Annotated in this window: 173 protein-coding genes and 1 tRNA gene (1 of these 174 running past the window's edge); 97 read left to right on the top strand and 77 right to left on the bottom strand. The window is 65.1% G+C overall.

Translation table 11 applies throughout. The annotated features are described in order from the left end of the window. Positions 1 to 180 (top strand): ATP-binding protein (locus T331_RS19395; protein ID WP_026439205.1); only part of this gene is annotated, 180 nt, incomplete at its 5' end. Between the two features lie 116 nt (positions 181 to 296). Here T331_RS19395 and T331_RS0104635 read toward each other — a convergent pair. The 5 genes from T331_RS0104635 to T331_RS20600 all read right to left on the bottom strand — a co-directional run bounded on the left by T331_RS0104635 (position 297) and on the right by T331_RS20600 (position 3,136). Beyond that, the gene (locus T331_RS0104635; protein ID WP_026439204.1) at positions 297 to 785 is read right to left on the bottom strand and encodes a hypothetical protein; all 489 of its coding nucleotides are present in this window, start codon (positions 783 to 785) and stop codon (positions 297 to 299) included. Between the two features lie 24 nt (positions 786 to 809). Then, a complete protein-coding gene (locus tag T331_RS0104630; RefSeq protein ID WP_026439203.1) occupies positions 810 to 1,070 on the bottom strand; it encodes a DUF4142 domain-containing protein in 261 nt (86 codons plus the stop codon). A gap of 453 nt (positions 1,071 to 1,523) precedes the next feature. Further along, a complete protein-coding gene (locus T331_RS0104620) occupies positions 1,524 to 2,414 on the bottom strand; it encodes an SDR family oxidoreductase (protein ID WP_026439201.1) in 891 nt (296 codons plus the stop codon). Between the two features lie 65 nt (positions 2,415 to 2,479). Beyond that, entirely contained in the window at positions 2,480 to 2,983 is a 504-nt protein-coding gene (locus T331_RS0104615) for a YciE/YciF ferroxidase family protein (protein ID WP_026439200.1), read from the bottom strand. 63 nt (positions 2,984 to 3,046) lie between these two features. Further along, complete coding sequence (locus tag T331_RS20600) at positions 3,047 to 3,136, bottom strand: KGG domain-containing protein (RefSeq protein WP_081822123.1); 90 nt, start codon at positions 3,134 to 3,136, stop codon at positions 3,047 to 3,049. A gap of 377 nt (positions 3,137 to 3,513) precedes the next feature. On the opposite strand from T331_RS20600, the gene T331_RS0104610 reads away from it, so the two are divergent. Beyond that, positions 3,514 to 3,726: a hypothetical protein gene (locus tag T331_RS0104610; RefSeq protein WP_026439199.1), complete on the top strand. Its 213-nt coding sequence runs from the start codon at positions 3,514 to 3,516 to the stop codon at positions 3,724 to 3,726. A gap of 202 nt (positions 3,727 to 3,928) precedes the next feature. On the opposite strand, the gene T331_RS0104605 is transcribed toward T331_RS0104610, so the two are convergent. After that, positions 3,929 to 4,873, bottom strand: coding sequence for a GlxA family transcriptional regulator (locus T331_RS0104605; protein ID WP_026439198.1), 945 nt, complete (start codon positions 4,871 to 4,873; stop codon positions 3,929 to 3,931). Positions 4,874 to 4,954: 81 nt separating this feature from the next. On the opposite strand from T331_RS0104605, the gene T331_RS0104600 reads away from it, so the two are divergent. The 4 genes from T331_RS0104600 to T331_RS0104585 all read left to right on the top strand — a co-directional run bounded on the left by T331_RS0104600 (position 4,955) and on the right by T331_RS0104585 (position 7,997). After that, positions 4,955 to 5,653 (top strand): DJ-1/PfpI family protein, encoded by a 699-nt coding sequence (locus tag T331_RS0104600; protein WP_026439197.1) that lies wholly within the window; start codon positions 4,955 to 4,957, stop codon positions 5,651 to 5,653. A 79-nt stretch (positions 5,654 to 5,732) separates the two neighbouring features. Next, the gene (locus T331_RS0104595; RefSeq protein ID WP_026439196.1) at positions 5,733 to 6,179 is read left to right on the top strand and encodes a MarR family winged helix-turn-helix transcriptional regulator; all 447 of its coding nucleotides are present in this window, start codon (positions 5,733 to 5,735) and stop codon (positions 6,177 to 6,179) included. 66 nt (positions 6,180 to 6,245) lie between these two features. Next, positions 6,246 to 6,575 (top strand): hypothetical protein, encoded by a 330-nt coding sequence (locus tag T331_RS0104590; RefSeq protein ID WP_026439195.1) that lies wholly within the window; start codon positions 6,246 to 6,248, stop codon positions 6,573 to 6,575. A gap of 3 nt (positions 6,576 to 6,578) precedes the next feature. Continuing rightward, positions 6,579 to 7,997 (top strand): DHA2 family efflux MFS transporter permease subunit, encoded by a 1,419-nt coding sequence (locus tag T331_RS0104585; protein WP_026439194.1) that lies wholly within the window; start codon positions 6,579 to 6,581, stop codon positions 7,995 to 7,997. A gap of 46 nt (positions 7,998 to 8,043) precedes the next feature. Here T331_RS0104585 and T331_RS0104580 read toward each other — a convergent pair whose 3' ends face one another. Both T331_RS0104580 and T331_RS0104575 read right to left on the bottom strand, forming a co-directional pair. Continuing rightward, positions 8,044 to 8,787: an SDR family oxidoreductase gene (locus tag T331_RS0104580; protein ID WP_026439193.1), complete on the bottom strand. Its 744-nt coding sequence runs from the start codon at positions 8,785 to 8,787 to the stop codon at positions 8,044 to 8,046. Positions 8,788 to 8,814: 27 nt separating this feature from the next. Then, complete coding sequence (locus T331_RS0104575) at positions 8,815 to 9,498, bottom strand: DJ-1/PfpI family protein (RefSeq protein ID WP_026439192.1); 684 nt, start codon at positions 9,496 to 9,498, stop codon at positions 8,815 to 8,817. Between the two features lie 79 nt (positions 9,499 to 9,577). On the opposite strand from T331_RS0104575, the gene T331_RS0104570 reads away from it, so the two are divergent. Further along, positions 9,578 to 10,522: a GlxA family transcriptional regulator gene (locus T331_RS0104570; RefSeq protein ID WP_026439191.1), complete on the top strand. Its 945-nt coding sequence runs from the start codon at positions 9,578 to 9,580 to the stop codon at positions 10,520 to 10,522. 25 nt (positions 10,523 to 10,547) lie between these two features. On the opposite strand, the gene T331_RS0104565 is transcribed toward T331_RS0104570, so the two are convergent. Beyond that, entirely contained in the window at positions 10,548 to 11,186 is a 639-nt protein-coding gene (locus tag T331_RS0104565) for a DUF2867 domain-containing protein (protein ID WP_244876883.1), read from the bottom strand. Positions 11,187 to 11,444: 258 nt separating this feature from the next. On the opposite strand from T331_RS0104565, the gene queE reads away from it, so the two are divergent. The 3 genes from queE to queC are packed head-to-tail and all read left to right on the top strand — an operon-like array spanning position 11,445 to position 13,155. Beyond that, positions 11,445 to 12,080, top strand: a complete 636-nt coding sequence (gene queE, locus T331_RS0104560; protein WP_026439189.1) for a 7-carboxy-7-deazaguanine synthase — start codon at positions 11,445 to 11,447, stop codon at positions 12,078 to 12,080. After that, positions 12,080 to 12,451: a 6-pyruvoyl trahydropterin synthase family protein gene (locus tag T331_RS0104555; protein ID WP_008495178.1), complete on the top strand. Its 372-nt coding sequence runs from the start codon at positions 12,080 to 12,082 to the stop codon at positions 12,449 to 12,451. The genes queE and T331_RS0104555 overlap by 1 nt, the downstream gene beginning before the upstream one ends. Next, a complete protein-coding gene (gene queC / locus T331_RS0104550) occupies positions 12,451 to 13,155 on the top strand; it encodes a 7-cyano-7-deazaguanine synthase QueC (protein ID WP_026439188.1) in 705 nt (234 codons plus the stop codon). Before T331_RS0104555 ends, queC begins: the two co-directional genes overlap by 1 nt. A gap of 8 nt (positions 13,156 to 13,163) precedes the next feature. Here queC and T331_RS19030 read toward each other — a convergent pair whose 3' ends face one another. Both T331_RS19030 and T331_RS19780 read right to left on the bottom strand, forming a co-directional pair. Further along, positions 13,164 to 13,754: a hypothetical protein gene (locus T331_RS19030; RefSeq protein ID WP_211248673.1), complete on the bottom strand. Its 591-nt coding sequence runs from the start codon at positions 13,752 to 13,754 to the stop codon at positions 13,164 to 13,166. Between the two features lie 468 nt (positions 13,755 to 14,222). Beyond that, positions 14,223 to 15,245 carry a hypothetical protein gene (locus tag T331_RS19780; RefSeq protein ID WP_155992610.1) on the bottom strand — a complete coding sequence of 341 codons (1,023 nt, stop codon included), beginning with the start codon at positions 15,243 to 15,245 and terminating at the stop codon, positions 14,223 to 14,225. A 204-nt stretch (positions 15,246 to 15,449) separates the two neighbouring features. Here T331_RS19780 and rimP point away from each other — a divergent pair, with 204 nt between their 5' ends. From rimP to pgmG, 8 genes are all read left to right on the top strand, one after another. Continuing rightward, positions 15,450 to 15,974, top strand: a complete 525-nt coding sequence (gene rimP / locus T331_RS0104535; RefSeq protein ID WP_026439185.1) for a ribosome maturation factor RimP — start codon at positions 15,450 to 15,452, stop codon at positions 15,972 to 15,974. 8 nt (positions 15,975 to 15,982) lie between these two features. Further along, on the top strand, positions 15,983 to 17,500 hold the full coding sequence (nusA, locus tag T331_RS0104530) for a transcription termination factor NusA (RefSeq protein ID WP_008495175.1): 1,518 nt from the start codon (positions 15,983 to 15,985) through the stop codon (positions 17,498 to 17,500). After that, positions 17,484 to 18,119: an RNA-binding protein gene (locus tag T331_RS0104525; protein ID WP_026439184.1), complete on the top strand. Its 636-nt coding sequence runs from the start codon at positions 17,484 to 17,486 to the stop codon at positions 18,117 to 18,119. The genes nusA and T331_RS0104525 overlap by 17 nt, the downstream gene beginning before the upstream one ends. A 62-nt stretch (positions 18,120 to 18,181) precedes the next feature. Then, on the top strand, positions 18,182 to 20,887 hold the full coding sequence (infB, locus tag T331_RS0104520; RefSeq protein WP_026439183.1) for a translation initiation factor IF-2: 2,706 nt from the start codon (positions 18,182 to 18,184) through the stop codon (positions 20,885 to 20,887). 18 nt (positions 20,888 to 20,905) lie between these two features. Further along, the gene (gene rbfA / locus T331_RS0104515; RefSeq protein WP_026439182.1) at positions 20,906 to 21,316 is read left to right on the top strand and encodes a 30S ribosome-binding factor RbfA; all 411 of its coding nucleotides are present in this window, start codon (positions 20,906 to 20,908) and stop codon (positions 21,314 to 21,316) included. Between the two features lie 151 nt (positions 21,317 to 21,467). After that, positions 21,468 to 22,442, top strand: a complete 975-nt coding sequence (locus tag T331_RS0104510) for an L-threonylcarbamoyladenylate synthase (protein ID WP_035179076.1) — start codon at positions 21,468 to 21,470, stop codon at positions 22,440 to 22,442. 273 nt (positions 22,443 to 22,715) lie between these two features. Beyond that, complete coding sequence (galU, locus tag T331_RS0104505; protein ID WP_026439180.1) at positions 22,716 to 23,591, top strand: UTP--glucose-1-phosphate uridylyltransferase GalU; 876 nt, start codon at positions 22,716 to 22,718, stop codon at positions 23,589 to 23,591. Positions 23,592 to 23,605: 14 nt separating this feature from the next. Beyond that, a complete protein-coding gene (pgmG, locus tag T331_RS0104500) occupies positions 23,606 to 25,009 on the top strand; it encodes a phosphoglucomutase/phosphomannomutase PgmG (RefSeq protein WP_026439179.1) in 1,404 nt (467 codons plus the stop codon). Positions 25,010 to 25,110: 101 nt separating this feature from the next. Here the strand turns inward: pgmG and T331_RS0104495 are convergent, their stop codons facing one another. Together T331_RS0104495 and def are read right to left on the bottom strand one after the other, a co-directional pair. Further along, positions 25,111 to 25,710, bottom strand: coding sequence for a COQ9 family protein (locus T331_RS0104495; RefSeq protein ID WP_026439178.1), 600 nt, complete (start codon positions 25,708 to 25,710; stop codon positions 25,111 to 25,113). Then, complete coding sequence (gene def, locus T331_RS0104490) at positions 25,710 to 26,237, bottom strand: peptide deformylase (protein ID WP_026439177.1); 528 nt, start codon at positions 26,235 to 26,237, stop codon at positions 25,710 to 25,712. The genes T331_RS0104495 and def overlap by 1 nt, the downstream gene beginning before the upstream one ends. Before the next feature lie 145 nt (positions 26,238 to 26,382). On the opposite strand from def, the gene rpsU reads away from it, so the two are divergent. Beyond that, positions 26,383 to 26,586 carry a 30S ribosomal protein S21 gene (rpsU, locus tag T331_RS0104485; protein ID WP_007421557.1) on the top strand — a complete coding sequence of 68 codons (204 nt, stop codon included), beginning with the start codon at positions 26,383 to 26,385 and terminating at the stop codon, positions 26,584 to 26,586. Positions 26,587 to 26,723: 137 nt separating this feature from the next. On the opposite strand, the gene T331_RS0104480 is transcribed toward rpsU, so the two are convergent. Beyond that, positions 26,724 to 26,972, bottom strand: coding sequence for a sulfurtransferase TusA family protein (locus T331_RS0104480; RefSeq protein ID WP_051622117.1), 249 nt, complete (start codon positions 26,970 to 26,972; stop codon positions 26,724 to 26,726). A 55-nt stretch (positions 26,973 to 27,027) separates the two neighbouring features. Between T331_RS0104480 and T331_RS0104475 the strand changes: the two genes are divergently transcribed. From T331_RS0104475 to T331_RS0104415, 13 genes are all read left to right on the top strand, one after another. Next, a complete protein-coding gene (locus T331_RS0104475; protein ID WP_026439175.1) occupies positions 27,028 to 27,438 on the top strand; it encodes a Fur family transcriptional regulator in 411 nt (136 codons plus the stop codon). Then, complete coding sequence (locus tag T331_RS0104470) at positions 27,435 to 28,271, top strand: GNAT family N-acetyltransferase (protein ID WP_051622116.1); 837 nt, start codon at positions 27,435 to 27,437, stop codon at positions 28,269 to 28,271. The genes T331_RS0104475 and T331_RS0104470 overlap by 4 nt, the downstream gene beginning before the upstream one ends. Positions 28,272 to 28,311: 40 nt before the next feature. Continuing rightward, positions 28,312 to 28,818 carry an SspB family protein gene (locus tag T331_RS0104465; protein ID WP_008495161.1) on the top strand — a complete coding sequence of 169 codons (507 nt, stop codon included), beginning with the start codon at positions 28,312 to 28,314 and terminating at the stop codon, positions 28,816 to 28,818. Between the two features lie 5 nt (positions 28,819 to 28,823). Beyond that, positions 28,824 to 30,470: a fumarate hydratase gene (locus T331_RS0104460; protein WP_026439173.1), complete on the top strand. Its 1,647-nt coding sequence runs from the start codon at positions 28,824 to 28,826 to the stop codon at positions 30,468 to 30,470. Between the two features lie 5 nt (positions 30,471 to 30,475). Next, complete coding sequence (locus T331_RS0104455) at positions 30,476 to 30,871, top strand: VOC family protein (protein ID WP_008495158.1); 396 nt, start codon at positions 30,476 to 30,478, stop codon at positions 30,869 to 30,871. Then, complete coding sequence (gene queA / locus T331_RS0104450; protein WP_026439172.1) at positions 30,871 to 31,896, top strand: tRNA preQ1(34) S-adenosylmethionine ribosyltransferase-isomerase QueA; 1,026 nt, start codon at positions 30,871 to 30,873, stop codon at positions 31,894 to 31,896. Before T331_RS0104455 ends, queA begins: the two co-directional genes overlap by 1 nt. Before the next feature lie 37 nt (positions 31,897 to 31,933). Continuing rightward, complete coding sequence (tgt, locus tag T331_RS0104445; RefSeq protein WP_026439171.1) at positions 31,934 to 33,061, top strand: tRNA guanosine(34) transglycosylase Tgt; 1,128 nt, start codon at positions 31,934 to 31,936, stop codon at positions 33,059 to 33,061. Next, entirely contained in the window at positions 33,058 to 33,522 is a 465-nt protein-coding gene (queF, locus tag T331_RS0104440; protein ID WP_026439170.1) for a preQ(1) synthase, read from the top strand. Before tgt ends, queF begins: the two co-directional genes overlap by 4 nt. 106 nt (positions 33,523 to 33,628) lie before the next feature. Beyond that, positions 33,629 to 34,690 (top strand): tRNA epoxyqueuosine(34) reductase QueG, encoded by a 1,062-nt coding sequence (queG, locus tag T331_RS0104435; protein WP_026439169.1) that lies wholly within the window; start codon positions 33,629 to 33,631, stop codon positions 34,688 to 34,690. 97 nt (positions 34,691 to 34,787) lie between these two features. Beyond that, the gene (locus tag T331_RS19775; RefSeq protein WP_155992609.1) at positions 34,788 to 35,300 is read left to right on the top strand and encodes a hypothetical protein; all 513 of its coding nucleotides are present in this window, start codon (positions 34,788 to 34,790) and stop codon (positions 35,298 to 35,300) included. 191 nt (positions 35,301 to 35,491) lie between these two features. Continuing rightward, a complete protein-coding gene (gene accD / locus T331_RS0104425; RefSeq protein ID WP_026439168.1) occupies positions 35,492 to 36,352 on the top strand; it encodes an acetyl-CoA carboxylase, carboxyltransferase subunit beta in 861 nt (286 codons plus the stop codon). Further along, positions 36,349 to 37,641, top strand: a complete 1,293-nt coding sequence (locus T331_RS0104420) for a bifunctional folylpolyglutamate synthase/dihydrofolate synthase (protein WP_081822122.1) — start codon at positions 36,349 to 36,351, stop codon at positions 37,639 to 37,641. Before accD ends, T331_RS0104420 begins: the two co-directional genes overlap by 4 nt. Positions 37,642 to 37,703: 62 nt before the next feature. Beyond that, positions 37,704 to 38,639, top strand: coding sequence for a metallophosphoesterase (locus tag T331_RS0104415; RefSeq protein ID WP_026439166.1), 936 nt, complete (start codon positions 37,704 to 37,706; stop codon positions 38,637 to 38,639). A gap of 95 nt (positions 38,640 to 38,734) precedes the next feature. Here T331_RS0104415 and T331_RS17305 read toward each other — a convergent pair whose 3' ends face one another. The 7 genes from T331_RS17305 to T331_RS0104380 form a co-directional block, all read right to left on the bottom strand. After that, entirely contained in the window at positions 38,735 to 40,102 is a 1,368-nt protein-coding gene (locus T331_RS17305) for a hydrogenase large subunit (protein ID WP_051622114.1), read from the bottom strand. After that, positions 40,099 to 41,550: a proton-conducting transporter transmembrane domain-containing protein gene (locus tag T331_RS17300; RefSeq protein ID WP_008495144.1), complete on the bottom strand. Its 1,452-nt coding sequence runs from the start codon at positions 41,548 to 41,550 to the stop codon at positions 40,099 to 40,101. The genes T331_RS17305 and T331_RS17300 overlap by 4 nt, the downstream gene beginning before the upstream one ends. Next, positions 41,547 to 42,206 carry a hydrogenase-4 component E gene (locus tag T331_RS0104400; RefSeq protein ID WP_008495143.1) on the bottom strand — a complete coding sequence of 220 codons (660 nt, stop codon included), beginning with the start codon at positions 42,204 to 42,206 and terminating at the stop codon, positions 41,547 to 41,549. Before T331_RS0104400 ends, T331_RS17300 begins: the two co-directional genes overlap by 4 nt. Next, positions 42,203 to 43,165, bottom strand: a complete 963-nt coding sequence (locus T331_RS0104395; protein WP_035179069.1) for a respiratory chain complex I subunit 1 family protein — start codon at positions 43,163 to 43,165, stop codon at positions 42,203 to 42,205. Before T331_RS0104395 ends, T331_RS0104400 begins: the two co-directional genes overlap by 4 nt. After that, positions 43,165 to 44,829, bottom strand: coding sequence for a proton-conducting transporter transmembrane domain-containing protein (locus T331_RS0104390; RefSeq protein WP_155992608.1), 1,665 nt, complete (start codon positions 44,827 to 44,829; stop codon positions 43,165 to 43,167). Before T331_RS0104390 ends, T331_RS0104395 begins: the two co-directional genes overlap by 1 nt. Positions 44,830 to 44,933: 104 nt before the next feature. Then, complete coding sequence (locus T331_RS0104385; protein WP_026439163.1) at positions 44,934 to 45,914, bottom strand: malate dehydrogenase; 981 nt, start codon at positions 45,912 to 45,914, stop codon at positions 44,934 to 44,936. Between the two features lie 70 nt (positions 45,915 to 45,984). Continuing rightward, positions 45,985 to 46,857 carry a diacylglycerol/lipid kinase family protein gene (locus T331_RS0104380; RefSeq protein ID WP_026439162.1) on the bottom strand — a complete coding sequence of 291 codons (873 nt, stop codon included), beginning with the start codon at positions 46,855 to 46,857 and terminating at the stop codon, positions 45,985 to 45,987. 169 nt (positions 46,858 to 47,026) lie between these two features. Between T331_RS0104380 and T331_RS0104375 the strand changes: the two genes are divergently transcribed. After that, positions 47,027 to 47,932 (top strand): UDP-2,3-diacylglucosamine diphosphatase, encoded by a 906-nt coding sequence (locus T331_RS0104375; protein WP_008495138.1) that lies wholly within the window; start codon positions 47,027 to 47,029, stop codon positions 47,930 to 47,932. After that, positions 47,910 to 48,974 carry a glycosyltransferase family 4 protein gene (locus T331_RS0104370; protein ID WP_026439161.1) on the top strand — a complete coding sequence of 355 codons (1,065 nt, stop codon included), beginning with the start codon at positions 47,910 to 47,912 and terminating at the stop codon, positions 48,972 to 48,974. The genes T331_RS0104375 and T331_RS0104370 overlap by 23 nt, the downstream gene beginning before the upstream one ends. Before the next feature lie 82 nt (positions 48,975 to 49,056). Here the strand turns inward: T331_RS0104370 and odhB are convergent, their stop codons facing one another. The 5 genes from odhB to zapE all read right to left on the bottom strand — a co-directional run bounded on the left by odhB (position 49,057) and on the right by zapE (position 56,851). Then, positions 49,057 to 50,274 (bottom strand): 2-oxoglutarate dehydrogenase complex dihydrolipoyllysine-residue succinyltransferase, encoded by a 1,218-nt coding sequence (gene odhB / locus T331_RS0104365; protein ID WP_008495136.1) that lies wholly within the window; start codon positions 50,272 to 50,274, stop codon positions 49,057 to 49,059. A gap of 124 nt (positions 50,275 to 50,398) precedes the next feature. Then, positions 50,399 to 53,260, bottom strand: coding sequence for a 2-oxoglutarate dehydrogenase E1 component (locus T331_RS0104360; RefSeq protein WP_026439160.1), 2,862 nt, complete (start codon positions 53,258 to 53,260; stop codon positions 50,399 to 50,401). Positions 53,261 to 53,492: 232 nt separating this feature from the next. After that, positions 53,493 to 54,368: a succinate--CoA ligase subunit alpha gene (sucD, locus tag T331_RS0104355; RefSeq protein WP_008495134.1), complete on the bottom strand. Its 876-nt coding sequence runs from the start codon at positions 54,366 to 54,368 to the stop codon at positions 53,493 to 53,495. Continuing rightward, positions 54,368 to 55,564, bottom strand: coding sequence for an ADP-forming succinate--CoA ligase subunit beta (sucC, locus tag T331_RS0104350; protein ID WP_026439159.1), 1,197 nt, complete (start codon positions 55,562 to 55,564; stop codon positions 54,368 to 54,370). Before sucC ends, sucD begins: the two co-directional genes overlap by 1 nt. Before the next feature lie 171 nt (positions 55,565 to 55,735). Continuing rightward, positions 55,736 to 56,851 (bottom strand): cell division protein ZapE, encoded by a 1,116-nt coding sequence (zapE, locus tag T331_RS0104345; RefSeq protein ID WP_026439158.1) that lies wholly within the window; start codon positions 56,849 to 56,851, stop codon positions 55,736 to 55,738. A 165-nt stretch (positions 56,852 to 57,016) separates the two neighbouring features. Here zapE and T331_RS0104340 point away from each other — a divergent pair, with 165 nt between their 5' ends. Further along, complete coding sequence (locus T331_RS0104340; RefSeq protein ID WP_035179066.1) at positions 57,017 to 57,664, top strand: 2OG-Fe(II) oxygenase; 648 nt, start codon at positions 57,017 to 57,019, stop codon at positions 57,662 to 57,664. On the opposite strand, the gene T331_RS19770 is transcribed toward T331_RS0104340, so the two are convergent. The 3 genes from T331_RS19770 to T331_RS0104325 all read right to left on the bottom strand — a co-directional run bounded on the left by T331_RS19770 (position 57,661) and on the right by T331_RS0104325 (position 59,959). Further along, positions 57,661 to 58,308 (bottom strand): ATP-binding cassette domain-containing protein, encoded by a 648-nt coding sequence (locus T331_RS19770; RefSeq protein WP_051622112.1) that lies wholly within the window; start codon positions 58,306 to 58,308, stop codon positions 57,661 to 57,663. The genes T331_RS0104340 and T331_RS19770 overlap by 4 nt on opposite strands. Further along, a complete protein-coding gene (locus tag T331_RS17290) occupies positions 58,305 to 58,901 on the bottom strand; it encodes a molybdate ABC transporter permease subunit (RefSeq protein WP_081822121.1) in 597 nt (198 codons plus the stop codon). Before T331_RS17290 ends, T331_RS19770 begins: the two co-directional genes overlap by 4 nt. 149 nt (positions 58,902 to 59,050) lie before the next feature. Next, positions 59,051 to 59,959, bottom strand: a complete 909-nt coding sequence (locus tag T331_RS0104325) for an extracellular solute-binding protein (RefSeq protein ID WP_026439156.1) — start codon at positions 59,957 to 59,959, stop codon at positions 59,051 to 59,053. Positions 59,960 to 60,066: 107 nt separating this feature from the next. Between T331_RS0104325 and pgsA the strand changes: the two genes are divergently transcribed. Genes pgsA through T331_RS0104280 form a run of 9 tightly spaced genes read left to right on the top strand, consistent with a single transcriptional unit; the run spans position 60,067 to position 65,944 of the window. Continuing rightward, positions 60,067 to 60,645 (top strand): CDP-diacylglycerol--glycerol-3-phosphate 3-phosphatidyltransferase, encoded by a 579-nt coding sequence (pgsA, locus tag T331_RS0104320; protein WP_026439155.1) that lies wholly within the window; start codon positions 60,067 to 60,069, stop codon positions 60,643 to 60,645. A 6-nt stretch (positions 60,646 to 60,651) separates the two neighbouring features. Continuing rightward, complete coding sequence (gene mobB / locus T331_RS0104315) at positions 60,652 to 61,149, top strand: molybdopterin-guanine dinucleotide biosynthesis protein B (RefSeq protein WP_026439154.1); 498 nt, start codon at positions 60,652 to 60,654, stop codon at positions 61,147 to 61,149. Between the two features lie 13 nt (positions 61,150 to 61,162). After that, positions 61,163 to 61,573 carry a hypothetical protein gene (locus tag T331_RS19025; protein ID WP_008495122.1) on the top strand — a complete coding sequence of 137 codons (411 nt, stop codon included), beginning with the start codon at positions 61,163 to 61,165 and terminating at the stop codon, positions 61,571 to 61,573. Next, complete coding sequence (moaD, locus tag T331_RS0104305; protein ID WP_081822120.1) at positions 61,563 to 61,829, top strand: molybdopterin converting factor subunit 1; 267 nt, start codon at positions 61,563 to 61,565, stop codon at positions 61,827 to 61,829. Before T331_RS19025 ends, moaD begins: the two co-directional genes overlap by 11 nt. 4 nt (positions 61,830 to 61,833) lie before the next feature. Continuing rightward, on the top strand, positions 61,834 to 62,319 hold the full coding sequence (locus tag T331_RS0104300; RefSeq protein ID WP_026439151.1) for a molybdenum cofactor biosynthesis protein MoaE: 486 nt from the start codon (positions 61,834 to 61,836) through the stop codon (positions 62,317 to 62,319). Positions 62,320 to 62,329: 10 nt separating this feature from the next. Further along, positions 62,330 to 62,845, top strand: coding sequence for an adenine phosphoribosyltransferase (locus T331_RS0104295; RefSeq protein WP_008495119.1), 516 nt, complete (start codon positions 62,330 to 62,332; stop codon positions 62,843 to 62,845). A 57-nt stretch (positions 62,846 to 62,902) separates the two neighbouring features. Then, positions 62,903 to 63,952 (top strand): hypothetical protein, encoded by a 1,050-nt coding sequence (locus tag T331_RS0104290; RefSeq protein WP_026439150.1) that lies wholly within the window; start codon positions 62,903 to 62,905, stop codon positions 63,950 to 63,952. Positions 63,953 to 63,956: 4 nt separating this feature from the next. After that, the gene (radA, locus tag T331_RS0104285) at positions 63,957 to 65,375 is read left to right on the top strand and encodes a DNA repair protein RadA (protein WP_026439149.1); all 1,419 of its coding nucleotides are present in this window, start codon (positions 63,957 to 63,959) and stop codon (positions 65,373 to 65,375) included. After that, entirely contained in the window at positions 65,372 to 65,944 is a 573-nt protein-coding gene (locus T331_RS0104280) for a CvpA family protein (protein ID WP_008495116.1), read from the top strand. Before radA ends, T331_RS0104280 begins: the two co-directional genes overlap by 4 nt. 123 nt (positions 65,945 to 66,067) lie before the next feature. Here T331_RS0104280 and T331_RS0104275 read toward each other — a convergent pair whose 3' ends face one another. The 3 genes from T331_RS0104275 to T331_RS0104265 form a co-directional block, all read right to left on the bottom strand. Continuing rightward, the gene (locus tag T331_RS0104275) at positions 66,068 to 66,541 is read right to left on the bottom strand and encodes a DUF3429 domain-containing protein (protein ID WP_026439148.1); all 474 of its coding nucleotides are present in this window, start codon (positions 66,539 to 66,541) and stop codon (positions 66,068 to 66,070) included. A 74-nt stretch (positions 66,542 to 66,615) separates the two neighbouring features. Next, positions 66,616 to 67,242 carry a ribonuclease HII gene (locus T331_RS0104270; protein WP_026439147.1) on the bottom strand — a complete coding sequence of 209 codons (627 nt, stop codon included), beginning with the start codon at positions 67,240 to 67,242 and terminating at the stop codon, positions 66,616 to 66,618. Beyond that, on the bottom strand, positions 67,235 to 67,684 hold the full coding sequence (locus tag T331_RS0104265) for a nucleoside deaminase (RefSeq protein ID WP_026439146.1): 450 nt from the start codon (positions 67,682 to 67,684) through the stop codon (positions 67,235 to 67,237). Before T331_RS0104265 ends, T331_RS0104270 begins: the two co-directional genes overlap by 8 nt. A gap of 45 nt (positions 67,685 to 67,729) precedes the next feature. Between T331_RS0104265 and T331_RS0104260 the strand changes: the two genes are divergently transcribed. Genes T331_RS0104260 through rsmD form a run of 3 tightly spaced genes read left to right on the top strand, consistent with a single transcriptional unit; the run spans position 67,730 to position 69,739 of the window. After that, positions 67,730 to 68,437, top strand: a complete 708-nt coding sequence (locus tag T331_RS0104260) for a gamma-glutamyl-gamma-aminobutyrate hydrolase family protein (RefSeq protein ID WP_008495111.1) — start codon at positions 67,730 to 67,732, stop codon at positions 68,435 to 68,437. Then, a complete protein-coding gene (locus tag T331_RS0104255) occupies positions 68,434 to 69,189 on the top strand; it encodes a pseudouridine synthase (RefSeq protein WP_008495110.1) in 756 nt (251 codons plus the stop codon). Before T331_RS0104260 ends, T331_RS0104255 begins: the two co-directional genes overlap by 4 nt. A 10-nt stretch (positions 69,190 to 69,199) precedes the next feature. Continuing rightward, a complete protein-coding gene (gene rsmD / locus T331_RS0104250; RefSeq protein ID WP_026439145.1) occupies positions 69,200 to 69,739 on the top strand; it encodes a 16S rRNA (guanine(966)-N(2))-methyltransferase RsmD in 540 nt (179 codons plus the stop codon). Positions 69,740 to 69,787: 48 nt separating this feature from the next. Here rsmD and T331_RS0104245 read toward each other — a convergent pair whose 3' ends face one another. From T331_RS0104245 to T331_RS17280, 3 genes are read right to left on the bottom strand one after another with little or no spacing between them, the layout of a single operon-like run. After that, positions 69,788 to 71,134, bottom strand: a complete 1,347-nt coding sequence (locus tag T331_RS0104245) for a glutamine synthetase family protein (RefSeq protein WP_026439144.1) — start codon at positions 71,132 to 71,134, stop codon at positions 69,788 to 69,790. A 56-nt stretch (positions 71,135 to 71,190) separates the two neighbouring features. Further along, positions 71,191 to 71,760 (bottom strand): hypothetical protein, encoded by a 570-nt coding sequence (locus T331_RS0104240; protein ID WP_155992606.1) that lies wholly within the window; start codon positions 71,758 to 71,760, stop codon positions 71,191 to 71,193. Further along, positions 71,757 to 72,524: a type 1 glutamine amidotransferase gene (locus tag T331_RS17280; protein WP_081822119.1), complete on the bottom strand. Its 768-nt coding sequence runs from the start codon at positions 72,522 to 72,524 to the stop codon at positions 71,757 to 71,759. Before T331_RS17280 ends, T331_RS0104240 begins: the two co-directional genes overlap by 4 nt. A 99-nt stretch (positions 72,525 to 72,623) precedes the next feature. On the opposite strand from T331_RS17280, the gene mutL reads away from it, so the two are divergent. Both mutL and T331_RS0104225 read left to right on the top strand, forming a co-directional pair. Beyond that, positions 72,624 to 74,393, top strand: coding sequence for a DNA mismatch repair endonuclease MutL (gene mutL / locus T331_RS0104230; protein ID WP_026439142.1), 1,770 nt, complete (start codon positions 72,624 to 72,626; stop codon positions 74,391 to 74,393). 58 nt (positions 74,394 to 74,451) lie between these two features. Continuing rightward, positions 74,452 to 74,859, top strand: coding sequence for a ketosteroid isomerase-related protein (locus tag T331_RS0104225; protein WP_026439141.1), 408 nt, complete (start codon positions 74,452 to 74,454; stop codon positions 74,857 to 74,859). 72 nt (positions 74,860 to 74,931) lie between these two features. Here T331_RS0104225 and T331_RS0104220 read toward each other — a convergent pair whose 3' ends face one another. Together T331_RS0104220 and T331_RS0104215 are read right to left on the bottom strand one after the other, a co-directional pair. Next, positions 74,932 to 76,104 (bottom strand): porin family protein, encoded by a 1,173-nt coding sequence (locus tag T331_RS0104220; RefSeq protein WP_035179061.1) that lies wholly within the window; start codon positions 76,102 to 76,104, stop codon positions 74,932 to 74,934. 516 nt (positions 76,105 to 76,620) lie between these two features. Further along, on the bottom strand, positions 76,621 to 78,423 hold the full coding sequence (locus T331_RS0104215) for a PHA/PHB synthase family protein (RefSeq protein WP_051622108.1): 1,803 nt from the start codon (positions 78,421 to 78,423) through the stop codon (positions 76,621 to 76,623). Between the two features lie 263 nt (positions 78,424 to 78,686). On the opposite strand from T331_RS0104215, the gene T331_RS17275 reads away from it, so the two are divergent. The 4 genes from T331_RS17275 to glpX are packed head-to-tail and all read left to right on the top strand — an operon-like array spanning position 78,687 to position 82,707. After that, positions 78,687 to 79,178: an OmpA family protein gene (locus tag T331_RS17275; protein ID WP_051622106.1), complete on the top strand. Its 492-nt coding sequence runs from the start codon at positions 78,687 to 78,689 to the stop codon at positions 79,176 to 79,178. Between the two features lie 35 nt (positions 79,179 to 79,213). After that, positions 79,214 to 80,425, top strand: a complete 1,212-nt coding sequence (locus tag T331_RS0104205) for an LL-diaminopimelate aminotransferase (RefSeq protein WP_008495099.1) — start codon at positions 79,214 to 79,216, stop codon at positions 80,423 to 80,425. Next, positions 80,422 to 81,711 carry a homoserine dehydrogenase gene (locus tag T331_RS0104200; RefSeq protein ID WP_026439138.1) on the top strand — a complete coding sequence of 430 codons (1,290 nt, stop codon included), beginning with the start codon at positions 80,422 to 80,424 and terminating at the stop codon, positions 81,709 to 81,711. The genes T331_RS0104205 and T331_RS0104200 overlap by 4 nt, the downstream gene beginning before the upstream one ends. A 12-nt stretch (positions 81,712 to 81,723) precedes the next feature. Next, positions 81,724 to 82,707 (top strand): class II fructose-bisphosphatase, encoded by a 984-nt coding sequence (gene glpX, locus T331_RS0104195; RefSeq protein ID WP_026439137.1) that lies wholly within the window; start codon positions 81,724 to 81,726, stop codon positions 82,705 to 82,707. 46 nt (positions 82,708 to 82,753) lie between these two features. Here the strand turns inward: glpX and T331_RS0104190 are convergent, their stop codons facing one another. After that, positions 82,754 to 83,773 carry an aldo/keto reductase gene (locus T331_RS0104190; protein ID WP_026439136.1) on the bottom strand — a complete coding sequence of 340 codons (1,020 nt, stop codon included), beginning with the start codon at positions 83,771 to 83,773 and terminating at the stop codon, positions 82,754 to 82,756. Between the two features lie 225 nt (positions 83,774 to 83,998). On the opposite strand from T331_RS0104190, the gene T331_RS0104185 reads away from it, so the two are divergent. Continuing rightward, positions 83,999 to 84,427, top strand: a complete 429-nt coding sequence (locus T331_RS0104185) for a hypothetical protein (RefSeq protein ID WP_211248671.1) — start codon at positions 83,999 to 84,001, stop codon at positions 84,425 to 84,427. A 139-nt stretch (positions 84,428 to 84,566) separates the two neighbouring features. On the opposite strand, the gene phnN is transcribed toward T331_RS0104185, so the two are convergent. From phnN to T331_RS0104155, 6 genes are all read right to left on the bottom strand, one after another. Beyond that, complete coding sequence (gene phnN / locus T331_RS0104180) at positions 84,567 to 85,082, bottom strand: phosphonate metabolism protein/1,5-bisphosphokinase (PRPP-forming) PhnN (protein ID WP_026439134.1); 516 nt, start codon at positions 85,080 to 85,082, stop codon at positions 84,567 to 84,569. Beyond that, complete coding sequence (locus tag T331_RS0104175) at positions 85,079 to 85,621, bottom strand: DUF1045 domain-containing protein (RefSeq protein ID WP_244876882.1); 543 nt, start codon at positions 85,619 to 85,621, stop codon at positions 85,079 to 85,081. Before T331_RS0104175 ends, phnN begins: the two co-directional genes overlap by 4 nt. 115 nt (positions 85,622 to 85,736) lie before the next feature. Next, positions 85,737 to 86,855, bottom strand: coding sequence for an alpha-D-ribose 1-methylphosphonate 5-triphosphate diphosphatase (locus T331_RS0104170; RefSeq protein ID WP_026439132.1), 1,119 nt, complete (start codon positions 86,853 to 86,855; stop codon positions 85,737 to 85,739). Next, positions 86,852 to 87,127, bottom strand: a complete 276-nt coding sequence (locus T331_RS0104165; protein ID WP_155992604.1) for a hypothetical protein — start codon at positions 87,125 to 87,127, stop codon at positions 86,852 to 86,854. The genes T331_RS0104170 and T331_RS0104165 overlap by 4 nt, the downstream gene beginning before the upstream one ends. Then, entirely contained in the window at positions 87,124 to 88,062 is a 939-nt protein-coding gene (gene argF / locus T331_RS0104160; RefSeq protein WP_026439130.1) for an ornithine carbamoyltransferase, read from the bottom strand. Before argF ends, T331_RS0104165 begins: the two co-directional genes overlap by 4 nt. A 73-nt stretch (positions 88,063 to 88,135) precedes the next feature. Next, positions 88,136 to 89,320 carry an aspartate aminotransferase family protein gene (locus T331_RS0104155; protein WP_026439129.1) on the bottom strand — a complete coding sequence of 395 codons (1,185 nt, stop codon included), beginning with the start codon at positions 89,318 to 89,320 and terminating at the stop codon, positions 88,136 to 88,138. Between the two features lie 43 nt (positions 89,321 to 89,363). Here T331_RS0104155 and T331_RS0104150 point away from each other — a divergent pair, with 43 nt between their 5' ends. From T331_RS0104150 to dnaQ, 4 genes are read left to right on the top strand one after another with little or no spacing between them, the layout of a single operon-like run. Beyond that, positions 89,364 to 90,599 (top strand): glycosyltransferase family 87 protein, encoded by a 1,236-nt coding sequence (locus T331_RS0104150; protein ID WP_026439128.1) that lies wholly within the window; start codon positions 89,364 to 89,366, stop codon positions 90,597 to 90,599. Beyond that, on the top strand, positions 90,503 to 91,327 hold the full coding sequence (locus tag T331_RS0104145) for a shikimate dehydrogenase (RefSeq protein WP_026439127.1): 825 nt from the start codon (positions 90,503 to 90,505) through the stop codon (positions 91,325 to 91,327). The genes T331_RS0104150 and T331_RS0104145 overlap by 97 nt, the downstream gene beginning before the upstream one ends. After that, entirely contained in the window at positions 91,324 to 91,908 is a 585-nt protein-coding gene (gene coaE, locus T331_RS0104140) for a dephospho-CoA kinase (protein ID WP_026439126.1), read from the top strand. Before T331_RS0104145 ends, coaE begins: the two co-directional genes overlap by 4 nt. Continuing rightward, entirely contained in the window at positions 91,905 to 92,591 is a 687-nt protein-coding gene (gene dnaQ, locus T331_RS0104135) for a DNA polymerase III subunit epsilon (RefSeq protein ID WP_026439125.1), read from the top strand. Before coaE ends, dnaQ begins: the two co-directional genes overlap by 4 nt. 157 nt (positions 92,592 to 92,748) lie before the next feature. On the opposite strand, the gene T331_RS17270 is transcribed toward dnaQ, so the two are convergent. The 3 genes from T331_RS17270 to thiS are packed head-to-tail and all read right to left on the bottom strand — an operon-like array spanning position 92,749 to position 94,422. Then, positions 92,749 to 93,384 carry a VC0807 family protein gene (locus T331_RS17270; protein ID WP_280512642.1) on the bottom strand — a complete coding sequence of 212 codons (636 nt, stop codon included), beginning with the start codon at positions 93,382 to 93,384 and terminating at the stop codon, positions 92,749 to 92,751. Positions 93,385 to 93,389: 5 nt separating this feature from the next. Further along, complete coding sequence (locus T331_RS0104125) at positions 93,390 to 94,196, bottom strand: thiazole synthase (RefSeq protein ID WP_026439124.1); 807 nt, start codon at positions 94,194 to 94,196, stop codon at positions 93,390 to 93,392. 4 nt (positions 94,197 to 94,200) lie between these two features. Further along, on the bottom strand, positions 94,201 to 94,422 hold the full coding sequence (thiS, locus tag T331_RS17265; RefSeq protein WP_008495082.1) for a sulfur carrier protein ThiS: 222 nt from the start codon (positions 94,420 to 94,422) through the stop codon (positions 94,201 to 94,203). 190 nt (positions 94,423 to 94,612) lie between these two features. On the opposite strand from thiS, the gene aroQ reads away from it, so the two are divergent. The 4 genes from aroQ (at position 94,613) to T331_RS19020 (ending at position 99,310) form a co-directional block, all read left to right on the top strand. Further along, positions 94,613 to 95,065, top strand: coding sequence for a type II 3-dehydroquinate dehydratase (aroQ, locus tag T331_RS0104115; protein WP_008495081.1), 453 nt, complete (start codon positions 94,613 to 94,615; stop codon positions 95,063 to 95,065). Further along, a complete protein-coding gene (gene accB, locus T331_RS0104110; protein ID WP_026439123.1) occupies positions 95,062 to 95,529 on the top strand; it encodes an acetyl-CoA carboxylase biotin carboxyl carrier protein in 468 nt (155 codons plus the stop codon). Before aroQ ends, accB begins: the two co-directional genes overlap by 4 nt. An 11-nt stretch (positions 95,530 to 95,540) precedes the next feature. Beyond that, positions 95,541 to 96,884 (top strand): acetyl-CoA carboxylase biotin carboxylase subunit, encoded by a 1,344-nt coding sequence (gene accC / locus T331_RS0104105; RefSeq protein ID WP_026439122.1) that lies wholly within the window; start codon positions 95,541 to 95,543, stop codon positions 96,882 to 96,884. A 128-nt stretch (positions 96,885 to 97,012) separates the two neighbouring features. Then, positions 97,013 to 99,310: an aminotransferase class III-fold pyridoxal phosphate-dependent enzyme gene (locus T331_RS19020; RefSeq protein ID WP_155992603.1), complete on the top strand. Its 2,298-nt coding sequence runs from the start codon at positions 97,013 to 97,015 to the stop codon at positions 99,308 to 99,310. Positions 99,311 to 99,472: 162 nt separating this feature from the next. Here T331_RS19020 and T331_RS0104095 read toward each other — a convergent pair whose 3' ends face one another. Continuing rightward, entirely contained in the window at positions 99,473 to 100,072 is a 600-nt protein-coding gene (locus T331_RS0104095) for a hypothetical protein (RefSeq protein WP_026439121.1), read from the bottom strand. Between the two features lie 45 nt (positions 100,073 to 100,117). On the opposite strand from T331_RS0104095, the gene T331_RS0104090 reads away from it, so the two are divergent. The 3 genes from T331_RS0104090 to rho all read left to right on the top strand — a co-directional run bounded on the left by T331_RS0104090 (position 100,118) and on the right by rho (position 102,959). Next, on the top strand, positions 100,118 to 101,077 hold the full coding sequence (locus tag T331_RS0104090; RefSeq protein WP_008495075.1) for a homoserine kinase: 960 nt from the start codon (positions 100,118 to 100,120) through the stop codon (positions 101,075 to 101,077). Further along, the gene (gene rnhA, locus T331_RS0104085) at positions 101,067 to 101,525 is read left to right on the top strand and encodes a ribonuclease HI (RefSeq protein WP_008495074.1); all 459 of its coding nucleotides are present in this window, start codon (positions 101,067 to 101,069) and stop codon (positions 101,523 to 101,525) included. The genes T331_RS0104090 and rnhA overlap by 11 nt, the downstream gene beginning before the upstream one ends. Before the next feature lie 159 nt (positions 101,526 to 101,684). Beyond that, positions 101,685 to 102,959, top strand: a complete 1,275-nt coding sequence (rho, locus tag T331_RS0104080) for a transcription termination factor Rho (protein WP_008495072.1) — start codon at positions 101,685 to 101,687, stop codon at positions 102,957 to 102,959. Between the two features lie 108 nt (positions 102,960 to 103,067). Here the strand turns inward: rho and T331_RS0104075 are convergent, their stop codons facing one another. Beyond that, entirely contained in the window at positions 103,068 to 103,907 is an 840-nt protein-coding gene (locus tag T331_RS0104075; RefSeq protein WP_026439120.1) for a prephenate dehydratase, read from the bottom strand. Next, entirely contained in the window at positions 103,904 to 104,632 is a 729-nt protein-coding gene (locus tag T331_RS0104070) for a 3-deoxy-manno-octulosonate cytidylyltransferase (RefSeq protein ID WP_008495070.1), read from the bottom strand. The genes T331_RS0104075 and T331_RS0104070 overlap by 4 nt, the downstream gene beginning before the upstream one ends. A 139-nt stretch (positions 104,633 to 104,771) precedes the next feature. Between T331_RS0104070 and T331_RS17255 the strand changes: the two genes are divergently transcribed. Both T331_RS17255 and T331_RS0104060 read left to right on the top strand, forming a co-directional pair. Next, entirely contained in the window at positions 104,772 to 105,737 is a 966-nt protein-coding gene (locus T331_RS17255) for a c-type cytochrome (protein WP_051622102.1), read from the top strand. A 3-nt stretch (positions 105,738 to 105,740) separates the two neighbouring features. Next, a complete protein-coding gene (locus tag T331_RS0104060) occupies positions 105,741 to 106,523 on the top strand; it encodes an inositol monophosphatase family protein (protein WP_008495068.1) in 783 nt (260 codons plus the stop codon). Positions 106,524 to 106,600: 77 nt separating this feature from the next. Here T331_RS0104060 and T331_RS0104055 read toward each other — a convergent pair whose 3' ends face one another. Both T331_RS0104055 and T331_RS19015 read right to left on the bottom strand, forming a co-directional pair. Next, a complete protein-coding gene (locus T331_RS0104055; RefSeq protein WP_026439118.1) occupies positions 106,601 to 108,754 on the bottom strand; it encodes a malate synthase G in 2,154 nt (717 codons plus the stop codon). Positions 108,755 to 108,859: 105 nt separating this feature from the next. After that, positions 108,860 to 111,223, bottom strand: a complete 2,364-nt coding sequence (locus T331_RS19015) for a glycosyltransferase 61 family protein (RefSeq protein ID WP_162173875.1) — start codon at positions 111,221 to 111,223, stop codon at positions 108,860 to 108,862. Between the two features lie 393 nt (positions 111,224 to 111,616). Here T331_RS19015 and T331_RS0104045 point away from each other — a divergent pair, with 393 nt between their 5' ends. The 8 genes from T331_RS0104045 (at position 111,617) to T331_RS0104010 (ending at position 119,914) form a co-directional block, all read left to right on the top strand. Then, positions 111,617 to 114,115 (top strand): Rne/Rng family ribonuclease, encoded by a 2,499-nt coding sequence (locus tag T331_RS0104045; RefSeq protein ID WP_026439117.1) that lies wholly within the window; start codon positions 111,617 to 111,619, stop codon positions 114,113 to 114,115. 154 nt (positions 114,116 to 114,269) lie between these two features. Next, positions 114,270 to 115,046 carry a Bax inhibitor-1/YccA family protein gene (locus T331_RS0104040; RefSeq protein WP_008495063.1) on the top strand — a complete coding sequence of 259 codons (777 nt, stop codon included), beginning with the start codon at positions 114,270 to 114,272 and terminating at the stop codon, positions 115,044 to 115,046. A 3-nt stretch (positions 115,047 to 115,049) separates the two neighbouring features. Beyond that, on the top strand, positions 115,050 to 115,565 hold the full coding sequence (locus T331_RS0104035) for a glycine cleavage system protein R (RefSeq protein ID WP_026439116.1): 516 nt from the start codon (positions 115,050 to 115,052) through the stop codon (positions 115,563 to 115,565). A 3-nt stretch (positions 115,566 to 115,568) separates the two neighbouring features. Next, entirely contained in the window at positions 115,569 to 116,015 is a 447-nt protein-coding gene (locus T331_RS0104030; RefSeq protein WP_035179052.1) for a bleomycin resistance protein, read from the top strand. A gap of 158 nt (positions 116,016 to 116,173) precedes the next feature. Next, positions 116,174 to 117,529, top strand: coding sequence for a tRNA (N6-isopentenyl adenosine(37)-C2)-methylthiotransferase MiaB (miaB, locus tag T331_RS0104025; protein WP_026439114.1), 1,356 nt, complete (start codon positions 116,174 to 116,176; stop codon positions 117,527 to 117,529). Next, entirely contained in the window at positions 117,526 to 118,548 is a 1,023-nt protein-coding gene (locus T331_RS0104020) for a PhoH family protein (RefSeq protein WP_008495057.1), read from the top strand. Before miaB ends, T331_RS0104020 begins: the two co-directional genes overlap by 4 nt. Before the next feature lie 50 nt (positions 118,549 to 118,598). Further along, a complete protein-coding gene (gene ybeY, locus T331_RS0104015; RefSeq protein ID WP_026439113.1) occupies positions 118,599 to 119,039 on the top strand; it encodes an rRNA maturation RNase YbeY in 441 nt (146 codons plus the stop codon). Further along, positions 119,036 to 119,914 carry a hemolysin family protein gene (locus T331_RS0104010; RefSeq protein ID WP_008495055.1) on the top strand — a complete coding sequence of 293 codons (879 nt, stop codon included), beginning with the start codon at positions 119,036 to 119,038 and terminating at the stop codon, positions 119,912 to 119,914. The genes ybeY and T331_RS0104010 overlap by 4 nt, the downstream gene beginning before the upstream one ends. Before the next feature lie 181 nt (positions 119,915 to 120,095). Here T331_RS0104010 and T331_RS0104005 read toward each other — a convergent pair whose 3' ends face one another. Together T331_RS0104005 and T331_RS0104000 are read right to left on the bottom strand one after the other, a co-directional pair. Then, the gene (locus T331_RS0104005; protein WP_026439112.1) at positions 120,096 to 121,733 is read right to left on the bottom strand and encodes an NF038122 family metalloprotease; all 1,638 of its coding nucleotides are present in this window, start codon (positions 121,731 to 121,733) and stop codon (positions 120,096 to 120,098) included. A gap of 82 nt (positions 121,734 to 121,815) precedes the next feature. Continuing rightward, positions 121,816 to 122,658: an NUDIX hydrolase gene (locus tag T331_RS0104000; protein WP_026439111.1), complete on the bottom strand. Its 843-nt coding sequence runs from the start codon at positions 122,656 to 122,658 to the stop codon at positions 121,816 to 121,818. Positions 122,659 to 122,668: 10 nt separating this feature from the next. On the opposite strand from T331_RS0104000, the gene T331_RS0103995 reads away from it, so the two are divergent. The 4 genes from T331_RS0103995 to arfB all read left to right on the top strand — a co-directional run bounded on the left by T331_RS0103995 (position 122,669) and on the right by arfB (position 125,761). After that, the gene (locus tag T331_RS0103995) at positions 122,669 to 124,540 is read left to right on the top strand and encodes an ABCB family ABC transporter ATP-binding protein/permease (protein WP_026439110.1); all 1,872 of its coding nucleotides are present in this window, start codon (positions 122,669 to 122,671) and stop codon (positions 124,538 to 124,540) included. Positions 124,541 to 124,607: 67 nt separating this feature from the next. Then, on the top strand, positions 124,608 to 124,868 hold the full coding sequence (locus tag T331_RS0103990) for a hypothetical protein (RefSeq protein ID WP_035179192.1): 261 nt from the start codon (positions 124,608 to 124,610) through the stop codon (positions 124,866 to 124,868). 140 nt (positions 124,869 to 125,008) lie between these two features. Continuing rightward, positions 125,009 to 125,308, top strand: a complete 300-nt coding sequence (rpmB, locus tag T331_RS0103985; RefSeq protein ID WP_008495049.1) for a 50S ribosomal protein L28 — start codon at positions 125,009 to 125,011, stop codon at positions 125,306 to 125,308. 33 nt (positions 125,309 to 125,341) lie between these two features. Then, complete coding sequence (arfB, locus tag T331_RS0103980; protein WP_026439109.1) at positions 125,342 to 125,761, top strand: alternative ribosome rescue aminoacyl-tRNA hydrolase ArfB; 420 nt, start codon at positions 125,342 to 125,344, stop codon at positions 125,759 to 125,761. A gap of 87 nt (positions 125,762 to 125,848) precedes the next feature. Here the strand turns inward: arfB and T331_RS0103975 are convergent, their stop codons facing one another. The 4 genes from T331_RS0103975 to T331_RS0103960 all read right to left on the bottom strand — a co-directional run bounded on the left by T331_RS0103975 (position 125,849) and on the right by T331_RS0103960 (position 128,331). Beyond that, positions 125,849 to 126,973, bottom strand: coding sequence for a 5-(carboxyamino)imidazole ribonucleotide synthase (locus T331_RS0103975; RefSeq protein ID WP_026439108.1), 1,125 nt, complete (start codon positions 126,971 to 126,973; stop codon positions 125,849 to 125,851). Continuing rightward, positions 126,973 to 127,455 carry a 5-(carboxyamino)imidazole ribonucleotide mutase gene (gene purE / locus T331_RS0103970; RefSeq protein ID WP_026439107.1) on the bottom strand — a complete coding sequence of 161 codons (483 nt, stop codon included), beginning with the start codon at positions 127,453 to 127,455 and terminating at the stop codon, positions 126,973 to 126,975. The genes T331_RS0103975 and purE overlap by 1 nt, the downstream gene beginning before the upstream one ends. After that, complete coding sequence (locus tag T331_RS0103965; protein ID WP_008495045.1) at positions 127,452 to 127,655, bottom strand: YdcH family protein; 204 nt, start codon at positions 127,653 to 127,655, stop codon at positions 127,452 to 127,454. Before T331_RS0103965 ends, purE begins: the two co-directional genes overlap by 4 nt. A gap of 94 nt (positions 127,656 to 127,749) precedes the next feature. Beyond that, positions 127,750 to 128,331 (bottom strand): TetR/AcrR family transcriptional regulator, encoded by a 582-nt coding sequence (locus T331_RS0103960; protein WP_026439106.1) that lies wholly within the window; start codon positions 128,329 to 128,331, stop codon positions 127,750 to 127,752. A gap of 262 nt (positions 128,332 to 128,593) precedes the next feature. On the opposite strand from T331_RS0103960, the gene T331_RS0103955 reads away from it, so the two are divergent. The 4 genes from T331_RS0103955 (at position 128,594) to T331_RS19385 (ending at position 130,148) form a co-directional block, all read left to right on the top strand. Beyond that, entirely contained in the window at positions 128,594 to 128,815 is a 222-nt protein-coding gene (locus T331_RS0103955; RefSeq protein ID WP_026439105.1) for a hypothetical protein, read from the top strand. Between the two features lie 69 nt (positions 128,816 to 128,884). Further along, positions 128,885 to 129,103 carry a hypothetical protein gene (locus T331_RS0103950; RefSeq protein WP_008495042.1) on the top strand — a complete coding sequence of 73 codons (219 nt, stop codon included), beginning with the start codon at positions 128,885 to 128,887 and terminating at the stop codon, positions 129,101 to 129,103. Positions 129,104 to 129,185: 82 nt separating this feature from the next. Then, positions 129,186 to 129,437, top strand: coding sequence for a hypothetical protein (locus tag T331_RS0103945; RefSeq protein ID WP_155992602.1), 252 nt, complete (start codon positions 129,186 to 129,188; stop codon positions 129,435 to 129,437). A gap of 210 nt (positions 129,438 to 129,647) precedes the next feature. Continuing rightward, a complete protein-coding gene (locus tag T331_RS19385) occupies positions 129,648 to 130,148 on the top strand; it encodes a DUF2147 domain-containing protein (RefSeq protein ID WP_008495040.1) in 501 nt (166 codons plus the stop codon). Between the two features lie 216 nt (positions 130,149 to 130,364). Here T331_RS19385 and T331_RS0103935 read toward each other — a convergent pair whose 3' ends face one another. Further along, positions 130,365 to 131,303: an alpha/beta hydrolase gene (locus tag T331_RS0103935; RefSeq protein WP_155992601.1), complete on the bottom strand. Its 939-nt coding sequence runs from the start codon at positions 131,301 to 131,303 to the stop codon at positions 130,365 to 130,367. A gap of 151 nt (positions 131,304 to 131,454) precedes the next feature. Here T331_RS0103935 and T331_RS0103930 point away from each other — a divergent pair, with 151 nt between their 5' ends. The 3 genes from T331_RS0103930 (at position 131,455) to T331_RS0103920 (ending at position 136,004) form a co-directional block, all read left to right on the top strand. Beyond that, entirely contained in the window at positions 131,455 to 132,684 is a 1,230-nt protein-coding gene (locus T331_RS0103930) for a glycosyltransferase (RefSeq protein WP_026439102.1), read from the top strand. Continuing rightward, positions 132,681 to 134,108 carry an oligosaccharide flippase family protein gene (locus tag T331_RS0103925; protein WP_026439101.1) on the top strand — a complete coding sequence of 476 codons (1,428 nt, stop codon included), beginning with the start codon at positions 132,681 to 132,683 and terminating at the stop codon, positions 134,106 to 134,108. Before T331_RS0103930 ends, T331_RS0103925 begins: the two co-directional genes overlap by 4 nt. A 192-nt stretch (positions 134,109 to 134,300) precedes the next feature. Beyond that, entirely contained in the window at positions 134,301 to 136,004 is a 1,704-nt protein-coding gene (locus tag T331_RS0103920; RefSeq protein WP_155992600.1) for a hypothetical protein, read from the top strand. A gap of 131 nt (positions 136,005 to 136,135) precedes the next feature. On the opposite strand, the gene T331_RS0103915 is transcribed toward T331_RS0103920, so the two are convergent. From T331_RS0103915 to T331_RS0103900, 4 genes are read right to left on the bottom strand one after another with little or no spacing between them, the layout of a single operon-like run. Continuing rightward, complete coding sequence (locus tag T331_RS0103915; protein ID WP_026439099.1) at positions 136,136 to 136,873, bottom strand: PIG-L family deacetylase; 738 nt, start codon at positions 136,871 to 136,873, stop codon at positions 136,136 to 136,138. Further along, the gene (locus T331_RS0103910) at positions 136,873 to 138,000 is read right to left on the bottom strand and encodes a glycosyltransferase (protein WP_026439098.1); all 1,128 of its coding nucleotides are present in this window, start codon (positions 137,998 to 138,000) and stop codon (positions 136,873 to 136,875) included. The genes T331_RS0103915 and T331_RS0103910 overlap by 1 nt, the downstream gene beginning before the upstream one ends. Positions 138,001 to 138,020: 20 nt before the next feature. After that, the gene (spt, locus tag T331_RS0103905) at positions 138,021 to 139,238 is read right to left on the bottom strand and encodes a serine palmitoyltransferase (protein WP_026439097.1); all 1,218 of its coding nucleotides are present in this window, start codon (positions 139,236 to 139,238) and stop codon (positions 138,021 to 138,023) included. 6 nt (positions 139,239 to 139,244) lie between these two features. Next, the gene (locus tag T331_RS0103900; protein ID WP_008495030.1) at positions 139,245 to 139,496 is read right to left on the bottom strand and encodes an acyl carrier protein; all 252 of its coding nucleotides are present in this window, start codon (positions 139,494 to 139,496) and stop codon (positions 139,245 to 139,247) included. A 191-nt stretch (positions 139,497 to 139,687) separates the two neighbouring features. On the opposite strand from T331_RS0103900, the gene lptF reads away from it, so the two are divergent. From lptF to T331_RS0103885, 3 genes are all read left to right on the top strand, one after another. After that, positions 139,688 to 140,836 carry an LPS export ABC transporter permease LptF gene (lptF, locus tag T331_RS17240; RefSeq protein WP_051622098.1) on the top strand — a complete coding sequence of 383 codons (1,149 nt, stop codon included), beginning with the start codon at positions 139,688 to 139,690 and terminating at the stop codon, positions 140,834 to 140,836. Further along, positions 140,826 to 141,911 (top strand): LPS export ABC transporter permease LptG, encoded by a 1,086-nt coding sequence (gene lptG, locus T331_RS17235; protein WP_051622096.1) that lies wholly within the window; start codon positions 140,826 to 140,828, stop codon positions 141,909 to 141,911. The genes lptF and lptG overlap by 11 nt, the downstream gene beginning before the upstream one ends. A 90-nt stretch (positions 141,912 to 142,001) precedes the next feature. Continuing rightward, positions 142,002 to 142,238, top strand: a complete 237-nt coding sequence (locus T331_RS0103885) for a DUF1272 domain-containing protein (RefSeq protein WP_026439096.1) — start codon at positions 142,002 to 142,004, stop codon at positions 142,236 to 142,238. On the opposite strand, the gene T331_RS0103880 is transcribed toward T331_RS0103885, so the two are convergent. From T331_RS0103880 to T331_RS0103865, 4 genes are all read right to left on the bottom strand, one after another. Beyond that, complete coding sequence (locus T331_RS0103880) at positions 142,224 to 143,126, bottom strand: CDP-alcohol phosphatidyltransferase family protein (RefSeq protein WP_026439095.1); 903 nt, start codon at positions 143,124 to 143,126, stop codon at positions 142,224 to 142,226. The genes T331_RS0103885 and T331_RS0103880 overlap by 15 nt on opposite strands. A 15-nt stretch (positions 143,127 to 143,141) precedes the next feature. Next, complete coding sequence (locus T331_RS0103875; RefSeq protein ID WP_026439094.1) at positions 143,142 to 143,858, bottom strand: phosphocholine cytidylyltransferase family protein; 717 nt, start codon at positions 143,856 to 143,858, stop codon at positions 143,142 to 143,144. Continuing rightward, the gene (locus tag T331_RS0103870; protein WP_026439093.1) at positions 143,855 to 144,991 is read right to left on the bottom strand and encodes an inositol-3-phosphate synthase; all 1,137 of its coding nucleotides are present in this window, start codon (positions 144,989 to 144,991) and stop codon (positions 143,855 to 143,857) included. The genes T331_RS0103875 and T331_RS0103870 overlap by 4 nt, the downstream gene beginning before the upstream one ends. A 336-nt stretch (positions 144,992 to 145,327) precedes the next feature. Then, positions 145,328 to 146,299, bottom strand: coding sequence for a glycosyltransferase (locus tag T331_RS0103865; RefSeq protein WP_051622139.1), 972 nt, complete (start codon positions 146,297 to 146,299; stop codon positions 145,328 to 145,330). Positions 146,300 to 146,459: 160 nt separating this feature from the next. Here T331_RS0103865 and T331_RS0103860 point away from each other — a divergent pair, with 160 nt between their 5' ends. From T331_RS0103860 to T331_RS0103850, 3 genes are read left to right on the top strand one after another with little or no spacing between them, the layout of a single operon-like run. Beyond that, positions 146,460 to 148,199 (top strand): fatty acyl-AMP ligase, encoded by a 1,740-nt coding sequence (locus tag T331_RS0103860; RefSeq protein ID WP_008495021.1) that lies wholly within the window; start codon positions 146,460 to 146,462, stop codon positions 148,197 to 148,199. 7 nt (positions 148,200 to 148,206) lie between these two features. After that, entirely contained in the window at positions 148,207 to 149,238 is a 1,032-nt protein-coding gene (locus T331_RS0103855) for a DUF1176 domain-containing protein (RefSeq protein ID WP_026439091.1), read from the top strand. After that, on the top strand, positions 149,228 to 150,181 hold the full coding sequence (locus T331_RS0103850) for an NAD-dependent epimerase/dehydratase family protein (protein ID WP_026439090.1): 954 nt from the start codon (positions 149,228 to 149,230) through the stop codon (positions 150,179 to 150,181). Before T331_RS0103855 ends, T331_RS0103850 begins: the two co-directional genes overlap by 11 nt. A gap of 148 nt (positions 150,182 to 150,329) precedes the next feature. On the opposite strand, the gene T331_RS0103845 is transcribed toward T331_RS0103850, so the two are convergent. The 8 genes from T331_RS0103845 to T331_RS17225 form a co-directional block, all read right to left on the bottom strand. Further along, complete coding sequence (locus tag T331_RS0103845; RefSeq protein WP_081822114.1) at positions 150,330 to 151,223, bottom strand: EamA family transporter; 894 nt, start codon at positions 151,221 to 151,223, stop codon at positions 150,330 to 150,332. 10 nt (positions 151,224 to 151,233) lie between these two features. Next, on the bottom strand, positions 151,234 to 152,364 hold the full coding sequence (locus tag T331_RS0103840; protein ID WP_026439088.1) for a hypothetical protein: 1,131 nt from the start codon (positions 152,362 to 152,364) through the stop codon (positions 151,234 to 151,236). Continuing rightward, the gene (locus T331_RS0103835) at positions 152,364 to 153,140 is read right to left on the bottom strand and encodes a sterol desaturase family protein (protein WP_026439087.1); all 777 of its coding nucleotides are present in this window, start codon (positions 153,138 to 153,140) and stop codon (positions 152,364 to 152,366) included. Before T331_RS0103835 ends, T331_RS0103840 begins: the two co-directional genes overlap by 1 nt. Before the next feature lie 119 nt (positions 153,141 to 153,259). Continuing rightward, complete coding sequence (locus T331_RS17230; protein WP_035179044.1) at positions 153,260 to 154,639, bottom strand: DUF2029 domain-containing protein; 1,380 nt, start codon at positions 154,637 to 154,639, stop codon at positions 153,260 to 153,262. 128 nt (positions 154,640 to 154,767) lie between these two features. Further along, complete coding sequence (locus T331_RS0103825; protein ID WP_008495013.1) at positions 154,768 to 156,363, bottom strand: isocitrate lyase; 1,596 nt, start codon at positions 156,361 to 156,363, stop codon at positions 154,768 to 154,770. Positions 156,364 to 156,522: 159 nt separating this feature from the next. Beyond that, a complete protein-coding gene (mobA, locus tag T331_RS0103820; RefSeq protein ID WP_035179042.1) occupies positions 156,523 to 157,086 on the bottom strand; it encodes a molybdenum cofactor guanylyltransferase MobA in 564 nt (187 codons plus the stop codon). A gap of 87 nt (positions 157,087 to 157,173) precedes the next feature. Continuing rightward, a tRNA-His gene (locus tag T331_RS0103815) sits at positions 157,174 to 157,249 on the bottom strand. A 27-nt stretch (positions 157,250 to 157,276) separates the two neighbouring features. Continuing rightward, entirely contained in the window at positions 157,277 to 158,458 is a 1,182-nt protein-coding gene (locus T331_RS17225) for an aminotransferase (protein ID WP_035179177.1), read from the bottom strand. A 302-nt stretch (positions 158,459 to 158,760) separates the two neighbouring features. Between T331_RS17225 and T331_RS0103805 the strand changes: the two genes are divergently transcribed. Continuing rightward, positions 158,761 to 159,099 carry a P-II family nitrogen regulator gene (locus T331_RS0103805; RefSeq protein WP_008495010.1) on the top strand — a complete coding sequence of 113 codons (339 nt, stop codon included), beginning with the start codon at positions 158,761 to 158,763 and terminating at the stop codon, positions 159,097 to 159,099. Between the two features lie 120 nt (positions 159,100 to 159,219). Continuing rightward, the gene (gene glnA, locus T331_RS0103800; protein ID WP_008495009.1) at positions 159,220 to 160,650 is read left to right on the top strand and encodes a type I glutamate--ammonia ligase; all 1,431 of its coding nucleotides are present in this window, start codon (positions 159,220 to 159,222) and stop codon (positions 160,648 to 160,650) included. A 163-nt stretch (positions 160,651 to 160,813) separates the two neighbouring features. On the opposite strand, the gene rdgB is transcribed toward glnA, so the two are convergent. After that, entirely contained in the window at positions 160,814 to 161,386 is a 573-nt protein-coding gene (rdgB, locus tag T331_RS0103795) for an RdgB/HAM1 family non-canonical purine NTP pyrophosphatase (RefSeq protein ID WP_026439085.1), read from the bottom strand. Continuing rightward, complete coding sequence (locus T331_RS0103790) at positions 161,383 to 162,036, bottom strand: YqgE/AlgH family protein (RefSeq protein ID WP_081822112.1); 654 nt, start codon at positions 162,034 to 162,036, stop codon at positions 161,383 to 161,385. Before T331_RS0103790 ends, rdgB begins: the two co-directional genes overlap by 4 nt. A gap of 47 nt (positions 162,037 to 162,083) precedes the next feature. On the opposite strand from T331_RS0103790, the gene T331_RS0103785 reads away from it, so the two are divergent. The 3 genes in view from T331_RS0103785 to T331_RS0103775 are tightly spaced (at most 4 nt apart) and all read left to right on the top strand, a layout consistent with a single transcriptional unit that may run on beyond the window. Further along, positions 162,084 to 162,563, top strand: coding sequence for a peroxiredoxin (locus T331_RS0103785; protein WP_008495004.1), 480 nt, complete (start codon positions 162,084 to 162,086; stop codon positions 162,561 to 162,563). A 4-nt stretch (positions 162,564 to 162,567) separates the two neighbouring features. After that, positions 162,568 to 163,650, top strand: coding sequence for a glycosyltransferase (locus tag T331_RS0103780; RefSeq protein WP_026439083.1), 1,083 nt, complete (start codon positions 162,568 to 162,570; stop codon positions 163,648 to 163,650). A 1-nt stretch (position 163,651) separates the two neighbouring features. Then, positions 163,652 to 163,787, top strand: the start of a protein-coding gene (locus T331_RS0103775; RefSeq protein WP_026439082.1) for a glycosyltransferase family 39 protein. The gene runs 1,241 nt beyond the window's last position; only the first 136 of its 1,377 coding nucleotides appear in the window; its start codon is at positions 163,652 to 163,654; its stop codon lies beyond the right edge, outside the window.

Raw genomic sequence — 163,787 nt, 5'->3', positions numbered from 1 at the left:
CATGAAATGCGCTCCGTCATCATCACCAGCCAGGTACCGGTCGAGCGCTGGTACGAAATCATCGGCGATCCAACCATCGCCGACGCCATCCTCGACCGCCTCGTCCACAATGCCTATCGCATCGAACTCACCGGCGAGAGCCTGCGCAAAAAGCGCGATCAGGCTACCGCTACCGCCTGAACTTGACCCCAAACAAGGACCCGATAATCATTCAACCAGACCCAAACGAAGACGTTCAGGTGGCCGACATCAAATCGGAACGCTGGCCGGCTTCAATTCGGAATCAGTGGCCGGATTCAAGTTGGAATGCATGGCCGGCTTCGTCGGAATCCGCAAAATACAACGGAATCCGGATCGTAGCCCTTCAGAAGCTGGCCGATCTCCGCGAAAGCGGTTTCCCAGGAGACCTCTTCATAATGATTTTGCCCCGCCCGGATCCGCATCGGATGGGTAAGGCGGCCGGCCTGCTCCAGCTGAAAATCGCTCCACTCCATCAGCGCGGTCACGGAATGTTTGCGAAAAAATTCTAGCTCCACGCGGTTACGAGTGATCTCCCATGCGGTCGCCTTGGCGCCGTTCTCGCAGAACTCAAACAGATGAGGCTTTGCAGGCTTCGCCCAGGCGCAGCTCACGCAGGCAAAGCCATCAGTCTTGTTCTGGCGGCTGAGAACAGGCTGCGCTTTTAGGGGAACATGTTCGCGCAGCAGAATATTGCCGAGGGAATGAACCGAACCCCAGCCGCCGGACGCATTCTTATAGGGTTTGATACGCGCGCCGCGTCTCATGGAATACCTCCGTTGAATGTCTGTTCAGTTTCGTTTTTCCTGCAAAAGTTCGAGATTGGACCGTAGCGCTGGTAGCTCGGAGTCAGCGAAACGTCTAAGCGTATGGTTATGCCCTGCCGCAGCCTCTTTATAGAAAAGCGCGATCTCCTTCTGCTCCACGTCCCGCGCCGTCGCGATGTAGGCGCGGTCGAACTGCTGCCCGGTCTTGTCTCGCAAGGCGTCCGTCGCTGGATGCTGGCCACTCAGCGGCACCGCGGTCGCGCTTCCCACTTTCGTGTGCGCCAAGCCTCTTAAAATGGTGTGATTTTTTTATGCTCGGGTGCGATCTTGTCCGCCAGGGAACGGGATTTTTCACCTCCTGCTTTTTCCGCCATATCAGCCAAATGGATTTGATCGGGGCTGAGATTGTAAGCCGCCGTGATGAAATCCTAATCCTTCTGAAAAAAGGGAGGATTATCTTCGGATTCGCCCCAGGCGGGCAATGTGAGCGCCGCCAGCAAAGCCACCGTTAGCAGCATCGGCAATCTGGTCATGTTTTATCCTTACCCTGCTGCTAATGATCCGTGCGGGGCGGCTTGTTTTTCATGGCATTGCGGTCCCCCGTCTCGGTGTGCTGTGCTTCGGAGGTCCTGGCAGGGGGACTGACGGGCTTGGTCGGATGTGTGCCACAAGGATCGATATCGCCTACCGGCTCGTTGGCCGTTATCCCGTCCTGGACCATGAAGTAGCTCCCTTCGATTAAGGCAAGTGTCCGCCGCCGGTGACACCATAAATTTCTCCGGTGACGAAGCTTGATTCCTGCGAGGCCAGCAACACGTAAACCGGCGCAAGTTCCGCCGGCTGGCCCGGACGCTTCATCGGTACTTCGGCGCCAAACGCCTGGACCTTTTCCTGCGGTTGGCCACCGCTTGGCTGCAGCGGCGTCCAGACGGGGCCCAGAGCCACGGCATTTACCCGAATCCCTTTCTCAGCCACCTGTTTGGCCAGGCCGTGGGTAAACGCTGCAATCGCCGCTTTTGTCGAGGCATAGTCCAACAGCCCCGGCGACGGCTTGTAGGCCTGGATCGAGGTTGTATTGATGATTGTGCTTCCAGGCGGCATGGCGGGGAGAGCCGCCTTGCAGAGCCAGAACATCGCATAGACATTGGTTCTGAAGGTCTTATCGAATTGCTCCGTGGTAAAATCCGAAATCTGCTCGACATAGACTTGCATGCCGGCAACATTGACCAGAATATCCAGCCCGCCCAGCGCCTGAGTGGCGTCTTCCACGAGTTGTAGGCAAAATGCCTCATCCGATAAATCGCCCGGTAAAAGCGTGATATTCCGCCCTTCCTCGATGAGGATGCGATTTACTTCCGCCGCATCCTCATCCTCGGCAGAGAGGTAGTTGATCGCGATGTCGGCGCCTTCGCGTGCAAAAGCGATTGCGATTGCCCGCCCAATGCCGCTATCGCCGCCGGTAATCAGCGCCCTTCGACCTTTCAGCCTCCCGAAACCCTCATAGCTGCGCTCGCCGTGATCCGGCTTTGGCACCATATCAGCCGCGAGACCAGGCGGGGATTGGGGCTGCCTCTCAAACTCAGGCTTCGGATATTGGGTTGTCGGGTCTTTCATGTTGTACTGATTCACGGCGCTTGGTTTCTCTTTTCAGAGCCTGTTAAAGGAGGTTTAGCCTCGTGCCGAACCCGCACTTGTCAGGCCGCCTTTTTGTTGACCTCTCGCTCGGCGACTTCGGTCAGCTTGTGATCGGCGTGTTTCTCTTCCTGCAACGTGACCTCCAGCAGGCCGACAGCTTCATCGCGGTTCAGGCGTTTCGCCATGGCGATCAATGTGCCATAGCGGCTGATCTCGTAATGCTCGACAGCCTGCGCCGCCGAGGCGATCGCCGCGTCCAGCACGTCGAGGTCGCCAACATCGCTCATCCCCTGCTTGGCTTCGGCGATAATGCCTTCGATGGCTTCGCAGGTCACACCCTTCGCCTCGGTATTGAGATGCTGGAACACTGTCTCAAGCCGTTTGATCTGTTCCTGCGTTTCGGTGAAATGTGTCGACAGCGCGGTTTTCAACGCCTCATTATTGGATTTTTCGATCATCGTCGGCAATACCTTGATGATTTGGTGCTCCGCATAATAGATATCGCGCAGCGTATGCAGATACAGGTCATCAAGCGTTTTGATCGGGGTGGTGAAAAGGCCCATTGTCGTTCTCCTGGTGGCGATGAGGGATCGGGAGCGCGCGACACGCTCCCGATCGGTCCTGGGTCAGTGCGAGCTGCCCTTGCGGCCGGCTTCGGACGAACGCTCGCGGTCATTGGCGAAATTTCCAGGATTTGAATTATGTTTTTTAGCCATAGCGTTTCTCCGTTCTGTTATCGTCAGAGGCAGCACGCCGCCTGACAAGCGGGAGGTTGGAAGTTATCGAAGAGATTGCAACAGAGGCTGGAATTAACATACGGCTTTTAACCATTCCCAGGAAAACCTCCTTTATAAACCTAAGAAAAGTCTGGTTAGGTTAGTTCAACTGTCATGAAATCAATGTTTGTGAGACGGGTTTCAAGGCGGTGCTGGCCGATGTGATGTTCATGTGATTCTAGACATTCAATTTTTGCTCGTTAGGAGATGAGTTTTTTCCTATGCTCGGGCTTCGGCATCGCGAAGGAGCTTCGATCATGATAAAATTTATATGTGCGGTGTCTCTGGCTCTGTTAGCGGCCAACTGCGGTCCGGTTATGGCGCAACCGCTGACCTCCCCCAATCAGGACGCGACCAGCACCACCCCGAAGGCGCCGCATCCTGAAACGACAAAAAAGCCCCATGAAATGCGGCAAACTGGAAAGCCTCAGGATGCGGCGCCGCCCTCCGGCGGGGTGGATTCCGGCTCTTCAAATGGCATGACCGGAAATAATGGCGGCGATGGCACTGCCAGCAGCGGTCAGAAATAGCCTGCCTCCACCTTCGGTCGTGCCTCCATTTGTGATGCAGGAGGTCGGTAACCTGAAGGTCACATGCTCAAATCGAACTCCCGAAGCCGGACATCAGTGCTTTAAATTGGAGACCCAGCGGGCTTTCTGTGTCCAGAAGCCGTCATCCCAAAACTACCTCCGGAATCCTACTGGAACCACCCGAGAGAAAACCAAGTCGTGCTCAGCCGTATGCGCAAACGCGGCGCATCGCCTGCGGGGGCTGGCCGAAATGGCGGGTGAATGCCCGGCGCATTCGTTCGGGGTCGTGAAATCCCGTTGATGCCGCGATTTGTTCGATCGGCTCGCGGGAGGATTCGACGCGCTCTCGGGCGACTTCGAGCCTTAACCGTTCCACGGCCCTGGCCGGGCTGACCCCGATCTCGCGCGTGAAGGCGCGGGCAAAGTTGCGCGGGCTCATCGCCATGTATGCCGCGAGCCGCTCCACGGTCAGGCGCTCGGTAAGATGGGCGCGCATGTAATCCAACAAGGGCGCGAAGGGTGTGGCATTGCTGCCCAGCTCGGCCAGCGCGGAAAATTGCGATTGCCCGCCTGGCCGGCGGTAATAGACGACCATCTGTTGCGCGACATGTTTTGCGACCGCTTCCCCCAGATCCTCCGCGACCAGCGCCAAGGCCAGATCGATTCCCGCGCTGATGCCGGCGGACGTCCAGATCGTGCCGTCTCGGACATGGATGCGATCGGCTTCGACCCGTATGGCCGGAAAGAGGCGCTGCAATTCTTCCGCCCGATGCCAGTGGGTCGTTGCCCGTTTGCCGTCGAGCAGCCCCGCCGCGGCCAGCAGAAAAGCACCTGAACAGACGCTGCAGAGACGCCGCGTATCCCGGGCGCGGCTGCGAAGATAGGCGGTGTTCTCATGATGGTGCATCGCCCGTCGGCTGCCATTGCCGCCGACCACGATCAGCGTGTCCATGGCCGGCGCGTCATCGGCCCGGAGGCTGTCGAGGGTGAGGCCGGACGAACTGCGGACCGCGCCGCCATGCATCGAGATGAGATGGAGGCGGTAGGAGCCGGGCGCGAGCCGCTCGGCAATCTCGAACACGGTGGTCGGGCCGGCGGCGTCGAGGATCTGGAAATCCTCGAAGAGGAAGAGGGCAACATTCTTCATTGCTGGCAGAAAATGAGGGATCATTGTCATTTGGTCAATCGGCCAGTTCGGGCATGGTTTCGTCAGCATCAGGAGCCTGTCATGAACAACCCGCCATTACGCATCGTCTTCGCCATCTATCCCGGCATGACCCAGCTTGATTTCACCGGGCCGCATCAGTTTTTCGTGCGCTGGCCCGATAGCGAGGTGATCATCGCCAGCCCCGCCGGGGGCGACGTGCCGAGCGAGGGATTGATCTTTGCTGGAACCAGGCGGCTGGCGGAGATAGAGGCCTGCGATCTGATTTGTGTGCCGGGCGGCCGCAGCACGACGGCCACGGCGCTGGATTCGGCCTTCATTGCCGAGATCCGGCGGCTGGGACTGGCCGCGCGCTATGTCACCTCGGTTTGTACCGGCTCGTTGATCCTCGGCGCTGCCGGTCTGCTGGTTGGCCGGCGGGCGGCCTGCCACTGGGCCTGGCGGCATCTTCTGCCACTGTTTGGCGCGACTGCCGATGACGGACGCGTCGTGCGTGATGGAAACATCATAACCGGTGGCGGGGTGACGGCGGGCATCGATTTCGCGCTGGCGGTGCTGGCCGAGATCGGGGGCGTGGAGCAGGCACAGATCATTCAGCTTGGGCTTGAATATGCCCCCGCGCCGCCGTTCGACGCGGGACGCCCTGAAACCGCCCCGGCGGCGATCCTGGCGGCGTATCGGGCGCTGATGGCGGATATTCTGCCGCGCCGCGAGGCGGAAGCGCGTGAAGCCGCCAACCGCCTTGGTATCGGGCGGGCATGACATAATCGTCGCTTGCATCGCATGTCGTATTTAGTAGTTAAACTTGCAAGTTTAGCTGTTTTTATATAAGGGTGAGGGCATGGATCGATCTTCCGGCATGCCCGCGCCTCTCGAAACCGCCGTTACGGAGCTTTCGCTGGCGGTCGGCCAGCTTTTGCGGCGCCTGCGTGCCGACACCAACCCGGACGGGCTGACATGGTCACAGACCATGGTACTGGCACGGCTCGATAAAGCCGGCCCGATGACGACAGCCGATCTCGCGCGGGCAGAGGGGGTCAAACCGCAATCCATGGGTGCCACTCTCGCGGAACTGGAGAGTGAGGGGCTGGTCTCGCGCCAACCGCATCCAACCGATGGCCGGCAGATCCTTTTCGCTTTGACGGAGACCGGCATTCAGGCGCGGCATCGGCGCAGTGCCGCGAAACAGAAATGGCTGCTCGAAGCCATGGCCAGACTTACGCCCGAGGAACGGGAGACGCTCATGTCCGCCGTGACGCTGATCAAGCGTCTGGGTGAGGCGGAATAGGTCGCAGCACGGGCCCAGCCGCAGCTTGGCGCCCAGCATTTATCGTCTGACAAGGAGCCTGCATTCATGAATTGGCTGCACGACATATCTTACCTGTTCGGTGGCATATTTCTCGCCAATGCTGTTCCGCATTTTGTCAGCGGCACGATGGGGCAGGCCTTTCAAAGCCCGTTCGCCAAGCCGCCGGGACAGGGGCTTTCCTCCTCCACCGTTAATGTCCTTTGGGGATTTGCGAACCTTGTCTTGGCCTATCTGCTGCTTATTCGCGTCGGCAATTTCAATCTGCATGCCGCCGATCAGGTCATCGCCGCCGGCGCGGGCGTGCTGCTGATCGGCCTGTTTTCCGCCCGCATATTCGGGCGTTTCCACGGTGGCCATTCGCCCAAGCAATCATAACGCATGCCCCAAGGCCCGGCCCCGGAAGATGTCGCGAAGGATACGCAGCTCGATCCCGCGGTATGGAGAATTGCCGCCGTCGCCTTGTTTGGCGGCCTGCTGGCGCAACTCGATGCCACCATCGTCAATGTCTCCCTGTCGAGCCTGGCTGCAGATCTACACGCAAGTTTTTCAATCATTCAGTGGGTCACCAGCGGTTATCTTCTGGCGTTGGCCCTGGCTCTGCCGTTGAACGGATGGCTGGTCGGCCGCATCGGCGCGAAATCGCTTTACCTTTGGTGTTTCGCGGGTTTCACCTTGTCCTCGGCGCTGTGCGGGCTGGCCTGGTCGGCGGATGGCTTGATCGCGTTCCGCGTTTTTCAGGGCATCAGCGGCGGGCTCCTCGCCCCCATGGCGCAGATGATGATCGCCAAGGCAGCCGGCAGGCACATGGCGCGTGTGGCTGGGTACATGGCGCTGCCGGTTCTGCTGGCGCCGGTCTTTGGCCCGATCATTGCCGGCGCCATCCTGCAATATGCGTCATGGCGCTGGCTTTTCCTGGTCAATTTGCCAGTCGGCGCGCTCGCCTTCCTGTTGGCCATTCGGTTCCTGCCGCGAGACCGGGAAGAGCTCACCCGCAAGAAGCTGGACTGGCTTGGCCTTGCATTGCTCTCGCCGGGACTGGCGCTGTGCCTCTACGGCGCGGACAAGATCGGTCGGATGACGGGCCGTGCAACCCTTACTGCCGGTATCATCATGATTGCCGGCTTTCTTTGGACCGCGCGGCGCAAAGGCGATGCGGCGTTGGTTGATCTGCGGCTGTTCAAGATCCGGGTGTTTTCGGCCGCAATCGTGACGCAGTCCCTCTCGAACGGCGTGCAGTTCGCGGGGCAGATGCTCATCCCCGCCTTTTTGATTCAGGCATGCGGCCGCGCGCCGGCCGAGATGGGCTGGATGCTGGCGCCGCTCGGGCTGGGCATGATGGTGACCTATCCGCAGATGGGTGCGCTGACCGACAGGTTTGGCATCCGCGCCCTATCGGCGGGCGGTGCGCTGCTGGGGTGCATCGCCACGCTGGCGTTTCTCTATCTGGCGCTCCATGGGCTCAACCTGTTCATCCTCATCCCCGCGCTGTTCCTGCGGGGCTTGGGCATGAGCGCCGTCGGCTTGCCATCCATGACCGCTGCATATGCCGCTATCCCCAAGCAAGATCTACCCATGGCGACCACCTCGCTGAACATCGCTCAACGCCTCGGCGGGCCGATCATGACAACGCTTTGCGCGACGTTCCTCGCCTGGCGGCTGGGGGCACATGGTTCCGGCCCGGCGGTGGCGACCGCTTACGCCTGGGCCTTTCTGCTGCTTTGCATATTTCAGGTCGCTGTTTTCCTCGCCGCACGCCATTTGCCGCGCCATTTGGACGATGTCAGGCGTGCTGAATGATGGAGGAGACGCTTGCGGGCATTTCGCCTGCTACCATGGCTCAGCCTCAAATCTGCGAGACACCGCCATCCACGACCAGCTCCGCGCCGACGACATAGCTGGACTCGTCACTGGCCAGATAGAGCGCCGCGGCGGCAATGTCCTCCGCTGTCCCCATACGGCCGATGGGCACCGTCGCAGCAGCTTTGTCGCGGAATTCCTGAAGCTCGTCCGGGCTGCGATGCCGGCTGATCAGGGGGGTGTCGATGAAGCCAGGAGAGATCGTGTTGACCCTGATCTTGCGATCCAGAAATTCGCGAGACCAGGTTCGTGCGAGCGACCGCACGGCTGCCTTGGCGGCCGAGAGCAGGGAAAGGCCGGGCCGGCCGACATGGATGATGAAGGAGGTGCTCAGGATGACCGAGGCGCCATCACGCAAAATCGACGCCACGGCCTGCATGGAGAAGAAGACGCCCTTGACGTCGATATCCATGATCTCATCATAGCGCGCCTCGTCGGTCTCGGCGAGCGGGGTGCCATAGGCGATGCCGGCATTGGCGAAGAAGACATCGAGTTCTCCAAAGGCTTTCGCAACCTCCTTGCTGGCCGCCTGCATATCCGCGACCGAGCGGGCGTCGGCCCGGAGGATCAGCGCCTCTTCGCCAAGCTCGGCACGCACCGCCGCGAAGCGGCTGGTATCGCGCCCGGTAACGGCCACGCGCGCGCCCTCGCGGAGGAAGAGCTTGGCGGTGGCCAGGCCAATGCCACTGGTGCCGCCGGTGATCAGGACGGTTTTATTCTTCAGTCTCATTTCCGTGGTCCTTTCTAAGCCAATCTCTCAACCGGCAGGCCGTAGCTGCGCGGCGACGATCGCGATGCGCCGTTCGGCATCGGCAAGCGCGGTGGAGAGACGGGCATTGACGGCCTCCAGGACCGGCCGCGGCGCCATCTCCGGTAACCCCGCCGCGAAGGGTGGTTCTGGCGCGTATTCCAGCAGAAGCTGGGCGCCCTGTGCGGCTTCCTCTCCCCGCAGCTCGGCAATCAGGGAGAGGGCAAAATCCATGCCGGCGGTCACCCCGCCGCCGCTGATGCGGTTGCCGTCACGCACCACCCGGCCAGCATCCGGGATCGCCCCAAAGGCGGACAGAAGCGTTCGAAAGGCCCAGTGGCAGGCCGCGCGGCGGCCATCCAGCAGCCCCGCCGCGGCGAGGATCAACGAGCCGGTGCAAACCGAGGTAACATAGCCAGCGCTTGCACCAAGCCGCCGGATTTCGGCGAGAAACCGGGGATTCTCCAACGCCGCAATACAGCCAAGGCCACCGGGGACGAGGAGAACGTCGCAGGAGTCTATCCTCTCCAGATCTTGCAGCGCGCCAAAAGTGAGGCCGTCCGCGACAATCTCTTTCTGGCTGAGCGCGGCGAGCTGGATATCCATCTCCGGCAGGACGCGGAGGATCTGATAGGGGCCCGTAAAATCGAGCGGTGTCACCCCTTCATAGAGGGGGATGACGACATTTGTCATGGCGGATCTCCTTTCGCCAACGACAGTGACGGAAAAAGACATTGGCATAAATGACGTATATCCCTTAATTTAAGACGTCATGCATCATATCGGTTTCTTTCTCTATCCAGGCCATCAGATCCTGGATTTCGCCGGGCCGTTCGGCGCGTTCGAAGCGGTCACCAGGATTGCCGGCCGGCCGCTTTACGCTCTGGAGGTCCTGTCGCGGGCCGGCGGCAAGGTGCGCGGCAGTGGTGGGGCCATGGTTGGAAGCCGCGCCCCGAAAGGCGTCGCGCTGGACACGCTGATCGTCGTGGGCGGCGACATCGCGCCGATGCGGGCGCCCGGTGAAGTTGCCGCCGTGCGCGCGCTGGCCGCAAAGGCCGCGCGTGTCGCCAGCGTCTGCACGGGGGCGTTCCTGCTGGCGGAGGCGGGGCTGCTGGCGGGGCGCCGGGCGACGACCCATTGGCGGGTCGCGCATCTGCTGCAGCGGGAATATCCGGCCGTCAGGGTCGAGGCCGATCACATCTTCATAGCCGATCGCGGTGTCTGGACATCGGCGGGGATCACCGCGGGCATCGATCTCGCCTTGGCTCTGATCGAGGCTGACCATGGTGTCGAGATGGCGCGCGAGGTCGCCCGCGAGCTCGTCGTTTATCATCGACGCTCCGGCGGACAATCGCAATTCTCGCCATTATCGCAGATGGAACCGGCAACCGACCGCATCCGCCTGGCGCTTACCTTCGCACGCGATCATCTGCCCGAGCCGCTGGGCGTAGAGCGCCTGGCCGAGGCCGTGCATCTCAGCCCGCGGCAATTCAGCCGCGCGTTCCGCCGAGAGACCGGTGAAACGCCCGCCCGGGCCGTTGAGCGGTTGCGCGTGGAGGCCGCGCGCCTGCGGTTGCGGGAGGGTGCCGAACCGGTGGAGCAGATTGCGCGCGCCGTGGGATTTACCGATCCCGAGCGCATGCGCCGCGCATTCGTCAAGCTCCATGGCATCCCACCACAGGCCATCCGTCGAGCCGCGCGACAAAATGCGGACTGAGCCGGCGCTCGCCCGCCTGGCCGCATTACCGCCAGCCGCGCGCCGCGGCGGCAGAGAGGTTGGAGCGGATGACCTGCCGATGAAACGGGGCGATCGCCAACAAATAGGCCCTGCCGACAAGATTGTGGCAACGCACCACTGTCGTCGCGACAAGCTCCGCCCCCTCGCCATCATGCCGCGGCCGGATTAACAGCGAGGCCCGGAAATCGAGATGCCGATCATCCTCACCCAGCACAACCTCGTCGCGCGATCTTGACCTGACCCGGAAGAAATCGATGTACCCCGCCCCGCCTGCCACGGCCTGCTCCCGCAATTGACGCGAGGATTTGATGCCAAACGGACGGACGACCTGGTCGCGGATCGACAGCAGAGCCCGGAACCACGGGGCCGGGTGGCCGAGCGTGCTGCGGGCGAGAGCCTCGATGCCCCGCGCCGCATCCTCTCTGCTCAACTCCACGGCGAAGGCATCCGCAAGATCAGCACCTGGCACCCAGTCTGCGATCGTGCTCTCCTGCGGGCACGCGACCTGCCTGACGATTATTCTCATGGGCTCTTTCCTTGCCATTGTTGTATCGACCGCCCAGCGACGGCCCGGCGCGCGACGCATTGCATCGATCCCCGCCCGCAATTCCAGCGTCGCCTCAACAAGCGCAAAGCCTTCCATGAAACCTGAGTCGGGGTAACCCCAAGATTCGGAACTCAGGCGCCGCCGCAAGAGAAAATTACGACTTTATTGCTAGGGCGAGATGGGTAACCCCCCTCGCTCGACCAGGTTTTGCCCAGCAGCTTCACGTGTCTATCTCGACGCTGCCGCGTCAATCTAAACAGCTATTGCGCTGAGGGCTTTGCCGCAGCGGGGCAGGGTTTCGCGTAAGCGGCATTGCCATGCGGGCCGCCCGGCTATAATCCCCACGCCGCAGCCATGGCCTATAGCGTTAAAGAAATCTTCTACACCTTGCAGGGCGAGGGCCGGAATGCCGGCCGCGCGGCGGTGTTCTGCCGTTTTGCCGGCTGCAATCTCTGGTCAGGCCGCGAGGAAGACCGCGCCACGGCGATCTGCCGCTTCTGCGACACCGACTTCATCGGCACCAACGGCACCGGTGGGGGCCGCTTCGCCGATGCCGCCGGTCTGAGCGCCGCCATCGCCGCCGCCTGGCCGCAGGACCAGCCGGAGGACAGGCTGGTCGTGCTCACCGGCGGCGAGCCGCTGCTACAGCTCGATATACCTCTGGTCGATGCCCTGCATGCGGCGGGGTTCGAGATCGCGGTGGAAACCAACGGCACCATCGCCCCGCCTGCCGGGGTGGACTGGCTCTGCGTCAGCCCCAAGGCCGGCGCGGCGCTGGCGGTTGCGGGCGGCGACGAGCTGAAGCTGGTTTTCCCACAGCCGGACGCCCTCCCGGCGCGCTTCGAGGGGCTGGCTTTCCGGCATTTCCTGCTGCAGCCGATGGATGGCCCCGACCAGGCCGCCAACACCGCGGCGGCGGTAGCCTATTGCATGGCGCATCCGCGCTGGCGCCTGTCGCTGCAGACGCATAAATTTTTGGGAATCCGCTGATGTACGAGCTCAGCAAGCAATTCATCTTCGATGCCGCGCACACGCTGGAGCGCAAGATCGAGACCGACCCGAGCCGGCGCATCCACGGCCATACCTATCTTGCGGAGGTGACGTTGCGCGGCAAGGCGGACCCGGCGAGCGGCATGGTGATGGATGTCGGGCTGCTGGCCCGGCTGCTGGAGGAGGTGCGCGACGGGCTGGACCATCGCTTCCTCGATGAGGTGCCGGATCTCGGCCCCGCCACCATGGAAAATCTCTGCGCCTGGATCTGGACGCGCCTCGCCGCCGCCTGCCCGGCCTTGTATCGTGTGACCATCTCGCGCGCCTCCAACCAGGATCGCTGCGCCTATTACGGCCCGGAGGCGGCATGATGGACCAGAACGCCGCGCTGGTGCTGTTCTCCGGCGGTCAGGATTCCGCCACCTGCCTGGCCTGGGCGCTGGCCCGCTATGGCCGCGTGGAGACGCTGGGGTTCGATTACGGCCAGCGCCACCGGGTTGAGCTTGAGGTCCGTGCGCCGTTGCGCGAGGCGATGGCCAGGCTCGTCCCCGGTTGGGCGGCGCGGCTGGGCGAGGATCATCTGGTGGATTTCTCCGTGCTGGGCCAGATCAGCGACACCGCGCTGACCCAGGACTCGGCGATCACCATGCAGGAGAACGGCCTGCCCAGCACCTTCGTGCCCGGCCGCAACCTGATGTTCCTCACCTTCGCCGCCGCCATCGCCTATCGGCGCGGGATCAAGCATATCGTCACCGGCGTCTGCGAGACGGATTATTCCGGCTACCCGGATTGCCGGGACGATACGGTGAAGGCGCTGCAGGCGGCGATCAATCTCGGCATGGAAAGCCGCTTCGTGCTGCATACCCCGCTGATGTGGCTGGACAAGGCGCAAACCTGGGCGCTGACCCAAGAGCTGGGCGGGGACGGGCTGGTTGAGACCATCCGCACCGGCTCGCATAGCTGCTACAACGGCGACCGCTCAACGCTGCATCGCTGGGGCTATGGCTGCGGCAAATGCCCGGCCTGCGACCTGCGCGCCCAGGGCTGGGAAAAATTCTGGGCCGAGGCGGTCTGAGACTCAGTTCAGCCCTTCGCCGGGCGGGTGCGGCGGGGCTTGTGAGCCGGTGGCTCATCCGGCTGCGCCCGCGCCGCATCCAGCCGCAGCAGCTGCAGCGCCCGGAACCGGTCCGCCAGCGCGCCCATGAAACCGTAAACAACCAAAGCCCGCACCGGGACGATGATGGCAAATACCAGCGCCACCAGGCAGAGCGGCAGCATCAGCGCAAACCAGCCCCAGCGATGCAGCCGGGCCGCGACATAAGGCGGGGCCACGTAACATAGCCAACGGCGCGGCGGCGCGCCCATCGCCAAGGTTCTGGCCCGCTGTTCAGCCGGCATGCGGCCCGACTCATCCAGCCCTGCCGCGCGCAACGCCTCCTGCGGCGCCCCCAGCGACGGGCCGATCTGCGCCGGGGTCGCCGCCGGATCAAACCAGGGCTCGCGCCGCAACGCCCGCGCCAGCAGCCAGAAGCAAATACCGAGCGGGAAGAAAAACCCCAGAAGCGCCCAAAGGCACATCTGATTGTCCGGCGGTTTCACCTGGAAATAAAGCACAAAGTCCCAGGCCAGCGCGCAGATATAAGCCGCCATGGCCGCATAAGACATGACGCGCATGACCCGTATCGCCCAGATTTTGCCATATCTGGCCGGGCCAAGCACCGCGCCTACAGCAAGCAGAATCCAGACGACAGCAGCCCCAAGTAGGCCATTTAGCCAAGCCACGCTGAAATGAGATGAGAATATGATCGCTGGGACCATCATCATGTACATGGCAGGCGCGAAAATCGCTAAAAAGCCAAATCCGACCAATCCAGGCAGGGCCGAAGGCGGAGCCCCAGCCGAACGTTTGATGGGAGCGTCCTGCATGTTTGCCTCCTAACGCGGCCGGATACGGTTGATGGCCAAGTGAATGGACAAATAAAATTGCATATCTGTCCAGGGATCTGCGCCCCGCGGCCTGAAGATCGTCCGTTGACCGGTATGCTGTGCCACTATCTCATTCGCGTCCGGCATCACCGGATAGGCCGGCGGCTGTGGACTGAATTTGGCGCCAGGATCATGCCAACCGGCATCGACCTCGCCTCAAGCCCAGCGCATCCCGTGTACGGCCTGACGCGCATGGGTGACTACATCAAGCCCCGCGCCGATGACCGTACCTGGCGCATTGATGATTTCAATCGCCTCTCCAATCTTCGATTTACGGAGCTTTGCCAGGGTGTCATCAAGTTTCGACTTTAACTCAGCTTCGGTGCGCTTCGCGGCGCTGATCGCCCGCTGATAGCGCTGTTCGGTAGCCTGCAATGCAGGCTTGGCGCCGTCAGCGCCGCGCCTTTGAATATAGTTAGAAAGCCGTTGCTCCGCCTTATCCGCAAGTTGCGCTCCTTTCTCTAGACTCTCAACCGCTTCCTTGCCTTCACGTATGCCCACTCCAACTTCTCTTATCGCTTTTGGCAGGTTAAATGCCAAATCCGGCAGGCATAGCAACGGCGCAATCCATTCAATACCTTGATAAATAATCGATTTTTCCATGCCTTTTGCCATTCGGGCACCAAATTCAGAATGGTCTTCTGCCGCCATCATCTCAAAGGTAAAATGTGCACTATCGGCAGCCAGCAGGACAATAGCTGCTCCTGTCGCGATCATACCTAAGGTTCCAACTGCCGCTACGCCTAAAAAGCCAATGGCAATCACACCACCGATTGCAGCCACAGCATCGAACCCAACGACAACGCCATCCGTCTTCAAAGGATGTCGCTCTATCCACTCGTCCGCCGCCTTTACCTCTTCTTTTGTCTTACCCCAGGCTTCCGAGAGCACAGACGCAGCCGCATCTTCAAAACGCAGCAATGCGCCCTTCGAGGCAGGTCTGGTGGCTGGCGGCCTTGCAGAGCCATGCGCATGCGCGATCAGGACCGGAACATCCCCATCTTTATCCGCCACACCCGGGCGCAATATTTTGGCTCCCCCGAGAGAAACCCAGATGATCGCGGCATGAGGTTGTTGAATATGCTGCGCATACGCCGCCAAAGCCAACAGCGCCGGACCTTCACCACTGAAGGGCAGCCAAGTACTCACCCGTCCTGTCTCGCGTTGTCCGGCTCCCATTGCATCCCTTCCCTCGGCTCCCGTGCCCCGCTCCAGCCTACCCGGGTTGCCGCCAGGCGAACAGCCGCCTGCAAAACGACCCCACACCCGACCAACCAGCGAATCCCCCTTGCCCTTTCTCCCCCCCGGGCGTACATAAGCGCCAACAAAACCCGCTGTTTCACAGGGTGGCCCTAACCGGCCGCCTTTTTTATTGGATTTTACGTGTCAGATAACCGCCCGACCCATACCGGCCTGGAAGGCCGCATTGCCGACATGATCGTCGAGCCGCTGGAAGCCCAGGGCTATGAGCTGGTGCGCGTGCAGGTGATGGGCACCGAGACTCCCACCGTGCAGATCATGGCCGACCGCGCCGATGGCACCGGCTTCACGGTGGAGGATTGCGAGAAAATCTCCCGTCTGCTCTCCGCCGTGCTGGACGTGGAAGACCCGATCGATAGCGCCTGGACGCTGGAGGTCTCCTCCGCCGGCATCGACCGCCCGCTGACCCGCGCCAAGGATTTCAACGCCTATGCCGGGTTCGATGCACGCATCGAGCTGAATTTCCCGGATGCGGCGAACCGCAAGCGCTATACCGGCAAGCTGGTCGGCGCCGATGCCACCACCGCGAAACTCACCCTGGAAAATGGCGAGACCGTCGAGATCGCCCGTGATAATATCCGCAAGGCCAAGCTCGTCCTCACCGACGCGCTGATCGCCTTCACCACCCACCCCAAAGTGACAAACTAGAGGATCGCATGGACACCTCCGTCAACCGCCCGGAATTGCTGCTCGTCGCGGACGCCGTGGCCCGGGAAAAGCAGATCGAACGCGAGGACGTTCTGGAAGCGATGGAGCAGGCCATCCAGAAGGCCGGCCGCGCCAAATACGGGCATGAGAAGGATATCCGCGCCGTCATCGACCGCAAGACCGGCGATGTCCGCCTCTCCCGCTGGACCGAGATCGTCGAGACGGTGGAAAACGAGGAAACCCAGATCCCCGTCGCCATCGCCAAGAAATTCGCCCCCGAGAAAGAGATCGGCGACTTCCTGATCGACCCGCTGCCGCCGATCGATTTCGGCCGCATCGCCGCGCAGACCGCCAAGCAGGTGATCGTGCAGCGCGTGCGCGAATATGAGCGCTCCAAGCAGTTCAACGAATTCAAGGACCGTGTCGGCGAGATCATCAACGGTGTCGTCAAGCGCACCGAGTACGGCAATCTGATGGTCGATCTCGGCCGCGCCGAGGCGCTGCTGCGCCGCGATGAGTGCATCCCGCGCGAGAACCTGAAGAATGGCGACCGCGTGCGCGCTTATATCTATGATGTGCGCGAGGAGCCGCGCGGCCCGCAGATCTTCCTCTCGCGCACCCATCCCGGCTTCCTGGCGAAGCTGTTCGCGCAGGAAGTGCCGGAAATCTATGACGGCATCATCGAGATCAAGGCGGTCTCCCGCGATCCGGGCTCGCGCGCCAAGATGGCCGTGATCTCCCGCGACGCCTCGATCGACCCGGTCGGCGCCTGTGTGGGTATGCGCGGTTCGCGCGTGCAGGCGGTGGTGGCCGAGCTGCAGGGCGAGAAGATCGACATCATTCCCTGGTCGCCCAACGTCGCCACCTTCGTGGTGAACGCGCTGGCCCCGGCCGAGGTCTCCAAGGTGGTGATGGATGAGGAAGCCGGCCGCGTTGAAGTGGTGGTGCCGGACAGCCAGCTCTCGCTGGCCATCGGCCGCCGCGGCCAGAATGTGCGCCTGGCCTCGCAGCTCACCCGCTGGGATATCGACATCCTCACGGAAGCCGAGGAATCCGAGCGCCGCCAGGAAGAGTTCCGCCGCAAGACCGGCCTGTTCGTGGCCGGGCTGGATGTGGATGACATGATCGCCGGCCTGCTGGTGCAGGAAGGTTTCGAGACGATCGAGGATCTGGTCACCACCCCGCTGGAAGAGGTCGCCACCATCGAGGGCTTCGATGAAAACGTCGCCGGCGAGCTGGTGCGCCGCGCCACCACCCATCTCGAGCGCCAGGCCGCCGAGCTGGAGGAAAAGCGCGTCGAGCTGGGCGTGACCGACGATGTCGCCGCCATCGAGATCTTCTCCGCCAAGGATTTGATCGCGCTGGGCGAGAAAGGCGTGAAGACGCTGGATGATCTGGCCGATCTCGCCGGCGACGAGCTGGTGGAGATCCTCGGCGAGGATGTCATGAGCGAAGAGCAGGCCAATGAGATCATCATGGCCGCCCGCGCCCATTGGTTCGAAGGGGAGGATGGCGACGCAGCCTGACCCCCAAACCGCGCCGGAAGAGATCTTGGCCGATGAGCCGGAGCGCGGGCCGCTCCGGCGTTGTCTGGTCACCCGCACCCAGGGGCCGCGTGAGGCGCTGCTGCGTTTCGTGGCGGCGCCTGACGCAACCCTGGTGTTCGACCCCGGCGCAACCCTGCCCGGACGCGGACTCTGGTTGAGCGCGGACGCGGATGTGCTAGATTTAGCGGTCCGGCGTGGTGTATTCTCACGCGCCGCACGCTGCGCGGTGAAAGCCCCGCCGGATTTGCGCGCCCAGGTGGAAGCCGCGCTGACCCGGCGCATCACCGATCTGCTGGGCCTGGCCCGGCGCAGCGGTGCCGCGATCTCCGGCTTTGAGAAGGCCCGGGAATGGCTGCAGACAGGCCGGGCCGGGATCATCGTCCAGGCCGCCGATGGCAGCGCCGAGGAGCGCGCCCGTTTCGCGGGCGGACGGCCCATTCCCCAGCTGGCGGTTCTTTCCGCCGCCGCGCTGGGCCGGATCTTTGGCCGGGAGCATACGGTGCACGTTGTGGTGGCACCGGGGCGCCTCGCCCACATGATCGAAATCGAGGCGCAGCGCCTGCAAGGTGTTGCGAAGGAAAGCGTAAGCGGGCAGTAGAGCCCAACCAACAAGGCCGGGGTCAAATCCGGCCGCGATGTGAAGATTGGACCGGATTAGGCATGAGTGACGGCAACGACCAGAATGAAACCAAGGGCAGGCTCTCGCTGCGCCCCGCCGCGCGCGCGGATGCCGGGCATACGGTCGATGCCGGATCGGTGCGGCAGAGCTTTTCCCATGGCCGCACAAAGGTTGTGCAGGTAGAAGTTCGCAAGAAGCGCGGCGGCGCCCCGGCGCCCGCCGGTGCGGCGCCCGCCAGCACGGCACCGGCCGCGCCGCTTTCGCTGCGCCCGCAGAATAATGACCGCCCGGCCCCGTCCGGCAACGCGCCCTCGCGCCCCCGTCAGGGTGGTGGTGGCGGCACGTCTGGCCAGCGCGCGCTGACCGCGGCCGAGCTTGCCAACCGCCAGCGCGTTCTGGCCGCCGCCGCCAAGGCCGAGGCCGAGCGGCGCGAGCAGGAGAAGATCTCCATCCTCTCCGCCGCCGAGGAAGCCCGCCGCAAGGCCGAGGAAGACGCGAAGCGCGAGGCCGAGGAAGCCGCCGCCCGCGAGAAGGAAGCCGCCGAGGCCGCGATCCGCGCCAAGGAAGAGGCTGAGGCCGCCAAGGCTGCCCCGGCAACGCCGGCCACGGCCCCCGCCCCGGCCCCGGCCCAGCCGGCCGCGCGCCAGCCCGCCGCCACCCCAGCCCGCGCCGGCGCGCCGGCGCCGGCGCGTCCCGGCACCCCGGCCGCGCCGCGCACCACGCTGCAGCTCAAGCCCGGCGGCCGCGACGAGGAAGAGGACGCCCCGCGCGGCCCACGCCGCCCGATCGTCACCGCGCCCAAGCGCGGCACCCCGGTCGCCCCGGCGAAGAAAATCGGCGACGGCAACCGCCGCGCCGGCCGTATCGATGTGCAGGCCGCAATCGCGGGCGAGGACGAGAAGACCCGTTCGCTCGCCTCGGTGCGTCGCCAGCGCGAGCGTGAGCGCCGCCAGGCGGAGCTGGAGAAGCTGCGCTCCGATGGCGTGAAAGTGGTGCGCGAGGTCGTGCTGCCCGAGACCATCACCGTGCAGGAGCTGGCCAACCGTATGGCCGCTCCCGGCCGCGACGTGGTCCGCGCCTTGATGAAGATGGGCGTGATGGTCACCATCACGCAGGTGATCGACGCCGATACCGCCGAGCTGGTGGTGCAGGAATTCGGCCACAAGGTCCGCCGCGTCTCTGACTCCGATGTCGAGCTCGGCTTGGCCGGCGAAGCCGACAGCGATGACGAGCTGCAGGCCCGCCCGCCGGTCGTCACCATCATGGGCCATGTCGATCACGGCAAGACCAGCCTCTTGGACGCGCTGCGCCATACCGATGTCGCGGCCCGCGAGGCTGGTGGCATCACCCAGCATATCGGCGCCTATCAGGTGACCCTGCCCTCCGGTCAGGCGATCACCTTCCTCGATACGCCGGGCCATGAAGCCTTCACCGCCATGCGCGCCCGTGGTGCCGCTTCCACCGACATCGTCGTACTGGTTGTGGCCGCCGATGACGGCGTGATGCCGCAGACCATCGAGGCGATCAAACACGCCAAGGCGGCGAACGTGCCCATCATCGTGGCGATCAACAAGATCGACCGCCCGGGCGCGGACGCCAACCGCGTGCGCAACGAGCTGCTGCAATACGAGATCGTCACCGAGAGCATGGGCGGCGAGACCATCGATGTCGAGGTTTCGGCGCTGAAGAAGACCAACCTGGACAAGCTGGAGGAAGCCATCCTCCTACAGGCCGAGGTGCTGGAGCTGCGTGCCAACCCGGAACGGTCCGCCGAAGGTGCTGTCATCGAATCCCGCCTGGACAAGGGCCGTGGCCCGGTGGCCACCGTGCTGGTCCAGAAGGGCACGCTGCGCCAGGGCGAGATCGTCGTGGCCGGCGCCCAGTGGGGCCGCATCCGCGCGATGATCAACGACAAGGGCGCCCAGTTGAAGGAGGCTCTGCCCTCCCTGCCGGTCGAAATCCTCGGCCTCTCCGGCGCGCCCACCGCGGGCGAGCCGTTCGTGGTCGTCGAGAATGAGCAGCGCGCCCGCGAGATCACCGAGTATCGCGCCGCCAAGCTGCGCGAGCGCCAGGTGGCCGCCCAGACCGCATTGCGCGGCACGATGGAGGAGATGCTCGCCCGCATTCAGGCCGGCGCGCAGAAGGAAGTCGCGGTCGTCGTCAAGGCGGATGTGCAGGGTTCGGCGGAAGCCATCGGCGTGGTGCTGGGCAAGCTCGGCAACGAGGAGGTCCGCGTGCGCGTGATCTATTCGGGTGTCGGCCAGATCACCGAGAGCGATGTGCAGCTGGCTAAGGCCTCTGACGGCCTGATCATCGCCTTCAATGTCCGCGCCAACGTCCAGGCCCGCGAGCTCTCGCAGCGCGAAGCCGTGGATATCCGCTACTACTCAATCATCTACGAGGTGTCGGACGACATCGAGAAGCTGGTCAAGGGCAAGCTCTCCCCGGTGCATCGCGAGAAGTTCCTGGGCTACGCGGAAATCCGCCAGGTGTTCAACATCACCAAGACCGGCAAGGTCGCGGGTTGTTATATCACCGAGGGCGTGGTCAAGCGCGGCTGCGGCGTGCGCCTGCTGCGCGACAACGTGGTCATCCATCAGGGCGAGCTCTCGCAGCTCAAGCGCTTCAAGGACGACGTCAAGGAAGTGGCGCGCGGCTATGAGTGCGGCCTCTCCTTCGCTGGCTACCAGGATCTGCGTGAAGGCGACGTGGTGGAGTGCTATGAAACCGAAATCGTGGCGCCCTGATCGTCCCGGAGCGGTTTCATGAAGCATCGCAACGACTCTAAAGCTGCCGCTGGCCCAAGCCAGCGTCAGCTGCGCGTGGGGGAGGAGATCCGGCATGTCCTCTCCGACATCCTCATGCGCACGGAATTCCACGACCCGATCCTGGCGCGTGAGCATCTCACCGTCTCGGAAGTGCGGATGTCGCCGGATCTCAAACACGCGCTGGTCTTCGCCACCGTGCTCGGCCAGAAGGATATCCGCCCGCTGCTGCCGGCGCTGAAGCGCGTCGCCCCGTATCTGCGCGCGCAGATGGCGCCGCGTCTGGGCCTGCGCGTGGCCCCGGAGCTGAAATTCGTCGCCGACGAGGCGCTGGACGAGGCGACGCGGATCAACAAGCTCCTGCACAGCCCGGAAGTGACTCGCGATCTCGGGCCCGACAAAAAAGACTGACGAAAGTTTTTTGGTGCCGCTTTTTTTCAAAAAAGCGGCAAAAACCTTCGGGGCGGTGACGACGACGGTGCAACGCCCCAAACATTCATGGGGGCTTTTTGAAAAAAGCCCCCACACCCCCAAAAACTTTTGATAATTTTCCGGCAGAGCCTTGGAACCAACGCCTCAGACAGACGACAAGCCGACCAAAATCCTGCGCAGCCCCGCCTGCGCGGCGAAGCTGCTGCGGGCCGGCAAGCTCGTCGCCTTCGGCACCGAGACCGTCTACGGCCTCGGCGCGGATGCCACCAACGCCCAGGCCGTCGCTGGTATCTACAGCGCCAAGGGCCGCCCCAGCTTCAACCCGCTGATCTGCCATTACCCGGATGCCGACGCCGCCTTCGCGCATGTCCAGCCCACCCGGCTCGCGGAAAAAATCGCCGCCGCCTGCTGGCCCGGCCCGCTGACCATGGTGCTGCAACGCCGGGCCGATTGCCCGGTCTCGCTGCTGGCCGGCGCCGGGCTACCCACCCTGGCCGTACGCATCCCCGCCCAGCCCCTGGCCCGCGAGATGTTGAAACAAGCCGGCCTGCCCATCGCCGGCCCGTCCGCCAACCGCTCCGGCCGCATCTCCCCCACCAGTGCCGCGCATGTGCTGGCGGATCTGGGGGGACGGATCGCCGGCATTCTGGATACCGGTCCGTGCCCGGTCGGGGTGGAATCCACCGTCATCGATCTCTCCGGCGATCGCCCGGTGCTGTTGCGCCCCGGCGGCGTCACCCGCGAGGCACTGGAAGCCCTGGCCGGCCCGCTCGGCGCGGCGCCAACCCCGGGTGCCGCCATGGCGTCGCCCGGCATGCTCGCCTCCCATTACGCCCCCGCTTTGCCCGTGCGCCTCAACGTTACCGCGCCGCTGGCAGAGGAAGCCTATCTCGCCTTCGGCCCCGCTCCCGCTGACCGGCTCTGCTTCCAGCTCTCCGCCAGGCGCGACCTCACCGAGGCCGCCGCCAATCTGTTCGAGGGGCTGCATTGGCTGGACGCCCATGCCAAGGGTGCCGCCGGCATCGCCGTCGCCCCCATTCCGGATACCGGGCTGGGACTCGCGATCAATGACCGCCTCGCCCGCGCCGCCGCCCCGCGCGGATAAGCGCCGCCCCCTCTTGGCAAATTCGTTACTTCGCAATATCGGATGATCGCGGTGCCTCATCGGTGCCGTGCCTCGCGCGACAATCACAGATAGGCGTTTCATTGCTTCCTCGTCTCAGGCCAACCCGCCAGACGCCGCATTTGTGGCTATTTTGTCACGATACGTCTGTTACCTTGTCCAGATTTCTGTCGCATTTAAGGCGCAAACGCTCACCCGCCGCCCCGTCCGGGGTTTCGGGTCTCACTCAAGATCGCTTCTCAGGAGGAACTTCCTTTGGTTAAACCGTTGCGCAAGGCCGTGCTCCCCGTTGCTGGCCTCGGTACGCGCTTTTTGCCGGCCACCAAGGCGATGCCGAAGGAGATGCTCCCCGTCGTCGACAAACCGCTGATTCAATATGCGGTGGACGAGGCCCGCGCCGCCGGCATCGACCAGTTCTGCATGGTCACCGGCCGCGGCAAAACCGCTTTGATCGACCATTTCGACATCGCCTTCGAGCTGGAAGCCACCCTGGCCGAACGCGCCAAGCGCGAGGCGCTGGCGCTGCTGCGCGAGGAGGCGATGCCGCCCGGCGCCATCACCACCGTGCGCCAGCAAGTGCCGCTGGGCCTCGGCCATGCGATCTGGTGCGCGCGCACCTTCATCGGCGACGACCCGTTCGCCATCCTGCTGCCAGACGATCTGGTGCTGAGCCAGACCCCCTGCATCGGCCAGCTCGCAAAGGTCTATAACGAGACCGGCGGCAATGTCGTCGCCATTTCCGAAGTCCCGCGCGAGCACACCGCCCGCTACGGCATCCTGAAAACCGGCGCCATCGAGGGCGACCGCGTCGAGGTCACCGGCCTGGTCGAGAAGCCCAAGCCCGAGAACGCCCCCTCCAACCTCTCCATCATCGGCCGCTATGTGCTGCTGCCGGAGGTGATCGGCTATCTCTCCCGCATGGAGGCCGGGGCCGGCAACGAGGTGCAGCTGACCGACGCGATGGCCAAGATGATCGGCGAGAAGCCCTTCCACGGGTTGAAATTCGAAGGCAAGCGCTTCGATTGCGGCGACAAGGTCGGCTTCCTGGAAGCCCAGATCGCCTTCTCCCTCGCCCGGCCGGACCTCGGGCCCGCCGTGCGCGAATTCCTGAAAAACTACGTCAACGCCTGAGACAAGAGGAAGCGATGAGCTTTTCCCATAAATTCCCCGCCAGCAGCCTGCGCGAGTATGATATTCGCGGCATTGTCGGCGAAACACTCGGCGAGGCGGATGCCTTCGCCATCGGCCGCGTTTTCGGCTCCATCGTCGCCGAGGCTGGCGGCAAAAAAGTCGCGGTCGGGCGCGATGGCCGCCTCTCCTCGCCGAAGCTTGCCGCCGCCCTCATCGAAGGGCTGGTCGCGTCCGGCATGGAGGTGATCGATATCGGCCAGGGCCCGACCCCGATGCTGTATTTCGCCTCCTTCACCCAGCCGGCCGACGGCGCGGTGATGGTGACCGGCAGCCACAACCCGCCAAACTATAACGGCTTCAAGATGATGTTGAAGAACAAGCCGTTCTTCGGCGCGCAGATCCAGGATCTCGGCGCCCGCGCCGCTGAGGGCAAGGTCGTCGCGCAAGCCAAGGGCAGCGTCGTCGAAAAAGACGTCTCCGAAGCCTATATCGCCCGCCTGCTGCAGGACTGGGACGGCAAGAAGACCCTCAAGATCGTCTGGGATAACGGCAATGGCGCCGCTGGCGACGTGCTGACCAGGCTGGTCGAAAAACTTCCCGGCAAGCATATCGTGCTCAACGGCAAGGTGGACGGCAACTTCCCCGCCCATCACCCGGACCCGACCGTGCCGAAGAACCTGGAACAGCTGATCGCCGCGGTGAAAAAGGAAGGTGCTGATGTCGGCGTCGCCTTCGACGGCGATGCGGACCGCATCGGCCTGGTCGATAATGAAGGCCATATCCTGTTCGGCGACCAGTTCCTGATCCTGATGGCCCGCGACGTGCTCAAGCAGCACCCCGGCGGCACCATCATCGCCGACGTGAAGGCGAGCCAGGTACTGTTCGACGAAGTGGCCAAAGCCGGCGGCACCCCGCTGATGTGGAAGACCGGCCACTCGCTGATCAAGTCCAAAATGGCCGAGACCAAGGCGCCGCTGGCCGGCGAAATGTCCGGCCACATCTTCTATAACGATAAATGGTACGGGTTTGACGACGCGCTCTATGCCGGCGTGCGCGTGCTGGGCGTCATCGCCCGCATGGAAGAGACGCTGGGCGCCTTCCGCGCCTCGCTGCCGCAGGTGCTCAACACCCCCGAGCTGCGCTTCGATTGCCCGGAAGACCGCAAATTCCAGGTGGTGACGGAAGTCGCCGCCCGGCTGAAGGAAAACGGCGCCAAAGTGTCGGACACGGACGGCGTGCGCGTGAACACCGAGGATGGCTGGTGGCTGCTGCGCGCCTCCAACACCCAGGCGGTGCTGGTCGCCCGCGCGGAAGCCAGCTCCGAAGCCGGGCTGGTGCGGCTGAAATCCGCGCTGGCGGTGCAGCTCTCGGCGTCGGGGCTGACGCCGGATTTTGATGCGCCCTCCGCAGGGCATTGAGAAAGAACGTGGGGTGTTTTTGAAAAAACACCCCACACCCCCAAAAACTTTTGCAACTTTGGGCAAACGCCGCGTCCTCGTAGGAGGCGCGGCGTCTCCGTTTAAGCGTGCTGCGGGAAGGGCAAACGCGGCAGGCGGGCTTTCAGCTTGCCAAAGCGCCCCACCCCTGCCAGGCGGCGATCCAGGAACGCCAGCGTGTTTTCCGAGTCCATCGAGCTGTCGCTGAGCCAGTAGAGCAGCGTCGCCGAGAGCACCGCCCCCAGAATGGCCCGCTTGCTGTACCAGGACATGTCAGCGCTCTTATCCCCGGCCGCGAACCAGACCGCATCCGCCATCCGGGCGATAATCTTCGCCAGGCGCGGCGCATTCATCGGCAGCACCAGCCAGGCCATGGCCCGCCGCACCGCCTCTTTCTCGCCCGCCATCAGCTCCAGCCTGGCCGCTACCGCCGCGCGCACCCGCGCTGTCGTGCCACTCTCCGCCCCCTGCCCCAGCCGGGCGCGGATCATCCGCTCATCGCCCAGCTCGAAATAGGCCGCGATCATCTCCGCGCGTCCGCCGGGAAAGGCCAGATCCGCCTCCGCCGCATCCCGCCCCAGTCCGCTCAGCGCCATCCGCAAGGATTTGCCGGTCCAGCCGTCAAACCCGGCATTCTGCGCCAGCGCGTCGATCAGCGCGGCCTTCTGTTCATCGATCTGCATCACAACAGCTCCTGAGGATATCGATCCAGCTCCTCATTATAGCCGAACCGGCTGAAATCCTCCATCCGCATCGGGTAAAGCACCCCATCCAGATGGTCCGCCTCATGCTGCACCACCCGCGCGGCAAAACCAGCCAGCACCTCATCAAAGGCTTTGCCATCCTCATCCAGCCCGCTCAGGCGGATCTCCCGCCAGCGCGGCACCGCCGCCCGCAGGCCGGGAATGGACAGGCAGCCCTCCCAGCCCAACTCCCGCCCCGCCGCCTCATGGGGGACGATCATCGGGTTCACCACCGCCCGCAGCGGGATCTCCACCCCGTCCCCCCGGCTCGCCGGCACCCGGAACACGAACAGCCGCAACCCCACATGCACCTGCGGCGCCGCCAGCCCGACTCCGCCGGCATCGAACATCGTCTCCGCCATGGCGGCGATCAGCGCCTGGATTTCCGGCGCCGAAACATCCTCAACCAAGCCCGCCTTGGCGAGCAGAACCGGGTGCCCCATGCGGGCAATCTTCAGAATCGACATATTTGCATGATTGCCCCAGCAGAAATGGTTTGGCGAGCGGATGTTTTGTGCTATAGGGCCGCCCAGCAGTTCTCGGCCCGTGGCCCCAATTGGTCGCGCGCCGCGTTTGTCCGTTTAAAATTTTTTGTTTGGAGCACACAGCCCAGTGCAAGTTCTCGTTCGTGACAACAATGTCGACCAAGCGCTGAAAGCGCTCAAGAAGAAGCTGCAGCGTGAAGGCGTGTTCCGCGAGATGAAGCTCCGCCGTCATTACGAGAAGCCCTCCGAGCGCCGCGCCCGCGAAGCCGCCGAGGCCGTTCGCCGCGCCCGCAAGATGGAGCGCAAGCGGATCGAGCGCGAGGGCTTCTAAAGCCCCTCCCGCCTTCGGGCGGGTCGCATTCATCGTCAGATCAGCCGCACGCGGGTTCCGCGTCGCGGCTTTTTTGATGTTTGAAGCGCAGCAAATCGCCGCTTGCCGGCCGCCAGAGTGGCTTTTGGAGTAGCCTCTCAGCCCTTCTGGATCACCAGCACATGGCTGCCATCCGCCTGTTCGAGCAGATCCAGCGGCTCATGCCCCTGGTCGGCGGCGGCGCGCGGCACGTTGCGCAGCGGGTTCTCGCCTTTCAGCTTCACCAGCAATATCTGCCCGCTCTCCATGGCGTCCAGCGCCAGCCTGGTCCGCACGAAGGTCATCGGGCAGGTTTCGGCGGTGATATCGATGGCTTTGTCGTGTTTCGGCAGGTCGGCAATCAGCATGGCGGTCTCCCTTAAGGCTGGACCGGATGACAAAGTTGGGCCACAAGGCTTACCGATGAATATAAGCATCGAGCGCCTGTGCATAGAGAACGGGCTGAAGATGACAGGTCCGCGCAGGGTGATTGCGCGGGTGTTGTCGGAGGCGACCGACCACCCGGATGTGGAAGAGCTGCATCGGCGGGCGAATCGTATCGATAACCATATTTCCCTGGCCACGGTCTACCGCACGGTGCGGCTGCTGGAGGCCAAGGGCATTCTCTCCCGCCGCGATCTGGGCAGCCGCCGCGCGCGTTACGAGGCCAGCGGCGATGGCAACCATTTCCATATGGTCGACAAGCTCAGCGGCAATGTCATCGAGTTCGAGGCCCCGGCGGTCGAAGAGGCGCTGCGCGAGATCGCCCTGAAACATGGGCTGGAGGTGGATTTGATCAAAATCGAGCTGTTCGGCAATCCGGTCGCGCCATGAACGAGACCAGCCTGCCGCATCTGCCGCGCTTTACCATCGGCAACGCCGCCCCCGGCTTCGCGGAGCTGCGCGCCGGCAATCTCGGCGTGCGCCTGGCCACCACCGAGGCCGAGCTGAGGGCCGCGCAATCGCTGCGTTACAAGATTTTTTACGAGCAGATGGGCGCCAAGGCGGATGCCGCCACCCTGGCCAGCCAGCTCGACCAGGACGAGTTCGACGCCATTGCCGATCATCTGCTGGTGGTCGATCACGATCTCGGCGAGGGGGCCGAGAGCGTGGTCGGCACCTACCGGCTGATCCGCCAGGAGGCGGCGGAGGCTTTCGGGCGCTATTACTCGGAAAGCGAATACGACATTTCTGCCCTGCGCGCCTTCCCTGGCCGCAAGCTGGAGCTGGGCCGCAGCTGCACCGCCGAGGCCTATCGCAGCCGCATGGTCATGCAGCTGCTCTGGCGCGGCATCGCCGCCTATGTCTTCCACTATGGCATCGAGCTGATGTTCGGCTGCGCCTCGCTCTCCGGCACCGACCCGGATGCCTTGGCCGCCGAGCTGACCTATCTCAGCCTGCACCATCGCGCCCCGGAGGCGATCCGCCCGCGCGCCCTGCCGGAACTCTATGTCGAGATGGCAAGGCTGCCACCCGAGGCGATCGACCCGAAAGGGGCATTGATGCGCCTGCCGCCGCTGATTAAAGGCTATCTCAGGCTCGGCGGCTTTGTCGGCGATGGCGCGGTGATCGACAGCCAGTTCAACACCACCGACATCGCCATCATCGTGCAGACCGATCTGGTGACTGAGAAATATTACCGCCATTATGAGCGGGATACGCGCTGATCCGGCCCCGGCCGCGAACCGCGCGCGAAGGGATTGACCTATGGCTGAAGACGATCTGAACACACCCGAATCCCTGCTGCCCTATGATGAATGGACGCAGGATGCGCTGCGCCATGTCGTGGTCAGCGCGCTGCGCCATGCCGCCGCGCAAGGGCTGCCGGGCGAGCATCATTTCTACATCACCTTCAAAACCGGCTATCCCGGGGCGATGGTGCCGGACCGGCTGAAGGCGCAATACCCGGATGAAATGACCATCGTGCTGCAGCACCAGTTTCACGGCCTGTCCGTGGAGCCGGATGGCAGCGCCGTCTCCGTGGGCTTGAGCTTCTCCGGCATTCCCACCACTTTGGTCATCCCCATCGCCGCCATCACCAGCTTCGCCGATCCGGAAGTGCGCTTTGGCCTGCAATTCGAGGTCGAGCTGCCCGAGCCGGCCGAGATCGCCGCACGCCCCGCTGTCCAGAGCGAGGACACACCGGCCCCGCCCAACGACCAGCCCGCCGATGTGGTGAGCCTGGACGCCTTCCGCCGCCGTCAGAAAGACTAAAGACCATGAACGCACCCCTGAAACGCAGCCCTGGTTTCGCCTTTTCGCCCATGTTCCCGCTCGGGCATGACGACACCCCCTATCGCAAGCTCGATATCGAGGGCGTCTCGACCATCGAGGTCGAGGGCAAGACGGTGCTGAAAATCAGCGAGGGGGCGCTCTCCGAACTGGCCTTCCAGGCCTATCATGATGTCTCGCACCTGCTGCGCCCGGCGCATCTGGCGCAGCTCGCCAACATCCTGAAAGACCCCGAGGCCAGCGAGAATGACCGCTACGTGGCCATGGAGTTCCTGAAAAACGCCGCCATCGCCGCCAAGGGCGTGCTGCCGATGTGCCAGGATACCGGCACGGCTTTGATCTTCGGCAAGAAGGGCCAGCGCGTCTGGGTCGAGGGCAATGAGGAGGAGGCGCTCTCCTGGGGTGTGGCGCGCACCTATACCGAGACCAATCTGCGCTATTCGCAGATGGCCCCGCTCTCGATGTTCGAGGAAAAGAACACCGGCACCAATCTGCCGGTGCAGTTCGATCTGATGGCCTCCCCCGGCGGCTATCACGATGACGAATTCAGCCTGCAATTCATCGCCAAGGGCGGCGGATCGGCCAACAAGACCTATCTGTACCAGGAGACCCGCGCGGTCCTCACCCCTGAGAAGATCTACGCCTTCATCGAAGCCAAGATCAAAACGCTGGGCACCTCCGCCTGCCCGCCTTACCATCTGGCCATCGTCATTGGCGGCACCTCGGCGGAATTGTGCCTGAAGACGGTGAAGCTCGCCTCCACCAAATATTACGACCATCTGCCCACCGAAGGCGATGCCACCGGCCATGCCTTCCGCGACCTGGAAATGGAGCAGAAGGTGCTGGAGATCAGCCGCAAGATCGGCATCGGCGCGCAGTTCGGCGGCAAATATTTCTGCCACGATGTCCGCGTCATCCGCCTGCCCCGCCACGGCGCCTCCCTGCCCATCGGCATCGGCGTCTCCTGCTCGGCGGATCGGCAGATCAAGGCCAAGATCACCAAGGAAGGCGTGTTCCTCGAACAGCTGGAGACCAACCCGGCGAAATATCTGCCCGAGATCGAGGGCGAGCATCTCGGCGGCGAGGTCGTCGCCATCGATCTGAACCGCCCGATGCGCGAAATCCTGGCCGAGCTGTCCAAGCATCCGGTGAAAACCCGCGTGGCGCTCACCGGCACCATCGTGGTGGCGCGCGACATCGCCCATGCCAAGCTGCAGGAGCGGCTGGACCGTGGCGAGGGCATGCCGGACTATATAAAAAACCACCCGGTCTATTATGCCGGCCCGGCGAAAACCCCGGATGGCATGCCCACCGGCAGCTTCGGCCCCACCACGGCGGGGCGCATGGACAGCTATGTCAACGCCTTCCAGGCGGCCGGCGGCTCCATGGTGATGCTCGCCAAGGGCAACCGCTCGAAAGCCGTCACCGAGGCCTGCCACAAGCATGGCGGCTTCTATCTGGGCTCCATCGGCGGCCCGGCCGCGGTGCTGGCGCAGAACAACATCACCAAGGTCGAGGTGCTGGAATATCCAGAGCTTGGCATGGAAGCGGTATGGAAGATCGAGGTGAAGGACTTCCCGGCCTTCATCGTGGTCGACGACAAGGGCAATGATTTCTTCGCGGACCTCGCGTAACGGCCATGAAATTCACCGTCGACCGGGTCGATCACATCGTCATGGTCTGCCGGGACCTGCAGGTCACGGCGGGCTGGTATCAGCGCGTGCTCGGCATGGAGCGCGAGGAATATGGCGGCAAGAACCGCACGGCTCTGCGCTTTGGCGGCCAAAAAATCAATCTCCACGAGGTCGGGCATGAAGTCGTTCCGCACGCCCTCACCGCCCAGCCCGGCACCCTGGATCTCTGCCTGGTCGTCGCGGTCGGGCCGGAGGATGTGATGACGCATCTGAAGGCCTGCGGTGTGGAGATCGAACGCGGCCCGGTGACGCGCATCGGCGCGTTGGGGGATATCATGTCCGTCTATTGCCGCGATCCGGACGGCAATCTCATCGAGCTCGCCTCCTATCTCGGCGCCTGATGCAGCTTTCCGATTTCGGCTATGATCTGCCGGAGGCGCGGATCGCCACCGCCCCGGCCCGCCCCCGTGATTCCGCCCGGCTGCTGCATGTGACGCAGGGCGCGCTGCACGACCATATCGTGCGCGACCTGCCCAGCCTGCTACGCCCGGATGATCTGCTGGTAGTGAACGACACCAAGGTCATCCCCGCCCAGCTCTCCGCCAGGCGCGGCGAGGCCAAAATCGGCATCACGCTGGACCGGCGGCTGGATGACGGCGCCTGGCGGGTGCTGCTGCGCAACGCCAAACGGGTAAAGCAGGGCGACCTGCTGGAGATCGACCCGGATTTCTCCGCCCGGGTGGAAGCGATGCTGGAGGGCGGCGCCGCCCTGCTGCGCTTCACCGCGGATGATTTCTACGCCGCCCTGGCGCGCTCCGGCGCTCTGGCGCTCCCGCCTTACATTGCAAGGCCGGACGGCATCACCGAGCAGGACAAGGCGGATTACCAGACCCTGTTCGCCGCCCATGAAGGCGCCGTCGCCGCGCCCACAGCGGGACTGCATTTCACCCCGGAGCTGCTGGCTTCACTCCAGGCGCGCGGCGTCGAGCTGGCGCAGGTGACGCTGCATGTGGGTGCGGGCACCTTCCTGCCGGTGCGCGTCGAGGTGATCGAAGAGCATAAAATGCACGCCGAGCGTGGCTTCATCACGCAGGCCACCGCCGCGCGCATCAACGCGGCCAAAGCCGAAGGCCGGCGCATCATCCCCATCGGCACCACCGCCCTGCGCCTGCTGGAATCCGCCGCCACCGCAGAGGGCGTGCTGAAGCCCTTCGATTCCGAGACGGATATCTTCATCTATCCCGGCTACCGCTTCAAAATCGCTGATGCGCTATTCACCAATTTCCACCTGCCGCATTCCACCCTGCTGATGCTGGTCAGCGCCTTCGCCGGGCTGGAGCGAATCAAGACGGCCTACGCCCACGCCATCGCGAATGGCTACCGGTTCTACTCCTACGGCGATGCCTGCCTGCTGGAACGCGGTTAATCTGGCCCCGCGCCAGCTTTCCGGCTAATCCCCTCCCATGACGACCCCTGATTTCTCCTTCACCCTGGCCGCCCAGCATGGCCAGGCCCGCGCCGGCACGCTGCGCACCGCCCATGGCGAGGTGCCCACCCCCACCTTCATGGCTGTCGGCACCGCCGGCACGGTGAAGGCGATGACGGCGGACGCCGTGCGCGCCACCGGCGCGAAAATCGTCCTCGGCAATACCTACCATCTCATGCTGCGCCCCACCGCCGAGCGCGTGGCGCGCCTCGGCGGCCTGCACAAAATGATGGACTGGCCCGGCCCCATCCTCACAGATTCCGGCGGCTTCCAGATCATGTCGCTCGCCAAGCTGCGCAAGCTGGAGGAGAAGGGTGTGACCTTCCGCTCGCATATTGACGGCACCGCCTATGAGCTGACCCCGGAGCGCTCGACCGAGATCCAGCATCTGCTCGATGCCACCATCACCATGCAGCTCGATGAATGCACCAAATTCCCCGCCACCCACCGGGAAGCGAAGGAGTCGATGGAGCTCTCCATCCGCTGGGCGAAGCGCTCGCGCGACGCGTTTGTAAAACGCCCCGGCTATGGCCAGTTCGGCATCATGCAAGGCAATGTCTATGAGGATCTGCGCCGCATATCGGCCGAAGCGCTGCAGGAGAATGCGTTCGAAGGCTACGCCATTGGCGGGCTGGCGGTGGGCGAAGGCCAGGAGATGATGTTCGCCGTGCTGGATTACTGCACGGATTTCCTCCCCGCCGACAAGCCGCGCTATCTGATGGGTGTCGGCACGCCGGACGACCTTCTGGGGGCCGTCGCCCGCGGCGTGGATATGTTCGACTGCGTGATGCCCACCCGCGCCGGGCGCACCGCCCGCGCCTTCACCAGCAACGGCATCTTCAACATGCGCAACGCCCGCTTCCAGGACGATACCCGCACGCTGGATGCAAACTGCGCCTGCCTCTGCTGCACCCGCCACACCCGCGCCTACCTGCACCATCTCTTCCGCTGCGAGGAAATGCTGGGGCCGATGCTGCTGACCATCCACAACCTCACCTACTACCAAAACGTGATGCAGGGCGCGCGCGAAGCCATCCTCAACCACGACTACGATTCCTATTGCGCGGATGTGCGCGGCCAATGGCAGAGAGGACCAGATGCATGAGTGATGATCGCTACGCCGGGCTGCAGCAGCTCGGCACCAAAACCGAACAGCCGCGCAGCCCGGAAGAGGCAATCCTTGAGCGCGTGCCGGCGAAAACCGGCGGTAAGCACGCCATGGTGCGCTTCGTCTGCCCGGAATTCACCTCGCTCTGCCCAATGACCGGCCAGCCGGATTTCGGCCATATCGTCATCGACTACATCCCCGATGAATGGCTGGTGGAAAGCAAGAGCCTGAAACTCTTCCTGCAATCCTTCCGCAATCATGGCGGCTTTCATGAAGCCTGCTCCTTGATGATCGCCGACCGGCTGGTGGAGCTGCTCGCTCCGAAATGGCTGCGGCTGGGCGCCTACTGGTATCCGCGCGGCGGCATTCCCATCGACGTGTTCTGGCAAACCGGCAAACCGCCCGAGGATGCCTGGATCCCCGACCAGGGCGTGCCCCCCTACCGTGGCCGCGGCTGAAAACGCCCCCTGGCGGCCTTCAGGCGGCGCATGTCTGCGCGCCGGTGCTCACGTACTCATGTACGCTGCGCGCCGGTGCTCGACATCCACCACCTGACGACGCACCATGGAACGTTTTCAAAACGCAACTCTAAAAACCCTCATCCGTGACAAGGCGGCGAGCCTCGGCTTCGCCGCCACCGGCTTCACCCGCGCGTCATTGCCGCCGGAGCGCCTGGCCTACCTGCAAGAGTTCCTGGCCGATGGCCGCCATGGCAGCATGGGCTGGATGGAAGAGCGCACCGAACAGCGCGCCCACCCACAAGCCCTCTGGCCCGAAGCGCTGAGCGTCATCACGCTCGGCTTCTCCTACGCGCCGCCGGGCGACGCGCTGGCCAACCTCACCCGGCCCGAGATCGGCAACATCTCCGTCTATGCCCGCAACCGCGACTATCACGACATCATCAAGGGCAAGCTCAAACATCTCGCCCAGTTCATCGCATCGCGTGGCGCGGGGGTGAAAGTCTTCGTCGATACCGCGCCGGTGATGGAAAAGCCGCTGGCCGAACAAGCGGGTTTGGGCTGGCAAGGCAAACACACGAATCTGGTCTCCCGCGCCCACGGCTCCTGGCTGTTCCTGGGCGAAATCTACACCACGCTGGAATTGGAACCAGACGCCCCAGGGCGCGATCTCTGCGGCTCCTGCACCGCCTGCCAGGAAGCCTGCCCCACCGCCGCCTTCCCCGCCCCCTACCAGCTCGATGCCAGGCGCTGCATCTCCTACCTCACCATCGAACATGATGGGCCAATCCCCGAGGAGTTCCGCACCGCCATCGGCAACCGCATCTATGGCTGCGACGATTGCCTGGCCGTCTGCCCCTGGAACAAATTCGCCAAGGCCGGGCAAGAGCTGAAACTCGCCGCCCGCGACGACCTCACCGCTCCTAAATTGGCGGCGTTGGCCACGCTGGACGATGCCGGCTTCCGCCAAAAATTCTCCGGCTCGCCCATCAAACGCATCGGCCGAAACAGGTTTTTGCGTAACGTGGCGATTGCGGTTGGCAATAGCGGAGAGTTTGGGTTGCTGCCGATAGCGGAGCGGCTGGCGGCGGATGACAATTCTATTGTAGCGGAATGCGGGTACTGGGCAGCCCTAAAGTTGCTCAAAAGGAAAAGTTATGAATTTTAAGCGCAGTATATGATTTTATTCTTGACTTTATTTTTAAATAACCATAAATATAACTTAAGACTTATATATTACCTCCACTAATTTAGGATTTACACACATGAATTATTCACTCGACGAGAACAAGATCAACGATCTTCGCGAACTTTATCAAAGCAGCCCCGCTGCTGCAGCTGTTTTGAACTGGGCTGCAAATCGTACTAACGACTCTCTTGAAACATCAATTGATCGGCTTGCGGTTAAAGCTGACATAGAGCGAGGTCCAGCTATTTGGGTTGCCAAGCAACTTCAAGAAATTGGCTGCGGCACATTCGTCGTTGGCCGAAAAGGTGCTAGAAGCAGGTTTGTCTGGGAATATAGCCTTAAAAGCGTTGGTTTAGCTGCCCAAGGCAACACAACCGTACTGTCAGGTGTGGATCCGGAGGCAGTTGAAGATGGCCGCGACCAGACTGCCAGCGCTCGACATATCGATGAGGAGATGGACGAAGCTCTCCCAGAGGACGATACCCACTTTAGCCCTTCAGAACCGCTAACAATTGCGAAAGCCAAGGCGCTGCTCGCTATTTCCTTAGGCGTTTCAAAAGAATCTATTGAGATAATCATTCGCAGCTAGCTCGCAAACCGCAAACCGGCTTATATCTTTATGTTTGAGGGATATATTTTATGTTTATTTAAACATAAAATCATTCCCTCCAGCACATAAACCAAAACCACATCAAATGTACATTGCTTGGCTTGGCCTCATCCAGCTGATCGGCTTGAAAACCTTCCCTTCCCCCCCCAAACCGGCTAAATCCCTGCCCCATGAGCTGGCTCACCGAATTCGTCCGCCCCAAAATCCGCACCCTGCTTGGCCGCAAGGAGGCGCCGGATAATCTCTGGCACCAATGCCCCTCCTGCCAGCAGATGATCTTCCATACCGAGCTGGAGGCCACCAAGAAGGTCTGCCCGCATTGCGGCTTCCATATGCGCGCCAACGCGGCGGAGCGTCTGGCCTGGACCTTCGATGACGGCGTCTTCACCAAGATCGAGCTGCCGAAAGCCCTGCCGGACCCGCTGAAATTCCGCGACCAGAAGCGCTATACGGACCGTCTGAAGGATGCCCGCGACAAGACCAAGCAGGATGACGCCATCCTGGTCGCGCACGGCACCCTCGGCGGCAAGAACGCCGTCGTCGCGGCGATGTCGTTTGAATTCATGGGCGGCTCCATGGGCGCTGCTGTCGGCGAGGGGCTGGTTGCCGCCGCCCGCCTGGCGGTGCTGCAGAACGCGCCGCTCATCGTCTACACCGCCTCCGGCGGGGCGCGCATGCAGGAGGGCGCCATCAGCCTGATGCAGCTGCCGCGCTCCATCATCGCCAGCCAGATGGTGAAGGAAGCCGGCCTGCCCTATATCGTGGTGCTGACCGACCCGACCACCGGCGGCGTCACCGCCGCCTTCGCCATGGTCGGGGATATCCACATCGCCGAGCCGGGCACGCTGATCGGCTTCGCCGGGGCCCGCGTGATCGAGCAGACCGTGCGCGAGAAACTGCCCGAGGGCTTCCAGCGCGCCGAATATCTGCACCAGCACGGCATTATCGACATGGTGGTGAAACGCGAGGAGCTGACCGCGACGCTGGCCCGCATCATTGCCCTCGCCACGGCCAATAAAAAGGCCGCGTGAGCAACGAGCTGCAGAGCCCGGCAGGGGCAACCGGCGCCCGGCTGCAGGTGAGCGCGGCGCTGGAGCGGCTGCATAAGCTCTATCCGCGCATGATCGACCTCAAGATCGACCGGCTGCAAAGGCTGCTGGCCGCTCTCGGTGATCCGCAGACCAAACTTCCGCCGGTGATTCACGTCGCCGGCACCAACGGCAAGGGCTCGGTCTGCGCCATCGCCCGCGCCGTGGCGGAGGCGGCAAGGCTGAAGGTGCATGTCTTTACCTCCCCGCATCTGGTGCGCTTCAATGAGCGCATCCGCCTGGCCGGGTGCCTCGCCACAGATGAACAATTAGCGCAATCGCTGGACGCGATCGAGGCCGCCAACAAAGCCAACCAGATCACCGTGTTCGAGGCGATCACCGCCGCCGCCTTCTGGCTCTTCGCCCGCACCAAGGCGGATCTCTGCATCGTCGAGGTGGGCCTGGGCGGGCGGATGGACGCCACCAACCTCGTCTCTCCCGCCGCCTGCGCCATCACCGCGATCTCCCTCGACCACCAGGATTTTCTGGGCAACACGCTGGAGCTGATCGCGGGTGAGAAAGCCGGCATCATCAAGCCGGGTGTGCCCGTGGTCACCGGCTACCAGCCGGCCGAGGTGATGGCCCGCATCGAAGCCGAGGCCGCGCAGAAAGGTGCCAAGCAGCTGCGCCGCGGGCTGGACTGGTCGGCCGAGCCCAGCGCCACGGGCATGGTTTATGATGGGCTGGCGCTGCCCAAACCCGCCCTCGCCGGCCTGCATCAGATCGAAAATGCCGGCATCGCCCTCACCGCCTTGCGCGCCGCCGGGTTCAGGATGTCGCCAGAGGCGATGGCGCGGGGCCTGCGCGCCGCCAGCTGGCCGGCCCGCATGCAACGCCTCACCGGCCGCCTGGCGCAGGCCCTGCCCGCCGGGTCCGAACTCTGGCTGGACGGGGCACATAACCCGGGCGGCGCCGAGATCATCGCCCGGCAATTGCAGGATTGGGACGGCCCAACCACGCTGGTGCTCGGCATGAAGCAATCCAAGGATGTGGCGGAATTCATCCGCATCGTCGCCCCGCACGCGGCGCGGATTTTCGCCGTGGCCGAGGCCGAACAACATCTGGCCCTGCCGGTGGAGAAAATCATCGAAGCCTCGGGCGGCCAGGCGCTGCCAGGACCTGACATCGCCAGCGCCTTCCGCCAGATCACCGCGCCGACGCGGGTGCTGATCTGCGGCAGCCTCTATCTCGCCGGCGAGGTGTTGAAGCAGGATGAGACGGTTCTGGCCTGACACGGAAATGTCGCATGCCGGCCACCGCCTGCTTTGCTAATAGACCGCCAAAGGAGCCGCCAATGACACTCACCCGCCGCCAATTCGCCACCACCAGCGCCATTCTGGGCGCCGGCGCCGCCTTGGCCCCCGCCGCCAATGCCGCCGAGGAAGCCCTGAACATCGTGCTGATCGGCGATTGGGGCCGCAGAGGCCATCACCACCAGCGCGCCGTCGCCGCGCAGATGGGCCGCACCGCGGACGCCATCAATAGCCGCTTTGTCGTCTCGGTCGGCGATAATTTCTACGAAAACGGCGTCGACTCGCTGGAGGACCCGCAATGGCGGACATCCTATCTGGATGTCTACACCCAGCCGGCGCTGCAAACGCCCTGGAAAGTGCTGCTCGGCAACCATGATTATCGCGGCAATGTGCAGGCGCAGCTGGATTACGCCAAGCAGAATCCGCGCTGGCAGATGCCCGCGCGCTATGCCCTGGAAACCATCGCCCTGCCCGATGGCACCCACGCCACCTTCTATTATCTGGACACCTCGCCCTTCATCAAAAAATATTACGGCACCCGGGTCGCGGTGGATGGGCAGGACCCGCAGGCCCAGCTCGCCTGGCTGGATGCCAAGCTCGCCGCCTCGACCAGCGAATGGAACATCGTCATCGGCCATCACCCGATCTATGGCGCGCATGAGTCCGACCCGGGCTATGAAGGGGCGGACATGCCGGACATGATCGCCGCCGTCGATCCGATCCTGCGCAAGCATCACGTGCCGATCTATATTTGCGGGCATGACCATATCCTGCAGGCGGTGAAGATGAACGGCATCTCCTATGTCTGCACCGGCGCTGGCTCCGAGACCTATAATCCCGGCCCCGCCACACGCGGCGGCTTCGCCGCCGGCGCGCATGGCTTCATGGTGATGAAGCTGACCGGCAAGCAGATGGATTGGTCGTTCGTGGATGAGCACGGCACGACGCTGTATGCGCAGAGCATCGTGCGGACCTGAGTGCGGGCTGGGGTTTTGGCACCGACATTGCCAAAGCCCCGAACGTTTCCGCCCCTTTTTTGAAAAAAAGGGGCGGCCCCAAAAAACTTTTGCGCCTATAAATCCACGCCGGAATAAGAGGCGTTGACGGATTTATTGATGAGCGGGAAATCCGCCAAAATCGCCGTGGTCGCGGCATGTTCCAGCAGCGGCCAGTGCGCGGCGCTGGCATCCGCCACAAACGCCTCCTGGATCTGGCCATTATCCAGCTTCAGCCAGTGCCAGACCGGGCCACGAAAACTCTCTGCCACCCCCAGCCCCATGCCGCTCTCAGCCGGCGGCGCGAAGGCCAGCGGCCCCGCCGGCAAACTCTCCAGCAGCACCCGCACCAGCCGCACGCTCTCCGGAATTTCCTGCAGCCGGATCTTGATCCGCGCCGCCACATCCCCGTCCTGCGCGCGCGGCACGCTCAGCCCCAGCTCCGCATAAGGCGGATAGCCCGGCTCCATCCGCGCGTCCCGATGCTGGCCGGAAGCCCGGCCGACAAAGCCGCCGGCATTGTAAGCGGCGGCCAGCGCCGGCGGGATGATGCCGGTGCCCATCACCCGGTCCTGCAAACTGGCATAATCCTCGAACACCCGGGTCAGGCTGGGCAGCTCATCTTCCAGCGCATCGAGCATCTCCTCGATCATCTCGCCCGCCCCCTCGGCCAGATCCCCGGCGACACCGCCCGGCACCACCACATCCATCATCAGCCTGTGCCCGAAGGCGAGCTTGGCGACAGCGCAGAACCGCTCCCGCGCCAGGGCGAAGCGGGACTCAAGAAAGGCGAAGCCGGCATCCGCCGCGATCGTGCCGATATCGCTGACATGGTTGGCCAGCCGCTCGATCTCCGCCATCAGCGCCCGCAGATACACCGCCCGCTCCGGCGCCTGGATGCCCAACGCCGCCTCCGCCGCGCGGGCGAAGGCGATAGAATGCGCCACCGTGGCATCGCCCGAAATCCGCGCCGCATAGCGCGCCGCCTGGCGGGGGGATTTGCCGCGCATCAACCCCAGCGTGCCCTTATGCGCATAGCCAAAGCGCCCTTGCAGCCGCAGCACCTGCTCGCCCAGCACGGAAAAGCGGAAATGCGCCGGCTCGATGATCCCGGCATGGATCGGCCCAACCGCGACCTGATGCACCCCCTCGATCTCCGGCATCGGAAACTCCGGCCAGGGGCCACGCCCGTCCGGCTCGCGGAAATGCTCCACCGCCGTGCGCGTGTCGGTAAAGCCCAACGCCTTATGCCCGTTCAGATCCCTGGTCAGACGCTGAAACCAGTTGGCCCCAGGATACGGGAGCGCCGGATACGCGCCCTCGACCAGCGCCACCGCCACCAACTCGCCCGGCTCATACAGTGCATAGGCATGGCCGGCATCGGTCCAGAGCGCGATGAAATGCCCCTGATGCGCCGCCCAGGCCTCCGGCGAAAGCAGCCTCATTGCAGCGCCCCCGCCGCCTGGCCCAGCAGCCGCACCAAGGCCGGCGGGGTGAGAAAGGCCAGCGCGAACACCAGCAGCAGATGCAACGTCACCAGATGCGCCTCCCACCCCGCCTTGCGGTAAGTTTCACGCGGCGCCGGGGCGAACAGCAGCGGGCCGATCTGCCGCAGGATCGCCACCGCGCAGAGCAGCATGCCCAGCCCCAAAGGCAGCGACATCCAGGGATTGATCTGGATGGTCTGGCTGACGATGATGAACTCGCTGGCAAACAGCCCGGAAGGCGGCAGCCCGGCCAGGGCGAAGATGCACAAAGCCAGCAGCCAGCCGGCATATTTATTCACATGCGGCAACCCGCGCAGATGCGAGAAAGCATAAAATCCCGGTGCGGCCGCCCCGCGCAGCTGGGCGGCGCGGATCAGCGCCAGGAACAGGCCGGGCTTCAGCAGGCTGTGCAGCAGCATATGCAGCAGCCCGCCAAACAAGGCCACCGGGCCGCCAATCCCGAACGCGAAGGCCACCAGCCCGGATTGCTCGATGGAGGAGAAGCCGAAAAACCGCCGCGCATCGCGCCGGCGCGAAAAGGAAAACGCCGCCAGAAACAAGGAGGCCACACCCAGCGTCAACAGGAATGGCCCCGGATGCATGGCACTGCCCCCGGCCGCCGCATTTGCCTGCATCAGATGCCGGAAGCGCAAAATCGCCAGCAGCGCGACATTGATCAGCAGGCCGGAGAGGGCGGTGGTCAGCGGCGCCGGCCCCTCCGCATAGGCATCCGGCAGCCAGCCATGCAGCGGCACCAGAGCCGCCTTGGTGCCGTAGCCGAACAGGATGAACAGGAAGGCCAGGGTCAGCAGCGCCCCATCCATATGCGCCGCCTGCCCGGCCAGGGCGGCAAAGCTCATCGCCCGCAGCCCCGGCCCCAGAGCCGGCTGCGCCGCGAGATAGACCAGCATGGTGCCGAACAAGGCGAGCCCGATCCCCACCCCGCCCAGGATGAAATATTTCCAGGCCGCCTCCAGCCCGGTGGGGCTGCGATACAGGCTCACCCCCAGCGTCATCGCGATGGTGCCGCCCTCCATCGCCGCCCAGAGCAGGCCGATATTATCCGCATAGAGCCCGAGCAGGCTGGCGCCGAGCACGATCTGAAACAGCGCATGATAAAGCCGCCAGCGCCGCACCGGCATCCGCGCCGCATCGCCCATCACGTAGGAAATATTCACCAGCGACGCGGTGAGGCCGACAAAACCGCTGACCGTGCCGAACAGCCTGGCCAGCGCATCCGTCGCCACCAGCCCGTCGCCGCCATAAGCGAACAAAGCCAGCGACAAGGCGAACGACACCGCGCAGGCGACAGCATTGCCGATCGCCCCGGCGCGCGGCCCGCCCGCCAGCCCCAGCACCAGCGCCGCCAGAAACGGCCACGCGATGACGATCCAGGCGAAGCTCATCTGCCGCGCCTTTCGATTTGCTCGATTCCGGAGAGGTCCAGCGTGTCGAAATGCTCGCGGATGCGCAACAAAAACACCCCCACCACCAGGAAGGCCAGCAGCACCAGCAGCGCCACCGAGAATTCCGCCACGAACGGCATCCCCGGCATGCCGATCGCCGCCAGCACCAGCCCGTTTTCCATCGACAGGAACCCGATGATCTGCGCCAGCGCATTGCGCCGCACGATCATCAGCAACAGTCCGAGAAGCACCACCGAAAGCGCGATCGCCAGATCCTCGCGGGTGAGGGAGAGTGAGGCCTCGGTACTGGGCAGCACCACCAGCACCGCGATGCCGATCAAGGCCAGGCCGAATATCATCGATACCGCCATCGGCAGCGCCGTCTCCACCGCGCGGATCATGCCGAAACGCTGCACGATCTCGCGCAGGCCCCAGGGCAGCAGCAGGCCTTTCAGCGCGAAGGTGATCAACCCGGTGAGATAGAGGGCCAGCTCATGCTGGGCGAAACCCTGCCAGAGGGCGGCGGCGGACAGTACCAGTGCCTCGCTCTGATAGAGCGTGATCATCGCCGCGAGCCGGCGCTGGGAGAGCTGCAGGAAGCCGCAGAGCAGGATGATCCCGCCCATCAGATGCGCGAGGGAAAAAGTGAGGCTCATGCGCCGATCCTCGCCGCGACGAACAGGAACACGCTGGCCAGCATGCCCAACAGCAAGGCGGCGCCAAGAAATTCCGGCACCCGGAAGACCCGCATCTTCGCCCGCGAGACCTCGAACAGGCAGAGCGCAACCGCCATCACCGCCAGCTTCAGCGCCCACAGCACCAGCCCGAGCGGCCAGGAGAGAACATCCCCGGCGCGGGCCATGCCGAAGGGCAGGAAGATGGTGCCGATCAAATTCATCCAGGCCAGCAGCCGCAGCGCCCCGGCATAATCCAGCAGCGCCAGCAACCGGCCGGAATAATCCAGCGCCATCGCCTCATGCACCATCGCGAGTTCGAGATGGCCAGAGGGATTGTCGGTGGGGATGCGCCCGGCCTCGGTCAGCGCCACCGCCAGCATCGCCGCCAGCGCGAAGCCGAGCGAGACCGAGATGCCCAGATGCGCGGCGCGGAAATCATTGGCGATGCCGTCGATATTGGTGGTCCTGGCCAGCAGCGCGAAGGCCAGCAGCAGCACCAAAAGCGCGCCCTCGGCGAAGATGCCAAACAGCGCCTCGCGCGCCGCCCCGGCGCCGCCGAATCCGGCCCCGGTCTCCAGCCCGCCCAGCATGGTCGCGGCCCGGGCCAGGGCGAACAGCCCGACAATGGTGATCGCATCCGCCGCCGGGCCAGTGAGCAGCCCGGTCGAGTAGCCCGGGATCAGCATGACGCTGACCGCCATGGCCAGCATCGCCCCCAGCGGCCAGAAAGTGAACAAATCGGTCGCGGTATCGGGCAGAACCGTGCTTTTGCGCAGCAGCTTGGCCAGATGCCAGTAAGGCAGCAGCAAAGGCGGCCCGCGCCGCCCGAGCAGCCAGGCGCGCAATTTGTTGGTCGTTCCGATCAGCAAAGGGGCAACGGCGAAGCAGAGCGCCACATGCAGGCAGGTGGCGATGAAAGCGAGGGTGAAACCGAGCATCAGCCCCCCTGCCCCAGGCCAAGCGCCAGCAGAAACAGCACCAGCGCCGCGAACACGAAGGCCAGGCGCTCCCGGATGGTGGCGCGGCGCACCCGCTCCGCCAGCCGCACCGCGCGGCGCTGGCCACGCAAGAGCGGGCCGAGCAGGAAATGCTCCGACGGGTCCTGCCCCTGGGCGCCAAGCAGCCCGCGCCCCAGCACCCGCGCCACCGGCTCGGCAAAGCCCGCCCCGCTGGGCTGGGTATGCGGGTCTCCAAAGGGCAGCCAGGCCGGCGGGCGGCCAAACCCGCCATGCCAGGCCGGCACCTCACGCAGGCCGCGCACCCCGAACCGGGTCTGGATGAAGCCGGCCGCCAAAGCCGCCAGCAGCGCCAGCAGCAACAGGCTCAGCGGCGCATAGGTGAGCGGCGGCGTATCCGCATCCGGCGCCAGCAGCCGGATCACCGGGGTCATCACCCCCAGCAGCAGCCCGGGCAGCAGCGCCACCGGCACACACAGCGCCCCCAGCAGCGCCATGGCGATGAAGGGGCCACGCCGCGCATCCTCCGCCGCCGCCGCATGCAGGCTGCGCGGCCGGCCGAGAAAGCCGATGCCGATGATCCGCACCGCAGCCGCCAGCGCCAGTGCCGCGCCCAGCCCCAGCACCGCGAGCAAGGCGGAAAACCCGATCCGCGCCAGTATCCCGCCGCCCGCGGCCGCCTGGATCACCGCGTGCAGCAGCAGAAATTCCGGCGCGAAGCCCGGCCCCAGCGGCAGCGCCGCCATGCCCGCCGCGCCCAGCAACATCAACGCCCCCAGCCGCGGCATGCCGCGCATCAGCCCGCCCAGCCAGTTCAGGGAGAGCGTGCCGGTGGCGTGCTTCACCTCCCCGGCGCCGATGAACAGAAGCGGCTTGAACAGCCCGTGCGCCACCGCGCAGAGCAGCGCCGCCTCCAGCCCCAGCCCGGTCAGCGTCGCATCACCCAGCGCCTTCGCCCGCAGCGCGACGCCCAGCCCGACCGCGATCAGCCCGACATGCTCGACCGTCGAGCAGGCCAAAGCGGTCTTCAAATCCACCTCCAGCACCGCCCGCAACGCGCCGACCAGCACCGAGGCCGCGCCCGCCACCATCAGAACCGTGCCCCACCAGGGCTGCTGGGCCGGCGCCAGCACAACGAAACCGTAGCGGATGAGCACATAGAGCGCGATTTTCACCATGCCGCCGGACATCAGCGCCGAGACGCCCGCCGGCGGCGCCGGATGGGCGCGGGGCAGCCAGCTATGCAAAGGTGCGAGCCCGGCCTTGGCCCCCGCCCCCAGCGCCACCAGCACGAAGGCGAGCGAGGAGGCGGGCAGGAAGATCGCCGGGATCAGGCAGGCGCCGGAAAAGATCGCCACCCCGGCATAAAATGTCGCCGGCTTCACATCGCCCTGCATCACCAGCAGCCAGGAGGCGGCACTCATCAGCTCGAAGCCGAAGATCAGTGTGAACCCGTCCCCCGCCGCCAGGGTCAGCGCCATGCCGAGCACGAACACCCAGAAGGCGATCGAACCGCGCATCCCCGCCAGCGCCGCCGCCACCGTCTGCGGCAGCAAAATACAGGCGAACAATATGGACAGCGCATCGAGATGCAGCTGCATCCCATGCCCTGGCAGGCCGAACATCAGGCTGAAGGAGGATCCCACATCTCCCCCCTACCAAACCAAGCCCCGCGCCGCCAACGGGTCCGGCGCAAAGAAAAAGGCCCTCCCGTCGCCGGGAGAGCCTTCGCAGCATCCGTGGACGCGGCTTACTTCAGCAGATCGGCCACCGCGGCCTGCTCTTCCAGCAGCTCATTCAGCGTGTGCTGGATGCGGCCCTTGGCGAACTCGTCCATGGCGATGCCCTTCACGCGGGTATATTTGCCGCCCTCGCAGGTGCAGGGCACGCCGAACATCACATCTTGCGGTACGCCGTAATCGCCATCGGAGGGGATGCCCATGGAGACCCAGCGGCCATTGCTGCCCAGCACCCAGTCACGCACATGGTCGATGGCGGCATTGGCAGCGGAGGCGGCGGAGGAGAGGCCACGCGCCTCGATGATTGCCGCACCGCGCTTGCCGACGGCGGAGAGATAGGTGTCCTTGTACCAGGCCTCGTCATTCACGACGTCCGGCATCGGCTTACCGGCGGCGGTGGCGTTGCGGTAATCAGCGAACATGGTCGGCGAATGGTTGCCCCACACCGCCACCTTCTCAATGTCCTTCACCGGGGTGCCGGTCTTCTCGGCCAGCATGGAGACGGCGCGGTTATGATCCAGGCGCAGCATCGCGGTGAAGTTTTCCTTCGGCAGATCCGGGGCGGACTTCATGGCGATATAAGCATTGGTGTTGGCCGGGTTGCCGACCACCAGCACCTTCACATCGCGCTTGGCGACATCGTTCAGCGCCTTGCCCTGGACCTTGAAGATCTCGGCATTGGCGGCCAGCAGGTCGCGGCGCTCCATGCCGGGGCCACGCGGGCGCGAGCCGATCAGGATGGCGATGTCGGCGTCCTTGAAGGCCACGCGCGGGTCATCGGAAGGGGTGACGGAGTTGAGCAGCGGGAAGGCGCAGTCATTCAGCTCCATGATGACGCCGTTCAGCGCCTTCTGCGCCTGCGGCAGATCGAGAAGATTGAGGTCGACCGGCGTATCCTTGCCGAGCAGGTCGCCATTGGCGATACGGAACAGGATGGCATAACCGATCTGGCCAGCCGCGCCGGTGACGGCAACGCGCACGGGGGTCTTCATCTCTTGTGTCTCCTTGCTTAAGGCTGGTTTCCCATAGACCCTCGGCCCGCCCCGTCAAGCCCTTCCCGGCTCAACCCACAATCAGCGAAATCGGGGCTTGCGCGCTCACCACGCCGCGCGGGAGGGCGGGCAGCGTATCGCCATCCGCCTGGGTGGAAATGCGCCCATTTGGAGCAGAAAATTCCACATGGCTGCCGGCCAGCACGCGCACCCCCGGGCAGCGCGGCAGCAGCCCCAGCGGCAGCGCCGCCCCGGAGAGCAAAGCCGGCAACGTGCCGGGCTTCTCGAACAGCACCACCTGGAAGCCAGGCTGCCCCGGCTGCGCCAGCGGCGCCAGCAGATAGGGCCCGCCATAAAGCCGCCCCTTGCTGACCACGACGCTGGCGGCCTGGTGCGTCACCCCGTCCACGCTGAGCTGCACCGGCGGGAAATCATAGGCCACGGATTCCCAGACCGACTGCCAGACATACGCCCCCTTGCCGATGGCGCGCTTGAGCAGCGGCCGCACACCCTTCACCACCGCGCCATCGAAGCCCAGCCCCAGCATCTGCACGAACACATGCCCCTGCCCCGGCAGCTGCGCCACACCCGGCCAGAGCGGCTTGCAGCGCTTATAGGCCAGCGTGTTGGCGATGCCGCGCGGATGGGTGGAGAGCCCATATTCCTTCGCCAGCACATTGGCGGTGCCGAGCGGAATGATGCCCAGCGCCGTATCGGTGCCGATCAACCCGTTGGCGACTTCGGCGATGGTGCCATCCCCGCCGGCGGCGACGACCATGAACGCCCCCTCCCGCGCCGCCTGGCGGGCCAGATCGGTCGCATGGCCGGCATGCTGGGTCTCCGCGACCTCGATCTTCACCCCATTCTCAACCAGCAGATCCAGCACCCGCCATAGCGCCGTTGCCCGCCTGCGGCCCGCTACCGGATTGAAAATAACCAACATCAGGCCCGCTCCGGGATCGTTTCGCAAAAGCTCTGGGATAACCAAAAACAGTGACACGAGAATGTCACGCGCATGACATGAACGTGACAGTACGATTTGCAAAAAACCATGCTCTCGTCATGGAAACTTCACTGTCTCCGGCGCCGTGTCACAGACTATTGCAACCGCCATGAACGCATCCAGCCCGATCCGTCCGACGCAGACGGCCTATCGCAGCGTCTTCATCTCCGACGTGCATATGGGCACGCGCGGCTGCCGGGCGGAGTTCCTGGCGGATTTCCTCAAGCAGACATCTTGCGAAAACCTGTTCCTGGTCGGTGACATCATCGATGGCTGGCGGCTCAAGCGCAGCTGGTTCTGGGACAAGCATCATGACGAGGTGCTGCGGCTGATCCTGAAAGCCGCGCGCTCCGGCACCAACGTGGTGTATGTGCCCGGCAATCACGATGAGATGCTGCGCAAATATATCAGCCTCAATATCGAGATCTGCGGCGTGAAGCTGCAGATGGAAGCCGAGCACACCACCGCTGACGGCAGGAAGCTCTTGATCACCCATGGCGACAGTTTCGACAGCGTGGTCCGCCACGCCAAGCTGCTCGCCCTGCTGGGCGACTGGGCCTACACCACGGCGCTGGTGGTCAACCGCTATTTCAACATGGTCCGCACCCGCTTCGGCTATCCGTACTGGTCGCTCTCCGCCTGGCTGAAACTGCAGGTGAAGGAAGCGGTGAAGGCGATCGACCGGTTCGAGACGGCGCTGGCGGACGACGCCAAATCCCGTGGCTTCGATGGCGTGGTCTGTGGCCATATCCACCATGCCGAGATGCGCCAGGTGAATGGCGTGATGTATCTGAATGATGGCGACTGGGTGGAAAGCTGCACCGCCCTGGTCGAGCATTTCGATGGACGGCTGGAGCTGGTGGACTGGGTGGCGCGCAACAAGCTCTCCATGCTCGCCCGCCCCGCGCCGAAGCTCAGCGTTGCCCCGGCGGCGGCGCTGCAGGCGGTTGTCGCCGAATTCACCGCCCCGCAGAGCGAGCCCCCGGCGACGCATGTTGTATCAGCCAGCACCTGAAGCCGGGCTCGCTTATCCGGGCCTGAACAAGATCATGATCATCTCCGACGCCTGGGAACCCCAGGTGAACGGGGTGGTCCGCACGCTGCGCACCATCACCGCCGAGATGCGGGCGATGGGCAAGACCGTGGACATCGTCGGGCCGGACCGCTTCCGCACCATGCCGATGCCCTCCTATCCCGAGATCAAGCTGGCCTTGTTTCCGGGCCGGAAGCTGGCGCGGATTATCGAGGCGTTCCAGCCCGATGCGCTGCATGTCGCCACCGAAGGCCCGCTGGGCATGGCGGCGCGGGCTTACGCGAAAACGCGCGGGCTGCATTTCACCACCGCCTTTCACACCCGCTTTGCCGAATATCTCGAAGCCCGCACCCGCATTCCCGCGGCTTTGACCTATCGCTGGCTGCTTCATTTCCACAAGCCCGGCTCCGGCGTGATGGTGGCGACCCAGTCGCTGCGTGAGGAGCTCGCAGGCCGCGGCTTCAAGAATCTCCGCCCCTGGTCGCGCGGCGTGGATCTGGAGGCGTTCCATCCGGCGCCGCGAGAGGATTGGGATCTGCCACGGCCGATCTTCGCCTATGTCGGCCGGGTGGCGGTGGAGAAAAACCTGAAAGCGTTTTTGTCGCTGGATCTGCCTGGATCGAAGCTGATCGTGGGGGACGGCCCGCAGCGCAAGGCGCTGCAAGCGGAGTTCCCGGACGTGCATTTCGCAGGTGCCCGCCATGGCGCTGCGTTGGCGCAGGCCTATGCCGGGGCGGATGTGTTCGTGTTTCCGTCCAAGACCGACACGTTCGGGCTGGTGGTTCTCGAAGCCCTGGCCTCGGGTCTTGCCGTTGCCGCCTATCCGGTGACCGGGCCGAAGGATATTCTCGGCGAGGCGCCGGTGCCCGTCGGCGCGCTGGATGAGGATTTACGCAAGGCCTGCCTGAAGGCTTTGGAAATCGACCGGACGAATTGCCGGCCTTATGCGGAGCGGTTCTCGTGGCGGGCTTGCGCGGAGCGGTTCATGGATAATCTGGTGCCGATGCGCGAGACCGCGCAGTAAGTCGTGGGGACTTTTTGAAAAAAGTCCCCACACCCCGAAAAACTTTTGCAAATAAAAAAGGCCCCTTGCGGGGCCTTTTCTTTTAGATCGCCAGCAGCAGGCGGCGGGGATCTTCGATGCTTTCCTTCACGCGCACCAGGAAGGACACCGCCTCGCGGCCATCGACAATCCGGTGATCGTAAGACAGCGCCAGATACATCATCGGGCGGATCTCGATCTTGCCGTCGACCACGACCGGACGGTCCTGGATCTTGTGCATGCCCAGAATGCCGGACTGCGGCGGGTTGAGGATCGGGGTGCTCATCAGCGAGCCATAGACGCCGCCATTGGTGATCGAGAAAGACCCGCCGGAAAGCTGGTCCAGCTTCAGCGTGCCGTCCTTCGCACTCTTGGCGAAACCCGCGATCTCGGCTTCGATCTCGGAGATGCTCTTGGTCTCCGCATCGCGGATCACCGGCACCACCAGCCCATTGGCGCCGCCAACGGCGATGCCCATATTGACGAAGTTCTTATAGACGATCTCGTCACCGTCGATCTCGGCATTCACCGCCGGGAACTCGGCCAGCGCCGCGCACACCGCCTTCACGAAGAAGCCGTTGAAGCCCAGGCGGATGCCCTTGTGCTTCTTCTCGAACACGTCGCGGTAGGACGAACGCAGCGCCATCACCGCGCTCATATCCACCTCGTTGAAGGTGGTGAGCATGGCGGCGGTGTTCTGCGCTTCCTTCAGCCGGTTGGCGATGGTCTTGCGCAGGCGGGTCATCTTCACCCGCTCCTCGCGTACATCATTGGCGCGCGGGGCTTTCGGCGCGGCGGCCGCCGGGGCAGCGGCCGGCTTGTTCAGGAACTCCTGCACATCGCCCTTGGAGACGCGGCCGCCCTTGGCGGTGCCGGCGATGTCGGCGGTGTTCACGCCCTTCTCGGCGGCCAGCTTGGCGGCGGCGGGCAGCGCGCCCACGCCGGGGCGGGCCACCGGGCCCGGGGCTTCCTGGGCGGCATTCACGCCGGTCTTGGGGGCAGCGGCGTCGGCCGGCTCCTTCTTCGGCGCCGGGGCGGCGGCGCCCTTGGCGTCGATCATGCCCAGCACGTCGCCCGGGGCAACCTCGGCGCCCTCATCGGCGGCGATCTCGGCGATTACACCGGCTTCCGGGGCGTTCACCTCAACAGTGACCTTGTCCGTCTCCAGCTCAACAATGGGCTCGTCCGCGGCAACGGCCTCGCCAACCTTCTTGATCCAGCGGGCGATGGTGGCTGTGGCAACACTTTCGCCCAGCGTGGGAACCTTGATCTCGGCCGACATGGAAACTCCTGCTCTCTTTTGTCGTAAACGGGAATTGGATCATTCAGCCTGATCCAATTTTTATGGAACGAGCAAATTCATGCGCCCGCCCCGGCGTAATCCGCCAGGGCAGGCGCCTCATGCTCTAAACGCTCAGCGCCTCGTTGACCAGGGCGGCCTGCTCGGCGGCGAAGGCCTTGGCGAGGCCAGCGGCCGGGGAGGCCATGGCGCGGCGGCCGACATAGCGCGGACGCCGGGCGGCATTGCCCAGGCATTCCAGCACCGTCTCGATCCGGCGATCCACGAAGAACCAGGCGCCGTTATTCTCCGGCTCTTCCTGGCACCAGACCACTTCCGCGTTCTTATAACCCTCGATCGCCGCCTTCAGCGCCTTGGCCGGGAACGGGTAGAACTGTTCCAGCCGGACGATGGCGACATCCTTGATGCCGCGCTCGCGCCGCTCGGCCAGCAGGTCGTAATAGACCTTGCCGGAGCAGAGCACGACGCGCTTCACCTGCTCGGGCGCCACCAGCTCGTCGGTCTCCGGCAGCACGAACTTGAAGCCGGTGCCCTCGGCGAAATCCGCCAGCGGCGAGACGCAGAGCTTGTGACGCAGCAGGGATTTCGGCGTCATCAGGATCAGCGGCTTGCGGTAGTTGCGCTTCATCTGCCGGCGCAGCGCATGGTAGTAATTCGCCGGGGTCGAGATATTGCCGACGATGATATTGTTCTCGGCGCAAAGCTGCAGATAGCGCTCCAGACGGGCGGAGCTATGCTCCGGCCCCTGGCCTTCCTGGCCGTGGGGGAGCAGCATCACCAGCCCGGACATGCGCAGCCACTTGGTCTCGCCGGCGGCGATGAACTGGTCGATGATCACCTGCGCGCCATTGGCGAAATCGCCGAACTGCGCTTCCCACAGCACCAGGGTCGAGGGGTCGGCCACGGTGTAGCCATACTCGAAGCCCAGCACGCCAACCTCGGAGAGCAGCGAGTTGAAGATCTCGATGCGCGCCTGGCCCTCGGCGATGTTGTTCAGCGGCACATATTCGTTCTGGTTGACCTGATCGACCAGCACGGCATGGCGCTGGGAGAAGGTGCCGCGCTGCACATCCTCACCGGAGAGGCGCACACGGTGCCCATCCAGCTGCAGCGTGCCGAAGGCCAGCGCCTCGCCGGTTGCCCAGTCCAGCCCTTCGCCGCTCTCGAACATCTGCTTTTTGGCGTCGAGCTGACGCAGGATCTTCGGGTTCAGCTCGAAGCCCTGCGGCGGGGTGTAGAGCGCCTTGCCCACTTCCTGCAGCTGCGCCAGCGGCGCGGCGGTCACGCCATCCTGCTGCTCGGCATCATCCCCGGCCTGTTTCAGCCCGGCCCAATGGCCTTCCAGCCAGTCCGCCTTGTTGACCTTGTAATCCTTGGCCCCTTCGAAGGCGGCTTCCAGCTCCTGGCCATACTCATCCATGATCGCCTTGGCCTCGGCCTCGGAGACAGAGCCCTCCTTGGCCAGACGCTCGGCATACAGCGCCCGGGTGGTCTTCAGCGCCTTGATCGCCTTGTACATGATCGGCTGGGTGAAGGCCGGCTCATCATTCTCGTTATGGCCATGGCGGCGATAGCAGACCAGGTCGATGACCACGTCGGTCGCGAACTCGCAGCGGAACTCGGCGGCGATCTGCGCGGCATAGACCACGGCTTCCGGGTTGTCGCCATTCACATGCAGGATCGGCGCCTGCACGGACTTGGCGACGTCGGTGCAATACATGCCGGAGAAGGCATGCGCCGGGACGGTGGTGAAGCCGATCTGGTTATTGACCACCAGATGCACCGAACCGCCGGTGCGGTAGCCGATCAGCTGGCTCATCGCCAGGGTCTCATACACCAGCCCCTGGCCGGCGAAGGCGGCATCGCCATGCATCTGGATCGCCATGGCGGATTTGCGGCTGGTATCGCCCATCATGTCCATGCGCGCGCGGATCTTGCCGACCACCACCGGGTCCACCGCTTCAAGATGCGAGGGGTTCGGCTGCAGGGACAGATGCACCTGGTTGCCGTTGATCACCACGTCGGTCGAGGTGCCGAGATGGTATTTCACGTCGCCGGAGCCCTGCACATCGTCCGGCTTGAAGGAGTTGCCGCCGAACTCGGAGAACAGCGCCACCAGCGGCTTCTTGACGATATTGACCAGCGTGTTGAGGCGGCCGCGATGCGGCATGCCGATGGCGATCTCGCGCACGCCCTTGCCGGCGGCGGCCTCGATGATCGCGTGCAGGGCGGGGATGGTGCTCTCACCGCCCTCGAGCCCGAAACGCTTGGTGCCGACGAAGCGCTTCTGGCAGAAGGTCTCGAAGCTATCAGCCTCGGTCAGCTGCTTCAGGATCTTCGCCTTGCCCTTCTTGTCATAAGCGGAGAGCCAGGGCGCGCCTTCGATCTTGCGCTGGATCCAGCTCTTCTGGGCCGGGTCCTGGATATGCATGAATTCCACGCCGATCTCGCCGCAATAGCTGGCGCGCAGCGCCGCCATCACCTCTTTCAGCGTCGCCGTCTCGAAGCCGAGCACGCCATCCAGGAAGATCGGGCGCTCGAAATCGGCGGCTTCGGTGAAGCCGTAGGAGGCGGGGTCGAGCTCGGAATGATAGGCTTTCGGCTTCAGCCCCAGCGGATCGAGCTTGGATTCCAGATGCCCGCGGACGCGATAGGCGCGGATCAGCATCAAGGCGCGGATGGAATCCAGCGTCGCGGCGCGGGTCTCGGCCGGGTTGCCGGCGGGGGCCTTGTTGGTCTTCGGCGCGGCATCGCTGCTCACCGTCTCGAAGACGGAGGGGCGCGGCGCCCAGGAGGCGCCGGAGGCGTCGGTGAGGATGGCCCGGGTGTCATCGTCCAGCGCGGCGAACAAGGCCGCGAAATCGGGATCGACAGAATTGGGCGTTTCCACCCATTTCGCATAAAGCTGCGCAATGAACTGGGCATTGGCGCCATTCATCGCGGTCGCAATCACGTCCACACCGGCCATAAACCTATCCTCTCCTAAAACGCGTCCAGCCGCGGCCTGTTTGTCGCTTTACCGCCGGAGGCAATCTCTGCAGTACCGTCCTCGCCGGGCGTATAAGGCACTGGCGTTATCGTGCCGTTACCCTGAACAATGGGTCTGGGTTGCCAAATCCGCATGGTTGCCGCGGCTTTGCCCCCGCCCAGGCACGGGGATGAAAAAAACCCCATGGCGTGACCGCCATGGGGCAAGGAAATCAGGCCTTCAGGGCCTTCAGCATCGTGCTGCCCAGCGATGCCGGGCTGTCCGCGACGAAGATACCCGCTTCCTTCATGGCAGCGATCTTCGCCTGGGCGGTGTCCTTGCCGCCGGAGATCACGGCACCGGCATGGCCCATGCGGCGGCCCGGAGGGGCGGTGGCACCGGCGATGAAACCGACAACCGGCTTCTTGATCTTGTGCTTGGCCAGGAATTCCGCGCCGTCGATCTCGGAGGGGCCGCCGATCTCGCCGATCATGATGATCGCCTGGGTCTCATCGTCATGCAGGAACATGTCCAGCACCTCGATGAAGTCGGTGCCCTTCACCGGGTCACCGCCAATGCCGACACAGGTGGACTGGCCGAGGCCGGCCGCCGTGGTCTGCGCCACCGCCTCATAGGTCAGCGTGCCGGAGCGCGAGACGATGCCGATGGAGCCGCGCTTGTGGATATGGCCCGGCATGATGCCGATTTTGCACTCATCCGGGGTGATCACGCCGGGGCAGTTCGGGCCGACCAGGCGGGATTTGGAACCGGACAAAGCGCGCTTCACCTTGACCATGTCCAGCACCGGGATGCCCTCGGTGATGCAGACGATCAGCTCGACGCCGGCATCGATGGCTTCCAGGATGGAATCAGCCGCGAACGGCGGCGGCACATAGATGGCGGAGGCATTGGCGCCGGTCTTGGCCACGGCCTCTTCCACGGTGTTGAACACCGGCAGATCAAGATGGGTCTGGCCGCCCTTGCCGGGGGTGACACCGCCGACAACCTTGGTGCCATAGGCCAAAGCCTGCTCGGAGTGGAAGGTGCCCTGGGCGCCGGTGAAGCCCTGGGTGATGACCTTGGTGTTTTTATTGACGAGAACGGCCATTACGCGGCTTCCTTCACGGCTTTGACAATTTTCTCGGCCGCATCGGCCAGATTGTCGGCGGGGATGATCGGCAGGCCGGACTTGGCCATGATGTCCTTGCCGAGCTGCACATTGGTGCCTTCAAGGCGCACCACCAGCGGCACGGAGAGCGAGACCTCGCGGGCGGCGGCAATGACGCCCTCGGCGATCACGTCGCAGCGCATGATGCCGCCGAAGATATTGACCAGGATGCCTTCCACGTTCGGGTCGGACAAGATGATCTTGAAGGCCGCGGTCACCCGCTCCTTGGTCGCGCCACCGCCGACATCCAGGAAGTTCGCCGGCTCGGCGCCGTAGAGCTTGATGATGTCCATGGTCGCCATGGCCAGGCCCGCACCGTTCACCATGCAGCCGATGGAGCCATCGAGCGCCACATAAGAGAGCGAGTATTTGTTGGCTTCCAGCTCCTTCGGGTCTTCCTCACCCTCGTCGCGCAGCGCCTCGATCTCGGGATGGCGGTAGAGGGAGTTGTCGTCGAAGGTCACTTTCGCGTCGAGCGCGTAGATCTCGCCGGCGCCGGTGACAACCAGCGGGTTGATCTCGATGATCGCGATGTCCAGCGCCACGAAGGCATTGTACATGGCGGTGACGAATTTCGCGAAGGTGCCGACCTGCTTGCCCTCAAGGCCGAGGCCGAAGGCGAGCTTGCGGGCATGGAAGCCGGAAATGCCCGAAGCCGGGTCGATCGGCGCGCGCAGGATCTTCTCCGGGTGATGCTCGGCGACTTCCTCAATCTCCATGCCACCCTCGGTGGAGGCCATGATCACCACTTCGGAGACCGAGCGGTCGATCAGCAGGGAGAGATACAGCTCGCGCTTGATGTCGCAGCCGGATTCCACATAGACGCGGCGGACCAGACGGCCGGCCGGGCCGGTCTGCTTGGTGATCAGCGTGTTGCCGATCATCGCCGCGGCGGCCTCACGGACCTCGTCCAGGCTCTTGGCCAGGCGGACACCGCCCTTGCCGTTCGGGTCGTCCTTGAACTTGCCCGCGCCGCGGCCGCCAGCATGGATCTGCGACTTCACGACGTAAATGGGGCCGGGGAGTTTCTTGGCGGCATCCACCGCTTCCTCGGGCGTCCAGGCGACATAGCCGTCCAGAACCGCGACGCCATAGGCCTTCAGCAGTTCCTTGCCCTGATATTCATGTATGTTCATGTGGAGTTCAGCCTACCTGTCTTAAAAGGTTACAAAGGGGGCGTCCGCGGGGGGTGCTAGCCCACATCCCCCGCCCTGGCAAGCAGCATTGTGCATCGCGAAAGGCCTTCGGCGGGAATTTCATGCCGTTTTGATGCACATTCGTGCCGATGGCCTTGCGCAATGCCCAGCTCATGTCAGATGCGGCAGAGCGAGATAGGTTTCGCTCTGCATCTCCTCGAGCCGCGAGGCGGTTCGCTCGAAGATCGAAGCGCCCTCGCCGGACCGGTAGAGATCGTCCGGATAAGCCGCCGCCGAAGCGTAGAGCTTGCAGCGATGCTCGTAGAGCGCGTCGATGAGGGTGACGAAGCGGCGCGCCTCGTCGAAATTATCGGGCGAAAGCCGGGGAATCCCGTCGATCAGCACGGTATGGTAGTGGGTGGCGATGGCGAGGTAATCGCCTGCCCCCAGCGCCACCTTGCAAAGCGCCTCGAAATCGAACCGCGCCACGCCCTTCGCCGCCAGCGGCACCACCAGGCGGCGGCTCTGGATCACCAGCGTCTCGGATTTGGCGGGCTGGCCCTCGGTGAGATGCGCGAACACCCGGTCGATCGCGGCATCGGCCCGGCTATCGGCCGGCACCACCCAGGCTTTCAGCCCGTGCTCGCGCCCGCGCCGGTAATCCTGGGCCGAGTCCAGAACCAGCACATCCAGGCGCTTCTTCAACAGCTCGATGAAGGGCAGAAACGCGTCCCGCCCCGGTTTGCCCTTATAGAGATCATCCGGCAGCGTGTTGGAGGTGGCCACCACCACCACCTGGCGGGCGAACAAAGCCTCGAACAGCCGGCCCAATATCATCGCATCGACGATGTCATGCACCTGGAATTCATCGAAGCAGAGCAAAGCCGCCTCGCCGGCGATGAGATCGGCCAGGGCCGGCACCGGATCATCCACCTCCGGGTGCTCGCGCTTGATCTTGTGGAAGCTTTTATGCGCCTGCTGCATGAAGTCATGAAAATGGATGCGCTTCTTGCGCGGCACCTGCGCCGCCTCGAAGAACAGATCCATCAGCATGGATTTGCCGCGCCCGACCTCCCCGACGATATAAAGCCCGTTCGGATGGTCCTGCACCTCATCCACCGGCTTGCGCCGCAACATGCGGGAGAACCAACCATTCGGCGGCTGTTTCGGGTTGGGGTCATAGCCGCGCAATTTGGCCCAGAGGCCCTGCAACTGCTCCGCCGCCACCGCCTGCGCGGCATCATGCTTCAACAGCCCGGCGGCGATGCGGGCCCGATACGCCGCCATCACGCCAGACTTGACTTGTGTTAACTCGGCTTGTGTTAACTTGGACATACGGGAGCGCATCTTGCGCCTGTTGATGCGGCGCAGCAACCCGCATGCGCGCATGGCGCCTTGCACGGGGGGCGGGAAGCGCCTACCTAAAAGCGCATTGCCCCACACGAAATGTTAATGGAAATAGCCATGGAAGTCGCGGATTTCAGCGCCTTGAGCGCGGCCCCGGTTGCGGCGGACCCGTTCCCCCATATTCTGCTGGAACGCTTCATCAAGCCCGAGGCGCTGCCCGCCGTGGTCGCGGATCTGCCGGCGATGAAGGCGCGCGGCAGCTTTCCGATTGGCGCGCTAAAGCTGGGCCCGGCGGCGAAGGCCGCGATCGCGGCGCTGGAAGGGCCGCAATTCCGCGCCATCGTGGCGGAGAAATTCGGGCTGGACCTGGCGGACGCGCCGCTGATGACCACGCTGCGCGGCAATTCCGGCGAGCAGGACGGGCGCATCCATACCGACAGCTCGGCCAAGCGTGTCACCATCCTGCTTTATCTGAACCCGGCCTCCGGCGAAGCCTGGGCGCGCCACCAAGGCTGCCTGCGGTTGCTGCGCGACGGCGAGAATCTGGAAAATTACGCCAAGGAAGTGCCGCCGGTGGAGGGCACGCTGCTGGTCTTTCCCAACGGCCCGACCACCTGGCACGGCCATAAGCAGTTCATCGGCCAGCGTTACGTGGTGCAGATGAACTACATGACCACCAGCACCAAAGCCAAGGCGGAGATGCGCCGGCATCATCTCTCCGCCTTCATCAAAAGGCTGACGAAAGCGGCCTAAACGCCCAGCAGCGCCGCCGCTTCCGGACTGACCGGGGCGGCGAACAGCTCCATGGTCGGCCCGAACTGAATAATCCGCCCCCCCGCCAGCAAGGCCAGCGCGTCCGCCTGCACCGCGATGTCATAATCATGCGTCGCCGCCAGCACCGGAATGCCCCAGGATGCGGCGGTCTGTTTCAGCCAGCTTAGCGTCTCATCGCGCGTCTGCCGGTCCAGCCCGGCGGAGGGTTCGTCCAGCAGCAGCAGCGCCGGGCGGTGCGCCAGGGCGCGCGCCAGCGCCACCCGCTTGGCCTGGCCGCCGGAGAGCTGGTCCGGCCGGCGCGCGGCCAGCGCCTCCAGCCCCAGCGCCGCCAGCAGACGCCGCGCCTCCTCCAGCCGTCCCCGGCCTTTCAGCGCGTAGGCGGTGTTTTCCAGCACACTGAGATGCGGAAATAAAAGCGTCTCCTGCGGCAGATACCCCACCGGCCGGCGCTCCGGCGCCAGCCCCGCCCAAGGCGCGCCGGCAGACGGCAGCAGCCCGGCCAAGGCCCGTAGCAGCGAAGTCTTGCCCTCGCCGGAGCGGCCCAGCAGCGCGGTGAAGCCCCGCACCGGAAAGGCCGCATGCAGCGCCACCGGGGCGCTCAGCCGCAGATCGACCGCGATCACGCGGCCCGCGCCCGCAGCGAGAGCCAGAGCGGCACCGGCAGGGTGGCCAGCAGGAACACCGCCACCAGCGGAAACACCGCCTGCAGCCCCAGATCCTGCAGATCCGTCCAGAGCTGCACCGGCATCCCGGCCGGGTAATAGGCGACAATCAGGATGATCCCGAACTCCCCCAAGGCCCGCACCCAGGCCAGCGAGAGTGCCGCCGCCAGCCCCTTGCGCGCCATCGGCAAGGTCACCCGCAGCCGCGCCGCCCACAGCCCATCCCCCAGCGTGCGCGCCAGCCCCTCATACTCCTGCGGCACCTGGGCGATGGCACCGCGCGCCGCGATCACATAGGTGGGCAGCGCCGCATAGATGGTGGCGAGCAGAAAGGCCGCCGGGGTGTTGGTGAGGGTGATGCCGATGGCGGCGAAGGCCCGGCCCAGAGGCGCGGCCGGGCCATAGGTCACCGCAATCAGGATGCCCAGCGCCAGGGTCGGCATCAACATCGGCATCAGCACCACCGCCTCGGCCAGCAGCGCCAGCCGGCCAGGGGCGCGGGCCAGGTAGAAGGCCAGCGGCGTGCCGACCAGCACGATGATGCAAAGCGCCATTGCCCCGCCGAGCAGCGAGGTGGCGATGGAAAACCAGTCCTGACCGCTGAGCGTTACACCTTGCCAGAACGCATCATGGCCGATGAACGCACTCAGCGGCGCCAGCAGAAACGCCAGGATGAACAGCAGAAACCCGGCGCGCAGGAATTTCAGATCGACGCTCCCTTGCCCGGGCCATAGCCATAGCGCTGGAAGATCGCCTGCCCATCCGGCCCGGCCAGGAATTTCACATAATCCGCCGCCGCCTTCGGATTGGTCGAGGCCTTCAGCGCCATCGCATAGAATACCAGCGGGCTGGGATGGATCACTTTATCCTGGCCGTTCTTCTCCTTCAGCGTCAGGCGCGCTGTGTCATAGACGCTCTTGGCCAGGGCCGGGTTGGACAGGTTGACCGCATCCGGCAGCTCGATGAAGGGCAGTTTCTGAGAGACCACGGCGCTCTTATAGCCCAGAGTCGCGTCGATCTGGCCAGCCTCAAGCCGCGCCAGCAGCGAGGGCTCGGCGAAAATCTGCGCCGGATTGAGCATCGGCCCGGCCAGTTTCCGCGCGAAGCCTGGGATTTTGTAATAGGCCTCGGCCAGCTGCAGCGCGAACAGCACATATTGGCCCTGCGGGTCGGCGGTCGGGTCGGTGCGGCCCAGATGGAAATCCGGGTTCAGGACAATCCTGGTCCAATCCGCGCCCTTGGCGGCGGCGAGCTGGCTGGCGAATTTCGAGGCCGGCGAATAGGCCAGAACCATCGAGGTGCTGGCCACCGGCACCGCCTGCGTGGCCATGCCGGCGGTACGCACCATCCTCGCCGGGCCGGCGGAGACCGGCACGAACACGTCCGGTTTCATCGCCCCGCCAGTGATCAGCCGCGCCAGCGCCACCGCCCCCTGGCCAATGCCATGCACCTCCACGCCCGACGAAGCGGTGAAGAAGGGGTTCAGCCCTTTATCCATCAGCTTGCCCATGGAGCCGGCGAAGGCGACGGTGATGGCCTGCGCGGCGAAGGCGCGCTGGGCGGCGGTCAGGGCCAGAGGGGCGGCCAGCAGCAGACGGCGTGAAACGGACATGCGGGACTCCGAAGCGATATGTTCATTTGAACATATCGACTGGAATGCGCCCTGGTCAATTCCGGGGCAGTTTCGCTGTTGCCAAAACCCCGCTAGGGTGCGCGCCAATGCTGACCGATCTGCCCAATATGCTCACAATGTCGCGTATTTTCGCGATCCCGCTGCTGGTGCTGCTTGAGGCGATCGGCGCGCCCTGGGCGGATTTCTGCGCGGCCTTGCTGTTCACCCTGGCCGGGATCACCGATTATCTCGACGGCAAGCTGGCCCGCGAATGGGCGCAGCTCTCGAATTTCGGCCGCATGCTGGACCCGATCGCCGATAAATTGCTGATCGGCGCGACGCTGATGTGCCTGGTCGGCTTCAAGCACATGCCCGGCTTTGGCATCTATCCGGCCATCGTCATCATGCTGCGCGAGATCCTGGTCTCCGGGCTTCGTGAATATTTGGCGGAGATTCGCATCGGCCTGCCGGTGACGAAATTGGCGAAATGGAAAACCGGCGTGCAGATGGTGGCGCTGGGCTTGCTGCTGCTCGGCGATACCGGGTCGCGCTTCATCGGGCTGGGCGCGCTGCACATCGGCGCCATCGGCTTCGTGCTGCTCTGGCTGGCGGCGGCGCTGACGCTGATCACCGGCTGGGACTATCTCACCGCCGGGCTGCGCCACGCCAGCGCCCCGCGCGCCTGACAGGGTTTGGAGGTTCTCTGCGTCTCCGGCTGGTCCGGGTCCGGCAAAACCACGCTGATCGCGGGGCTGATCCCCTGCCTGACGGCCCAGGGGCTGAGCGTCTCCAGCGTCAAGCACGCCCACCATAATGTCACGCTGGACAAGCCGGGCAAGGATAGTTTCGTGCATGCGCAAGCCGGGGCGCGGGAGGTCATCCTCACCACCGAGGCCGGCTTCGCCCTGTTCTCGCGCACCCCGGCCCCGCTTGAGGCGCTGCTGGCGCGGCTGAACCCGGTCGATCTGGTGCTGATCGAAGGCTTCAAGGCCGAGCCTTTGCCGCGCCTGGCGGTCTATCGCCCGGCGCTGGGCAAGCCCGCCCCCTGGCCGGATGCGCATCTGCTGGCCGTCGCCAGCGATGCCGCCCTGCCGGATTCCCCGGTGCCGGTGCTGCCCCTGGACAAACCGGCGCTGATCGCGGATTTCCTGATTGGAGCGCTTGGTCTAAACCGGACAAGCCAACGCTGAAGGAGCACCGTCTTTGCGCACCCCCCTTGCCCTGATGGCGGCGTTTTGCCTCACCGGTTGCGCGGGTGGCGGCACCTTTCTGGAGCACGCCTCCTGGCCCTTCGGCAACCCGAACGCCCCCCCGGTGGTGAGCGAGACCGGCGCGCGCGCCATCGGCAAGCATCCCGCCATCACCCCGCTGGCCACCCAGGCCGGCGATGTCTGGCCCGGCCCGGTGAAACAGATGCCCACACTCAGCGAGGTGGAAGCCAATTCCAACCGGCCGCTGGGCCAGGCTTTCATGCCCTCGCTGCCTTCGCCCTACCCGCCGGGCCAGGGACCGCAGGTGAATGGCGCCGAAGGCGTCACCGCCGGCGGCCCGCTTTATGACCAGCAGGGCGGCCAGCCGATGATCCCCCCCGCCACCCCTGGCGATGCGCGCTAACGCCATGCAGGTGCTGTATTTCGCCTGGCTGCGCGAGCGCATCGGCAAAAGTGCCGAGGAACTGGAACTGCCCCCCGGCATCACCACCCCGGCCGGGCTGATCGCATGGCTGCGCACCCGTGGCCCCGGCTATGAAGCCGCCTTCATCGAGGAGGCGCGGATCCGCTGCGCCATCGACCAGGAATTCCAGCCTCTCGACGCGAAACTCGACGGCGCCAAAGAAATCGCCTTCTTCCCGCCGATGACCGGCGGCTGAGCGGATGTTCCTCGTCAGCGTCCAGGAGGCGGCATTCGACAGCGGCGCGCTGCTGGCGCAGCTGGGCGGCGAGGGGGTCGGCGGCATCGCCAGCTTCATTGGCCTGGTCCGTCAGAACGCCAGCGGCGATCTCGCGGCTTTGCGGCTCGAACATTATCCCGGCATGACCGAGGCGGCCCTCACCCGCCTGCTGGACGAAGCCCGCGCGCGCTGGGACCTCGCTGGCGGCATCGTCATTCACCGCTTCGGCCGGCTGGCCGTCGGCGCGCCGATCGTCTTCGTCGCCACCGCCAGCGCGCATCGCGCGGCGGCGCTCGAGTCCACCGCCTTTCTCATCGATTGCCTGAAAACCGGCGCCCCCTTCTGGAAGGCCGAGGAGCGGCTGGGCGGCGAGACCGCCTGGGTGGAAGCCCGCGCCGCGGACGAGGCGGCTGCCGCATCCTGGCATAATCGCGCCAAAAATTTGCCGCAGGGCAAGGGTCGTTTATAGGAACCCCATCATGGACCTCAAAGATCACATTCGCGGCATCCCGGATTTCCCCAAGCCGGGCATCCTCTTCTACGACATCTCGACGCTGCTGCGCGATGCCGACGCCTGGCAGGTGGCCATGGGCCGCCTCGCCAACCGCGTGCGCGCCTATCACCCGACCGTGCTGGCCGGGGTCGAGAGCCGTGGCTTCCTGCTCGCCGCCCCGCTGGCGCTCAAGCTCGGCTGCGGCTTCGTGATGATCCGCAAGCCCGGCAAGCTGCCCGGCGCCACTGTCGGGCTGGATTACGCGCTCGAATACGGCACGGACCGCGTCGAAATCCAGGCCGATGCGGTGGAGCCAGGGGCGCGCGTCGTCGTGGTGGATGATCTGCTGGCCACCGGCGGCACCATGGCGGCCGGCATCGAGCTGCTGCGCAAGGTGGGGGCCGAGGTCGTCGCCGCCGCGGCGGTGATCGAGCTTTCCTTCCTGAATGGCCGCGCCAAGCTGGATGTGCCGGTGGAAACGCTGGTCCAGTACGACGATTGACGAAATGAGCGGCGCGCGTAATCTCCGTGGCTTCGAGGAAACCGGAGTCCAACCCAGATGAAACGCCGGCAACTGCTCGGTGCCCTGGCTGCTTCCGCGTTGCTGCCAGGTGCCGCCCGCGCCCAGGCGATGGCGCAGGCCGCGCTCGGCCCGATGAACCTGCTGGTGGCCGGCCCGAATGGCGGCGCCACCAGCCGCTGGGGCAACGCCTTCGCGCTCGCCATCGCCGACCATTTCCCCGGCAGCCCGAACATCGTCGCCGAGCCGGTGGGCGGGCTGGATGGCGTCACCGGCGCCAACCGGCTGGATGCGCTGATGGTGCCCGATGGCCGCAGCGCCGCCATCCTGCCCGGCGCCGCCTTGATCGCCTTTCTCACCGGCGATTCGCGGGTGCATTTCAACCCGACGCAATGGACCCCGCTGCTCGCCGGCTTCAATTCCGGCGTGCTGATGCTGCGCGCCCCGAAAGGCAGCGTGCCGACGCTGGAGACGCTGCAACAACGCAGCCCGCTGCGCCTCGGCGCCGCCCAGACGCAAAGCGATGATCTGGCCGCGCTGCTCGCGCTCGCCCGGCTGGGCGTGGCCACCGTGCCGGTCTTCGGCCTGCACTCCAACGACGAGAAAACCCGTGCCTTCATCGCCGGCACGGTGGATGCCGTGTTCATCTGCGGCGAAGGCGTGCCGGAAGATATCACCCCGCTCATCGCCTCTGGCGCGGTGCCGGCCTTCTGCATCGGCGCCCCCGGCCCGGGCGGCAGCGTGGGGCCGGACCCGCTCTTCCCCGGTCTCGCTCTGCCCAGCACGCTGGGCCCTGCGGTCAGCCCGCTGCTCGCCTCCGCCTATGAGGCTGCCGCCGCCGCCGCGCGGCTGGATTTCCTGATGGTGCTGCCGCGCTTGACCGACCCCGGTGCGGTCTCCATCTGGCGCAGTGCCGCCATCGAGGCCGCCGGCAGCGAGGCGGTGGCCGCCGCCGCCCAGGCCAGCTCAATCTCCTTGCAGCCCGCCACGGTGCTGGCCAACGCCCTCACCGCGCTGGCCATCGTCCCGGCCGAGCAGCCGCAGCTTCTGGCCTTCCTGGCCAAGAATTACGGCTGGCAGCCCGGCTAGCATTTTGGCCAAACAAGCTAAAATTTTCGCCTGCACCGCCTGCGGGGCGGTGTTTCCGAAATGGGCCGGGCGCTGCGAGGCCTGCGGCGAATGGAACACGCTGGAGGAACAGGCCGCCCCCAAGGCGCTGCCCGGCGGCATCAAGGACGGCGCCCGGCGCGCTGGCAGCAAGATCGAGTTCGTCGGGCTGGAAGGCATCTCGCCGCCACCGCCGCGCATCCCCACCACCATCGCCGAGTTCGACCGTGTTCTCGGCGGCGGCCTTGTCCCCGCCTCCGTGGTGTTGGTTGGCGGTGATCCCGGCATCGGCAAATCCACCTTGCTGCTGCAGGCCAGTGCCGCCCTGGGCCGCGCCGGGCAGGAGGTGCTCTATATCTCCGGCGAGGAATCGATCGACCAGATCCGCCTGCGCGCCTTGCGCCTGGGCCTCTCCGACGCGCCACTGCGCCTCGCCGCCGCCACCCAGCTCGGCGACATCCTGGCCAGTCTCAGCCAATATCCCAATGCGGCTTTGGTGGTGATCGATTCCATCCAGACCATGTGGGCGGAGGGGATCGATTCCGCGCCGGGCTCCGTCACCCAGGTCCGCGCCAGCGCCTTCGAGCTGATCCGCGCCGCCAAAACCCAAGGCTTCTCCCTGCTGCTGGTCGGCCATGTGACCAAGGAAGGCTCCCTCGCCGGGCCGCGCGTGGTCGAGCATATGGTCGATGTCGTGCTGCATTTCGAAGGCGATCGCGGCCACCAGTTCCGCATCCTGCGCGGCATGAAAAACCGCTTCGGCGCCACGGACGAGATCGGCGTGTTCGAGATGACCGGGCGCGGCCTCTCCGAGGTCGCCAACCCCTCCGCTTTGTTCCTGGCGGAGCGGCGCGGCAATGTCGCGGGCAGCGCGGTGCTGGCCGGGCTGGAGGGCTCGCGCCCGGTGCTGGTGGAAATCCAGTGCCTGCTCTCGCCCAACCCTGGCGGCTCGCCCCGGCGCTCGGTCATTGGCTGGGATTCCGGCCGGCTCTCGATGCTGCTGGCGGTGCTGGAGACGCGCTGCGGGCTGAAGCTTTCGATGAACGATGTCTATCTCAACGTCGCCGGCGGCTTGCGGGTCAACGAGCCCGCCGCCGATCTCGCGGTGGCGGCGGCGTTGATCTCCGCCGCGTCCGACGTGCCGACCGACCCGGAAATGGTGTTCTGCGGCGAAATCGGCCTCTCCGGCGAGCTGCGCCAGGTGGCGCAGACCGAGCTGCGGCTGAAGGAGGCCGCGAAGCTCGGCTTCGCCCGTGCGGCTGGCCCTAAGCGCGTGGCCGGCGGCGCCGCCAAGCTCAGCGTGCCCAAAACACTTTCCCTGATTGAAATCGGGCATCTGACGGACCTAGTTGGCATCATCGCCACCGGCCAGAAGCCCGGCGCGAAACGCAAGGAGGCTGAATGACCTGGGTCGATGCGGTGGTGCTGGGGGTTGTGGCGCTGTCCGCCCTGTTCTCGATGGTCCGTGGCTTCGTGCGCGAGGTGCTGGGGGTTGGCGCCTGGCTCGGCGCGTTGCTCGCCTGCCTGAAATTCTATGCGCCGGTGCAGCCTTACATCGCCTCGCTGCTGCCCAAGGGGCTGCAGCATTTCGCCATCTATGGCGCCATGGCGGCGGTGTTCCTGGTGGTGCTGATCGTGCTCAGCCTGGTCAGCGGGCTGATCGGCGGGCTGGTGCGCGAATCGCCGCTTTCGGGGTTGGACCATTCGCTCGGCATCGTCTTCGGCATCGCGCGCGGCGCCATCATCCTGTTCATCGCCTATATCGCACTGGGCATGGCCGAGCCCTCGACTGAATGGCCAAAGCCGATCGTCGATGCCCGCTCTCTGCCCATTGCCTATCAGGGTGCGACCTGGCTGGTCGGCTTCCTGCCGCCGCAATATCAGCCGAAAGTGCAAAAACTCCCCAGCCCGCAGGCCCCCAGCGCGGATGCGCTGATGCAGCAGCCGGTCGCCGGCAGCGCGCTCGGCAAGTAGCCGGCGGGCCTTAGAGGAATATGTGTTTAGGTTGACGCGCCAGCGTCAAGATAAACACATGAAATTGCTCGCTAAAACAAAACTTAGAGCATCAAGCGTTCAAATTGAACGCCTAAATAAAATCTAGACGGCCGGCTGCCCCTGCCACAAGGCCAGCAGCAAGACCACAACCAGCGTGGAAATCGCGCATCGCAGGGCGAGATAGCGCCCCGCGATGAGCCCGGCACGCCACCCCAGCGCCTCGCCCAGCAAGGTGGCGACGAATCCCAGGGCCAGCAGCAACAAGGCCGCGCGCGGCGCCTGCCCCAGCAGCAGCACCAGCAGGGCCAGCCAGCCGACCAGCGAGGGCAGCACGCCCAGCGTTAAAATCCGCCCCGCCCATTTTGTCGCCTCAGGCCGCGGCGCCGCGCCGCCCACCAGCGCCCCCCAATGCACCGCCCCTAAAAAGGACAGGATCACGGCGCCATAGGCGATCACCGCCGCCGTGCCGGGCGCCGCGAAGCGCGGAAACAGAAGTGCCAGCCCGGTTCCAGCCAGAAACGGCAGCCCACCCAGAGCGGTCAGCAGCAGGGCGATGGCGAAGGGAGAACGCGGCAAGGAGGGCAAGGGTTTTGGCCTTTTCCAGAGGGAGACGCAGGGCGCAACCGGGTCGGCCCGGCGGCTCGGCCAGTCTAGAGCGAGATATCCGCCTCTGCCCAGAGGGCGCGCTGCAACAGCGGCCCGAAGCCGATGCGGTGATGCGGCGTCGGCCCATGCGCGATGATCGCCGCGCGATGGATCGCCGCCGCATAACCGGCATTCTTCGCCCAGCCATAATGCGGGTAGCGCGCATCCAGCTGGCGCATCAGCCGGTCGCGGATCTCCTTGGCGACGATCGAGGCGGCGGCGATGGAGAGCGAAATTCCATCGCCCCCCACCAGCAGCGTGCAAGGCAGCGCGATGCCCGGCGCCTTGTTGCCGTCCACCAGCAGATGCTCTGGCGCCAAAGGCAGCGCCGCCACCGCCCGGCGCATCGCCAGAAACGAGGCGTGCAGGATATTCAGCCGCTCGATCTCCTTCACTGACGCCGCGCCGACACCGATGTCCGCCCCCGAGGCCCGCAGCGCCAGCAACGCCGCCGCGCGCTTCCTGGCACTCAGCTTCTTGGAATCATCCAGCATCGCCGCCAGCCCGGCGGGCAGCACGGGCGGCAGCACCACGGCGGCGGCCAGCACCGGCCCGGCCAGCGGCCCGCGCCCAACCTCATCCAGCCCCGCCACCCGGCCACCGATGCGCGTCTCATGGCTCAAATCAGGCATCGCGCTTCGCCTGGAAAAAATCCGTCAGCAGCGCCGCGCAGTCCTGCTCGCGCACCCCGCCAATCACTTCCGGCTTATGGTGCGTCGTCGGCTGGGTGAACAGACGCGGCCCATGCTCCACCGCCCCGGTCTTGGGGTCATAAGCCCCGAACACCAGCTTGCCGACGCGCAGAGATGCGATAGCCCCGGCGCAGAAGGCACAAGGCTCAAGTGTGACGCTCAGCGTGCAATCGGCCAGATATTTGCCCCCGCGCGCCGCGCGCGCGGCTGTCAGCGCCAGATACTCAGCGTGCAAAAGCGGGTTCTGCCCCGCCTCCACCGCATTGCGCGCCAGGGCCAGCACTTGCCCTTGCGCGTCGGTCACCACCGCGCCCACCGGCACCTCGCCTTCGGCGGCGGCCTGCCGCGCTTGCTCCAGCGCCAGTTGCATCGGGGTGGTCATGGCGTCGGATTTGCCTGAACAGCCTCGGAAGGTCTAGTTAGCGCCATGAAGAAACGCCCCTTGATCGGCCTGACCCTGGATGCGGAACCCGCCGGCGGCTGGTCCAAATATCCCTGGTACGCGCTGCGCCAGAATTATACCCACGCCCTGGCCGCCCATGGCGGGCTGGCGGTGGCGCTGCCGCACGACCCGGGCCTGGCGGAGGATTATCTGGACCGGCTGGACGGGCTGATCGTCACCGGTGGCGCCTTCGATGTCGACCCCGCCCTCTATGGCGACACCGAGACCCACGAAACGGTAGAGCTGAAGGCGGACCGCACCACCGCCGAGCTGGCCTTCCTGCGCGGCGCCATGGCCCGCAACATGCCGGTGCTGGGCATTTGCGGCGGGCAGCAGCTGCTCGCCGTCGCCCTCGGCGGCACGCTGCACCAGCATATCCCGGACGCGATTCCCGGCGCTCTGGCGCATGAGCAGACAACCAGCCATTACGAGCCCGGCCACAAGGTCGAGATCCTCGCCGGCACCAAGCTGTTCAGCATCACGGGACCGGTGATGCAGGTGAATACCTCCCACCACCAGGCGGTGAAATCCGCCGGACGCGGCGTGGTGAACGCCATCGCCCCGGACGGGGTGATCGAAGGCATCGAGGACCCGTCCCAGAAATTCTGCATCGGGGTGCAATGGCACCCGGAATATCTCGTGGATGCGGGCGATGCCGCCCTCTACCGCGCCTTTATCGAGGCCTGCCAATGACCGAAGCGACCACGCCCCCCGAAGACGAAGCGCGCGGCGAGCGCATCGCCAAATTCCTCTCCCGCGCCGGGGTGGCCAGTAGGCGTGATGCCGAGGCGATGATCGAAGCCGGCCGGGTGCGGATGAATAACGAGCCCGTCACCCAGCCCGCCACCTTCGTGAAACCCGGCGACATGGTGCTGGTGGACGGCAAGCCGGTGAGCGAGCCCGAGCGCACCCGCCTGTTCCGCTACCATAAGCCCGACGGTCTGGTGACCACCCATAAAGACCCCGAAGGCCGCCCGACCGTGTTCGAGCGCCTGCCGCAAGGCCTGCCGCGCCTGATCTCCATCGGCCGGCTGGATCTCACCTCCGAGGGGCTGCTGCTGCTCACCAATGACGGCGCCCTCTCCCGCCAGCTGGAGCTGCCCGCCACCGGCTGGCTGCGCCGCTACCGGGTGCGCGTGCATGGCGGTGTCTCGCCTGACAAGCTCAAGCGCCTGGCCGACGGCATGGTGGTGGAGCGGGTGAAATACGGCCCGATCGAAGCCGCCATCGACAGCCAGCAGCGCTCCAATACCTGGCTCTCGATGAGCCTGCGCGAAGGCAAGAACCGCGAAATCCGCCGGGTGATGCAGGCGCTGGAATTGCCGGTGACGCGCCTCATCCGCGTCGCCTACGGCCCCTTCCAGCTCGGCCAGCTGCCGCGCGGCGCGGCCGAGGAAGTGCCGGGCAAGATACTGCGCGAGCAGGTTCCGGGTCTGGCGAAATGAGGGGGACGAAATGACCGGCCCGCGCATCATCGCCGGGCGCTGGAGGGGCCGCGTGCTCGCCGCCCCCGAGGGCCGCGAAACCCGCCCCACCAATATCCGCGCCCGCCAGGCGGTGTTCGACATTCTCGCCCACGCCCCCTGGTGCGATCTGCAAGAGGCGAAGGTGCTGGACGTCTTCGCCGGCACCGGCGCTTACGGGCTGGAAGCGCTCTCGCGCGGGGCGGCCAGTGCCAGCTTCATCGAACAATCCCGCGAGGCCGGTGCCGCCCTGCGCGCCAATATCGCGGGGTTGAAGGTGGAGAGCGCGAAACTCTTCACCGCCGACGCCCTGCACCCGCCCGCCGGCAACCCGCACGACCTGGTGTTCCTCGACCCGCCCTACGGCGAGGCGCTGATTTCCCCGGCCTTGGCAGCACTCACGGCAAAAGGCTGGATCGCGCCGGGGGCGATCATCGTCGCCGAGATGGGGCCGGGCGAGACGCTGGAGATTGCGGAGCCTCTGGCCGAACGCGCGCATGGCAAGGCGCATCTGAAAATCTGGCGTCTTTAAGCGGGATTTCCGCAAGCGCCACGGAAATCGCCAAGATCGGCTCAGGCTCTAATAAAGATCGAAATACTCCGCCGTCTCCGCCGCCGGGATTTCATCGCGCAGACGGTTGATCTCGGCCGTCTTCACAATGGTGTAAATTTTCACAAATTCCGCGCCCAGCATCTCGGTAAACGCCGCATCCGCCCGCAACGCCGCCAGCGCTTCATGCATCTCCGTCGGCAGCTTGGCGAAAGCTCCATCCGCCTCCTTCAACCCCTTGCGCTCCGGCGCCAGCACCGCTCCGCTCTGCACCCCGAGCAGCCCCGCCGCCAGGCTCGCCGCCGCGGTCAGATACGGGTTGGACAAAGCCGATGGCACCCGCACCTCCAGATGCTGCCTTTCATCCTTCGACGCCTTGATCCGCACTGAAGCCGAGCGATCCTCCACCCCCCAGGAAATATTGGAGGGCGCGAACGTCCCCGGCCGGATGCGGCGATAACAATTCGGCGTCGGATTCCAGATCGCCTGCGCCGCCGGCGCATGGTCCAGAATCCCTTGCGTGAAACTCTTCATCAGCCCGCTCATCCCATCCGGGTCCGCCTTGTCCAAAAACAAATTCTCCCCGCTCTTCAGATCAAACAGCGAGAGGTGAAAATGCGAGCAGGAGCCTGAAAGATGCGCATAAGGCTTGGTCATGAAGGTCGCCAGCAGCCCTTGGCCGCGCAGATATTCCTTCACCGTATTCTTGAACACGAACGCCCTATCAGCCGCCGCGATGCCATCGAGCGCGGCGAAATTCAGCTCCCACTGCCCCGGCCCGAATTCGCCATTGGCGGTGATCATGTCCACGCCGCTTTGCGCCAACACCCGCATCAGCCCCTCCAGCGCCGGATGCCGATGGGTGATCGCGGTCACGAAAATCGGATTGCCGGTATAAAGCGGCTGCCGGGTTTCCAGATCGACCACATAGAACTCGAACTCATGCCCCATCTTCACGCCGAATCCCATCTCGGCGGCTTTTTGCAGCATGGTTTTCAACACGGTGCGCGGAGCCGCATATTGCGGGGTGCCGTCATACCATTTGGTATCGCAGATCACCCGGGCGGTATTGGCGATCCAGGGCACATCGCTGACCGTGTCCGGATCCGGCACCATCAGGCAATCGGCGAAATTGATATCCTCATTATAGCCCGTCCCGGCGATCGGGTTGGACGCGCTATCCAGCGTCACCGTGCCGCCATAGAGGTTGAGCCCGTCCCGCGCATAGGATTCCACATGCGCGATCGGCACCGTCTTGCCCCGCGAAAGCCCGGCCAGGTCCGGCAGCTCGAAGCGCAGCTGCGTGATCTGGCGCTCCCGCAGGCTCTGCGCCAGGGCGGCGGCGGTCTGTTTCGTATGCTCGAAATACAGCGACATTCCGGCTCCTTTCGCGGGGTTGTTGGCGGCAGCGATGCAAAATCCGCGCCGCGCGCTTAAGGCGGATGGGCGCGGGTAAAGAAGGCCAGCCAGGCCGGGCGGCGGGCGCCGCTACCGGGCTGCCAATCCGCGATGGCGAGGCCCGAGGCGGTGGCCAGCAGCCAATAGCGTGTGCCGCCATCCGGCTGGCGCGTCTGCACCGCCACCTGGCGGCCGCCGGCGAGAAACTGCCAGCTTTCGATCACCCCATGATGCGCCACAAACCGCAGCACCGGCCGCCCCTGATGCCAGACCACCAACGCCAGCGGGCAAGGCCGCGCCTGGCCGCAGCCATAGGACGCCAGCCAGCCGATGCTGTGCCGGTTGGGCGCGATGCGGATCTGGCTGAACGCCAGCTGCTGGCCCTGCTCGTCAAGGTCCAGCTGCACCCGCACGGTTTTGCCGCCGCGATAGCGGATCACCAGCGGGCCGGAGCCGCCGCCACGGGCGAAACGGCTATGCGGCGGCACCGCGTAAGGATCATCCGGCCCGGCCATCGCCCCGGCGCTGGCGATCGCCGGCGCCGGGCAGGCCGGGCCGGCCAGCCCCATCATCGCCACCAGCACGGCCCATCCCGCGCGCCTCACCGCCCCGCCAGCGCCCGCGCGGCGCTATCCCGAGACGCCTGTTCGTCGCCATTCAGAAACGCCTGTTCGGCGATGTCCAGAAAATTGCCGAAGACGATCTGCGCCGCCGCATGCAGCTCAGGGAATTGCGCATCCACCTCCGCGACCATCGCCGCCAGCCCGCCAGGGCCGCGAACCCGTTCAAGCGCTGCCTTATATTCCGGCAGGCTGCCCCATTCCGCGGTGGTGCTGTGGGTCAGCTCCAGATGGAATTGCAGCCCATAGGCGGCCCGCCCATAGCGCTGCGCCTGGATGGCGCAGCCCGGCGAGCCGGCCAGCGCCACCGCCCCCTCCGGCAGCCGCGTCACCTCCGCCCCATGCCATTGCATACAGGGCCAGAGCGGCGGCAGGCCGGTGAAAATCGGGTCCGGCCGGGTCTCAACACAGCTCATCCCCACCTCCGGCACCGCCATCCGCCCCACCGCGCCGCCCAGCGCCTCGGCCAGCAGCTGGTGCCCCAGGCACATGCCAAGGTAAGGCCGCCCGGCGCGCACCCAATCGCGGATCACCGCCTTTTCCTCGATCAGCCAGGGGAATTGATCGGTCTCCCAGACATCCTGCGGCCCGCCCATCACCAGCAACGCGTCGAAGCCCGCGAGATCAGCGGGAATCGCCTCGCCCTCATCCAGCTCCACCGCCTGCATCTCGCAGCCGCGCGCCGCCATCACCTCACGGAAACTGCCAGGATGCTCCGAGGCGACATGCTGGAAGACGAGGATTTTCATCGGCGGCTCCTTTCCGGGTCGAGGCATCATTATTACAGGGAGGGGGGTTTTCGTGAAGCCGCGAGGCGCCGGACTCGCGCATTCATGCTATCAGGCCCCATGCCCATCCGCCGCCTCGCCGAAACCACCATCAACCGCATCGCCGCCGGCGAGGTCATCGAACGCCCCGCCGCCGCGGTGAAGGAGCTGGTGGAAAACGCGCTGGATGCCGGATCGACGCGCATCGAGGTCATCCTCGCCGGAGGCGGCATCGAGCGGATCGAGATCATCGATGATGGCTGCGGCATTCCGGCCGAGGAGCTGCCGCTCGCCATCGAACGCCACGCCACCTCCAAGCTGCAGGACGAGGCGCTGGTGCAAATCTCCACGCTGGGCTTTCGCGGCGAGGCGCTGCCCTCGATCGGCGCGGCGGCGAAGCTCACCTTGATCAGCCGCCCCGCCGGGCAGGATGGTGCCTGGCGGATCGACGTCGCCGGTGGCGCGATCACCGCCGCCCGCCCCGCCGCCGGCCTCAAGGGCACCCGCGCCATTGTCGAGGATCTGTTCTACGCCACCCCGGCGCGGCGCAAGTTCCTGCGCTCACCCCGGGCCGAGGCGGAGGCCGCCGAGCGCACCGTCTGGCGCCTCGCCCTCTGCGCCCCGCACGTGGCGTTCCGCCTGGTCTCGGATGAGCGCGTGCTATTCGACCTGCCGGCCCAGCCCGAAGCCGCGCGCGTCGCGGCTTTGTTCGGGCGCGAGGCGGCGGCGAACATGATGGTGCTGGAGGCGCAGCGCGACGAGGTGAAGCTCTCCGGCCTGATCGGCCCGGCCAGCCTCAACCGCGCCACCACGCAATTGCAGAGCTTCGTCGTCAATGGCCGCCCGGTGCAGGATTCGCTGTTGAAGCTGGCTTTGCGCCTGGCCTACCGGGACGTGATCCCGGCCGGGCGGCACGCCGTGGCGGCGCTGCGGCTGGAGCTGCCAGATGAGGCGCTGGACGTGAATGTGCATCCCGCCAAGTCCGAGCTGCGCTTCGCCGACCAGAATGGCGTGCGCAGCCTGGTGATCGGCGCCATCAACCGCGCCTTGGCGCAGCCGGTCAGCCTGGGCACCGCACCCAGCGCCACTTTGCCCAGCCTGGCGCTGCGCCCGCCGCCTTCCGCCGGGCCGCGCTACAGCCTGCCGCCGGCCCCAAGCCGCGCCGCGCGCGGCTTCGCCGAGGCGGAGCTGGCCCTGGCCGCCCCGCCCGCCGCACGGCCGGTCTTCGACATCCAAGCCCCCGCCCCCACCGCGCCCGCCACCGAACACCCGCTCGGGGCACCTCTGGCGCAGATTCTCGATACCTATGTGCTGGCCCAGGCGCCGGACGGCGCGCTGGTGATCGTCGACCAGCATGCCGCGCATGAACGCCTGACCGAGGAAAGGTTGCGCGCCCAGTTCCAGGAGGGCCGCATCGCCACCCAGCCGCTGCTGGTGCCGGTGGTGGTGGACCTGCCCGCGATGGAGGCGGCGCGGCTGCTGGCGGAGACCGAAACCCTGGCCCGGCTGGGGCTGGAGATCGAGCCCTTCGGCCCCGGCGCGATTCTGGTCCGCGCCGTGCCGGCGGCGCTGAAAGACCCGGACGCCGCCGGACTGCTGCGCGATCTGGCGGAGGAATTCGCCGAGGCCGGCGCGCCCTTGGCGCTGGAGGCGAAGCTGGATGCCGCCCTGGCGCGGCTGGCCTGTCATCGCTCCATCCGCGCCGGGCGGCGGCTGCAGCGCGAGGAGATCGACGCGCTGCTGCGCGAGATGGAGGCCACGCCACGCGCCGCCACCTGCTCGCATGGCCGCCCGACCTTCCTCAAGCTCACCCGCGCCGATCTGGAAAAACTCTTCGGCCGCAGCGGCTGATCGCCTTGCCAGCCGCGCTCGCGCGCTCTCTTGTAGGCACGCCAACAAGGAGTACAGGATGCGAGACGAGACCGAGGCGCTGATCGAAGCCTATTACGCCGCCTTCAACAAGGCCGACTGGGAGGCGATGCTGGCGCTGCTGAGCGAGGATGTCCGCCACGACATCAACCAGTCCGAAACCCAGACCGGCAAGCCCGCCTTCCGCGCCTTCATGGCGGAAATGCAACGCTGCTACGCCGAGCGCCTGGAAAATATCCAGATCCTGTCCGACAAAACGGCAACCCGCGCGGCCGCGACCTATGTCGTGCATGGGCGCTATCTCACCACCGCCGAGGGGCTGCCGGAGGCCAAGGGCCAAAGCTATGTGCTGCCCGGCGGCGCCTTTTTCGAGGTGGCGGGTGGCCGGATCACCCGTGTCACTAATTATTATAATCTGCAGGACTGGCTGGACCAGGTTTCAGCCTGAAACGGACCTCGCCTGAAACGCAAAAAGGCCGGCGCAAGCGCCGGCCTTTCCCTTTTGTTCGAAGCGGGAGGCTTAAAACAGCACACCGCCCTCGAGGGTGCCAACGAACTGGAACTTGTCCGTGCCGCTTGTGCCGTAGCCGTAGGACACGCCCTGATACTTGTTGTTCAGCAGGTAGAAGCCACCGGCGTTCACGCGGGCATAGAGGTCCTTGTACTGCCAGGTCGGGGCCAGAGCGAAGCCGACGCCTTCGGACTTCGGACCGACAAACCAGCTGCCCGCACCCTGGGAGTTCTCATACTCGACCCAGCCGCCCAGCGAGTAGGGGCTCTTGCCGAAGGTGTAGTTGCCAAACAGAGCCGCGCCCAGATTGGCGGTGGTCTTGTTGATGCCCAGCTGGTGGTTGGTGTGGGCGTACACATACTGCACTTCCGGCACCAGGTTCAGGTTGCCGGCGGTGAAGCTGTAATAGGCGCCGAACATCTGCGAGTTCATGAAGTACGGGCCGTAGCTCGCAACGCTGGTGTTGCTGTAGGTCTTGGCGGTCAGACCCTGGCGGCCAACATTGCCGGCATAATACACGTTCAGCACGTTGTTCGGGTCGATCGTGTAGGTGCCCAGCGCCTGCACGAAGTTGAACACGCCCGTATCCCAGCCATCGCCATATTCGACGGTCGCGGAGAACGGCCCCTTGGTGTAGTTGGCCTCGACGCCGCGCGCGGAGGAGTTCTGCACGTAGAAGATCGAGGTGACGAGCTGCGACGGGTTGAACCAGGGCAGCGAGGCCTCATAACCTTCCAGCGAGCCCAGCTGGCCGGCGGAGATGGTGAAGGGCATGTCTTTCGGCGCCAAGGTCACGTAGCCCTCGTAAAGCGGGCCGGTGACATAATTGCTGACCGAGGTCTGGCCCGGACGCGAGGTCACGGTGCCGGGCGCGATGCTGCCGCCGACGGAACCGATCTCGATATTGAACTGCAGCTCACCGGTGGTCTTCTGCAGCTGGATGATGGCGGAGCCGACATTGGTGCCGACATTGGTGGTGTTGCTGCCATTGCCGCCGGCGGGCATGCCAGACACGGCGAAGCCATAGGCATCGAAGCCGCCGCTCAGGCTCAGCGAACCGAGCGGGCCGCCATCGATATTGATCGCGGTGGGGCCATTCAGCGCGTGCGCCGCATTCATCGCCAGAAGAGAGGACCCGGCGACAAAGCCAAGACCCAGAAGTTGCCGACGCATCGTAATCATTATGCCTCCTGATTGCGCAATCATCCGCGCGTTGTGCCTAAACTTTAACCCGACAACATTCTTGGCGCAGAAACCGCCCCAACAAACGCCATCGTCGGTAATGAATTCGCAATCTACATGCCAACCCCCAAAAATTGCCAGACGAAACAAGCCAGCCTCCCGCTTTGCCCCGACCATGTTGCTGAAATGACACATTCCGCCATCTAGAGGGTTGAGTTTATGGATTTTCCTGCCGCGCGGCGGCGCAGCATGGCGGCACCCACAAAAACGCCCCGCACAAGGCGGGGCGTTTTTGTGGTTTCCTGGGAGGGAAAGTTTAGCGGGGCACTGCAAAACGTCTCTGGGCGAATGCGCTTTTTTGCCTGTCCCGCCGTGGTTTGGGAGGCGGCGCGTCATCCAAGCAGATATTGCGCCAGAGCGTATTCCGTTCACGTTGGTGCACGGGATACGCTCTCGCTTTTTGTTCGAGCGAGCAACTTTATCCGATCAAACGATCTCGTTTGACTGGATGTTGCTCTAGCTGCGCACTGCCACATAGGAGCCAGGAGCCGCCTCCAGCGCCTTGAAGCCGCGCACCTTGCCCGGCTCGCGCGGCGGGACTGTCTCGGCATTCTGGGCGGTGACCCAGCGCTGCCAATCCGGCCACCAGGACCCGGCGATTTCGGTCGCCTCCTTGAACCATTCATCCGGGCTCTCGGGCAGCGCCTCATTGATGAAATGGTTATATTTGCCGCCCTCCGGCGGATTGACCACCCCGGCAATATGGCCGGAGGCGGCCAGCACGAAGCGCACCGGGCCGCCGAAATTGCGCGCCCCCTTATAGGTGCTGGTCCAGGGCGCGATGTGATCCTCCCGGCAGGAGAGGAAATAGCAGGGGATCTTCACCTGGGAGAGATCCACCCCCACCCCCTTCATCGAAATCCCGCCCGGCTGGCAGAGCAGGTTCTTCTGGTACATGTTGCGCAGATAGAAAGAATGCATCGCCGCCGGCATGCGGGTGGAATCCGAATTCCAATAGAGCAGATCGAACGGGAACGGCTCCTGCCCGAGCAGGTAGTTATTCACCACGAAGCTCCAGATCAGATCATTGGCGCGCAGCATGTTGAAGGTGGTGGCCATCTCCGCCCCCTCCAGATAGCCGCGCTTGGCCATCTTCTCCTCGATCTGGGTGAGCTGCTCCTCATCGATGAACACCCCCAGCTCCCCGGCATCGGCGAAATCGGTCAGCGTCACGAAGAAGGTGGCGGAGGCGATGCGCTCATCCCCCGTCGTCGCCATATAGCCCAATGTGGAGGCCAGCAGCGTGCCGCCCAGGCAATAGCCGATGGCGTTCACCTTCGGCTGCCTGGTGATCTTCTCGATCGCATCCAGCGCCGCCAGCACGCCATCCTGCATGTAATCGTCGAAATTCTTGTCGGCCAGCGTCTCGTCCGGATTGACCCAGCTCACCATGAACACGGTATGGCCCTGCGAGACCAGCCAGCGCACCAGCGAGTTTTTCGGCCGCAGATCGAGAATGTAGAATTTATTGATCCAGGGCGGCAAAATCAGCAGCGGCCGGGCCAGCACGTTTTCGGTGCTGGGGCTGTACTGGATCAGCTGCATCAGCTCATTCTGAAACACCACCTGGCCGGGCGAGACGGCGATATTCTCGCCGATCTTGAAGGCCTCAGTGTCGGTCATGCGGATGCGCAGATTGCCCCGCCCCTGCTCCAGATCATTGAGCAGGTTGTTGAGGCCGCGCATCAGATTCTCGCCGCCGGTCTCGCGGGTCTTGCGCAGCACTTCCGGGTTGGTGAGGGCGAAATTGCTGGGGGAGAGCGCGTTGATGAACTGGCGGGCGTAGAAATCCACCTTCTGCGCCGTCTTCGGCTCCAGCCCGTCCACCTGGGTGACGACATCGTTGATATAGCGCGCCGAGAGCAGATAGCTCTGCTTGATGAAATCGAACACCTCATTCTGCCGCCAGGCCGGGTCGGCGAAGCGCTTGTCGCGCGGGTCATGCGCGATCACCGGGTCCGGCTCCTCCCCCACCCAGATCCGCCGCGCGGTGTTCTGCCAGAGCGTCATGTAATCGCGCCACAGCCCCATCTGCGCTTCCATCAGCTGGGAGGGGTTGGAGAGCAGCTTGGCGGTCATTTCCAGAAAGGCGCTGCCGACATTCAGCGGGTCCAGCGCCATTCCCTCCGCCGCCTGGCGCTTCATCCACTCATTCACCAGCTTCTGGCTGCGGGCCGCGATATCCGCCATCGAGCGGCCGAGCGCCTGGGCGTCGGGCAGCTTGATGTCATTCTCCTGGGGCGGCATGGGCGCGTTCATGGCGGGGGCATCCTTTCCGTGGCGTCTATTCTCGGGCTAACAAGGGGCAGGTTCGGCCCAGGCAGAACCCAGGCACGGCAAGCGAAGAGGGGTTAGAAATGGTCGGGCGGCGTTTCGCGGCTTCATGGATATTCTTGGCGGCGACCTCTCTTAGTGGTTGTTCTCAGGCGATTAATTTATACCACAAGAAGGAAGGTGGCGCGATTGCGCAGAACCGGCAACCCCCGCCGGGGACGAACCTGCCCTACCCTAACCTCGCGGATGTGCCGGCCCCCCAGCCCCCCGCCGCCCCCGGCGCGCAGGCCGCCATCACCAGCCAGGCGCGCAGCGGCGTCTCTGCCCCCGCGCCCGGCGCCCTGGCCGGGCTGAGCCTGCCGGAGGCGCCGCCGCCCGTGCCCAGCGTGCCGGGCCTGACCATCCAGACCCCGAATGTGAACGCCCCAGCCCCCAAGCCGGCCCCGGCTCCCGCACCCGCCCCGGCGCCCAAGCCCCCCGGCCCTGCGGTTGGCGTCGCCTTCGCCCCCGGCTCGGCGCTGCTGCCGGCAGCACAGCAAAGCGTCATTCAGGGCGTCGCCGCGCAGCGCCAGGATGGCTTCATCCGCGCCGTCGGCTTCGGCGATGGCTCGATGGCCCTCGCCCTCGCCCGCGCCCGGCGCATCGCCGATGCGCTGACCGCCGCCGGCGTGCCGGCGGACAAGATTAAGCTGGACGCCTTTGCCGCCGGTTCTGGCGGCTTCGTGCAATTGGTGTATTGAGCACCGCGTCACCCTCTATCAACCGAGTCAGAAAAATGTCCGAAGAGTTTCACCGCATACGCCGCCTGCCCCCTTACGTCTTCGCGGAAGTGAATGCCGCCAAGGCCAAGGCACGCGCCGCCGCGGAGGACATTATCGATCTCGGCATGGGCAATCCGGACAGCCCCACCCCGCCCCATATCGTGGCGAAGCTGGTGGAAACCGTGCAGGACCCGCGCAGCCACCGCTATTCCACCTCAAAGGGCATTCCCGGCCTGCGCCGCGCCCAGGCGGCCTATTATGAGCGCCGCTTCGGGGTGAAGCTGGACCCGGAGACCGAGGTGATCGCCACACTCGGCTCCAAGGAAGGGCTGGCCAACCTCGCCGCCGCCATCACCTCGCCGGGCGACACCATCCTGGTGCCCAACCCCTCCTACCCGATCCATCAATTCGGCTTCATCATCGCCGGCGCCTCGGTACGCTCGATCCCGGCCACCCCGGATGACGACATGCTCGCCGCGATCGACCGCGCGGTGCGCCATTCCGTGCCGAAGCCGACCGCGCTGATCGTGAATTTCCCGTCCAACCCGACCGCCTATATGGCGACGCTGGATTTCTACAAGGCGCTGGTGAAGCTGGCCAAGCAGCACGAGATCTTCATCATCTCGGACATCGCCTATTCCGAGATCTATTTCGACGGCAACCCGCCCCCCTCGGTGCTGCAGGTGGAAGGGGCCAAGGACATCACCATCGAGTTCACCTCGATGTCCAAAACCTATTCCATGCCCGGCTGGCGCATGGGCTTTGGCGTCGGCAACCCGCATCTGATCAAGGCGCTGACGCGGATGAAATCCTATCTGGATTACGGCGCCTTCACGCCGATCCAGGTTGCGGCGACGGCCGCGCTCAATGGCCCGCAGGATTGCGTGGAAGAGATGCGCAATCTCTACCGCGAGCGCCGGGATATTCTCATCAAGGGCCTGCACGCCGCCGGCTGGGACGTGCCCAGCCCCGAAGGCTCGATGTTCGCCTGGGCACCGATCCCGCCGAAATATGCCCATCTCGGCAGCCTGGAATTCTCCAAGCTGCTGATGGCCAAGGCCAAGGTGGCGGTGGCCCCGGGCATCGGCTTTGGCGAATATGGCGATGGCCATGTCCGCATCGCTTTGGTGGAAAACCAGCACCGGCTGCGCCAGGCGCTGCGCAACATCAAGCATTTCCTGGCGACCGACAACGGGGCGCCGGCTGAATCAGAGGTCAAATCGTGAAACCGCTTAAAATCGGCATCGCCGGGCTCGGCACGGTCGGCGCTGGCGTCGTTAAGCTGCTCGCCGCCCAGAAGGAACTCATCGCGGCGCGCGCCGGCCGGCCGGTGATGGTCACCGCCATCTCCGCGCGCGACAAGAGCCGCGACCGTGGGGTAAAGCTGGACGGACTGACCTGGCATGACGATGCCCTCGCCCTTGCGCATGACCCCGAGGTTGAGGTGGTGGTGGAGCTGATCGGCGGCTCGGACGGCAAGGCGAAAGCCCTGGCCGAAGCCGCGATTGCCGCCGGCAAGCATTTTGTCACCGCCAACAAGGCGCTGCTCGCCGTGCATGGTGTCGCCCTGGCCCGCGCGGCGGAAGCCAACAATGTCACCATCGCCTATGAGGCGGCGGTGGCGGGCGGCATTCCCGTCATCAAGGCGCTGCGCGAAGGGCTGGCCGCGAACAAGGTCAGCCGTGTCGCCGGCATTCTCAACGGCACCTGCAATTACATCCTCACCACCATGCGCGAGGACGGCCGGGATTTCGCCGATGTGCTGGCCGACGCCCAGGCGCTGGGCTATGCCGAGGCCGACCCCAGCTTCGACATCGATGGCGTGGACGCTGCCCATAAGCTCGCCATCCTCGCCGGCCTCGCCTTCGGCGCGCGGATTGATTTCGCCAAGCTGCATATCGAGGGCATCCGCCGGATTTCAGCCATCGACATCGCCTTCGCCGAGGAGCTGGGCTACCGCATCAAGCTGCTGGGCATCGCCGAGCAGACCGAGGCCGGCATCTCCCTGCGCGTGCACCCGACCATGGTGCCGGTGGAAAAACCGATCGCCATCGTCGATGGCGTGTTCAACGCGGTGCTGCTGGAAGGCGATTTCTCCGGCCCGGTGTTTTTGCGCGGGCGCGGCGCCGGCGAAGGCCCGACGGCCAGCGCCGTGGTGGCGGACCTGATCGACATCGCCCGCAACATCCGCGTCCCGGTCTGGGGCATGGAGGAGAGCGCGCTGGAGGATCTGCCGATCACGCCGACCTCCGAACTCGCCAGCGCCTATTTCGTGCGGCTCTCGGTGGTGGATGAGCCCGGCGTGCTCGCCGACGTCACCGCCATCCTGCGCGATCATGGCATCTCGCTCGAATCCATGATCCAGCATGGCCGCGCCCCGGGCGAGGCGGTGCCCATCGTGCTGGTGACGCACGACACCAAGGAAGCCGCGGTGAACGCCGCGCTGGCGGGGATTGCCGCCTTGCCGGCGGTGCTGGAGCCGCCGGCCTTGATCCGCATCGAACCAAAATAAGGGAGTTTGCCCATGACCGAACGCCGTCTCGAAGACGTCTCTGATCGCAACCTGGCGCTGGAGCTGGTGCGTGTGACCGAAGCGGCGGCGATCGCCGCCTCGCGCTGGATCGGCCGCGGCCAGAAGAACGAGGCCGATGGCGCCGCCGTGGAAGCCATGCGCAAAGCCTTCGACACCGTCGCCATCGACGGCACCGTGGTCATCGGCGAAGGCGAAATGGACGAGGCGCCGATGCTCTATATCGGCGAGAAGGTCGGCTGCGGCGGCCCGGCGATGGACATCGCCGTCGATCCGCTGGAAGGCACCACCATCACCGCCAAGGGCGGCCCCAACGCCATCACCACCGTGGCACTGGCCGAGCACGGCAATTTCCTCAACGCGCCTGACGTGTATATGGAAAAAATCGCCGTCGGCCCGGGGCTGCCGGAAGGGGTGATCTCGCTCGACGCGCCGGTGAAGGAAAATCTGAAGAACCTGGCGCGGGCCAAGGGCATCGAGATTTCCGAGCTGATGGTGTGCATGCTGGACCGCGACCGCCACCAGGAATCGATCGCCAAGATCCGCGAAGCCGGGGCGCGCATTCTGCTGCTGGGCGATGGCGATGTGGCCGGCGTCATCGCCGCCTCACTGCCGGGCGGCGGGGTGGATATGTATCTGGGCTCCGGCGGCGCCCCGGAAGGCGTGCTGGCGGCGGCCGCTCTGCGCTGCACCGGCGGCCAGATGCTGGGCCGGCTGATGTTCGAGGATGAGGCGCAGATCGAGCGCGCGCGGGGCATGGGCATCACCGACCCGAGCCGCATCTATACCCTGACCGAGATGGCCAAGGGCGATGTGATGTTCGCGGCCTCCGGTGTCACAACCGGCGCGATGCTGAACGGGGTGAAGCGCGTGGGCCATGGGGCGGTGACGCATTCCATCGTCATGCGCTCCAAATCCGGCACGGTGCGCTATGTCGAAGGCCACCATAATTTCGCGAAAAAGGGCTTCTCGCTGTAAAGCCCCCGGTTATGTGTGGGGGGCATCCCCCCACACATAACCGCATTCACATCACGCTCAGCGTCAAGCCTTGCGTTCCCCTGGGGCTAGCCACGCCGGCCACCGGATGCGGCACATAAGGCGCCTCCAGCGCCGCGATCTCCTCGGCACTCAGCCTCACCTCCAGCGCCGCCACCGCATCCGCCAGATGCGACGCCTTGGTCGCCCCGATGATCGGCGCGGTGATGCCCGGCTTCTGCAGCAGCCAGGCCATCGCCACCTGCGCCTTGCCCACCCCTTTCGCCGCCGCGATTCGCGCCACCTCTTCCACCACCTTGCGATCCTGTTCTTCGGTCTTGGTGTAGATGGATTTGATCACCAGATCCGTCTCGGACCGCTTGGTCGTCTCCCCCCAGGGCCGGGTCAGGCGGCCGCGCGCCAGCGGGCTCCAGGGGATCACCCCCACCCCCATATCCGCGCAGAGCGGCAGCATCTCGCGCTCCTCCTCCCGGTAGATCAGATTGACCTGATTCTGCATCGAGATGAATTTCGTCCAGCCATGGATCTGCGCGGTATATTGCGCCTTGGAAAACTGCCAGGCGGACATTGAGGAGGCGCCGATATAGCGCACCCGCCCGGATTTCACGATGTCATGCAGCGCTTCCATCGTCTCCTCGATCGGGGTCACCTCGTCCCAGCGATGGATCTGGTAGAGATCCAGATACTCCATGCCCAGGCGCCTGAGGCTGTCATCCACCGCCTGGAACAGCGCCTTGCGCGACAGCCCGCCGGTGTTCGGCGCCCCGCGCCAGGAGAAATAGGCCTTCGAGGCGACCACGATCTCATCGCGCGCGGCAAAATCCTTCAAGGCCCGGCCGACAAACTCCTCCGACGAGCCGTTGGAATACATGTTCGCGGTGTCGAAGAAATTAATACCCGCCTCCAGCGCCTGGCGGATGAGCCGGCGGCTGGACTCCTCATCCAGCGTCCATTCATGGGTGCCGCGCTGCGCCTCGCCGAAGCTCATGCAGCCCAGGCACAGGCGCGAAACCAGCAGACCGGTTGGGCCGAGTGTACGATATTCCATGGCGTTGCTCCTCCAGAGCCATATGTGTCGAGCCTGACGCGCCAGCGTCAAGCTCGACACATGAAATGGCTCGCTCAAACAAAGACTGTACCATCGAGCTGAAAGCGTGATGGTCTGGTCCGCCGAAACATAGGCAACCCAGCCGCGCAATCCCAGGGGCGTTTGACGCGCCCCCGCCCCGCATGTCAGGCTCCTCCCATGCGAAAAATCGGTTTTGCCTTGCTGTTGCTCAGTCTTTTTGCCCTCGCGCCCAGGGCCCATGCCGCCGCCTTCTGCGCGCCGGGACAGACCGACGCCGCCGCCCGCGCGCTGCCCGCCGCTCTGGTGCCGCAAGCGGTGAAGGCCTTTAAACTGCACGGCCCGCCTCCGGCGATGGTGCAAAAAATGACGCTGATGCGCTGCATGGATGGCAAAGCCTATGGCTGCTTCATCGGCGCCAATTTGCCCTGCGGGCCGGCCAACAAGGCGACCATTTTGCCGGCGGCCAAGCCCTGGTGCGACAAAAACCCGAATGCGGCTTTCGTGCCCGCCTATATTTCAGGGCATGACAGCCTGTATCGCTGGCGCTGCCGCAACGGCGATCCGGTACATGTCGGCGCGCCGGCCGCCCTGGATGCGCAAGGGTTTTTCAAAGCTTATTGGCGGCGGCTTTAGCGCAATATGTGTTTAGATTGACGCGGCAGCGTCAATATAAACAGATGAAATTGCTCGCTAAATCGAAATCTGGAGCCTCAAGCTAAAAGCTTGGGGCTCTCATCCCCGACATGTTTACCTTGCGCTGGATTTTCTTGGATCAGGAAAGTTTCGCCAGGAACATCGCCCCGGCATCCTGAGGCAGCCTGTCATTAATGATGGTGACATCGGCGTCGATTTGAGCGCCCTCCCGGCGCAACCGTTCGGCGATGTCCGCCGCATCCTCGCGGCCGCGCGCGGCAAGGCGTTGCGCCAATATTTCCGGCGGCGCGGTGATTTCCACCACCATGCAGGGAAAGCGCGCCCGCGCCTCGGCGATCACCCCACGCGAAACATTTATGATGACAATCCGCTGCGCGGCAAGATCCCGCTCTATATCGGCGGGAATGCCATAATGCAGACCGTGCGCCTGCCATGCCAGGGCAAAGCGCGCGGATGCAAATTCCGCCTCGGTGACACAGACATGATCCTCACCCGGTCCGGGCGGGCGGGTGATGACGCGGCGGGGAAACACCACCTTCTCATAGCCCGCCAAATGCGCCTTGGCGTAGGCGAGAACCGTATCCTTGCCAGCACCAGACGGCCCGACAACCAGCACCAGCATCGGCCCCTTCATGCGCCGAACGCCAGGCGCTGAAACAGCCTGAAAGCTGCACCTTGCGACTCTTCAATGAACACCGCCAGGCTGCGCGCCATGCGCGGTTGCGCCAAGGACGCCGCGAAATGGGCGCGGGCTGCAGGCACGTAGGGATTGTCTTGCATCTTCCCACTCAGCGTCATGTGAAACTCGAAATCCTCGAACACCAGCGGATAGCCCCATCGGGCGATATTTTCCGCCTGGCGCGGCGTGCGTCCCTGCGCGCGCCTGGCCTGGGCTGCCGCACTTTCCGGGAGGCGATGCGCGTCGAAAGCCTCCACACAGCCATTCGCCAGCTGGTAAAGTGAAGCCGCCGGTTCGGCTGGGCATAATGCCAGGAAACCGTGCAACGGCATGACCTCAAGCCGCGGCATCAAAAACGGCTTTTGCCGCGCGGCGAAATCCTTCGCGGCTGAGAGAAACCTCTCAAATCCGTGCCTTGGCACCATCGGCGCCTTCAATGTCGCATGGAAGCCGTAACGGCGCGGATCTTGTGTATTTTCCTGCAGGCCTGCCAACGCCGGTTGTGCCAGAACCGCGCCGCTTTCCGGATCCCGTCCCAGCCATTCGCAACCGGCGCGCCAGAGCGGATCGTCCGCCTCCGGCGCGTAATAGACCGCGACGCGATACGGCTCAGGCAACGCGCACGCCTCCCCGCCAGACGGAGCGGATCACCGGCAACCCGTCATAGAGCCGGATCTGCAGCAGATCCGCGCGCTGGCCAGCTTCGATACGGCCGCGATCCGCGAGCCCCGCCACATCCGCCGGGCCGGAGGTGACCAACGCCACCGCTTCAGGCAGCGCCAGCGTCTTTTGCGCGACGATCCCAAACACCGCCTCCAGCATCGAGGCCGGCACATAGTCCGAGGCCAGCGCGTCCAGCAAATTCCGCCGCACCAGATCCATCACCGCGACATTGCCCGAATGCGAGCCACCGCGCACGATGTTCGGCGCCCCGGCGATCACCTTCATCCCCCGCGCCTTCGCCGCCTTCGCGGCGACCAGCGAGACCGGAAATTCCGCGATGGAAATGCCATCCGCCTCGTTCTGGATCACATCCTCTTCGCTATGGTCATCATGCGAGGCCAGCTTAATGCCGCGCGCAAGCGTCCGCTTCACAATCCGGCTGCGATTTTTCCTGTGGTTTTCATGATGCGCGGCTTTCAACGCGGTGATCACGTGTTCGATCTCATCCGGGCTGAAGCCTTCGGCGGCGCGCATGCGGCGATAGCGCGCCTCATCCTTGTACTGCCCGCCAATGCCGGGGCTGTGGTCCATCACCGAGATCAGCTTCACCAGCGGATCATCGATCACCTCATCCAGCATGTCCGGCATCTCGGCGGCGGGAAGTTCGCAGCGCAGATGCAGAAAATGCTCAACCTTCAGCGCCCCGGTCGGCCGCAGCGCGCAGAGATCCGCATAGCCGTCGAGGAAGGTCTGGTTGCGCTCTTTCTCAAAGCCGATATCGCCAAGGCAGAGCGCATCGAACACGGTGGTAATGCCGGCGGCGGCACATTGCGCGTCATGGATCAGCAGCGCCGAGCGCGAGGGCCAGCGCGCGGAAGAGCGCGGCTGCGCCTGGCGCTCCAGATTATCCGTATGCAAATCGATCATCCCCGGCATCAGGAAATCGCCTTCGCAATCATACCCCTCCGCCACGCCGATGGCAGCGATCAGCCCGTCCTCGACGCGCAAGCCGCCTTCCACCACCTCATGCGGCAGCACCAGCCGGGCATTCTTGAAATTCGTCATGCGTTTTCCTTCAGCGACTCAATGTGCGGCTCCATATCCGCCGCCGCGCCGCGGAATTTCGCATCATTCATCAGCCAGATCATCATATCACGGCTGGCGGAATCGGGCGAGGCGGTCGGCTCGTCCAGAGCAGCGCCGTTATAGCCATCCCTGTTCACGGTTCCACATTTTCCGCGCATCTCCCGGATCGATGACAACGCGCTATGTAAATCCACAGACGGGCATAAAAAAACCGGCCAGATGGCCGGTTTTTTCGGAAACGCGAGGATCACCCCATCGCCCAGGTGAGGATGGCCTTCTGCGCGTGCAGCCGGTTCTCCGCCTCGTCGAACACCACGGAGGTCGGGCCGTCGATCACCTCGGCGGTCACTTCCTCACCGCGATGGGCGGGCAGGCAGTGCTGGAAAATCGCGCCGGGTGCGGCCTTGCCCATCAGCGCGTTGGTGACCTGATAAGGCGCGAAGATTTTCGCCCGGGCGGCGGCCTCGTCCTCGGAATCGGACATTGAGAGCCAGGTATCGGTCACCACGCAGGCGGCGTTTTCCACCGCCCAGGCCGGGTCCTGCCCCAGCGCCACATCCGCCCCCTCGGCCTGCGCCCAGGCCAGAACCTCCGGGCGCGGCTGGTAGCCTTCCGGGCAGGCCAGGCGGAGCTTGAAATTGAAGCGCGCGGCCGCCTCGATGAAAGAGGCGGCGACATTATTGCCATCTCCCACCCAGGCGATGCTCTGCCCGGCCACCGGCCCCTTATGCTCCTCGAAGGTCAGCAGATCCGCCAGAATCTGGCAGGGATGCGAAAGCTCGGTGAGGCCGTTGATCACCGGCACGCTGGCATGCGCCGCCAGATCATGCATCTTGGCGGCGCGGTCCGTGCGCAACAGGATGCCATGCACGAAGCGCGACAGCACATTGGCGGTGTCCGGAATGGTCTCGCCGCGGCCGATCTGCATGTCTTTCGAGGACAGCACCACGGTATCGCCCCCCAGCTCCTTGGCCGCGACCTCGAAAGAGACGCGGGTGCGGGTGGAGGGTTTCTCGAAGATCATCGCCAGGGTTTTGCCCGCAAGCGGCTTGCGCGTCGGGTTGGCGCGGCTGCGCTTGAAGGCGGCGGCATCATCCAGCATGGCGCGCAGCTGGGCGGCGGAGAAATCCTTCAGGTCTAGGAAATGCCGGGGGCCGGAGTCCTGCAAGGAGAGAACAGCGCTCATTTATTCGCCTCCTGAGCGGAGGCGCTCAAATGATTTTGCTTGGGCGCGTGGCTGCCCCACCATCCCCACGCGCTCATTTCGCCACCTGCGGGGCCAGGGCGGCGGCGGTTTGTTCCAGCATCGCCAGCCCTTCGTCGCAATCGGCCCGGGTGACGACCAAGGGCGGCAGCAGGCGCAGCACGTTCTCGCCGGCGGCGACGCTCAGCAGGCCCTGGCGCAGCGCCTGTGCCTGCGCCTCGCCATTAGGCACCGCGCATTTCAGCCCGATCAGCAGCCCCTGGCCGCGCAGCTCGGTGAACACATCGCCATGGCGGGCGATCAGCTTTTCCAGCCCGGCGCGCAGATAGGACGCGGTCTCGTTCATCTGGTCCAGGAAGCCATCGGCCAGGATCACGTCCAGCACCGCATTGCCAACGGCGCAGGCCAGCGGGCTGCCGCCGAAGGTGGTGCCATGGCTGCCCGGCTTCAGCGCCTTGGCCACATGCTCCCTGGCCAGCACCGCCGCCATCGGGAAGCCGCCGCCAATGCCCTTGGCCAGGCTCATGATATCCGGCTCGACATCGCCCCATTGATGCGCGAACAGCTTCCCGGTGCGCCCCATCCCGGTTTGCACCTCATCGAAGCCGAGGATCAGCCCGAACTCATCGCAGGCGGCGCGCAGGCCGCGCAGGAAATCCGGGTCGGCGGCGCGGATGCCGCCTTCCCCCTGCAGCGGCTCCACCAGAATCCCCGCCGTCTCGGCGGTGATGGCGGCGCGCAGCGCGTTGAGATTGTTGAAGGGCACATGGTCGAACCCCTCCACCGGCTTGCCGAACCCTTCCAGATATTTCGGGTTCCCGGTGGCCGAGATGGTGGCGAGGGTACGGCCATGGAAGGCACCTTCGAAGCAGATCACGCGGGTGCGCTCCGGATGCCCGGCATCGGACTGCGCCTTGCGCATGGCCTTGATCAGCCCCTCATTCGCCTCGGCGCCGGAATTGCAGAAAAACACGCTGTCAGCGAAGCACGCCTCGACAAAGCGCGCCGCCAGCTGCTCCGCCTGCGGCACACGGTAGAGGTTGGAGACGTGAATCACCTTCGCCGCCTGCTCGGAAATCGTCTTCACCAGATGCGGGTGGTTATGGCCGAGCGAATTGGTCGCGATCCCGGCCGCGAAATCCAGATAGCGTCGCCCCTGCGCGTCGAACAGCCAGCTGCCCTGGCCGTGCGCGAAGGCAACGTCGAGTCTGGAGAAATTCGGCATTAGCGCGGAGATCATGAATATGCTTTCAAGGCAACGGAAAGCCCGGACTAAAGCGCATATGTCGGAAAAAAATCAAGCCTTCAGCCGGTTAAGACTGGTTTTGATCGTCGCCCTCTGCACCCTGCCCTCGCTCGGCGAGGCGGTGGCGATCCTGTGGGGCCAGCTGCATGGCTTCCACGGCAAAGCCTTGCGCGACGGGCTGGATTTCTGGGCCGGCGGATTTCTGTACCTGCACGGGCAGTTGGGGATGCTGTTCGACCATCAGGCCTATCAGAGCTTTTTGCAGGGCATGTATGGGAAATTGCCCTATCATCTGTGGAGCTATCCGCCGAGCTACGGGCTGATCGCGGCGGCCTTCGGCTGGCTGCCGCCCTGGCCGGCGGTGCTGGCCTTCGATGCGCTCTCACTGGCGCTGCTGGCGGTGGTGCTGCGGCTGGCGGGCAAAAGCGTCTGGTTCATCGCGGCCGTGCTGCTCGCCCCGGCCAGCCTGGAAAACGCCATGGAGCATCAGAACGCGGCGCTGCTGACGGCGCTGATCGGCGGCGGGCTGCTGCTGGCGCAGGCACGGCCCCGGCTGGCGGGCGCCTTGATCGGGCTGGCCAGCTTCAAGCCGCAACTCGGGCTGGTGCTGCCGCTTTATCTGCTGCGCCGACGGAAGTTGGCTTTCTTATATGCGGCCTTGGCGGCGGTGCTGCTGGCCGCGGCCTCGCTATGGGCCTTTGGGCAAGCCGCCTGGGTGGGGTTCCTGCATTATACCAGCCCGATGATGAGCAATGTGCTGCTCACCGGCAAGCCAAAGGCATTCGCCGGCGGGCTGATCAGCGCCTTTGCCACCGCCAGGCCGCTCGGCCTCGTCCCGGCACTGGCGGTGCAGGCGGGGGTGAGCGCGCTGTGCGTGCTGGCCGGGCTGTTCACCCGCTCAGTGCCGGCGATGCTGATTCTCTCTGGCCTGGCCAGCCCCTATCTGCATGTTTACGACCTGCTCGGCGTCAGCCTCGCGGTGGCGCTGCTGGTGGAGGCGCGGCAGGCGGAAGCAAGAGAGGCGGGGGGCAGCTTCAAGCCCGGCGAACCGGTTTTGTTCTTCCTGGCCTGGTTCGGGCCGGGGCTGCTGCCCTGGCACCCGGCTTTCGCGCATCTGGTACCGGCTGTGCTGCTTCTGCTCTTGGCAAGCGCGTGGCGGCATGGTGGTGTCCGCCCATGTTGCGACTCCTCTCCGGCTCCGCCCGGCTCGCCGGTGTCACCGGCTGGCCGGTCGCCCACTCACGCTCCCCCCGGATCCACGGCACCTGGCTGAACCGGCACGGGATTGACGGCGCCTATCTGCCGCTGCCGATCCGCCCGGAGGATTTCTCGACGGTGGTGCCCGCCTTGGCCAAGGCCGGGTTCGCCGGGATGAATGTGACCATACCGCACAAGGAAGCCGCCTTTGCGGTGTGCGACCATGTGGATGAATTCGCCCGCCGCGCCGGGGCGGTGAACATGCTGGTGTTCTCGGAGCGCGGCATCGAGGGGCGCAATACCGACGGCTATGGCTTCATCGCCAATCTGCGCGCGCATGGGGTGGACCCGGCGGCGGGGCCGGTGCTGATTCTGGGTGCCGGCGGGGCCGCGCGCGGCATCGGCGCGGCGCTGCAGGACGAGGGCGCGAAGATCACCTTCGCCAACCGCACGCCCGAGCGCGCCGCCGCTTTGGCGATGGCGATGGCGGGCGAGGTGCTGCCCTGGGAGCGCCGGGCCGAGGCGCTGGGCGATTACGCGCTGCTGATCAACACCACCTCGCTCGGCATGGTGCACCAGCCGCCTTTGGAGATGGACCTCTCCCACGCCCATACGAGCCTGGCGGTGGCCGACATCATCTTCGCGCCGCTGGAGACCGCATTGCTGCGTGCGGCGCGTGAGCGTGGGCTGACCCCGGTGGAAGGGCTGGGGATGTTGCTGCACCAGGCGGTGCCGGGCTTTAGCGCCTGGTTCGGGGTGACGCCGGTGGTGGATGAGGAGCTGTACCGGATCGTCGCCGCATGATGCGCCTGGGGCTGACCGGCGGCATCGGCATGGGCAAATCCACCGTGGCCGGGATGTTCGCGGCGCGCGGCGTGCCGGGCTTCAACGCCGATGACGAGGTCCACCGGCTGCAGGCCCCCGGCGGGGCGGCGATTGCGGCCATTGCAGCTGCCTTTCCCGGCACCGTGGAAGCGGGCGTGCTGGACCGCGCCCGGCTGCGCGCCCTGGTGCTGGCGGATGGGACGCAGATGCGCACGCTGGAAGAGATCATGCATCCGCTGGTACGCGCGGCCGAGGCGGCGTTTATTGCCTATGCCACGGCCGCGGGGCGACAAGCGGTGCTGCTGGATATTCCGCTGCTGCTGGAAACCGGCCGGGAGTCGGGGTTCGACAAGGTGATCGTGGTTTCCTGTCCGCGCGAGGTGCAGATCGAGCGGGTGCGCCAGCGCGGGCTGGCCCTGGCGCAGATCGAGGCGATCATCGCCAGGCAGATGCCGGATGCGCAAAAACGCGAAAAGGCGGATTACGTGGTCGAAACCGGCGGCACGCTGGCGGCGACCCAGGCACAGGTGGACGAGATTTTGCAGGAGCTGGGGCTATGAGCCGGTCCGTTTTGTTCGATACCGAGACCACCGGCTTCGAGCCGCTGACCGGGGACAGGGTGATCGAAATCGCCGCGATCGAGCTGGAGAACGATCTGCCCACCGGCAACACGTTTTACGCGCTGCTGGACCCGGAGCGGGACATTCCGGCGGACAGCACCCGCATTCACGCCATCACCAACGCGCATGTGGAGGGCAAGCCGAAATTCGCCGAGGTGGCGGAGGAGATGCTGGCGTTTTTCGGGGAGTCCCCGCTGGTCGCGCATAATGCGCCGTTCGATTTCGGCTTCATCTCGGCGGAGTTGCAGCGCATCGGCCGCCCGCCCCTGGACAAGGCGCGGATGATCGACACGCTGGTGCTGGCCAAGCAGCGCTTCCCCGGCATGCCGAACAGCCTGGACGCGCTGTGCCGGCGCTTCGAGATCGACCTCTCTGCGCGCACCACCCATAACGCGCTGCTGGACTGCAAGCTGCTGGCGGAAGTGTATGTGGAGCTGACCGGCGGACGCCAGCGCGGACTGGTGCTGGACCAGGAGGCCGGGCTCTCCTTCGCGCAGTACCAGGCCCCGGCCAACCGCACGCCAAGGCGGATCGCGCTGAGCGATGAGCAGAAAGCGGCGCATGCGGGGTTTGTCGGCAAGATCAAAGGCGCGATCTGGACCCGGGACGAGACGGCGGGTTGAAGAGCTGGGGGTGTTTTTGAAAAACCTCCCCCAGCCCCCCAAAAACTTTGGTAAATTAGAGCAATATGTATTTAGGTTGACGCGACAGCGTCAACCTAAATACATGAAATTGCTCGCCAAAACAAAACTTAGAGCATCAAGCTAAAAGCTTGATGTTCTAAGGAATGGGCGGTTCCAGCGGCGCCGGCGCCCTCAGCTCCGCCAGGGCCTTGCGCCGGGTCGCGTACCAGAAGCTCCAGAGCAGCAGCAGACCGAAAATCCCGTACCCGATGAACGGGCTCAACAGCAGATAGCGGTCGATCTTCCAGATGCTGGCCAGGGTGCACATCACGCAGGTCTGCGCGATCAGCCCCAGACCCCAGACCAGTGTCAGCACCCGAAAGCTGCGCCGGGTGCCCGGCTGCGCCCACATCGCCTCAAACCGCGCCGCGCCCTCCGGCGTGTTGCGGGCCGAGGTGGCGCGGGCCAGATAGAAGATCAGCGGCTTTTCCAGCGCCAGCGAGGCCAGGAACAGCCCCCCGACCGCGCCGGTGACCAGCGCGTCACGGATCTGGATCAGCCGGGGCGAGCCGCCCATGGCGGTGGCGGCGAGGGTGAACAGAATGCTGGCCACCACCAGGAACGAGACCGCATCCAGCCGCCTGGTCTTGGCCAGCTCATAGCCGCTCCACAGCAAAGGCGGCAGGGCGGAGGCGATCAACGCATCCGTATCGCCCAGCCGCGCATCCAGCGCCTCATAGACGAGGTAGGGGGCGATGAAATTGGCGAAAACCTCCGGGCCGGCGCGGCGCAGCAGCTTCAGCGGATCAGCCCGGTCATCGGCGAGGAGGCGGAGGCGGAGGATTTGCGCGGGATGCGCCCGGCCTCGAAGGCCAGCCGCCCGGCGATGACACCGTGCTTCATCGCCACCGCCATCTTCACTGGGTCATCCGCCATGGCGATGGCGGAATTCACCAGCACCGCGTCGCAGCCCAGCTCCATCGCATAGGCGGCATCCCAGGCGGTGCCGACCCCGGCATCCACCAGCACCGGCACCTTGGCGTTCTCGATGATGGTCTGGATCATCACCGGGTTCTGCACGCCAAGGCCAGAGCCGATCGGCGCGCCGAGCGGCATGATGGCGACACAGCCCATATCCTCCAGCCGCTTCGCCGCCACCGGGTCATCGGCGCAATAGACCATGACCTCGAACCCGTCCTTGATGAGGGCTTCGGCGGCCAGCAGGGTGGCTGCCATGTCCGGGTAGAGGGTCGGCGGCGGGCCGAGCACCTCCAGCTTCACCAGGTTCCAGCCCCCGGCCTCGCGGGCCAGGCGCAGCGTGCGCACGGCCTCATCGGCGGTGAAGCAGCCGGCGGTGTTGGGCAGGTAAGTATAGCGCTTCGGATCGACGAAATCCTGCAGCATCGGGGCGTTGCGGTCATGCACATTCACCCGGCGCAGCGCCACGGTGACCATCTCCGCGCCGGACTGGGCGATCGCCTCGGCGGTGGTCTCCAGATCCTTGTATTTCCCGGTGCCGACGACCAGGCGCGAGGCAAAATTCCGCCCCGCGACCGTCCAGCCCCCTAGATCTCCAGCGTGGGCCTTCTGCGTGATACCGTCCATGGATCTAACCCCCTCCGACAAAATGCACGATTTCCAGCGCATCGCCGTGCTGGAGCACGGTGGCGCCATATTGGGAGCGGGGCACGATCTCCAGATTGCGTTCAACCGCCAGCTTGCGCGTATCCAGCTCCATCAGAGCCACCAGCCCGGTCAGGCTGGTGCCGGCCGGAACCTGCATCGATTCGCCATTCACGCTGAGCGTGATCTGTTCAATGGTTTGGCTCATGGCGCTTATTATCGGCCCGGCACCTTGCGCAGGCAAGGCAAGGCGATGCGCGCTGCCGGCATGGCGTCCGCAAGCCTCGCGCGGGGCCACAGTAAATCATTGATAAATCAAGCCATTGATCCACAAGTGTGGAAACAACCCCCGCAAAAATTTGGCGGCGCGGAGGCACTATGCTACCGCAAGCGGCACCATGGCAGCACCGCTCATTCTGGTCCTGAACGGACCGAACCTGAATCTCCTCGGCACCCGGGAACCGGACATTTACGGTCACGGCACGCTGGACGATCTGGAAACACTCTGCGCCGAGGTGGCGGAAGGGGCCGGACTCGCCATCGATTTCCGGCAAAGCAACCATGAGGGTGAGCTGATCACCTGGGTGCAGGAGGCGCGCCATAGCGCCGCCGGGCTCATCATCAACCCCGCCGGATATTCCCATACCTCGGTGGCGCTGATGGATGCGCTGAAGAGCCTCGATATCCCGATCATCGAGGTGCATCTTTCCAATATCCACCAGCGCGAAGCCTTCCGGCACCATTCCTATGTCTCCCACGCCGCCACCGGCGTGATTTGCGGGCTCGGCTTTGCCGGCTATAGGCTCGCTCTGTTGGCCCTCTCTGAAATTCTGGAAGAAGACGAACAATGAGCCTTTCTTTCGACCCCAAGGCGCTCGCCGAGCTGGCGGCCCTGCTCAAAGACACCGGTCTGACCGAGATCGAGCTGGAAGAGGGGGACCGCAAGGTTCGCCTGGCCGCCAAGCCGGCGCCGGTGACGATGACCGCCGCCGCCCCGATGGCGATGGCCGCCGCCCCCGCCACCGCGCCGGTTGCGGCCGCGCCGGCCGCCGCCCCTGCCGCCGCCGAGCCGGCCAAACATCCCGGCGCGGTGAAGAGCCCGATGGTGGGTGTCGCCTATCTCTCCGCCGAACCCGGCGCGGCACCTTATGTCTCCGTCGGCCAGCAGGTCGAGGCCGGAGCCACGCTGCTGCTGATCGAGGCGATGAAGACCTTCAACCAGATCAAGGCGCCGCGCGCCGGTGTGGTGAAGCAGGTGCTGGTGACCAGCGGCGCGCCCGTCGAATATGACGAGCCGCTGCTGATCATCGAATAACGGACCGCCAGATGTTCAAAAAGATCCTGATCGCCAATCGCGGTGAGATCGCGCTGCGGGTGCTGCGCGCCTGCCGCGAGATGGGCATTGCCTCCGTCGCGGTGCATTCCACCGCGGATACGGACGCCATGCATGTGCGCCTCGCCGATGAGAGCGTCTGCATCGGCCCGCCTTTGGGGCGCGATTCCTATCTCAACATGCCAGCGATCATTTCCGCCGCCCTCATCACCGGGGCGGAGGCGATCCATCCCGGCTACGGCTTCCTCTCCGAGAACGCCAAATTCGCCGAGATGGTGGAGGCGCACGGGCTGGTCTTCATCGGCCCGACCGCCGAGCATATCCGCATGATGGGCGACAAGATCACCGCCAAGACCACCATGGCCGCTTTGGGCGTGCCGCTGGTCCCCGGCTCGCCGGGTGAGCTGTCCTCGCTGGAGGAGGCGCATGAGGTCGCGGACCGGATCATGTATCCGGTGCTGATCAAGGCCGCCGCCGGCGGTGGCGGGCGCGGCATGAAAGTGGCCAAATCCAAGGACGAGCTGGACGCCGCCTGGCGCGAGGCCCGTGCCGAGGCCCTGGCCGCCTTCGGCAATAACGCGGTCTATATGGAGAAATATCTCGACAAGCCGCGCCATATCGAGCTGCAGATCCTGGCCGACAATTACGGCGAGGTGGTGCATATCGGCGAGCGCGACTGCTCGTTGCAGCGCCGCCACCAGAAGGTGCTGGAAGAGGCGGGCTCGCCGGTCATCACCGCCGAGGCGCGCGACGCGCTGGGCAAGACCGCCACGGACGCGCTGAAGAAATTCGGCTACCGCAATGCCGGCACGCTGGAATTCCTGTACCAGGACGGCCAGTTCGCCTTCATCGAGATGAATACCCGCCTGCAGGTGGAGCATCCGGTCTCCGAGGCGATTTCCGGCATCGATCTGGTGCGCGAGCAGATCCGCATCGCCGCCGGCGAGAAGCTGGGCTACACCCAGGCGGATATTCGCTTCGAGGGCCATGCCATCGAATGCCGCATCACCGCCGAGGACCCCGAGACCTTCACCCCCTCGCCGGGCAAGGTGGAGGTGTTCCATGCGCCGGGCGGGCTGGGCGTGCGGGTGGATAGCGCGCTCTATGCCGGCTACCGCGTGCCGCCGCATTATGACAGCCTGATCGCCAAGCTGATCACCTATGGCCGCACCCGCGACGAGGCGATCGCGCGGATGCGCCGGGCGCTGACGGAATTCGTCATCACCGGGATCAAGACGACGATCCCGCTGCATCAGCGGATTCTGGAGAATGAGGAGTTCCAGTCGGGTGAATATACGATTCACTGGCTGGAGAAATTCGTGGCGCAGGGCGGCTGAAAGACGTGGGGTGTTTTTGAAAAAACACCCCACACCCCCAAAAACTTTTGCAACGGGCCGCCCCTTGAGGGCGGCCTTTGTGTTTTAAAGTCTGGCACGCGGCGGTCGGCTTTGCGTATCTGCGGGCCATGACCGACCCGAAATCCCTGCTCGCCCTGGAAACCAGCCCGCCTTGCTTCAGCGCCGAGGCGGCCGCCGCCTTTGCCCGCGAGCTGTTTGGCATCGATGGCCCGGCCAAGCCGCTCTATGGCGAGCGGGACCAGAATTTCCGCATCACCCCGGCGCGGGGACCGGGGATCATCCTGAAAATCCTCAGCCCGACCGAGCTGGAAAGCGCTGTGGACTTCCAGACGATGGTGCTCGACCACATCCAGGCCATGGACCCGTCTCTGCCGGTGCCGCGCGTGCGGCGCACTTTGGCGGGGGACGCCTACGCCTTCGTCAAGGATGCCGCCGGCACCCCGCATATGGTCCGCGTCCTGGATTTCCAGCCGGGCCGGGTGATGGATGATGTCGAGCCCACCCCTGCCCTGCTGCGCGACGTCGGCGCCCAGCTCGCCCGGCTGGACCGCGCGCTGGCCAATGTCTTCCACCCCGGCATGGGGCAGAAGATCGTCTGGGATCTGCGCGCCATCGAAATCCTCCGCCCCTCGGCGGCGTTGATCGAACCGGCGCAGGACCGCGCTCTGGTCGAGGCCGTGCTGGAGCGCTTCCTGGCCTTCCGCCCGCATCTGGACCGGCTGCGCCACCAGCCCGTGCATAACGATCTGCACCCCGGCAACATGCTGGTGGATGCGGAAGCCACCCGCCTGACCGGCATGCTGGATTTCGGCGACATGATCCATGCGCCGCTGATCTTCGATATCGCCGTCACCGCCGCCGAAACCGTCGGCACCAGCCTGGATCCGATCGCCTACGCCACCGAGATCGTCGCCGGCTATGACGCGGTGAACCCGTTGCAGCCCGAGGAGTTCGGGGCGCTGTTCGAGGCGATCATCGCCCGCCACGCGCTGGCCGCGACCATCATGGCCTGGCGCAAGCAGAACGATCCGGCAGGGGCGGAGAAGCTGGCGGCTTTGGGCGGCATCGGCATCGCCGCCATCCAGGCATTTCTGGCGGCGGGCAAGGAGCGGGTGGTGGCGCGCTTCCGCGCCGCCTGCGCCAGCCGGCCCAGTGCGGGCCTGACCGCGCGCCGCTTCGCGGTGCTGGGCAAGGGGCTGGAGCTGTCTTACGAGGAGCCGGTGCATCTGGTGTACGGCCAGGGCGCGCATCTCTTCGCCCCGGACGGCACGGATTATCTGGACGCCTATAACAACGTCCCCTCCGTCGGCCATGGCAATGTCCGCGTCGCGGCGGCGATCTCGCGGCAGATGCATTGGATGTGCACCAACACGCGCTACCTGCACGAGACGGTGGTGGCCTATGCCGAGCGCCTGACCGCGACCCTGCCGGAGGGGCTGAGCCAGGTGCTGTTCGTCAATTCCGGCTCCGAGGCGAATGACACCGCCTATCGCATCGCCAAGGCGGTGACGGGCAAGAGCGGGGCCATCGTCATCTCCGGCGCCTATCACGGCATCACCGAAATCTCGGCCGCCCTCTCGCCCTATCACGGCCCGCAGGCGCAACCGCTGGAACCCTATATCGAGGTGCTGGAGGTGCCGGACCCGTTCCGGGGCCGCTTCACCGAGGCCGCGGCTTACGCGGCGGACGCGGACCGGGCGATTGCGGCGCTGCAGGCAAAAGGGCTGGGGGTGGCAATGCTGCTGGTGGACAGCGCCTTCACCGCCCATGGCATCACCGCCGCGCCGGCAGGCTATTTTGCCGCCATCGCCGCCAAGGTGCGCGAAGCCGGCGGGCTGGTGGTGGGCGATGAGGTGCAGTCCGGCTTCGGACGGATGGGCGAGGCCTTCTGGGGCTTCGCCCGCCATGGCGTGGTGCCGGACATGGTCACGCTGGGCAAGCCGATGGCCAATGGCCACCCGACCGGGGCGGTGGTGACGCGGCCCGAGATTCTGGAAATCTTCCAGCGCAAGATCGAGTTCTTCTCCACCTTCGGCGGCAACCCGGTCTCGGCGGCGGCCGCTTTGGCGACGCTGAACGTGCTGCAGGAGGAGGATTTGCAGGGCAACGCCCAGCGCACCGGCACCGCGCTGCGGGCCGGGATCGCCAGCCTGCAGGGGCGCTTCCCGCTGCTGGCGGATGTGCGTGGCGCCGGGCTGATGACCGGGGTGGAGATTGATGAGGGCGGCACCCCCTCCCGCGCCCTGGCCAAGCGCATCGCCAATGCCATGCGCCGCGCCCAGGTGCTGATCGGCACCGAGGGGCCGCAGGGGAACGTGCTGAAAATCCGCCCGCCTCTGCCCTTCAACGGGGCGGATGCAACGCGCTTCCTGGAGACTCTGGAGCGCGTCCTGGCCGGGCTCTGATACGCTTTGTAAAAATTTTCAGAGCAATCTGTGTTTAGGTTGACGCGCCAGAGTCAAGATAAACACATGAAATTGCTCGCCAAAACAAAACCCAGAGCATCAAGCTAAAAGCTTGAGGCTCTGGGGCCGGGATTCTCGATATCCGGCCCTGAAAAGGCCGGCTCAGGGCATCGCGCTCGGATGCGCCTGGGCATAGGCGAGCTGCTCCGGCGTCATCTCGAACCCGACCAGCACCTGCACATCCGCACTCTGCTGCTCCTGCGGCAGCACGATCTTGATCGGTTTGCTGGTCAGCGCCGTGGTGCTCATATTGCCGTCGAATTTGAGCGTGGCGGTGTAGTCCTGCTTCTGGATGATCTGATCGCCCTGGGTGATCGCCACGAACCAGGGCAGGCTCACCGGCTGGCCGTGATTGGCCGGGCCGTTATCGGTGAGGAAGCTGGCGGTGAATTTCACCTGCAGCAGTTTCTGCTGCTTCTTCGTCATGGTGGTGCAGGCGCCGGAGACGCCGGTGATCCGCCCGGTCGAGATCTGCCCCGCCACATCGCTGCGGCCGGGCTCGAACAGGGTCACGGTCTGGGCCTGCTGCAGCACCGCCACTTGCGGGCAGAATTTGGTCGGGTCCGGGGCGGCGCCGTCGGCCGGGGTGGCGTCGGCCGAGGCGGTGTCGGGGTGCTTGTCGCCGCCACCGCCGCACGCGGCGAGGGCCAGCAAGGAGAGCAGCGCCGCGGCGGGCGCGAGGACGGACCGGAAATCTTTCATGGCCCTCCCTTGCCAGAATTTTTATCCCCGGTCATCTAGCGCGGCATGGCAGTTTACACGGAAGTCACCGACGAGGCGCTGAGCGCGTTTCTCACACTTTATGACATCGGCACCCTCACCGCCTTCCGTGGCATTGCCGAAGGGGTGGAGAACAGCAATTACGCGCTGAAGACCAGCGCCGGGGATTTCATCCTCACCCTCTACGAAAAACGGGTGAATAAGGAGGATCTGCCCTATTTCCTCGGGCTGATGGAGCATCTGCGCGAACGCGGCCTCTCCTGCCCGCTGCCGGTGCGCGGGCGCGATGGGCGCAATCTGCAGGAGCTGGCAGGCAAGATGGCCGCCATCACCACCTTCCTGCCCGGGGTCTGGCCGCGCCAGATCCGCCTGGAGCATTGCGCCCCGCTGGGTGCGGCGCTGGCCAGGCTGCATCTGGCCGGCGAGGGCTTCGGCATGACCCGGCGCAACGGGCTCGGCCCGGAGGCCTGGGGGCCGCTGCTGGAGAAGAGTCTGCCCCAGGCCGATAGCGTACTGGGCGGGCTGGGGGCGGAGCTGCAAGGCTGGCTGGGGCGCATCCAGGCCGAATGGCCGCAGGGTTTGCCCACCGGGCAAATCCATGCCGATCTCTTCCCCGACAACGTGTTCTTCCTCAATGGCGAAATTTCCGGGTTGATCGATTTCTACTTCGCCTGCACGGACATCCTCGCTTACGACATCGCGATCTGCCTGAATGCCTGGTGCTTCGAGACGCCGGGCGAGCTGAACGTCACCCGCTCGCGGGCCTTACTGCGGGGTTATCAGTCGGTGCGCCCGCTTTCCCAGGCGGAGATCGAAGCGCTGCCGGTGCTCGCACGCGGCGGGGCGATCCGCTTCCTGCTCACCCGGCTCTATGACTGGCTGAACCGCGCCCCGGCGGCCCTGGTGACGCCGAAAGACCCGCTGGATTATTACCGGCGGCTGCGCTTCCATTTCGCGGTCTCGGGGGCGGGCGCCTATGGGCTCTGAGGACGAGGCACGGATCGTTGAAATCTGGACCGATGGCGGCTGCAAGCCCAATCCGGGCCCGGGCGGCTGGGCGGCGATCTTGAAATTCGGCGAGGTGGTGAAGGAGCTCTCCGGCGGGGATGCGGACACCACCAATAACCGCATGGAGCTGACGGCGGCCGCAGAGGCGCTGAGCGCGCTCAAGCGCCCCTGCACGGTGAAGCTGCACACCGATTCCGAATATCTGAAAAACGGCATCACACGCTGGCATCAGGGCTGGGTGCGCAAGAACTGGCGCTCCTCCACCGGCGACCCGGTGAAGAATATGGATCTCTGGAAGCTGATCCTGGAGGCGGCGAAGCCGCACAGCATCGAATGGCTCTGGGTGCGGGGCCATTCGGGCAATGCGATGAATGAGCGCGCCGACGTGCTGGCGACGGCAGCCCGCGAGGCACTGGAAAAACGCTAATTTCCACGCCTGTCTTGACGGCGGGCGTGCGAATCCCCATTACAGCGTCAGGACGTTCACGTCCCTGCGCCGGTCCTCGGCCGCATGTAAATCTCATTTTGACCATAAAGCCGCGGCCTTCCGCCGCAGCGTTTCCTGTCACTGGATCTCTGGTTCCCCATGCATCTCGCCGAATTAAAGGCAAAATCCCCGACCGACCTCCTGGCCCTGGCTGAGGAGCTGGAGGTCGAAAACGCCTCCTCCCTGCGCAAGCAGGAGATCATGTTCGCCATCCTGAAAGCCCATGCCGAGAACGAGCAGGCGATTCACGGTGATGGCACGCTGGAAATCCTGCCCGACGGGTTTGGCTTCCTGCGCAACCCCGAGGCCAACTTCCTCCCCGGCCCGGACGATATCTACGTCTCCCCGCAGCAGGTGCGCCGCTATGGCCTGCGCACCGGCGACACTGTGGATGGCGAGATCCGCGCCCCCAAGGAAGGCGAGCGTTATTTCTCCCTGGTAAATGTCGAAAAGATCAATTTCGAGTCGCCGGAGGCGGTGAAGCACCGCATCAATTTCGACAATCTCACCCCGCTCTACCCGACCTCGCGCCTGCGCATGGAAGTGGAAGCGCCGGAGCCGACCGTGAAGGGCCAGCAGAAGGAAGTCACCGGCCGGGTGATCGACCTGGTGGCGCCGATCGGCAAGGGCCAGCGCGCCCTGGTGGTCGCCCCGCCGCGCACGGGCAAGACCGTGATGCTGCAGAACATCGCCGCCTCGATCACCGCCAACCATCCGGAAGTGTTCCTGATCGTGCTGCTCATCGATGAGCGGCCGGAGGAAGTGACCGACATGGCGCGCTCCGTGCGCGGCGAGGTGGTGGCCTCCACCTTCGACGAGCCGGCCTCGCGCCACGTGCAGGTGACCGAGATGGTGCTGGAGAAGGCCAAGCGCCTGGTCGAGCATAAGCGCGACGTGGTGATTTTGCTGGATTCCATCACCCGCCTGGCGCGCGCCTACAACACCGTGGTGCCCTCATCCGGCAAGGTGCTGACCGGCGGTGTGGATGCCAACGCCCTGCAGCGCCCGAAGCGCTTCTTCGGCGCGGCGCGTAATATCGAGGAAGGCGGCTCGCTGACCATCATCGCAACCGCCTTGATCGATACCGGTTCGCGCATGGACGAGGTGATTTTCGAAGAGTTCAAGGGCACCGGCAATGCCGAGCTGATCCTGGACCGCAAGCTCTCCGACAAGCGCACCTTCCCAGCGATCGACATCACCAAGTCCGGCACGCGTAAGGAAGAGCTGCTGGTGGAGAAGGCGGTGCTGTCGAAGATGTGGGTGCTGCGCCGCATTCTGAACCCGATGGGGACGACGGATGCGATGGAGTTCCTGCTCGATAAGCTGAAATACTCGAAGAGCAACAACGATTTCTTCGAGGCGATGAATACTTAAACAAAGCGGCGGCCCGATTCAGACGGCGCGGCTGCGCCGCGCCGTCATCGGGACGCCATCAACGCCTTGTCGCGAAAAAACCCGGCCATATAGGCCGGGTTTTTTGTTTTACCCGTGCGCGAGGCGATACGGGTCCATCTTGTACGTACCCAGGACTTTGAAGTCCGTGCAGAAAAAACCCAGCTCCTCGAACGCATGTTGCAGCCCGCTCTGCGCCGGGTGCCCCTCGACCTCGGCCAGGAACTGGGTGGCGGTGAAGCTGCCATTCACCATGTAGCTCTCCAGCCGCGTCATGTTCACGCCATTGGTCGCGAACCCGCCCAGCGCCTTGTAGAGTGCGGCCGGCACGTTGCGGACATTGAACACGAAGGTCGTCATCAGCCCCGGCGTTTCCGGCTCCACCGGCAGCGGTTCGCGGGCCATGATGTAGAAGCGGGTGGTGTTATGCGCCTCGTCCTCGACATTACGGCGCAAAATCTCCAGCCCGTACATCTCGCCCGCCAGCGAGGAAGCGATCGCGGCATCCGCCTTGCTGTCGAGTTTGGCGATGATCTCCGCCGCCCCGGCGGTGTCATATTCCACCACGGCGGTCGCGCCCAGCTCGGCGATCAGCCGCTTCACCTGGCCCAAAGCCACCGGATGCGAATGGATGCGCTTGATGTCGGAAATCCGCGTGCCCTTCGGGGCGAGCAGGCAATGCTCGACGCGCAAAAACGTCTCGCCGATGATCGAGAGGCCGGAATCGGGCAGCAGCGCGTGCATGTCCCCCACCCGGCCGACGATGGAGTTCTCCGGCGGCAGCATGGCGAGATCCGCCCGGCCCTCGCGCACCGCCGCCATCGCCGCCTGGAAACTCTCACACGGCAGGGTGGCGGCCCCCGGAAAGGCGGTACGGCAAGCGAGGTCCGAATAGGCGCCAGGCATGCCCTGGAAGGCGATCAGGCTCATTGGCAAAGCGCCTCCCTGGCGCGGTCTAGATCTTCTGGAGTATCGACGCCGAACGGCGCCTGCGCCACGCGCGCGGCGCCGATGCGCAAGCCCGCTTCCAGCGCCCGCAGCTGCTCCAGCTTCTCGCGCAGCTCCAGCGGCGAGGGCGGCAGTGCGACGAAGCGCTCAAGGGCGGCGCGGCGATAGGCGTAGATGCCGATATGATGCCAATGCGGCCCCTCGCCGGAGGGGATCAGATGGCGGGAGAAATACAAAGCCGGGCTGACCTCGGTATCCCCCGGAAAGGCGCAGGCGCATTTGACCACGGAGGGCGCGTCGCGCTCGGCCTCGGTGGTGATCGGCGCGACCAGCGTGCCGATATCGAACCCCTGCGCCAGTGGCTTCACCACTGTTGCAAGATAGGACGGGTCGATCGAAGGCAGATCGCCTTGCAGATTGACGATGACATCATGCGCGCCCGCCGGGTCGAGGCGGCGCAGCGCCGCCCAGATACGGTCCGAGCCGGAGGGCAGATCCGGGTCCGTCATCACCGCGATGCCCCCGGCTTTCTCAACCGCTTCAGCCACTTGCGCCTCACAGCAGGCCACCGCGACAGGGCCGAGCCCGGCGCTCAGCGCGCGGTCCAGCACATGCGCGATCATCGGTTTGCCGCCGATATCGGCCAGCACCTTGCCCGGCAGGCGGGTGGAGCCGAAACGCGCGGGGATCAAAACGATGGGATTCAAAAGCCTGGCCCTCTTGTCTGCTTGCCGCCCTGCCTAATTCCCTCTACGCCTAAGGGCAATACGCCACGGCAAAGCGACAGGGAGTGCTGGGGCAACAACGTCCAGACTAGAAGTCCAAAACACGAACCTGGGGAAAACCATGCAGAATTCGGGCAAGGATGGTTTGTTTTTCAATAAAATCGCCGCCGGCGTGCTGACCGCCGGGCTGGTGCTGTGGGGGGCGAACCGGATCGCCCATGTCATCATCCCGGATGAGGCGCCAGAGCATGCGGCGTTGCAGGTGGCCGCCCTGCCCAGCGCCGCACCGGCCACCGCGCCAGCGCCCAGCGGGCCGGAGAGCGTGCTGCCGCTGCTGGCCAGCGCGGATGTGGCCAAGGGCCAGGCTTTCGTCGCCCAGCAATGCGCCGCCTGCCATACGCTGACAGCGGGCGGGGCCAATGGGGTGGGGCCGAATCTTTATGGCGTGCTCGGCGGGCCGATGTTCGCCCATGCCGGCTTCACCTATTCCGCCGCCGTCAAGAGCAAGGCCAAGGGCGACTGGGATTATGACAAGATGAACCAGTGGCTGTACGCGCCGAACGATTTCGCGCCCGGCACCGGCATGTCCTATAGCGGCATCCACAGCACCCAGACGCGGGCGGACGTGATCGCTTATCTGCGCACCCTGGCCGCGCAGCCGGTGGCGCTGCCCAGCGCCGCTGAGATCAAGGCCGCCAGCGCCGCCGCCGCGCCTTCTGCCCCGGCGGAGGATCTGAACAGCCTGCTGGCCAAGGCGGACCCGGCCAAGGGCAAGGCCCTCTTCGCCCAGCAATGCGCCGCCTGCCATGCCATCGCCAGCGGCGGGCCGAACGGGGTGGGGCCGGATCTCTACGGCATCGTCGGCGCCAAGGCGTTCTCCGCACCCGGCTTTGCCTATTCGGACGCGGTGAAACCCCATGCCGGCAAGCCCTGGACGCCCGCCATGCTGGATGACTGGCTGAAAGCCCCGATGAGCTTTGCACCCGGCACGCATATGGCCTATCCCGGCATCAAGAACGACCAGATGCGAGCGGATATGATTGCCTATCTGAACCAGAACGCGGCCAGCCCGGCCAAGCTGCCCTGATCCATGCAGGAGCTGATTGCGATTGCCAATGCGGCGCTCGATGCCAGCGGGGCGGTGATTCGCCCTTATTTCCGCATTGGTCTGAGCGCCGACGATAAATCCGACGAAAGCCCCGTCACCGCCGCGGACCGCAAGGCCGAGCAGGTGCTGCGCGCCGCCCTGGCCGAAGCGACGCCGGATTTCGGCATCATCGGCGAGGAGTTTCCGGCGCATAACCCGCAGGCCAAATATGTGTGGGTGACCGACCCGATCGACGGCACCCGCGCCTTCATCACCGGGCGCACCAGCTTCACCACCTTGCTGGGCCTGCTGGAGGACGGGGTGCCGGTGCTGGGTTTCATCGACCAGCCGATCACCCGTGAGCGCTGGTGGGGCGGGCGCGGTGTGCCGGCCGGGTTCTCCAGCGCGCTCGGCGGTGTGCCCGGCACCCGCCAGACGGTGAGCCTGGCGCAGGCCGAGCTTTCCGCCACCTCGCCGGAGATGATCGCCGGCGCCGGGGACAATGCGGTGCGCCGCTTCAACCAGCTGCGCCATGCCGCCAAGCGGATCTATTGGGGCGGGGACGCCTATTCCTACGGGCTGCTGGCGCTCGGGCAGATCGATGTGATCGCCGAGCATGACCTCAAGCCCTGGGACTGGGCGGCTTTGGGCCCGGTGATCGAAGCCGCCGGCGGGGTGGTGACGGATTGGGCCGGAGCGCCGTTGAAGCTGGGCTGCGACGGCTCAGTGCTGGCCAGCGCCAATGCGGCGCTGCACGCGCAGGCGCTGGCGGAACTCAACCGCTGAATTGATCCATATTGCGGGGCAATACGGGCGGTCCTCAGGGCCGCCCGTATTGGTTTGTGCCTGCCTGCGGCGTCGTGTTACGCCGCTTTCGCCTCGCGGCGGCGGCGGGTCAGGATGAACTCGGTATAGCCGTTGGGCTGGCTCAGCCCCTCGAACACCAGATCCAGCGCCGCCTTGAAGGCCGGGCCGTCATAGCCAGGCGCCATCGGCTTATAGGCCGCATCGCCGGCATTCTGCTTGTCCACCACCAGCGCCATGCGCTTCAGCGTCTCCATCACCTGCTCCTTGGAGACGATGCCGTGATGCAGCCAGTTGGCGATATGCTGGGAGGAAATCCGCAGCGTCGCGCGGTCTTCCATCAGCCCGACATCATGAATATCCGGCACTTTGGAACAGCCGACCCCCTGGTCGATCCAGCGCACCACATAGCCCAGCAGCCCTTGCGCATTATTATCCAGCTCCTGCTGGATCTCCTCGGGGCTCCAGTTCACGCCATGGGCCAGCGGCACCGTCAGCAGGTCCGAGAGCTTCGAGGCCGGCCGGCTCTTCAGCTCGTTCTGCCGGGCCAGCACGTCCACGTCGTGGTAATGCATGGCGTGCAGCGTGGCGGCGGTAGGGGATGGCACCCAGGCGGTGTTGGCGCCGGCCTTCGGATGGGCGATCTTCTGCTCCAGCATCGCCGCCATCTGGTCAGGTGCCGCCCACATGCCCTTGCCGATCTGCGCCTTGCCCTGCAGCCCGCATTCCAGCCCGAAATCAACGTTCCGGTCCTCGTAGGACTTGATCCAGGGCTGCGCCTTGATGTCGTTCTTGCGCAGGAAGGGGCCGGCCTCCATCGAGGTGTGGATCTCATCGCCGGTGCGGTCCAGGAAGCCGGTATTGATGAACACCACCCGATGCTTCGCCGCCGCGATGCAGGCTTTCAGGTTGGCGCTGGTCCGGCGCTCCTCATCCATGATGCCCATTTTCAGCGTGTTGGCGGGGATGTGCAGCAACTCCTCCACCGCGCCGAACAGCGCATTGGCATTCGCCGCCTCCTCCGGCCCGTGCATTTTCGGCTTCACGATATAGACCGAACCCTGACGGGAATTGCGCTTCGCCGCGAGGTCATGCTTGGCGATCAGCGAGGTGATGACGGCGTCCATCACCGTCTCCGGCACTTCCTGCCCGTCGATGGTGATCATGTCCGTCAGCATATGGTGGCCGACATTGCGCACCAGCAGCAGCGAGCGCCCATGCAGGCTCAGTGTCGAGCCATCCGGCGCGGTGTAGGTGCGGTCCGGATTGAGCTTGCGCTCGAAAACGTTGCCGCCCTTCTCCACCGGGGCGGAGAGCGTGCCCTGCATCAGCCCCAGCCAGTTGCGATAGACCAGCACCTTGTCCTCGGCATCCACCGCCGCCACGCTGTCCTCGGCATCCATGATCGTGCTGATCGCGGATTCCAGGATGATGTCGGCGATATGGGCGGTATCGTTCTTGCCGATCGGGTGGGTCTCGTCGATGACGATTTCGGCGTGCAGATGATGATTCTTCAGCAGCACCGCGCTGGGGGAGGCGGCATCGCCATTATAGCCGGCGAACTGGGCGGGGTTTTTTAAGGCCACATCGCCGGAGGGCAGCAGCACCACCAGCCTGCCCGCTTCAACCTTGTAGCCCAGCGCATCGGCATGGCTGCCCTCTTCCAGCGGGAAGGCCGCGTCCAGGAAGGTGCGGGCACGGGCGATCACCGCATCCGCGCGCACCGGGTTGAAACCCTTGCCGCGGGTGGCGCCATCACTCTCCGGCAGCGCATCGGTGCCGTAGAGCGCATCATACAGGCTGCCCCAGCGGGCATTGGCGGCGTTGAGCGCGTAGCGGGCGTTGGAAACCGGCACCACCAGCTGCGGCCCGGCGATCACCGCGATCTCGTCATCCACCTTCGAGGTTTCCACCGAAAACGCGGCGGGTTCGGGCAGCAGATAGCCGATCTCGCGCAGATAGGCCTCATAGGCGCCCTGGTCGTGCGGCTTGCCCTTCTGGGCGCGGTACCAGCCATCCAGCTTTTTCTGAATCTCGTCGCGCTGGCCCAGCAGCACCGCATTGGTGGTGGCGAAATGCTTCAGGAGCTTGGCAAAGCCCGCCCAGAAGGCCTCCTGCTCCAGCCCCGTACCCGGCAGCGCCTCCTGATTCACAAAATCATACAGAACCGTGGCGACTGACAGGCCCGAAATGGATGTTCTGGCGTCCGGCATTACCAACTCCTTGCTTTCATTGTTCTTTGCACCTTCCCGGTGAAACTGTGCCGCAAAGACCCGGCCGGGTGCAAGGCCACACCGGCCTGACCAATTTTGGCGCGTTCAGCGCGGCGCCGGACCAAATCCCGGCAGCTCGGCACCGAGATAAACCTTTGTCGGCATGCCATGCTTGGCCACCAGCTCATCCCAGCTGATCGTCGCCACGGGATAAGCCCGCCCGCCACCGCCCGGGGTGAGCATCGCAATCTCCCCGCCGCGCGCCGCCGGAGCAAAATTCTCCACCACCAGCCGGCCTTCGGCGATCTCGGCGGCGAATTGTTCGGTGAGGGCATAATAGGCGCGCACGTCGGGTTCGACGATGACAATTTTCCCCGGTTGCGCCAAAGCCTGCGCAACCTCGCCGAATTGCCGCGTCCCGACGAACAGCGTGACATCCTCCGCCGCGCGCCCCAGCTCTCCCGGCGGCGCGGCCAGCCACGCATCGATCGCGGCCTCCAATGCCGCCAGATCCACCCGCCAGACGGAATGCGGCCCCGCCTGCTCTGCCACCTCGCCGACAAAATAGCCAAACCGGACCGGGCGCCCGCCGCACATGAATTGTTCCGTGGTATGCACGAATTCGATGGAACCGAGCACGAAGGCTTTTTCCAGATCGCGCTGGAATGCCAGTTGAAACATGTTGCTGCCCGCCGGCCCTGCGATCATGCGCGCATTCGCGGCCAGGGCAATCTGCTGGCGCAACGGCAATGTCTCCGGCGCGACCACGACAAAGCCGCGTGCCATGAACAGCCTGGCGACCTCATCCTCATTCAGCAGCCGGCGTGCCGCGTTGGTCTGGCGGGAGAGATAGATCCGCTCGGGCAGGGCGGGAATGCGGTCGGGTCCAGCCATGGCGTCGCGGATCGCCCGGTAGGTTGCCAGACTCGCGTCGCAGACATAGCCCTGGATCTGAAAGGCCTTGCCTGGCAGGATCAGTTCGTCCAGCAACACCGGATGGTCGAAGGACACCAGCCGCTCGTGCGGTATGCCAGCGGCCTCCAGCAAGTCCGCCAGCACCTTGTCGGCACGGTCATGGACCAGCACCGCGACATCCTCACGGCCAAGCGCCCGCAAGGCTTCATAGGCCCAGCCCATGCCCAGCACATCGCAGAGCGTATGGCCGAAATGGCCACGATGCTGGCTATCCAGCAGCAGATAGCTGCCCTTCTGGCGAACCGCCGGCGGGTGCTCGTGCGTCAGGCTGAACAAATCGCCTTCATGCTGGCTTAAATCATGGTGAAACTGATGCCCGTGCGGCGCGTTGAAGGATGAGCGCAGCACCACGCTGTAAGCCTGCAGCGAAACCGGCGGCTGTTCCTGCGGCGTCGGCGCCGCGATGGCGACCTGTTTGGGCAAATACAGAACATAGGACAGGCGGCTGAGAGTGAGATCTGGGGATGTGCTGCGGGCGGGAAACGCGCCCCTGTGCTGGTCCTGCGAAAAAGGCGGATAGGTGGGCCCGCAGAATTTCAGCGCGGCCGCGCCGGGGCCGTAACAATCCACCACCGGCAGCGCGATGCTGGCCGCCGGAAGGGGCGTGTAGCTGCTGCAGCGCCGGGCCAGAAACCCCGCCGCATCGGTTGCCTCGCAAAGCGCCGCGGCGTCGCGCGCCTCCAGCCCCTCGCGCCGGAGAATGGGCAACGGGCCGGCCAAAGCCTGCCTGATTTCGCCCGCCCGCGCCGCCAGCCGCTCATCGGGCACCTCGTTGCGGTCATACGCCTCGAACTCGCCCTCCGGGCGGGTGAGGTCGTGATAGCCGCGCGCCATCTTCTCGCGCCAATGGGCGCGGGAGCGGACGAAATAATGGTTGAGGCTGCCGCCCTGATGGTCCGGCGTGGCCGCCAGCACCCCCGGCCCGCCGCCCCAGATGACCGGCCGCCCGAGCAGATCGACATAATCGCCCCGCATCGCGAAAGCGTGCGGGTTGAGGCAGCTTTCCATCAACGCCGGGCGGATGATCGATTTCACATGATGATTGGGGCCAAACCCCAGCTCAGCCCGGCGGGTGAAGCGCTCCACCAACAACCCGTCGGGAAACTCATCATGCCCGTTGGAGCCGAAAATCGCCCAGGGCAGCGCCACCGCCGCCTCCGGCCGCGCCGCCAGCAGCCCTTTCAACGTCAGCCCGTCATCCAGCCGCAGGAACTCATCCGCGTCGAAAAACCCCAGCCATTCGAACTCCGCCGCCATCGCGCGGGCAATATGTTCATAGCCGCGGATCTGATAATCCGGGGCGGTGCTGGACCATGCCACCACCCGCACGTCGCGCCCCAGCGCAAAATCCTGGGCAATGGCGATGGTGGCGTCCGTGGAGCCGTTATCGAGCAGGATGACAGTGTCAAACCCGATGATGAACTGCCAGGCCAGCCACTCCGCGATATGGCGCGCCTCGTTCTTCACGATCGCCACACAACCGATCTTCCCCACCTCGCCTCCCTTCGGCAGCCATGGCAAGTCTGGCGGCAAAGCCCGGGGCCGACAACCCCGGCGGCAAACCCTACCCCCTTGCGGGAGCGGGTTTTTTGGGTCATCTACGATTACAGGATGCGTGCGGCGCGGCGTTTGGCCCTGACCGGTTGGCCGCCAGCGTCGCATCCAGAATAAAAAATGCCGCAATCCGGTGCCAACGCGCCGGCGAGTTTATGGAACCGATGACCGCTCTGACGACCGAGACCCCTTTTTCCTTCAAGGCTTTAGCCCGGTTCGGCGTTGTGTCCTCTGGTTTTTACACGTCCTCCTTTCATCCCTATTTCGCGCCCAGCGCGCAGGGCCGGCAGATCCATGCCGCCCCGCTCGGCGCACGCCGGAGTTTTATCCTTAATGTCAAAAAAAATGCTGATCGATGCCAGCCACGCGGAAGAAACCCGCGTGGTGGTTCTGGACGGTAACCGCCTCGAAGATTTCGACGTCGAGACCGTCAGCCGCAAGCAGATCAAGGGCAATATCTACCTCGCCAAGGTGATTCGCGTCGAGCCGAGCCTGCAGGCCGCCTTCGTCGAATATGGCGGCAACCGCCATGGCTTCCTGGCCTTCGGCGAAATCCACCCGGATTATTACCAGATCCCCGTCGCCGACCGGCAGAAGCTGCTGGACCTCCAGGCCGAAGCCGCCGCCGAGGACGAGGACGAGCCGGAGGACGAGGCCGCCGCCGACGCCAAGGCGCTTGAGATCAAGCCGATCGAGATCCACGCCGCGCCGCCCCCGGAAGAGGGCAACGCGCTGCCGCAGGACGCGCTGAGCGGCGCCGACGAGGCCGAGATCGCCCCGGACCCGGAAGCCCCCGCCGATGCCAGCGCCGAAGAGGCGATGCCGGCCGAGATTTCCGCCGAGGCCGGTGAGAGCGACAGCGTTGAGCAGATCGAACCCGAGGGCCCGGCCCCGGAGCAGATCGGCGGCGATGGCGACGATGCGGCGGAAGCCCGTGAGCGCCGTCTGCGCCAGCGTTTCCTGCGCAATTACAAGATCCAGGACGTGATCCACCGCCGCCAGATCATGCTGGTGCAGGTGGTCAAGGAAGAGCGCGGCAATAAGGGCGCGGCGCTGACCACCTATCTCTCGCTGGCCGGCCGCTTCTCGGTGCTGATGCCCAACTCGCCCACCGGCGGGGGCGTGTCGCGCAAGATCACCTCGCAGACCGACCGCCGCCGCCTGAAAGAGACGATGGCGGAGCTGGATATCCCGCCCGGCATGGGCATGATCGTGCGCACCGCCGGCGCCAACCGGCCCAAGCCCGAGATCAAGCGCGATTGCGAATATCTGCTGCGGCTCTGGGACGATATCCGCGACAAGACGCTGGAATCCTCCGCCCCGGCGCTGATCTATGAGGAAGCCAGCCTGATCAAGCGGGCGATCCGCGATGTCTATACCAAGGATGTCGAGGATATTCTGGTGGACGGCGTGGACGGCTTCAAGGCGGCGCGGGACTTCATGCGCATGTTGATGCCAGCCAATGCCCGCAAGGTGCAGCTCTGGCAGGAAGGCCAGCCGCTCTTCGCCAAGCACCAGGTCGAGGCGCAGCTGGATGCGATGCTGAACCCGGTGGTGCAGCTGCGCTCGGGCGGTTACATCGTCATCAACCAGACGGAAGCCCTGGTCGCCATCGACGTGAACTCCGGCCGCTCCACCCGTGAGCGCTCGATCGAGGACACCGCCCTGCGCACCAATATGGAGGCCGCGGAAGAGGTCGCCAAGCAGCTGCGCATGCGCGACCTGGCCGGGCTGATCGTGATCGATTTCATCGACATGGAAAGCCGGCGCAACAATGCCGCCGTCGAGCGCAAGCTCAAGGACGCGCTGAAGCATGACCGCGCGCGCATCCAGGTGGGCAGCATCAGCCATTTCGGGCTGATGGAAATGTCGCGCCAGCGGCTGCGCCCGTCGCTCACCGAGGCCTCGCTGATCACCTGCCCGCATTGTGCCGGCATGGGCCATGTGCGCAGCCCGGAGAGTGCCGCGCTGCATATTCTGCGCGCCATCGAGGATGAGGGTGCCAAGTTCAAATCCGCCGAAATCTGCGTCTATCTGCCGCCGGAAATCGCCTTCTATCTGTTCAACCATAAGCGCGAGCGGCTCTCGGCGATCGAGGAACGCTATTCGATGCGGGTGATCTTCGAGGCGGATGCGCGGCTGACCGGCACCAATTTCCGCCTGGAGCGGACCAAGGCGCACACCGCGCCGCCGCCGGCCCCGGCGCCGATGAAGATCGAGCGCGTGCTGGAAGCCGCCGCGGCGGAAGCCGATGAGGCGGATGCCGAGCTGGAAGAGGCCGAGACCACCGAAGCCGCCGAGGCTGCATCGGCCGAGCGTGGCGAGCGCAAGCGCCGCCGCCGCCGGCGTGGCCGCCGCCGTGGTGAAAACGGCCAGGGCAACGGCACGGACGCCGCCGCCGAGAGCGAGGGCGATGCCGAGACCGGCGACGAGAGCGCCGAGGATGCACCGCCAACCGAGCTGGATCTGGCCCTGGAAGCCGCCTTCCGCGACGCCGAAGCCATGGGCCCGGCCGAAGCCGAGCTGGCCGAAACCGCGATCGAGGCAGCGCCGGAAGCGGCGGTGATCCTCGCCGCCGAAACCAGCGCCGAAGCCGCGCCGGATGCGGCCCCGGCCAAGCCCAAGCGCGCCCCGCGCAAGCGCAAGCCGGCTGCCAAGGACGGCGCCCCGGCTGAAATCGCTGTTCCAGTGGAGGCCATCGAGGCCGCGCCGGTCGAGGTCACGGCGGTGCCGGAGGCCACGGAAATCGCGGCCGAGCCGGTGGTGAAGCCGATCCTGGTCGGCGCCACGGAGGCCCCGGCTGCCAAGAAAACCGGCTGGTGGCGGCGCTAACCCGCACGCTACGGCCAAAAACGGCCGGTTGATTTACAGTTCGTAGCGAAAATGGGGGCGTTTTTCGCCCCCATTTTACTTGAAAAGCCGGTGAATCGGGCTGATCATAAGAACGTGCCCCTCAAGGCGGCACATTTCAGGAGTAAACAACCTCATGGCCTTCAACCCGAATCAATCCTACCGCACTGTGCAGGCTGGCTATGCCGGCTACGGCAGCGCCGCGCTGGATGCGGGACTGCGCGCCTATATGCTGCGCGTGTATAACTGGATGGCGTCCGGCCTGGTGCTGACCGGGCTGATCGCGTTCGCCATCGCTCATACCTCGCTGCTCAACCTGTTCTACCAGCCGGTGCAGACCGCCACCGGCATGGCGATCCACCCTACCATCCTCGCCTATGCCGCCATCTTCGCGCCGCTGGTGTTCGTGATGGTGCTCAGCTTCGGGGTGAACAAGCTTTCCACCACCGGCGCCCAGGCTCTGTTCTGGGTGTTCTGCGCCGCCATGGGCGCCTCGATGGTGAATATCTTCATGGTCTATACCCAGACCTCGATCGCGGAAGTGTTCTTCATCACCGCCTCGATGTTCGCCGCCACCAGCCTCTATGGCTATGTCACCGGGCGGGACCTCACCAGCCTGGGCAGCTTCATGTTCATGGGGCTGATCGGCATCATCGTCGCTTCGCTGGTGAATATCTTCCTGCACTCCCCGGCCATCGCCTTCGCGGTGTCGATCCTGGGCGTGTTCATCTTCCTGGGCCTCACCGCGTATGACACGCAGCGCATCAAGACCGATTATCTGCGCTTCGGCGGCGCCTATGGCGCGGAGATGGCGGGCAAGCGCTCCGTCTATGACGCCCTGCAGCTCTACCTGAACTTCATCAACCTGTTCATGTTCCTGCTGCAGCTCTTCGGTCAGCGCAACCAGCGCTGACCGGTGGCCTCGCTGGTTGTCAGCCTGGCCGGTCCCGACCGGCCGGGCCTCGTCAACGCCCTCTCGGCGCGCATTGCCGCCGCAGGGGGCAGCTGGCTGGATAGCCGGCTGGCGCATCTGGCCGGGCAGTTCGCCGGCATCGTGCTGGTGCGCCTGGCCGATGAGCAGGTGGCCGGGCTGGAAGCCAGCCTCGCCGGGCTGAAAGCCGAGGGGCTGAACGTCACCGTGCTCGCCGGCACCGAAACCGCCCCGCCGACCGAGCAGGTCACCTTCGCCCTCACCGGCAATGACCGCCCCGGCATCGTGCGTGACGTCACCGAGACCTTGCGGGGCCTGGGCGTGAATATCGAGGATTTCTCCTCCCATATCGAAAGCGCGCCCTTCACCGGCGCGGAGATGTTCCACGCCACCGCGCGCCTGGGCCTGCCCGCCGGCATTACCGCCGAGGCGGTGAGCGCGGCGCTGGAGCGGCTGACCGCCGAATTCATGGTGGACATCAAAACCCCCGAACCCGCCTGACCCATGGCGGGCGGGGCTGAGGATATTGTCTGGCCGGCTCTGGTGCCGGAACTTGAGGTCAGCGACCTCGCCGCATCCTTGCGCATCTATCTCGGGCCGCTCGGCTTCACCCTGCTTTATGGCCGTCCCGAGGAGGGGTTTGCCTATCTCACCCGCGATGGCGCGCATCTGATGCTGGAGGAAATCGGCGGCTCAGGCCGGCGTTTCTCCGATGCGCCGATGGCGCGGCCCTTCGGACGGGGCATCAATCTACAGATCGAGATCCCTGACGTGGATCAGCTTTACCAATCCGTTCTTGCCGCCGGGCTGGAGATGCCCATTCCACTTGAGGATAAATGGTACCGCCAGGACGAGCAGGAGGCCGGCAACCGGCAATTCGTGATTGCCGACCCTGACGGTTATCTTTTGCGCTTTTTCAGCGATCTGGGGCTGCGCCCGCACCGGGCCTGAGCCACGACGTCTTCCAACCTTCACCTGAATTTTCTTGACACGACGCGCCCTCGCATAGCCGAATAGCCTCATGCTCAGGAGGATTCTCAGGCTTTGCGCTTGACCTGCAAGCCCACCCCGCGTTTCTCCATCCGGACGAACCGGATGGATTTGAGCGCATGAGTACCCAACGCCCCCCTCGCAAGCTGCATGTCGTGACGCACGGCTGCCAGATGAATGTCTATGACAGCGCGCGGATGACCGACCTGCTGCGCCCGCTCGGCTATGAGAGCGTGGACGCGCCGGAAGGGGCGGACATGCTCATCCTCAATACCTGCCATATCCGCGAGCGGGCGGAGGAGAAAGTCTTCTCCCAGCTCGGCCGCTGGCGGGTGATGAAAGAGGCCAAGGACGGCGAGATGATGATCGCCGTCACCGGCTGCGTGGCGCAGGCGGAGGGCGAGGTGCTGGCCAAGCGCGCCCCGTTCGTGGACCTTGTGGTCGGCCCGCAGGCCTATCACCGGCTGCCGGAGCTGATCGCCCAGGCGCATCGCAAAACCGGCACGGTGATCGATACCGATTTCCCGGTGGAGCAGAAATTCGACTTCCTGCCGGATGATGCCGCCCCGCAAGGCGTGGTCTCTTTCCTCTCCATCCAGGAAGGCTGCGATAAATTCTGCTCCTTCTGCGTCGTGCCCTACACGCGCGGGGCGGAAGCCTCGCGGCCAGTTACCAGCGTCATCGCCGAGGCGAAACGCATGGTGGCCAAGGGGGCGAAGGAGCTGGCCCTGCTGGGGCAGAATGTGAACGCCTATCACGGCGAAGGGCCGGATGGGAAAATCTGGTCCCTCACCCGGCTGATGCAGACCCTCTCGGAGATCGAAGGGCTGGAGCGCATCCGCTACACCACCTCCCACCCGAACGACATGGCCGATGAGCTGATCCTGGCGCACCGGGACAATGCGAAGCTGATGCCCTTCCTGCATCTGCCGGTGCAATCGGGCTCGGATAAGATCCTCCGGGCGATGAACCGCAAGCACAAGGCCGATGAATTCCGCCGCATCGTCGCCAAGCTGAAGGAGATCCGCCCGGATATGGCCTTCTCCTCGGACTTCATCGTCGGCCATCCCGGCGAGACCGACGCGGATTTCGAGGCGACGATGGCGCTGATCCGCGAAACCGGCTTCGCCTTGGCCTATTCCTTCACCTACTCGCCTCGCCCCGGCACCCCGGCGGCCGGGCTGCCGCAGGTGGAGACGGCCGTGAAGGATGCGCGGCTGCAGGCGCTGCAGGCCCTGCTGCGCCGCCAGCAGGATGATTTCAACGCCGCGACGGTGGGGCTGGAAACGCCCGTGCTGTTCACCGGCAAGGGGCGCTATCCCGGGCAGATCGCCGGGCGCTCCCTCTGGCTGCAGCCGGTGGTGGTCGAGCATGGGCAAGACCTCACCGGGCAGGTGCGCATGGTGAAAATCCACCATGCCAACCCCAACTCTCTCTTAGGCACTCTTTTGGAACAGGAGACCATCGCCGCTTGAGCCAGATCATCACCAGCCAGCCCCGCCCTTCCCTGGTGCCGCCGCGCACCATCACCATGACCTTCGGCAATAACGTGCTTTTGTCGATGCTGCTCGGAGATCATGACCGCCATTTGGCCCGGATCGAACAGAAGCTGGGCGTGCGCCTGGCCTGCCGGGGCAACAGGATCTCGGTTTCGGGCACGGCGGCGCAGGTGGCGGCGGCGGAGGCGGCGCTGAGCACGCTCTACGGCAAGCTGGAACAGGGGGAGACGATCGACGGCCCGCAGGTGGATGGCGTGTTGCGCATGACCGACCCGGCGAACGAGCCGCGCCTGCCGCTCTCTGACCTGCCGGCGATCCGCACCCGCAAGGGCCCAATCGGCCCGCGCAGCCAGGGCCAGGCGGAATATATCGATACGCTGGCCCGCCATGAGATGGTCTTCGGCCTCGGCCCCGCCGGCACCGGCAAGACCTATCTGGCGGTCGCCCAGGCGGTGGCGATGCTGACCTCCGGCAAGGTGGACCGCATTGTGCTCTCCCGCCCGGCGGTGGAGGCTGGCGAGCGTCTGGGCTTCCTGCCCGGCGACATGAAAGAGAAGGTGGACCCCTATCTACGCCCGCTTTACGACGCGCTGAACGATCTGCTGCCCGGCGATCAGCTGACAAGGCGCATGGCGACCGGTGAAATCGAAATCGCCCCGCTGGCTTTCATGCGCGGCCGCACTTTGGCACATTCCTTCGTAATTTTGGATGAGGCGCAGAACACCACCGCGGTGCAGATGAAGATGTTCCTCACCCGCATGGGCGAGGGCACGCGCATGGTCATCACCGGGGATCTCTCGCAGATCGACCTGCCGCCCAACACCCGCTCGGGCCTGGCGGATGCGCTGGAGACGCTGGAAGGCATCCAGGGCATCGGCGTCACCCGCTTCTCCAACGCCGATGTGGTCCGCCATCCGCTGGTGGCGCGCATCGTCGATGCCTATGACCAGCGCTACAAGGCGGTGAAGGAGTATTCGCGCGAGCGTCAGGGTTAACCGACCTGCGGTTGACCAATTGCGCCTCGTTTGCAACAGACATTAGGCAAATGGACGACCCTGGAAGTACCAGCCCCCTCGGGGGTGTTGAGATCGTGGTTACGGACCGGCGCTGGCGCGCCTTTGTGCCGGACGCCTTGCGCCGGGTTTCCCGCGCATTGGCCGCCACAGGCTGCGCCGCCAGCGTGGCGCTGACCGATGACCGCACGGTGAAGGCCTTGAACTACCGCGACCGCGGCAAGAACAAGCCCACCAATGTGCTCACCTATGAAGCGCCGCCGGAAATATTGCTGGCCTTTGGCGTGGTGGCCAAGGAGGCCCAGCGCGAGGGCAAGAGCATCGGCACGCATCTGAGCCATCTGATCGTGCATGGGGCGCTGCATCTGCAGGGCTATGACCATCACCATCCCGGCGAAGCGCGGGAGATGGAGGCGGAGGAAACCCGCATCCTGGCCCGGCTTGGCGAGCCCAACCCCTGGAAAAACCGATGAGCAACGCGCTGAGCCGATTATTGGGCAAGCTGCGCAGCCCCGAGCAATCGGTGCGCGAATCGATCGCCGAGCTGATGCTCCAGCAGGAGACCAGCACCGAGGACAAGGAGGGGGAGAGCGAATCCCTCGACCTCAACGCCCAGGAACGCGCGCTGATCGGCAATGTGCTGCGGCTGCGCGACATCACCGCCGATGATGTGATGGTGCCGCGCCCGGATATCGTGGCGATGAAGGCGGATCTCTCCCTGGATGAGGCGTTGGCGCTGATCCGCAAGGAGGGTCATTCGCGCCTGCCGGTTTATCGCGACCATCTCGATGATGTCGCCGGCATGGTGCATATCAAGGATGTGTTCGGCTTCACCGGCGCGCCGGCGGAATTCGCACTGGAGAAGATCCTGCGCAAGCCGCTGATGGTGGCGCCGCAAGTGCCGGTGCTGGATCTGCTGCTGCAGATGCGCCTGACCCATATCCATCTGGCCCTGGTGGTGGATGAATATGGCGGCATTGACGGGCTGGTGACGATTGAGGATCTGGTCGAGACCATCGTCGGCGATATTTCGGACGAGCATGACGAGATCGAGGGCCCGATGCTGACCGAGCGCGCCGATGGCGCCTTCGACCTCAATGCCCGCCTGCCGGTGGAGGAGTTCGAGGAAAAGATCGGCCCGATCCTCTCGGAGGATGAGCGCGACGCGGATATCGAAACCGTTGGCGGGCTGGTGTTCAATCTGGCGGAGCGTGTGCCGGCGCGGGGCGAGCTGATCATGCACCCGTCGGGCGTGGAGTTTCTGGTGCTGGATGCGGATGCCAGGCGCATCCGGCGGCTGCGGGCGAAACGGCTGCACCCGGCGGAACCGGCACCGGACGAAAGCTGAAAAGTTTTTGGGCGGAGGCGGCCAAGGTTCCGCCGCTGCGAAGCAGCGGTGGAATGCCGCCGGAGGGGCCGCTTTTTTGAAAAAAAGCGGCGAAAACGCGGGGGCGTATGCAACGCAGTCGTCAAAACCCCAGACGTTTGTGGGGACTTTTTGAAAAAAGTCCCCACACCCCCAAAAACTTTCAGGCCGCTGCGCGGCTTTGCGCATCGCCGCCCAACCGCGCGCCGTCACTTGCCCGCCGCACGCTGATCGCGCCGCTCACCCCGTCCGGCAACGCCACCGAAAACCCGTAAACCCCCTTGCCGACCCCCGCCGCGCGTAAATCCTGCCGGTAACTGTTCGCCACCACCCGCGCCAGCACCGTGCCACCGGCCAGCACCAGCAGCTCCAACGGAAGCTCCGGGGTTTGCGGGCACCAGGCCCAGCCGCGGCAAAGCGCCGGCCCGGCCTCATCCAGCACGCCCTGCATCGCCCCCTCCGCCATCCCGCCAGCCAGGCCGGCGCGCCGGTTCACCCAGTCCCGAACCGCCTCCAGCACCCAGCCATCATCATGGCGCGGCACGCAGCTCTCATAGGGCTCGTCCGCCTCGCACGGGTAGAGTGCCGCATATTCCGCCGCATTCTGGAACCAGCTGCGCGGCGTGCCGTTGAGATAGCTCTCGCTCAGCGCCCCATCCGCGCGCAGCAAATCATGCCGCTCCAGCTGGATATGCCGATATTCCACCTTCGCCTCGCAAGGCGTCTGCAACACGTTCACCCCGTTCACCAGCCGCCAGGCCGGCACCAGCACGCCATGCAGGAAAATCCCATGCCCGGGCGAGACCCGCATCGCGCAACGCGGCATCCCCTCCCCCAGCGATCCCGGCAGGAAAATCACCGGCAGCATCAACGGATTCTGCGCCAGGAAGCGCCCCTCATACGCGCTCTTGCCGATCCATTTGATCCGCGCCGGGCCATTTGGCGTCCACACCTCATCGCCGATGCGCAGCGTCTCGACCTTCCTGTCGCCAAGCGGGGTTTCGATCATCGTACCGGGGCAGAAACAGGCAATGTCGAAGCCCAGCACGCTCATCAGCGTGGTATCCAGCGTGGTGATGCTGGTCGCGTAACCGGGATAGGCATAGGCCCCGAAGGCATCATTGCGGTATTGCGGCAGATCCGCCCAGTCGCTGTTGTCGCTGGTGGTATCGAAGCTGGCGAGGCTGGTGTTGCCGCCATCCAGGGAAAAGAAGGTCGGCGCGTCGGGCGTGCTCTGCAGCGTGCCGGCCGAGGCATAGGCGTAGAGATCCATGAGGGCGTAATTCGCGCCATCGTTGAAATCGATCCGCCCCAGCGCATGTGTCAGCTCATGCTCGGCGGTGCCGATAAAGCTGACCTCCCCCGCCACGGCCGCCGTGCCGAAGCTCAGCACCCCGCCGCCAGTGCCGAAGGTGGCGCTGCCATCGATCCCGGAAAATTCGCGGGACAAGGCGGTATCGGCAAGGCCCAGCGCCTGCGCCTGGGCCATGGTCAGGTAAAGCCCGGCGCCATGGGTCGGATCCGTGCTCGGCAAGGCATCGACAGCGGCAATCTGCGTGGCGGTCTGCGCGTGGGCGCGCAGCGCCGCCGCCACGCTGGCATAGCTGTAAATCCCGTTGCTGCTGAGATTGGGCGTTGCCACCCCCAGCACCTGGCCGCTGCTGTCCCAGCCGATATCGATGCTGACGGTGACGTTATTGGTAATCAGCGCATCCAGCTGATTGGCGGCATACTGCATCGCCGAGTCGAACCCGGACGGCGCCAGAGACGTACTGCCCTCGTAAATCAGCTGAATGTCCATGAAATCCTCCTCGGAGAGTTTCTTGGCGTCAGGTTAACATTCAGTAAGCAGAAACGCAGCTGGAAATGGCCATTCAGAAACCTTAACTGTTGGCCGGCATGGCGAGGGCGGCGCGCAGCCTCTGCGCCTCGCCTGGCGCGAACAGCCCCTGGCGCAGCAGCAGGTCGGTCAGCACCAGCACCACGTTGAATTTGAAGGCATCGCTGGTCAGCAGCGTCTCGCGCACCTGTTCCAGCGGCCAGAGCGCGAAGCTCTCTACCTCGCCATCCAGGGCGCGCGGGATGAAATCCTCGGGCAACTCCAGGTCGTAGGCATAGAGGAAATCCCGCCGCAGCCCTTCCGGGCGCTCCATGTCATAGCGAAACCGCGCCACCTCCACCGCCTGCGCCGCCAACGCCTCCTCCAGCCCGGCCTCTTCCTCGGCCTCCTTCAGCAACGTCTCGAACGGCGACAGCCCGGCCGGCACACCGCCGGCGACCAGATGGTCCAGCTTGCCCGGGTCCAGTTTCTTGTTCGCCGCGCGCCTGGCCACCCAGAGATGCGGCCCGTCGGCACGGCGCACCAGCCCGTTCAGATGCACCCCGACCCCGATCACCCCGAAGCTGGGCAGCGCCCCACGGTCCAGCACGCCCAGCACCGCCCCCTCCGGCGCGGCCCGCACATCGAAATCCTCGGCCCGGGTGGGGATGCCGACGGCGCGCGCCAGTTCGTTGAGCCGGGGCAGCAGCCCCGGCGGCAGCACCACCGCCCCGGATGAAATTTCAATGGCGGGTTCGATGCCGCGCAGCTGTTCCGCCAGCGCCGGTTTCACAAAGCCAAAGCTCTGCGCCCCGCCGCGCAGCACCAGCCTCTCCCCCGGCAGCATGGCTGAGTGGCAGGAGCGGATATCACCTAAAAGCTTTGCAATTTGCGAGTCAGATGCCATGTGCAGGCTCATGACCCGATCCCGCGCCCGTGCCAACCCCCATCTGGCACCCAATGCGACCGCCAAGACCGCCAAAGGCTCGCTGAAAACCATCCTCTCGCTGTTTCCCTATCTCTGGCCGCAGGGCGAGACCGGGTTGCGGGTGAAGCTCGTCTTCGCCGCCGCCTGCTTGCTGCTGGCGAAGATCGGCACGGTCTATGTGCCGGTGGTCTATGGCCATCTGGTCGACCGTCTGACCCATCTGGATAGCGCCATCGCGGTGCCGCTGGCGATGATTGGCGGCTATGTCGCGGTGCGCGTCGCCAGCGCCGCCTTCGGCGAGCTGCGCGACGCGCTGTTCGCGGGGGTGCAGATGCGCGCCTCGCGCGTCGTCGCCCGGCGCACCTTCGAGCATCTGCACGCGCTCTCGATGCGCTTTCACATGGACCGGCAGACCGGCGGGCTCTCCAACATCATCCTGCGCGGCACGCTGGGCATCCAGTCGGTGCTGCGCCTGGCCGCCTTCAACCTGGTGCCGACGCTGATCGAGCTGCTGCTCACCACCTTCATGCTCTGGCATCTGTTCAATGCCTGGTATGCGGCCATCGCCTTCTGCGCCATCGGGCTCTATATCTTCTTCACCCTCTCCTTCACCACCTGGCGCACCAAATTCCGCCGCACGATGAACGAGACCGATAACGAGGCGCAGACCAAGGCCATCGACAGCCTGCTGAATTTCGAGACGGTGAAATATTTCGGCAATGAGGCGCATGAGGCGGCGCGGTTCGATGACAGCCTGGCCCGGTTTGAAAAAGCCTCGGTGAAATCGCAGGTTTCGCTGAACATGCTGAATATCGGCCAGGCGGTGATCATCTCGCTGGCGCTGGGCGCGATGATGGTGATGGCCGCTTTCGGCGTGGCGCATCACACGATGAGTGTGGGCAGCTTCGTGCTGGTCAACACCTATCTGCTGCAGCTCTACGTGCCGCTCAACTTCCTCGGCTTCTCCTACCTCACCCTCAATCAGGGACTGGTGGACATGGAGCAGATGTTCCGGCTTTTGAACGTCAATCAGGAGGTGAAGGACGCCCCTGACGCCGCCGCCATCCCCCCCCAGGGCGCGCCTGCCGAAATCCGCTTCGAGGATGTGCGCTTCGCCTACAACCCGGACCGGCAAATTCTGAAAGGCGTCAGCTTCACCGCCGCCCCGGGCCAGAAGATCGCCATTGTCGGACCCACCGGCTCGGGCAAATCCACCATCTCGCGCCTGCTTTTCCGCTTCTATGACGCCACTGGCGGGCGGGTGCTGGTGGATGGCCAGGATGTGCGGGCGATCAAGCAGCATGATCTGCGCGCCGCCATCGGCGTGGTGCCGCAGGATACGGTGCTGTTCAATGATAGCATCTATTACAACATCGCCTATGGCCGCCCCGGCTGCTCGCGCGCCGAGGTGGAGGAGGCGGCGCGCCTCGCCCAGATCCATGATTTCATCGTCTCGCTGCCCCAGGGCTACGAGACCAAGGTGGGCGAGCGCGGGCTGAAACTCTCCGGCGGCGAGAAGCAGCGCGTCGCCATCGCCCGCACCATCCTGAAAAACCCCCGCATCCTGATCCTGGACGAGGCCACCAGCGCGCTGGATACCGCGACCGAGCAGGGCATCTCCGCCGCCCTGCGCTCCGTGGCGCAGCACCGCACCACGCTGGTCATCGCGCACCGCCTCTCCACCGTGACCGACTCGGACGAGATCCTGGTGCTGCAACAAGGCGTGGTGGCCGAGCGCGGCACCCATGCGGCGCTGCTGGCCGCCGGCGGGCTCTATGCCGCGATGTGGGCGGCACAGGCGGTGATGGACGACGAAAATGCCACGCCGGCGGAAAAAACCGCCCCGAGCCTCGCGGAATAAACCTCCCCTTGGTGGCGGCACGGGCTGCCACCAGATAAGAGAGCCGGAAATTTTTGAACGGATGACCATGACCGACGATCGACAAGCCCCGCCCGAACAAGAGCTCAGCCACGCCGGTTCCGTCGTGGACAAAGCGATTGAGTATATGGTCGGCAAGGATATCTCGGAGCTGGCCATCGCCTCCGCCCTGCTGGGCGGCGCCATGGGGCTGCTGACCCGCGTGCTGCCGGATGCGGTGGTGGTGCAGATCCTGGAAAACGCCATCGAGAGCGTCGAGTCCGGCGAGATGCGCGGCACCGCGGGCAAGGATCACGCCGGCGAGGCATAAAGATTCAAGCCCCGCGCTGAATCAACGGCCAGCCTTGCGCGAACCCGCTTGACGATGCCCCCCGCTTGCGCCATAAGCCGCCCCGAATTTCCGGGCTGGCCCCTGCCAGCCCGCTTTGCGTTTTATTGAGGAAAAGTATCATGGCCCGCCGTTGCGACCTGACCGGAAAGACCGTGCAAGCTGGCAATAACGTCAGCCACGCGAACAATAAGAGCCGCCGCCGGTTCCTGCCCAACCTGCAGGTCACCACGCTGCTCTCCGATACGCTCGGTGCTGTTCGCCTGCGCCTGTCCACCCGCGCGATCCGCACGATCGAGCATAATGGCGGCCTGGACGCCTTTCTGCTCGCCCATTCCGACGCGAAGCTGACCACCGAAGGCCTGGCGCTGAAGCGCCGCCTCGAGCGCGCCACGGCGAAGAAAGAAGCCAAGGCCGCCTGATTTCGCGCCGGGGCCGTGAATTGAGAGGCTCCGATGCTGATACCGGTTACAGATCACCTCCAGATCAGCGATGCTGATCTGGAGGAATTTTTTACCCCGGCCTCCGGACCTGGCGGACAGAACGTCAACAAGGTCTCGACCGCGGTGCAGCTACGCTTCGATCTCGTCGGCAACACCACCCTGCCCGGCCATGTCAAAGCCCGCCTCGCCCGCCTCGCCGGCAAGCGCCTGACGCTGAGCGGGCATATCCTGATCGAGTCCGAAGAGCATCGCTCCCAGCTGCGCAACCGCGAGGAGGCGCGCGAGAAGCTGTTCGCGCTGATCCAGGAGGCCGCCATCATCCCGAAGGCACGGCGCGCCACCAAGCCCACCAAGGGCTCGAAAACCCGGCGGCTGGATGCGAAATCGCGCCGCGGGGACATCAAGCGGATGCGCCAGAGCAAGGATTACTGAGCGAAAGTTTCAGGGGTGGTGGCAATGTCGTTGCCGCCACCCCAGACGTTTTTCGCCGCTTTTTGAAAAAAGCGGCACCAAAAACTTTTACGATTTTTCCGCCAGAGCCAGGGCATCTTCGATGCCAAATTCGCCCGGCAACGCGCCTTTGGGGAAAAGGCGATTGAAATGCGCCATCTTGCGGCCGGGGCGAGCTTCGGTCTTGCCGTAATGATGCGGGATCAGCCCCGGCGTCGCCAGCACGCGCGGCCACAGCGCCATGTCCTCCGGGCCGATCAGGTTTTTCATCACCGCGTCCGAATGCCGCATTGCCGGCGGCAAGGGCAGGCCCGCCACGGCGCGGATATGCATCTCGAACTGCCCGCAGGGGCAGGCATCCATCGTCCAATGGCCGGAATTATGCGGCCGCGGGGCGATCTCATTCACCACCAGCGCGCCGGTTGAGGTGACGAACATCTCCACCCCCAGCAGCCCGACCAGCGCCAGCGTCTCGGCGATCAGCCGGGCGATGCTTTGCGCCTCCTCCAGAATCTCCGGCCCGAAGGGCGCCGGGGCGATGGTGAGGTCGAGAATATGATGCTTGTGGCGGTTCTCCACCGCGTCAAAACAGACGATGGTGCCGTCCACCCCGCGCGCCACCATCACCGAGATCTCGGCGGCGAAATCCACGAAGCCTTCCAGAACCAGCGGCTTCGGCGCCAGTTTTTCGAAGGCGGGCGCCAGATCTTCCGGGGCGCGCAGCATGGCCTGGCCCTTGCCGTCATAGCCCAGCCGGGTGGTTTTCAGCACCGCCGGCAGGCCGAGTTCGGCTACCGCCGCCTCCAACTCCGCCAGGCTCTCCACCTTCGCCCAGGGCGCGGTGGCGACGCCGGCATCGTTGAGGAATTGCTTCTCCAGCAGCCTGTCCTGGCTGATGGCAAGGATTTTCGCCCCCGGCCGCACCGGCTTCAGGCTCTCCAGCAGCGCCAGCGAGGCGGCGGGCAGGTTTTCGAATTCGAAGGTGATCACATCCACCGCCTCGGCGAAGGATCGTAGCGCTTCGAGATCATCGTACGCGGCGATTATGGTGCGCGCCGCCACCTGCGCCGCCGGGCCGTCCGGCTCGGGCGAGAACACATGCACGAGAAACCCCAGCCGCGCCGCCGCCTGGGCGGACATCCGCCCGAGCTGGCCGCCGCCGATCATGCCGATCACCGATCCGGGCGGCAGCATCAGACCGGGTCCTCCGGCACGCTTTCCGTCTGCTCGGATCGCAGCGCTGCGATCCGAGCCGCCAGCGCCGGGTCGGAGAGCGCCAGAATCGAGGCCGCCAGAATCCCGGCATTGATCGCGCCGGGCTTGCCGATCGCCAGCGTGCCGACGGGAACCCCGCCTGGCATCTGCACGATGGAGAGCAGCGCATCCTGCCCGTTCAGCGCGGTGACGGCGACCGGCACGCCCAGCACCGGCAGATTGGTCATCGAGGCCGCCATGCCCGGCAGATGCGCCGCGCCGCCCGCCCCGGCGATGATGATCTTCAGCCCGCGCGCATGCGCGCTGCCGGCATACTCGACCAGCCGATGCGGGGTGCGATGCGCGGAGACCACCTTGGCCTCATAAGGCACGCCAAGCTTTTCAAGCATGTGCGCGGCATGTTCCATCACCGGCCAGTCCGAACGGCTGCCCATGATAATCCCGACCAGAGGCTGGCTCATGCCGTGCGGTCCGGGATCAACCGGCTTTCCAGCCGGGAAATCTCATCTTTCAAACCGAGTTTCCGCTTCTTCAATCTTTGCAGATGCAGCTGATCCACCGGACCTAGGTCGGTAATCCGCGTGATGACGGTATCGAGGTCCCGGTGCTCGCTGCGCAACGCATGCAGCCGGCGCAGCAGATTGTCTTTGTCGGTCAGCATGGGCGAGCAATAGAGAAATTCCCGCGCCGCGCATACGGGAATTTTGCAGTCCCCGTGCGATTTCCGCAGGCCGGAGCCGGCCGCGCTTGTGCCGTTATTTCAGCACCTTCTGCAGGATCTGGCGGCGGCAGCGCTCGATCGGGCTGGGGTTCTGCACCACCCGCGCGATCAGGATCGCGCCCTGCAGGGAGCTATAGATGAAGCCGGCCGTATCCAGGCAATCCAGATCCGGCGCCAGCTCGCCGGAGGCGACACCTTCCTCCAGCGCCTGCGCCAGCGCATCGCGGATATCCTGGAAAATTTTCGCCAGACGCAGCCGCAGCACCTCGGACTGGTCCGCCACTTCGGCGCAGAAATTGCCGACCAGGCAGCCGCCCCGCATGTTGCTGGCGGTGAGGTTTTCGATCACATGGTCGAAGTAAGACGCTACACGCTCGCGCACCGGACGGGAGCGGTCATGGAAGGTCTTGCCGATCACCTCCTGCACGCGCTCATGATAGCGCTCCAGAATTTCCAGCCCGAACATCTCCTTTGAGGGGAAATGATTGGTGAAGGAGCCCAGCGGGACGCTGGCGGCACTGGCAATGTCGCGCACCGAGGCCCCGGAAAAGCCCCGCTCATGAACGACGCGCAGGCCTTCAGTGAGGATTTTTTCGCGGTTTGAGGGTCTAGCCATGGGTTTGATCGCATCCATTGCAAAACATGATGGTCATTAAGTACGTTCGTACGTCTTAAAGCGCAAGAAAAAAGCACCAAAACCAAGAGAAAGCTGCACTCGATTGCGATTATCGCATGACTATTAGATTTACATGCAAAAAACACATGACTGAGTTTACGTACGTCCGTTCTAATTTGTCTTGCAAGCGTACGTACGTCCATCTAAATCAGGCTCATCGAAAGGGCGACCTGCCCCGCCGAACTGAAAAGGAAATCTTCTCATGTCTCGTTTCACCGCTTTCGCCTCAGCCGCTCTGATCGCCGCTTCCCTGGCCCCGATCGCCGCCAACGCGCAGTCCTACCGTCAGGCCACCAGCGTTGCCTCTTATAATCAGCAGTCCAACCAGAATATCCCGGCCTTCCAGACCAATGCCGGCAGCCACCGCATGCCGGTCGCCGATCGCCAGGTTGGCGGCCCGATCTCTGACAGCACGGCTGGCTAAGCCAGGCCCGGCTCAATCCGCCGCAAAGCGCCCCCCCTTTAGACATCCAGCTCAATTCAGGAGTGTATCATGAACCGCATCTCTCAAATCGCTTCCGCCGCCCTGCTGGCCGCCTCCCTGGCCCCTGTCGCCGCGATCGCCGCACCCGGCAATTTCCAGGTGAACACCAGCGTCGCCCAGTATAATCCGCAGGCGAACCAGGCCGCCCAGGGTGGTTTCGCCGGCAAGCAGACCCCGGTTGCCCTGCGCCATGTCGGCGGCGCCGCGTCCGACAGCACCGGCGGCTAATTCCCGTCGTGAGACGAACGGGCGCCCCGCGCGCCCGGCCGTGCTCGCCAATTTCAAATCAAAATCAGAAAAAGAGTGTATCATGCCTCGTATGTCTCGTTTCGCGGCCGCCGCGTTGCTGGCTGTTTCTCTGGCTCCCTTCGCCGCCCAGGCCCGCCCTGGCGATATCCGCCCCAGCGCCCCGCGCCATCTGGTGCGTATTGCCCCGCCCCCGCAGGCCAGCCAGCTTCATGGGCGCAGCGCTGAGAATCGCCGGGTGCCGGTTCAGTTCGGTACCGCGCCGGGGGCTGTCGATTATGCGAATAATGCTGGCCAGAGCGATATTTCCGGCTAGAGCGCTTTCAGCCTGACCGTAAACGGTCAGCGCGCTCTCGCTGTTTGTTGTGGCGAGCAACTTTATGTCCCTGAATGATTCCCGTCAGGGTCATGTTGCTCTCGCACAACCGCCCACGGCCTGGCGGTGCCGTAAACCAGCCCTTCCAGACCGCCTCGCCTGGCCGCGCCCGCGGCGACGGGAAGGCTCTGCAACCCAAGGAATTTCGTGATGTCGAGCGAACGTTTCGCGGCCCTGCTCTCTTGGGCGGGCATAGCGACCGTGCTTGTGCTCTGCCTTGGACTCTCCGTCCTCCCGGCCCGCGCGGCAACGCCTGGCCCCGTAGGAAGCTGGGTCACCGCCAGCCATGACGCGGTCATTCAAATCTCCCCCTGCGGCGATAAATTATGCGGCGCCATCGAGGGCATGGTGCTCAACCAGACCGAGCCCACCCCTACCGATTGGGCCGGCCAGAGCCAATGCGGGCTGGTCATTCTGCAGGCCGACGCCAATGCGCGCCGCCAGGATGATGGCAGCCGCGCCTGGTATGGCCATATCACCAACCCCCGCAACGGCTCGGTCTATCAGATCAAGCTGACGCTGGACCGGCAGGGCGAGCTGCGGTTGCGCGGCTATGTCGGGCTGCCGCTTTTTGGCGCGACCCAGACCTGGAGCGCCTTTCAGGGCCAGCTTGCCGCCAAGGATTGCCGGTTGAGCGGCATCTCCAGCTGAGAAAAGACGGCCGAATCATCGTTTGATGAAAATGATAACTATTCTCATTGACTCGCGCCGGCGATCTGCTACTCTGCCCGCGTGGCTCCATCTCGATCTGGACATCCGGATGGCTTCATGGCCGGGCGGCGCTCTTGGGCGCCTCTCCCGGGGATCGCGTTAAACTTGGCAAAGCCATTGGGGCGTTCACATTGTGAACGCCCTCTTTTTTGCCTGCTAGCGCGCCAGCATGCCCTGGGCGCGCAGCCAATTTTCATACCAGCCCGGCCAATCCATTGTCGGCGTGCCAGGGCGGCCCATGCCGAAGCCATGGCCGCCGCTGGGGAGCTGGTGAAAATCCACCTGCACGCCGGCGCGCCTGCAGGCCTGCGCCATGATGATGGTGTTGGCGGGGTTGGAAATCGGGTCGTCCTTGGCCTGCACCAGGAAGAAAGGCGGGGCTCCGGGGCGCAGATGCGTCTGCACCGACCATTCCGCCCGGGCTTGTGCATCCGCATCCTGGCCGACCAGGATTTTCGCGGTGGAGGTATGCTGATACGGCGCCTCCAGCGTGATGATGGGATAGGCGAGTGCTGCATTGTCCGGCCGGGCGGAGAGGAAATCCGCCCCGTCCACCGGCGCGTAGGAGCGAAAATCCGACCAGTCCGCCGCCAGCCCCATCAGATGCCCGCCGGCGGAGAAGCCCAGCACGCCGAGCCTTTGCGCATCCAGCCCATCGTTTTTGGCGCGGGCGCGGATGAGGCGAATGGCGCGTTGCGCATCTTGAAAAGGCGCCTGCGCTCCGGCGGCCCAGCCCTCACCCGGTAGCCTATAGGCCAAAGTGAAGGCGGTGATGCCGCGTGCGTTCAGCCAAAGCGCGGCCGGGTCGGCCTCCGTGCCCATCTCGATATGCCGGTAGCCGCCACCGCCGGCCACCAGCACGGCCGCGCCGTTCGGGCTCTGCGGGCGGTAGAGGGTGAGATAGGGGGCGGGAATGTCGCGCACGCTGCCCTTGGTGTTGACCCGCTCCGGCCCTTGCGGCCCTCCCCCGCCCGGCGGCGTGCCTGGCCAGAGCGGGATGCGCTCGGGCGTGGTGCCGGCCAGGGCGGCGGGGGCGACCAGGGCGGCACCGGCGGCGGCGAGAAGGGGGCGGCGGCCGATCATCTGCGTCTCCATGGGCTGTTCATGACAGAGTTAATCCTGCCGATGATGCGCGTCCGCGGCAATTTGCAACGGAGCGTGACAGCCGGGCTTATTGATCCCGCCCCTGGAACGCGGGTAGGTATCCGCGCCGGGTTCCCGGCCTGTTTCTGATCGCCGGGACCATATGAAAATCCTCTTCGCCTTTGAAAACCCCCTGCCCAGCGCCGAGGCGGATGCGGAAGTGTTCACCACCACGGCGCGCTATCTGACTCCGCATCTGGAGGCGGCCTGGCTGCATGTGCCGATGGCGCCGGACAATCTGCCGGGGCTGACCGCGCGGCTGGGCATGCCGCTGATCAGCGCCTTCGCGCCGCTGAAGCCGGCGGCCTGGCGGCATATTCTGTGCGGGCTGACGATCGGGCTGCGCAGCGCCTTCAGGGCCGCGGATCTGGTTTATACCCGCAATCTCTGGGTGGCGTGGATGGCGCTGCGCTGCGGGCAACGCGTGGTGTTCGACCATTACCGCCCCTGGCCGGATCAGATCCCGCCGCTGCAATATTGGCTCTACAAACTGTTCAGCCATAAGCGGTTCCTGGGCTCGGTCTGCCATTCCGAATATACCAGGCAGAAATATATCGAACTCGGCGTGCCGCCGGAGAAGCTGCGCTGCATCCATAACGGCTTCGAGCCGCAGCGTTTCGCCGCGCCGGTTCCGCTGGCCGAGGCGAAGGCGCGCATCGGCATCGATCCGGCCGCGAAAACCGTGATCTATACCGGGCGGGTGAACCATAAGAAGGGGCTGGAGCTGGTGATCGAGGCGGCGAAGCGGCTGCCGCAGCTCACCTTCCTGTTCGTCGGCTCCTATGGCGAGGGCTCGGTGGAGGCGCTGGCGAAGAGCGTGCCGAATGTGGTGATCGTGCCCTGGCAGACCGAGGCGACGCTGGGCAATTACATCCATGCCGCCGATGTGTTGCTGATCCCGCCTTCCTTCCAGCCGCTGGCGAAGTTCGGCTCCACCGTGCTGCCGCTGAAGCTGTTCTTTTATCTCGGCTCCGGTCGGCCGATTCTGGCGGGGAATACGCCGGATGTGGCCGAGGTGCTGAAGCATGACCAGAACGCGCTGCTGGTACAGCCGGATGATCTGGAGGCGCTGGTCGCGGGGCTTTCGGCGCTGACCGGCGATGAGGCGCTGGCTGCCAGGCTCGCGGCCGGCGCGGCAACGGACAGCCTGGGCTATACCTGGGCGGCGCGGGCGGAGAAGATTATCGCGCAGGTGAAAGACTGGGCGGCGGATGCCACGCCGCGCCCCGGGCTGTGGGGGGCAGCGCAGAGTGCGCGCTGGCGCCAGGGCTCGGCACGCTGGCTGCGGCATTTCATCCGCACCCGCGCCCCGGTTTTGCCGCCGGACGCATGAGCGAAAACGAGCATCAGCGCCATCTCGGGCGCGGCTTCAACTGGCTGGGCGGGGCCGCCATCGTCGCCAAGGTGACGGATTTCGCCACCATCGTGGCGGTTCTGGTGTTTTTGACCAAGACTCAGGTTGGCATCGGCTCGCTGGTGCTGGCGGTGGGCATGGTGGTGGAGGCGTTTGATGGCTTGGGCACCGGCGATGCGCTGGTGCAAACGAAGGCGGTGAGCCGGGAGGCTTTATCCTCGCTGTTCTGGTTCATTCTGGTGCTGGCGGTGATTGTGGGCGGGGCCGCGGTGGCGCTCTCGCCGGCGATTGGCTGGTTATATGGCGTTTCCGGCGTGAAGCTGTATTTCCTGGCGCTGGCGGCGAAGCAGCCGCTGGTGGGGGCAGCGGTGATTCCTCTGGCCTTGCTGAATCGCGCGCTGGCCTATGAGAAAATCGCCATGGTGAATGTCGGCGCGACCTTCGGCGCGGCTTTGGTGCGGTTTGGCATCGCGGTGGCGGGCGGCGGGGCCTGGGCGCTGGTGGGCGGGTATTTTGCCTCCGGCGTATTTATTCTGGCGGGCGCGTTGCTGGCGAATCGCTTTGTGCCGCGCTGGCATTTTGCCTTGGCAGAGATCAGGGCGCTGGTGGATTTCGGCTGGCGCTCGGCCAGCGCGAATATCTTCGAGCAGATTTTCAAGAATATCGATTTCCTGCTGGTCGGCTGGTTTTACGGGCCGGCGATGCTAGCGGTGTATCGGGTGGCGTTTGACGTGGCGATGGAGCCGGCGATGGCGGTGGGCACCATCGTCAACCGCGCGGCACAGCCGGTATTCGCGAAAGTCGCGGCCGCGCCTGCGGAGTTGCGGGCGGCGTTGTTATGGTCGCTGCAGCGTCTGGCGAGCTTGGTGGCGCCCTGCATGGCGGGGCTGGGGCTGATGGCGGTGCCGCTGATGGGGCTGCTGCATGATTCTCAAGGCCGCAGCTATGCGGATGCGGCGCGGCCCTTACAGATTTTGGCGGGGGCAGCGGTGCTGCGCATCGCCTCGCAATTGATCACGCCGCTGCTGCTGGGCACCGGGCAGCCGGGCAAAGCGGCGCGCCTCTCCTTCGCAACATTGCTGATGCTGGGCGGGTTTATTCTCACGGCGGGGATTGTCGTGCATGGCGAGGCGGGGTTGCTGGCGGTCTCGGCGGCGTGGCTGGCGGTGTATCCGTTTTTGCTGAGCTGGAGTGTGGGCTATCTGCGCCGGGAATGGGATATTTCCGCGCTGGCGCTGGCAAAACCGTTTTTGCGGCCGGCTTTGGCGGTGGTTGGGATGGTGGTGCTGTGCCTGGCGGCGCGGGCCTTGCCGTATGGCGGCACGGCGGCGGGCCGGATCGCGGCGGCGGTGCTGGCGACAGGGGGGGGGTATGGGGGGTTGGTTTGGAGGCGACGGGGTTAAAGGGGGAAGCCGTCATTGCCACAGCGCGCCGCTGGTGACCGCTTCGCGCCACTAGCGGACCTCGGCTTCGCTCCAGAATGCGACATCAGCGCCGTCGCCATCTGTTCCGTAATATTTTCCAGTGATATCTTCCGATGATGACCTGCTCCGAGCCGTCGTGCTCGACTGCTATGCGGCCTGAAAGAGAGAGCCATGCCACGCCTTCCGCCTGAACTTACGTCTGCTCAACGCTTCGCCGAGCCGGACCCGATGGTTCGCCTCAGTCAGGCTGACAATATCGCCGAGATCGATGATCTCGGGTGCGGCGAGTGGACCACGCTCTACGAATTCCACGATAACGGTCAGGGCAGCCGCTGCTCGTATTCTGCCCTTCTGACGCCCATGGGTCTAGCTCGTTCTCTGAATTCAACCAGCTGGGACATCATGATTGGGCAGGGCATGCCGGGGTTCAGCCAAGGCTACGATGATGAGGGCGTTGAGACGACGACTTACGAGCGCTTCGGCACAGAGGGCGTCGAACCGATCCTCTATTCGAGAGATTTCCATGGCATCAAATCGCGGCAGTTCGATCTCGCCGAGGAGTTCCGGCACTTCCACAACCTATACCACGACCGTCAGAATGATCGCTTCATCCACATAGATGACCGGGGCGCGGAAGTCGTCGTGGCGGAGATCACCGCCTCACAAAGTCGCGTGCTGACGCGGTATGTCCGTCAATACATGGCAGCGCGGCAGCTCGCGCTTGGGCTATTCTTCGACCACAGGGTGTTTGCAAGGATTGATGTTGCTGAGGCGATGGCCGCAATCCCGAATCGCGAGGTGACGGTAGCAGATCGCCATTACTCCCTCCACGTCGGCGAGCTGCATCGCAAGGAGACTTTCACGCGGCTCGTCGGGAAGAAGATTATCTTCCCGCCGCCGATCAACGAGAGTGGAGTCTGGCCCTTTTCCACCGGGTGGCGCGGCCAATACGCGGAATTCATAATTCGTGTTGCCGACGACGGTTCACCCGTCACGCACAGCAGCGATCCCGATGCGCTGGCCAACTATTTCGGGGCGAACGAAGATGCCCCACACTATCTCACGCCAGTCTGGTTCACGCGAAACGTCCTAGCCAAGTACTACGACGATCCGAAATTTGAAGTGGAGGACGGCTACCTTCGGTGCGGGTCGCTCTGGGGGATGCGGATCGACAACAATCTACCAGACCATGTGGTGGTCTACCTCGGTGATCTCGGACGCGACCTCCATTACGAAGAGCAGACGTACTGGCGGCACTTCAACGTGCCGCCAGGCGGCACGCAGACAAGTGACACCAATTTTCGCCGCTCATTCCTAGCACAGTTCACCGATCCGACGGCTCCTGACCTAGTTTTCAAGCAGCGCTACACGCAACTCAGCGAGGCGTGGCAGAAGCAATTCGGCTGGCCTCTATTCAGACCCCTCCATGAGGCGGACACTCACATTCTCAAGCAGCTTCACGTCCCGATGACGGACAGCACCGGAGAATTTGAGAACCAGGTCCTCTATCTCGTAAAACTTCTCATCGACACGTTAAATGACGCCGAACTCGCGAAGGCGCTCGACGGCGCGCTTCGCGATGAAAAGAGCATTAGCAAACTCAGGCGCTACGTTGAGGCGGCTAACTACCCTCACGTTGATCGAGACATCGGGGTTCTACGAACGTTGCAAGATCTGCGTTCCAGCGGCGCGGCGCACGCCAAGGGCGCGCGGTTCGATAGAGTGCAGACGCAGGTTGGACTTGACCGCGAGACGCCTCGCAGCGTGTTCCGAGGACTGCTGGGACGAGCGAATGACATGCTGGCCGCTCTTGCGACCCATTTCATTCATGATCCGAATAGCCAAGCGCGGCGTGGATCTTCCGAAGTCAGTTAAGAGCCTGCCAGGGCCGCTAACCCGCCCAGCCTAAGCGCTGAAAAGCGGACCAGTCCAGCGTCCGGTATGACTCCAAAGAGATCATTCCGTCACCTCTAGCCGAATGTCGCTGCTGGCCCGATAGCCACCCTCTACACCCTCGCCACCCCCACCCGCTTCCACCAGCGCAGCCGCGTCACATCCACCAGCGCCTCCCCCTCCAGGCTCTGCCAGCATTCCCGCTCCCCCGGCGGTTGCGCGTAAAGCGTCTCCGTCGCCGGCCAGGCGTGGAAGACGGACCAGGTCCAGACGCGGTGGCGCAGATAGATGCCGCGCAGGCGCCTTGCTAGGCGCATATCCGGCACCGCCCGGCGCTTTTCCGCGAACAGCGGCGCGGCGCCGAGGCGGCGGGCGAGCAACCAGCTCAGCGGGGCGACATAGTTTGAAAAGACGATGGTGAAGCCAAGCTCTTTCTGCAGCGTCTCGACCACGCGATAGAGCTGGATATGTTCCGGGTGGCCATATTCGCCCCAGGGATTATGGGTGAAGACCTCGTCAACGCCCGTGAGCAGCGGGCGCAGGCGCTCCCGCAGCGTGGCGAAATTCGCATCATAGCGCGCCTGGCCGGCTGCATCGTTGATCGCCATGCCGGTCGGCGTCATTTCAGCATCGTCCCAGTTCACCAGCAGCCTTGTGCCGCTTTCCGGGATGGCGAGATTGACCAGGTTGGGCAGGCCCAGCGCGGCCACGGCGCGGGCGCGGGCGGCGGCTTTCTCCGGCTTGCCGTAGGGCGCGCCATAGCAGAGCACGACCTTGTCGGCCGCGCGCAGGGCCGAACTCATCCAGAGGATTTCATCGTCAGGATGGGCGGCGACGACGACGCGGCGCATCAGGCCAGCAGCTCGTCATAGATATCTTCCAGGGCCGCGCTCTGGCGGCGAATGTCAAACTGGCGCTCGATGCGCCTGCGCGCCGCATCGCCCATGCGCAGCCGCAGCACCGGGTTGGCGAGCAGGGTCGCCATCGCCATCGCCAGCGCCTCGGGGTCCTGCGGGGGGACGAGAAAGCCGGTTTCGCCCTCGGCGATGCCCTCGGGAATGCCGCCGACGCGCGCGCCGATGCCGGGCACGCCGCAGGCCGCGGCTTCCAGCATCACCATGCCGAGCCCTTCCTCGCGGCCGGATTCGGTTTTGATGCTGGGCAGCACCAGCATGGCGGCGCGGCGCATCCAGCCCAGCACCTGCTCATGTTTCATGCCGCCCAAGAAGTCGATGCGATCGGCAAAGCCGGTGTCCTGGGCGAGCTTTTCCAGGCTCTTGCGCAATTTGCCGTCGCCGATCAGCACCAGCCGCGCGGCCGGGTGCTGCGGGGCGATGGACGCGAAGGCGCGGATGAGGAATTGCGTGCCCTTCACCTCTTCCAGCCGGGCGACATGCAGGATGATCGGCTCCTCCTGCGCGGCCAGGCGCGGGGCGATGGCCGAGGGGTCGACGCCGATATAATGCACCCGCACCCGCTCCGGCGGAAAATCCATGGCCAGGAGCTTTTCGCGCAGGAAGTGGGAGGCGGCGAGGAACAGGCTGCCCTGGCGGGCGAGCCTGCCCCGGCGCAGCGCGTAGCGGGCCCAGGCCGGGTTGGCGAGCAGGCCGAGCGGGTTCAGCGTGGCATCGAAGCCATGGAACGTGGTGACCAAAGGCACGCCAAGCCGGGCGGCGAGCGGCAGGGCATAGACACCCTCGACGCCGAAATGCGCGTGGATCAGATCCGGCCGCTGGCCCTCCAGCCGGTAGAGATAAGGGTGCGGGCTGGCGGAGAGCAGATGCCAGGCCGCCGGCAGGAAGCGCAGCTTCGGGGCCAGATCCTCCAGCGCCATCGCCTCGGCGCCCGGCGGCGGCGCGCCATAGCGCAGCCGTCCCAGGTAAAGCGGACGGTAGCGGCGAAACCGCCCCGCCTGCTGGGTGATGAAAGGCTCCGAGAGGCGGAACAGATTATGCCGGAAGATCGCAACCTGGCGCATGCGGCCTCCCCCGGCGCGGGTTACTTGGCAGCGGCGAAAGCAGGCGCGCCGAGCAGCCCCAGCCTTTCGCCCACCTGCGCGAACAAGCCGATGGCCTGGTCGATCTGTTCAGGGCTGTGCGCGGCACTCACGCTGGAGCGCAGCAAAGCCAGGCCCTTGGGCGTGGCCGGCGGCAGGCTGACATTGGTGTAGAGCCCGGCCTTGAGCAGCGCCGCCCAGAAGCCGAAGGCGGCCTCCGGCGAGGGCATGATGGCGGAGACCACGGGGCTGGGTTCCGGCCCCAGCTCAAAGCCCAGCCCGGCCAGGCCGCGATAGAGCCGCAGGGCGTTTTCGTTCAGCCGCTGACGCAGTTCCGGGCGGGCGCGCAGCTGGTGCAAGGCTGCTTCCGTGGCGGCGATCACGCCGGGGGGGAGCGAGGCGGTGAACATATAAGGCCGCGAGACCACGCGCAGGATTTCAGCCCCGGGCATATCCGTCACCGCAAAGCCGCCGACACCGCCGAGGCTCTTGGAGAAGGTGCCGACGATGAAATCCACATCCGCCTCAACCCCGGCCTGTTCGGCGAGGCCCCGGCCAGTGGCGCCCAGCACGCCGAGCGAATGCGCCTCGTCCACCACCAGGCAGCCGCCATATTCGCGCTTCACCGCGGCGAATTCGGCCAAAGGCGCGGTGTCGCCCAGCATCGAGTAAATGCCCTCGACGATGATCACCTTCTCGCCCGGCTCACCGGCCAGGCGGCGCAGGCGGTTGGCGAGGTCGTCCGGGCTGTTATGGCGAAAGCGCGTCACCTGGGCGTAGCCGAGGCGCGAGCCGTCATAGATAGAGGCGTGGGAATCCGCGTCCAGCAGCAGATGGTCGCCCTTGCCGGCCAAAGCCGAGATGATGCCGAGATTGGCCTGGTAGCCGGTGGAGAACACCATGCCCTGCTTGCGGCCATAGAAATCCGCCAGCGCCGCTTCCAGCTGCTGATGGCTGCCATAGCTGCCATTGGCGATGCGCGAGCCGGTGGTGCCGGTGCCGGCCGCCTGGGTCGCTGCGTTGGCCGCGGCGATCACCGCCGGGTCGTAGGTCAGGCCGAGATAATTATTGGTGCCGAGCAGCAGCGTCTCGCGCCCGCCGATGATGGCGGCGGTGGGGGAGAGCACGCGCTCGAACGGCACGTTGAACGGGTTGGCGCCCGCCGCTTCCAGCCCAGCATATTGCTGCGCCAGAGCGGCGTATTTATCCAGCACGGCCATGGCGGATCAGGCGGCCTGTTTCAGGCGCTGCACGGTGGCGATGAGATCGCCCAGCGTTTCCACCTCGGCGATCTTGTCCAGCGGCACGGAAATGTCGAGCTTGTCCTCGATCTCCATGACGAAATCCATCACCGCGACGGAATCGAGCCCCAGATCCTCGATGATATGGGTATTGTCGGAGAGCGGGCGGTCCTGCGGCAGGGCGGCGCGCAATGTGTCGAAAATGATTTCGCGGATCTCGTTGGCCTGATCAGACATATCGCTGCGCGCGGCTCCTCTGCCATTGCCCGCACGGCAGGGCCGCACAGGCGGCCCATGACAAACGTGCAGGAAAAACTATACTTCTTACCAGCCCCTCTATTAAAGAGCGGGCACCGCCTTGTCACGGGCCTTTCGGGCGGCATCACGCGCCGGGCCCCCTGCTGCCTTGAGAGAGTTGGTCGAGCGCTTTGAAGACGGATCGCTATTTAACCGGTGAGATCATCCGCCCCTTTGCCGTGGTGCTGGGGATTCTGGCCTTGCTGTTCGCCGGCTACAGCCTGGCGAACATTCTCTCCGATGCCGTGAACGGGCTGCTGCCGGTGCGCGCCATCGCCGCGCTGACCGGGCTGAAATTGCTGATCTCGCTCGAAGTGCTGATCCCGATTTCGCTGTTCATCGCGGTGGTGGCCGGGTTCGGGCGGCTGCAATCGGATGGTGAGATCACCGCCATGCTGGCCCTGGGGCTGGGGCCGCGCCAGCTTTTGCGCCCGGTGATGCGCCTGGCGCTGGCGCTGGGGCTGGGCGTGGCCGGGCTCTCGCTCTTCGCCCGGCCCTGGGCCTATGCCACCTCGCACGAGATCACCCGGCGGGCCGCGGTGACGCTGAATGTGAATGCAATGGAGGCCGGCACCTTCTATGCCAGCGCCAAGGGCGACCAGGTGGTATTTCTGGGCAACCGCGCCGGGCCGCACGCCGCCGCGCGGAACCTGTTCGTGGCGCGTGAACAGAACGGGCATCTGGAGATCATCACCGCCGCCAACGCCACCCCCGCGACCATGGGCGATGACGGGCGGCGCAGCGTGCATCTCTCGGATGCGCATATCTATCAGCTCGACCCCGGCACCCCGGCGAACGACCAGGTGCTGGACGCGCAGGGGCTGAATATCGACCCGGACGGCGCGCTGCCCGGCAAGCCCGGCTACAGCCCGGTGGCGGCGAGCAGCGCCAGGCTGTTCACCTCCTCCACCCCCGGCGACGTGGCGGAGCGGCAATGGCGGCTCTCCACCGGCATTTCCACCTTGCTGCTGGCGCTGCTGGGGGCGATTTTGAGCCGGGGCAAGCCAAGGCAGAATCGCTATGCCAAGTTCGGCCCGGCGATTCTGGCCTATTCGGCCTATTACCTGCTCTGCACCATCGCCCGCACCTGGGTGCAGCATGGCGATGTCGGCGCGTTTCCGGGGCTGTGGTGGGCGCCGTGCCTGCTCGGGCTGTTCATCGCGCTGATCTGGTACGGGCCAGCGTTGCGCCGGCTTTTGCACCGGCCGGGCGAGACGCCGCGCCACCCCCACCCCGCCAACACCAACTGGCACGCCGCCACCAGCCACGATGCAGCTTGACCGTTATGTCGGCTGGGTGGTCGGCCGCGCCTTTCTGCTGTTCATCATCGGGCTCACGGCGCTGTTCAGCCTGCTCAGCTTCGTCGAGCAGCTGGGGCTGGTCGGGCAGGGGCATTACACGCTGGCCGACGCGCTGAGCTATACCGCACTCACCGCCCCGGACCGGCTGCTGCAGCTGGCCCCGGTTTCGATGCTGCTGGCCAGCCTGCTGGGGCTGGGCAGCCTGGCGAAATCCTCCGAACTCACGGCGTTTCGCAGCTTCGGCGTGTCGCAGGCCAGGATTGTCGGCGCCGTGGCCAAGCTCTGCCTGCCGATCATCCTGGCGCTGTTTCTGCTGGCGCAATTCGTCATCCCGCCGGCGCAGCAGGCGGCCCAGCGCGCCCAGGCGGCGGCTTTGGGCGATGCCCTGCCCGGGATGGTGAATGGCGGCTTCTGGGCGCAGAAGAACGGGGTGTTCCTGAATGTGCAGAGCTTCGCCGATGGGCACACGCTGCACGGCGTTTCCATCTACACGCTGGCGCCGGACGGCACGCTGCGGGATGTGGTGCAGGCCGATGACGCCACCCCGCAGCCCGATGGCAGCTGGGCGCTGAGCGGGGTGCATCATGAGGTCATCACCCATGGCCAGGTGGAGAGCGCACCGGCGCAAAGCCTGAGCTGGAAGCCCTTTCTTTCCACAAGGCAGCTGCAATTGCTGGCGATCCCGCCGGAGACGATGCCGCCTTTGGCGCTCTATGCCTATCTGCGGCAATTGCAGGCGCAGCATCAGCAGGCATTGCGCTATCAGCAGACCTTCTGGAGCATGGTGGCGGTGCCGCTCTCGCTGTTCGGCATGGCGCTGATCGCCGCCCCCTTCGTATTCGGGCCGCAGCGGGCCGGCGGGGCGGGGCGGCAGATCGTCATCGGCGCGCTGCTGGGCATGGTCTATCTGCTGGTGCAGCAGATTACCGGCTATCTCGGGCTGTTGCTGGCGGTGCATCCGGCGATCGCGGCGCTGGCGCCATCTTTGATACTGCTGGGGGTGGGGGGCTGGCTGCTGGAGCGCAGCCATAGCCGGTTGGGGCGGGGCGGCTGAACGCCGGGGCTTGACCGGCACGCAATCCTGGCTTGCCTGATCCGTTTCGATACATCATTATGGTTGTATAACGAAAACAGGACGCCATCCATGCTCGACATCAGGCCGAACTGCGAATGCTGCGATATCGATCTGCCGCCAGAGAGTGCGACCGCGCGCATCTGCAGCTTCGAATGCACATTCTGCGCGGCCTGCGCCGAGGATCTGGGCGGGTACTGCCCGAATTGCAGCGGCAATCTGGTCGCACGGCCGATCCGCCCGGCGCGAATGCTGGCGAAATACCCGGCCTCGTCGCGCCGGGTGGTCAAGCTTTCAGGCTGCGCCTGACCCGCTCCGCTCGCCGATCTGCTCAAGGAAGGCGTGATACTGCACCTTCTGCGCCTCCAGCAGCACGATCAGGATGGCGCTGAAACCGATGATCTCGAAGACGAAATACAGCACCGGCAGCTTCACCAGCGCGGCGAGGAACAAGCCCAGCGTGCGGTAATTGGCGCAGAGCACGCCCCAGCGGCGGGTCACCGGGGCGAAGCGGGCGCGGTAGGCTTCGCGCAAGGCCGCCTCCTGCCGGGGCTTTGAGATCAGGATGGCGGCGAAGACGCGGTGAAATTCCGCCGCCCCGCCGGAGGCCCAGAGCTGCACCCGGGCATAGAGATGATGCAGGCGCCCGGCGATGCCTTTTGGCTTCGCATCCAGCCGCGGCAGCGCCGCCGAGGCCCGGCCCCAGCCCCAGAAATTATAATCCTGGCGCTGCATCTCATACGAGGCCGATTGCACCGCATGGGCGACACCGGAGAGGGCCACCAGCGCCCAGGCCCAACCGCCCATGAACCGGCTCATCGCCAGCGCCAGCCCGACATAGACGGCGGTGAAGGTGACATAGTCGCAGATGCCGTCAAGGATCTTGCCGAGCTCGGAATAACGCTTGGTCAGCCGCGCCAGCTGGCCGTCGGCACCATCCATCACATGCCAGGCCAGCATCAGCAGGAAGCCCAGCACGGCGCAGCCGGTGCTGCTGTAGAAATGATAGGAGACACCGGCCAGAATCCCGCAGCCCATGCCGAGCAGCGAAACAATATTGGGCGAAATCCCCCATTTCGCGAAAAGCGGCACCAGGGCGGCGGAGATCGGGTGGATCAGATAGAGGTTGGTCGGGTCCTCGATCTCATAGGTGCGCCGGATCGGATCGGCCGCGCCGGCACTGGTGGCATCGCTCACGATATCTGGACCTTCTTACAGCCGGCCTTCATCCAGCAGCGCCTCGGCCTTGCCGAAGGCGATCGGATCATCGACATCCACCCAGAGCCGGTCGCCGATATCCAGCACCCGCGCCTTGCCCCAGCCGGCCAGCACGTTCATCGCCCCGGAAATGCTGTCATCGCCGCGGGTCTGGGATTCTTCCAGCGCGTCGAACATCACCGGGTTGCAGCGGAACACGCCGGTATCGAAGCAGTTAAAGTCGCGGATCACCTTGCCGATATGCTTGAGCACATCGCCCTCGCATTTGACGCGGGTGACGTCTTCCGGGTCGTTCAGCGGGTTTTCGATATTGAAATCCACGCCCAAAGTGACCGTATCCGGCTCGGCCTTGGCCTCGATCAGCCGGCGCAAAATCTGCGGGTCGACGAGATGGTCGCACATGGTGAGCAGGAACGGCTCATCCAGATATTGCTTGGCCGCGAGCACGGAGACGCCGTTGGCGCGGTCCCAGGCGCGGTTATGGATGCGTGTGATATGGATGCCGGAGCGGCGGGAGAATTCCCCCAGCCGCGCCTGCAATTCCTCGGAACGATAGCCGGTGACGACGAGAAACTCCTCGATCCCGGCTTCGCGCCCATTGCTGATGACGCGCTCGATCAGCGGCACGCCGCGAATCGGGATGAGCGGTTTCAGCTCCCCCTTTTCGCGCAGCCGCGTGCCCTGGCCGGCGGCGACGATCAGCGCCTTCATTCGGCGGCGGTGACGGCCAGCAGCGGACGGCAGGTGCGGATGAACTCTTCGGTCATCTCATGCGCGATGTCGTCAGTGTACTGCACCGGCGGGTGCTTGCAGAAATAGGCGGAGGGGCCGGCCAGCACGCCGCCGACACCGGCTTCCAGCGCCAGTTTGCAGCAGCGCACCATGTCGATGACGACACCGGCGGAGTTCGGGCTGTCCTGCACCGAGAGGCGCAGTTCCAGATCCATCGGCACGTCGCCGAACTGCAGCCCTTCCATGCGGATGAAGGCGATCTTGTTGTCGTTCTGCCAGGGCACATAGTCGGACGGGCCGATATGGATGTGCTCTTTCTGCATCCGCTCCTTGGCCACGGCCTGCACGGCTTCGGTCTTGGATTTCTTCTTGGAGACCAGGCGCTGCTGGTTCTTCATGTTCAGGAAGTCGGTATTGCCGCCGGTGTTGAGCTGATAGGTGTTGATCAGCTTCACGCCACGCTTGGCGAACAGATCCGTCAGCACGCGATGGGTGATGGTGGCGCCGACCTGGGATTTGATGTCGTCACCGATGATCGGCAGGTTGGCGGCCTCGAACTTGTCCGCATAGGCCTGATCGCTGGCGATGAAGACCGGCATGTTGTTGACGAAGGCGCAGCCGGCTTCCAGGGCGCAATCCGCATAGAAACGCGCGGCCTGCTCAGAGCCCACCGGCATGTAGTTCAGCAGCACGTCGGCCTTGGTGGCCTTCAGCTCGGCGACGATCTCGTCCTTGCTCAGCTCTTTCGCGTCGGAACGCACAAAGGTGCGGTCCTCGTCGTAATCGGCCATGTGTTCGGAGATGCCGTCCAGCACCTGGCCCATCTTCACGATGGTGCCGGTGGCGGGAATGTTCGGCTCGAACACCTTGGTGCAATTCGGCTTGGCGAAGATCGCGGTGGCGACATCCTGACCGACCTTGCGGGCATCGACATCGAACGCCGCGACCACGCGGATATCGTTGGGCTGATAGCCGCCGATCTCGGTGTGCATGAGGCCGACCACGCCTTCGGCGCAGCGCTCGGGCGTGTAGTAATAGATGCCCTGGATCAGGGAGCTGGCACAATTGCCGATGCCAGCGATCGCGATGCGGATGCCGCCGTTCTTCGCCATAATCAACCTCGTCTCTCGCTAAATTCCGCCGACGGGCAGGATGCCGCCAGCTTGACCAGACGCCAGGACGCACGCCGGCCGCGCCAGCAAAGCTGGCGGGGACTGTAAACAGAACCGGGTACGCGCTCGTCTCTCAACCTTGTAACCAAAGGCCTCCTGCCACTCGCAGCCCTGCCGGGGATTGGCACCGGGCCTCCCGCCTCTTGCGGAAAACCCTGGACGGACTGCAGGCACTTGCGGGATGAGTCCGAACTCTGCGCGGTAAGTAAGTCAGTCTCGTAGCTGTTTCCGTCATGTGTCGCAAGTATGACAAGCGCGTAAGACGCCTGGACGGGCTCAATCTTGTGGGGCGAGGGCGGGCAGAAGCCGGTCCGCCAGGGCGCTGAAAAGCTGGGTGGTGCGGTGGGCGCGGATATAATCCGGACTGATTTCAGCGACATAGGGCTTGGTGCGGACCGAGCCATACCAATGCGCGACCCTGGTTTGCGGGCTGAGCACGCGGGCCAGCGCGGCCTGGGCGTGGCGTGTGGGGCGGAACCAATGTTCCGAGATTTCCGGCGGAAGGGGGTAGAAAACCGCCGGTGCATGAATGGTCAGGTCCGGCACCGGCGCGGCTTCCAGCAGCGCCTGGTAGAGATCCGGCCCCAGCGCGTAAGCACCGGGCGCGACATCGCCCGGCAGCGCCGCCATGGCGCGCAGCACGGCGGCGAAGAAGGGCGCGCCGGGCACGGCCCCCATCACCGCGTTATTCACCGCCGGCGCATACCAGCCTTCCACCAGCCGGAAGAACCGCCAGCCGCCGGGCAGCAGGCGCAGGGTTTTGCGCAGCACATCCAGCCCCAGATGCTTGGCCCAGAGTCGCGGTGAGCGCGAGGCGCGCACCCATTCCGGCCAGACGATCCGCTCCGCGCCGAGAAACTGCGGGACATTCAGCAAAGGCGTGAGCGGCGCCACGGTGAGGGTGTCGACATCCAGATACACCCCGCCCTCCTCGAACAGGATGGCGGCGCGCAGCATGTCCGCGCGCTGCACCGGGCTGCTCAGGCGGGCATAGAGCCGGGTCAGGCCGGGGGCGAGGCCCAGCGCCGCCTCGACGCGGGCGAGGCGGCCTGGCGCGTCCTCGCGCACCAGCTGGATGCCGGCCGCCTGCAGGGCCTCGAGCACTGGGCCGGGCGCCAGATCATCGGTATGATGCAGGCAGACTCCCTCCATCCCCCCGTGCGCGGCGGCGGAGAGCAGCGCCAGGCCGTGCGCCCAGGCCAGCTTCGGACCGATCCAGCAGAATCGCGCAATCGCGGGGATGGACATGGAGATTTGGTAATCCAGCAAACAAAATGAAGCGGTTAGCCAAGGCTGGCTAGGCGGCGGCGGGGCGCTCTGTCAACCGTGCCAGACGCCAAAGCCATTGCCATTCCCTTGTGAGTCTGTTAGCGCCAAGCGATGGCACCAACGGTAAATTCCAGGCAATATGACTGAGCCGACCCCGACTCACCATCCCGGGCAGCCCAAGCGTATCGCCGATTTCGGCACTTTGGCCGAGGCTTTGGACTATGCCGCGTTGGGCCCAACCGGGCTGAATTTCTATTCCGGCAAAGGTGTCCTCACCGAATCCCTGCCTTATGCCCGCTTGCGTATGCAGGCGTTGGAGCTGGCCCGCAAGCTGCTGGGTGCGGGTTTGCAGCCGGGGGATCGCGTCGGGCTGCTGGCCGAGAGCGATGGGGATTTCGCCCGCGCCTTCTTCGCCTGCCAATATGCCGGGCTGGTGCCCGCCCCGCTGCCCTTGCCCGCGGCGTTTGGTGGCAAGGAGGGTTATATTTCCTTCCTGCGCCGGATGATCCAGGCGGCCGACGCGCATGCCGTGTTCGGCCCCGCCGTGCTCTCCGACTGGCTGGCCGAGGCCGTTGACGGGCTGGGGCTGAAATGCGCCGGCCTGATCGCGGATCTCGCCGACGCGCCGATGGTGCCGCAGGAGCGCCTGCCCGCCCCCGAGGCTCTGGCCTATCTGCAATTCTCCTCCGGCTCCACCCGCTTTCCGCTCGGCGTGGCAGTGACGCAGGCGGCCTTCATGGCCAATGCGCATTACATGGCCAAATACGGGCTGCAGGTGAATGAGGATGATCGCTGCACCAGCTGGCTGCCTTATTACCATGATATGGGGCTGGTCGGCTTCCTGCTGATGCCGATGGCCTGCCAGCTTTCGGTCGATATTCTGCCCACCCGCGAATTCGCCCGCCGGCCGCTGCTCTGGCTGCAGCTGATCACCCGCAACAAGGGCAGCATCTCCTTCAGCCCCTCTTTCGGCTATGAGCTCTGCGCCAGGCGCGCCCAGACCGCGTCGACCGCGGATCTCGATCTCTCCTCCTGGCGGCGTGCCGGGATTGGCGGGGACATGATCCGCCCGGCGGTGCTGACCCGCTTTGCGGCACGCTTTGACGCGCATGGCTTCGCCCCCACCGCCTTCATCCCCTGCTACGGCATGGCCGAGGCGACGCTGGCGCTGAGCTTCAGCCCGGATGGCCAGGGCGCGCGCGAGGATGCGGTGGACCAGCTGGTGCTGGAGCAGGAGCATCGCGCCGTGCCGGCGAATGAGAACAGTGCCCGCACCCGGCATTTCGTCGTCTGCGGGCAAATGCTGCCCGAACATGAGGTCCAGGTGCGCGGCGAGGATGGCGGCTTGCTGGCCGAGCGTGAGGTCGGGCGCATCTATGTGCGCGGGCCGAGCCTGATGCTGGGCTATTTCGGCGCCCCGGAAGAGACCGCGCGCGTGCTCTCCGCCGAGGGCTGGCTGGATACCGGGGATCTTGGCTATCTCACCGGCGGGCAGATCGTGATCACCGGGCGGGCCAAGGATCTGGTCATCGTCAATGGCCGCAATGTCTGGCCGCAGGATCTGGAATGGGCCGCCGAGGCGGAGATCGCCAGCTTGCGTAGCGGCGATGTCGCGGTGTTCTCGGTGGATCATGGCGAGGATGAGGAGGTGATCGTCCTCGTGCAATGTCGCGCCACGGAGGATGCGGCCCGCCAGGCGCTGGTGGAGGATCTCACCCGCTTCTTCCGCGGCCGCCAGGGGCTGGAAACCCGGGTGGTGCTGGTGCCCCCGCACAGCCTGCCACAGACCTCGTCCGGCAAGCTCAGCCGCTCGCGGGCGCGGGCGATGTATCTGGACGGCGCCTTCCAGCTGCGCGCCACCGCCACCGCCGCGGAGTAGAGCCGCGATGCGCCGGCTCGCTCTGCTGGCCTGGCTGCTGCCGGGATTCGCCTGGGCGGGCGGGGCGGGGCCGTTCTACCATGAATATAAAAGCTGGATCATCGCCTGCGATAACGGGCTGAACTGTGAGGCCAAGGGGCTGAACAGCGACGGCACGGACCAGCAGGCGACCATCGACTTCACCCGCGCCGGCGGGGCGGATGGCAAGGCCGAGCTGGACATCATCTATACCGGCGCGCTGGGGCTGGACGGGCTGAGGCTGGATGGCGGCCCGTTGAAGCTGGGGACCAGCTGGAGCAGCGCCACGCAGGACGGCATCACCACGCTGAGCACTACGGATGTTACCGCCATCCGCGCCTTCGTGCAGGCGGTGCGCAACGGGCATGAGATTGAGCTTCCGGGTGAGACGGCGGTGCCACTGGACGGGTTTTCGGCGGCGATGCTGAAGATGGATGCGCTGCAGGGGCGGGTCGGCACCGTCAGCGCGCTGCTCAACCAAGGCGCCAAGCCGGCCAGCGAGGTGCCGGCTCCGCCCGCCTTGCCGCTGCTGCCGGCACGCAAGATCACCGCGACGCTGGCGCCCGGCGAGGCCGCAAAGCTGATCGCCCTGGCCAACGGCAAGGCAGCGGCGCTGCAGGCGGATGAGTGCGAGGCGGAAGCCGCCCAGGCCATGCCGCCCGAGGCGCACGCGCTGAGTGCGGATAAGGCGCTGGTGCTGCTGCCCTGCATCATGGGGGCGTATCAGGGCAGCATGTTGGGCTTCATCGTGGGGCGAGGGGATGGCAGCGTCACCGCCTTACATCTGCCCTTGCCCCTCCCCGGTGACAGCGATGATACCGACCTGACCAGCCCGGAGTTCGATCCGGCGCGGGGCCGACTGTCGATATTCGCGAAAGGCCGGGGCATCGGCGATTGCGGGGTGGCGGCGAGCTGGATCTGGGACGGGACCGGCTTCGTGCTGGCCAGCCTGACTTTCCAGGATGCGTGTGGCGGCGCCACGGCGGACTGGCCAGTGCTCTATCAGACCCGTGGTAACTGAGGCACCGCTTCTGGCGCTGACCGGCGGGACGGGGTTTCTGGGTCTGCATCTGGCCCCTGCCCTGTCCCGCGCCGGCTTCCGGCTGCGGCTGTTGAGCCGGCGGCCGGTGGAACATCCTGCCCTGGAGGGGCTGACCTTCGAGACCGTGCGCGGCGCGCTGGAGGATGAGGCGGCGCTGGCGGCCTTGGTGCGCGGCGCGGATGTGGTGGTGCATGGCGCCGGGCTGATCAAGGCGCGCAGCCGGGCCGAATTTCTGCGCGGCAACCGGGATGGCACGGCGGCGCTGGCGCGGGCGGCGCGGCTGCACGCGGCGGGGGCGCGGTTTATTTTCATCTCCTCGCTGGCGGCGCGCGAGCCGGAGCTTTCACCCTATGCGTTCAGCAAGCGCGCGGCGGAAGAGGCTGCGCGGGCGGCTTATGCGCAGGCGCCGGACCAGCTTGCCATCGTCCGGCCGCCGGCGATCTATGGGCCGTGGGATCGTGAGAGCCTGGCGATGTTCAAGGCGGCAAAAGGGCGTATCGCGCCGGTGCTTGGCGATAGCAAGGTGGCGGTGATCCATGCCGATGACGCGGCCGGGGCGATTACGGTGCTGGCCGGGGCCGGGTTTCGCCCGGGCTGCTTCGCGCTGGCGGATACCCAGGCGCAGGGCTACACGCTGCGCTTTGTCGCGATGCAGGCCGGGGCGGCGATGGGAGGGGCGCCGCGTCTGGTGAAATTGCCGGCGCCTTTGGTGCTGGCGGTGGGGGCGCTCTCCGGCGCTGCCGGATGGCTGCGCGGCGCGCCACCGATCTTCACGCTGGGCAAGGCAAGGGAGATATTGCATCCGGACTGGTCGGTGCCCGCACAGGAGCTATTGCCGCGCGAGATCTATGCGCCGCGCATCGGGCTGGCGGAGGGCTTTGCGCAAACGGCCGCCTGGTACCGGCAGGCGGGCTGGGTTTAGGAACATTTGCAAAAGTTTTTGGGGGTGTGGGGACTTTTTTCAAAAACTCCCCACGAACGTTCGGGGTGGTGGCAACGCCGTCGCCACCACCCCGACCTCTCTTGGCCCTTTTTGAAAAAAGGGCCAAACCCCAAAAACTTTTATAAATTCAGGCCTCCAGGGTCGGCGGCGGCGGCGTCACCGGCGCGGTCAGCGCGCTGCCGGCGGAGGCGGCCATGATGCACAGCATCGCCCCCCATTGCAGCCAGGTCAGACGCTCGCCCAGCACCAGAAACCCGGCAAAGGCGGCAATTGCCGGGGCGGCGCTGAGCAGGATGGAAAACACCCGGGCGGAGAGGCGCTTCATCGCCTCCATCTCCAGCGAATAGGGCACCGCGCTGGAGAGCAGACCGACCGCGAGCGCGGTGCCGAGCTGCCAGGGGCGCAGCTGGCCGAAATTCAGCACCGCGGCGCCGAGCGGGGCGACGAGGAGGGCGGCGACGATCATCCCCCAGGTGACCGCATTCGCCCCCAGGCTGGCGGCAACACGCTTGCCGGCGACGATATAGAGCGCCCAGGCCGACGCCGCCGCCAGGGCAAAGGCGATGCCGAGCGGGTTCAGCCTGTCCTTCACATGCAACGGCAGCAGCAGCGCCAGACCAAGGGCCACCACCAGCAGCCAGAGGAAGTCACGCGGCCGGCGCGAGGAGAGCAGCACGATGGCGAGCGGCCCGGTGACTTCGATGCCGACCGCGATGCCGATGGGGATACGCTGAAAGGCCTGGTAGATGGCGAGGTTCATCGCCGCCAGCATGGCGCCGTAGAGCAGGAGCGCCGGCCGGGTGGAGGGAGGCGGCACACGCTTCCAGGGGGCGCGCAGCGCCACCAGCAGCAGCGCCGCAAAGGTAACGCGCAGGCAGGTGACACCCGCCGGGCTGATCACCAAAAAAAGCGATTTGGCGAAGGCCGCGCCGAGATTGACGGAGCTTTGCGAGCCGAGCACAGCCAACAACCCGACCAGCCGCTGATCCTGCTCTGGCTTCACCACGCGCTCCAGCTCCAAAATTTGGTGCTTACAGCCCCGCCTCGAACACCCGGTAGGTCTTGTACGGCGCCGCCTTCAACCCTTCGATCATCCGGCGCATCGGCATATTGTCCTCAAGAATCCAGGACAGCTCGATATGGGTATAACCCAGCTGCCGGCCTTCGCGGCGGACCATGTCGATCATCAGATAGGGCAGCAGGCTGCCCAGCATGTCCTTCGCCGCCGAGCGGCGCACGCCCATCAGCGGCACCCGCGCGGTCTTCACCCCCGAGACCTTCAACCGCCAGAGCAGCTTGGCCCAGCCGAAAGGCAGGATCTTGCCGTTCAGCCCCTCGATCGCCTCGTTCAGATTGGGCAGCGCGATCATGAAAGCCACCGGCTCGCCGTCGCGCTCGACCAGGCTGGTCAGACGCGGATGCAGCAGCGGCTTCAGCGATTTGGAGAGATAGTCCGTCTCCGCCTCGGTCAACGGCACGAAGCCCCAATTCTGCGACCAGGCATCGTTGAAGATGGAGGTGACGTTCTTGATCTCGGCGGGCAGGTTTTTCATGTCCATCTGGCGCACGGTGATGCCGGGCGGCAGCGGACGGGCGAGCAAACGCTGCACCGATTCCGGCAGCTCCTCGCGGATATCGTAGAGATAGGCGATGACATCCTTGGCCTTGGCGAAGCCGAGCGTTTCCAGATTTCGCGCCACATAAGGCAGGTCATGCGGCATCAGCAGCATCGGCTTGCTGGCGAAGCCGTCGATCAGCGCGCCGGTTTCCTCGTTGATGTTGAGGTTGAACGGGCCCTGCATCACTTTCATGCCGCGTTGGCGCAGCCAGCCAGCGGCGGTTTCCAGCAGCGTCTGGAACAGGTCCAGATCATCCTCCGCCGCCAGCATGCCGAACAGGCCCGGCGCCTCCGGGTTCAAAGACTGCGCCAGCGTGTCGATCTGCGCGGAGATGCGGCCGACATCGCGCCCATCTTTCACCGCCAGCCAGAACTGCACCTGCGCATGGCCGAAAAACGGGTTCTTCGGCCCCAGCGCTTCCTCGCGCTCCATATGCAGCGGGGCGATATAGGCGGGGTCGTTCTGGTGCAGCCGCTCGGGCAACAGGATGAAGCGTTTGAGGAGCTTTTTATCCGTCACCGGGACAATTTGAATATCCTGCATCAGGCGGGGCGCTTTCCTTGTTCGTCCGTGGCACCAGGGGGGCGGTCACGCGGGGGGCTGCCGGTCAGCTCCATCACCCAGGGGTAACGCTTCGCCTGCTCGACATCATAGCCGAGATTGAACACGGTCGGGCTGCGGCCGCGCTCCTGGTAATAGGAGCCGAAAATCTTGTCCGGCAGGAAGGAGACGATGCCGTAATTGCCGCTCTCATCCTGGAAATGATGCAGCAGATGGTCGCGCTTGAGCATTTGCACGAAGCGGTTTTTCGGCTTGTAGTTCAGATGCTGGATGCAATGGAAAAACTCATAGACGCAGGTGGTCACCAACGCCGTACAGATCGCCGTCGCCGCGCCGGCCCAGCCGCCCAGGGCGAAGCCGATCGGCAGGGTGATGATCGCCATGGTCGGGATGGTGTTCAGCGGATCGCCGAACAGCACTTCGAGCTTATGCGGGTCCTGGTGATGGTCGAAATGGATGCGCTTCCAGAGCGCCGCACTCCAGCGCATCCGGTAGAGCCAGCGCCCATGCAGCACGAAACGGTGCAGCCCGTACCAGACCAGAGGATAGACGATCAGCACCGCGATGATCGGCAGCACGATCTGCGCCCAGTGCCGGACGGTGAAACCGGCATAGAGCCCCGCGGCGAGCGCGATGGCCGCGTAGAGATTGATCGCCGGATAGGTGATGTAGGCGGCCCAGAGCTCCGGCAGGGTCATTTTGCCGAGGTCATAGGAACGGCCATGCCAGGCCCGGCCCCAAACGAGTTTCTTTGCCATGCCTTGGTCCGATCATCTCCGGAAAGATTGCAAGGAACGGGCATGCGCCCTGCCCCCGTCAGGGCAAAGCGCTTACCATGCGGGGTTCGGGCCTGGCAAACCGGGAGCAAACCTGAGGGCTAGCGCGGCACCCAGAGCGAGAGCGTGCGGCCCTGCTGAAGCGGGCGATAATCCTGGTGCAGGATGGCCAGAAAGTCAGGGGTGAATTGCGGGTGATGGATGGGCCGGTCGGTGGCGCCGATCTGCACCGCGACGAGGCTGTGGCTGCGCAGCAGCGTGTCGATCTGCGCCGCCGAGAGCTTGCCGTCACGGATGCGGCTGGCGACGAAATAGGGCGAGAAAGCCGATTGATGCCCGGCTTCGGTGCAAAGCAGCAGGTTTTCGCACACCACCGGGCCCTTGATGGCCTGCAACACCGTGCGCGCGGCGGCGAACTCCGCCCGCGCCTGGGGCAGGGCGTCCAGCTCGCGCCAGGCGGAGAGGCTGGCCATCGGCAGGAACAAAAGCGGCCAGAGCAAGGCCCAGCGCCGCCAGCCACCCTGCGCCGCCCCCGCCATCACCGCCATCAGCGTGCCCAGCCAGAGCGCCTCGACAAACACGTTCAGCCCGACGCCATCGCCGCCGGAGAAGCCGATGCCCAGGACCAGCGCCGCGATCAGCGCCAGCAGGCAGGCCTGGGGCGCTGGCTCGCGCCGCCCTTGCCAGCCCCAGCCGAGGGCCAGCGCCAGCAGCGGCCAGAAGCGGACGAGGAAACTGCCGGTCTGGGAGGCCATGTCCTGCCAGGAAAAGGCGCGCGGGGCGAGCAGATGCGCGAAAAAATACGGGCCGTCGAACCGGAAGCTGAGCCAGAGCAGCGCATCCGCCAGCGCCATACCGGCCGCCAGGAAGAGGCCCAGCTCGGCCCAGCGCCGCTGCCAGAGCAAAGCGAGCCCCACCCCGATCGGCAGCGCCAGCAAAGAGTGTTTGGTGAACAAGGCCAGTACGAACAGAAAGGCGACCAGCCAGAGCGGGCCGCGCCGCAGGAACAGCACGAACCCCGCCATCTCGGCCAACATGCCGAGCAGCTGCGGGTCATCCACCGCGACCCGCACCGGCATGAACAAGGCCAGGAAGAGGATGAAGCCCAGCCCGGCGCAGGCGCCGGCCCAGGCCTGGCCGCAAAGCCGCGCCACCAGCGAACCCGCCAGCCCGCCCAGCCCCAGCAGGGCCAGCAGCGCCAGCGCCCGGCCGGTGAAAAGCGGGTCCAGCCCCAGCGCGCTGAGCGCGCCGATCAGATGGAAGGAGAGCGGCGGGTAATTGGTGAAATCCAGCCCTGGCGGCTGCCCATAGAGCTGCACATGCGCCGCCGCGCGCAATGCCCGCACGACATTCCAGCCCTCATCCGAATCGATTTCCACATCGGCCAGCCCGCGCGCCAGCAGCGGCGCCAGCAGGGCGAGCGCGCCGAGCCCGAGCAAGGTGAGATAGAGCGTCCAGAAATGCCGGATGATGCGGGACATGCGCGGCTCTTATGGGCTGCGGCGGGCTTTGCCCAGCGCCGGGCGATAAAAAACGGCCCGGACGAGGCCGGGCCGTTCACAAGTTGAAAATCGTGCGGTTCTTGCGCCGCACCTGAAGGGGGGGGCGGTTACGCCGCGAACTGGTTCATCGTGTTGTGCACGCCGCCGGCCTTCAGCGCGGCCTCGCCGGCGAAATACTCCTTGTGATCGTCACCGATGTCGGAGCCCGACATGTTCTGGTGCTTCACGCAGGCGATGCCCTGGCGGATCTCCTGGCGCTGCACCCCGGCAACGTAGCCCAGCATGCCCTGCGCGCCGAAATATTCCTTGGCCAGATTGTCGGTGGACAGGGCCGCGGTGTGATAGGTCGGCAGGGTGATCAGATGATGGAAGATGCCGGCGCGCTGCGCCGCGTCGCGCTGGAAGGTGCGGATCTTCTCATCGGCTTCCAGGCCCAACGGGGTGGCGTCGTAATCAGCGCTCATCAGCTTGGCGCGGTCATAGGCCGAGACATCCTCGCCCCGTGCCTTCATCGCATCGAAGACCTGCTGGCGGAAATTCAGCGTCCAGTTGAAGGACGGGGAATTATTATAGGCCAGCTTGGCGTTGGGGACGACTTCGCGGATGCGGTCGACCATCGAGGCGATCTGCTCGATATGCGGCTTCTCGGTCTCGATCCAGAGCAGGTCGGCGCCGTTGTTCAGCGCATTGATGCAATCCAGCACGCAGCGATCCGCCCCGGTGCCGGCACGGAACTGGAACAGGTTGGAGGGCAGACGCTTCGGACGCAGCAGCTTGCCATTGCGGGTGATCAGCACATCGCCATTGCCGATCGTGGCGGTATCGACCTCGTCGCAATCCAGGAAGGCATTATACTGGTCGCCAATATCGCCCGGCTCCTTGGAGAAGGCGATCTGCTTGGTCAGGCCCGCCCCCAGGCTGTCCGTACGGGCGACGATAATCCCGTCCTCGACGCCCATTTCCATGAAAGCGTAGCGCAGAGCGCGAATTTTCGCGACAAAATCCTCATGCGGGACAGTGACCTTGCCATCCTGATGGCCGCACTGCTTTTCGTCGGAAACCTGGTTTTCGATCTGCAGCGCGCAGGCGCCGGCCTCGATCATCTTCTTCGCCAGCAGATAGGTCGCTTCGGCATTGCCAAACCCGGCATCGATGTCGGCGATGATGGGCACGACATGGGTTTCGAAATTGTCGATCTTGCTCTGGATCTCTTTCTGCTTGGCGAGATCGCCGGCGTCGCGCGCCGCGTCCAGCTCGCGGAACAGGCCGCCCAGCTCACGCGCATCGGCCTGGCGCAGGAAGGTGTAGATTTCCTCGATCAGCGCCGGGACGGAGGTTTTCTCGTGCATGGACTGGTCGGGCAGCGGGCCGAATTCGGAGCGCAGGGCGGCGATCATCCAGCCGGAGAGATAGATATAGCGGCGCTTGGTGGTGCCGAAATGCTTCTTGATGGAGATCATCTTCTGCTGCGCGATGAAGCCGTGCCAGCAGCCGAGCGACTGGGTGTAGTTCGCCGGGTCGGCGTCATACGCCGCCATGTCCTCGCGCATCACCTTGGCGGTGTAGCGGGCAATATCCAGCCCGGTGCGGAAACGGTTCTGCAGCCGCATGCGGGCCACGGCCTCCGGGGAAATTCCGTCCCAGGTGCCGCCCTTGGCGGCGATCAGTTCGCTGGTGGTACGGATGCTATCTTGGTACGACATTTGGGTCTCCGCTGAACGTCCGGAATGGATGGTTGCGGCAGTTCAAATACACCCGGTTTTGCGGCGCGTCAGAAGGTTTTGTGAAAAAACCCGGTAAATATGTGAAAGCCTGCACTCACTTCGCATATGCAGCGTAAATCTTTTACAGGCCGTTGAAATTCAGCCGAAACCCGAGAGATCCTCAGGTCTGTTGAGGTTGGCGAAGGGGTCGGCGGGGGCTGTAAAATGCACCTGGCGGGCCTGGCACAGGGCCAGCGCGTCGCGGACTTTGAATTTAGCGTCCTGGCGCAGGAAATTTTCCAGAGCGGGCAGGAAGGCGACCGGCCAGAGCGCGACGAGATGATGCTGGCGCCCGGCATAGACCGCGACGGACGGGCCGGGGGCGAGGTCGGCCGCCAGGGTGGCCGGAAAGAAGGGCGTGTCCACCGGGATGGTGAGCAGGAAATCCGCCCCCTGCGCGGCGGCCCAGGCCAGCCCGGCCTGCACCCCGGCCAGCGGGCCGCAATGGGCGAACTCCGGCGCGTCGGGCAGCACCGGCAAGCCAAAAGCCGCGAAGCGGGCAGGATCGCCATTGGCGGAGAGGGCGATAGGGGCGGCCTGCGGGGCCAGGCGCTCCAGCACATGCGCCAAAAGCGGCCGGCCTTGCAGCAGGATCAGCGCCTTATCCGCGCCCCCCATGCGCGTGGCTTTGCCCCCAGCCAGAATCAGCGCGGCAACAGCCATGAACCACCCGGGCGCAAAGGAGCAAAAGTTTTTTGGGGCGCCTTTTTTTCAAAAAAGGCGCAACTTCGCAAATTTATAAGGGAAACCTGGGGCGAACGACGGGGATTGAACCCGCGACAACCGGTACCACAAACCGGCGCTCTACCAACTGAGCTACGTCCGCCATCCAGGATGGGGCCAAGTAGCGCGGTCAAGCCAGCGCCGTCAATGGGGTTTTGGCCACCCAGCGTTCGAGCCGGCGCAGAGCCTCCTCCAGAACCGGGATCTGCTTGCAGAAGGCGAAGCGCGCATAATGGCGCGGCGCGGCGCCGACATAGAAGGCGGAAACCGGAATCGCCGCCACCCCGGCCTCCTGGGTGATCATGCGGCAGAAGGCGACATCATCACCCTCGAAGCCCAGCGGTGAAAAATCCGCGGTGATGAAATAGCTGCCCTGGGCCGGCAGGGTGCGAAAACCGAGCCGGGTGAGCCCGGCATCCAGCATATCGCGCTGCGCCTGCAACCCGCCGGCCAGGCTGTCGAAATACGCATCCGGCTTGCCCAGCCCGTAGGCGACGGCGCGTTGCAGATTGGGCGGGGTGGTGAAGGTGAGGTTCTGGTGCGCCTTGGCCACCACGCTCATCAGCGCGGCGGGGCCGGAGATGTAACCCACCTTCCAGCCGGTGAGGGAGAAGGTTTTGCCGGCGCTGCCGATGCGCAAGCTCCGCTCGGCCATGTCCGGCAGGGTGGCCAGCGGCACATGCCGGGCGCCGGCGAAGACCAGATGCTCATAGACCTCGTCGCACACCGCATAGGCATCGTGCCGGCGCAGCAAGGCGGCGATGAAGGCCAGCTCATCGGGGGTGAAGACCTTGCCGGTCGGGTTCATCGGCGAGTTCAGCAGCAGCGCCTTGGTCTTCGGCCCGAAGGCGGCTTCCAGCTCGGCGCGCGGCAGCTCCCAGTTCGGCGGTTCCAGCCGGACCAGCCTGGGGACGGCGCCGAGCAGCTTCACCACCGGCAGATAGGTGTCATAAAGCGGCTCGATCAGCACCACCTCGTCACCCGGGTTGAGCAACGCCATCAGGCTCGCGGTGATCGCCTCGGTGGCGCCGGAGGTGACGACGACGCCGTGCGCCGGGTCGATCTCCAGCCCGTAGAAACGCTGATTGGCCGCGGCGACGGCGGCGCGCAGCTCCGGCAGGCCGGTCAGCGGCGGATATTGGTTGCGATGGTCCAGCAGCGCCTCGGCCGCCGCCCGCATGATATCCTCCGGGCCCTCGCTATCCGGAAAGCCCTGACCGAGATTGATCGCCTGATGCTCGACCGCGAGCGCGGACATCACGGTGAAGATGGTGGTGCCGGTCGCGGCCAGCAGCGCATTCACAGGTTTCACGGCATCCAAATCCTAAACTCGGGCAGCAGGATTTAGCCGCCCAAAGCGCAGGCGGCAAGATTGCTCAAAATTTAGGCCGAAATCGCCGCCGCTTGAGCAAAACCGCGTTTTCGCCTTTGATGCGATTGCCGCAACCGCGGCACCGCGCGGAAAATCGTTCTGGCATGGCTTGTGCAAAGCGTAATTTCGTCAGCCCGTTGGCTGGCGTGCGCTTGCCCACCTGATGCCGGGGCGGGGTTCCAAGCGTGCTGTCCGACGAAACCAGAGGAGGACGCAGGGGCCCCGGGCCCGGCGTAAACCAGATGAAGAAGATCGAAGCGATCATCAAGCCGTTCAAGCTGGATGAAGTGAAGGAAGCGCTGCACGAGGTTGGCCTGCAGGGCATCACTGTCGTCGAAGCCAAGGGATTTGGGCGTCAGAAGGGCCATACCGAGCTCTATCGCGGCGCCGAATATGTTGTGGACTTCCTGCCGAAGGTGAAGATCGAAGTGGTGTGCGACGACGCGGTCGTCGAGCGCGCCGTCGAGGCGATCACCAACGCCGCCCGCACCGGGCGCATCGGCGATGGCAAGATCTTCATCTCCTCCATCGAAGAGGCCATCCGCATCCGGACCGGCGAAAAGGGCGAGGCAGCGGTCTAACCACCATTGCCAAGCAGCCCGGCATGTTTAACATGCCGGGCGCTACGCGTTTCAAGGGCGGTCCGCATGGTGCGCGCCGCTTGGCCTCAACGGGTAACAATTATTAACGGGGTAAAGTCTATGGCTAAGAAGGCCGAGGGCGGCGATGCCGTCGCCAAAGTTCTGAACATGATCAAGGAGAACGGGGTCGAGTATGTCGATCTGCGGTTCACCGATCCCAAGGGCAAGTGGCAGCACACCGCGCAGTACGTTTCCACCGTGGACGAGGACAGCCTGAAAGACGGCTTCATGTTCGACGGCTCCTCCATCGCCGGCTGGAAGGCGATCAACGAGTCCGACATGATCCTGAAGCCGGACCTGGACAGCGCCGTGCTGGACCCCTTCTCGGCCAAGCCGAGCCTGATCCTGTTCTGCGACATCGTCGAGCCCTCCACCGGCCAGGGCTATGCCCGCGACCCGCGCTCCACCGCGAAGAAGGCCGAGGCTTACCTGAAGTCCACCGGCATCGGCGATAGCGCCTTCATCGGCGCGGAAGCCGAGTTCTTCATCTTCGACAACGTGAAGTTCGGCACCGGCGGCAATTACGGCATCTATCAGCTCGATTCCATCGAGGGCCCCGGCTCCTCGCTGAAGGATTATCCCGAGGGCAATATGGGCCACCGCCCGGTCGTCAAGGGCGGCTATTTCCCGGTCCCGCCGGTGGATAGCGAATCCGACCTGCGCGCCGAGATGCTCTCTGCCATGGGCGAGATGGGCCTGCCGATCGAGAAGCACCACCATGAGGTGGCGCAGTCTCAGCATGAGCTGGGCACCAAGTTCGCGTCCCTGACCACCATGGCCGACCAGATGCAGATCTATAAGTACTGCGTCCACAATGTCGCCCATTCCTACGGCAAGACCGCGACCTTCATGCCGAAGCCGATCTATGGCGATAACGGCTCGGGCATGCATACCCATCTGTCCATCTGGAAGGCCGGCAAGCCGCTCTTCGCGGGGAATGGCTATGCGGATCTGTCTGAGACCTGCCTGTACGCCATCGGCGGTATCATCAAGCACGCCAAGGCGATCAACGCGTTCTCCAACCCGTCCACCAACTCCTATAAGCGTCTGATCCCAGGCTTCGAGGCGCCGGTGCTGCTGGCCTATTCCGCCCGCAACCGCTCCGCCTCCTGCCGTATTCCGTACACGACCAGCCCGAAGGCGAAGCGTGTCGAGGTGCGGTTCCCGGATCCGACCTGCAACCCCTACCTCTCCTTCTCCGCGATCATGATGGCGGCGATCGACGGCATCAAGAACAAGATCCACCCGGGTGACCCGATGGACAAGGATCTGTACGACCTGCCGCCGGAAGAGCTGAAGGACATCCCGACCGTCTGCGGCAGCTTGCGCGAAGCCCTGGGCGCCCTGGAAGCCGACCACGAGTTCCTGCTCGCCGGCGACGTGTTCTCCAAGGAGCAGATCGAGAGCTATATCGAGCTGAAGTGGAAGGAAGTGTACAAGTTCGAACACACGCCGCACCCGGTCGAGTTCGAGATGTACTACTCCGCGTAAGTCACGCAAAACGGCGCCGAAAGGCGCCGTTTTTTGTTGGAGACAACATGGGGGGATTTTTTGAAAAAAATCCCCCCATACCCCCCTTAAAACTTTTGCCACTTTGGGGCGGGGGCGCTGCAAGACAAAGCCAAATAAAAAGGCCCCGGAATGGGGCCTGTTTTTATTTGGCGGCGAGCACGGCTTCGATTTGTTCGAAGGCTCTGGCACGGTGGCTGATGCTTTCCTTTTCATCGCCCAGCTCGGCATAGGTCTGCTCATAGCCGTTGGGAATGAAGATCGCGTCATAGCCGAAGCCCCCCTCGCCGCGCGCTTCCGGGGCGATACGCCCCGGCGCTTCGCCGATATAGGTGGCGGTGCTGCCATCGGGCTGCGCCAGGCACAGCGCGCAGGTGAACCAGGCGTCCCAGACATCCTTGGACTTCGCCGCGGCGATGATCTTGGCGAAAGCGCCGGGATAATCATCCCCGGCATAGCGGGCGGAAAACACGCCGGGCTGGCCGTTCAGCGCCAGCACCGACAGCCCGGAATCATCCGCCAGCGCCGGCAGGCCGGAGGCCTTGGCGGCGGTGAGCGCCTTGATCCGCGCGTTGCCAGCGAAATCCCGCGCCGTTTCCGACGGGCTGGGCAGCTCCAACTCCCCCGACGAGGTCACGGTGAAGCCGAACGGCGCCAGCAGCGTGATGAATTCCTTCAGCTTGCCTGGATTATGGGTGGCGATGACGATCTGTTTCATGCCTGGCCCGCATCGCCCGAAAGCATCCCGGGGTCAATCTTTAGCTTCGCCAGGCCGCGCTGCCATTTGCTCTGGTAATTCGCATCGAACAAAATCGCATCGTCCGCCGGCACGTTCAGCCAGCTATTCTGGCGGATCTCATCCTCCAGCTGCCCCGCCCCCCAGCCGGAATAGCCCAGCAGCAGCCTAGCTTTTTCCGGACCTTCGCCACGGGCGATCGCCTGCAGCACATCCATGCTGGCACTGAGCACATGCTCGCCATCCACATTCAGGCTGCCCTCGCCGATCCAGTCGGCCGAATGCAGCACGAAGCCGCGATGATCCTCAACCGGCCCGCCCTGCCCCATCGGCAATTCGCGCTGAGGTGGATTCGGCTCGACATTCAATTGCTGCATCAAATCACCGAATTTCGGCTTGCGCAGCTGGCGGTTGAGCATCAGCCCCATCGCGCCCTCCTCATTATGCGCGCAGATGAAGATCACGCCCTGCGCGAAGCGTGGATCGCGCAGGGAAGGCATCGCCAGCAGCACCTGCCCGGTCAGCCAGGAGGGCGGCGGTGAGGGGGAAATCTCTCGCTCCGTCATCATCTTATTATAGGCGGCCCGCCTCGCCTCGGCCAGCCCGGCCGGGATCGGCTTCACGCCAGCCATCAGTTGGCTTACAACGTGTTTATTCATTCACCGTAAACAGGCAGACAATGATCAATATCGGGGACAAGATTCCGGCCATGAAGCTCATGCTGGCCACGCCGGACGGGCCGCGCGAAGCGGATACGGCGGAGCTGCTGGGCACCGGCAAGGTCGTGCTGTTCGCCGTTCCCGGCGCCTTCACCCCCACCTGCAGCGCCAAGCACGTGCCCGGCTTCGTCAAGCTGGCGCCGGAGCTGAAGGAGAAGGGCGTGGACCGGATCGTCTGCATGGCGGTGAACGACGCCTTCGTGCTCGGCGCCTGGGCCAAGGACCAGAAGGCGGGCGAGGCCGTGCAGTTCCTGGCCGACGGCTCCGCCGCCTTCACCAAGGCGCTGGGTCTGGAGCTGGATCTGGTCGCGCGCGGCATGGGCATCCGCAGCCAGCGTTTCGCGCTGGTGCTGGAGGATGGCGTCGTCACCAAGGTCGCGGTCGAGGAGCCGGGTGGCTTCGAGGTCAGCCGCGCCGAGGCCATTCTCGAATCTCTCTGATCCCGTGCCGCTCGCCCTCACGGTCGTCGTACCGTGCTATAATGAGCGTGCGAACGTAGCACCCATGGTGGCCGCCCTGGACCAGGCCCTGACCGGGCTGGACTGGGAGGTGGTGTTCGTCGACGATGACAGCCCCGATGGCACCAGCGCCGAGGCCAAACGCCTGGCGCAGGGCGATGCGCGGGTGCGCTGTATCCGGCGCATCGGCCGGCGCGGCCTGTCCTCGGCGGTGATCGAGGGGGCGCTCTCTTCCGCCGCCGACTACGTTGCCGTCATCGATGGCGATATGCAGCATGACGAAACCCGCCTGCCCTTGATGCTGGACGCGGTACGCGCCGGGGCGGATATGGCGGTGGGCAGCCGGCATGTGGAAGGCGGCGATTCCGCCGGGCTCTCCTCGCCGCTGCGGGTGAAGCTCTCGGAAACCGGCATCCGCATCGCCCAGGCGGTCACCCGCACCTCGATCTCGGACCCGATGAGCGGCTTCTTCCTGCTGCGCCGGGAGCTGTTCGAGGCTCTGGCGGCGCGCCTGACCGGGCAGGGCTTCAAGATTTTGCTGGATCTGATCCTGGCCTCGCCGCGCGTGCTGAACATCGCCGAAATCCCGTATAAATTCCGCCCGCGCCTGGCCGGCGAGAGCAAGCTGGACGTGCTGGTGCTGGCGCAATTCGCCGGGCTGCTGCTGGATAAGGCGCTGCGCGGCACGGTGCCGCTGCGCTTCATCTCCTTCGCGCTGGTCGGCATTGTCGGCGTGCTGGTCAATCTGGTTGTGGCGCAGATCGCCGCCGCCGCCGGGGCGGATTTCGGCACCGCGCAGACCATCGGCACCATCATCGCCATGGTGGTGAATTTCCAGCTCAACAACCAGCTCACCTACCGCGCGCAGCGGCTGAAGCGGGCCAAGGCCTGGCGTGGGCTGGCCTTGTTCATGCTCGTCTGCGGGCTGGGGGCGATCGCGAATATCGGCATCGCCAAGGCGCTCTATGCCGAAAACGGGCATAGCCTGTTCTCCGGTGCGGCGGGGGCGGCGGTTGGCGTGGTGTGGAATTACGCGGTCTCCGCCACTTTGGTCTGGCGCGTGCGCTAGCATGGGGTTTGCCCTCGCGGCGCTGGCGGCGCTTACCGTCCTGCGCCTCGTCCTGGCCGCCTGGCTGCCACTGACCCCCGACGAAGCCTATTATTTCAGCTGGGCGCGGCCGTTGCAGGCCGGCTATCTGGACCATC

Source organism: Acidocella facilis ATCC 35904 (assembly GCF_000687875.1).
Classification (GTDB): domain Bacteria; phylum Pseudomonadota; class Alphaproteobacteria; order Acetobacterales; family Acetobacteraceae; genus Acidocella; species Acidocella facilis.
The sequence above is the reverse complement of the archived record's forward strand: the minus strand, read 5'-3'. Positions and strand labels throughout refer to the sequence as shown.

Bases quoted from the DNA above. Each gene is read 5' to 3' on its own strand.
- T331_RS17290 (WP_081822121.1), bottom strand. From the start codon at position 58,901: ATGGCGCTTTGCATCATCGTGCTGGTCGGCACGCCGCTGGCCTTCTAC.
- T331_RS0104225 (WP_026439141.1), top strand. From the start codon at position 74,452: ATGCGAGACGAGACCGAGGCGCTGATCGAAGCCTATTACGCCGCCTTC.
- T331_RS0104095 (WP_026439121.1), bottom strand. From the start codon at position 100,072: ATGAAAGATTTCCGGTCCGTCCTCGCGCCCGCCGCGGCGCTGCTCTCC.
- moaD (WP_081822120.1), top strand. From the start codon at position 61,563: ATGCGCGCTAACGCCATGCAGGTGCTGTATTTCGCCTGGCTGCGCGAG.
- rpmB (WP_008495049.1), top strand. From the start codon at position 125,009: ATGGCCCGCCGTTGCGACCTGACCGGAAAGACCGTGCAAGCTGGCAAT.
- argF (WP_026439130.1), bottom strand. From the start codon at position 88,062: ATGAGCGCTGTTCTCTCCTTGCAGGACTCCGGCCCCCGGCATTTCCTA.
- arfB (WP_026439109.1), top strand. From the start codon at position 125,342: ATGCTGATACCGGTTACAGATCACCTCCAGATCAGCGATGCTGATCTG.
- T331_RS0103910 (WP_026439098.1), bottom strand. From the start codon at position 138,000: ATGCGCCAGGTTGCGATCTTCCGGCATAATCTGTTCCGCCTCTCGGAG.
- T331_RS0104380 (WP_026439162.1), bottom strand. From the start codon at position 46,857: ATGTTGGTTATTTTCAATCCGGTAGCGGGCCGCAGGCGGGCAACGGCG.
- T331_RS0104480 (WP_051622117.1), bottom strand. From the start codon at position 26,972: ATGCTGATTGCCGACCTGCCGAAACACGACAAAGCCATCGATATCACC.
- odhB (WP_008495136.1), bottom strand. From the start codon at position 50,274: ATGTCGGCCGAGATCAAGGTTCCCACGCTGGGCGAAAGTGTTGCCACA.
- T331_RS0104255 (WP_008495110.1), top strand. From the start codon at position 68,434: ATGACCGAAGCGACCACGCCCCCCGAAGACGAAGCGCGCGGCGAGCGC.
- T331_RS0104610 (WP_026439199.1), top strand. From the start codon at position 3,514: ATGGCGCAACCGCTGACCTCCCCCAATCAGGACGCGACCAGCACCACC.
- T331_RS0104605 (WP_026439198.1), bottom strand. From the start codon at position 4,873: ATGAAGAATGTTGCCCTCTTCCTCTTCGAGGATTTCCAGATCCTCGAC.
- T331_RS0104370 (WP_026439161.1), top strand. From the start codon at position 47,910: ATGTTGTATCAGCCAGCACCTGAAGCCGGGCTCGCTTATCCGGGCCTG.
- queG (WP_026439169.1), top strand. From the start codon at position 33,629: ATGGAACGTTTTCAAAACGCAACTCTAAAAACCCTCATCCGTGACAAG.
- T331_RS0104595 (WP_026439196.1), top strand. From the start codon at position 5,733: ATGGATCGATCTTCCGGCATGCCCGCGCCTCTCGAAACCGCCGTTACG.
- T331_RS0103990 (WP_035179192.1), top strand. From the start codon at position 124,608: ATGACCGACGATCGACAAGCCCCGCCCGAACAAGAGCTCAGCCACGCC.
- T331_RS0104385 (WP_026439163.1), bottom strand. From the start codon at position 45,914: ATGAAGACCCCCGTGCGCGTTGCCGTCACCGGCGCGGCTGGCCAGATC.
- purE (WP_026439107.1), bottom strand. From the start codon at position 127,455: ATGAGCCAGCCTCTGGTCGGGATTATCATGGGCAGCCGTTCGGACTGG.
- T331_RS0104525 (WP_026439184.1), top strand. From the start codon at position 17,484: ATGGCGACGCAGCCTGACCCCCAAACCGCGCCGGAAGAGATCTTGGCC.
- miaB (WP_026439114.1), top strand. From the start codon at position 116,174: ATGAGTACCCAACGCCCCCCTCGCAAGCTGCATGTCGTGACGCACGGC.
- T331_RS0104060 (WP_008495068.1), top strand. From the start codon at position 105,741: ATGCAGGAGCTGATTGCGATTGCCAATGCGGCGCTCGATGCCAGCGGG.
- glpX (WP_026439137.1), top strand. From the start codon at position 81,724: ATGACCGAACGCCGTCTCGAAGACGTCTCTGATCGCAACCTGGCGCTG.
- T331_RS0103790 (WP_081822112.1), bottom strand. From the start codon at position 162,036: ATGGCTGGCGTGAAGCCGATCCCGGCCGGGCTGGCCGAGGCGAGGCGG.
- T331_RS0103855 (WP_026439091.1), top strand. From the start codon at position 148,207: ATGCGCCGGCTCGCTCTGCTGGCCTGGCTGCTGCCGGGATTCGCCTGG.
- T331_RS0104600 (WP_026439197.1), top strand. From the start codon at position 4,955: ATGAACAACCCGCCATTACGCATCGTCTTCGCCATCTATCCCGGCATG.
- T331_RS0104245 (WP_026439144.1), bottom strand. From the start codon at position 71,134: ATGTCGCTGTATTTCGAGCATACGAAACAGACCGCCGCCGCCCTGGCG.
- T331_RS20600 (WP_081822123.1), bottom strand. From the start codon at position 3,136: ATGGCTAAAAAACATAATTCAAATCCTGGAAATTTCGCCAATGACCGC.
- T331_RS0104585 (WP_026439194.1), top strand. From the start codon at position 6,579: ATGCCCCAAGGCCCGGCCCCGGAAGATGTCGCGAAGGATACGCAGCTC.
- T331_RS0104265 (WP_026439146.1), bottom strand. From the start codon at position 67,684: ATGACCACCCCGATGCAACTGGCGCTGGAGCAAGCGCGGCAGGCCGCC.
- T331_RS19775 (WP_155992609.1), top strand. From the start codon at position 34,788: ATGAATTATTCACTCGACGAGAACAAGATCAACGATCTTCGCGAACTT.
- T331_RS0103870 (WP_026439093.1), bottom strand. From the start codon at position 144,991: ATGGCGAAGAACGGCGGCATCCGCATCGCGATCGCTGGCATCGGCAAT.
- T331_RS0103960 (WP_026439106.1), bottom strand. From the start codon at position 128,331: ATGGCTAGACCCTCAAACCGCGAAAAAATCCTCACTGAAGGCCTGCGC.
- T331_RS0104125 (WP_026439124.1), bottom strand. From the start codon at position 94,196: ATGGACGGTATCACGCAGAAGGCCCACGCTGGAGATCTAGGGGGCTGG.
- T331_RS0104460 (WP_026439173.1), top strand. From the start codon at position 28,824: ATGAACGCACCCCTGAAACGCAGCCCTGGTTTCGCCTTTTCGCCCATG.
- T331_RS0103875 (WP_026439094.1), bottom strand. From the start codon at position 143,858: ATGAAGGCGCTGATCGTCGCCGCCGGCCAGGGCACGCGGCTGCGCGAA.
- queC (WP_026439188.1), top strand. From the start codon at position 12,451: ATGGACCAGAACGCCGCGCTGGTGCTGTTCTCCGGCGGTCAGGATTCC.
- rbfA (WP_026439182.1), top strand. From the start codon at position 20,906: ATGAAGCATCGCAACGACTCTAAAGCTGCCGCTGGCCCAAGCCAGCGT.
- T331_RS0103865 (WP_051622139.1), bottom strand. From the start codon at position 146,299: ATGTCCATCCCCGCGATTGCGCGATTCTGCTGGATCGGTCCGAAGCTG.
- pgmG (WP_026439179.1), top strand. From the start codon at position 23,606: ATGAGCTTTTCCCATAAATTCCCCGCCAGCAGCCTGCGCGAGTATGAT.
- aroQ (WP_008495081.1), top strand. From the start codon at position 94,613: ATGGCAGCACCGCTCATTCTGGTCCTGAACGGACCGAACCTGAATCTC.
- T331_RS0104270 (WP_026439147.1), bottom strand. From the start codon at position 67,242: ATGCCTGATTTGAGCCATGAGACGCGCATCGGTGGCCGGGTGGCGGGG.
- T331_RS0104220 (WP_035179061.1), bottom strand. From the start codon at position 76,104: ATGATTACGATGCGTCGGCAACTTCTGGGTCTTGGCTTTGTCGCCGGG.
- T331_RS0104465 (WP_008495161.1), top strand. From the start codon at position 28,312: ATGGCTGAAGACGATCTGAACACACCCGAATCCCTGCTGCCCTATGAT.
- T331_RS19030 (WP_211248673.1), bottom strand. From the start codon at position 13,754: ATGCGCGTCATGTCTTATGCGGCCATGGCGGCTTATATCTGCGCGCTG.
- T331_RS0104000 (WP_026439111.1), bottom strand. From the start codon at position 122,658: ATGGCATCTGACTCGCAAATTGCAAAGCTTTTAGGTGATATCCGCTCC.
- mobA (WP_035179042.1), bottom strand. From the start codon at position 157,086: ATGGCTGTTGCCGCGCTGATTCTGGCTGGGGGCAAAGCCACGCGCATG.
- T331_RS0104040 (WP_008495063.1), top strand. From the start codon at position 114,270: ATGGCCTTCAACCCGAATCAATCCTACCGCACTGTGCAGGCTGGCTAT.
- T331_RS0104455 (WP_008495158.1), top strand. From the start codon at position 30,476: ATGAAATTCACCGTCGACCGGGTCGATCACATCGTCATGGTCTGCCGG.
- T331_RS0104280 (WP_008495116.1), top strand. From the start codon at position 65,372: ATGACCTGGGTCGATGCGGTGGTGCTGGGGGTTGTGGCGCTGTCCGCC.
- queF (WP_026439170.1), top strand. From the start codon at position 33,058: ATGAGTGATGATCGCTACGCCGGGCTGCAGCAGCTCGGCACCAAAACC.
- T331_RS0103825 (WP_008495013.1), bottom strand. From the start codon at position 156,363: ATGTCGTACCAAGATAGCATCCGTACCACCAGCGAACTGATCGCCGCC.
- T331_RS0104340 (WP_035179066.1), top strand. From the start codon at position 57,017: ATGGAAATAGCCATGGAAGTCGCGGATTTCAGCGCCTTGAGCGCGGCC.
- T331_RS0104360 (WP_026439160.1), bottom strand. From the start codon at position 53,260: ATGGCCGGTGTGGACGTGATTGCGACCGCGATGAATGGCGCCAATGCC.
- glnA (WP_008495009.1), top strand. From the start codon at position 159,220: ATGGCTAAGAAGGCCGAGGGCGGCGATGCCGTCGCCAAAGTTCTGAAC.
- T331_RS0104300 (WP_026439151.1), top strand. From the start codon at position 61,834: ATGTTCCTCGTCAGCGTCCAGGAGGCGGCATTCGACAGCGGCGCGCTG.
- T331_RS17300 (WP_008495144.1), bottom strand. From the start codon at position 41,550: ATGAGCTTCGCCTGGATCGTCATCGCGTGGCCGTTTCTGGCGGCGCTG.
- T331_RS19780 (WP_155992610.1), bottom strand. From the start codon at position 15,245: ATGGGAGCCGGACAACGCGAGACAGGACGGGTGAGTACTTGGCTGCCC.
- rdgB (WP_026439085.1), bottom strand. From the start codon at position 161,386: ATGAAACAGATCGTCATCGCCACCCATAATCCAGGCAAGCTGAAGGAA.
- T331_RS0103840 (WP_026439088.1), bottom strand. From the start codon at position 152,364: ATGCAGGATATTCAAATTGTCCCGGTGACGGATAAAAAGCTCCTCAAA.
- T331_RS0104045 (WP_026439117.1), top strand. From the start codon at position 111,617: ATGTCAAAAAAAATGCTGATCGATGCCAGCCACGCGGAAGAAACCCGC.
- T331_RS0103945 (WP_155992602.1), top strand. From the start codon at position 129,186: ATGCCTCGTATGTCTCGTTTCGCGGCCGCCGCGTTGCTGGCTGTTTCT.
- T331_RS0104260 (WP_008495111.1), top strand. From the start codon at position 67,730: ATGAAGAAACGCCCCTTGATCGGCCTGACCCTGGATGCGGAACCCGCC.
- sucD (WP_008495134.1), bottom strand. From the start codon at position 54,368: ATGGCCGTTCTCGTCAATAAAAACACCAAGGTCATCACCCAGGGCTTC.
- thiS (WP_008495082.1), bottom strand. From the start codon at position 94,422: ATGAGCCAAACCATTGAACAGATCACGCTCAGCGTGAATGGCGAATCG.
- nusA (WP_008495175.1), top strand. From the start codon at position 15,983: ATGGACACCTCCGTCAACCGCCCGGAATTGCTGCTCGTCGCGGACGCC.
- sucC (WP_026439159.1), bottom strand. From the start codon at position 55,564: ATGAACATACATGAATATCAGGGCAAGGAACTGCTGAAGGCCTATGGC.
- coaE (WP_026439126.1), top strand. From the start codon at position 91,324: ATGATGCGCCTGGGGCTGACCGGCGGCATCGGCATGGGCAAATCCACC.
- T331_RS0104215 (WP_051622108.1), bottom strand. From the start codon at position 78,423: ATGAACGCGCCCATGCCGCCCCAGGAGAATGACATCAAGCTGCCCGAC.
- T331_RS0104555 (WP_008495178.1), top strand. From the start codon at position 12,080: ATGTACGAGCTCAGCAAGCAATTCATCTTCGATGCCGCGCACACGCTG.
- zapE (WP_026439158.1), bottom strand. From the start codon at position 56,851: ATGGCGGCGTATCGGGCCCGCATCGCCGCCGGGCTGTTGAAGCATGAT.
- T331_RS17230 (WP_035179044.1), bottom strand. From the start codon at position 154,639: ATGTCCCGCATCATCCGGCATTTCTGGACGCTCTATCTCACCTTGCTC.
- T331_RS0103955 (WP_026439105.1), top strand. From the start codon at position 128,594: ATGTCTCGTTTCACCGCTTTCGCCTCAGCCGCTCTGATCGCCGCTTCC.
- T331_RS0104030 (WP_035179052.1), top strand. From the start codon at position 115,569: ATGGCGGGCGGGGCTGAGGATATTGTCTGGCCGGCTCTGGTGCCGGAA.
- T331_RS0103995 (WP_026439110.1), top strand. From the start codon at position 122,669: ATGACCCGATCCCGCGCCCGTGCCAACCCCCATCTGGCACCCAATGCG.
- T331_RS0104415 (WP_026439166.1), top strand. From the start codon at position 37,704: ATGACACTCACCCGCCGCCAATTCGCCACCACCAGCGCCATTCTGGGC.
- T331_RS0104375 (WP_008495138.1), top strand. From the start codon at position 47,027: ATGAACGCATCCAGCCCGATCCGTCCGACGCAGACGGCCTATCGCAGC.
- T331_RS17305 (WP_051622114.1), bottom strand. From the start codon at position 40,102: ATGAGGCTGCTTTCGCCGGAGGCCTGGGCGGCGCATCAGGGGCATTTC.
- queA (WP_026439172.1), top strand. From the start codon at position 30,871: ATGCAGCTTTCCGATTTCGGCTATGATCTGCCGGAGGCGCGGATCGCC.
- infB (WP_026439183.1), top strand. From the start codon at position 18,182: ATGAGTGACGGCAACGACCAGAATGAAACCAAGGGCAGGCTCTCGCTG.
- T331_RS0104615 (WP_026439200.1), bottom strand. From the start codon at position 2,983: ATGGGCCTTTTCACCACCCCGATCAAAACGCTTGATGACCTGTATCTG.
- accD (WP_026439168.1), top strand. From the start codon at position 35,492: ATGAGCTGGCTCACCGAATTCGTCCGCCCCAAAATCCGCACCCTGCTT.
- T331_RS0104325 (WP_026439156.1), bottom strand. From the start codon at position 59,959: ATGTCCGTTTCACGCCGTCTGCTGCTGGCCGCCCCTCTGGCCCTGACC.
- rnhA (WP_008495074.1), top strand. From the start codon at position 101,067: ATGGGCTCTGAGGACGAGGCACGGATCGTTGAAATCTGGACCGATGGC.
- T331_RS0104400 (WP_008495143.1), bottom strand. From the start codon at position 42,206: ATGAGCCTCACTTTTTCCCTCGCGCATCTGATGGGCGGGATCATCCTG.
- T331_RS17280 (WP_081822119.1), bottom strand. From the start codon at position 72,524: ATGAAAATCCTCGTCTTCCAGCATGTCGCCTCGGAGCATCCTGGCAGT.
- T331_RS0104590 (WP_026439195.1), top strand. From the start codon at position 6,246: ATGAATTGGCTGCACGACATATCTTACCTGTTCGGTGGCATATTTCTC.
- spt (WP_026439097.1), bottom strand. From the start codon at position 139,238: ATGGCCGTGCTGGATAAATACGCCGCTCTGGCGCAGCAATATGCTGGG.
- T331_RS0104170 (WP_026439132.1), bottom strand. From the start codon at position 86,855: ATGACGAATTTCAAGAATGCCCGGCTGGTGCTGCCGCATGAGGTGGTG.
- T331_RS0104575 (WP_026439192.1), bottom strand. From the start codon at position 9,498: ATGACAAATGTCGTCATCCCCCTCTATGAAGGGGTGACACCGCTCGAT.
- T331_RS0103965 (WP_008495045.1), bottom strand. From the start codon at position 127,655: ATGCTGACCGACAAAGACAATCTGCTGCGCCGGCTGCATGCGTTGCGC.
- phnN (WP_026439134.1), bottom strand. From the start codon at position 85,082: ATGAAGGGGCCGATGCTGGTGCTGGTTGTCGGGCCGTCTGGTGCTGGC.
- T331_RS0104570 (WP_026439191.1), top strand. From the start codon at position 9,578: ATGCATCATATCGGTTTCTTTCTCTATCCAGGCCATCAGATCCTGGAT.
- T331_RS0104090 (WP_008495075.1), top strand. From the start codon at position 100,118: ATGGCAGTTTACACGGAAGTCACCGACGAGGCGCTGAGCGCGTTTCTC.
- T331_RS0104075 (WP_026439120.1), bottom strand. From the start codon at position 103,907: ATGAGCCTGATCGCCTTCCAGGGCATGCCTGGCGCCTATTCGGACCTC.
- T331_RS0103805 (WP_008495010.1), top strand. From the start codon at position 158,761: ATGAAGAAGATCGAAGCGATCATCAAGCCGTTCAAGCTGGATGAAGTG.
- dnaQ (WP_026439125.1), top strand. From the start codon at position 91,905: ATGAGCCGGTCCGTTTTGTTCGATACCGAGACCACCGGCTTCGAGCCG.
- T331_RS0104635 (WP_026439204.1), bottom strand. From the start codon at position 785: ATGAGACGCGGCGCGCGTATCAAACCCTATAAGAATGCGTCCGGCGGC.
- T331_RS0104475 (WP_026439175.1), top strand. From the start codon at position 27,028: ATGAATATAAGCATCGAGCGCCTGTGCATAGAGAACGGGCTGAAGATG.
- T331_RS0104395 (WP_035179069.1), bottom strand. From the start codon at position 43,165: ATGCTCGGTTTCACCCTCGCTTTCATCGCCACCTGCCTGCATGTGGCG.
- T331_RS0104580 (WP_026439193.1), bottom strand. From the start codon at position 8,787: ATGAGACTGAAGAATAAAACCGTCCTGATCACCGGCGGCACCAGTGGC.
- T331_RS0104155 (WP_026439129.1), bottom strand. From the start codon at position 89,320: ATGATCTCCGCGCTAATGCCGAATTTCTCCAGACTCGACGTTGCCTTC.
- T331_RS0104495 (WP_026439178.1), bottom strand. From the start codon at position 25,710: ATGCAGATCGATGAACAGAAGGCCGCGCTGATCGACGCGCTGGCGCAG.
- T331_RS0104150 (WP_026439128.1), top strand. From the start codon at position 89,364: ATGTCGGAAAAAAATCAAGCCTTCAGCCGGTTAAGACTGGTTTTGATC.
- T331_RS19020 (WP_155992603.1), top strand. From the start codon at position 97,013: ATGACCGACCCGAAATCCCTGCTCGCCCTGGAAACCAGCCCGCCTTGC.
- T331_RS0103860 (WP_008495021.1), top strand. From the start codon at position 146,460: ATGACTGAGCCGACCCCGACTCACCATCCCGGGCAGCCCAAGCGTATC.
- T331_RS0103935 (WP_155992601.1), bottom strand. From the start codon at position 131,303: ATGGAGACGCAGATGATCGGCCGCCGCCCCCTTCTCGCCGCCGCCGGT.
- T331_RS0104470 (WP_051622116.1), top strand. From the start codon at position 27,435: ATGAACGAGACCAGCCTGCCGCATCTGCCGCGCTTTACCATCGGCAAC.
- tgt (WP_026439171.1), top strand. From the start codon at position 31,934: ATGACGACCCCTGATTTCTCCTTCACCCTGGCCGCCCAGCATGGCCAG.
- T331_RS0103975 (WP_026439108.1), bottom strand. From the start codon at position 126,973: ATGCTGCCGCCCGGATCGGTGATCGGCATGATCGGCGGCGGCCAGCTC.
- T331_RS0103785 (WP_008495004.1), top strand. From the start codon at position 162,084: ATGATCAATATCGGGGACAAGATTCCGGCCATGAAGCTCATGCTGGCC.
- queE (WP_026439189.1), top strand. From the start codon at position 11,445: ATGGCCTATAGCGTTAAAGAAATCTTCTACACCTTGCAGGGCGAGGGC.
- T331_RS19385 (WP_008495040.1), top strand. From the start codon at position 129,648: ATGTCGAGCGAACGTTTCGCGGCCCTGCTCTCTTGGGCGGGCATAGCG.
- T331_RS17255 (WP_051622102.1), top strand. From the start codon at position 104,772: ATGCAGAATTCGGGCAAGGATGGTTTGTTTTTCAATAAAATCGCCGCC.
- ybeY (WP_026439113.1), top strand. From the start codon at position 118,599: ATGGACGACCCTGGAAGTACCAGCCCCCTCGGGGGTGTTGAGATCGTG.
- pgsA (WP_026439155.1), top strand. From the start codon at position 60,067: ATGCTGACCGATCTGCCCAATATGCTCACAATGTCGCGTATTTTCGCG.
- def (WP_026439177.1), bottom strand. From the start codon at position 26,237: ATGTCGATTCTGAAGATTGCCCGCATGGGGCACCCGGTTCTGCTCGCC.
- T331_RS0104055 (WP_026439118.1), bottom strand. From the start codon at position 108,754: ATGCCGGACGCCAGAACATCCATTTCGGGCCTGTCAGTCGCCACGGTT.
- T331_RS0104010 (WP_008495055.1), top strand. From the start codon at position 119,036: ATGAGCAACGCGCTGAGCCGATTATTGGGCAAGCTGCGCAGCCCCGAG.
- accC (WP_026439122.1), top strand. From the start codon at position 95,541: ATGTTCAAAAAGATCCTGATCGCCAATCGCGGTGAGATCGCGCTGCGG.
- T331_RS0103920 (WP_155992600.1), top strand. From the start codon at position 134,301: ATGCCACGCCTTCCGCCTGAACTTACGTCTGCTCAACGCTTCGCCGAG.
- accB (WP_026439123.1), top strand. From the start codon at position 95,062: ATGAGCCTTTCTTTCGACCCCAAGGCGCTCGCCGAGCTGGCGGCCCTG.
- T331_RS0103950 (WP_008495042.1), top strand. From the start codon at position 128,885: ATGAACCGCATCTCTCAAATCGCTTCCGCCGCCCTGCTGGCCGCCTCC.
- T331_RS0104565 (WP_244876883.1), bottom strand. From the start codon at position 11,186: ATGGAAGGCTTTGCGCTTGTTGAGGCGACGCTGGAATTGCGGGCGGGG.
- T331_RS0103885 (WP_026439096.1), top strand. From the start codon at position 142,002: ATGCTCGACATCAGGCCGAACTGCGAATGCTGCGATATCGATCTGCCG.
- T331_RS0103835 (WP_026439087.1), bottom strand. From the start codon at position 153,140: ATGGCAAAGAAACTCGTTTGGGGCCGGGCCTGGCATGGCCGTTCCTAT.
- T331_RS0104145 (WP_026439127.1), top strand. From the start codon at position 90,503: ATGTTGCGACTCCTCTCCGGCTCCGCCCGGCTCGCCGGTGTCACCGGC.
- T331_RS0104290 (WP_026439150.1), top strand. From the start codon at position 62,903: ATGAAACGCCGGCAACTGCTCGGTGCCCTGGCTGCTTCCGCGTTGCTG.
- T331_RS0104205 (WP_008495099.1), top strand. From the start codon at position 79,214: ATGTCCGAAGAGTTTCACCGCATACGCCGCCTGCCCCCTTACGTCTTC.
- T331_RS0104005 (WP_026439112.1), bottom strand. From the start codon at position 121,733: ATGGACATTCAGCTGATTTACGAGGGCAGTACGTCTCTGGCGCCGTCC.
- T331_RS0103915 (WP_026439099.1), bottom strand. From the start codon at position 136,873: ATGCGCCGCGTCGTCGTCGCCGCCCATCCTGACGATGAAATCCTCTGG.
- mutL (WP_026439142.1), top strand. From the start codon at position 72,624: ATGCCCATCCGCCGCCTCGCCGAAACCACCATCAACCGCATCGCCGCC.
- rsmD (WP_026439145.1), top strand. From the start codon at position 69,200: ATGACCGGCCCGCGCATCATCGCCGGGCGCTGGAGGGGCCGCGTGCTC.
- T331_RS0103900 (WP_008495030.1), bottom strand. From the start codon at position 139,496: ATGTCTGATCAGGCCAACGAGATCCGCGAAATCATTTTCGACACATTG.
- lptG (WP_051622096.1), top strand. From the start codon at position 140,826: ATGCAGCTTGACCGTTATGTCGGCTGGGTGGTCGGCCGCGCCTTTCTG.
- T331_RS0103925 (WP_026439101.1), top strand. From the start codon at position 132,681: ATGAGCGAAAACGAGCATCAGCGCCATCTCGGGCGCGGCTTCAACTGG.
- T331_RS0104190 (WP_026439136.1), bottom strand. From the start codon at position 83,773: ATGGAATATCGTACACTCGGCCCAACCGGTCTGCTGGTTTCGCGCCTG.
- T331_RS0103930 (WP_026439102.1), top strand. From the start codon at position 131,455: ATGAAAATCCTCTTCGCCTTTGAAAACCCCCTGCCCAGCGCCGAGGCG.
- T331_RS0104295 (WP_008495119.1), top strand. From the start codon at position 62,330: ATGGACCTCAAAGATCACATTCGCGGCATCCCGGATTTCCCCAAGCCG.
- rho (WP_008495072.1), top strand. From the start codon at position 101,685: ATGCATCTCGCCGAATTAAAGGCAAAATCCCCGACCGACCTCCTGGCC.